Genomic DNA, 230,686 nt, shown 5'->3' with positions numbered 1-230,686 from the left:
CGACAAGCAGAACCCGCTCGGTCCGGACACCCTGATCCCGCAGTCGGTCGATGCCGTCGGCGAGACCGCACAGCAGTCCCTCGACCGCCGCGCGTGCCACGTGGCCCGGCGTTGCGGTCGACAGGGTCAGACCGTGCATGGCGCCGGTCGCGTCAGGGCGGTTCGGTGTTCGCTCACCGTTGAGGTACGGGACGAGAACCAGACCGTCACTGTGTTGGGCAAGCGCAAGTTCGGACAATCGGTTGTGATCGACCCCCAGCAGTCGTGCCGTCGCGTCGAGCACGGGGGCGCCGTTGAGTGTGCACACGAGCGGAAGTTGGCGACCCGTAGCGTCGGCGAAAGCAGCGACCTCACCCGACGCGTCGTGCGTGACCGTGTTGCTCACCGCGGACACGACACCCGAGGTGCCGATCGACACGATGACGTCGCCCTCTCTGGCATCGAGCGCGAGTGCGGCGGCGGCGTTGTCTCCGGTGCCAGGTCCAAGGATGGCATCGTCTGCGAAAATGCTTGCGCGCCCAGTTACTTCGTTAGGGGCGACTACTCGCGGGAGCTGCGGATGGCGGTGTCCGAAGGCCAATTCGAGGATCTCGGGAAGGTACTCGTCCGTGCCGCTCGCGAAATAGCCTGTGCCGCTTGCATCGCCGCGATCGGTGACCAGAGCGTCGAGTGTGCCCGAACCGGCAAGTTTCCACGTCAGCCAATCGTGCGGCAGACAGACGGCAGCGGTGCGGTCGGCGTTGGCGGCCTCGTTGTCCGCAAGCCAGCGCAGCTTCGAGACGGTGATGGCCGCGAGGGGAACCACGCCGACCGCATCGGCCCACGCTTGCGGACCGCCCAACTCGGCGACGAGTTGCGCTGCCGCCCCGGCAGATCGGGTGTCGTTCCACAGCAACGCCGGACGAACGACCGACCGGTCCCCGGCCAGACAGATCATCCCGTGTTGCTGCGCGCCCACCGAAATTGCGGCCACATCGGCAATTCCGCCGGCATCGTCCACTGCCCGTTCCAGCGCGAACCACCACAGCATCGGATCGACCTCGGTGCCGGGTGGATGCGACGCCCGACCCTGCCGAATCAGGTTTCCGGTCGCCGCGTCACGAACGACGACCTTGCACGACTGTGTCGACGAGTCCACTCCTGCAACGAGAGGCATGCCATCGAGCGTAGTGGTCGAACTCGGAGTAAAGGTCGCTACCGCGCGGGCATGCACGGACCGTTCGGCGCCGGTTGATGGCTGTAGCCCGGGTAGCAGGGGAGAACCTGAGGCTGCGGAGCAGGCTGCTGTGGAATCTGCTGTTGCGGGAACTGTTGCTGTTGCGGGAACTGCTGCTGGCCGACCGGCATGCACGGGCCGTCCGGCGCAGGCTGGTGTGTGTAGCCGGGGTAGCAGGGCAGGACACCGGGCGGGCTGGGGGCCGGAACCTGCGGCGGTAGCTGCGGTTGTGGGCTCGGGAGCTGCGGTGCCTGCTGCTGCGGTTGCTGCACGGGTGTTTGTTGCTGCGGGGCCGGTTCGGCGGTCTGCTGGGCCGGCGCCTGCTGGGCTCGAGTCTGGGCTGCGGCGCTGCTCCGCGGCGCGGGTACGACTCCGCTGGGATTCGCCACCGAAGTCACGGGAGCGGTCGTCGCGGGTTCGTCCTTGAGGCTGCTCTCCGGGATGTCGATGATCGACGCCACGGCCACCCACACGAACACCACGACTGCCAGGAAGGCGGCGCCGATCAGCACCAATTTGCGGACCGAGCGGCGGTCGGGAGTCGTCCTGCCGGGTGCAGATACCGGACCCGGCGGCAGTAGTGGACGGTTCGGCGCCTCGAGCGTGCGCGAAAGAATACGCACGACCGTGTCTGCCGTGGTGACGCTGCCGTCGAGCGATCGCAGCGCGATGGTGGAGATCTCCTGCGGCACCTCCGGGCGCAGCGTGTGCGGCGGGGTCGGATCCTGCGTCGGCCATTGCCCCGTCAGCAGCAGGTAGAGCGCAGCACCGAGGCCGGCCACATCCGAGCCATGGTCGTCGTTGCTGGTGACAGCTGGAAACGCCAGAACGGCGTCGCCACTGTCGCTGATTCGGATTCTGTCGGTTTGATCAAGGGACAGCGTGACGCCGCTGCGGTGGGCGATCTCGGCCGCAATCGCCAATGCCTTCATCGCGCGAGCGGCATCCGGCGGCGCGAGGCCGTCGTTCGAGACATCGCCCAACGCGGTTCCGGGCGTCCACTCGGCGATGATCGCGGTCGCCTTGTTGTCGTCGATGATGTCGAGGATTCGCGCAAGGCCGGGCGTCTTGATGCGCGCGAGCCGGGAGGTCCGTGCCCTCACCGTCGCAGCGCTCTCCGCTGCCGTCGAGACGAGAGTGATCGCGACGTTGCGGTCCCAGCGGGAATCATGGGCCTGCCAGAACTGAAGTTCGTCGGTCGTCCCCTGAACGGCCAGCAATCGGTAGCGGCCAGCGCCGATGGTGGTGCCCGCGGCGGGCCAGTCGGACACCGAGGGACGAGACTGTGTGGTTGCGTGTGCGTCGTCCATTCGCCCATTCTCCGTAGCGTCGCCGCGAATCTCCAATCGAGTGGCGGGGATAACCCTCGATTCGGCCAGTCTGAGGTATACCCGCCCGGAGTGGCCCGTACGCAGGGACTGGGTGGGTTGGCTGTGCGGGCGTTCGCGGGGAGACGACAAGGTTCCGCAACCAAACTGTAAATTGTTGACAATCTGCAAAACGGCTTGAATTATTGGCGCATGACGTCGCTCAGCCCGATTTTGAAGCAGGCCACGCCAGTGGTCGTCGACCACGCCCTCGGTAGTTGGATCTACGGTGTCGATGGCCGCCGGTATCTCGACTTCACCACTGGTATCGGTGTAACGAGCACCGGCCACTGTCATCCGACGGTGGTCGAAGCCGCTCGCGCTCAGGTGGGCTCGATCATCCACGCGCAGTACACGACTGTGATGCACCGACCGCTGCTCGAGTTGACGGAGAAACTCGGCGAAGTGCTCCCGACCGGGCTCGACAGCGTCTTCTATGCGAACTCCGGCTCGGAAGCCGTCGAAGCCTCGATACGGCTTGCTCGCATGGCGACCGGTCGGCCGAACATCATCGCCTTTCACGGGGGCTTCCACGGCCGTACCGTTGCAGCCGCATCGTTGACGAGCGCAGGCACGAAGTTCCGGTCGGGGTACGCCCCGCTGATGGCCGGCGTCCACCTCGCGCCGTTCCCTTACGCCTACCGCTACGGCTGGGACATCGACACCGCTGTCGACTTCGCGCTGCGCGAACTCGATCACCTGCTGGCAACCGTATCCAGCGTCCCGGACACCGCCGCATTCATCATCGAACCGGTGCTCGGCGACGGCGGCTATCTGCCTACACCGCCGCGCTTCCTCGACGGACTGCGCGAGCGCGCGGATCGACACGGCATTCTGTTGATCCTCGACGAAGTGCAGGCCGGCGTCGGCCGGACCGGCAAGTTCTGGGGGCACCAGTATTCGTCGGCAACGCCGGACATCATCGTCACTGCCAAAGGCCTCGCGAGCGGTTTTCCGATCTCGGCAATCGCCGCCGCTACGGACCTCATGTCCAAGGCCTGGCCGGGATCGCAGGGGGGCACCTACGGCGGGAACGCGGTTGCAGCCGCGGCGGCCGTCGCAACGCTCGACGTCGTCCGGGGCGAGGGCCTGGTCGACAACGCCCGGATTCGCGGGGATCAGTTGCGCGCCGGGCTCGACGAGCTTGCGGGCGAGTTCGACCGGATCGGGAATGTGCGGGGCCTCGGTCTCATGCAGGGAGTCGAATTCACGACGGCTGCCGGCACACCCGACGCGGAGGCCGCGCTTGCCGTACAGCAGGCGGCGATCGACGAGGACCTGCTTCTGCTCACGTGCGGTGGCTACGGCAACGTGGTCCGCGTTGTTCCTGCGTTGGTGGTGACCGCCGAAGAAGTCGACGAGGGGTTGCGGCGGTTTGCGGCTGCGCTGAAAGTGGGGCTGAGTGGCTGATCTCGGCGCTGCGCTTCGGGCGGCGGGCGTGTCGTTCGAGTCCGACGCGCGCCGTCGTGCCGAATACTCCTTCGACGCATCGAACTACCGTGTGCCGCCGCTCGGCGTTGCGTTCCCGCGCGATGCCGACGAGACCGCGGTGGTGGTGCGGGAGTGCGCGCGGGCGAACGTGCCGATCACCTCCCGCGGTGGCGGTACATCGATGGCCGGAAATGCGATCGGGCCCGGCGTAGTCATCGACTTCACCAGGCACATGAACCGCGTCGTTCACATCGACGTCGACGCCGCGACAGCGACCGTCGAGCCTGGCGTGGTCCTGACCGAGCTGGCCGACGCCGTCGGTCGATGCAGCGGTGGCGCCCTGACATTCGCCCCGGACCCGTCGAGTAAGTCGCGTGCGACGGTCGGCGGTTCGATCGGCAACGACGCCTGCGGCAACCACTCGGTGCGCTACGGCCGAACATCGGACCACGTGGTCGCGGTCGATCTTGTCACCATCGACGGTTACCGGCTCACCGCGACGCGGACGGGTCTGCTGCCCACGGACCCGACGGACCTCGCCGCCATGGCCAAGGCCGCCGACCTCAGCGCGCACCTCCGCAGTCTTGCCGCGCGGCACCTCACAGAGTTTCGTCTCGAGCTGGGGCGAATTCCGCGCCAGGTCTCTGGGTATCACCTCGTGAACCTGTTGCCGGACAAGGGCTTCGACGTAGCCAGAGCGCTGGTCGGCAGTGAGGGAACCTGCGCGGTGATCGTCGCCGCGACGGTCTCCCTGGTCCCAGTTTCGCCTGCGGCGTTATTGCTGTGCATCGGGTATCGCGACGTCGTCGACGCCGCGCGGGACGTACCGACGATTCTCGAGTACTCACCTGCTGCCGTGGAGGGCATCGACGCACTCATAGTGGCAACCATGAGGCACCGGCGCGGCCCGGACTCGGTCGGCGGTCTGCCCGCGGGCGACGCGTGGCTGTACGTGGACCTCGATGGCGACGACACTGATGAGATCCGTTGCCGAGCAGACGAATTACTACACAGATTACGAGCGGCGGGCCGACTCGTCGATGCCGGAATAATCACCGACGCGCGCGAACGGGCATTGCTCTGGCGTGTGCGCGAGGACGGGGCCGGGCTGTCGGCGCGCCTCGCGGACGGTACGGAGACCTGGCCGGGCTGGGAGGACTCGGCGGTCGCACCGCACAGGCTTGCAGACTACCTGGTCGAGTTCCGTTCGCTGCTGGACGAATTCGGACTGACGGGCGTTATGTACGGGCACTTCGGTGCGGGTTGCATGCATATCCGGATCACGTTCGATCAACGCACCGAACGCGGCCGGGCGGTGATGACCAAGTTTGTCCGACGTGCCGCGCAAGTGTGTGCCGCACACGGCGGATCGGTGTCGGGCGAACACGGTGACGGGCGTGCGCGGTCGCAGCTGTTGCCTGTAATGTACTCGCCTGCAGTACTTTCGGCGTTCGATGAGTTCAAGCGGCTGTGGGATCCGGTCGGCCTGCTCAACCCGGGCTGCATCGTCGCGCCGGTCGCCACCGACGTCGACCTCGCTCTCGAAATCATCGGTGCCGACAACAGGGGCTGCATCGGTGTCGGCCGCTGTCGCTCGACGGCCGGCGGCGTGATGTGCCCCAGTTTCCGGGCGACAGGCGATGAGAAGGACTCGACCCGGGGCCGAGCGCGGGTCCTGCAGGAAATGATCGGAACCGGTGCGAACCACAGGGGGGCGGACGAGGTCCGGGAATCGCTCGACCTGTGCCTGTCGTGCAAAGCCTGCTCGACCGATTGCCCGACCGGTGTGGACATGGCCTCCTACAAGGCAGACTTCCTGAACCTGCACTACAAGAGGCGAATTCGGCCGCGCTCGCACTACAGTCTGGGCTGGTTGCCCCTATGGCTGCAAATAGCGTCGCGAGTCGCACCGCTCGCGAATGCGGCGCTTCGCGTCAAGGGCGCCCAGCGAGCAGCGGGCATAACCAACCGTCGAACATTGCCCGCGATCACATCTGCGCGCCGACTCGACAGAGAGCTGGGCGCACGGCACGCAGACGCCGACACCGTGCTGCTGCTCGACACGTTCACCCGCGCTTTTCGTCCTGAAGTCGCGGGTGCCGCGCTGCGGGTATTGGGCGACGCGGGTCGCACGACGGAGGCCCGAACCGACGTGTGTTGCGGCTTGACGTGGATCTCCACCGGACAGCTGCGGCGCGCACGGAAGGTGCTCGAGCGATCCGCCGCCGCGCTCGATGACGGTACGGATCGTCCGATCGTGGTTCCCGAGCCCAGTTGCGCATCGGCTTTCCGACACGACTTACCCCGCCTCGTTCCGACCGATGCGGCCAGAAGAGTCGCCGACCGCATCCGGAGTTTCGCCGGCTTCGTTCCCGAGTTGATCGAAAGCGGTTGGCAGCCAACGGCTTCGCTGCCCGCCAGCGTGACGGTCCAGACGCATTGTCACGAGTACGCGAGTTTCGGTCCGACCGTGCAGGCGAAGGGTCTCGCAGCGGTCGGCGTGACCGACGTGCGTGAAGCAACCGGATGTTGTGGCGTTGCAGGCAACTTCGGCTTCGAGACCCAGCACTACGACCTCAGCATGCGTGTTGCGGAACAGGCGCTCGGACCAGCTCTGCGTGCGACCTCGCCGGAAACCCCAGTGCTCACAGACGGATTCAGCTGCCGCATGCAAGTAGATCACCTCGCACCCGATCGACGTCCGCTTCATCTTGCCCAGTTGCTCGACCCCCAGAAGGATTCGGAATGAACACCCCGACAGAGCTGTACATCGACGGAAAGTGGACGCCCGCAAAGTCGGGTGGCACGTTCGAGGTGGAAGATCCCGCGACAGGGCAAGTCCTCGTCAGCGTTGCCGACGGAGGTGTAGCCGATGCCGAGGACGCCATCCGTGCCGCGGCGAGTGCGCAACCCGAGTGGGGACGCACGGCCCCGCGCGCACGGAGCGAGATCCTGCGCAGGGCCTACGAAATGATCCTGGAACGTACCGAAGAGCTTGCGTCCTTGATGACCGCCGAGATGGGTAAACCACTTGTGGAGGCACGGGGCGAAGTTGCCTATGGCGCGGAGTTCTTTCGGTGGTTCGCGGAGGAAGCGGTGCGTATCGGCGGCGACCACACCACGACCGGAGACGGCAGCAATCGGATCGTAGTGACGAAGGAACCTGTGGGTCCGTGCGTGCTCGTCACGCCGTGGAACTTCCCGCTTGCCATGGGAACTCGCAAGATCGGACCTGCAGTCGCGGCGGGCTGCACGATGGTTTTCAAACCGGCCGAGCAGACACCACTGACGGCGTTGGCGCTCGGCCAGATTCTCGACGAGGCGGGCCTGCCGCCCGGCGTACTGAATATCGTCACGACGACGGATCCCGGTGCGGTCGTCGGGCACTGGCTTGCCGGGGGCATCGCGCGCAAGCTCAGTTTCACCGGATCGACCGAGGTCGGTAAGTTGCTGCTGGCGCAAGCGGCGACAAACGTCATGCGGACGTCGATGGAATTGGGCGGGAACGCACCGTTCATCGTGTGCGCGGACGCGGACGTCGACCGCGCGGTTGCCGGTGCGATGGTGGCGAAGCTGCGCAACATGGGGGAGGCGTGCACCGCCGCAAACCGGTTCTACGTTCATCACACGATTGCGGCGGAGTTCGCCCGCAAGCTCGCGGACGCCATGGCGGCCGCCACATTGGGTCCGCTCATCGACGACGCGGGCCGATCGAAGGTCCAGCGGCTCGTGACCGACGCCGTTTCACGTGGAGCACAGGCGATCACGGGCGGCGTGACGCCGGCGGGTCCGGGCTACTTCTACCCGCCTACCGTGTTGGTGGAGGTCGACCGAGGGTCCGAGTTGTTGCGCACCGAGATCTTCGGTCCGGTGGCGGCGATCCTGACCTTCGACGACGACGATGCCGCGCTCGCCGCTGCCAACGACACCGAGTGGGGGCTGGTCGGCTACCTCTTCACTCAGGACATCGATCGCGCGATGCGGTTCAGTGAGCTACTCGAGGTCGGTATGGTCGGGCTCAACACCGGCTTGGTTTCGAATCCCGCGGCGCCTTTCGGCGGGGTGAAACAGTCCGGTCTCGGTCGAGAGGGCGGCCGGGTGGGCATCGACGAGTTCCTGGAATACAAATATCTCGCGATCCCGCGGCAGATCTAGATCGAAGGAGGAGTCGTGGCAAGACCACTGACACCGTTGAATGCGCCGCAGACGGCGGTTGTCATCGCCGATCAGTTGCGCGAGTACATTCTGGACGGCTCCTACGGACCGGGAGCACAGCTCAGCGAGGCGCACCTCGCGGGTGAACTCGGGGTGTCGCGCGGGCCCGTGCGCGAGGCCCTGCAGCGGTTGGTGCAAGAGGGCCTGCTGGTCAGCCATCGCAACCGTGGCGTGTTCGTCGTGGAACTCACGCCGGGGGATGTGGCAGAGATCTATGCGGCCCGGGAGGCGATCGAAATCGCCGCAGTCCGAATGATCTTCGGGCGAAACGACGAGCTGCGGGCGCATGCGGCGACTCGCCTCGGACAGATCGTGGCGAGCATGCCGGCCCTCGTCGCCGCCAACGACTGGGTGAACGTCGCGAAGCAGGACCTGCTCTTTCACACGAGCCTCGTCGAGGCGACCGGCAACTCGCGCCTGGTTCGCATCTATTCGACCCTGGCTGCGGAGTCTCGAATCTGCATGGTGCACCTGGAAAACGCCTACAACCGGCCCGAGGCGATCACCGAGGAGCACGCGCACCTCGTCGACCTCCTGTCGGGCGGTCCGCTCGAGCGGCTGGTCGAAGCTATCGGCGAGCACATGGCGACTGCGGTCGTCGACCTGACGACGCTGATGGCGCGCGCCGATCTGCCCGGTGACGAGGCGCCAGTTGGCTGAGCAACCGACCGTCGCCGTTCTGCACGCCGACCACGTCCCTGACCTGGCCGCTCTGAAAGACGTTGTTCAGCTTCGGTTCGCGACGGCACCCGACCTCGCCGAAGCGGTCGCCGGCGCCGACATTCTGCTCGTCTGGGACTTCTTCTCGACTGCTCTGCGCGATGTGTGGCCCCGCGCGTCGGCGTTGCGCTGGGTGCACGTTGCGAGCGCGGGTGTCGACAGCCTGCTCTTCGACGAGTTGGTCCGGTCGGATGTCGTGGTCACCAACTCGCGCGGGGTATTCGACCGGCTGCAGCGTGACTCCACCTGGAAGCATCGAGAAACCGAGCAGATCGCAGGCAAGCACGCGGTGGTGGTCGGAACGGGTTCGATCGGGCGCGCGACAGCCGGTTTGCTGCGCGCGGTAGGGCTGCGCGTCAGCGGCGTCGGCCGGGTCGAAAGAGAAAACGATCCGGACTTCGGAACGGTGCACGCAAGCGAGCGGCTTGCCGAAGTTGTCTGCGACGCCGACTATCTCGTTCTCCTGGCACCGCTGACCGAGCGGACGCGGGGACTCGTCGATCGGAAGGTACTGGCCGCATTGCCTGCGTCCGCGCGCCTGATCAACGTCGGACGTGGCGAACTCGTCGTGACCACCGATGTGGTTGCCGCACTGCAGGAGAACGTTATTGCCGGTGCTGCGCTGGACGTATTCGAGTCCGAGCCGCTCCCTGCCGACCATCCGTTGTGGGCACTCGATTCGGTGCTGGTCACGCCGCACATGAGCGGCGATGCCATCGGCTGGCGGGACCGGCTCGCGCAGTTGTTCGTCGAGAATTGCGAGCGCTATGTCGAGGGCCGCGAATTGAACAACATTGTGGACAAGGTGCGCGGCTATGTCACCGGTTGAAGGAACAAGCGCCCCAGGCCTTCTCGATCGGTCGGCGCGCCGACCAGTCGCAATCCCTCCCACACTGTCACCTGGTTGGCGGTGAGCACCGGCTTGCCGATCTCTTTTTCGAGTGCGCTGATGTGGTCGGCGGTATGAAAGGCGGTGTCCGGCAGCAGAACAGCTTCGGCTTCGGGATCGTCGCCGAGGCGCGCGATCTCGAGCAGACGTTCGACGCTCAACGTCCCGACCTCTGCGGCGGTGAAGATGTCATGACTGCTGACGCGCGTCACGACGATATCGGCGGCGTGGAGGAAGTCGGCGAAAAGTTGCGCAACATCCGCCGGATAAGTCGCGGCTACCGCAACTTTCCGGAGTCCGAGACTCTTGATCGCGTGGACGAAGGCCAGCGACGTACTCGAGGCGGGCACCCGCGCTGCTTGGGAGAGCGTCCGGGCCTGTTCGTGCGCGCCCGCCCAGCCATAGGCAAAGCTGCCGCTGGTGCACGCCCACATAATCGCGTCGATTCCGTTCGGGCGCAACGCCTCCGCGCCGGCGGCGAGCGTTTCGGGCCGGCCCCAGTCGAGGAGGGCGTCGATTCGATGCGCGTCCTCGTTCATGAGCGTGTGCTGGACCGGCAGCGCGACGTCCCCGCCCAGCAGCCGTTCGAAGCGTGGGTAATCGTCCTCGGCGGAGAATCCTGGATACAACATTCCGACTGTCGCTCGCCGCACGTGCCAATCCTCCCTACGATGATTGTCAACAATATACAACCTACCCACGAATGGAGCAGGCGTGCCACGGTATATCGACATCACACTCGAAAAGCGCGACATCCGGTGTGTTGCGGAGTTGCTCGACGACCTCGCACCACGCACCTGTGAGGCTGTCTGGAATGCGCTCCCGCTCGGCGAGGACGTCTACCACGCCAAGTACGCGCGGAACGAGATCTACACGCTGGTAGAGGCTTTCGCGCCGGAAGAGCCCGGGCTCGAGAATCCGACGATCACGCCGATTCCGGGCGACGTCATGTACTTCACGTTCGCGCCATGGCAGCTGACCGCCAAGTCGCACGGCTATACGAGCCACGGCGCGAAGATCGATCTCGCGTTGTTCTACGAACGAAACAACCTGTTGCTCAACCCCGATTTCGGGTTCGTGCCAGGCAGCGTCTTCGCGACGATCGTCTCAGGGCTGGACGAGATTGCGGCCGCCTCCAACGACCTTTGGCGCCACGGCGCGGCGGGCGAGCGGTTGCGATTCGAGCGCCGCGAGGGTGGTCTCTGACGGCGGACGCCGCCGGCTTCCGCGCCAGGTGTCGATGAACAGGCGCTGTTTGATATCTGGCTGCTGGATGCCGGCGGCGCGTAGCGCTGCCCAGATCGACACCTGGTTCGCCGTGAGCACCGGCTTGCCGAGGTCGATCTCCAGTTGCCGGATCAAACCGTAGGTGCGTAAGTTCGTACAGCTTACGAAGACGGCGTCGGCGCGCGGATCGTCGGCAGCGTGGACCAGATCGACTATGTTCTCCTCGGGGACCTGCCAGATGCGATCTTCGCGGCCGAGTCCGATGCTCGACACGACATCGACAGCGGATTCGTCCAAGAACGTATGCAGCCGTTGTGTGACGCTGTCGATGTAGGGCGTGGCGACTGCAATTTTCGAGATATCGAGAGCGCGGCAGGCCTGCACCAGCGCGCCCGCAGTCGTCACCGCTGCCGGCGCACCGGCCTTGCGCATGACTGCCCGCATCTGTTCCTCGCCTGCGGCACCGCGAATAAAGCTCCCTGAGGTGCAGAGATACACAATCGCCGCCGGATCGGTGGTCAGCAGGCGGCGGGTCGCGTTGCGGACAGCGCGATCGGTGCTGATCGATTCGGCCATGGCGACAGTCGAGGGCAGGCCGAGCTGTGCGGTCCGCGTGATGAGCAGTGATACGCGTTTCGGGGTCCACCGCCAGATCTCGCGATCGAGCGCGAAGTCATACGGAACGATGATTCCGAGAAATTCTGCCTCGGCGCGTAATGTGCCCATCTTCACCTCCATATTGTCAACAATCTACTATCGGAGGTGCCACTGCGAACCTGGCCGAAAGCTTTCAGTTGGGTTGTGGGGTACTGCCGACTTCGCCCGGGAAGGGGATCCGTGACTACACGACCGACCGACCTAGCCGATTGGACTGCAACCGACCTAGTCGCCGCATATCGCAAGCGAGAGGTTTCGCCTGTCGATGTAGCCACGGCCGCCCTGGACCGAGTGCAATCCCTAGACGACGCCGTCAACGCCTATTGTGTGCTGGATTCGGCTTCCGCGCTAGCCGAATCTCGGAGATCTGAAACTCGCTGGCGAAACGGGCAACCGCTGGGCCCCATCGACGGCGTTCCGGTCTCGATCAAGGACCTCCTGTTGACCGACGGCTGGCCGACCTTGCGCGGCTCGCGCACCGTCGATCCCGAACAGGAATGGGCGGTCGACGCGCCGTCTGTTGCTCGGGTCCGTGAGTCCGGCGCCGTGCTGATCGGCAAAACGACCACTCCGGAACTCGGCTGGAAAGGCGTCACCGACAGCCCGCTGTGCGGTGTCACACGCAACCCGTGGGCGACGGATCGGACCAGCGGTGGGTCGTCGGGCGGCGCCGCGGCCGCGGTAGCCGCCGGGATGGGTCCCCTCGCACTCGGTACCGACGGCGGCGGGTCCGTCCGGATTCCCGGAAGCTTTTGCGGTGTGGTCGGGTTCAAGGCCACCTACGGCACCGTCCCGCTGTATCCGTCCAGCCCGTTCGGAACGTTGGCGCACGTCGGGCCGATCACTCGCACGGTCGAAGACAATGCCCTGCTGCTCGACGTGATCAGCGGCGCCGACCACCGCGACTGGTCGGCGCTCGCGGTCGCGTCAGCGCGAGCCAGCGCATCGATCGACGCCCCGATCGCAGGACTGCGGGTCGGGTACAGCCGCGATCTCGGCCACGTGGACGTCGATCCCGAAGTTGCCCGCGTCGTCGACACCGCCGTCACCGTGCTGGCGGACATCGGTGCGATCGTCGAGGAAGTCGATCCCGGATTCGACGATCCGGTATGGGCTTTCGAGTGCCTCTGGTTCGCGGGCGCGGCGAAGGCGACGGACCACCTGACCGCGGAGCAACGGGAGCTGCTCGATCCAGGCCTCGCCGAGGTGTGCGAACAGGGTCGCAACTACAGCGCTCTGGACTACCTGGAGGCAACGGCTCAACGGATGAACCTCGGCGTGCGGATGGGCGCGTTCCACGACCGATACGACCTACTGGTCACACCGACGATGCCGATCGTTGCCTTCGAAGCCGGTGTGGAGGCCCCTGCCGACGGACCTGGCAAGCGGTGGACAAGTTGGACCCCGTTCACCTACCCGTTCAACCTGACCCAGCAACCGGCCGTGACTGTTCCGTGCGGGTTCACGGCCGCGGGCTTACCGGTCGGCCTGCAGATCGTGGGGCCGCGGCATGCTGACTTCCGGGTCCTCAATGCCGCCAAGGCATTTCAGGACGCGACGCAATGGTGGCAGAAGCGCCCTGTTGTTTAGGAACCCACGGGGGTCTGCTGGAGAACGACAAGCGTGCGTGGACCCACTTTCGCCTGTTCGCCCGCCGCATAGCCGGCCTCGGGGTCGGGGGAGTCGGTATCGGTGGTCAGCACCACGGTCCAGGCCTCGGCGAACTCGGCAGGCGGCATCGCGAAGTCGAGCGTCTCGTCGGAAGCGTTGAAGCACAACACGAACGAGTCGTCGACCACCCGTTCACCGCGCGCGTCGCTGTCCGGGATGCCCAGACCGTTGAGATACACCAACACCGACCGACCGAACCCGGACTCCCAGTCCGCGTCGGTCATCTCCTCACCGGCGGGGGTGAACCATGCGATGTCGGGACGGTTCTCGGCGTCGCGGTGCCGGACCGGTAGACCGTCGAAGAAGCGCCTGCGCCGAAAGACGGGGTGCTGCGCCCGCAATTCCGATGTGGCACGAGTGAACTCGATGAGTGCGGTGTCCGCATTCGCCCAGTCGATCCAGGCGATCTCGTTGTCCTGACAGAACGCGTTGTTGTTGCCACCTTGCGTACGACCGAGCTCGTCGCCGTGACACAGCATCGGCACGCCTTCGGAAAGCAGCGTCGTGGCAATGAAATTGCGTTGCTGCCGGGCGCGCAACGCATTGATTTCCGCGTCGTCGGTAGGTCCTTCGATTCCGCAGTTCCACGAGCGGTTGTGGTTCTCGCCGTCGTTGTTGTCCTCGCCGTTCGCCTCGTTCTGCTTCTCGTTGTAGGACACCAAGTCCCGCAACGTGAATCCATCGTGCGCGGTGACGAAGTTGATCGACGCGAACGGCCGGCGCCCGGTGCGTTCGTACAGATCGGCAGATCCGGTGAGCCGCGACGCGAACTCGCCGAGGCTCGACGGTTCACCGCGCCAGAAGTCACGGACCGTGTCACGGTACTTGCCGTTCCATTCCGTCCACTGCGGTGGAAAGTTGCCGACCTGGTACCCGCCGGGACCGACGTCCCAGGGTTCGGCGATGAGCTTGACCTGGCTGACGATGGGATCCTGCTGGACGAGCTCGAAGAACGTCGACAACCGGTCGACGTCGTAGAACTCGCGGGCAAGCGTGGATGCGAGGTCGAAACGGAAGCCGTCGACGTGCATCTCGGTGACCCAGTACCGCAGCGAGTCCATGATGAGCTGCAGCGTGTGTGGATGGCCGACGTTGAGGCTGTTTCCGGTGCCCGTGTAGTCCATGTAGTAGCGCCGGTCGTCGTCGACGGTCCGGTAATACGCCGCGTTGTCGATGCCGCGCATCGACAGCGTCGGACCGAGGTGATTGCCCTCCGCGGTGTGGTTGTAGACCACGTCGAGGATGACTTCGATGCCTGCCTCGTGCAGAGCCCGGACCATCGTCTTGAACTCTTGCACCTGGCCGCCCGGGCTCGTGCTCGCCGTGTACTTCGGATCCGGAGCGAAGAAGCCGATCGTGTTGTATCCCCAGTAGTTCGAGAGCCCCTTCTCGATGAGGGTGGAGTCGTTCGCAAAATGGTGCACCGGCATCAGTTCGATGGCGGTGATGCCGAGATACTGGAGATGCTCGATGACGACGGGGTGTGCGATTCCTGCATACGTGCCCCGGATTCGCTCGGGAATATCGGGATGGGTCTGCGTCAGACCCTTCACGTGGGCCTCGTAGATGACGGTATCGGCGTAAGTGCGGCGCGGCGGCCGATCGACGCCCCAATCGAAGTATGGATTGATGACAACCGATTTCGGCATGCTCGCCGCGGAGTCGTCGTCGTTGCGGCTGTCTGGATCGCCGAAGTTGTAGCTGAAAAGGGACTGATCCCAGTCGAAGTGGCCGTCGATCGCCTTTGCGTACGGGTCGGCGAGCAACTTGTTCGGATTACAGCGCTGCCCGTTCGCTGGGTCGTAGGGCCCGTGCACCCGGTAGCCGTACCGCTGACCGGGCTGGATATCGGGCAGAAAGCCGTGCCACACGAAACCGTCCATTTCGGGCAGCACGAGTCTCGTCTCGGCACCGGACTCGTCGAACAGGCACAGCTCCACTCGTTCGGCGACCTCGCTGAACAATGCGAAGTTGGTGCCTGACCCGTCGTAGGTGGCGCCGAGCGGATAGGCATAACCGGGCCACACAACTTCGCTCACGTCCCGAACCTTACCCAACCCGGCCCGTGGGGAAACCCTGCGAATCAGAACGCCGACGCAGCAGCGGCGAGCATGGCGATTCGCGTCCAGTCCCGGGCGACGACGGCGGCCGGTGGCGTAATCCACGAACCGCCGACGCATCCCACGTTCGGCAGCGCCAAATACTCGGCCGCGTTCGCGGGTGAGATGCCACCGGTCGGGCAGAAGCGGGCCGCCTGCACCGGACTGTGGATGGAGCCGAGGAACTGTGCGCCGCCCGCCGCCTCGGCCGGGAAGAACTTCATCTCCGTGTAGCCGGCCTCCAGCAGACCGAGGACCTCGGAAACCGTTGCAACGCCGGGCAGATGCGGCAACCCGGTGTCGGTCATCGCCCGCAGCAGGCTCGGCGTGCTACCCGGCGACACCAAGAACTGTGCGCCTGCCGCTGCCGCTTCCTTGGCCTGCTGCGGAGAAACGATCGTGCCCGCACCGACGAAGATCTCGGGGACTTCGGTCGCGATCCGCTCGATGGCGTCTAGCGCGACCGGCGTACGCAAGGTGAGTTCGATGACCGGTATGCCCCCGTCCACCAGCGCGCGGGCTATGGGTACCGCGTCTTCGACGCGGTCGACGACGACAACGGGGACGACAGGGACGCGATCGATAAGCGATTCGGGCATCGTCATCACGCGACCCATGCGGAGATGGCACTCGCACCCTGATCGGCCGGTCCGACAACGGCGCGCATGCCGGCGAACAGCTCGCGGCCGGTGCCCACCCACTCGTCCGGGTCCGGGGCTCTCCCGGTCGGTGTGCGGGCGGCGAACTCGGCGTCCGGAACGTGGACAGTCAGGGTCCCCGCGATTGCGTCGACGGTGATGCTGTCACCGTTGCGCACCCGGGCGAGTGGTCCACCGGAGGCGGCCTCGGGCGTGAGATGGATTGCCGCCGGGACCTTTCCGGATGCACCGGACATTCTGCCGTCCGTGACCAGCGCAACGCGGTGACCACGATCTTGCAGGACACCGAGTGCGGGAGAGAGCTTGTGGAGCTCGGGCATGCCGATTGCCCTGGGGCCCTGGTAACGCAGCACGGCCACCAGATCGCCGTCGAGTTCGCCGTCGGCGAAGGCAGAGAGGAAGTCTGCCTGATCGTCGAACACGACGGCAGGAGCGGTAACAGTGCGATGTTCTTGCTTCACCGCGGACGTCTTGATCACGCACGAACCGAGATTGCCCGCAAGGGTTTTCAGGCCGCCGTCGACGTCGAACGGATCGTCGAACCCGCGCAGCACGGTCGTGTCGTGGCTGATGTTCGTCCCGTCGTGCCAGAGGACGCCGTCGCCGTCCAGCTTGGGCTCCTGGATATAGCGGCGCAGACCGCGACCGGCCACTGTGTGTACGTCCTCGTGCAATAGGCCCGCATCCAGGAGCGACCCGATGACGACACCGAGACCGCCGGCGGCATGGAAGTGATTCACGTCGGCACTGCCGTTCGGGTAGATCCGGGCGAGCAACGGCACAACCGAGCTGAGTTGCGAGATGTCGTTCCAGGTCAACGTGATTCCCGCAGCACGCGCGATGGCGACCAGATGCATCGTGTGGTTCGTCGAACCGCCTACAGCGAGCAGAGCAACGCAGCCGTTGACGATCGCGCGCTCGTCGACCAGCTCGCCGACCGGTGTGTAGTTCTCGCCCAGTGCGGTCAGGCCGGTGACGCGGCGCCCGGCCTCGGAGGTGAGTGCATCGCGAAGCGGCGTGCCGGGATTGACGAAACTCGATCCCGGTAGATGCAGGCCCATCACCTCCATCAGCAACTGATTGGAGTTGGCTGTGCCGAAGAACGTGCACGTGCCGCTGCTGTGGTAGGACGCGGCTTCGGCCTCGAGCAACGCATCGCGGCCGACCTTGCCTTCCGCGTACAACTGGCGCGCCTTTGCCTTCTCGCCGTTGGACAGCCCCGAGGTCATCGGACCGGCCGGCACGAAGACGGTCGGCAAATGGCCGAACCCGAGTGCCCCGATCAGCAGGCCCGGAACGATCTTGTCGCACACACCGAGCATGAGCGCGCCGTCGAACATGTCGTGAGACAACGCGATTGCCGTCGACATGGCAATGACATCGCGGCTGAACAACGACAACTCCATACCTTCGCGGCCCTGCGTGATGCCGTCGCACATGGCCGGGACGCCACCGGCGAACTGGGCGATCCCGCCCGCTTCGATGACGGCCTGCTTCAATCGCGCGGGAAACGTTTCGAACGGTTTGTGCGCCGAAAGCATGTCGTTGTACGCCGACACGATCGCGATGTTCGGCTTGACCATGCCGCGCAGTGCCTGCTTGTCGGCCTTGCCGGATGCGGCAAAGCCGTGGGCGAGGTTTGCGCAGGCCAGGCGCCCGCGGGCGGGACCGCGGTCGCCCGCCAGTCGAATGCGCTTCAGGTACTTCGTACGCTGTGGTTCGCTCGCCGCGATGATGCGGTCGGTGACTTCCGCCAGGACCGGATGTGTGTAGGTCATGCTGGTGCTCCTTCGTGCCAGGTACGGCCGTCGCGCTCGATGAGTGTGGTCGCATCGGTGGGACCGTTCGTGCCTGCCGGGTAGCGCCGCGGGCCTTGTTCGGACTGCTTCCAGCCCAACAGAATCGGCTCCACCCACGCCCATGCCGCTTCGACCTCGTCGCGGCGCATGAAAAGTGTCGGATTGCCGCGAACGACGTCCATGAGCAGGCGTTCGTAGGCATCCGGCGATGGCCGCGAGAAGGCCTCGGTGTAACTGAGATCCAGCGAGACCGGGCGCAACCGCACGCCGCCGGGTCCGGGCTGCTTGGCCGTCATGTGCAGTCGCATGCCCTCGTTGGGCTGCAACTGAATAACGAGCTTGTTCGGCTCCGCGGCGCCTTCGCTGTCCGGAAACATCGGGTGCGGAACGGGTTTGAACTGGACGACTATCTCGGAAAGGCGCCGTTCCATCCGCTTGCCGGTTCGGAGGTAGAACGGCACGCCGGCCCAACGCCAATTTCGCACCTCGGCCTTGACTGCGGCAAAAGTCTCCGTCCGGCTGTCGGGGTTGTCTGCCTCGTCCTTGTAGCCGGGGACTGCGACGCCGTCCGCGAGGCCGGGAACATATTGGCCCGCAACAGTATTGCGCTTCACGTCTTTGGGCGTCATCGGCTTCAGGGCCAGGAGCACCTTGAGCTTCTCGTCGCGAACCGTTTCCTTGTCGACGTAGGTCGGCGGTTCCATCGCGACGAGGCAGAGCACTTGGAGCAGGTGGTTCTGCAGCATGTCGCGCAGTGCCCCGGACGTGTCGTAGTAGTCGCCACGGGCGCCGACGCCGAGCGACTCGGAAACGGTGATCTGGATGTGATCGATCCAGCTCGAGTTCCAGAGCGGCTCGAGGAACGTGTTTGCAAACCGCGTCACGAGCAGGTTCTGAACGCTTTCCTTGCCCAGGTAGTGATCGATTCGGAAGATCTGCGCCTCTTCGAAGACCGCACCGACGGCGTCGTTGATGGCCCGCGCCGATTCGAGGTCGTGACCGATCGGCTTTTCGAGGACCACGCGGGAGTCGTCGTCGACGAGGTCGTTCGCGGCGAGTTCCGCACAGATCGGACCGAAAAGCTTTGGTGCGCAAGCGAGGTAGAAGACGCGGGTCTTGTTCGTCCGGTCGGCCAGCAGTGTCGTCAGTGCGGCCCAATCGTTTCCGTTGGCGAAATCGATGCTCGCATACTCGAGTCGGGCCAAGAAGCGGTCGAGGGTGGCCTCGTCGAGAGTGTTTTCTGGAACGAATCGGCCGAGCTCGCCGCGCACTTTGTCGCGGTATCCCGAAACGTCGAGGCCTGCTCGCGACGCGGCGATGATGCGCGATTCGGCAGGGAGTTCGCCGTCGTGCTCGCGGAGATAGAGGGCTGGTAGGAGTTTGCGAACGGCCAGATCGCCTGTTCCGCCGAAAACGACGAAATCGAAAGGTTCCACGGGTTTCGCGGTCGACATGGTGCCTCCTCACGTGATGTGAAGTCTGTCGAGTAGCAGCCTAGGCGAGACTTAGGCGCGTGTGCAACCCAACTTAGGTATTTAGAAGGACAAAGATGCTGCGCTTACGTTGTTGCCCGACTTATAGCTTGTTGGTTGAATGACGTGTATGCGTCTGTCCTTCTCTGCGCCGACCGCGACCGCCGGCGAGGTGTTTGTGCTGATCCGCGACGGTGCAGCCACGACTCGAAGCGAGGTCGGCCGGATTACCGGTCTCTCCCGTACGGCAGTTGCCGCCCGGGTTGCTGCGCTGCACGCACGCGGACTTGTACTCGAGCGCGAAGAAGGGTCGTCCACCGGCGGACGGCCGCCCGCGCGGCTGACCTTCAACGCCGACGCCGGTGTCGTCCTGTCCGCGGCCCTCGGCCGAAGCCGGACACGGCTCGGTGTGTGCAACCTTGCGGGTGACGTACTCGCGATGGCCGACGTCGACCAAGAGATCGGCATCGGACCCGACGACCTGATGCCCGACGTCGTCAAGCGGCTCGAGGTTCTGCTCGACGATTTGGGCCGTGGTCGCAACGAGGTCATGGGTGTCGGGCTGAGCATTCCGGGAACTGCCGACCGGGCGCGTGGCTGCAGCCTCAGTTCGCCGATCATGAGCGGCTGGGACGCAATCCCGTTGGCGCCGTACTTCGCAGCGCTCACAGGCGCGCCAGTACTGCTCGACAACGATGCCAACGTCATCGTGCTCTCGGAGCGCCGCGAACACCGCGAGCATTTCGAGAACGTTCTTCTGATCAAGGCTTCGACCGGCCTCGGTGCGGGGATAGTGGCCGGTGGCGTGCTGCAACGCGGTGCGCTCGGCGCTGCGGGGGAGTTCGGCCACACGAAGACACCTGCGGCAGTGGGGGTTTCGTGCCGGTGCGGCGACACCGGTTGCTTGGAGGCGATTGCCGGCGGCTGGGCGCTGGTGCGGAACCTGCAGCAGCAGGGCCGAGCCGTCGGCCACATCAGGGCCGTTGTCGACCTTGCCGCAACCGGCGATCCCGAGGCACTTCGTCTGGTCAGGGAGAGCGGCCGCCAGATCGGTGAAGTACTTGCCGGAGCGGTCAATCTGCTCAACCCCGAGGTCCTGGTTGTCGGTGGAGACATGTCGAAGGCCTACGACACATTCGTCGCAGGCCTTCGGGAAACCGTCTACGGTAATGCCACCGCACTGGTCACCAGGGAACTCGAGATCCGGCCGTCGACCTACGGTGAGGAGTCCGGCGTAATCGGCAGCGCGGCAATGATTCTCGACCACGTTTTGAGTGCCCGTGCGGTGGACGCCACACTCGGTTAGTGTTCGGTCGGGGTCAGCCCCAGCCGCTGGATGATTTCGGCGACCTCCTCGCCCGGGGGACGGCCGATTCCGACTGTCAGCTTCTGCTCGTCGTCGCCAGGTGGTTCGAGAGTGGCGATCTGATCGTTGAGCAGCGTGGGTGGCATGAAGTGGTCGAGCCGCATCGTCAGCCGATCGCCGATCTCCTGGCGTGAACCGTCCAGATGAACGAAAACGACGTCGTCGGTTCGCATCACGTCGCGGTAGCTGCGCTTGAGAGCGGAGCAGGTGACGATTCCCGACTTGCCCGCTGCCGTGTGCTCGCGCATCCACTCGGCGATCCGCTCGAGCCATGGCCAACGGTCCTCGTCGGTCAGTGGCCGGCCGGACGCCATCTTGGCAACATTCGAGGCGGGGTGGAGGTCATCACCTTCGAGCAGGTCCCACCCGAGTTGGCCGGCCAATATTCCTGCCACCGTTGACTTTCCGCAGCCAGAGACACCCATCACTACGAGTATCACGTCAGATCACCACGCTCAGCGCGAGTACACCCGCAAGTCCTGTGACGGAGATGACGCATTCCATGACGGTCCACGTCTTGAGGTTCTGCCCGACGGTGGTGCCAAGGTACTCCTTGACCAGCCAGAACCCGGCGTCGTTGACGTGTGAGAGGAACAGGGATCCGGCGCCGATCGCCAGGACCATCAGGGACACATGCGAACTCGTCAGGTCTGCGGCGACGGGTGCGAGGATGCCGGATGCGGTCACGGTTGCAACAGTGGCGGAGCCGGTTGCGACGCGGATCAGTGCCGCGACGATCCACGCGAGCAGCAGGACCGAAAGCTTGCTTCCTTCGATCGCGTCGGCAATGACGGTGCCGATTCCGGTATCGACAAGGACCTGCTTGAAGCCGCCACCGGCGCCGACGATCAGCAGAATGCCGGCGATGGGCGGCAGCGACGTCTCGAGCGATTTGGCGATGGCCGAGCGATCCATCTGTCCGCCCCTGCCCAGCAGGAAGACGCCGACGATGACTGCCAACCCGAGTGCGATAACCGGTGTTCCGAGGAAGTCGATGACAAGCTTGACCCAGTTTTCGGAATCCGGCGCGACGACCTCGGCAATTGCCTTGCCCAGCATGAGAATGACCGGTACGAGGACGCTGACAAGGGCAGCTGCGAACGACGGACGAGGGCGCTCGGGCTTCTCCTCGAAACCGTCGACGTCCTCGTCGGTCATGAAGAGCGCAGGCACCGGAACATTGACCCAGCGAACTGCCAACTTGCTGAACAGTGGGCCCGAGATGATGACGGTCGGGATCGCGACGAGTACGCCGAGTCCGAGTGTGAGACCGAGGTTGGCGTCGAGTGCGGCGACCGCGACGAGCGGACCCGGATGTGGTGGAACAAGGCCATGCATAACCGATAGGCCGGCCAGGGTCGGAATGGCAATGCTGATCAGCGGCAGCCCGGAGCGCCGGGCGACGAGAATGATCACCGGCATCAGCAGCACGAGGCCGATCTCGAAGAACATCGGTAGACCGATCACCGCGCCGACCAGGGCCATCGTCCACGGCAGCATCGCTGCGCTGGACCGCCCGACGAGGGTGTCGACGATTCGATCGGCGCCACCGGAATCGGCGAGCAACTTGCCGAACATCGCACCGAATCCGATGAGGATGCCGACGCCCCCCATGGTCGATCCGAAGCCCTTGCTGAAGCTTTCGACAGACGACGAGGCGCCTAGGCCCGCGCCGATTCCGACTCCGATCGCGCCGATCGCCAGCGCGAGGAAGGGGTGCACCTTCAGCCAGGTGATCAGCAGGATGATGACCGCGACGCCACCCAGTGCAGCGAGGATCAACCGGGCGTCGTGTGTGCCGCTACTCGCGGCGAGAACGTCTAAGTGGTTCATTGGATGGCCTTTGGGATTGGCTCGGGCCCGACGTCGTCGGTGCGCTATGACGAACATCACTGTGCCGGATAAGTATGGTAATTTCAAGAGGTAATCGTGATTAATACTACGTATTCTGGAAATTGTGACACGTGCCATACGTTTGATCCGGTAGGTGGGAGGATTGCAGAATGAAAGCCGACGACGCCGAGGGGTTTCAGCAGCTGCACACCACGCTGGTGGACCGGTTGGGGTCAGACATCGTGTCCGGCCGCATTCCGGCCGGAACGCGGATTCTCGCCGACGAGATGGTGGTCCAGTACGGCATGTCCCGGACTGTTGTACGCGAAGTCGTGCGTGTGCTCGAGTCGATGGGACTCGTGGCGGTCCGGCGGCGGGTCGGTATCACAGTCCAATCCCACGAATCGTGGAATCCGTTGGACCCGAGCATTATTCGTTGGCAACTCGCTGGGCCTGGTCGCTACGAGCAGCTGCGCGCACTGAGCGAGTTGCGGTCGGGGATCGAGCCGCTCGCCGCGCGACTCGCGGCGAATCGTGCGACGCCGACGCAATGCGGTGCACTGACCGCCGCTGTCATGGGTATGTCGGCAACCGCTCGAGCGGCCGACGGCGACGCATATCTCGCGCACGATGCCGACTTTCATCGGACGTTGCTCGAGGCGTCAGGCAACCCGTTGCTGCGCGGCATGGCCGACATCGTGGTGGAGGTTCTTGCCGGCCGGACCCGGCACGCTTTGATGCCGCACGTTGCCGAACCGGAGGCGATTCGACTCCACGGCGTCGTTGCGTCGTCGATTCAGGCTCGGGACAGCATCGCCGCCGAGGAGGCGATGCTCGCAATCGTGAGCGAATCGGCTGCCGCAATCGCCGATGTTTCACATCAGGAAAGTGTGGGTAGCACCCCGACGTGACCACTAACTTGGGCGAAACCACTGACTTGGGCCTGGTCCCGCTGGATAAGGTCGCCGAGTTGAACTCGCTCGGTGAGCCGAAGGGCATCCGTGTGCGACCCGATGAGTCCGTCGCAGCCGTGCTGGACCCGGGCGAACAAGAAGTGCTTCTTGTTGTCACCGAGCACAACTTCACGGTGGTCAAGCCCGACGGAGAATCGATCGACCACCTGTCCGAGCCACAAGTTCTGACTTTGCTGCAGGACGTCTAGGCCCGCTGCCGGGCGTCCGACACGCCGCCGAGCGGTCACGACACTGTTTCGGTTGAGCGTCATTCGCATCGTTGGTGGTCGAGAACATCAGTATCACCGGCACCATTGACCCCATTGGTCGCAGTTGTGACGGGTTCTCCCGCGCGACCCACAGGCGAGAGGGTGTGGTTGCATGCGGGCAACGGGGGTTGCTGCGGCGCTGACCGTATTGGGCATGGCAGTGGCGAGTCCGACTGCCGATGCCGAGCCGGTGGTCGAACCGGTCGCGGCCGACCCGAGCGTGGTCCGGGCAGACGACGGCAAGTACTACATGTACACAACCGCGGACGACTGGGGTGACGGCAACGGGGTTCGCGAGATGGCAATCTTCGAATCGACCGACCTCGTCGAATGGTCCGAAGCGGGCACGGTCTTCGACGACCGTCCGAGTTGGGTGCCCGACGGCGCGGGACTCTGGGCGCCCGATGTGCACAGCGCGAACGGCAAGTACAACCTCTACTACTCCGTCGGCGGTGTGTCGGACCCCTGCATCGGATACGCAACCGCGCCGACTCCCACCGGGCCCTGGACCGATCTCGGCCGGGAAGTGTTCTGCGCCAGCGATGTCGGGGTCGGCGGCACGATCGATCCGTACGTCTGGAGCAATGGCAATTCGAAGACGATCTTCGTCGGCAATTTCAAGGGTATCTTCGCGATTCCGCTCAACTCGGCCGGCACAGAACCGGCCGGTGACCCGGTCCAAGTCGCGGACAAACGCTTCGAAGCCGCATACGTGAAGCAACACGGCGGGTTCTACTACCTGTTCGTGTCGGCCGGCAACTGCTGCCGCGCCGAAAACACGGCATACCGCGTACTCGTCGGCCGTTCTGCCAAGCTGACCGGTCCGTACCTCGACCGCAAAGGTCAAGATCTCAACGAGGGTGGAGGCGCACTCATCCTCGCGGGCGACGACAAGTACGCCGGACCCGGGCACAACGCGATCGCCACCGACGATGCTGGAGACGACTGGATCGTCTACCACGCCACACCACGCAATGATCTGTATCTGGACAGTGGAGTGCAGCGCCGCGAGGGCTTCATCGACAAGATCGAATGGGCGAACGGCTGGCCCGAGGTCGGGGACGGCTCACCGAGTTCGACCAGCGACGAGGTCCCCGACGTCGACCAACCCGACGAAGACGCGCTTTCGGAAGAGAACCTGGTCGTCTCGGTGCAGTGACAATCCCTTCCCGCTATGAGTCCCGAGAAGTGGCGCGTCCCAGTCGCCCGATCGGTCCCTCGTCGAGATGCTCCAGCATGTCTGCCGGGTCGTCGTAGATCGCGAGGACGCCTGCTTGCTGCAGTTCGCACGAGGCGATTCCGCCCGTCAACACACCTACGAACGGAACCCCGGCGTGCACGCACGCCTTCGCATCCCACTCGGTATCGCCGACGAATACCGCATTGTGGGCGGATACGCCCGACTTCTCCAGTGCGACTTGGACAATGTCCGGTCTCGGCTTCGCGGTTTCGACGTCGTCGTCCGATGTCACTGCCGAGATGATCTCGTCGACGCCCAGCACGTCGCGCAAAATCGCGAGTTCGTCTTCGGGAGCGGATGTGGCGAGTACGACCTGGAGGTGGCGAGACGCAATCTCCTGCAACAGTTCACGCGTGCCGGACAGCGCCCGCAGTGCGGGTGCTGATTCTTTGTAATAGCGGCTGTGCAGATCCTTTGCGCGTTGTCTCGCTTCCTCTTTCGCGCCCGGCAGCAATTGCTCGACGAGCATCGAGCCGTCCATGCCGATCGCGCGATGGATGCGCCAGGAATCGACGGCATGGCCGACTTCGGCAAAGGCCCGCGACCAGGTGACCGTGTGCAGGTAGTTCGAGTCGACGAGGGTGCCGTCGATGTCGAACAGAACTGCGTCGTTTTGATTGCTCACGCTTCGGTGAATACCCCCACGCCACGTCGGCAAACGGGTCCGAATATTGCTGCTGGACAACGGGTGCGGGGAAGCTTAGATTACGAAAGCATAACGACCGGTGATGCGGCGCGTCTGCGCTGCACGCGGACCTGTGTCAAGGCGGTGGTGCGGGATGGGCGTATCCGGTGCGATGCAGAGGTCCGTGTACGTCGCGGTCACGTGCTGCCTCGCGCTGTTCGGCGTGGCCTGCTCGTCCGACCGGGAATCCAGTGCCGGCTCAGCTGCGCTGAATTCGATCGATCCGGCGGCTTTCCAGACCGCGATCGAGGATGCTGCCAAGAAGCTGGGGGTCCCCGGTGCTGTGGTTCTGCTCCGCACTCCGCAGGGCGAGTTCGAAGCAATCGTCGGAACAACGCAGTTGGGGGAGCAGGTACCGCCGACGACGGATACCCATTTCCGGATCGCATCCAACACCAAGACCATGACTGCTGCCCTGATCGTGCTCCTCGCACAGGACGGCAAACTGAAGTTCGACGATCCCGTATCTGCCTATGTCCCAGACGTTCCGAACGGCACGAACATCACGATTGCCGACTTGCTGAAGATGCGCAGCGGACTCTACGGCTACACCAACGCCCCCGAGTTGGCCGAAGTGATGGACGCCGACCCGGCGAAGGCCTGGACGCCGCAAGAGGTGCTCGCGTTCGCGTTCGAGCGGCCGCCGAACTTCGCGCCCGATGCCGACTACGAGTACAGCAACACCAACTACGCGTTGCTCGGTCTCGTCGCGGAGAAGGTCGGCGAGCGCCCGCTGCGCGACCAGATCCAGGACCGGCTGTACACGCCGCTCGGACTGCAGCAAACATCGATTCCGGCGGTCGGCGACACCTCGATGCCGCAGCCGTACTCGCACGGCTACATGTACGGCGGCTCCACATATGCGTTGCTCGACGTGCCGTACCCGCCCGAGATCGAAGCGGCCGCAAAGGCGGGAACCTTGCAGCCGATCGACTACACGAACCAGAACGCGTCGTACGCAACGGCAGCCGGTGGTGCCATCTCGACAGCGGGCAACCTCGCCATGTGGATCAAGGCCCTGGCTTCGGGCGACGTATTCGACGCCGATTACCGCCAACAGTGGCTCGACAGCGTGCAATTGGAAGACCCGGAGAAACCGGAGGGGCAGAGTTACGGCTACGGCATCACATACCAGCGTTTCGCGCCGAATGCCTCGATGTACTACCACGGCGGCGAACTGCCCGGGTTCAACTCGTTCATGGGTTATGACCGCGACAACGACGTCACCCTCGTGATTTGGACCAATCTGACCTTGTCGCCCGAGGGCAAAACCACCGCGCAGGGATTGCTGCCCGTGGCGCTCAACGAGATCTACGCTGGACTGGCGCTCGAAGGCCCGTGACGGCGGTCAGCAGCAGCGTTCAGCTGGGCGCGTCGTCCCGCGCGTCCGCTGGATCGGTGCGCATCCTCACGTTGTCGGTGTCGAGGCGCTTATTGTCGTCGACGAGTTGTGTGATGTCGGAAGCCAACTTGGAGTTGTCATCCTCCAGTTCCAGAATCTTTGCGACGCCTGCGAGGTTCACTCCATCGCTCAGAAGCTCGGTTATGCGGCGCAGCCGATGCAAGTCTGCCGCGCTGTATCTACGCGTCCCGCCCTCGGTCCTGCTCGGCATGAGTAGGCCGCGCTGCTCATAGAGTCGCAGGCTCTGCACAGCGACGCCACTCAGTTCCGCGGCAACCGTTATTCCGTACACACCACGATCGTTCGGCACGGCAGAGCCGGTGGGGTCGATCGACGAATCGTCTGTCACAGGCTGCCTCCGGGCGCGTTGCGATTTCCCACTTGCAAACAAGCTACCACGGTGATACAAAATCTACACCAAATGACTGAGGTTATCTGCAAGGCATGGATTCCTTCGACCTATGCGAGGTGACTGAGATGTTGGATGACCCGTCGTTCGACGGCACGGTTTCAGGCCAGAATGAACTCCCGATCATGATCGAGAATCTGGACGATCGGCTGGTGAAGCTCACTGCCAGTGGCGAACTGGACATGCTCACCGCTCCGCGATTCACCGAAGCTGTGCTCTCGGCCGTCGGGGCCGGGCCCCGCGGAGTCATCGTCGATTTGCGGCGCGTGACTTTCTTGGCCTCGGCAGGGCTTACGGCCCTGATCGTCGCGCATCGCGAGGCCGCGGCCTCCGCGGTCCGGTTCACGATAATCGCAGACAGCCCAACAACTTTGCGCCCATTGACGCTGACGGACGTTGCCGGCGTCATCGGCGTGCACCCGGATCTCGCTCAGGCCGTGAAGGCGCTTGCTCGCTGAGTAGGGCAGTTCAGCCGAGTATCAGTCGTGCTGCTTCGGAACCGGTGGCCGGAACAGCGGCTCGCGCTCGCGTTCCTGGTCCATGCGCTCTTCGAAGGCCTGCTCGGCAGCGCTCAACTCCGCTTCGTCTCGCTCTGGCGGGATTATCGTGCCGGGTGCGCCCAAACCTGGGTCTGCGGCGTCGATCGCGTCGGCATGGGCATTCTTGATCGGCAGGAACGGCTCGCTGGTGGACACACCTCCATCGTGCACACCCCGCAGGGCGTAGAGCCAATGCTCGGCGCGATGTTCGCGCAGAGTTCACCCGCGCCTGGCTGCGACCGCGCCGCCGACAGCGGCAACCGCAATGGTGACGAGCGCGCCGAGAATCAACGCCGACGGCTCGCCGGGCTCGAGGATCTGGAGACCGGTGCCTATTGTGACCGCGGCGATCGGCACGCCGAGTTGCGAGGCGGCGAGCGCGCCGAGTCGCATCGGCTGCCCGAGCGCCCTGGCGGCGAGATGGACCAGCACGGCACCGGCGCCGAGGGCGAAGCCCAGCGCGATGAACGCGGGATGATCGCCCAACTCGCGCAGGTCGATACGTGCCCCAAGCCACACGAAGAAGAGTGGGCCGAGGAACCCGTCATTGAGTGCGAACAGCTGCTTCGCGACGCGTCTCGGTTCGCCGACGGCGGCCACCGCCAGCCCAAAGGAGAAGCCCGCCAACATGACCGACACGTGAGTGCTCGTCGCAAGTGCGGCCAGGGCGAAGAGCACGGCCAGGCTGACGCGTAGCTCGATGGCGAACTTCCTGTCCTCGGACAGGTCGTGCACTCTGCGCCGCAAGCCCGAATTCTCCAGCTGCCGCAGACCGAAGAACAGCGCTATCGCGCATGCCGACACAACTACGGCGCCGATCGCGGCTCTACCGGCGTTGGCTGAATCGATCACGACGGGGAGGGCGACGATGCAGGCCGTATCGGCGATGGCGACTTGAGCGGTCATATCGAGCACGGACGTGCCCCGCAGACCGAGCGAATCGACGATCGGCAAGACCAATGCTGCCGAAGACGATGCCATCAGCACCGCATAGAGCGCCGCGTGTCCCGTATCGAAGGCCTGCGCGAGTGCTACACCGAGGATGCTCGCGAGGGCGCCGACCACGATCGCCCGCAGGGCGCCTTTGCCCAGGGCAGACCGGACGGCGGGATCTCGCACGGGTACGTGGGTACCGGCGACAAACATCGTCAACGCGAAGCCGACGTCGGCGAGGAACTCGAAGGTGGGCTGCGACGCGTCGAGCAGACCGAAACCGGTTGCACCAAAGACGATCCCGGCCAGCAACTCGCCGAGAACTACAGGCACGTGCCACTGTCTGCGCGCTGCGAGTACGGGACCGGCGATACCGATGACCGCGATCAGCGCAAGGGTGGAGAAGGTCACCTCCGTGCCACGATCTTCGTCGGTACGGCGGTGTTTTCGTCGACGTGGACCTCGGGCACCGCGGACTCCTCTTCATGTCGTCGAATCGACTTGGATCTTCGTCGCTGCCGAGCGCCGGCGAGGCTAGATGAATCATGACTATCGCACTCGCGCTGTTCGTCGCGATCGGGCGCTTCACGGACCTCTGAAACTGACAGCCGCCTCACAGCCCCGTGTCAGGCGGTCGCAACCTGTAACGGCCATCGTCGACGGAATGAGCCACGGGATATCGCTGCTACGCGGTTGGTTCCCTATGTCGCTGCGGATTCTGACTCTGCTCGTGCTGATGTGGGCCATCGGCTGGCGAACCCGCCGATGGCGATTCGTGTGGTTGCCGGCCTGCGTCGTGGTGGGCACTGCGGGATCCCTGGCGGCGAGGGCCTACATGAACGACGAAGGTCTCGCGTCGGATCCCGCGCCCCCGGCCGTGTGGATCTGGCTGGCCGTCTTCGTCGGCGCGCTAGCGGTAGCGTTGGCGGGCTGGACGAGTGCCCGCTGGTGGCGGCGCGTTGTGTCGGTGATTGCGCTGCCGATGGCTTTCCTCTGTGCGTTGGTCGCATTGAATCAGTGGGTCGGTTACTTCCCGACGGTGCAGACGGCGTGGAACGCGGTGACCGCTGGACCACTGCCCGATCAGGTCGATGCCGACGAACTCCCCGGGCTCCGCGACACCGTGCAGACCACCGGCAAGCTCGTCGAGGTCGATATCCCCGACGACGCAAGCGGATTCAAGCATCGAAGCGAGTACGTCTACTTGCCGCCTGCCTGGTTCGCCGGTTCCAGCCCGCCCCGGCTGCCGGTGCTGATGATGATCGCCGGCGAGTTCAACACGGCGGCGGACTGGATGCGCAGCGGAAATGCTGTACCGGTCATCGACGAATATGCCCAGGCGCACAACGGCGAAGCGCCGATCTTCGTCTTCGTCGATGCGAGCGGCAGTTTCAATACCGACACCGAATGTGTCGACGGACCGCGCGGCAATGCGGCCGACCATCTGACCGAAGATGTACGCCCGTATGTGGTTTCGAACTACAACGCAGCGCCCGATCCTGCGAACTGGGGGATTGTCGGGTGGTCGATGGGCGGAACGTGCGCTGTGGACCTCGTCGTCATGCACCCGGATCTCTTCAGCACGTTCGAAGATATCGCGGGGGACCGCAGACCGATCGCGGGTACCGAACAGCAGACCGTCGACCGGCTCTACGGCGGCGACATCGCACAGTGGCACGCGTACGACCCGGTGACGGTCATGGCCGAGCATGGCCCGTACTCAGGTGTTTCCGGCTGGTTCGAGGACACCAGCGCCGGGCCAGGCCGCGGCGGCCGCTACGGCAACGATCCAGACGAGAACGGTGCGGCCCGCGATCTCTGCGCCGCGGCCGTCGCCGTGGACATCGGCTGCACGGTGCACACCGTCGCCAGTGGCCACACCTGGCAATTTGCCGCCCGGGCATTCTCCGACGCGCTGCCGTGGCTGGTCTCGCAAGTGCATCCGCCGTCGCCGTCGTGACGACGTCGGCGCAATCCGCTCGAAACCTCGCGAAAGTACGATCGATCCCAACCGATCCACCCCGACATGGAGCTGCCCGCGTGCGACAGAGCCCCCGCTTCGTAGCGTCGACTACGGTGCTGCTTGCGCTTGCGGGTGCAGCCGCGGGTTGCACGAGCACAGCGCCGGTGAAGGACGCGGCTCCGGTGCCACCGCCGATCACACAGAGCCTGACACTGACCGCGCTGGGCGACTCGATCCCTGCCGCTGCCAATTGTCCGGGCTGCGAGTCTTTCGTCGAACTTTTCGGGCAACAGATCGCGGAAAGGCAGGGGGCCCACGTGCAGGTCCTCGACCTGGGAGTCAGCGGTTGGACGAGCCAAGATGTTCTGGACTCCCTGGCACCGGCGAGCGCAGACGCCGAAGCCGTGCGCAGTTCCGACGTGCTCACGATCACGATCGGAGCGAACGACTTCTATCCCGATCTCGTGTCCTACCTCGCCGATGACTGCGGACCCGAGCCGTTGGCGTGCTTCGACGACGAACTCGCGGGGCTGCGGGAGCGGCTGGGAACGGTACTGTCGCTGGTCGGTGACCTGCGGGACGAGCGGCTTTCGGATGTTCTGGTAACGGGATATTGGAACGTCTTCACCGACGGCGCTGTTGCCGACGAGTTGTACGGCGCACAGTTCTTGCAAGACAGCGCGGCAGTAACGCGGCGGGTGAACTCAGTCATCGAGTCCGTCAGCACAGCGCTCGGCGCTACTTACGTCGACCTGTTCGAGCCGTTCAAAGGCGCGGAAGGTGCGAACGACCCGACGGCGTTGCTGGCCGACGACGGGGACCACCCGAATCAGGCCGGGCACCAGAAGATATCGGAGGCACTGGTCGCGGCCGCCGGCTACGGAACGACTTCCTGAACGCCCCCGATCGGCCGCGCGTACCGCTGCACGAAGCGTTGCAAGATGGTGGGCGGGTGCGTCACATCGCGTTCGCGCGCAGCCGATTTCAGATCCTCCGCGGTCTCGGGCGCGAAGTAGCCGTGGTTGCTGTAAACGTCGATGCGAGTCGACAGACCGTCGACGTCGAGCTCGGGGTGAAACTGCATCGCATACGCGATTGCGCCGACTCGGAAGGCCTGGACCGGACAGTCCGGCGACGACGCGAGACCTACCGCATGCGCGGGCAACGCCGTCACCGCCTCTTTGTGCCCGCCGTACGCGTCGAATACCTCGGGGAGGTCCGCGAAGAGCGGGTCACCGCGACCGTCCGGCGTGAGTGTGACAGTTACCGCGCCGACCGGTTCGCTGTAGGTCCGGTCGATCGTCGCCCCGACGACTGTGCCGAGAGTGCCTACGCCGTAACAACATCCGAGAAACGGGAAGTCTTCGTCGACGATGGTCGCGATCAGCTCGAGCAGCTCTCGTTCGACCCGCAGCTGCGTCGAATCCTTCTCACCGTGCGGGTCGCTGACGTTGTAGGGGCCACCGCCAAGAATGATGCCCGACCAGTCTGCGAGATCGATCCGGCCCAGATCCTCATGAGTGAGCCGACGGCGATGAAGGCTCTTCTCCTCGAGTCCCCCGAAGCGAAGAACGGCGTAGTACTCGTCGTCTGCCGCCTCGTCTTCGGCACGGATCGACAGCAACAGGAAGGGCGCGTGTTCGAGGTTCGTCTGCAACGGTTCAGCCTGTTCGTCAGGGTGGCTAGTGGGCACACTACCGAGCGCTCGGTCCCGTCGGGCCCGATGCTTTCAAACCCGATTCAGGCGGATGCTTCAAGTAAACGATCGATGCAGGCCGATGGTGTGCACCCCGACACGCTCGTCATGTTGAGCGAGAGGCAGCCGCCGTCGGCTGGTCGATCTTTGCAAAGGTCGCTGGGTCCGCCCGATGCGACCACGGAGCTACGAGCCACACGTAGGCGAACAACACAACCGCGATGACGGCACCGATCACTGCCGACACGGGTCCGAGCACGGCATCGAAAATCAAGACCACGCTGCCGACCAGCGCCAGGCCCAGGAAGAACAGTCCGATGATCGCAAAGCGGTGTGCGGACTCGACGAGGTGCCGCAGTTTGCGTTGCCGAAACAGCACGCGATGGTTGGAGACGGGCGCGAGTATGAAAACGGTTGCCACCATCGAGGCGCTGACCGTCGCGAGGTAAAGATACTGAATACCGCTCGTCAGCTGGTCGAACCGAGGCTGGAACGGGAGAATCAGAAGGAACCCGGTGAGCAGCTGGACGCCTGTCTGAAGGACGCGCAACTCTTGCAGCAGGCCGTTCCACTGGCGGTCGAGGCGTTGGGTGTCCGTTTCGCCACGTGCCTTCCAATTCCAGTCGTCTTCTGTGGCGGGTCTGTTCGATCTCATCGATCCGGTCCTTCCGAGCGGTCGCCGATCCCGTACGAATGCCCCGGCAGGACGACTCCTAATCCCAAACCGATCCGCAAACGCACGCGGGGTTTCGGACAGCGCGGCGGCGCCGGCGGGAGTAACGTCTCGATCGGTCGAGCCTGATTCGCCTGCGGGAGGGGAACTTCGATGAAAGGTGTTGTCGACCGCTACTTTGCGATCAGCGAGCGAGACTCGTCGGTCGGCCGTGAGATTCGGGGTGGAATCGTCACATTCGTGACGATGGCCTACATCGTCGTGCTGAATCCGATCATCATCGGCGGCGTGGTCGGCGATCCGCGCAACGCGGACGTCGATGGGAATGTGCTTCCGATCGACCAGGTCGCTGCTGTCACCGCACTGGTCGCGGGCGTGATGTGCATCGTGTTCGGGTTCGTCGCGAAGTATCCGTTCGCGTTCGCCACCGGACTCGGAATCAACTCGCTACTCGCCGTCAGTCTCGTTCCGGAGGTGACCTGGCCCGAAGCGATGGGCCTCGTCGTCATCGACGGCATCATCATCGTCGTTCTCGCGGCGACCGGATTCAGGACCGCGGTCTTCAACGCGATACCTGCCGACCTCAAAGCGGCCACCGCGGCGGGCATCGGCTGTTTCATCGCGTTCATCGGGTTCGTCGACGCGGGGTTCGTCGAACGGATTCCCGATGCGGCGGGGACGACGGTCCCCGTCACGCTGGGGATCGACAACTCGATCGCATCGTGGCCGGTCGCGGTGTTTGCGTTCGGAGTCTTGCTGATGGCGATCCTCGTAGTCCGTCAGGTCAAGGGCGGGCTGCTGATCGGGATAGTAGTCACGACGCTGCTCGCCATTCTGGTCCAGCGAGTCGCCGAACTCGGTCCAGCCAGCGTGGACCCGGACGGCTGGAGTCTGAACATTCCGTCCTGGCCGGATTCCCCGGGCGGCCTTCCGGACTTCTCTCTGGTCGGCGACGTCAGCCTGTTCGGTGCATTCACCCGGATCGGCGTCTTGAGCGCCTCGATCTTCGTGTTCGTGCTCGTTCTGAGCAACTTCTTCGACGCGATGGGCACGATGACCGGTCTCGGCAAAGAGGCAGGTCTGTCCGACAAGGATGGGAACCTGCCCGGGATCGGCAAAGCCCTCATCGTCGAGGGCGCTGGAGCGGTTGCCGGTGGCGCGGGCTCGGCATCGTCGAATACGGTCTTCGTCGAATCAGCCGCGGGCATCGCCGAGGGCGCGCGAACCGGTCTGGCGAACATCGTGACAGGCGCGCTGTTTCTCGTCGCGATGTTCTTCACACCGCTGTATCGAATCGTGCCGCTCGAAGCGGCGGCGCCCGCGCTCGTCGTCGTTGGCGGACTCATGATCAGCCAGGTGCGGCACATCGACTTCACGGACTTCCGGATCGCGATGCCGGCATTCCTCACCATCGTCGGAATGCCGTTCACGTATTCGATCGCCAACGGCATCGGCCTCGGCTTCATCAGCTATGTGACGCTCGCGGTCGCCAGCGGGCGGTTCCGGACCGTCCACCCGCTGCTGTACGCGGTGTCAGCGCTGTTCGTGCTCTATTTCATGAAGGAGCCGATCGAACGGCTCTTTGCTTGAGCGCGTGAATCAGTACGCGGAGTTGACGTTGTCCATCGAGCCGTAGCGGTGGGCGGCGTAGTTGCACGCTGCGACGATGTTGGCGACCGGGTCGTAGATATCGGTGGATGTGCCCTCGACGTGGTAGGCGGCGAACGTCGGGTCGATGACCTGCAGCAGACCCTTCGAGGGGATGCCGGCGGCGGCGTTCGAGTCGTACAGGTTGATGGCACGTGGGTTTCCGGTCGACTCACGCATGATGTTGCGCATGATCGCGTCGTAGCTGGCCGGGATGTTGTGGGCGCGCAAGATGTCCATTGCCTGCCGGATCCAGCCGTCGAGGTTGTCCGCGTACACAGGTGCCGGTGGCACGATCGCAACGGGCAATGCGACAGGCGCCGGAGTCGACTCGACGATCGACACCTGTGCGACAGGGGAGACGTCCATCGTGCGCGCGCCACCGGTCGTTGTGCTGGTGGCAACCGCGGCCAGGGCGAGCGCTACGGCGCCGGCGGCTTGACCGATCGTGACGACGGATTTGGAGCGACGGGGCATGGTGATAGCAGGCATGAGCTGTGGATTCCTAACCAATTCGGCCGGTGATCGGCCAGCACAAGACAGCGCGCAATCACAGTGAGGGCGGTCGGAAGCCGCTCAACCGGTGCGCTGTGTGCTGTTGTTTGTATGAACAATCAAGAAGCGCGTTCGCTTCTGCGTCGGCATGGCGCAAACTCGGGAAACCTGTCGATACAAGATCGACGGCTAATTCCTCTCGCCCGAGAATTGTCCATGCGGGTAGATCCGCATCTGGGCAACAACTCCTCGCGCTTTGCTGACGTTTTGGTCTGTTCTGCTCAGATAACAGAATGATCGCAGAAGATGAACAGCAGGTGAACAAAACCTGGCCGACATGGGGTTCTGGACAGGTGTTCAGGTGTTGGCCGTGCGGCGAATGGTATGCCTACCAGGAGTTATTCGAGCCATGCAGATTGTGTCCCGGCTCACAGAAATAAATGGTTGCTTCGTAACGATATTGATCGTTTCGCAACGTTTTCGAGGTTTAGATCCCAAATGGTCGTTATTTGCACGTGATCAACGAGTGCGGTTCACGCAAGGATTGTATGGACTGCGGGAGAGTTGAAGAAGTCGGCGTGGGTGCGCCGAATCCAGTCCTCGAACATCCCGTTGTCCAGCACCAGCTGCAGGATCGAGGGCGCGAAACGCCTAGCTTCCTCGAGTATGTCCGCGCGCCCGACACCGATGTCTTCGAGCAACTCGGCCAACGTCGCTTCGCCGTACTTTTCGAAGAAGTAGCCGACCCCCTCGGCCAGGAGCTCTCGGAAGTAGTCCGTCGTGCGGAAGGTGAAGAAGAACTCGAACGCCAGGACCATGAGGTCCTCGATGTCGTCGGTCGAGAGCAGATCGCCGAACGAACTGATCGGATCGTTCTCGTGCTCGCGCCAGAGGTCGGCAGCCGCGTCGACGAAAACGCCCGTGTCGTCCAGGGGCTGGGCGGTGCGCGTCTTTGCCTGGACATAGCGAACGATGCGCTCGGAGAGCTCCTGAAGGCGCAGATCCGCCTCACGTCCGGCGTTCGGCGCGATCTTGCCGAGGATCTGGGCACCGACGTTGATGACCTCGGTGACGCCGGGGACCTTCTCTGCCACCCGCCGATTGTCCGCGACCACATCGGTCGCGATGCGATGGACGAACCACGACGCCCAACTGGTGGTGAGGGGACTCGCATACAGCCGGTCGATCAATCGCCCGAACGCGGGTAGACCGGCGAGAGAGGCCGTGAACTCTTCGAACTGACGCTGGTCGAGCAGTAGGCGCAGCGGTTCACGATCGTGCGCGCTGTGCGCGTACAAGCGCCTCGCAATCTCACCGGCAAGCTCCGGAATGGAACCTTCGATGCGCCATTGGGTGGCGTACTTCTGCGCCGTCGTCGTGATCTGCTCCGGCGTGACGACCTGATTCAACGTCAGGCGATCCGCAGTATCGAGCGCGTCATCCACCTCGCGCTCGAGTAGTACGTCCAACGCGGGACCGGTCAACTGCTGCCGCCAATACTCGACGAGAGCTGTCAGCAGTAGGTCGGCTTTCTCCCCGGTTGTAGCTGCTTCGGGTGCGGAAACGTTGTCGGTCACGTCGTCAGGATAGGGACGTACCGCTATCCCCGCTCCTTCACAATGGCATCGATCACCTGTTGAGCGACCCACCTCACACGATCGGCACCCGAGGCCTCATCGCGGCTCTCGACTGCCACCGCGAAGGAAACGGGACCGGCTTGCGTGTCGAGAAAGCCGACGAGCCACGTGATCTGGCGAGTGAATTGCCCGGGCGGGCTGGGGAGGTCACCGTCGACAACGTCGTAAGTTCCCGTCTTCACCCACAGCTGCCGGTCGCCGCCGGCGTCGAGCGCTGCTGCGGTGCCGTTCTCGCCCGTCGTCGCCGACAGTGCCTGGCGGAGCTCGCCGGCCTGATCGCGCGTCAGAACAGAGCGTGACTGACCCCAGATCGTCTTCGTGGGCCCGCCGCCGGCCGCTGTCGTCGAGGTGATCAAGGTCGGCTGAATAACGGTGCCGCCGTTGGCAATTGCCGCCATGACGGTCGCCATTTGCAACGGCGTACCGACGACCTCGCCACCGGCGAAGACGTTGCTCACCAAACCTGCGTTCTCGGGGCCTTCCGGAACTCGCGACCCGCTGCCGATCGTGACGCCGGCGAGCCAGGCAGGCGTGCCTTCCGGTGCCGAACTCGGCTCGAAGCCGAGGCTTCGTGCGGTGTCGCGAATCTTGGGCCAACCGATCTGCTGGCTCAGTGCGACGAAGGCTGTATTGCACGAAACCGCGAGGGCATCGGTCAACGACAGCTCACCGTCGACCGTGCCTGCGCACTCGGCACCGTCTTCGTTGTAGATGACCTGGTCGTAGCCGAGGTCCACCGATTCGGGCGCCGGGATGAGATCGGACGCCGACGTGTTCGGTTCGGTGAGGTACGCGGCGGCGACGACAACCTCGAAGGCCGAACCGAGTCCGTACGTGGTGTCGAAGGCGCGGTTGACCTTCGGCTGGGGCTGGTCCACGACTGGATCGTTCTCGACGAAGCGGCGTGTGTCAGCGGCCGCCTCGCGCGCCGGAACCGGCTGCAGGATCCACCGCCCGCATTGCTCACGGTCGATCCCGGTCAAGGAGCAGTCGGGCCCGGACTCGTCGATTCCGCCTGCGGTCATCTGACCCCAGGAATGGTCTTCGGCGAACTCGGCTTTGACATCGTCATCGATCGGGGCGACCGACTGAACAGGCGCGTCGACACCCGGCGCGCTCGAAGCCGAAAGGATGTGACCGTTCGCCGCATCGATGACCACGACGCCGCCGGCAAGGGGACCGGCGCCGTTCGCATCTGCGTTCAGTGCGGTTGCGGCGGTCCGCTGGATCTCCGGGTTGACGGAGAGGTCGATGACGCCGGGCTCCGCCTCGCTCATCGACGGCGGCAGGACGCGCGCACGAAGCGACGTACCCAGCGTTTCTCCGAGAGTCGGCTCGAGCGCACCGGCGATGTTGCCGACCTGAATGAGCCCACCCATCTGCGCCGGCGTGAGCATCGGCCGGCCGATCGGTTCCCAGCGCATCGCCGAGCGATCGTGCAGATACTGCGGGACGCCGTCGATCTTCAACTCGACGGTTGTCCGGGCGTAGGCGATGCGGTCGGTCGAGCACAGTTCAGGATCGACGATCGGATCGGTGGAGGAGCAGAACGGCCTGCTCTCGTCGTAACCGGAATACGGGTTCAACGTGATGTTGGCGGTCAGCATGAAGCAGGCAAGCGCAAAGGCGCCCGCGGGAATCCACTGCCGAAGCAACCACGGTGGAGTGCCGGACGTCTTGTCGGTGGCCGCCGCTGTTGGTCTGTCGGTTCGAACTCGCGGCGCACTCGCGGCGTATTGCCACACCATTGCCAGGAATACGCCCAAAGAAAGCGCCATCGTCGACTGCGCACCACGGGAAAGAAATGGTGCAGTAATGCCCGAGTGCGGCACGACATTCAATGTCGCGGCCAGCACGAACAGGAACTGGCCGACAATCGCTCCGACGACTCCGAGAACGAAAAGTCGGTCGGCGCGAAGCCTGCTCGAGGATTCGGCGTCTTCGTCCGTGCTGAGATATCGCCCGAGCCTCGCCAGTCCCGCGGCGAGAATTGCAAGAACCGCCCCGAGCATCGCGACGACAATTCCGCCGAGCTTGCTCCAGATCACCGCGAAAATGAAGTCGGTCGATCCCGCCGGGAGCCGACCCGACGTCGTGTCGGTCAAACCGCGGCCCCACAGCCCGCCGTCGGCGACGTCGGAAAGCGAATGCGCGATCTGCGAACGATTACTTGCCGAGTAACCGATCAGCGTTTCGATGCAGGCTTCGGTTCCGGGCGGAGTCGGCGGCACGACTGCGGTCGCGGGCGGCGCCGAGCACGGCGGCGACCAATTGAACTTCCACGGGTCTTTCCAGACCTCTGCGCGCACGGAGATGTACGGCGTGAGGAACATGATCGCGATGCCGATCAGGACGACGATTGCGATCGGGAGCAGCGGGCGTGCCGACCGTGTGGCGTCCCGCAACCACGCGAACGCTCGTCTGATCCCGTGCTGGTCGGCGACATTCTGTGCCCGTCCGGACTGGATCGCAATGACGTAGAGCATCACGACGGCTGTGCCGGCGAAAACCGGGATCGTCGGGCCCATATCCAGTTTCAGGACGCTCGCGACGCCGACGGCGCAGAAGAGCGCGATGGGGTATGCGATGTGCCGGCGCGCACGAAGGAATTCGCGCCAGCCGGGCTGGCGGCTGGAGCGCGCCCGGAAGAGGTGCGCATACTCCGCCATGACGAGCGCCAGGACGGCGAAGTAGACGATCTTGCCGTACTCGGGCGTCGCTACACCGCCTATGACCATTCCGTCGTCCAGGAGCGGCGCGGCATAAAGCAGGAACACGAATCCGATTGCGGCGATGTATCGCGCGTCGGGGGAGAATTGCCGCGCCCATGTGCGCGGCCGATCGAAGAGAATGGCCTTTATCCGTGCAAACCGCAGGCGGACACCCGGTGCAAATTCCGTGCCCCGCCGCTGCGCGAGAATCGTCACGGCAACCGCAATGAGCAGCGTCGCAGCGGGAAGTACGACGGTCCGTAATCCATCCGCGGCATGTTCGGCAGAGAGTCCCGCTTCCAAGCCGTCGTCCGGCTGACTCACGACGACCAATCGGACGACCAGCAAAAGCCCGAATTGCACGAGCGTGAGCATTGCCAAAAGAACGGCGACCGCGGGACCGGCAATGAATTCGTCGCCGCGCTTCGCGTGCGCCGTACGCAGCACTCGGATTCCGAGAACGGCCAGCACGGCAATTGGTAAACCGGCGATCAGTTCCCAGGGTGTGGTCCGGAGGTGCGTGCCGACCCAGAAGCCGAGCCATACAAGCAGCAGCGGCCAGCCCAGTGACGCGTACCCGCCGTGGAAATATCTGGCTGCACTCGCGCGGGCAGCGGCGGACGGCGCTGCGATGACGGGAAATGCTGCGCTGGGGCGATCAGCGAGGAACCGTAAACCGTTCACAATCGCGAGCCCGAGGCCGGACAAAATGAACAGTCGGCTAATGCCGATCCAGCCATCTAAAAAGAGTGCATCGAGGCCGCGAAGCACTATAACGACCTCCATCCGTTGCACGCGCGTGATCAAAGTTGCGCTCAATCTACCGTGAACATAGATGGATCCGGCGCTCGGAAGATCGTACCCGACATCGGCAGGGCAAAGCCCCGACCCGATTCCGCAGGTGAAATACGACACAAGGGACTTGCCGGGCGTGAACGGGGTCCTCCGAATTATGCCCCACAGACTGATTCCGGTGTTGCACAACTGCTACGGCGGGTCGTGGCCGTTGTCCGTTTCTTCGTGTTTGGCTTGCTCGGCGCACGCTGTCGCGATAGCGTCCTCAGCCATGGTCTCGGTGCTCCCCGTTTTTCGTCGAACGCTGTTCTCTGCTGTCCCGCTCGCGTTGGTGGTCGCGCTCGTCGCGACGCCGACCGCGCAGGCCGAAGATCGGCCGACCGGTCCGGATATCTCCTCGCACCAGCACGTCGGCGGGGCGCCGATCGACTGGCAGGCGGTCAAGGATGCCGGCCACGACTTCGGCATGATCAAGGCGACCGAAGGCACGGACTACGTCAACCCGTACTTCAACGACGACACGGCGCGGATGCGTGCGGCCGGTGTGCTCCGCGGCGCCTACCACTTCCCAGTCTTCGGTGAGTCGCCGGAAATGCAGGCGATCCACTACGTGACGACGGTCTTCCCGCAGAACGTCATGGGTTCGCTGCCACCGCTCATCGCCGTCGAACGGTCCAACGGAGCTTCCGCGGCAACCATCATCAACTGGTTGCACCGCTGGCTCAATGTGGTCGAGGTGATGACCGGTAAGAAGGCCATCATCTACACCACGGAGTTCTGGGAGGACGGTGTCAACGACACCCACGAGTTCTCGCAGTACCCGCTCTGGATCTCCGACTGGGGCAAGGACGTGAAGGACCCCTACCTCGTCGGTGGCTGGACGAACTGGGTGTTCTGGCAGACGACCGACGCAGCAACGATCCCGGGCATCAGCGTTCCGTGCGACAGCAACGTCTACAACGGCACGTTGGGTCCGCTGACCGAGTGGGCCACACAGGGCTTCTACGGCATGTAACGGGCTAGCCCCTGTGCGCGGTTGGCGAGTCCATGGACTCGCCAACCGCGCACAAGGTTTCAGGCCCTGTCGACCCGGTTCCTAGACTGGGGCAGTGACCGAACCTGTCGAACGTCGTTTGAAACAGGCGATCGGCATCTGGATCGTCGGGTTGCTCGTCTACCTGCTGGCGGTCTTCCACCGATCGTCGCTCGCAGTCGCAGGTTTGGCCGCGACCGATCGATTCGACATCAACGCCGCGCAACTCGCGACGTTCACGATGCTTCAGCTGCTCGTCTACGCGTTGATGCAAATTCCGGTCGGCCTGCTGGTCGACCGCTTCGGTCCGCGCAACGTACTGCTGGTCGGCGCAGTCCTTTTGACCCTCGCCCAAACCGGATTCGCCTTTGCCGACAGCTATCTGCCGGCGCTGACGGCGAGGGTGTTCGTCGGCATGGGCGACGCGATGACCTTCATCTGTGTTCTCCGGCTGGTCAACAGCTGGTTCGGCCCACGGCGCATTCCGCTGGTCACCCAGCTGACGGGCGTCATCGGTCAAGCGGGCGCGATCATCGCGGCCGTTCCGATGACGTTCGCGCTCGGCCAACTCGGCTGGACCAGGGCGTACCTCTTCGCCGCATCCTTCGGCGTGGTGCTGATCATTGCCTTGATTCTGGTGGTCCACGATGCGCCCGGGTCGCGTTCGCTACGCGGTCCGTCGCTGACGCCGGCAGAGATTCGCCATAGCCTCGCGCAATCGTGGGAGCATCCTGGAACCCGATTGGGGTTCTGGATGCACTTCTCGACGCAGTTCAGCGCAACCACGCTGGGCTTGCTGTGGGGCTACCCCTTCTTCGTCCGCGGCGAAGGGACGAGCAACGAGGTCGCCGGATTGCTGCTCACCATCATGGTGCTGGCGGTGATCAGCGCCGGACCGGTTCTGGGCTGGCGGATCACCGTGCGACCGTGGCATCGGTCCACGATCGTGCTCGGCATCGTGTCCTCGATAGTCGCCGTGTGGACCGTGGTACTCGCGTGGCCCGGCAATGCGCCACTGTGGCTGCTCATTCTGCTCGTGATCGTGACCGGTATCGGTGGGCCGGCGTCGATGATCGGCTTCGACCTGGGCCGAACGTCGAACCCGCCCCACCGACTGGCCAGCGCTACGGGAATCATCAACCAAGGTGGTTTCTACGCGAGCCTTGTGCTCGTGATCGCGATCGGCCTGATTCTCGATTGGCGGACCCCCGGTGCCAGTACCGACTACGCGCCGAACGCATTTCGCTGGGCAATGAGCTTTCAGTACGTCCTCTGGACGCTCGGGCTCGTCCAGATCTGGCGCTATCGAGTCAAGGCACGAGCACGCATGAAGACAGACGATCCCGAGCTCTGGGCAGAGCTGTCACGCAGCAACCTGGCCTGATGCCCTACTGCGCCCTGACGATCTGGACGTTTTGCGCAATCTCGTCGAGGTGGGTCTCCCACGTGCCACAGCAACCGCCCCACATGTCGATATGCGGGTACTGCGCGGCCAAGTCACCCATCAGCTGACCGAGCTGCGCTGGGTCGCCCGCCTCGAGGTGCCCGATCGTGCAGAGGGAAATCTTGTCCATCATCGCGGCATTGGGTCGCAGGCAGCGCACGCGCTCGAACCAGTCGCCCGGCTCGATCGCGGGCATGAACTCCAACGGGTGCGAGCAATTGATGCCGTAGAACGTGGGTCGGTCTGCGCCGGCCTCTGCGTCGATCGCCTCGATTGCCTCCTTCAACGTGGGCCCGGTCGCCAGCCGTCGCGTCGTGCTGTCGAGCGTGAACAGGACACCCAGCGGCAGACCGACTCGCGCGGCTGCGCGAGAAAGTCCGATGACCTCGGGCACGCTGCTGAACGTCATCGCCTCGACCAGGTCGACGCCGGCGTTGGCGAGGGTCGCGAGTTGTGCGCCGTGATACTCCTCGGCCTCGTCCGCGGTGATCGTCCGGTTCGCTTGGTAGGCATCGCCGCGCGGGCCGACAACACCCGCGTACATGATCGCGGGGACCTGGTCCCGGTACGGTTCCGCCACATCGCGCAGAAAATCTATCGCTCGTAATTGAAAGTCGGCCAACGCTTCTCGTGAATACCCGAGGAGCGACGCCCAATCAGGGCTGGCTCGGTAGTCGAGTCCGCCGACAACAACGCCGAATCCGTACCGTGCTGCGGTTTCGAGGTAGCGGCCGTACATGCCGCGGAGCTCGGTGACAGCGCGTGGATTGTCCAAGAGCGGAAACATCGCGAAGGAAGGGAGATCGAATCCGTACTTGTACATGATCTCGGTTTCCTGGCCGCCCTCGGTGAGGTAGTGCACCCCGGGCTGCTGCGTTGGAAACTGTTTGGGCATGTTCGCTCCTCATCTGCCCGACGCTTCGCTTTGATCTTCGCACGCACGCGATCCCGGCGGTAGCCGCCGGTTTCTCCGGCGGTCCTCTGGGGAACACGGGTGTTTACGGACCTAGCGAATGCGAGAACTGGTGACCTTTCCACACAGCAACGAACCCGGTGTCGAATCCGAAAGACTGGACGAACAGGAACACATCTACCGGGCCGCCGAGCATAAGAAAACGCTCGGCACGCCCGACGACGAGTCGCCGGGTGCGGCGCTCGGCGGCACCGACGGCACCGTGGACGGTCAGTAGGACCTTCGACTATCCGAGGACCGCTGCGACGTGGTCGGTCAACCCCGCGATTGCGTCGGTGTCGATCGCGAAGGTTTCGCCCAGGACCCGAACGACTTCGGCAGCGCTCGACAGTTCGGTTCGGAGCACAGCCTTCCCGGGACGGTATTCGACGAGGCTGGCGCCACCGAGCGCCCATTTGGCCTCCGGGGTCACTCGTCCGGCAACGATTGCGCCGACGAACGGAAACCCGGGAAAGGTGGAGGCATACCAGCTGCCCACCTGGAGGTCGATCGCTTCGGTCGGTTCGGTGTCGAAGTAGTACATCGGCTTGTCGCCGCGACTGCTCTGCATGTTCAGCGTGAATCGGCCATCGGACCCGACGAGGTTGTAGTCGGCGTGCGGCGTCCGCTGGATTGCGTTGTTCTCCAACAAGATCGGCGCTGGCAGTGTATGCGTACCGAACCCGACGTCGACCAGGAATGTGCGGCCGGTCTCGGGGACAGTCACTTGCAGAACGTGGTGCGTACGAGGCGGCACGGCACCACTGGTGTCGCCCCATACGACGCGACCGGACAGCCCGACGACCTCGTACCCCAGTTCGCCCAGAACGTATCGGAGTAGGCCGTTGAGCTCGTAGCAGAAGCCGCCGCGCTTGCCGTCGACCATCTTCTTCGCCAATGCTTCCGGAGTCAGGTCGGCCACGGGGACGCCGCACAGCGGGTCGAGGTTCTCGAACGGGATCGCGGTCAGCTGTGCGGTCACGAGGTCGGCGAGTTCTTGTTCGGTTGCGTTGGCCGGTCGGTGGTGCTCGATCCGCTTGAGGTATCGGGTGAGGATATCGGTCATCGACGGTCTCCGTTCGTATTGCGTTCTGTGAGAGTCGCTCTCGCTGCAGGGACCACTCCGAGCGCAGCCACCGCCGCGAAAGCGAACAACAGCAGGTGCGCGGAATCTACAACGGAGTCGCCAAGATTGACCAGCACTCCGGCGAGCGCAGCGCTGAATGCACTGGCAATGATGAAGACCGTGTTGATGCCGGACGCGGCCTTCGCGCCCTCCTCTTCGCTGCTGCTGCTGGCGAACGCGCTGACGGTGAGATGTGGGAACGCGATGCCGATGCCGGTGCCTGCAGCGAACAGCGCGAAGAACCAACCCAGGACGAGCCACCCGCTGGGCGCCTCTACCGTGAGGCCGCCATAGAGCGCGAGGCCGACGCCGAGGACGAGGGGTCCGGCCGTGGTCAACCGGCGCACGGTTTGCCGTCTGGTCGCGGTCGCGCTGGCGATCTGCGACAGCGACCAGCCGAGGGAGATTGCGGCTCCCAAAAAGCCTGCGACGAGCGGCGCAAGCCCGCCGACTTCCTGACCGAAGTACGGGATGAACGCCTCGGTGCCGATTCCGAAGGCCAAGACGCCGACCGTCACATAGACCCACGGCAACGTCGAGCCGCGGTGGAACGTCACGGCAGGCAGGACCGCACCGTGGGCGCGCCGGTCGTGGTCGATGAACCATGCGCCGAAGCCGAGTCCGAGTGCGATCGTCGCGATCGTCGCGATCCCGTGCGGGACGATGCCGGCAATGCTCACCGCCGCAACGGACAGTGTGAGCAGGAGCAGCGAAGCCAACGGCACGGCGTCCGACGGCGTCCCCTTGGCCGTACGCGGGATGACCCGCACGGTCATCACGATGAGGACGGCCGAGGACGCGACGAGTAGACCGAACGCGCCGCGCCACGAATCGAATTGGGCGAACAAGCCACCGGCAAGTGGGCCGAGGATGTTGCCGACCCCCCACATCGCCGAGACGAGCGCGGCCCCTCGTGCCCAGAGTCGCTGTGGCAGTGCGCGTTGGAGCAGGGCGTAGCCAAGGCCGGCGAGCAGTCCACCACCGAGACCCTGCACAGCGCGGCCGACCAAGAGTGCCAACATGTTCGGGCTCAATGCCGCCAGCAGCGAACCGACAGCGAAGAGGCCGAACGCGGCAACGTATGCGTTCACCGAGCCGTACCTGGTAAGTATGCGGCTGACCAGCATGGCCGTGATGATGGAGGCGGTCAGGAACGAGGTCATCGTCCACGCGTAGTACTGCTCGCCCCCGATGTCCGCAACGATCGTGGGCAGGAGGCTCGTCGTGATGTAGACATTGCTGGCCTCGAGCAGCACGCCACCGGCGAGTACGGCGGCAACCGGTGCGTACCTTCCGACAAGGAGTTCTCGCCAGGTGCCGAGCTGCTCGGCACCCGGGGTTTCGAACGTCGTTTGCGTCATGCGACGAACGCTAAAGCCTCGAGTTCGGTTGAGGTCAAGACCCGGTTTCCTGGCCGGCACGAATCGACGGTAGCGAAAGCTGCCGACAGATTCCGGGTTCCGGATCGTATTCGGTCGTGCCTGTTCACCGATTCTTGGCGGACTCTCGCCGATTCGCCTTCTCGATGGCGGAAACCAGGTCGGCCTTTCTCATCGTCGATCGGCCGCGTACGTCGAGCCTGCGCGCGATATCGAGCAAGTGCTTCTTTGTCGAGTTGGCGTCGACGCCCTCTGCGGTCTTTCCCTTGGCATTCGGTCCACCGCTCTTGGCTCGCGCGTCGGATGGCCCCTTCTTGTCCTTCTCCTCCCAGTGGTCGCCGACCTTCTCGTAGCTGTGTTTCAACGCGTCGTACGCGACGCGATGAGCACGTTCGCCTTCGCCGTACTGATCGGCCGCGGAATCGTAGGTCTTGGCGAAAGTGCGTTGCGCCTTGGCATCCGACTTCTGCAAGGTGCTGGACAATTCGTCCTGCTTGGGTTTGCCGGTCTTGGTGGTCTTCGGCACGGTCATCCCTTCCGATCGGAGCTGGTTCGAAATTCGGATACCCGCAGCGACCCCAGTGAAACGGCGGGTGGCGGCACGCTTTCGTCGGGCGCGCGCAAACCCTAGTATCGAAATCGTTCCGACAGCCGGTTACGTCGATCACTCGTGCGCAGGAGGATTACCGCTGATGAGTGCCGACGATGCGGAATCCACGAAAGCTGTTGGGCGGTCCTGGCTTCGGGTACCGCAATCGGGGGCTGCGGACACTCTCGTGCCGCTGGCCGAGAACACGCCGCGCCTGACGATCGGCCGCGATTCGACTGCTGACATTCCGCTGAGCGGCCATCCCGAAGTGTCTCGACTGCACGCCGTCCTCGAACTGATCGCCGACGAGTGGACCATCGCAGACCACGGGGTGTCGACGAACGGAACATTCGTCAACGGCGAACGCGTCTTCGGGCGGCGCCGGCTCTGCGCCGGCGACACCGTGGGCGTCGGCGATGCGCAGCTGGTGTTCGAAGGTCCGGTGGAAGGCGTGCGAACCGCGGCGGGGTCGGGCGAACCGATGGTGCTGACGAAGGCCCAGACCGCGGTGTTGCGCGCGTTGTGCCGACCGTTTCTGGACAATCGGAAGTTCGCCAATCCGGCTACGAATCAAGACATCGCCGCCGAACTCGGCGTCACCGTCGAGACGGTTGCACGGCACCTGCAGGCACTCTACGAACGGTTCGACATCTCGGAACTGCCGCAGAACCGGAAGCGCTCGGCGCTCGTCAATCGGGCCATGACGACCGAAGTAGCCGACCTCCTCGGGAGCTGAGGCGGGGGAGTCGGCGTGCTCGAAGCCGAATGAGCAGTGGCAGTGAACTATTCGGACCCGGTAGTGCGCGATTCGACCCCGGCTCGCGCTGCGGGTGGCATCCTGGCCACATGGTGATCGAAACGCGGCCCGCGACCGCTTTCGACGATGTCGCCGCGATGGTCGGTCCGAAACGTCCGGACGCCAACGTGTGCTGGTGTCTGAGCTACCGCATTCCGTCGAAGGAGAACCTTTCGTTGCGCGGCTCGGCGCGTGGCGAGCGAGTGAAAAGCCTTGTGCGGTCGGATCCACCGCCTGGAGTACTCGCATACGACGGCGATACCGTCGTCGGTTGGGCGGCCGTCGCACCTCGTGCCGATACAACGTTTGCCCGCAACCGGAAGATCCCGCACGTCGACGATCGACCCGTGTGGTCGGTCTGGTGCATCCGGGTTCGGCCCGGCCATCGCGGCGAGGGGATCTCGCATCGACTGCTCGCGGGTGCCGTGGCATTCGCGCGCGATCAGGGTGCTCCGGTAGTCGAGGGGTACCCGGTCGACAACGCCGGCGCGAAAGTCGATCTCACGATGGCTTACGTCGGCACTCGGCGCCTGTTCGAGAAGGCGGGCTTCGTGAAAGCGGCCGACACGACGTCTGTGCTCGCCACATTTCCGCGCGTCCTCATGCGACTCGAGCTGCGTTGACAACCCGAAGAGGAGAAATTCGATGACCGATCTGTGCGATCTGTCCGCCACCGAACAAGCGGCCCTGCTCCGAGACGGGAAGGTCTCGGCCCGCGAGTTGCTGGCGGAATCCCTCGCGCGGATCGAGGCGACGAACTCCGAGGTGAATGCCGTCGTGACGCTCGACGCCGAGGCAGCGGAGAAGGCGGCGGCCGCCGCAGACGAATCGCAAGCGTCCGGTCGGCTGCTCGGCCCACTGCACGGCCTCACCCTCGGTATAAAGGATCTTCACGCGACCGCGGGCATGCGTACGACCTACGGGTCTCCCGTCCTCGCGAACAATGTTCCGGACGCCGACGAACTGCTGGTCGCGAGGGAACGCGCCGCAGGCGCCGTCATCCTGGGCAAGACCAACACTCCGGAGTTCGGCGCAGGCTCGCATACCTTCAACCGCGTGTTCGGCGTCACGCGCAATCCCTACGCGCTCGACCGGTCGGCCGGCGGCTCGAGCGGCGGCTCTGCGGCCGCGCTGACCTGCGGAATGGTCTCGCTGGCCGACGGTAGCGACATGGGCGGATCGCTGCGCAATCCGGCGTCGTTCTGCAACGTCGTCGGCCACCGCCCGTCGCCCGGGCGAGTGCCGACGTGGCCGGTACAGGACCCGTGGTTCACCCTCGCCTCGCAGGGGCCGATGGGCCGAACCGTGGCTGACGCGGCGTTGTTGCTGTCGGTGCAGGCAGGCCCGGACCCGCGGGCCACGGTCTCACTGCCCGAACCCGGATCGATCTTCACCGCCGCCCTGCCGACTCGGCTGGACGGCATGCGAATCGCGTTGTCACCCGATCTCGGTGGCGCGGTCGTCGTCGATCCGGAGGTCGCAGCACTGGTCGAAGCGCAGGTTGCAACGCTGACGGAGCTGGGCGCGACGGTCGTCTCGGACTGCGTCGACTTCACGGGCGGTAGCGAAGTCTTCACTACCCTGCGGACGCTCAATTACGTACTGATGTTCGGTGACCTCGTCGATCGCGCGCCGGACATGGTCAAGCAGACGATTCGCTCGAATGTCGAACAGGGCCGCGCTTTGACAGGGCCGGACGTTGCTCGCGCGAGTGCCTTGCGCGGTGCGCTGTACAACCGGGTCCTCGCATTTTTCCAGGGATACGATGCGCTCGTCCTGCCCTCGTGTCAGGCACTCCCGTTCGACGCGGACCTGGAGTATCCGACCAGCGTTGCCGGCGTCGAGATGGCGGACTATCTCGGCTGGATGCAGGCGGCAATCCTGGTGTCGGTCACGGAATGCCCCGCGACGGCAGTGCCGGTCGGATTCTCGAAGGAGGGCCCCCCCATCGGGGTGCAGGTCGTGGCTCCGCATCACCAAGACTTCCAGGCACTCGGCATCGCGCATGCCATCGAGCAGGTCACGAAAGCCGGTGAACGGCGCCCGGGCGTCATCCCCGGCTGACCCACCGGCCGACTAAATATCACCGTGGGTAGAACCGCTGACACGGTGACCGCCTCGGTCGAAGGTTGAGTCGGATCCGCTGCGAAAGGCGGTCGCCCCCGGTGTGGGGGCCGAAACATTCGACAGACCAAGGACTTTCCCGTGACACGTGAGCTACACCTGGCCGGCTTCCTGATCGCCTCGCACGTCACGCATTCGCACGCGGCATGGCGGCATCCCGGATCGGAGACGGATTACCTCGGCCCCGACTACTACCGCCGCGTCGCGCAGACGCTCGAGCGCGGAAAGTTCGACTTCCTGTTCTTCGCGGACCTCCTCGCAACGCCGGTGCGCTACGGCAACGACATTCGGGTGCCGCTGAGCAGTGGCACACAGGCGTCCGCGACGATCGACCCAGCGCTGGTCGCGGCGAGTCTGGTGAACGTGACCGAGAAGATCGGCGTCGCAATCACCAAGTCCACCACGTACTTCCACCCGTACGAGGTGGCCCGGATCTTCTCGACGCTCGATCACCTCTCGCGCGGGCGGTCGGCGTGGAACGTTGTCACATCGTTGAACCAGGCCGAAGCCCAGAACTTCGGTCTCGACAACCATCTCGGCCACGACGAGCGTTACGAACGCGCACACGAGTTCCTCGAGGTCGCGCTGAAACTGTGGGGGAGCTGGGACCGCGACGCTCTCGTGCAGGACAAGGCCTCCGGCGTCTTCGCGGATCCGGACAAGGTGCGGACCATCGATCACGAGGGCACCTGGTTCCGGTCCCGCGGACCGCTGACCGTCCCGCATTCACCGCAGAGTCGGCCTGTGCTCATACAGGCTGGATCATCCAACGTCGGTAAGGATTTCGCGGCGCGCTGGGCAGAGGCGATTTTCGAGATCGACCCGACTCCCGAAGGGCGCCGCGCGTACTACGACGACGTGAAGTCACGGGCGTCGAACTTCGGCCGGAATCCAGACGAGATCAAAATCTTCCCGTCGTTCGTCCCGTTCATCGGCGAAACCGAGGCAATCGCGCGCGAGAAGCAGGCATTCCACAATGAGTTGGCCGACCCGATCTCGGGTCTGATCACGCTGTCGGTGCACACCGATCACGATTTCTCGCAGTACGACCTGGACTCGCCCGTGGAAGACATTCTCGTCCCCGGCACACAGGGTCTGTTCGACGTCGCTCGGCGGCTCAGCGTGAACGACAACCTGACACTGCGCGACATCGGAAAGCTGTACGCACAAGGCGTGCTGCTCCCGCAGTTCGTCGGAACTCCGACCCAGATCGCCGACCAGATCGAAGAGGGCTTTCACGGCGGCGAGGCCGATGGCTATATTCTGTCGGCGGCGCAGGCGCCGGGAACGTTCGACGACTTCGTCGACCTCGTTGTCCCGGAACTACAGCGGCGCGGCCTGTTCCGCACCGATTACACCGGGACGACTTTGCGTGACCACCTCGGACTCGGCGAAGCGAGCCTCACACCGGCACCCCGTCGAGTCGCCGTTGCCTGACGATCAGCCTGCGCTTATGGGAGCTGGCAACTGAACGACGGAAGGGCGGCCACCGGAACTACTTCCGGTGGCCGCCCTTTCGCGTACTTCAGAGTCAGTCTTGCGCGCCGGACAATGCAGCGTTCAACGTCTTGCTCGGCCGCATCACCGCGGCAAGTTTGTCGGCATCGGTGTAGTAGTAACCACCGATGTCGACTGCTTCGCCCTGGACCGCGGCGAGTTCGGCCACGATGGCCTCCTCGTTGTCGGCCAGTGTCTGTGCCAGCTGTGTGAACTGCTTCGCCAGTTCCTCGTCGTCGGTTTGCGCGGCAAGGTCCTGCGCCCAGTACAGCGCAAGGTAGAACTGGCTGCCGCGGTTGTCCAGTTCGCCGGTCTTGCGCGATGGATTCTTGTTGTGCTCGAGCAGCTTTCCGGTCGCGGTGTCGAGGGTCGTCGCGAGGATTTTTGCTTTGTGGTTGTCTTCCTTGCGGCCCAGATCTTCCAGGCTGACCGCGAGCGCGAGGAACTCGCCGAGCGAATCCCAGCGCAGGTGATTTTCCTCGGTCAGCTGCTTGACATGCTTGGGCGCGGATCCGCCGGCTCCCGTTTCGTACAGGCCGCCGCCCGCCATCAGAGGCACGATGGACAACATCTTGGCGCTGGTGCCCAGCTCCAAGATCGGAAACAGGTCGGTCAGGTAGTCGCGCAGGATGTTGCCGGTGGCAGCGATGGTGTCGAGTCCGCGCATCGCGCGTTCAAGTGTGTATCGCATTGATCGCACCTGCGACATGATCTGAATGTCGAGGCCGGTCGTGTCGTGATCCTTCAGGTACAGGTGGACCTTCTTGATCAGCTCGTTCTCGTGCGGGCGGTACGGGTCGAGCCAGAAGAGGACCGGCATGCCGGAGTCGCGTGCGCGGGTCACGGCGAGTTTCACCCAGTCGCGGATCGGCGCGTCCTTTACCGTGCACATCCGCCAGATATCGCCCGCCTCCACGTGCTGGGTCAGCAGCACTTCGCCGGTGGCGATGTCGACGATGTTGGCGTCGCCGTCCTCGGGAATTTCGAACGTCTTGTCGTGACTGCCGTACTCTTCGGCCTTCTGCGCCATGAGGCCGACGTTGGGAACCGTGCCCATCGTCACCGGATCGAAGGCGCCGTTGGTCTTACAGAAGTTGATGATCTCCTGGTAGATCCGCGCGAACGTCGACTCGGGCATCACGGCCTTGGCGTCTTTGGTCCGTCCGTCGGCGCCGTACATTTTGCCGCCGGCGCGAATCATCGCGGGCATCGAGGCATCGACGATCACGTCGCTCGGTGAATGGAAATTCGAAATTCCCCGGGCCGAGTCGACCATCGCCAGCTCCGGTCGGTGTTCGTGACATTCGTGCAGATCTTTGATGATCTCGTCACGCTGCGACTGGGGGAGTGTCTCGATCTTGTCGTAGAGATCGCCGAGACCGTTGTTGACGTTCACGCCGAGCTCGTCGAACAGCTCCTGGTGCTTGGCGAACGCATCCTTGTAGAAGATTCGGACAGCATGACCGAAGACGATGGGGTGCGAGACCTTCATCATCGTCGCCTTCACATGCAGCGAGAACATGACGCCGGTCTTGCGCGCGTCCTCCATCTGCTCCTCGTAGAATTCGAGCAACGCCTTCCGGCTCATGAACATGCTGTCGATGACATCGCCCTCACCCATCGAGACCTCGGGCTTGAGCACGATCGTCTCGCCGCTCTTTGTCAGCAGCTCCATCTTCAGATCCCGGGCACGGTCCAATGTCATCGACTTTTCGCCGTGGTAGAAATCGCCGTGCTTCATGTGCGCAACGTGACTGCGCGACGCCATCGACCATTCGCCCATGCTGTGCGGGTGCTTCCGCACGTACTCCTTGACCGCCTTGGGCGCGCGACGATCTGAGTTACCTTCGCGCAGCACAGGGTTCACCGCGCTCCCCAGGCACTTGGCGTACCGGTCGCGGGTCTCCTTCTCTTCGTCGGTCTTCGGATCCTGCGGGAAGTCGGGGAGGTCGTAGCCCTTGCCCTGCAACTCCCTGATGGCGGCCGCAAGCTGCGGCACCGACGCGCTGATGTTCGGCAGCTTGATGATGTTGGTCTCGGGCAGTTGCGTCAGCCGACCGAGTTCCTCGAGATTGTTCGGCACGCGTTGCTCGTCGGTGAGGCGATCGGGAAATTCCGCGAGGATACGCGCTGCCAGCGAGATGTCGCTGGTCTCGATCTTGATGCCCGCCGGTTCGGTGAATGCGCGAACGATCGGAAGGAAGGCGGCTGTCGCGAGGAAGGGTGCCTCGTCGGTCAGCGTGTAGATGATGGTCGGCTGCTGGGCATTCATTGTGTTCTCCCGGCGTTGCTGTCTTGGTCAGATGCTTTGGGGGTTGCCGCGGGTAGCGGCGGCTCGATCACCGCGTCGGTCGCAGCTTTGGCTGCGGTCGGCGCGGTGGTTGAGCTTCGGCCACGACGATACCCACCAGACCTGCAACTGTGGTCGGTCCGGGTCTTGCTCACGCAAGATTCGAACCCCCGGCAGCATTCTGCCCAGTTGGACAGTCGCAACGTCTTATCCTGTTCGGCATGGACTTCCACGGCAAGGGTGGCATTTCGCGGAGGTCCGCCATAGCGGGCTCCATGTCCGCAGTCATCGGTGGCGCGTTGCTCACAGCAGCGGCCTGCAGTTCCGATTCGTCATCGGACTCTCCATCGGAGAGTTCTGCACCATCGCCCGAGCCCGCACCGACGCTGCCCGACAACGCCCTCATCACTTTGGGTGTCGCGGCGGGTCCACCGCCCATTCGCGGCAGAATCGGCATCTCATCGGCGCTGAAGATCGGCGACGATGTCTACCAAATCGATTGTGGCCTAGGCTCGTTCAACGCGTTCACGAACGCCGGGCTCACCTTCGAGAATCTCAAGAGCATGTTCATCACCCACCTGCACACCGACCACATGGTCGACTACTTCAGTTTCTTCCTATCGGGCGGCTACACCGCAAAACCGGGCAAAGCCGCGGTGCAGGTGTACGGGCCCGGCCCGGCCGGTGGGTTGCCGCCGAGCCAGATCGGCAACGCGAATCCGCCCATCGTGGATCCGGCCGAACCCGCCCGCGGGCTGGCGACGACTACTGCGGCGTTGGTGCAGGCGTATGCGTACACCAGCAACCTCTTCATCCGTGACATGGGGATCGTCGACATTCAAGACACTTTGAAGGTCAACGAGATTGTGGTGCCACCAGGCTCGGACTACCAGAACAGGGCGCCGAAAACCGATCCGTTCTCAGTTATGTCCGACGACAATATCGACGTCACCGCGACACTGGTTTCCCACTACGACACCTACCCGGCGTTCGCGTTCCGCTTCGATTTGAAGAAGTCCGGAAAGTCAGTGACGTTCTCGGGTGACACGACGAAGTCCGACAATCTGATCCTGCTCGCCAAGGACACCGACATTCTCGTCCACGAGGCCCAGTTCAGTCTCGACGATGCCTACTACGGCAATAGGTTCCCACCGAATTACCTGAAGAACTCGCACACCTCGGCTGAGCAGGTCGGAGAGGTTGCCGCGGCGGCCAACGCGAAGCATGTGATCCTGAGCCACTACCAGCCGAGCGACCTACCGGATTCGGAATGGCTCGGCAAAGTCGGGATGCACTACTCGGGGAAAGTCACAGTCGGCAAGGACGGCGGCGTCTTCGAGCTCTGATCAGGAGGTCACGCGAGGGCGGCCGGGATACGGTCGCCGAAGAGCCGTACAGCGTTCTCCGAGCTCACTTTTCGACGCGTCGACTCCTCCATGGGGAAGTCGGCCAAGAACCGCGCGCCGTCGACGTTGTTGTCCATCGGATAGTCGACCGAGAACATCACGCGGTCGGCGCCCATCACTTCGAGCGTGCATGCGAACGCCGGGGGATTGAAGTTGCCGCTCGTCGTCACGTGAAAGTTGTCGCGCAAGTACTCCGAGGGGAGCCGCTTGAGGCGCTTGACCCCGTCGCCGCCGAGTCCGTAATAGCGGTCGGCGCGATACGCATTGAACGGCAGCATTTCCCCGAGGTGGCCGATGATCATCTGCAAACCGGGGAACTTGTCGAACAAGCCCGAGTAGATCAGTCGCAGCACATGTGTGCCGGTTTCGACCGAGAAGCCCCATGACGCAAGGTGCATTCCGTCGTTGACGTAGGGCGCAAACCACGCTTCCATGACCGCCTTGTGCGGCGTCGTCGGATGCAGGTAGATGGGTGCACCCAACGCTTCAGCGCGTTCGAACAATCCCTCGTACGCCGGATCGTCGAGATAGCGTCCCTGGCAATGCCCGTTGATCAACGCACCGACAAGGCCGAGATCCGTTACTGCGCGCTCGAATTCGGCCGCGGCGGCGTCGGGATCCTGAGTCGCCAGGGTTGCGAACCCGCCGAAGCGACTTGGGTTGTCGCGCACCGTCTCGGCCAGGTTGTCGTTGGCGAGGCGCGCGTGCTCGATCGCCTGAGCGACATCGGTGCGGTCCTGCACGCCGGGGTCGAACAGCGACAGGATCTGGAAATCGATTCCGGCTGCGTCCATCTGCTCGAGCCGTAGGGGTCCGCGGTCGTACAGCCGGTCGTACCCGAGGGGATTGTTCGAACGCAGCCATGTCGCAACGACATTGCCATCGCTCGCCGGATCCCAGGCGTAATGCTCTTCGAGCGCAATCAAGGACACTTGGGTATCAAAACACTTCCGATCTGGAGTCGCACAGGAATCTCCCATAGTGGCCGAATAATCTGCGCCAGATCGTTGCGGCGAAACCGCTACGATGCCGGTGAAGTGGGTGATGCGATCGTGTTGCCCGGCGCCCCGCCGGCCGCTGTGTACACGCTTGCTGAGCCGAGACGAGAGGCATTGTGATGGGCCGAGATTGGCTGTTCGTGGTCAATCTGGGGTCCTTTGCAATGATCGGCATCGCGCTGGTTTTCGTGGTGCTCTGGAGCATCGATCGAAGCCGTCGACACGCTCTGTCCTTCGCGGGCATGATCGCGTTCTACTTTGCCGGGACAGCGGCTCTGTCCATCAACGCCGATATCGCGCTCCTGGCAACGATCCACGGCGTCTTGTTTCCCATCGGTTTCGTATTGCTCGTCGACGGTCTGCTCCGGCGCTCCGGCCAGCGGTTGGGTCGGCGGACCGCGGTCACGTTCGTCGTCGTTCTGGCGGTTGCGGTGTGCTACTTCGCGTACGTGACGCCACTCATGGTCGGCCGCATCACTACGCAGAATCTCGGCGTCGGGTTGTTGCTGCTGTTCGTCGCGAGCAAGCTGTGGACCACCACGTGGCGGCAGGTCTCGGACCGCGTGACAGTGATTGCGACATCGGCACTGGCGCTCGGTCTGCTCGTGAATGTGTTGTTGGTACCGTTTTCCGACGTTCCGCGCGAGATCACCACCGACGCGGAGTTGGACGCCTACCTCGCGTCGCCCCTCGAAATCGGTCTGATCATCGCCAGTGCGTTGCTTCTCCCGGGTCTGATGGTGACGTTGCTCGCCGTAACCCTCGTGGACATCGTTTCCGACCTCCGGTTTCAGCGCGATCGAGACGAGCTGACCGGGCTGCTGAACCGCCGTGGTTTCACCGAACAAGCCGCAGTCACGTTGAGTCGAACCCCCACCAGCACACTGATATTGGCTGATCTCGACTTCTTCAAAGAGGTCAACGACGCACTCGGACATGCCGGTGGAGACTTCGCCCTGGCGACGTTTGCGCGAGTCCTCCGAACCGCACCGGACATCGGGCAGGTCGCAGGCCGAATCGGCGGTGAGGAGTTCGCGGTGTTGCTACCGGACACCGATTCGCGAGTGGCCCTCGAATTCGCCGAGTCGGTGCGCACGCGCCTCGCGAGGCAGTCGATCTCCTACGGCGGTGCGAGCGCCGCGGTCACGGCGAGCTTCGGGGTCGCGACCGCTGGGCCACGAATGTCTTTGCCCGCCTTGCTGGATGCGGCAGACCGCGCGTTGTACGACGCGAAGTCACGGGGGCGAAACTGCACGGCCGTGGCGGAGTAGCGACTATCGACGACTAGCGGGGTCGACCGACTGACGTCGCGCGCCACCCGCGGGGGCTGGCCTCGAACCGATCGCGGAACCAGCGCGAGAAGTTGCTCGGCGACGCGAACCCCAGCAAGGCGGCGACTTCTGTGAACGAGTGCCGTCGACCCCCGACGAGATGCCGCGCCAATTCGGTCCGTGCAGCGTCGAGTACCGCGCTGAACGTAGTCCCTTCCGCGGTCAGACGGCGATGCACTGTCCGTCTGTCGACACCCATGCTGCGAGCGACCTGTTCGACCGAACAACGGCCGGTGGGGAGCAGCATTTCGATCAGCTCCCGCACCCGTGCTGCGGTGCGCGGATCTCGCCCAGCGGCGTCGGTCGGCGGTAGAACTCGCTGAATGTAGGTTCGAAGCTGCGGGTCCGACAGTGCATTCGGTCGGTCGAGGTCGCTTTCGTACAGCACGACCCCGTCGAAATCGTGGTCGTAGCGCACGGTGCACGGGAACATCCGGCGCGCGGTCGTAGGGTCGGCCGGCTCGGGGTGCGTGAAGCACACCGCCAGCGGTCGCCAGTCCGGGCCGAGCAGTCCGCGCAGGAAGCCGAACAGGACGCCGACGGCCAGGTCGGTGGATTGGTGGTGCGGCTGCCGCGTGCCCAGATCGAGTTCGATACGGGCTGACGCAATCCCATCGGCGCTGCTCACCCGCGTATGTAGCGCCTCGTTGTACATGTTCTCCGACCGGACCAGCAGTTGCAGTGCACTGCGAACATCCGGTTCTTCGCGCAGCACGAGACTGACCGGTCCGAGATGTGAGAGTCGCCGTAACTCCGCCAGCCGCAGGCCGAGGTCGGACTTGCCGGTTTCCACCGCGGTCCGTTCGAGGAGTTCGGCGACCGATGCTGCGGGCACCCAGCGATCCTGCAAACGGACGCCGGCCGGATCTAGGCCGGCGCGGCGGAGGAGCGTCGCTGGGTCGGCACCGAGCGTCTGCGTCAGCTCGACGAAGTTGGCCAGCGAGGCGTACCGCGCGAGGGGCTTCGCCGCACTTCGCAAGGGTGATAGCACCTCCCAAGAGTGTGAGCCGGGTCTCCGCGGTGTCCCGATATGAATAGAACAACGTCCCGTCAAGAACAGTTTAGCCGGTTTCAGCTTCGTAGTGTCATCTGCATCACAACCGACCGCCGCGGTCGGATCAGCAGAAAGGAACACCGGGTGACCAGGCAGACAGACGCCAAGGCAATTCGCTTCTACGAGACCGGCGGGCCGGAAGTTCTCCGCTGGGAGACGGTAGCGGTCGGCGATCCGGGCCCTGGCGAGGTCCGTGTGCGGCACGGCGCAGTCGGACTGAACTTTGCCGACACCTACTTCCGCACCGGTCTCTATCCGTCGCCACTGCCGGCAGGCATGGGGGTCGAGGCCGCCGGAGTCGTCGAGGCGATCGGCGCCGACGTAGTCGGCTTCGCGCCGGGCGACCGGGTCACGTACACGGGCAGCCCGCTCGGCGCGTACAGCACAGTGCGCGTCATGCCGGCCGAGCACTTGATCTCGTTGCCTGACGCGATCGAGTTTGACACTGCCGCCGCGATGACGATGCGTGGGCTCACATCCGCGTACCTGATGCTTAGAATCTACAACTACCGCGAGGGCGACACGATCCTGCTGCACGCCGCTGCCGGGGGCGTCGGCCTCATCGTCACGCAGTGGGCAAAGCTGCTCGGCCTCAACGTGATCGGCACGGTCTCGACCGCTGCAAAGGCGGAGATCGCGCGAGCCCACGGCTGCGACCACGTGATTCTGTACCGCGACGAAGACGTCGTCGCCCGGGTGCGTGAGCTCACCGGCGGGGCGGGTGTGCCGGTCGTTCTGGACAGCATCGGCGCGACGACGTTCCACACCTCGCTCGACTGCGTGGCGCGACGCGGACTGCTTGTGTGCTTCGGCACCGCGTCCGGGCCCATCCCGCCGATCAACGCGATGCAACTCGCGATCAAGGGCTCGATCTTCGTCACAAGACCCGCACTCGCCGACTACATCGCCGACCACACCGAGCGAGCGGAACTCGCGGGCGAGCTGTTCGACCACGTCGCCAGCGGACGAATCGCGATCGACATCAACCAGCGCTACCAACTGTCCGATGCCGCGCGTGCACACGACGACCTCGAAGCCGGCATCAGTGTCGGCTCGTCCGTCCTGACCGTCTAGATCGAGAACTGGAAACGACCATGACCACAGCCACTGTCCCACCGTCCATTCGTATTCGCGCCGAGCGCCTGACCGCCGGCCTTGGTGCCGAACTGTTCGACGTCGACCTCGCCGAGGTGGCACACGACGCCGAGCTTTTTACCGAGTTTCGCTCACTTCTCCTGCGGCACAAGGTGCTTTTCGTTCGTGATCAGCCGATCAACCGTGCGGACCACGTCGCGCTCGCTGAGCGTTTCGGCACTCTCGAAGACCACCCCGTGCTGGGCAGCGACCCCACGCATCCCGGTCTCGTGCGGATCTACAAGGATCTCGACAGCCCGCCCGAGCACTACGAGAACGCCTTTCATTGCGACGCAACGTGGCGGGACAACCCGCCGATGGGCTCGGTGCTGCGCTGCATCGAAGGTCCCGCGGTCGGCGGCGACACGATCTGGGTGGACATGGTCGCGGCCTACGAACGTCTGCCCCGCAACATCAAGGAGCGCATCGCCGGACTGCGGGCGCGCCACAGCATCGAGTCGAGCTTCGGGGCCGTCATGCCGACGGAGAAGCGTGCGGAGCTGCACCGGCGTTTTCCCGACGCCGAGCACCCGGTTGTCCGCACCCACCCCGAGACAGGCGACAAGGTGCTGTTCGTCAACTCGTTCACCACGCATTTCACCAACTTCCACACGCCGGAGAACGTGCGGTTCGGCCTCGACTACGCACCCGGCGCCGCCGACCTCCTGCGCTATTTGCTGAGCCAAGCGACTGTTCCCGAATTCCAGGTTCGTTGGCGCTGGACGCCGGACAGCTTCGCCATCTGGGACAACCGCTGCACCCAGCACTACGCGGTCCAGGACTACTGGCCCGGCGTCCGACGCATGGAACGCGCCGGCATCGCGGGTGACCGCCCCTTCTGACCACACCGCACAACCGAACACAAGGAGAGACCATGCATTTCCACGACGACGCCCTGTTCCCCGAGGTCCAGGACAAACTGGTGATCACCTGCGCGCCGTACGGCCCCGAATGGGAGCTCGACGACTTCCGTGAAGACCTGCCCCTCACCATCGAGGAGCACGTGCAGCAGGCCGTCGACTGTTACGACGCCGGCGCGACTGTTCTGCACATTCACGTCCGCGAAATGGACGGCAAGGGCAGCAAGCGACTTTCGAAGTTCAACGAGTTGCTGGCCGGTCTGCGCGAGGCTGTGCCGGACATGATTCTGCAGGTGGGCGGCTCGATTTCGTTCGCGCCCGAGGGGGATGGAGCCGATGCCAAGTGGCTTTCGGACGACACGCGGCACATGCTGGCCGAGCTGGATCCGAAGCCGGATCAAGTCACCATTGCTATCAATACGAGCCAGATGAACATCATGGAATTGATGACCGACGACGACATCGCCGGCACGTCCATGACACGCCCTGAGTTGTCCGACACCTACCGTGAGATGACGGTGCCCGCCGGCCCGGCCTGGGTCGAGGAGCACCTGCGCCGTCTCGCTGCGGCGGGCATCCAGCCGCACTTCCAGCTATCGTCCATCCCGCAGCTCGAGACCGTGGAGCGGCTGATCCGGCGCGGCACGTACATGGGTCCGTTCAACGTGACCTGGGTCGGCATCGGCGGCGGCTTCGACGGCCCGAACCCGTACAACATCATGGAGTTCGTCAAGCGGGTGCCCGACGGCGCGATCCTGACTCTCGAGACACTCATGCGCTCGGTACTGCCGGTCAACGCCATGGCGATAGCGATGGGCCTACATCCGCGTTGCGGCAACGAAGACACGCTGTGGGGCCGCAAGGGCCAGAAGATCAAGTCGGTCGATCAGGTCCGGCAGCTGGTCCGCATCGCCGAGGAACTCGGCCGTGAGGTCGCGGACGGCAAGGAAGCCCGCGATATCTACCGGATCGGCGAGCAGTACTCGACCGTCGACGAAACCCTCGCCAAGCTTGGCTACGCGCCGAACCGCGCACCGGGCCAGGTCGGCTTCACCGGCCACGCCTGACGGGACACGAGATAATGACCGCCATCATCTCCTCGGTGGGCGAGCCAGCAGGACCGCCGGTAGCCCGGACGCCGTCGTCCGGGCGCCGGTTCTTCCCGTGGGCCGTATTCGCTCTCGCATTCGCGCTGTTGCTGTCGGACTACATGTCCCGGCAGGTGCTCAGCGCCGTGTTCCCGTTCCTCAAGACCGACTGGTCGCTGACCGATTCGCAGCTCGCTTCGCTGACCTCGGTCGTCGCGCTGATGGTCGGGTTGCTTACCCTGCCCATTTCGATTCTGGCCGACCGGTGGGGTCGCGTCCGCAGTCTCGTCCTGATGGCCGTGCTGTGGAGCTTCGCGACCCTCGGGTGTGCTGTCGCGTCCGGCTACGAGCACATGCTGTTCGCTCGCTTCCTGGTGGGTGTCGGTGAGGCCGCGTATGGCAGCGTGGGAATTGCATTGGTACTGAGCGTGTTTGCGCCCCGTGTGCACGCTGCGCTGTCGGGCGCCTTCATGGCAGGCGGTTCGTTCGGCTCGGTTGTCGGCGTGAGTATGGGCGGCGTGATCGCGACCCAGTTCGGGTGGCGGTGGTCGTTCGCCGCGATGGCAGTCCTCGGGCTCCTACTCGCCGCGGTCTTCAAACTGCTCATCACCGAACGTCGCGTCGCACAGCACCTGGTGCACCGTCCAGCACCCGGAGTCGTCGTTCAACGGGCGCCGTTTACAAGCCTCTTCACGAACCCGGCTGTGCTCTGCGCCTACGTGGGCGGCGGGTTGCAGATGTTCACGGCCGCGGTGATGCTCGCCTGGCTGCCGAGCTTTTTCAACCGCACTTACGGCTATCCCGCCGACCGTGCGGCGGTGATCGCCTCGATCTACGTATTGCTCATCGCCACGGGGATGATCTGCTGCGGCTATTTCGCCGACCGGCTCAGCCGCACCGACGTCACCCGCAAATGGACTGTGGGAGTTGGGTACTGCGCAATCGGCCTCGTATCTCTCCTCGTTGCTTTTCGTCTCGATACCGGTGCGGGACAACTGGCGTTGCTCGCGGTGGGCGCGTTCTTCTCGGCCGGCTCGTCGGGAACGACTGCGGCTATGGTCGCAGGGCTGTCTCATCAGTCGGTGCAGGCCTCCGCGATGGGCACGTTGACCCTTGCGAACAACTTGCTGGGTCTGGCCCTCGGGCCGATGGTCGTAGGAATTCTTGCCGACGACCTGGGTCTGCTCGGTGCACTACAACTCGCACCGCTGGCCTACATTCCCGCGGCCCTGGCGATGGCACTCGGCAAGCGCATGCACCCTCGCGGACTGGCCAAGCTCGCTGCACTGGACGCCGCGACCACGCGCACGGTATCTGCGCACCACTGATCGTCCGTGTCGGCCGGACAGCCCCGGCCGACCCGTTTCAGCTCATTCACTCACGAAGGTACTCCAATGATCACTTCCAAATTCGTTTGTGCGGCAGCAATTGTCGCGGCCGCAGTGGTTGGCACCGCAGGCACCGCCCATACCGAACCGCTGAATATCGAACTGGCGCCGACTGTCCACTACACGACCTACAAGGACGGCGCGGCGGCGGTGATCAGCATCGATCAAGGTTCGCTCGTCGTGGACGGCGGCCGGTTCCAGATCCGGTCGGCCAACGGCGACGTCCTGGCCGGCGTTCCGCTCGAATACAACGTCGACGAGATCGCTTTCCCGATCGATGCGACGATCGACGGCCACACCGCGCGGTTGACGCCGTCGGTGGATCCCGCCAGGGCGTACTACAAGCCGGTCGCTATGCCATTTCAGGATCAAGCGCCTTGGCGAACCGCGTACGAACGTGAGCAGGCGGCATGGGCGCGAATGACCCAAACGATCACCACGGGCGCCGCGGCCGGAGCTATCGCCGGTGCGATCGGTACCGGGCTGATCGGCTGCCTCGTCGGCGGCACCACGGCCGGAATCGCAACAGGCCCGCTGGCAATGCTTTTCGGAGCCGGACCCTTGGCGGGCTGCCTCATCGGCGCGGCTGCACTCGCACCGCTCGGCGTCGTCGGTGGCGCGATGTTCGTCGGCGCGCCGGTGGCAATCGCGGCGTTCATCCAATACCAGGACACGATCAACGCCCCCTTCGCTCCTGCTGCGCCCAGGTAGCCACCACTTCGACGACGATCAGGGGAAATTCATGGATAACACCATTTCACGGACGGTGGTGATCGTGCCCGGCCTACGCGATCACGTCGCCGACCATTGGCAGACGCATCTGGCCACACGCCTCGGCAACGCGCGCACTGTTCCACCGCTCGAACAGAATCGCCTCAGCCGCGCTGCCCAGGTCGCCGCGCTCGACGAGGTCCTGACGTCCGTCGTCGGGCCTGTCGTCCTCGTCGCACACAGTGCTGGAGTGATGACGACGGTGCACTGGGCGCAGCACGCCGCGCGTCCCATTGTGGGCGCGCTCCTTGCAACGCCCGCCGACCTGGAACAGCCACTGCCCGAGGGCTATCCGACAATCGAGCAACTGGACCGCGCCGGCTGGAATCCCATTCCACGGCGGCGGCTGCCCTTCCCGAGCGTGGTTGCGGCCAGTAGCAACGACCCACTGGCGAGCGGCAGACGAGTAGCAGGCTTGGCAGAAGCCTGGGGCAGTCGGCTCGTGCAACTGGGTGCGGTCGGCCACTTGAACCCGGCCGCCGGCTTCGGGTATTGGGAAGGGGCAGAACAACTTCTGCAGGATATGGGCCACACGCATTCGGAGGTCTCGGCGTGACGCGCGTGTACCGGACGGCGGCAGAGGCAGTTGCCGACATACCGAGCGGCGCTTCGCTGGCGGTCGGAGGATTCGGTCTGTGTGGAATCCCCGACGCACTCATTGCCGCGATCGCCGCGACAGATCTGATGGTGGTATCGAACAATTGCGGCACCGATGGGCACGGGCTGGGACTCCTGCTGGCGCAGAGGCAGATTCGACGCGTGATCGCGTCCTACGTGGGCGACAACGCGGAGTTCGCGCGACAGTACTTGTCGGGGGAACTCGAAGTAGAACTGACGCCGCAAGGCACGCTCGCCGAAAAGCTTCGAGCCGGCGGGTCCGGGATCCCCGCCTTCTTCACACCGGCCGGTGTCGGAACCCCCGTTGCCGAGGGCGGTATGCCGTGGCGGTACCACCCCGACGGGTCGGTGGCTGTGTCATCCCCGCCGAAGGAAACTCGCGAATACCGCGGGCACCGTCATGTGCTCGAAGAATCGATAACCACCGACTACGCGTTGGTGCACGCGCTCATCGGGGACACCGCAGGAAACCTCGTATTCGACAAGGCTGCTAGAAATTTCAACCCATTGGCCGCGATGGCTGGTCGAATCTGCATCGCGCAGGTCGAGAACCTTGTGCCGGCAGGCGAATTGGATCCCGGACAAGTACATCTACCCGGAGTCTTTGTCGACCGGGTTGTGCACACCGGCAAACAGGACAAGCAGATCGAGAAACGCACAGTCACGGAGGTAGCGGCATGACAACGGGCTGGACGCGCAACGAGATGGCAGCTCGCGCCGCTGCCGAACTTCGCCCGGGGGAGTACGTCAACCTCGGAATAGGTCTGCCCACATCGATTCCCAACCACCTGCCGGCCGGCGTCGACATCGTCTTGCACAGTGAGAACGGGATTCTCGGAACCGGTGCTTATCCCGAAGAGAGTGCCGTCGACGCCGATTTGATCAACGCAGGCAAGGAAACAGTGACCGTGAACCCCGGCGCGGCATTTTTCGACTCCGCGTTCTCGTTCGGAATGATTCGTGGTGGGCATATCGACACCGCGGTGCTCGGCGGGATGCAGGTCTCCGAATCCGGCGACCTGGCGAACTGGATGGTCCCCGGCGCCATGGTCAAGGGGATGGGCGGCGCGATGGACCTCGTCCACGGTGCCCGCAGGGTGATCGTTCTGATGGAGCACACCGACAAGTTCGGCGCCGCCAAGATCGTGCGTCGTTGCACGTTGCCACTGACCGGGCAGGCCGTCGTGCAGCGGATCATCACGAACCTCGCCGTCATCGACGTCGGTGCGAACGGGCTTGTCCTGCGGGAATGCGCGCCTGGTGTATCCGAAGAGTCGGTGCGCGTGGCAACGGACGCGCCCCTGGCGAATCCAGCTCGATGACGTCATCCCGCGAGCAACACTCCGCCGAGGGCGATTCCGGCTACCCACACTGTCGAGATCAGCGCCAGGACGAACGGGCGCGGACCCACACGTCTGATCGTCGCGACATTCACTCCCGCTCCCAGTGCAAACATTGCCGCAGTCAGAAGGGCCGTCTGGACCGACAATGCAAGGGCCACAACGTTGCCCGGCACCACGCCGGCCGAGCGCAGCCCGGCACATGCGAGGAAGCCGACGACAAACAGGGGGACCAGCGCGGGGTGTCGACGGTCGTCGGCCGCCTCGCGGTTTCGGCGCATGCGCGCGCTGACCACGGCGATGACGGGGGCAAGAAGGACGACGCGGGCAAGTTTGACCACGACCGCCGCCGCGAGTGCGCTGCCACCGATTGCACCGCCCGCAGCAACGACCTGAGCGACCTCGTGGATCGACCCACCGGCCCACATTCCGGCGGCGTGTTCGTCGAGCCCGAGGAGGCGAGCAAGGAGCGGCACGGCGGGAATCATGCAGGTGCCGAACATGACGACGAGTGCGACCGCAGTAAGGACCTCCTCCTCCTTGGCGTCCGCCACACCGTCTACGGCGGCAACCGCAGCCGCGCCGCAGATGGAGAAGCCGCATGCGATCAGCAACCGTTGCTTCCACCCGATACCGAGCAGGCGGCCAACGAACATCGTGCCGGCGATGCCGAGCACAACGATCGCGACGACAACGGCAATCATCGGAATTCCGAGCGCAAGGATGTCGCCGAACATCAACTGCAGGCCCAGCAGCGCGATTCCCAATCGCAAGAGCCGCTTCGCGCAGAACGTGAGTCCGGGCTTGCACCGAGAAGGCAACCCGCCGAGATTGGCGAACGCAGCGCCGACCAGGATCGCGATCAGCAACGGACTCACTGTCGGCAGAAATCTGCTCACGGTCAGCACTGCGGCGGCAACCGCCGCGCACACGGCAATTCCCGGCGCGAGCGCATCGACCGACTCGCGAACCCGTCGGAGTGTCGGCGCCGGCCGGATTTCGAGATCGTTCGGGTCATGTTCCAGCGCTTGACTGCTCATGCTCCGAGACTGCGCGACAACCGAACCCGGCAGTAGACGGCATCTCAGCATGAATGGATATCACAGCAATATGTGTCAGCTCCAGCTCATATACTTCCGACATGGGTAGCGAATGGCCCGAGATGGCGACGCTGGAACTGCTGGTCGGCATCGACGACCGCGGCAGTCTCGGCGCTGCCAGCAGACAGATCGGTATGGCACAGCCGAACGCGAGTAGGGCTATCCGGCAGCTCGAGAGTCGGTTTGGAACGGCACTCGTGCAGCGCAGTCCGCGCGGATCGACGTTGACCGCGCAGGGCACGGTGATCGTGCACTGGGCTCGTCAGGTTCTCGCGGACATGCGCCAACTCGTCGATGCGGCAGACGCGCTGCGCGTTGAACAGGAAGCAGAGTTGACGATCGCGTCCAGTCTCACTGTCGCCGAATACTTGTTGCCCGAGTGGCTGGGCGAATTCCGGCGAGCCAATTCCGACGTACACATCCACCTGCAGATGCTCAACTCGATGCAGGTGTTCGACCGAATCGACGACAGGTCCTGCGACGTCGGATTCGTCGAAGGTCCGGCGGTGCCGGATCACCTGAACAAGATCACCGTTGCGAAGGACCGCTTGATCGTCGTCGTTCACCCCAGCCACAAATGGGCGCGTCGCCGGCGGCCGCTCACCGTCGCCGAACTCGCGGCGACTCCGCTGCTAGCGCGCGAACCCGGATCGGGAACGCGGCGGACCCTGGATCTGGCACTGCAGGAGTACGACCGGCCGGCGCCGCTGCTCGAGCTCGCCAGCAGTGCCGCGATTCGCGCCAGCGTGCTCGGTGGTGTGGGCCCCGCCGTGATGAGCACCCTCGCGGTCGCCGATCAGGTTGCGTCCGGGGAGCTTTCGGTGGTCGACATCGAGGGGGTCGACCTTTCCCGGACGCTGCGGGCAGTCTGGCGCCAACCTCGTCGGCTGAGCGGTCCGGCGGGTGATCTGCTCAAATCGATTCTGCGGGAGAATCGAAACCGGCAGTGAGACTCGTGCAGCGGCCAACAATCACGCCGACGAGGCGGCTTGGTCGAGATCGATGACGCGCGCGGTGGCGGTGGCCGTCGCAACCAGGGTGCCGTGCTCGTCTTTGAGGTTCCCGTCAAGATGCGCGACGTCCCCGGCGCGGTGAACTACTCGGCCGGTCCCGACGATTCGGCCGGGTCGGACCGGACGCAGGAAGCTCGTATTCAGCTCGAGCGTCGACTGAAACTGGTTCGGTTCGAGAGTCGCGAGTAAAGCGGGTCCGACTGTGTCGTAGAGCATTGCGGCCAGAAAGGCACCTAGAACGTTGCCGACCGGATTGGTGAATTCGCGGCCTGCGGTAAATGCGACCTCGATGGTGGCTTTCGTGGCGTCGTAATCGACGAACTCGAATCCAAGTGTTGCGGCGGCCGGGGGGATCGGGGCCCGGCCATCGACGCCGTCCCAGAAGGGGCCCGACCGGGCCTGATTGCTGTCGTTCATGACTCCTTACCTTTCCTCTCCGTAATGGGTGGTCGGGTACAGGACCATTGTGCCTCTGCCGCAACCTTGGTGAGAGCCAACAGAATCGCTCGGACTGTTTCACCTCCGCCGAAATGCGAATGTGACAAAATCCGGTGAGTACAGGTCCGCCTGGTCATTCCAGGCCTGCATGTAGGGAGCGCCGGATGAGCAGGGTGATGACCTCGCGAGGTCGCAATTCGATAATTCGAACAGCCGTGGTTGCGGTGTTTGTCGGCGTCACTTGGACCGCCACAACCGGTGCTGCGCAAGCGATTCCTGCGAGCGATGGGGTCTCCACCGCGGTCGGATTTCGCCAAATTACGCCGTCGGGTCCGTACGATCCTCGTTGCATACTCGCGCAGGGAAACCCGATTTGCGCGAACGGCCCTTGGGTCGCTGTGCCCAACGCCCCGCAAAACCCGCTTCCCAGTGGGCCGAGCGACGACCCTCTGACTGACCCGTCGAATCCCGCGGACCCCAATAGTCCGCTGAACCCGTCGAATCCGGCGAACCCCAACAGCCCATTGAATCCGGCGAACCCGGCCAACCAGTCGAATCCGATGAACCCTTCGAATCCGATGAGCCCGCTCAATCCGATGAGTCCGTCGAACCCGATGAATACCGCCTGACTAATCGAGCTGACTGAAATGGCCCGAGCCAACGTATTACGGCTCGGGCCACAACCGTTCGGGAATCGGCCGCTACTTGGCGCCGATTCCCGTGCACTCCGCTAGTTCAGGCGCCTACCCAAATCCAGTCGCCGATCGGCAGTTGCGGCAACGCTCGCACCGTCGTCATCAGCGTGTCGCAGTATGCGGCGTCGCTCTGGACGTAGCCGGTCTGGCACACGAAGTTTCCGAGTTTGTCGTAGTGCGCCGTGCGGCCGTACAGACTCCACGTCAAGCCGTCTTCTGAAGGGCTCCAAAGGCATTCGTCCGGCGTCTGCCCTACGCACGGCCCCTCCACGCCCCAGGGCCCGGCCGGATGCGCGGATGCTCCCGGCGCAAAGCCGAGAGACAACGCTGCGGCCGCCGCAGTACCAAGAAGTATGTGCGTCAACGACTTCGTTGTCATGGAGAGTCCTCTCTATTGTCCCCATCACCTAAGCACAAATCCGCTTCTCTGCCTGGTGAATCATGCAGTCCGAGCGGAGAAGTCCAAAAAAATACTCTCGCCGACTTAGGAGACGGCTGGGAACTGATTGCCGCGGACATGCCCACGCTGATCGCCGCGAATAATCACTTGATGCCAGACGCCGCCGGCACCTGGCCGGCACCTCGCGGTGGACCCTACGTTTCAGTAACGTGTCACACTTTTTGCTGGGCTAGGGCTGCCTTGAGTAGATCATTCAGCGAGCTTTCCGGATCCGCCAATTGGGTCGGATCTACCGGAATCCGTTCACCGATGACCCGGCGACTGAACATGAACTCCTGCGGCCGGTTGACGCAATCGGCGGCGATCAGCTCACTTTCCTTGAAGTAGAAGCAAGCGAAGCTGCGGCCATTTTCCGGCTCTCCACGAAGTACGACGCTGTCGTAGCCCTCGTTGAGCCCGGCGATCTGCAGCTTGAGTTCGTACTGATCGGACCAGAACCACGGCAATGCCTTGATGTTCTTGTCCTTGCCGCACATCGTCGCGGCGGCGACCTTCGCTTGTTCGCCGGCACTCGGCACCGACTCGAGACGCAGGCGGCGGTCGTAGCGAGGCATGAAATTGTTCGTGCAGTCGCCGGCGGCCACAATGTCGGGGTCGCTGGTAGTTGCCTTGCCGTCGATGATGATGCCGTTGTCCGCCGACAGCCCGGCGGCCTCCGCGAGTTCGGTGTTCGGGACAACGCCGATTCCGATGATGACCAGATCGGCGTCGATGAGCTCGCCATCAGCGAGACGCACACCGCGGACGTGATCATCGCCCTCGATCGCCGAAATCGATACGCCGGTACGCAATTCGACGCCCTCTTCGCGATGCACACGGGCGTAGAAAGCCGACACCTCCGGCGCAGTTACGCGTTGCAGCACGCGTTCAGCGCTTTCCAAGACGGTCACCTCAGCACCCAGTTTGCGCAGCGAAGCCGCGGTCTCCAAACCGATGTAGCCGGCGCCGATAATGACAACGCGGCCGGCGGGGGTGATCCCACGACGGATCGCCTCGATGTCGGCGGCATCCCGCAGGTAGTGCACGCCGGGCAACTCCGAGCCCGCGAGTTGTAAGAGACGCGGTCTCGCACCCAGACACAGCGCGAGCTTGTCGTAGCGGATTTCCTCGCCGTCGCTCAGCGTGATCGAATGTGCTTGACGATCGATGCTCACGACCGTCGCCTGCCGAAAGGTGATGTCGTTCTTCGCGTAGAACGCGGACGGCCGAATCAGCAGTTCCTCGAGAGTCGTCTTACCCGCGAGGTAGGTCTTGGACAGCGGCGGGCGGTGATAAGGCAGCGCCGGCTCGTCGCCGATGACGAGGATCTCCCCATCCCAGCCTTCCTGGCGCAAGCTCGCACAAAGCTGCGCGCCGGCATGGCTCGCCCCGACAATGATCGCCCGCACTGGTCAGACCTGCTGCTTCTTGGTGAGCTTGACCATCAGCTTCGAGTAGCCGCGCACGAAGGTCGACTGCACGATCTCCGGCTCTTCGACGACCTCGATGTCCTCGAAGCGTTGGAGCAATTCCTCCCAGAGGATGCGCAACTGCATCTCGGCGAGTCGGTTGCCCATGCACCGGTGAATGCCGAAGCCGAACGCCAGGTGGTTGCGCACGTTCTTTCGATCGATGATGAGCTTGTCAGGCTCCTCGAAGTGCCTGTCGTCACGGTTGGCAGATGCGTACCACATGACGAGCTTGTCGCCCTTGCGGATCTTCTTGCCACCGACGACGGTATCTTCCTTGGCGCGGCGGGCCATGTAGGCCAGAGGCGTCTGCCAGCGGATGATCTCCGAAACCGCGCTCGGGATCAGCTTCGGATTCGCCTTGAGCTTGGCGAATTCCTCCGGGTACTTGTTCAGGGCGTACACGCCACCCGACATCGAGTTCCGAGTTGTGTCGTTCCCGCCGATGATCAGGAGAAATAGATTGCCGAGGAGCTCCATCGGCTTGTCCATCATGTCTTTGGTGCTCGGGTCGGTCAGCATCAGGCTCAGCAGGTCGAAGCCGGGAGCCTCGCCCGCTTCGATTCGCGCCTTTTTGTCGTTCCACAGCTCGAGCAGCTTCCCGGCGTAGATCACACCATCTTCGAAGGTCTCGTCGATGTCCGAGTCGCCACCGGCGACCGCCGGCACTCCGACGCCCATGTCGCCGATCTTGGTCAGCTCGCTACGAGCCTCCTGCGGCCAGTCGAGCAGAGTCGCGAGCATGCGCGCGGTGAGGTCTTTGGAGACCGCGTCTACCCAGTTGAACGGCTCGCCGACCGGCAGGCCGTCGAGGACTTCCTGCACACGCGTTCGGATCAGAGCCTCGAACTCCTTGAGGTTCTTAGGCGCGACGACGCTCTGCACGGCATTGCGCTGCTGGTCGTGCTTGGGCGGATCCATCGCGATGAACATCCGAACGTCCAGACCCGCGGGCGGTTTGCCGATGATGATGTACGGCTCGGCCGAGAACAGGTGGTGGTTCTTGTCCATGGCGAGGATGTCGTCGTAACGAGTAACCGACCAGAACGGGCCGAACGGACCCTTCTTCTGGTAGTGCACCGGCGACTCGTCCCGCAGGCGCTTGAAGTGCGAGAGCCACTGCCCCTGGCGATACAAGAACGGGTTGCTCATGTCGATGTCGGCGAGGGGCACCGTCGCACCATCTGGAATCGGCTTCTCGACGAACTTCGGTTGCCGCGCACCCTTGTAGACGGTGCGTAGCGCGCGGTTGTACGCATGCGCTCCGCGGACCAGCAAGGGAAGCGGGAGGTTCGCCTCGACCTTGCTTCTTACGAGGGGCAGCGGATTGGCCGACTCGACCCGACTTTTGACGCGATCGATTGCGTTCATGATTTCAGTTACCTCGCCGTGGCTTGAAAGTATCCGGGCTACATCTGGAATTCGGGGAGCTTGACGGTCATGCCGTCCATCGCCTCGGTCACCCTGACCTGGCATGCGAGTCGCGACGTCACTTCGCGCTCGGGTGTCAAATCGAGCATCTGCAGCTCTTCGGGATTCTGCTCGCCGGTCCGGCTGAGCCACTCTTGATCGAGTATGACGTGACAGGTGCCGCAGGCACATTCCCCGCCGCAGTCGCCGTCGATGCCCGCGACGCCGTTGCTGGTCGCGATTTGCATCAACGAATCTCCCTCGACGATCTCAGCCTCGTGCGCTTCGCCGTCGTGTGAAACGAAAGTAATGGTTCCCATGTCCCTACCTTTGATAGCCGGGGGCAAGGGGAGGCTCGATGGGCCACGTTGCCACCTTGAAACTGCATGCGATCTGAAGCGGAATGAACTTTACAATAGCAGTGATTTGTCTAACTACGCGACAAAATCACCAAGATAGTTCGCGATCGGATGACCCTCGAGGTGCCGCCGGGGTTGCGAGTTGTGTCAACAGCTCAACTTCGCCTGTCCGAAGTCGGTTGTGCTTCGGAAACAAGCAGGGCGACGTGTAGCGAGGTCATCGATTCGCCTTCGCTGAGGTCGACCCCGAGGATGTCTTCGATTCGAGCGAGTTTGCGTACAACGCGGGCCTGCTCATATGTAGCCGATTGGCGAGGGCGGATTTGTTCCCCGCAAGATCGAGATATCCGCGCAAGATTTCGATGTTTCGATCGCCGGAGACGATGTCGTTCAGGATCAGTGCTCGCAGCTCGGCTTCGGCGAAGGCCTGTACGCGCGGATCGCCGCGCAGAAGTGATACGAGCCCCCGTAGGCGTATGTCAGCAACGCGGAAACAGGTTCGTCCGCTCGACGGCATCGACACTGCCGCTTCGGCGACGTGTCCTGCTTCGCTGATGCGGCGAATTGCTTCGACGAGATCGCGCTGGGGCGTGCCGATTCCAAAAACGATTTCCTCCGAGCCGATTTGGCGTCGGGGGCCGCGGTGCAGTGCGTCGCCGAGTGCGTCGAGCACCTCTTGCTGCGACCGTCCCCGGGCGACCTGAAGAGCTAGGACCATGCCTATTTCGCCGGGGCTGCGGATGCAGAACAAGCCGGTATGGCCAGCCGCTTTCACCGCGTGGACGACGGCATCGAGCAGCTGGGTACTGCGTCGCCGGGCTGCGACCGGGTCGGAATCGTGCGGCCAGTCGCGGGAACGTACAGCTGCGGGCACATACGAAGCGACCGGTCGTAGGCCAAGTGCGAATGCTCGAGCGCTGATGTCGTCCGCGCTGCGAATTCGTTCCTGCAGAACCTCTTCCAACAGTCCTGCTTGTGCTTGATGTTCGATGTCGAAACGACCTCGCTCTGCCATTCTGTGCAGCACCAACGCCTGCGCTGCGCGCTCGAGGACCATCGTGGTGCGCGGTGCCGCGATTGCCCGAAGGGCGATGAGACGACCCCATTCCTCACTGCGTCGACCGACGGGAACCGATACCCACTCCTGCGTTTCCGCCGGGTCGGTGCCCGGGCTGGCGCGCAACCGCGATCGACGTTCCCAATCCTGCAGAAGCTCCGCGGTGACGTGGCCTGCGGCAGCCACCGCGACCGCTTGATGCGCGAGGTCCTCCAGCACGATCGGCACGTCCAGCAGTTGTGCCGTCGCCTCGACGATGTCGGCCGGTGAACCACGCCTCATGCCTAGCTCGGTGAAGATCTCGTGGGTGCTGCGCGCGAACGCAACCTCCGCGAACTGCTCGGCGACGATCGCGCGGTGGACGTGCTCGGTGACGTCGACGAACCGGATCACGCGATGCAGCGCGATCAATGCGAGACCGAGCTCGGCGGCGATGTCGCCGGTGCCCGGAGGTAGCGGGACGTCCGGGTTGCCGAGTTCGACGACGACGCCCAACGCCTTCGCCTGCGCAAGTCCGTTGAGATAGCGCCGCGGCGAGTGCCGTAGCGCGGCGCCGGTAGTGAGGACCAGCTCCCCGCCCTGGAGGAGCTGGGACAGATCCGAGATATCGCTGACGTGGACCCATCGGACCGGTGTGTCGAAACCCTGCGAACTCAATACGTCAGGTTTCCCGGCCTGGATGACAGGCAGCTCGATAATGTCCGCGACGGTCGTCGTCATGTTACGAAGTGTATGCATGAATGGCAGATGACATACATATTGTCGTCAAACGGTTTCCCCGTCCGGAAGGCCCGTTGCTCGGGACGATGCGATCGAGCCATGCCGGCGGATTCCGCTGGAAGAACGCGGCATCGGGGCGTCGAGTCGACGCGGTCGGTGCTCAGCCAAGGCTGTTGTCGGCGACGTCCAGTGCCGCGTCGAGGATCGCGAGACCATCTCGGGCCTGGGCGTCGGTGACGGTGCACGGCGGCACAACGTGGATGCGGTTGAAGTTCGTAAACGGCAACATTCCTCGTGACTTGCATTCCGCGACAACCGCATTGATTGCGGGGCTCGATCCGCCGTAGGGCGCCAGCGGCTCACGCGAGATCCGGTCCTTGACCAATTCGACCGCCCAGAACACTCCGGTTCCACGGATTTCGCCGATGCTCGGGTGCCGAGCAGCGAGATCGTTCAGCCCGGGTCCGATGACCTCCGCCCCGACGCGTGCCGCGTTGTCGACGATGCCTTCCTCGGTCATCACGGTGATCGTTGCCGCTGCAGCTGCAGTCGCCAACGGGTGGCCGGAGTAGGTGAGCCCACCGGGATAGGGGCGGTCAGCGAACGTGGCGGCGATGGCCGGGCTGATCGCCACTCCTCCGAGCGGGACGTATCCGGAGTTGACGCCTTTCGCAAACGTCAACAAGTCCGGGACGACCTCGAAATGGTCGATGGCGAACCATTTTCCACAACGTCCGAAACCGGCCATCACTTCGTCGGCGATCAAGACGATGCCGTAGCGGTCACACAGCTCCCGCACGCCGGCCATATAACCGGGCGGCGGGATCATGATTCCGGCGGTCCCCGGAATGGACTCGAGCATGATGGCGGCGATCGTCGACGGACCTTCCAGCGCAATGACGGACGCGAGGTGCGCGAGCGCCCGTTCGCATTCTTCGGCTTCGGTGGTCGCGTCGAAATGTGAGCGATAGAGAAAGGGGCCGAAGAAGTGGACGACGCCGCTGTTGCCGTAGTCGTTCGGCCATCGGCGCGGGTCACCGGTGAGATTGATCGCGGTGTCGGTACCACCGTGATAGGAGCGGTAGCGAGCCAGCACCTTGTAGCGGCCGGTGTGCAGCCGTGCCATCCGTACAGCGTGTTCGTTCGCGTCCGCACCGCCGTTGGTGAAGAAGATCTTGTTCAGGTCCCCGGGCGTGCGCTCGGCGATCAGACGCGCCGCCTCCGAGCGAGCGGCATTGGCGTGTTGCGGGGCAATCGTGCACAGCGTCGCCGCCTGCGCTTGGATCGCGGCGACGACTTTCGGATGCTGGTGTCCGATGTTGACGTTGACCAGTTGGGACGAAAAGTCGAGCAGTCGGTTGCCGTCGCCGTCCCACACGTAGGCACCGTCCGCTGCCGTGATCGTCATCGGGTTGATCTGCGCCTGCGCCGACCAGGAATGGAACACATGGGCGCGGTCGAGTTCGTACGTACGCGCAGCCGCACTGCGTAGATCCGCCAGTGTCGCCCCGTTCGGCAGGGACCGGGTGTCGGTGGTGAGTGTCATGTCGAAAGTCCTTACCGGTCAGGCGTTCTGCGGAAAGCCGAGTTCGATACCGCCATGGCTGGGATCGAGCCACCGGCTCGTCACGGTCTTTCCTCGCGTGAAGAAGTGCACGCCCTCGGTGCCGTGGGCGTGCGTGTCACCGAACAATGAGTTCTTCCAGCCCCCGAAGCTGTAGTAGGCCATGGGAACTGGGATGGGCACGTTGATGCCGACCATGCCGACCTCGATTTCGTTCTGGAACCTCCTGGCCGCACCGCCGTCGTTGGTGAAGATGGCGGTCCCGTTGCCGTAGGCGTTCGCATTGACCAGATCCATTGCCTCGTCGTAGGACTCGACGCGGACGACCGCGAGCACCGGTCCGAAGATTTCATCGGTGTACACCGACATGTCGGGATCGACGTGGTCGATCAGGGTAGGACCCAACCAGAAGCCGTCTGCGCCGCCGTCGGCCTCGACCGTCCGGCCGTCGATCACGATCGTGGCGCCGTCGGCTTCGCCGGCGTCGACGTAGGACGCGACCTTGTCGCGATGTGCCTTCGTCACCAGGGGGCCCATATCGGCACCCCCGGTGCCGTCACCGGTTTTGATCGTTCGGGTTCGCGCGGCGATCTTTGCCACGAGATCGTCGGCGATCGGGCCGACAGCGACACATACCGAGATCGCCATGCACCGTTCGCCTGCGGAGCCGAAGCCCGCGTTGACCATTGCGTCGGCGGTGAGGTCGAGGTCGGCGTCGGGGAGCACGATCGCGTGGTTCTTCGCCCCGCCGAGCGCCTGGACGCGTTTACCTGCTGCGGTTCCGGTCGCGTACACATACCGCGCGATCGGAGTGGAGCCCACGAAGCTGACCGATTTGATCATCGGATTCCTCAGCAGCTCGTCGACGGCGACCTTGTCTCCCTGCAAGACGTTGAAGACGCCAGCGGGCAGTCCCGCGTCTGCCCACAGTTGTGCCATCCACATCGCCGCTGACGGGTCCTTCTCGCTGGGCTTGAGGACCACAGTGTTGCCCGCGGCAATAGCGATGGGAAAGAACCACATCGGCACCATTGCGGGGAAGTTGAACGGGCTGATGATGGCGACCGGACCGAGGGGTTGACGGATCGAGTAGATGTCGACGTTGGTCGAGGCGTTTTCGGTGAAGCCGCCTTTCAGCAGATGCGGTATGCCGCAAGCGAACTCGACGACCTCTTGACCTCGGGTCACCTCACCGAGCGCGTCGGACAGCACCTTTCCGTGTTCGCGGGTGATGATTTCCGCCAGCTCGGACTTGCGGGCGTTGAGCAGTTCACGGAACGCGAACAGGATTTGGGTGCGCTTTGCGACCGAGGTATCGCGCCACTCCGAAAACGCTCCCGCGGCTGCATCGATGACGTACTTCGCGTCCTCGACGCTCGCGAGCGCCACCAGCGTGCTGACCGCACCGGTCGCCGGATTGGTCACGGGCGCTGTCGCTGTCGTGGCGCCGGCGAATGCTTTGCCGTCGCACCAGTGCTGCACTGTCTCGGTCATGAAGGAGCCCTTTCGTGAAGTGATTCGACGCAACCGCCAGATCGATGACTCCACTTTCACCCGCGCGCAGCCCGATTCGAGCGAGCAGACTGTAAGAGACCCCGCCGACTTCAATACACTTCGTCAGGCGCTCCGAAGGTCAGGTCGCGGGGTCGTATCCGGTCGCCGATCGAGCGTAGGAGTGCAGCGCGTCGATCACTTCGTTCCGGGTGCGACGCCCGGCGAGTACTTCCATCTGATAGCCGTCTTCCATCGCTACGAAATTCGCGGCGAGCATTCGCGGCTTTTCGGTGAGCTCGAAGTGACCTTGGGACTGTCCGAGGACGAGTATCCCGTGGTAGACGGCGATCTGACGTTCCGTGAGTGCGCTGTCGAGCGCCGCTGCTCGTGCATCGCGCAAGCAACGTGGCCAGCACTCGAACAGCATCCGCGTGAGCGTGTCGTCCGGTCCGGTGGCGACACCCTGGTCGATGCAGACGCGGAGCTTCTCGCGTGGGTCGGGAAACTTTTCCGCTGTGTCCTCGCGCAGCTGGCTGTAGCGCTCGATGGCCTTCTGGTAGGTCTCGTAGATCAAGGCGTCGAGATCGCCGTAATACAGAACGGCCGCCGGTGTTATCCCGGCCTGTTCGGCTACGTCGCGCAGCCGGACGCCTTCGAGTCCTCGTGCGAACACTGCGCGCTCGACCGCGTCACTGAGCTCAGCTCGACGAACGTCTCGACTCGCCTTCCGTGCCATCCTGATCTCCGCTCAGTCGCTGGATAAATACAAATTTAACAGATGTACCCGCAGCTATTGACCTACTGGCTCACGTTCTCTTAAATTCATATTTAACAACTTTCCCGAATCTAGGAGCTTACCGTGGCAACCAACCCAATCGAAGCTGCGGCCGGCCTCGACGCTCCGCCCACTCATACCGAAAAAGGATTGCGCGGCAACACCGTCGGGTTGCTCGCGGCCGTCACGCTCGGCTTGTCCAGTGTTGCGCCGGCTTACAGCCTCGCGGTCAGTCTCGGATTCGTCGTGATGGTGGTCGGCAACCTCGCTCCGGCAGCGCTGCTGCTGGGATTCGTGCCGATTCTGCTGACAGCGTTCGCATTTCGAGAACTCAACCGCGAGATGCCGGACTGCGGGACGACGTTCGTCTGGACCACGAGGGCGTTCGGGCCGCTGCCTGGATGGCTATCCGGTGGCTGGGTTCCGCAGATCGCGACGCTCATCGCAATGACCGCGCTTTCCCGGGTGGGTGCTACCTATCTACTCGACCTCTTCGGTCTGGATTCATTGGCTACCAACGATATTGCCGTCCTCATTACAGCTGTGTTGATCCTCGCCACTGTCACGACGGTCGCGTATCGCGGTCTCCAACTCGCAGCATCGGTGCAGTATGTGCTCGTCGGAATTCAGTTCGTTGCCTTGCTCGGATTCGGTATCGCGGCGTTTGCTCGTCACGGCGCGTCCGCTCCAAGCCTGTCGTGGCTCAACCCTTTTACGATGGGCGGCTTGGGCCCGTTCGCCGAAGCTGTGCTGCTCTGCCTGTTCATCTACTGGGGTTGGGATGCGCTGATCACAGTCAACGAAGAGACGCAGGACGGCGACCGGATTCCCGGCAAAGCGGCCGTGATCTCCACCCTCGTGCTGCTCGGCTCGTACCTGTTCACCGCTTTCGCCGCGATCAGCTTTGCAGGCACCGGGACGGAAGGCCTGGGCCTCGGTAACGCCGACAACGCCGCGGATGTGTTGGCGGCGCTCGGCACTCCGGTGCTGGGGTCGGCACTGGCGACGGTGGTCAAGATCGCGATCTGCGTCTCGGCCGTTTCCGCGCTCCTCACCTGCATGATCGCTAGTCCACGCACCACTCTTTCGATGAGTAGTCACGGCGCACTTCCCAAGGCGTTCACAAAGATTCATCCCGTCTACGGCACACCCGCCTTCGGCACGCTCTTCTACGGCATCTTTGCCACCGCTCTCCTCGCGCTGCTCACGTTGGTGTCTCGCAACTTCCTGGGCGACGCGATTCTGTCTATCGGCCTGCTCATCGCTCTGTACTACGGTGTCACCGGCTTCGCCTGTGTCTGGTTCTTCCGCAATCAACTTCGCGGCTCGATTCGAGATCTGCTGTTGAAAGGTGTGCTGCCGGCGACCGGGGGAGTCCTGATGCTGGCCGCGTTCGCTCGCAGCGCGCACGACATGCTCGACCCCGCATACGGCGTCACCTCGTTCCACGGCGTCGGTGGCGTATTCCTGCTCGGCATCGGCTCGATCGTCGTCGGCGCCGTCGTGATGCTGATCGTCAGAGCCCGCTTCCGCCCATTCTTCCGCGACGGTCGCACCGCCGTCGTCGCACCGACCAGCATCGAGGCCTGAGTTATGCGCACACTCGCTATCGCCGCAATCCAAACCGCACCGATCGCTTTCGATCCCGACGCCACCTGGGCGCTGTACGCAGACCAGGTCCGCGCTGTCCGCGACACCTTCCCGCATGTCCAACTTGTCGTCGTTCCCGAGCTGATGCTGGCGGCGGAGGGGTCGCTCCTGCAGGGTCGCGACGGCTGGATGGAGCAGACCGCGATCTCGATACCGAGTCCCGCCACCGATCGAATCTGTTCGCTGGCAAGGGAAACCGGTCTGTGGCTCGTGCCGGGGAGCGTCTACGAGCGAGGTCTTGATCAGCAGGTCTACAACACTGCGCTCGCAATTTCACCGCAGGGCGAGATCATTGCGACCTACCGCAAGATCTTCCCGTGGCAACCCTACGAACGAACGACCCCTGGCAATGAATTCGTTGTCTTCGACATCTCCGAGATCGGCCGGGTCGGTCTCGCAATCTGCTACGACGGTTCTTTCCCTGAAACAGCTCGGCAACTGGCCTGGCTCGGAGCCGAGGTGATTGTTCAGCCCACCCTGACGCCAACTCGCGACCGTGACATGGAGATCGTCTGCGCGCGCGCCAACGCCTGGACCAACCAGGTGTACGTCGTCAACGTCAACGCCGCCAACCCCGCCGGCGTCGGCGCCAGCGTAATCGTCGATCCGGAAGGAACAATCCGCCAGCACGCGGGAGTTGGCGAGGAAGTGCTGATCGACATCCTCGATCTGGACGCCGTAACCAAGGCACGCGCCTTCGGCACCATGGGCCTCAACCGACCATGGGATCAGCTGGCTCGCCATGGTCGCGACATTCGCCTACCCATGTACGACGCGACGATCAAAACACCACCCTGGCACGAAAAGCTTCCTGATTGCGCGACGACGTCGTCGGTTGATCGACCATCTCGGCATCGAGTCCAGCACACGTCGTAGGCGGCCCGGCGGGTGGAATGCTCTCGCAGATACTCACCGCCCTCAACCCAGAGCGGGTCCGTTCGTTGAGCACTTCTCGACACCAACGAACGCGCCGATGTCCGCACCGCTCAAACCTAACTCGGTTAGCGCGCTGATTGCAATCCTGGTGTGCAGGTCAAGGCGTGGCTCGATGGCCATAGATTCGACTTAGAGGATCTCACGGTACTCCTCCCGAGTGGTGTCACGCGGGTTGTGAAGGACGGCGAGAACGGGCTACTACCTCAGCGCGGCTGACTTGGATCAACGGCCCGACGGGTTAGAGGTATATGAGGTCGCTCCGGGGGTGCTTGGCGCGGGTGAATGGGTCTCGGCCGGGCAAACGACGCCAGTCTTCGCCCTGTCCGACTGAATGGGCAATACGACGATGAGCAGGGCCACCGCGTTGTCGTGGTCGCCGGCGTCGCTGACGGGCGGGGGCGGGCGAAGGCTGCAGCCGTTGTGGTCGAAACCAGTGAAATTGAGAAGCCGGATGTGCTCACAGGGCCGTTGTAGTCTGCGGTTGCGCGGGGTCATCCGGCGGTGTCGGAGGCGCAGCCATCGGATGCGTCATTCCTGGTCTCGCGGGAGCTGCGATCGCGCTCGTGGGTGCAATTCCCGCATGCATCATCGGTGCGGCAACCGTCGGTGGTTTGGGCGCCGTCATCGGTGGTGCGGCGCTGGACCGAGCTGGCATGAAATTGCCCGGACCCTTATCGACAGCGAACTCACCACGCGGCTCGGTTTCGACGACGTCGTCGAGATCGTGCGGTGCAGCTTCGAACACGACATGTCCAACCGCACCATCCCCAAACGGATCGGCAGCAATTACGCCACCGTCGGTCGAGTATTCGAAGCCGCTCGCCTCGTCGCGGAACGCCAAGAGTGATGTGTGGGGTAACCAAACCTTCGGGCGATCGGCACGTCGCGGACTAAGGGTTTCATCGCGGTTCACCACATACCTTCGCCCGATACCGCAGACCCCAGACGTTAATTGCCTTTTCGAAGCTGCGTTGCAGAGCTGCTACCACCAATTGCGGAATTGATCCGTTGTCCGGCAAATGCTCACCGCTGATCGGTCCCGCGGATTCGCCGGACGCCAGGGATGGTCCGGCAGGCGTCGCCCAGACGGCTTGACCCGCAAAGCAGGCCGATTCCGTTACGAGCTTGTGGAGTGGTGGGCGGTCGTCGGCTTACCGCCGCATCGTTGCGTAGCCGGTCAGGAACAACTTGACAGCTCGCTTGACGGCCGAGGCCAACTCGTCGTTGGTCACCGGTTCGCCGAGCAGCCCCTTCTCGCGGATCTCGCCGTAAACGAGCATCCCGAACTGGCGTGATGCCACGTCCGTATCGGCGATTTCCAGGGTCCCGGCGGCACACTGCTCTTTTAGGTACTCGGCCAGCGTCACGCGGAAGAGGTCCATCGTGTCGCGGTAGATCGACGCAAGTTGCGGGAAGCGCGGCGCCTCGGACACGATCAACCGATACACGCCGACCTCCTCGGGAGATGCCCAGGCCTCTGCCACCTGGGTGCCGAAGCTGGTCAGTACGTGCTCTGGGTCGCCGTCGGAGGCGGACATTGCTGCGATGACTCGCTGATACGAACGCGTCGCGAGATCACTCGTCACGGCGACCAGCAGTTCGTCCTTGCTGGGATACCGCGCGTAGATCGTCTTCTTCGAAACTCCTGCGTCACTAGCAATTCGGGACATGTTGGCCTCGGCGTACCCCCGACTCAGGAACTCGGCTCCGGCGACACGAAGGATCTGCCGCTGTAGCGCGGCGACCGCCGATTTCGGTGGTCGACCGGGGCTCACTGCACGCGGCTGCGGCCGCTCCGAGTCGGCTCGTTTCTCCGATGTCACGGACCAAACCTCCCACAGCGCTTCGGATCGACGAAAGTGGGCCTTGACAAAGGAACCAATGGGTTCCTTTAATGTAAAGGACCGACGCGAACGCCGCCGGTACGGAGGAGGAGTTCCCCATGGCTTTCGAAGTATCAACAGAGGCAGGCGTTGCGACGTTCACTCTGAACAACCCGCCGCAGAACCGGCTCAACACCGAGCTGATGATGGGCTTCGCCGGCTCTGTCGAGCAGCTCAAAGACGATGACAGCGTGCGGGTGCTCGTGATCCGCGCCGAGGGCGACAACTTTTCGTTCGGCGGCGAGATCGCGGGCTGGGACATGACCGATCCCGAGCAGACGGTCGCGTTGTTCGGCGTGGGCTTGCAGATCACGAATGCGTTTGAGCAGCTGCCGTTCCCGGTCATCGCTGCAGTGCACGGCAACTGCTTTGGCGGCGGCTTCGAGATCGCACTGCGGGCAGACGTCATCGTCGCGGCCGAGTCAGCCAAGTTCTGTCATACGGAAGCGGCGCTGGGCATGTTCACGCTCCTGGGCGGTGTCCAGCGTGTCGCGGAGCGCGCGGGTCGAAGCCGCGCGGCCCGGTGGGCGCTGACGTCGGAGAGGGTGTCGGCCGCCGACGCATTCGCCGCAGGAGTCGTTGCCGAGGTTGTTCCTGATGCCGAGCTCGCCGCGGTCACTGCGCAATGGGCCGCCAGGCTCGCTTGCGGCGCTACGCGCGCCCACGCGACACACAAAACGCTGCTCAACGCCTGGGCCAACGGTGGGGTGAAAGCCGCCGACGCCCTCATTCCCGAGCTGGCCGCGAAGCTGATCCGCACCGCTGACGCGAAGAACGGCGTCGCGTCAGCGGTCGACGCTGACGCAGCAGGTATCGCTCGTCCCGATCTCGAGTTCACCGGCCACTGAGGCCATCAGAAAGGATTTGTTGCAATGACTGATGATCGAATCGCAACCACCCGCGCTGAGGTGACGGGGTGGTTTTTCGAAGACTACCTGCCGCGCTGGGTCGCAGCCGCAGGCGGAGCGGAGGGTCCCGAGTTCATTCACCAGTACTGGGGCACGCCGATGCACGTCACTGGATTGGAGCAGTCGTTCTGGTGTCTCGATGACGCCAGCGTGCTCGGCTTCCTGGAGTTGAACTACGCGCCCCTGCGCGAGTCCGGATACAGCCACACCGTCGTGCCGGATCGTCGCGTCTTCGTCTACAGCACGGTGGGCGCCGCGATCGAGGTCATTTGGTCCCGGCGTCGTGCCGACGACGTCGAGATCCAGCGCTGGGGCACGCATTTCGAGGTGGCCAGGTCCGACCAAGGTTGGCGCGTTGTCGGCATTCATGCGACGGCCACCGATAAGGACAGCCTCGACGAAGTCTGGCCCCGCGGCCTGTCCGGGGAGGTCGTCAGCCATGGCTGAACCGGTCTACCCACCGCTGGTCATGCCCGACGGCGTCGAGCGCAAGCAGGTCACGGTCTGGAGTAACACTGGGATCGCGCTCGACGCGGACGTGTACCGCCCGTCGACGATCGCCCCTGATGCGGCCCTGCCCGCGGTCGTGCTGTGTCACGGCTGGGGCGGCAGCAAGCTCACCGCCGAGCGGTACGCGGCGTTGTTCGCCGCCGCTGGCATGATCACTCTGACATTCACGCAGGGAAGCTGGTTCGCGTCGGCCTCGCCGCTGCAGCTGGTCGGTGACGCGCCTGGGATGGACGACGCAAAAGAGGCGCTCACGCGCGTTCGATTCATCCGCGATCTCGTCGACCCGTTCGCCTGGGCGACAAATGTGCGCGCGGCGGTGGACTACATCGAGGGGGAGCCCAACGTCGACCCGGCACGGATTGGCCTGTGGGCCACCAGCTTCGGCGGCGGTGTCGCCGTTTATCAGGCGGCTCACGACGACCGGGTCAAGGCCCTGGCTTTACAAGTCCCGGCTATCGCTCCACTGAGTGGACCCGTCGCCGACTACGCCCGGCAGCGTGCGATCGACGCGGCGCGTGGCGACGCTGCGCCGATTCCGCAGGGCGTCGACCCGTGGCCGAACCTGGCGGGAACTCCCCACCTTGCGGCGTTAGCGCACTTCAATCCGATGGCGCAGGTCGAGCGGCTTCGGGTGCCCACGCTGATTCGCGACGCGGGCGAGGAGGAGATGTTTCCCGTCGCCGACAATGGGGGCCGAGCGGCGGAGATTTTGCGGACCATTCCCGGCGGGGTGGTCGATCACGAAGTGATCGCCGGCATAACGCATTACGGCATCTACTTCGACGGCTACGAGCAGGGCAGCAAAGCTGCGCTGGCGTGGTGGGAGCGTTACCTGTGACCGCAGCCGCTCGCAGTGTTTTCGTGCTGACAAACCTCGGCTCGCTACACGTACAGGACGCGGGCCCGTCCGGCGGTCTGGTAGCGCTGCTGTGGCCCAGCTTGTTCAGCGACGGCGAGACCAGCTGGGGTGCTCAGCTGGCGGGTTTGCACAGTCGGGGCTGGCGGACGGTGTTGGTCGATCCTCCTGGTACCGGCAGCAGCCGTCCGTCGCCGAGGCGGTTCACGATGGAGGAGTGCGCCGAGGCGGCCCTCGACATTCTTGATGCCTTGGAAGTGGAGCGGGCGGCCATTCTCGGGTTGTCGTGGGGCGGGTTCGTCGCGCTGCGGGTCGCTCTCGCCGCGCCACAGCGCGTGACCGCTCTGGTTCTGTCCAACACCAGCGCGCGCGGGATGTCTTTCGCCGAACGTCAGCGAGACCGGCTCAACTCAGCCCTTGTCCGAGTCGGAGTTCCGGGCGGGCCGGGTCGATTGGTCGTGGCTGGCATGCTCAGCGCCCACACACGCCGCATTCATCCTGGGTTCGTGGCTGACATGGCGACCAAGGTCAACGACCTCGATGCCGCTGGACTCTCGAGAGCCATGCGGTCGGTGCTGGTCGAGCGCGGCACAGTCGTCGATGACCTCGACCAGATCACCGCACCGACCCTCGTGATCGCCGGCGCGGATGACAAGGCGTTGCCGGCGCGTCCCCACTCCGAAGAATTGGCCAATGGCATAGCCGGCGCGAAATTGGCGGTGCTGGAGCGCGTAGCGCACCTGGCTCCCCGCGAGGCGCCCACCCGGGTGGCTGCGCTTCTCACAGAGTTTCTATCTCGCGACGGCGGTATCGAGCGGCCGCAGGAAGGTTCCACCCTATGTTGATCGACTCTCAGGATCTCGATGCGACGTCCGCGTACAAGCTGTTGATCGGCAGCATCATCCCCCGACCTATCGCGTGGGTGAGCACGCTATCGGCCGCAGGGATCGGGAACCTCGCTCCGATCTCGTTCTTCACGTGTGTGGGGCGCAAGCCGCCGCGGGTGTCGCTGTCGATTCAGCCGCGGTCTGACGGCGCAACGCTCAAGGACAGCCTGGTCAACATCCGCGACACCGGCGAGTTCGTCACCAACTTGGCGACCCTGCCGCAGGTCTCCGCGTTGCACCGCAGTGCCATCGAGTTCGAGCCCGACGTCGACGAGTTCGATGCCGTGGGCGTGGAGAAGGAGCCGTCCGCGTTCGTGAAACCTCCTCGCATCAAAGGTGCTCCGTTAGCGCTGGAATGCAAGGTGTTCACAATCGTCCCGTCGCCGGACGGCCTGAGCAACCTCGTGATCGGCGACGTCGTTGCCTTCTACATCCGCGACGACCTGTACATCAACGGCCGTGTCGATTTCGGCGCCATTGCCCCGGTCGGCCGCCTCGCTGCCGAGTACACCCTGGTCAACAACGCCTTCGTGCCGCCGCTGGACGCAGCGATGGTGCTCGAGTGGTCGAACCAGCGGATGGTGCGTCTCGACGGCCAGGGAGCCGAGTACTCCGCGGTCGACAGCCCGGCCTGGTCGCCCTCGGGATCGGTCCTGGAATGAGCACGACGTCCCACGTGCGTTCGAGCAAAAGAATTGGAGCAAGTCCATGACCCAGCAGACAACACAGCCGTCGGCGGACGCTGACGGGACGGCTACGCCCGACCCGACCGTGCCTGGCGCGTTCCTGACGGCGGTCGGCCTGATCCTCACTGAGATCACGCCGACTCGAGTGCGCGGGGAACTGCAGCTCGGCCCGGCACACCACACCCCTTGGAGTGTGGTGCACGGCGGCGTCTACACCACGGTGGTCGAAACCGCGGCGACAGTAGGCGCGGTGGCCGCGGTTGCCGATCGGGGTCAAGTCGCGGTCGGGGTGGCCAACAGCACCGACTTCCTGCGTCCGATCACCGGCGGCACCGTTTTGATTTCGGCCGAACCGATCCAACAAGGACGTAGTCAGCAACTGTGGCAGGTATCCATCACAAGCGTCGAGACCGGCAAGCTGGTCGCCCGCGGCCAGGTGCGGTTGGCCAACGTTCCCGCCGCCAGACTCCCGAACACGGCCGCATGACGCCCTGACCGCTAGTGCACGAACCCGGAAGTTGAGACTTTCTCCGGGGTAGAGGATATCCGAGTCGTCATCGGCGCGGCTCTCGCCGATACCGTTGTGTTCCGCCGCCCTGCTGCTGCAAATCTAGATCTCCGTCGTCGGATTCGTATACACACGACGACCTTTCGGAGGTGGGGCGTGCGGAACGCAGCGACTCTCTGGGCGCATTTCCCTCGGGACAGCTGTGGCGTCGCCGCACGTCGCCCCGGCCACGTGGAGACCGGTGATCGGGTGAAACAGCGCGCCCCCGACGGTGGCGTCTGTCAGCGAAGTGACATTCCTCGATCCTGCTGTGCGACAGTTTGTTTGAGTCTGATCACCGCCCCAGCATTCAGTTCGCGGCCTCGTCGAATTGGGGGCGTTCGATATTGACGCGCGAACCGGCGAGACGGACTTGTCCCCGAGTTGGTGAGTTGGCAGTTGGCGAAGAACGCTTTGCCCAACCATTCGCCTGCGGTGTCCACGCAGTAGAAAGGCTGCTGCTGCCGCCAGAGGTAGAAGTCAATGACTCAGTTGGGTCAACGGCCGAAATGGAGCCGTCGTAGCCATTCGCAACAAAGTGCGTGAACTTCGACGACCAGGCCGTTGCCCCGGTGGTCCTCCGGACCAGAACAAGGTTCGGCAGTGAAAACGTATGCGGGGAACGACGGTTAGATCGCCGACGCGCCTGGTGTCGGCGGCGCGCCGTCTGACCACGTGTGATCGTCCAACAGTGGACGGCGCGGCCATCGGTTCGAATCAGTTAACGCCCTGTGGGGTTCACAGGCGTCGACTTCCGTTCCTGGGCATGACGAGATGGACTTGTCCATACATCGAAATGCTTAGGGGGCAGGGCAGTGCAACAAGATCGAGCGAGCAGTGTCGAGACCTTGACTTCGAGCGTGTCTCGCGAGGTCGTCGTGCGCTGTCCGGAGAGCCGCCGTCGTTGAATCCAACTGCAGCTCAACTGCTTCTGCGAATTCTGCGGCGGGCCGAACAACAGCGCACGGCTGCGGCATAGTGCGAGGATGACGGGTGTGGACGAGGGAAATGATTGGGCGACACTTGACGAGCTGCTGGGCGTCGAAGCGGTCGACGTTCCGGACGAGGGTATCGGCCCGATTGCGTTCTACGGATGATGCTCGACCGAAGATAACCAGGACCCGGAGACGTCCCTCGGCTGGCAGCTCGGAAACGCGCGCAAGTTTGTGGAGCCGCTCGGCGGGAAGGTCGTCACGGAGTTCTTCGATGTGGGGCAATCTCGCCCAGTGCCGTGGGAGCGTCGAGACGAAGGCAGGCGGGTCCTCGCGGACCTGAAGAATCCAGACCGCGGCTGGGATGCGCTCGTCGTCGGAGAAGGCACGAGATGCTGGTTCGGAAACCAGTTCTCGCTGATCGCCCCAAAGTTCGCTGCAGATGGCGTGGACTTGTGGGTTCCGGAACTCGGGGGAAGGTTCGAGGCCCGCAATCCGTCGCACAAGATGTTGATGAGCGTGCTGGGTGGTATGAGCGAGTCAGAGCGCCAGCACGTTCAAGCGAGGGTCGGTGCGGCAATGGACGCGCAGGTCGTCAACGAAGGGCGACATCAGGGTGGTAGAGCGCCATACGGCTACATCGTCATAGACAGCGGAACTCATCCAAATCCCCGCAAGGCTGCTGAGGGCTACAGGCTAAGGGTCTTGGCGATCGATGATGCGTCCGCCGACGTCGTTCGGCGCATCTTTGCCGACTATCTCGATGGCGCCGGCGATCGCGCAATTGCTGCCCGCTTGAATCGCGACGGAATTTTGTGTCCGTCCGCACGGCGGCCCGACCAAAACCGGCATCGTCTCGCCGATGGATCGCAGCCATCAACAATCCGATCAATCCTCGAGAATCCTCGCTACACGGGATACGCGTTCTTCGGTCGCTGGTTCAAGCAGGAGATGCTCCTTGACCCCGACGATGTCGCCTCCGGACATGTTGTGCGCTTTCGCAAGTCCCCGCGGGAACGGGTTGTGCGATCCCGGAATCCAGCTCATCCAGCAATCGTCTCGGTTCAGGAATTCACCGAGACCCAGCTGATCCGCCGCGCGCGGGCCAATGGCGGCCTTGAGGGACAAGCGAGGCTCGAGCGGACGGTAGAACGCGCCACGCCGAATCGGCCGTATCTGCTTCGTAGCCTTATTCGGTGCGACCTTTGTGGTCGGAAGATGTTCGCCGCACCCATCCGGGCGGGTGTCTATTACCGCTGCCTCGCTCGAACGATCGCTCCCGGGTCACCTGCGCTCGCGAACCATCCCAAAACGATGAATCTCCGTGAGGACCATGTGATTGGCCCGCTCAATGCGTGGATTGCCGTCTGTTTCGACGATCAAAATCGTGAGAGCACTGTTGCAGCGCTGCTCGGAGCTCAACACGCGTCGGCCGATGAACTCAGGGGAGAACTTGTGCGTCAACGGCTTTCGGATGCCGAGTCTCGACTGCGTCGGCATAGCAAGGCGATCGAAGCTGGAGTTGACCCCGTGGCGCTCGCGGAGGCAATGAATGCTGCACAAGCGGACCGTGCCGCTGCCCTTGCGGAGTTGAAAGGCATTGCCAAGGGTCCAAGACTGACAGCATCGGACGTCGACAGGTTGATCGACTCGCTTGGGGATATCGCCGAAGTGCTTCGAGATGGAGATCCGGAGGACCAGGCCGCGCTCTACAAGGCGTTACGCCTCCAGATGCGATATTTCCACTTCGATCACGCAGTGCGTGTCAAAGCCGAACCGCGTGTAACTAGCGTGCGTGTCCGAGGGGGGACTTGAACCCCCACGCCCGTTAATAGGGCACTAGCACCTCAAGCTAGCGCGTCTGCCATTCCGCCACTCGGACTTCCGTTGCTCTGCACCGTGCGCTTCGCAACTTCTTGCGCTCACTTCGTGCGCGCTGAGCAAGGTTATCCGATTTGGTCGCGCAGCCAAAATCCGCCCCGTGATCAGCACATCTGTCGCTGGGTGGTGGTAGGAAAGACCGGTGGCGACCAACTCGGACGAGCAAGCGCAGGGATCCAGCGGACGCGCGGTGAACGAGGTCGTAGATCTCGTCAGTCGCCTGATTCGATTCGATACGTCGAACACGGGCGAACTCGAAACGACCAAGGGCGAACGCGAATGCGCCGAGTGGGTTGCAGGCCTGCTCGAGGAGGTTGGATACGAAACCGAGTACATCGAATCCGGTGCTCCCGGTAGGGGAAACGTGTTTGCACGCCTCCCTGGTAGTTCGACCGATCGTGGCGCTCTGCTCGTGCACGGGCACCTCGATGTCGTGCCGGCCGAGCCGGCGGACTGGAGCGTCCATCCGTTCTCGGGCGCGATCGAGGACGGTTATGTATGGGGACGCGGTGCCATCGACATGAAAGACATGGTCGGGATGGCGCTCGCGCTCGCCCGGCAGTTCAAGGTGGACGGGACCGTTCCGCCTCGGGAACTCGTGTTCGCGTTTCTCGCCGACGAAGAGGCGGGCGGCAAGTACGGATCGCACTGGCTCGTCGACAACCGGCCCGACCTGTTCGAGGGTGTCACCGAAGCAGTCGGGGAGGTCGGCGGGTTCTCGTTGACGGTGCCAACCCGAGAGGGCGGGGAACGGCGCCTGTATTTGGTCGAGACGGCCGAAAAGAGCTTGGCGTGGATGCGCCTGACCGCCAAAGCGAAAGCGGGCCACGGATCGTTCCTCCACGAGGACAACGCCGTTACGAATGTCGCTGAGGCAGTCGCGCGCCTTGGCCGTCATACCTTTCCGCTTGTGATCTCGGACTCCGTCGCCGAGTTCTTGACGGCCGTGGGGGAGGAGACCGGACTGGACTTCGACCCGAAATCGCCCGACCTGGACGGCACCTTGGCGAAATTGGGCAGCATCTCGCGCATCCTCGGCGCGACCCTGCGCGACACTGCGAACCCGACGATGCTCAAAGCGGGCTACAAAGCGAACGTCATCCCACAGACTGCCGAGGCCGTCGTCGACTGCCGGGTCGTCCCTGGTCGACAGGAGGCTTTCGAGCGCGAAGTCGACGAATTGATCGGTCCGAACGTCGAGCGCGAATGGATCACCAAACTCGAACCTTACGAGACGACGTTCGACGGTCATCTCGTCGACGCGATGAACGAAGCGATCCTCGCGTACGACCCGGACGGGCGACCCGTCCCGTATATGTTGTCTGGCGGTACCGACGCAAAAGCATTCGCCCGCTTGGGTATTCGCTGTTTCGGGTTCGCGCCGCTGCAGTTGCCGCCAGAACTCGACTTTGCATCCTTGTTCCATGGCGTCGACGAGCGGGTACCCGTTTCTGCGTTGGAGTTCGGCACCAAAGTTCTCGAACACTTTCTTCTGCACAGCTGATCCACTCTGAAAGGACGCTCATGGCGTACAACCCGTACGACGCACTCCCGAAGCTCCCGACCTTCGACCTCACGTCAGAGGACATCACCGACGGCGAGCCGCTCAAGCTCGAGCAGGTCAGCGGCATCATGGGTGCGGGTGGTCACGACATCTCGCCGCAGCTGTCGTGGTCCGGATTCCCGGAGGAGACAAAGAGTTTCGCCGTCACGGTCTACGATCCCGACGCGCCGACCGCCTCGGGATTCTGGCACTGGATCGTCGTCAACATTCCCGCTTCGACAACGACGCTCGTGTCGGGCGCGGGCGATGCCGGCGGCACGGGCCTGCCCAGTACGGCGCTCACGGTGGAAGGCGACCACTCGCACACCCAGTACGTCGGCGCCTACCCGCCTGCCGGACACGGCCCTCACCGCTACTTCGTCGCCGTACACGCACTCGACGTCGACACTCTCGACCTCGAGGCCGACGCGAAGGGTGCCGTCGTCGGCTTCAACCTCTTCATGCATGCAATTGCGCGCGCCTACATCGTTGGAACGCACGAACAGAAGTAGCGGTCAGCGGTTCACGGACTCCGCGCCGACGGCTTCGGCAATGTTGTTGTAGCCGCCGTCGCGGAGTTTGCGAGCCAGCCCGCGGTGGATCTTTCTGGTCCAGAACGGTCCGCCGTAGATGAACCCCGTGTACCCCTGCAGCAGCGCCGCACCCGCGAGGACGCGCTCCCACGCCTGGTCCACCGTCTCGATTCCGCCGACGGAGATCAGCGTCAGCTGACCGCCGACGCGAGCGTGCAGACGTCGCAGGACCTCTAGGGACCGGTCGGCGACGGGCGCTCCCGACAGGCCGCCCGCACCCATTTCGTCGATCAGATCCTTGCCGGTTCGCAGGCCGGCTCGACTGATCGTGGTGTTGGTTGCAACGATTCCGGCCAGCCCGAGTTCGACGGCGAGGTCGGCGACCGCATCGACGTCCTCGTTGGACAGGTCCGGTGCGATCTTCACCAGCACCGGCACCGCAACGGCGTTCTGAACGGCCTGCAGCAGCGGTCGCAGTGATTCGACCGCCTGTAGATCGCGCAGGCCGGGCGTGTTCGGCGAGCTGACGTTGACGACGACGAAGTCAGCGAGCGGGCCGAGCAGACGTGCGCTCTCGGTGTAGTCGCGGGGAGCGTCTTCTGCTGCGACAACCTTCGTCTTGCCGATATTGGCTCCGACCGGAATGCCGGCACGACGGCGACGCAAATTGTTGGCCGCGTTGCCTGCGCCATGGTTGTTGAACCCCATGCGGTTGATCAGGGCGCGGTCGTCGGGTAGCCGAAACAGCCGCGGTGAGGGGTTACCCGGCTGCGCGCGTGCGGTGACGGTCCCGACCTCGGCATATCCGAAGCCGAGCGGGCCCCAGGCGTCGACGCCCGCGGCGTCTTTGTCGAATCCGGCGGCCAGTCCGAGTGGGGCAGGGAAGTCCACGCCGAATGCGTGGGTGTGGAGCACCGGATCGTCGACAACGAGCAGCTTTGTCAGGAGGGCGCGCAGTGGTGGGATACGAGCGCTGAGTCGCATGAGCGCAAAGACGAGGTGGTGGATGCGTTCGGGTGGAACGAGGAACATCAACCGCAGAAGGAGTCCGTACATGCGCGGCTCAGATCCCCGGTTCGGGGATCGGACGTTCGGTCTTGCGGCGTTTCAGCAGCACCCTGCGACTGCCGTCGTTGTACAAACGCACCCGGGACAACTCCCAACCGCCGAACTCGGCTTGAATCGCAATTCGCATCGAAGCGCTCACTCGGCTGACGTCCGGTGGCAAGCGCAGCGGCACGTACTCGTAGTCATCTCTCTCCTCCGGCGTCAGATCCCAGTTCGGAGACAGCCTGCTGCTGCGCTTCTGCACCTACCGACCTCCGAATCCCTGCAATCCGATCGTCTGAACTCCGTCACCCGTGGCCGAGCCGACGAACAACCGACCACCTGCGCTGTCGACGGCTAGCGAGTTGGGCTGTCTCACCGTCGGAAATCGCTTCACTTCGACTGGGATACCCGATGAGAGGTCGTATCCAACGACTTCGTTGGTCGACGTCAACGTCACCCACACCAGCTCGGCCTTGTCGTCGTACGCAATAGCGTAGGGCGATGAGCCTACTGGGTAGCGCTGGCGGAGCAGTAGCGGATCCGATGTGTAGACCAGCAGCTCGCCGCCAGTCGTGTCGGTGACCAGAATACGACCGAAATGGTCGGCAACCAGGTTGGTAGCGCCCTCGCCGGCTCGCAACGCGAGATCGATATCGCCGGCATCGACGTCGTAGAGGGTCAGAGACGTCTGCCGGCGATCGACGGCGGCGAGCGAATCGTGGACGGTCGCCAGACCGTCGACCGACGCGAGGCCATCGATCGTCTCGGTCGAACCGTTCCCGTCGAAGACTTCGGTGCGGCCATCGGCACGTCCGGCGGCAACCCGGCCGTCGGCGAGTTGCGCGGCGCTGAGGGCATCGCCGTCCACCGCAAGATCGGTGCGCGCTGCAGTCTTCAGATCGATACGTGAAACCGTGCGGTCGCCCGCGACGAGAACTTCGCCGGGCTTGCCGGGGCCGATCTCGTTGGCGCGTGCCGCCAGCGCGACCGTTTTCGGGGTCGCCTGGGCGTCGCGCGGATTGATCAGGAGCACGATGTTGTCCGTCAACAGCGTGGCTAGTAGGCCGCTTTCCGCGTCGAAAGTGACCCCGGTTACAGGGCTTGGCAGGGGTGCAACGTCTCCCGCGGGCGCGACTCGAGGTGCCGGCGACTGCGCCGCGACAGCCGGCTCGATGGTCGCCAGATCGTTGCTGTCCGAGTCGGAGGAACACCCTGTGAGCAGCAACAACGCAGCGCCCGCAGTGGCGGCGAATCCACGCGAAACGGGGAAAGGCACCCGTACCTCCTAGTGATTCGCGGATTGTGTGTACCGATATCTGACCATGTCGGGGGTTGGACTGCGTGCATGGGTGTTCGTGGGAACCAGTAACAATCGCCCCGTTTTGGGGTTAACGTGGTCGACGATCGATGACTCAGGTTGGGTAAAACGGTCGAGGAGTCCGCTTGGATACCAATGACACGCACGCGTTCACGGTCGAGGACATCACTGTCGGTCCTTTTGCCCATGGATTCGGCCGAGATGCGGACGGTCGGCCGTACGCTTTCCGCGTTGTGCGGCGGACGTTGCGAGTAGAGGTGTACCGCCAAGATTTGGACCACACCGTCCCTGATCAGGAAGACATCGTTGCTCTCGCAGACGGGTCTGTGACCGATATCGATCTGGGCGACGAGCGCAGCATCGTCGGGATGGTCCGCGATCTCGTTACCTCCGCCGAGCCTGTCGAGCGGTCGGTCGTCAGCGAGTCCGCAACGGTCAGGGCGTTCCTGAGCCGCATCAGTTCGGTTATCGACGCGATCTAGGTCACTATGGTGTTGTGCCGGATTTGACGAAAAAGGTTGCGATCGCCGCAATGTTGCTGTTTGCGGTCGTTGGCTGCTCCTCCAATATCAGTGACAACCCCACCTACATCCGTTCGACGACTGCCGTGACCTATCCGCCCGTGCCGTCGGCCGGGCAACTCGACACGATGCTGATCGGGCTTGCACTCGGCGATGTTCCCGACGACGAACGCCTCGCCGTGATCGAAGACGGTGAAGCCTTCCGGCCCTACCTCGGCGATTTCCAGAACGCGGTGCAGGAGAACCCGGGAGCGAAGTTCGAGGTCGTCGATCCGGTTCTCGACAACCGTGACGGCACGATCAGTGCAACATTCAGGCTCGACAAGACTGGCGACGGCACCGACATCAAGACGGCTGTCGTGCATTTCAAAGCGATCGACGGACGCTGGAAAATCACGCGTGAGGACGTCTGCGCCCTCCTCCTGGGACAGGCGAACTATCACACCGAAGTCTGCGGATAGTCCCGGACGTCGTGACAAGAATCTTCGCGGGATGGGGGAGCTTCGTCTACCGGGCGCGATACCGGATCATCGTCGTGTCGCTGGTCCTGGTTGCGATATCCGGGCTGTACGGGCTCGATCTGGCCAAGAAGCTGAGTCAAGAGGGCTGGTTCGACGAAACGAGCGAGTCGGTCGCCGGGTCGAAGCTAGCCGACTCGACGTTCGGTAGGGAGACCGACGGAGACGTCATTGCGCTGTACACAGCACCCGCCGGAACGACCGTCGACGACCCCGTTATCCGCGACCGCGCTCGCGCACTGTTCGCGAACTTGCTCGTCGAGGAGAAGGACCGCATTCTCAAGATCGACAGCTACTGGGATTCGACGCTGACGTCGTTCATGGGTAATGGTCCCAACCAGGCGTTCGCGAGCATCGGATTGCGCAGCGAGGGGTCGCAGACGCTGGAGGACTACAACGGCATCGAAGGCAAGCTGGCGATCGAAGGACTCGACTTGCAGCTCGCGGGCGTCCAGCCTGTCGTCGATGCCTTGAACGACGGAATGCAGCGAGACATTCGCCGGGCCGAAGTGATCGCGATGCCGTTGGTCGCGATCCTGTTGTACTTCGTGTTCGGCGGGGTGATTGCTGCCTTCCTGCCTGTGCTGATCGGCGGGATGACGATCGTCGCGTCGCAAGGCCTGATGCGGCTAGAAACGTTCTTCGTCGACGTCAACGCCTTCGCGAGTGCCGTTGTGACGCTGGTCAGTCTCGGGTTGGCGATCGACTACGGACTGTTCATCGTCACGCGTTTCCGAGAAGAGATGGCACGGGGCCGGTCCGTCGAGGAAGCAGTGACGATTTCTGTCGCGAGTGCCGGCCGGACGGTTGTTTTCTCCGCGTCGATCATCATCGTTTGCCTGGGCGGTCTGCTGATCTATCCGCACGGCGTGCTCAAGTCTGTGCCCTATGGTGCGATCGTGTCGGTCATCCTCGCGGCGGGGTTGTCCATTTCCGTCTTGCCCGCATTGCTGGCGATAGTGGGGAAGAACATCGATAAGTGGGGTTGGAAGCGGTTCTCGCGCAGCAAAACTCCCGAGCAGATCGACGCCGGATTCTGGTCTCGACTTGCCGTGTGGGCAATGCGTCGGCCAGTGCTGGTGGCGGTGCCGATCATTCTGATCCTGCTGGCCCTCATCGTGCCGTTCAGCGACATGAAGTTCGCGGGACTCAGCGAAAGATATTTGTCGCCAACGGATCCGGCCCGTGTTGCGCAGGAAGAGTTCGACGATCTGTTCCCCAAGATTCGAACCGAACCGTTGCGGTTGGTCATCGTGGGCGCCGACAACCAGCAACTCAGCGATATCGCCTATCAGGCGAATGGAGTGCCGGGACTGACCGGTGCATTCGAGCAGGACGAAGAGGCTACCAACGGAATCAACGTTCTGCGTGCAGGATTGGTCGACAAGACGAACGCCGATTCGGTGGTCACGCAGCTGCGGCAGATCGACATACCCGACGGCGTGACCATGTACGTAGCCGGAATTCCTGCGCTCGAATACGACAGTATCCAGGGGCTGATCAAACGCTTGCCCCTGCTCGTCACCATTCTCGTAGTTGCGTCGATTCTGTTGATGTACGCGGCATTCGGTTCGCTGGTGCTGGCAGTGAAGGCGATCGTGGTCAGTGCGCTGAGCCTCGGCGCGACGCTTGGCATGTTGACGTGGATATTCGTCGACGGCCACGGGGCCGATCTGCTCGGATTCACCCCTGGCCCAATAATGTTCGCGGTGCTGGTCGTCATCGTCACGGTGATCTTCGGGCTTTCGACCGACTACGAGGTCTTTCTCATGTCGCGAATGGTGGAGGCGCACGACAAGGGTGCTGACACCCCCGAATCGATCAGGTTCGGCATCGCGCGCACGGGCGGTGTCATTACTGCGGCAGCGTCGATTCTCATCGTCGTGACGGGAGCATTCGCGCTGTCGGATCTCGTCCTCATGAAATGCCTTGCCGTAGGCATGATTGCCGCGCTGGTCCTAGACGCGACCCTGATCAGGATGCTGCTCGTCCCGTCCGTCATGAAGCTCCTCGGCGAATGGTGTTGGTGGTCGCCGATCCGCTCGCACCGCAGGCAACCCGCACAGCGAAGCTGACCTCCGATATTCTTTCGCGGGGGCAGGTGGGAACCGATTGGGTATCGGTGGCGTCCTAGTACATGAGCGTCGGTCTGTTGGGGGAGCTGAGTGCGAATTCTGGGTGTAGCGGCATGTGCCGCGCTGCTGGTCGCGGTGGCCGCGTGCGGTTCGGGCGTGACCGGTTCGCCGGCGTCCGTCACGTCGGTCGCTAGTTCGTCGGCCCAGACCACCGACGTCCCCGCGGGGACGTTCAACCCGTGCACCGACATCTCCGACCAGGCCCTGATCGACACGGGGCTCGACCCGGACACGAAGACTGAGGACTTTGGCGGTGTGCCTTTCGTTGGCTGGAAGTTCTGCGCCTGGGAAGGACCGTGGTACTTCCTCACTGTCGCCGTCGCCGAGCACACGATAGAAGAGGTTCGAGCCAACCCGAGTCTTACCGACTTCCATGATGTCGAAATACCCGGACGGAATGCAGTCGAATTTTTCGGTACACCAGACGTAAAAAGGGACGCGTGTCTGATTGCCTTCGAAGTCAAAGAGAAGCTCATCATGCTCCGTCTGGGCTCTATGTACACGGCGAACAAGGTGGATGATCCATGCAAAGTTTTGCGTCGCCACGCCAATGACTTGAACCCCGAGTTGCCAAATTGACGAGCGCGGGAAGGCGGAAATGACCGACGAGGGGACCCTCGAATACTGGCGGCGGCTGTCGCGGGAGGCGGCTTCGGGCGAGCTCAACCTCGATCCCGCCATAGCGGCCGAAATTCAAGACGCTTGCGAGTCGTTTGTCTCGGAACTTCAGATCGCGCGCGAGAAAGCTGCCTTCCTCGGCAACATAGTTGGCATCGGGGGCCTTGATTCTGCAAATGAATTGGCTGCCAAGTTCGTCGACAAGGCAGTCGGACCAGGCGGATTGATCGAACGTCTCGAGCAGAACATCGACATCGTCAGATTGATCAGCGAGACCGTGTCGCATTCTGTGAAGACGACAATTGAGGTGGATGAAGCCATCGGTGATGCGCTCTCCAGCGTGACGGGAGTGTTCGATAGATGAGCACTTTCGACGAGTTGAATGCCGTTCCCGGGACGCGGGCATCATTGTCTACTGATGACGTCGCCGGAATCATGGGCCGCGAATTTTCGCATCTGGCTCGCGAGAATAAGCGGCTGCGAAGCCAATATGCAGGGACAACGGACCCGCCCGCAATTGTCACTCCCGAAGACTTCGTCTCGATGCCCTATGTCGATATGTATGCCCGTGTCTCGGGGATCTCGTCGAACGGGCTGAACGCAGTCGCGAACGTTTGGCGCGACCTCGCAACTACAGCTTCGACCGCCGCAGCCGACTTCCAAGCCGCGACAACCTCTGCGATGGAAGACAAGTGGACCGGGCGGGCCGCGGAGGCGGTCGCCAGTGGAATTGCCGACTTTCTGACCGGATTCGCCGACCTCCCGACCGCCATGACCACGACTGCGAACGGCATCGACGTCTTCGAGGCCAAGTTGGCATTCGCGCGACTGAATGTTCCACCGCCGCCCGTGACCGATGTCGACCCCAGCGCTGGGTGGCCTGAGTGGGGCGGGGATGCGAAGGAAGTTCAGCACGAAGCCGCCGAGATCATGGACCGAGCCCGCACAGCCATGGCGACGGTGTATCGCCCGGGCGTCGAGACCGTCGACAACACCACAATCCTGCTTCCGCCACCCTTCAATCCAGTCGCCGGATCGAGCAATGACCTGGTCGTGAGCGGCGGCGGCGACCTGGCCGGCCAAGGCGGACAGACTGGCGGCAGCATCGGATCTCAGATCGCCGAACACGGCGGTGGCGCCACTTCGGTGACCACCGACCAGACCGGCGTCGGCTCGGACGGCCAGTCGGGCGAATCCGGAGTGGCGGGCCTGTTGCCAGCGGACGCAACAGTCCAAGCAACTGTAAACCCGCGGACGAACAGCGGGTTTGTCGACGATGCCGTGACACCGAAGAGTTGGCTGGAAGACCCGCTCGGCCGAAATGCAAACGGAGACAACAATCAAAAGACCTCCGGTCAGTACGGCGGGATTCTGCCGGGCGGCGGCGCGGGAGACCGGGCGGGAAGCGGTCGATCCGGCACGAACGGCGGACCAGTCGTCGGCCGCGGAACGCCTGCGGCGCCGGCAGTCCCAGTCCCCAAGTCTGCCCCCGGCGTTGCAGCAGGTCGATCAGGTATGCATGGCATGCCAGGTGGCGTGGCACCCGGTGCGGGGCGCAATAAAGCCGACGACGACAGCGAACACAAAACTCCCTCTTACCTCGTAAACGTCGATAACGGCAACGAGTTGATCGGTCCGATTCGTAAAGTTGCTCCGCCGGTGATCGGCGCGTGAATCTTCGCGAATGGCGATTCAGTCCGCTCGAATTCTCCGTGATGTGTGAGCGCGGCGGTCGGGACCGGCTGCCATATCCGCTGACATTCCAACCCCCGGGCGATTCGCCCGAACAACGCGCAATGTTGCGGGCGAAAGCCACTGCGAGTCTCGAGGCACGCGTCGATGAACGAATGGTCGACGCATTCGACGTTCTTCTCGACCCGGACGTGCGGATCGAGGTATATGGATTCAACGAGCCAAACCTCACGACACGAATCAGGATGCACGCTGGTAGCCGTCGCGGAACTGCCGTCCTGGCAACACAATTCGAAGACGAACCGGGCGAAGGCGGGGATGTGATCGTACGCAGGCGGTCGGCGAACATCGTCGCGAGTGACATCGTTAATGAGCTTCCTGCAACAGCTGCCGGCAAGCTGAATGGTGTCCGCGTTCATCGAAATGACCTGGCGGAAAATTCCGGAAACTATCTGGTGCCTGCAAACGAGATTTCTGTCGCCGACCAAGCCCGCCAATTCTTCGGCCGGCAGCGGGACTGTGCCGGCGAAGTCCGGGTGTACGCCGGGCCCGCCGTCGACTGGCGGACCGAGAAAGGCCGCATCACGTATTGGATTGATTTCGCCGGGGACGGGCGATATCTGCTGAAGCGCGGGTCCGTTATCAGTGCAAAGCCAGCGACCGCTGCAGATCTAAGTGCGGAGATCGAACGGGCGATGGCGGCTGTAGTTCGGGATCGCTCAGCCGACGTCGACTGACGAGTGCGCGGCGAGTGGGCTCTGCTGGTGGGCGCGGGCGTGTAATCGCGCTGTGGTGGCCCGCTCGGCAAGGGCAATGTGAGTCGGCTTCGGCGAGTGGGCCCGTGCCCCCCCCCGCCGTCCTGGCCCGCTCAGCGCCGCGGTAACACCAACTGCGCGCCGGTTTCGGGGTGAGCCAGTACTTCGACGGGATGGCCGTAGACCTTGGTCAACAGGTCGGCGGACAAGACTTCGCGCGGGGGACCGTCCGCCACCTTGCGACCGTTCTCGAGGACTGCGACGCGGTCGGCGTAGGCCGCCGCGAGTCCGAGGTCGTGCAATACGACGACGATCGCCCCACCGGCATCGGCTTGATTGCGTACCAGTCGCATCACTGCTTCTTGGTGGGCGAGGTCGAGTGCGGCGGTGGGTTCGTCGAGTAACAGGGTTCCCGTTCCCTGCGCCAGCACGCGCGCCAACGCGACTCGCGCTCGCTCTCCACCCGACAACGCCAGGAACGGTCGATCTGCGTATTCCAGCGCGTCGCACGCCGCGAGCGCTGCCGAGACGGCGTGGTCGTCCTCGTCACGCAGGAGGGTGCGGCGCCACGGCGCCCGACCCATCCCGACGATCTGGCGGGCGGTGAATGCGAAACCTACGGTGTGGCTCTGGGGGAGGACTGCTCGTCGTTGCGCCATTTCGATCGGCGCCCAGGACCGTAACTCCGCGCCATCCAACGCAATCGAGCCGGAAGAAATCCGTTGATCACCCGATAGTGCGGCCAGAAGTGTCGATTTCCCGGCGCCGTTCGGGCCGACCAGCGCTGCGATCTCGCCTGCGACGACGTCGAAATCGATCTCCTCGAGCACTCGCCGACCACGCCGGTCGACCGACACTCCCGTGGCGGACATCGTCACGGTTCCCGGTGCTGCCGCCGTCGGAACGTCGAGGCGCCGCACGAACATGCCCTTGAGCCTCGAGAGCGCCGCCGGAATCACGCCCAGCCTCCCTGCTCGGACCTCGTGCGTCGCAACAACCAGAAGAAGAACGGTCCACCGACCAATGACGTCAACATGCCGAGAGGCAGATCGGCGTTGGCGACGAGCGTGCGGGCCCCGATGTCGGCGGCCAGCAACACGATTGCGCCCGCGAGCGTACTGGTGGGAATGAGGATTCGATGCGCGGGACCGACCAGCATTCGCATGAGATGCGGTACGACCAGTCCGACGAACAGGATGATTCCAGTAAATGCGACGCTCGCCGCTGCGAGCAGAGCCACGATGACGATCGCGACCTGACGCAGCCGCTCGACATCGACACCGAGGTTTCGCGCCACACTCTCGCCGAGGGCGAGAAGGTCGATTCGGGACGAAATCGCAAGTGCCGCTGCGATTCCGACTGCGGCCATCGGGGTAACGATCGCGACGGACTCCCACGTCGCGCTCGCCAGACTGCCTAACTGCCAGAACACGATGCGGTCGCGGGCGGTCGGGGTTGCAACGAACGTGAGATAGGCAATCAGTCCGCCTGCGAACGCATTCACAGCTATTCCGGTCAGGACCAGTGTCACGACTTCGGTCCTGCCGCCGGACCTCGCCAGGGCATACACCAACAACGTCGTCAGGAGCCCGGCGCAGAACGCCGCCGCTGCCACCGACCATCCGGCGACGAATGTGCCGCCGATGACGATCACTGTGCTCGCGCCGACCGCTGCCCCCGCCGATACGCCGATGACCCCGGGCTCGGCGAGCGGGTTCGCGAAGATGCCCTGCAACAGCGCTCCCGCGCAGCCCAATGCGCCGCCGACCACGATCGCCAACACGATCCGAGGGAAGCGCACGTACCAAAGCACGTCTTCGCCGGCCGGGTGCGCGGGCATCGGCCCGATATCGAGGTGCAGGCGGTGCGCGATGCTCCCGAGAACTTCAGCCGGTGATGTCGGGACCTGGCCGACACACGCAGACACGATCGTGAGTGCGAGCAGCAGTACGACAAGTATTCCGATGACGACAATGGCTCTGTTGGTGTCGACCAGCGTGCGCCTCGACGTCGTCTGGGTCATTCGGCCGGGTGGTAGATCGCGTCAGCCAGGGCAGCGAGCACATGGCCGGTGCTTGGACCGAAGCTCAGGATCGCGCCGTCGTCCATGTCGACGACTCGCTGGTTGCGACCGGCCGGGGTCTGTCCGACGCCGGGTAACTTCTCGAGTCCCTCGGGTCCGCCAACCGTCTCGAGGCCTTTTGACATCGTGAGGAACACGTCGGGCGCCGCCGCGATCATCGCTTCGCTGTTGACCGGTACGAATTGGCTGGTGAGTCCGGACGCGGTGCCGGCGTCCTCGGCACCCAGCGCCGCGATCAAGGAATCTGCGCCTGAGCCGGGACCGGCGAGAAAAGCAACACTCGTCCCGCGCAGATAGACGAATGCAACCCGAATCGGCTTGTCCGGCTTGTCGATTCCTTCGATTGCAGCGTCGATCTCCTGCGTGGTCCGTTCGGCGAGCTTTCGACCCTCCGTCGGTACGCCGAGCGCGATCGCAACCGATTCGATGTAGGGACCCACACCATCGACCGTACGGTTCGAGTCGAACAGGACCACTGCACCGCTGACAGCTTTCAGTTGATCGCGGAGCGTGGCGTCGCCGATCGAGGCATCGGTGAGGATCACTGTCGGCCGCAATGCTGCGACCGCCTCGATGTTGACGCTCTGACCGCCGGCAGTGACGTTCGGAACGTCTTGCACCGCGGGGAAGCTCGCGGCAGTGCTGCGGCCGACGAGGTTGTCACCCAGGCCAAGCCCGTACACCGTCTGCGCGAGCGTGCCATAGAGATCGATGGCGACAATTCGACTGACGTCGGTAACCGTGACCTCCGTGCCGTCGAATCCGCGCACCGTTACCGGAAGCTGCGGCGTCGGGTTAGGGGCAATCGGTTCGGGGTCGAGGTTGGCGACGATGGCCGTCGAATGGCCCTTTTGCTCCGCCGATCCGCCAGGACCGTCGGCCGAACACCCGGCGACTGTCAAAGCTGCGAGAGTGCACAGAACTACGGCGAGTCGGCGGCGGGTCACGAGTACAACCTACTCAAGCGCTCACGTCGTCGAGCGCTGAGGAGATGGCGCGGGGGAGTTCGAGTTCTTCGCCCGCGAGCACCCCGGTGAGCTGGGCGCTGTCGCGCGCACCGACGATCGCGCTGCACACACCCGCGCGATCCCGGGCCCACGCGAGTGCGACGGCCAGCGGCGATGTGCCGAGTCCATCGGCGGCAGTGACGACAGCCTCGACGACACGATTTGTGCGGTCGGTGAGATGTCCGCGGACCTCCTCCCCGCGGCTCTCGTCGGCACCGCGCGAGTCGGCCGGAATCCCGGACCGGTACTTACCTGTCAAGATGCCGCCGGCGAGTGGCATGTCGGCGAAGAGGCCGACACCGTGGTGCTGCGCGGCGGGTACCAATTCGTATTCTGCCGAGCGGTCCAGCAACGAGTACGCCGACTCGGCGACGACGAAGCCTGTGCCTACCGTCTGCGCAATGGTCGCGAGCTGCCAGCCTGCGAAGCCGCGGGCCCCGACGTATCGGGCACGACCGGTCGCCACCGCGTACTCGAGTGTTGCGGCGACTTCGTCGACCGGTGTCTCGTCGTCCCACGCAGCTACCTGCCAGACATCGAGGTGATCGGTGCCGAGTTCGCGCAACGTGCGATCCAGATGGTGCAGCAGTGCGCGTCGTGAGCAATCGATCTGTTCTAGGCCCGCGACTGTGGCGTCGATCCCCGACGTGCCGCTCAGCACGAGTGCATCGCGTGGCACGACATCGCCGAGCAACTCGGCCAGAATGCGCTGTGCGGTCCCGCTGCTGTAGGCGGGGGAGGTGTCGACGAGCGTGCCGCCGGCCTCGGCGAATGCGGAAAGTTGGGCAGCAGCTTCGTCACCGTCGGTCTCGCGCCCCCACGTCAGCGTCCCGAAGCCAATTCGCGACACGCGCAAACCGCTGTTCCCGACTGTTACCTGCTTCATCACCGCGCTAGCGTAGTCGGCTTGCCGCCGAGCGGCAGGACGGGCACGCCGGGTAGGGTCGCGAGCGTGAAACACGTAGTTAGCTGGGGTAATTGGGATCGCGCTCATATTTCGGGCGCGCGGGCGGTTCGCTGATGGTCGAGTCGATGACATGGATCCAGGCGATAGTCCTCGGGATCGTGCAGGGTTTGACGGAGTTCCTGCCGATCTCGTCGTCCGGTCATCTCCGCATTGTTTCGGAGGTCTTCTTCGGTGACGACGCCGGCGCATCCTTCACGGCGGTAACCCAACTGGGCACCGAAGCCGCCGTGCTCGTCTACTTCGCACGAGACATCGCCCGCATCGTGATGGCCTGGTTCCGTGGCTTGCTCGACGCTGGGAAACGCGATCTCGACTACCGGATGGGCTGGTACGTGATCATCGCGACGATCCCGATCGGAGTGCTCGGATTCCTGTTCAAGGACCAGATCCGGACCGGTGCGCGCAATCTCTGGCTGATTGCCACGATGCTCATCGTGTTCGCGCTCGTGATCGCCGCCGCCGAGCGTTTCGGCCGCAAACAGCGCCCGATCGGGAAGTTGACGAGTCGTGACGGCATCTCGATGGGCTTGGCGCAATGTCTCGCGCTCGTACCCGGGGTGTCTCGATCCGGTGCGACGACGAGTGCGGGGCTGTTCCTCGGCCTCGAACGCGAGGCAGCGGTCCGGTTCTCGTTCCTGCTGGCGATTCCTGCGGTGACCGCATCAGGGCTGTTCAGCCTGCCCGATGCATTCGAGCCCGCGGGTGACGGCTTGAACGCCAGCGGACCGCAACTGCTGGTCGCAACGATCGTCGCTTTCGTCCTGGGATATGCATCGATCGCGTGGTTGTTGAAGTTCGTTGTCGACCACTCGCTGTACTGGTTCGTCGGCTATCGCATCATCCTCGGTGCGGGTGTCCTTGCCCTGCTCGCAACCGGCGTCGTATCGGCGACATAACCTAGTCCCATGACCGTGATCCTGCTTCGGCACGGCGTGTCGACGTCGAACCTGTCGCACACGCTGGCGGGTCGCGCGCCCGGAGTCGAACTGGCCGAGCGCGGACGCGAGCAAGCTCTCGTTATCGCAGACCGGCTGAGCCAGCTGCCCATCGACGCAGTCGTGCGGTCGCCGTTGCTGCGTTGTGAGCAGACTGTCGCACCGCTCGCCGAGAAGCTCGGCCTCACGCCGGTGGTCGAAGATCGATTGGCGGAGGTCGATTACGGCGAGTGGACGGGTCAGGCGATCAAGGACCTGTTGAAGGAACCGCTCTGGAAAGTGGTGCAGCGGCACGCGTCGGGGGCGTTCTTTCCCGGTGGCGAAGGACTTGCAGAGGTGCAAATCCGTGCCGTCGCAGCGATCAGGCAGCACGAAGCGCGTCTGGTGGCCCAACACGACCGCGACGTGCTGTGGATCGCGTGCACCCACGGTGATGTGATCAAGTCGATTCTCGCGGATGCGCTGGGGATTCACCTGGATGGCTTCCAGCGGATAGTCGCGGAGCCGGCGTCGATCAGCGTGGTCCGGTATTCGGCGACGTCACCGTACGTGTGGCGGTTCAACGACACCGGCGCGGACCTCAGTGCCCTCGCGAACTTCGCGAAACCGCGCGCCGCCGACACGACGGGTACGGCTTCGGAACCGATACCCGGCGGCGAGGTCAGTAACGTCGAGGTCGGGGATAATAAAAATCAAGCTTTCGACGGTGGATCGGGTACTCAGTAGCTACGGACCAGTTCAGGAGGTGCAATGCCACGCGCAATACACGTATTTCGCACCCCGGATCGATTCGTCGCAGGGACTGTGGGCGAACCGGGCGATAGATCCTTCTACCTGCAGGCCGTCCACGAAGCACGCATTGTGAGTGTCTCGCTGGAGAAACAGCAGGTCCGGGTACTTGCCGACCGAATGGGAATGCTGCTCGACGAAGTGCACCGCAGATTCGGCACAGATGTTCCGCCGGAAGAAGCCGATGTCGACGATACGAATCCGCTGGTGATGCCGGTGGATGCGGAATTTCGAGTGGGCACGATGGGTCTCGGCTGGGATGCGGAGGCCGGTGCCGTGGTCGTCGAACTGCTGGCTGTCACCGAAGGTGAATTCGACGAGTCCGTTGTGCTCGACGATGCCGAAGAAGGCCCGGACGCAGTGCGGGTCTTCTTGACCCCTGTCCAGGCGCGTCAGTTTGCGGCGCGGTCGGAACGAGTCATCGCCGCCGGGCGACCGCCCTGCCCGCTCTGCGGTGAGCCCCTCTCACCCGACGGCCACATGTGCGTCCGGACGAACGGCTACCGCCGCGGACAGGTCTTCGGCGGCGGCGAGACGTTCGGCGAAGAGCTCTGACCACATTGACGGACAGCGAAGTTCTCTGCGCGGGCGAGCTGTCCGTCATCGGTCGCGTCGTGGAGGCCAGCAACGTCACCGTTGTGTGTGAGGCCAAGTCCGGTTCCGAGGTCGTGCGCTGCGTCTACAAGCCCGTCCGCGGGGAACGCCCGCTCTGGGACTTTCCCGACGGCACACTGGCCGGTCGTGAGGTCGCGTCGTATCTGATTTCGGACGCTCTGGGTTGGGACGTGATTCCGGAAACGATTCTGCGCGACGGACCGTTCGGGCCAGGAATGGTCCAGCGCTGGGTCGACACCGTCGACAATCACACCGACGACGGCGACCGCATGGACCTCGTCGACCTCTGCCCGCCCGCCGCGATCCCTGAAGGTTTCCGCGAAATATTGCGCGCGCACGACCAGCTCGGCGACGAGGTCGCCCTCGTCCACGCCGACGACCCGCGACTGCAGCGAATGGCGGTGCTCGACGTCATCCTGAACAACGCCGACCGCAAAGGCGGGCACGCGCTCGAGGGCCTCGACGGTCAGGTCTACGGCGTGGACCACGGCATTTGCCTGCACAAAGACCTCAAACTGCGCACTGTTCTCTGGGGGTGGGCTGGCGAGCCGATCCCCGACGGGTTGATGGCGGACATCGCCAACTTCACGCAGCGGCTCGACGGTCGCGTCGCCGACGAGCTTTCCGCGCATATCACCGACTGGGAGATCACGGCGATCGGCAAGCGGGCCGGGGAACTTCTCGAGCATCCCGTCATGCCGCAACCACGCACGTCGCGTCCGATTCCGTGGCCGGCTTTCTGAGGCGAGACACTGCCTCGATCTGGTCTGGTCAGCCGGTTCGCTAGGCTCGTGTCATGCAGTCTTGGTCCGACGTCGCCGTCCCGTCTGTTCCCGGCGTCGGTCCGCCGTTGCGGTTGTACGACACCGCAGATCGGCAGGTTCGACCCGTCACGCCAGGCAAGACAGCCACCATGTACGTCTGCGGGATCACGCCCTACGACGCGACGCATCTCGGCCATGCCGCGACTTATCTGACCTTCGATCTGGTGAACCGGATCTGGCGCGACGCCGGTCATGACGTGCACTACGTACAGAACGTGACCGACGTCGACGACCCACTCTTCGAGCGTGCCGACCGTGACGGCGAGGACTGGATGGTTCTCGGCATGCGCGAGACGGCGCTGTTCCGTGAGGACATGGAGGCGTTGCGGGTTCTGCCGCCGCGCGACTACATCGGTGCGGTCGAATCGATCAACGAAGTCGTCGAGTTCATCGAAAAACTTCAGGCCAGCGGCAGTGTCTACGTGGTCGACGATGCCGAGTTCCCCGATGTCTACTTCCGCGCCGACGCGACCGAGCAGTTCGGCTACGAGTCCGGCTACGACCGCGAGACCATGGACCGTCTGTTCGCCGAACGCGGTGGCGATCCGACGCGCGCGGGCAAGCGTGATCCACTCGACGCATTGGTCTGGAAAGCGCAACGACCCGGCGAACCCTCGTGGCCATCGCCATTCGGTGCGGGCCGTCCGGGTTGGCATATCGAGTGTGCGGCAATTGCTTTGAACCGGATCGGGTCCGGTTTCGACGTCCAGGGCGGCGGCAGCGATCTCATCTTCCCGCATCACGAGTACTCGGCCGCACACGCCGAATGCATCTCTCCTGGTCGTCGTTTCGCGCGGCACTACGTGCACACCGGCATGATCGGCCTCAACGGCGAGAAGATGTCCAAGAGCAAGGGCAACCTCGTGTTCGTTTCGAAGTTGCGGTGCCAGCAGGTAGACCCACGCGGCATTCGCCTCGGCCTGCTGGCCGAGCACTATCGGCAGGACCGCGCCTGGACCGCCGAGGTGCTGCAAACCGCCCAGGAACGGTTGGCGTTGTGGCGCGACGCCGCTGCACTGCCTTCCGGACCGGTCGCCGACGACGTGATCGCTCGCCTTCGCCAGCATCTCGCCGACGATCTGGACACACCCAAAGCTCTTGATGCGGTGGATGGCTGGGCCACGCAGGCATTGAACTACGGTGGTTCGGACACGGCCGCGCCCGGCCAGATTGCCGACGCAGTCGACGCGTTGCTGGGCGTACCTGTTCGCTGAATCGACCGAGCGACCGGAGGTCAGGTCAGTCGAACTCCAACCCGCCTTCGACCGGAGTCGGCACGCGGCGGCGCAGAGGCGAACCCAGCGCGGCGGCAAGGTCGGAACCGTCGTGCTCGGCCAGGAGTTCTCCGCTGTCCCAGACCAATAGCGCTGCGCTGACCGTGTTTTCGGCCGTCGAGTGCGCCAGGTCGTAGTGCGCGCAGCCCGGTACGTGCGCGTAGGTGATCCACAGGTCGTAGCCGGTCATGAACAGGTCGAGATCGAATTGCACACTGAGCCCGAGCAATTCGCTCCGACCGTTGTCATCGACGCCGGCAAACGCCTCGTCCAGGGCAAGCAACCGTGGTGAATGCGGATCCGCGGAGGACAGCATGACGTGGGCAGCGGCGAAAAGTGGCAGATGCAGCGAGACCGACTGCTCGCCGCCGGACAGCGCGCTGTGCCGCGCGACCGTGAGGCGGTCTTCGGTGCCACTGCCGGAGATGAGCGTGAACGAGAATACCCGCCATTGCCGATAATCGAGTGTTGCCGAAAGGATTTCGGGATATGAGCGCTCCGGATGCGCCGCGCGGGCGGAGCGGATCTCGGACGCGAAATGCGCACGGATCCGCGAGAGTTCGTCGGCGTTGAGGACCGACGCGTCCCGGTCGAGCAACTTGCACACGGCGCGCGCATCCTCGTCGAGGGAGTCGGCGAGAACCCAGTGCACGCCGATCGTGTTGCCCGACGACATCCGGCGCTGCTTCATCTCCGACCCCATGCGTGCGATGAGATCCCGTGCGTCGACGGTTCGTTCGTGGATCTGCTGCGCCAGTCCGGTCAACAGCGCGTCCTCGAGAATGCGCCGTTCGGCATCGGTGAGCAGCAACTCCTGTTCCCGCCGCGCGCGATCGATGCGTGCTGCGAAATCGGCCATCGACGACATGCCTTGTTCGTCCTGGACGCGAACGACCGTAAGACCGTCGGCGGCATCCCAGTTCAGCCGGAAATGTTGGCCCGATGCCGCAAGTTGTGCGTCGAACTCCTGCAAAGCGGAGGTGACCGCGGTGCGTGTCGGTTTCCGGGCTGCGTCGGTGACGCGCACAGCGTCGGTCGCGGTTGCGAGGCCGGTGAACAGTTCGTGCACCTCTGGCGGCAGAACACTCACGAAATCGTCTGGGCCGGTTGCCGCTTCGATTCGGTACAGCAGTTGATCCACCGTCGACCACGCCGCGTCGCTCGACGGCCACGCGCATTCGGCCGAAACAGCGAGCAGGGCAAGGATGTCGCGCTGTGCGTACGGCTCGAGGCGGCGCGCGTCGGCGAGCGCCTCGGTCAACGCATTCCGAATACCTTCGACGGCAGTGTGATACGCACCTTCGGCCTGCCCGACCGCTTCGCCCGCCTCGCGATCGGCCTTTCGCGCCGCCCGCTGTTCCGCCTTGCACGCCTCGATCCGGTTTCGGGCGCGATCGAGTTCGGCGTCGATCTGATCGCTACTCGCACCCAGCGATTCGCTCAGAGTGTCCAGTTTGTGGCGCTGCTGCTCGAAACTTTCCTGCGCGATGGCCTGTTCTTCGGCAAGTTCTTCGGCGAGGCCGCGTGCCTCATCCAGGCGATGCTGCGCTTCGAGCTCGCGCTCGGCTTCCCGGTCGTACTCGCCGCGCCGCCGCAACAGCGCGGAGCCCGTGTTCTCGAAGTGCCGGATGGCGGCTGCTAGTGCGTCCAGCTCGCGTGCCGTGGTCGGTGCACGATGCTCCACCGCAGCAGCGCGCAGCCGCTTCTGCGCAGCTGACAATTCGGCGACGGCGTGGTCCAGTTCGCGATCGGCGACGGTCGCCGCCTCGGTGCGCGAACGAAGTGCGCCGGCAGCTTCGGTTACTTTCCGTAGCGCGACCTGAATGCCGTTTGTCCGAGGCAAGGCCTTCGCAGCCGAAGATATTTGCGTGAGAGTCGCTGCTGACGTTGATTCGTCCACCCGGGCGGCGTCGATCGCCGCAGACAGTGTCGCGCTGGCCGCATCGAGCTCGCCGATCCGGTGGACGCGACGACGGGCGCGCGCTGCTGCGCCGATGAACTCTGCCTCGGGCTTCGTATGCCGACCGATCTGGACGCCCTGGCGGAAACTGCCGTCCGCAAGCACGCTGACCCCGTTGCCGTCGAGAGCAATCGACTTCAGCACCCCGACTATGAGATCCGCCGGAACGGAAGCGCCGTCGTCCACGACGAGAACGTCGGCCAATGTCGGTCCGATCGGCCTGTCCGGCTCGGGCAGGGCAACGAGGAACTGTTCGGATTCGAACGAGATCGGCGGGTCGGCCGACACCCAGCCATCCAAGATGTTCGCCGCGTGCAGGGCTGCCTCGATGCCTGCTGCGCCAGCAGAGTCGACGTGGTCGGCGAACCGAACCAGCTGCCAAAGCGGTGCACCGGGCAGGTCGTCGCGCGAACCGACGCGCGCTGCGAAAGCTGCAGGCGCGTCGTCTGTTTCAGCGGCCACGCGGTCGCGTTGCGTAGTCACGGCGGACAGTTCGGCGGCGCCCAACTCGGCATTCCGGCGTGCTTCGCTCCGTGCGATCTGCGTTGCTTGCGCGATCGGCTCGGCCAGTTCGGCAAGCACTTCCGCAAGCGACGGTGCATCGTCATCACCGACCCGAGACAGAGCGGAGTCGAGCGCAGCGAAGACTTCCTCGGCTGCGTCGCCGTAGTGTTCGGAATGCGTGAGCCACCAATCCCGCAGCGCGGCGGCGCATTCGCCGCGGGCGACCGCCACCGCGGACTCCGCCGCGGCGACATCGGCAATGGCCTGGTCGGCGTGCTCGTGCGCGCGCACGGCTGAACGCTCCGTCCGGACGCGCTCAGCTGTTACCGAATCCACGACGGCGAGAGCCTTTCGGACGGCGCGAATGTCACCGTCGCGTTGTTCGGCATGGGCGCGAACGGCGGCCATGATCTGGTCGGCGCGTGCGTGCGACGGCGGTGCGGTCCAGCTGATTCCCGCTTCGGCTGCCGCCTTCTCGAGTTCTTGGTCGCTTCTCGCGAGGGCCGCCGCGGCCTCGCGGATACCGGTCCGCGTTCGGTCCACGTCGATGGTCCGCTGTGCCAGCGATTCTTGTGCCTTACGCGCCTTGTCTGCCTGCTGGGTGACCGAAAGTTCCAGTTTGCGAACGGCTTCGGCGAGGTCGTCGAGCTGCTGCTTGCCTTCGTACGCGCTGGATCGAAGCAGCGTGTCGCGGTCGCCGGTGGCGTGGTCGAGAGCCCGATCAGCCGCGTCCAGGCGCTCGTCGGCAGCAACCCGCTCGCCTTCTCTGCGCTGCCGCAGCGCTTTGGCCGCGAACACCGCAGTGGTTGCGTGCTCGACGGACGTCAGTCGCCGGGCCACCTGGTCGATGTCCGTCTTTGCTTGCACACCAAGATATTTCGCATAGATCTCGACGAACCGCTTCGCGGCGTTGTCGGCTGCGACGAGCCCTTCGAGCGTGCGGGCGACCTCTTCCATGTCGCTGAACGACCGCGCTGCATCCAGAACCAGCTGCTCGTCGAGCGGGCGCAACCCGTCGGTGAGCGCCTGCGACAACCCTTTCGGGTCCAAGTTCTTGGCGAGCTGCGGGCGACGCAAGGTGAGAATCAGGTTGATCAGCTGGTCGTAGCGCTGGGTGCCGAGTCCGAACAATCGGGCGTCGATCGCTGCTCGGTAATCCACGGGACGATCGACGATCGCGTCGGAGCCCAACTCGTCGGAAAGCTGCCTGCGGGTCAGTGGCCGGTCGTCGGGCCCGAGCAGCGAAAAGTCCACGCCGACACGACCGTCCGCGACGAAGTACCACCGGGTGACCTTGTCGCTCGACCGGATCGCCCGCATGCCGATTCCGACAGTGACGGCCTCCGGGTCGTCGCGGTCGCCCCGAGAGAACTCCATCCATACATACGAGTGCGCCGATTCCTGCTTTCGGTACAGGAGGTTCGACTTCATCGTGCGCTCTTCGCCCGCAAAGGGATTCAGCCGTCGCGGCTCGATGCGGCCGTCGAGCACGAACGGAAACAAGACTTCGAGCGCCTTCGTCTTGCCCGAGCCGTTGGGGCCGCGCAGCACGAGTCGTCCGTCGGCGAAGGAGAACTCCTGATCGCGGTAGTCCCAGAGATTGACGATCCCGGCGCGGGTCGGCCGGAACCTGGCGCTTCGAGTCATATCGCCTCGCTTTCGGCAAAGAGTACGGATTCCGGCGGTCGCGAGCGGACATCGACGACGACACCGCGGTACCGCGCAATCGCGGGCAGCGCGAGGATGCCGCCGTCGACCTGCGCGGCAAGTCGCAGTCGGACGAGTAGCGCAACGGCCCCGGCACGCAGCCCGTCCGGATCGGCCTGCCATTGCGCGGCAAAGGTTTTGCCGTACAGCGCGACGAGTTCGTGCACCGTCTCGGCCAGCCAGGAGTCCTCGACGAAGGGAAACGCGCCCGGCGTGATCGCCGTGGCCTCGGGTTCGGCCACTTCCGCGAGCGCCTCGAACACCGTCGAATCGGGGATGGCCGAATCGAGTTGGTCGCGGATGCCGTCGTCGGCGGCATGCTCGAGCAGCGCCGATTCGACGTCCGGATCGAGCACGCGCTCGGCGATTTCCCCGGCGAGCAGCAACGCGACCTGGGCAAGAGTGCCGGTGCTCGGAAACCGGGTGTCGGAGAACCGGCCCGACGTATCGATCAGGGCGACACCCTCGGCGCGGCGCTCGGCGTGTAGCCCGGTGAGGCGCTCGACGTCACGGAGCACGCGCCCCGTCGTCAACAGTGCGCGCTCTTCCGGTTGGAGGTCGTCGACGTAGACGACAGGCCTTTCCACCAACGCCCGGCGTACGCGACGAGCAGGTTCGTGTCCGTCGTGCGTCGCACCGTCCTCGTTGCCGAGAAGGCCTGCGACACTGTGCAGATGCTGCAGTGCGCGCGGCGGACGGAACAGGGCCAACACGACCGTTCGGTCGATGTCGTATAAAGCCTCGCCGGATTCGGGGTCGGATGCCCAACCGCCGGCGTCGCCGTCTGCCAATGCGATCGCCCCGCGAGTCGCGAGCCAGCCAACCGCGTCGACGAAAGCGTCACGGTCGGCGGACCGCTCGGTGGCAAGTTCGAGTCCCCGAACCCGTGCCGTTTCGGCGGCGACATGGGCGGCCAACTCGGACAACGTAATTTGATCGCCGGCACGACCGAGTGCTGCCAATGCCAGAGTGAGATAGGCATATCGACGCCGGTCGAAGATGCGGTCCGTCGCTGTGCGGGCCGGTTGGGTCGGATCGAGGCGGTCCGCGACTGGGAACAGTCGTGCCGTGGACTCGGTGACTTCGAGCCGATAGCCGAAGAGGTCGAGCATGTCGGCGCGCAACTCGGTCGCCCAGCGGCGCAACAGCGGCAAGGCAATGCGGTCCGGATACTGCGGCGTCACAAGGTGATTAGCCAGAATGATCCGCGCCGCACGTTGATAATCGCCGAGCGCAAGAGGCGGTATGACCGTCACGAGACGCTGACCTCGAGGCCATCCAGATGCAGGACTCCGCGAGCGGTCTGCACGATCGTCGATCGGGGATGCGGTGTGACAGTGAGCTTTACGCCGCTTCCGGAACCGGTCGAGCCTTGCGTGCGACCACTCACCGGAACACGCGCACCGAGGGCTGCGTTGAGCAGGCCGAGCAACACTTCCGTCTCCTCCTCGTCGAGAATTCGGTCGTAGACACCGCCCGCCCGCAGTGACGCCGCCGCTTCCGCCCGCGACCGTTGCGCTTGCAGTTGGGCGTCGCGAAGGCGCCGAATACTGGCGTCATTGCGCTGGATGCGGCCAGGTGCGCCCGGGCTTGGGGCGCGACCGGTCTCTGCGAGTGTGCGCGAGATCTCGACAGGTGGCGCCTCCCACCACGATCGCGTGCAAGGAACCAACTCTGCATCGGGGTGTTCGAGGGCAAGGTGGCGCGGCTTCGTCAGCCCGAATACGGCGCCGAACAGTGCATGGGCGGCGTCGTCCGTCGGTGCGGCAGCAAACCAGCCCGCGAGGTGCCGCAGTGCCGATTCGCGGCTGACACCACCCTTGCGACTCTCGGTCACGCGGCGCAGCAACGACAAGACGGCCGCGATCGCACTCATCGTGCCCTCGCGAAGCCGATCCGATTCGCTCAGTTCGCTTTCCGCGGTGACGAACCATTTCGTGAGGCCGAGCCAACGGGCGGCCCAGTCTTCGCGACGTTCGTCCAACGACAGCAGTACCCGCTCGTCACTGGCCGCCGCTCGATCCAGCATGCGTGCCAGGCCCGTTGCCTCGACGGCACCGATCGCCGCGGCGAGCTTGGGTGCATACCGGGCGAGGTCGAGGCTGAACTCGCGCATGTGCGACAACAAGGCGTCCTTGTGGGCCAAGAACGATTTTGGCGTCACCTCGGTAGTGCGGACGAGGTCACCGAGCGACAGATAGAAATGGGCCGCGCGGGTCGCCATGTCCGACAGTGCCGAGTCGAGCCGACTGAGTTTGCGGTAGACGGCGTCGGCGTCGGCTGCCCGGTTGGCCGCAGCGAGTTGCTCGAGGTCGGCGAGCAGCTCGGGCAGCACGAGTCGCGACAGGGCGGCATCTTCGACGCGCGTATCGAGGACTGCCTCCACCGCGCGGTAGGCCTCGAACCCGGCCTGGGCGAACTGGTAGACGTAATGCCGGTTGCGATATTCGGCGAGGTTCGCGGCGCGGCTGCCGTCGTAACTCCGCTCGAGAACGCCCCAGGTGTGCAGCTGTTCGAGCAGGGGAGTCGCTTCGCTGGCGCTCAGTTCGCCACCGTCTCGCGCAACCAACTCTTCGACATCACCGGCATGGAGGAGGACAACGTACCTGGTCCGAGCGTTGTCGAAGGCCCTGAGGACCACGAGATAGTCGGCCCGCTTCTCCGCCGTCGCAAACGAGAACAGCCGGAGCCGCTCGTCGCGAAGGAGTCGGTCGGCGGGTTCGGGCACTCGACGAGACTAGTTGGCGCGCGGCGGGGCGCAGCAAGCTACCCGTGCGCGGTAGGAGAGGCCAGGGACTCGTCAACCGCGCGCGGGGCCGCAGGCCCCACGGAGATCACGCCGTCCACTGCGCGCGCCTCGTACACCCTGACCGAATCGATCCCGTCGCCGCAGGTGCCGTCCGTGAGCGAGAACGCGTACAGGTGCAGAGGACACACGACGACCTTGCCGTCGGTCTGGCCATCGGCCAACGGACCGCCCTTGTGCGGGCACGTCGCGTCGGTGGCCCGCACCGTTCCATCGCCCAGGAGGAACACCGCGACCTGACGCCCGTCGACCACGTACGTGCGACCCTCACCGGGCGTCAGTTCGGCGACCGAGCCCACCGGAACCCACGTATCGACGCTCATCGGACCGGTACCTGCGGCAACGGGAGCAAGGGCAGCGAGGGTGTGAACTGTGCGGGTGACAGCGGCGCGTTTCGTTGCTGCCACGGGTCTCGGTAGCCGTCGACGGCGGTCTGCATCCGCTCTTCCAACCCCGCGGCGATGCCGGCATCGTCGGCGACCAGGAGGCGTTGCAGCTCTTCGATTCCCACCCGCGGGACGAAGTCGTAGGTGCGTTCGAGCCACTTGGCGTTCTCGCGGTAGTACTGGATGAATCGGCTGGCCAGTGTGAGAACTTCTTCGGGCGAGTCGACGGTTGCGAGCACATCCCCCCTGCGGATGTGCGCGCCGGCCGCGCCGCCGATGTAGATCTCCCATCGGCCGTCACCGACGGCGACCACCCCGAAGTCCTTGCACAGTGCCTCGGAGCAGTTTCTCGGACAACCGGCGACGGCGAGCTTCAGCTTCGCCGGCGTCTCCAAGCCTTGGAACCGTTCCTCGATGGCGATACCCAACGCCGTCGAATCGCCCAGCCCGAAGCGGCAGAAGTCAGTGCCGACACAGGTTTTCACTGTTCGGAAGCTCTTGCCGTACGCGTAGCCCGACGGCATGTCGAGATCGCCCCACACCTTCGGCAGGTCTTCCTTCTTGATGCCGAGCAAATCGATGCGCTGCCCACCGGTGACCTTGACGAGTGGCACGTTGTACTTGTCCGCGACGTCAGCGATCCTGCGCAGTTGGTCGGGTGTTGTCACGCCACCCTTCATCTGCGGCACGACGGAGAACGTGCCGTCGCGCTGAATATTCGCGTGGACGCGATCGTTGATGAACAACGCGCCGGGCTCGTCCACCCAGTCCGGACCCCACACGACGCGCAGCAGGGAGGCCAGCGGCATCTTCGCGGTCGCGTCCTCACCCTCGGGCGCCAGCTCGGCAAACACTTCCGATACCGAACGCAGGCCCTGATCGCGCACGGCGGCAATGAGTTCCGACTTCGTCAACGGAATCGCCTTCACGTACCAGTCGGCGGACGGGTCGGCGACCAAGGCACCGCCCGCCGCACACGCGACGATGTCCCCGACGAGACCCTTGCAGGAACCGCAGCCCTTGCCGGCGCGGGTCTTTGCGACGACGTCGGCGACAGAGCTTGCGCCGTTGTGTACGCACGCCACGATCTGGCCCTTGGTGACACCGTTGCAGTTGCAGACCTGCAGTTCGTCGGGGAGATCGGCGATGTTCGGTGCGGCATCGGCAGTTCCGAGGTCGAACAGCATGCTGATCCGGTCGGCGGGGAGCGGAACCTTGTCGTCGAACGCCTGCGACAGGAAACCCATCTTGCTGACGTCACCGAGAAGTGTTGCACCGATGAGCTTGCCATCGCGTACGACGACGCTCTTGTACGTGCCGGTACTGGGCTCGAAGTACTGCACGAACTCGTCGTCGTCGAGTTCGGGTCCCTGCACACCCATCGCCGCGACGTCGATACCTGCGACCTTCAGTTTGGTCGACGACCGCGAACCTTGGTACGCAGCATCGGGATTCGCGCCGGTCAATACCTCCGCCAAGACTTTCGCCTGCTCCCAGAGAGGTGCAACCAGGCCGTAGAGCTCGCCGCGGTGCTGGCAGCATTCGCCGACCGCATACACGGAACCTTCGTCTTCACAGCGCATTTGATCGTCGACGACGATTCCGCGCTCGACCACCAATCCGCCCGCGCGGGCGAACTCGACATTGGGCCGAATGCCCGCGGTGACCACAACCATGTCCGCCGGCAGCGATGAGTCGTCTGCGAAGCCGACACCGGTCACGTCGCCGTGCTCGTCGCGGACGACAGAAGTTGTGCGCTTCGAGGTGTGCACTCCGACGCCGAGCTGCTCGATCTTGTTGCGCAGCAAGCGGCCACCGCGCGCGTCGAGCTGCTGGTTCATCAAGTGGCCGGGGGAGTGCACGACGCTGACGTTGAGACCTTGGATCCGCAGCCCGTACGCCGCTTCGAGGCCGAGCAGACCGCCGCCGATAACGACCGCGGTGACGTCGTCCTGCGCCTGCGCCATCTGCAGCATGCCGTTCGTGTCCGCGATCGTGCGGAAGCCGAAGACCCCGCGCGCCAGTCGGCCGTCCGGCTCGCGCAGTCCGTCCATGTTCGGGAAGAAGGTGTTGCTGCCCGTCGCCACGACCAGCACGTCGTAATCGACGACACGGCCGCTCTCGCACGTGACCTGTTTGGCGAAACGGTCAAGCTGCAGTGCGCGGTCGCCCACGTGCAGCTTCACGCCGTTTTCCCGATACCAGCTCATCGGGTTGAGCATCATTTCCGAGTCGTCGAGGCCCTGCTCGGTCAAGTCGGTCTCGCCCGACAGGACGTGGGACAGCATGATCCTGTTGTAGTTGCCGTAGGGCTCGTCGCCGATCATCGTGACCTCGAACAGCTCACGCCCCCCGCGTGAAAGTATCTCCTCGACAGTTCGAGCACCGGCCATACCGTTTCCGACGACCAGTAGTTTGCGCATACCTGAAGGGTCGGCGCTCCTGGTAACGCAACGACTGCCTCCGTGTTACCGGGGGATCAGGAAGACCTCTCGATGCGTTTCGAATGTGTGTCAGGGGTCGACCGGCTGCTTTTCGATGGCCGTGCTCGCCGTTTTGCGCCCATTCGGCTACGCCCGGGCCCGAATTCGCTTGCCTGCGCCGATCAGAAGGTCGACGACGAGGAAGGCGAGCAGACTCAGTCCCAGCAGTGGGAAGAACCAGCCCACGGCGAGAGCCGCGGCGCCGAGGCCGACCGCGAACGCGGGGTGCATACGTCGGACTCCGCCGCGCGCCGGAGGTCGGCCGACCGCCCATGCCGACCCACGCGTCGGCCGGCGACGCCACCACATCAGGTAGCCGCGGACGATCACCGTCGTCAGGAGGCCGACGACAACCAGCAGCAGCAGCTGATTCAGGAATCCGAACAGGAAGCCCATGTGCATGCGAATGCCGAGGTCCGCGAGCATCGCAACGACCGTGTAGTCACGCCAGTAGTCGAGCTTGGACGTCACGTCGTTCGTGGCGGGATCGATGGCAACCGAGTCCTGAGCGACGCGGTACGCCTTCTCGATCTCCGCAACCGAGACGGCGCCCCCGGGCTCGGTCGGCAGCGTGATCTCCATCGGGACGGTCACACCGCTGCGTGCTGCTGTGTCGCGAATCTTGTCGTAGTCGATCTGCTGCGCCTGCGCACCGTGCTCGTGCGAACCACCATGACCCTCGTGGCCCGAAGCCGCCGGTTCGGTGTCGAGACTCGGCCGCTCCCAACTCATCTCGGTACGCAGCTCGGTGACGTTCTCGCCCGCATACTTCGACCAGGTGAGGCCGGTCGCGGAGAGAAACAGCAGACCGAGGACGATCCAAATTCCAGCAACGCCATGCCAATTGAGCGTTCGGGCGCGCCCGGTCGCGGACCGGTCGATCGTGAAGAAGCGTGGCTTCTTTTCCCGTGCCCGATCCTTGCGCGCCTTCACGAACCACAGGTACAGACCACCGAGTGCGACGACCCACATCCAGGACGCCGCCATTTCGCTGTACACACGGCCCGGTTCGCCGAGCTGAAGGTTGCGGTGGAAGTCGTCGAGCCAGGTGCTGAGCGGTAGGTAGCCGAACCACACGGGTTCGGTGCCCAAAACTTCGCCGGAATACGGGTCGACGAACACCGCTCGCTGCTTGTCGCCGGTCAGCTCCGGATCCGCGAAGTAGACGCGTGTCGATTCCTCTGACGTCTCGGGCGGTCGCACGCCGCTGAGTGTGAGGTCTGGATATGCCGCCGCAGCATTCTCGACCTGGGTCGTGAGCGGAAGCTCCGGACCGTCGGCTCTGACGTGTGTGAGGTCGGCGTAGACGAACCTGTCGATGGTCGGTGCCATCGCGTAGAGGCCACCGGTGACGGCCGCGATCAGGATGAAAGGCGCGATGAGCACGCCGGCGTAGAAGTGCAGGCGCAGCATCAACGGCTGGAGGCTGCGTGCAGCTTTTCGTGGGGGTTTGGCGAGATCGGTTGGTTGTTCGGGCACGGCGGGGCCGCGCTCCAGTTCGAACGTGGACATGTTGCTCGTTTCGGAATCGGTCGCGCCGAAGACGCGTCAGCGAAAGGGCGTGCCGCAGGTGGCACGAGAGAATTGCGCGGGCCAGAGCGGCGCCGCGCCGGGTACGAGTTCGCTAGACGAGCGCGGGCGGACCGCGAGTCCCAGTCCCCGCGCTGACAAGCAGCCACCGGGAAAAGACGCAGCGGTAGACCGGAGTATCGGAGACGGTTGCGGGGAGCGGTGCCACCGGTAGCCGCAGCAGCATCGGGAGGACGCGCAGAACCTTTTGCACGACAACGTGATACGCGTGCTCGACACCGCGCACGAGGGTCAGCGCGACGAGAATCCCAAGTGTGTGGAAGGCCAGCATCTGGGTGCTGAGCAACGGTTGATGCATGTGGTCGGACGACACGGTGAGTGCGGTGTGGCCGATGAGCTGGCCGGCCGCGAGCAACGCCAGTAGCAGGGTGGCTGAGATCTGCTCACGTCTGATCCCCGAGACCGCGGCACCTACCGCCGAACACGCGGCCACCGTGAGAACGAGCGTCGAATCGCCGGGAACCATGCCGCCACCGAAAAGGTGCGCACCGACGCTGACCACGCCCGACGCCGACCCGACGAGGGCGCCGCGAAGTCGCAGCACCCCACTCGTGTCCGACGTCATGGGGAGGATCGTACTTGCAGGTCGTGCGCGGTCCGCACTTACAACCCGAAGCTGCCCGGGCCGCGTCTGCGCAGATACTTCTCGAATTCCGCGGCGAGCGCGTCGCCGTCGATCTTCGAGATGGCGTCGGAAATGTCTGTCTCGGCGTCGCCACGCTCTTCGAGCGTCCGCACGTATTCGGCGATCTCTTCGTCTTCCTTCGTCATTTCGGTGACCGCCTCCTCCCAGTCCTCCGCCTGACCGGGCAGTTCGCCGAGCGGAACCTCTATGTCCAAGACGTCTTCGACTCGCTGCAACAGAGCGATCGTCGCCTTCGGATTGGGCGGCGACGAGACGTAGTGCGGCACGGCGGCCCAGAACGACACGGCTGGAACGCCCGCTTTCACACAGTGGTCTTGCAGGACGCCCGTGATCCCGGTGGGTCCCTCGTACCGGGTCTGTTCGAGTTTGAACTGCTCGGCGGCCTCTTTGCTGTAGGCGGAGCCGGTCACGGGCACAGGCCGCGTGTGGGGGGTATCGGCCAGCAGTGCGCCGAGAATGACCACGGTGCTGACACCGAGTTGCTCGACGAACTCGAGCAGGTCGTCGCAGAAGCTGCGCCAGCGCATATTCGGCTCGATGCCGCGCAGCAGTACGACGTCGCGCTGGCTACCGGGCGGCGAACACACAGACAGAAACGTCGACGGCCACTGGATTTCGCGCGTGACCCCATCGACCTGCTTCACGGTCGGGCGGTTGACCTGGTAGTCGTAATAGTCCTCGGAGTCCAGCTCAGCCAATGGTTCCGCGTCCCAGATGAGTTCCAGATGCTCGACCGCCCCGCTCGCCGCGTCGCCCGCGTCGTTCCAGCCCTCGAACGCGGCAACCAGCACGGGGTTGCGCAGCGCAGGCAGAATCGGGTCGGGCTCGTCTGGACTCACCTGGACAGACTACGACGCAGGTCGCCAACTTCGAGCCGATGCGGGCTGCGCCCTCGTGTCATCCGCCACATTCAGCCCTCGGCATAACCGTCACGAAACATTGGGCACGTACCCTGGACAGCTCTGCCGGAACCGAAGAAGGACACGAATTGGGCCACGCCGAACACGTCTCGATCGTCGCTGCTCCGCTCGAGTTCGCGTTCGACTACGCGACCGATTACCGGAACGCGCCCGATTGGATGTTCGGGTTGACCCGACTGGTGCCGATGAGCGACAAAGTTCGTGAAAAAGGCGCCGTTTTCGACACCGACGTTCGGATCGGATCGACACCGCTGCTCGTCGAAGCCATTGAGTGGGTTGCCAACTCAGCGGTTACGATGAAGTCGATCCGGGGGATCGAGGGCCAGGTCAGGTGGACGTTCCGCGCACTGCCGGGCAATCGCACGGAGATCAAGACGACGGTCGACTACCGCGTCGGTTTCGGCATCGCGGGCCGCGCCCTCGGTGCGCTGATCAAGGCTATGACGGCGACCGCGATCAGGCACAGCGACAAGCACGTTCGCACCAACGTCGAGACGCTCTATCGGCAGGCGCAGGTCGCCTAAAGGTAGCCATGGCCGGATGTGTCGTATCGGCCCACTACTCTTGACATATGCCTGCTCCATTCCACAGTGCCCTGCTCGATGCGCTCAGCCAGCGCGTTGTGATCGGCGACGGTGCCATGGGAACAATGCTGCAGGCTGCGGACCTTTCGCTCGACGACTTCCTCGGGCTCGAGGGCTGCAACGAGATTCTCAACGCCACGCGCCCCGACGTGCTCGCGGATATCCATCGCGCGTACTTCGAGGCCGGCGCGGACGCCGTCGAGACCAATACTTTCGGCTGCAATCTGCCGAACCTCGCCGATTACGACATTTCGGACCGTATTCGCGAACTGTCGGAAAAAGGCACCCGAATCGCGCGTGACGTCGCGGACGAGATGGGCCCCGGCCGGGACGGAATGGCTCGCTTCGTCCTGGGTTCGATGGGACCGGGCACCAAGTTGCCCACGCTCGGTCATGCACCGTTCGCAATCCTTCGCGACGCCTACACCGAGTCCGCCCTCGGCATGATCGACGGCGGTGCGGACGCGATCCTGGTCGAGACCTGCCAGGACCTCCTGCAGGTCAAGGCCGCAATCATCGGCAGCCAGCGCGCCATGGAGAAACTCGGCCGTCGCCTGCCGATCATCACGCACGTGACAGTCGAAACGACCGGCACGATGCTCGTGGGTAGCGAGATCGGCGCGGCACTCACAGCGATCGAACCGCTCGGCGTGGATCTCATCGGCCTCAACTGCGCAACCGGTCCCGACGAGATGAGCGAACACCTCCGCCACCTCTCCAAGTACTCGAAGCTTCCCGTTTCGGTAATGCCGAATGCCGGTCTGCCGCAACTCGGTCCGACCGGCGCCGAGTACCCGCTGACACCCGAAGAACTTGCAGTCGCGCTCAGTGGGTTCGTGCGCGAGTTCGGTCTAGCACTCGTCGGGGGCTGCTGCGGCACGACGCCCGAACACATCCGCCAGGTCGCCGAAGCGGTGCGCGAGGTCGAAAAGGGCAAGCGCACACATATTCACGAGCCCGGTGTGTCGTCGATCTACACGGCTGTCCCGTTCCAGCAGGATGCCAGCATCCTGATGATCGGTGAACGCACGAACTCGAACGGCTCCAAGGCATTTCGTGACGCGATGCTCGCGGCCGACTATCAGAAGTGCCTCGATATCGCGAAGGACCAGACTCGCGACGGCGCACACATGCTCGACCTGAACATCGACTACGTGGGACGCGACGGCGCGGCCGATATGTCCGCTCTCGCAAGCAGATTGGCGACGGCATCGACGTTGCCGATCATGCTCGACTCCACCGAACCCGCCGTGCTCGAGGCGGGGCTGGAACACCTCGGCGGTCGCTGCGCCGTGAACTCCGTGAACTACGAGGACGGCGCGGGGCCGGATTCGCGTTTCCAGAAGATCATGAAGCTGGTCCAGGAGCACGGTGCGGCTGTCGTCGCCCTGACCATCGACGAGGAGGGGCAGGCGCGGACCGCGGAGTGGAAGGTCCGGATCGCCGACCGGCTCATCGAAGACATCACGACCAACTGGGGTCTCGACAAGAGCGACATCATCATCGACGCCCTGACCTTCCCGATCTCGACCGGTCAAGAAGAGGTCCGCCGCGACGGCATCGAGACGATCGAGGCAATTCGCCAGATCAAGGCGAAGCACCCCGAGGTGCACACGACACTCGGCCTGTCGAACATCTCCTTCGGTCTGAATCCTGCTGCGCGCCAGGTGCTCAACTCCGTGTTCCTGCACGAGTGCGTCGAAGCCGGGCTGACCACGGCGATCGTGCACGCGTCGAAGATTCTGCCCATGGCGCGGATTCCGGACGAGCAGCGCGAGACAGCGCTCGACCTGGTCTACGACCGCAGATCCGAGGGTTACGACCCGCTGCAGAAGTTGATGCAGTTGTTCGAGGGGGTTTCCGCCGCGGGAGCGCGGGAGTCGCGAGCTCAAGAGTTGGGCAGGTTGCCGCTGTTCGACCGACTCGAGCGACGCATCGTCGATGGCGAACGCAACGGGCTCGAAGCAGACCTTGATTCCGCGATGGACGAGAAGCCGCCTCTGGAAATCATCAACGAGACCCTGTTGTCCGGGATGAAGACGGTCGGCGAGCTGTTCGGATCCGGCCAGATGCAGCTGCCGTTCGTGCTGCAGTCCGCTGAGGTCATGAAGGCCGCTGTCGCCTACCTCGAACCGCACATGGAGAGCACGGGTGACGACGGCAAGGGCCGGATCGTGCTTGCCACCGTGAAGGGCGATGTGCACGACATCGGCAAGAACCTCGTCGACATCATTCTGTCCAACAACGGCTACGAGGTCGTCAACCTCGGCATCAAGCAGCCCATCGCGACGATTCTCGATGCAGCGATCGACAAGAAGGCCGACGTCATCGGCATGTCAGGTCTGCTGGTCAAGTCGACTGTCGTGATGAAGGAAAACCTGCAGGAGCTCAATGCCAAGGGCGTCGCCGAGCAGTTCCCGGTGCTTCTCGGTGGTGCGGCGCTGACGCGGTCCTATGTCGAGAACGACCTGACCGAGGTGTACGACGGCGACGTCAGTTATGCGCGGGATGCCTTCGAGGGTCTGCGCTTGATGGACACGATCATGACCCGCAAGCGCGGCGGTGGTCCCGATCCCGACAGCGAAGAGGCGATCGCCGAGCGGAAGAAGGCGGAAGAGCGCAAGGCCCGGCACGAGCGGTCTCGCAAAATTGCCGAGAAGCGCAAAGCAGCCGAGGTTCCGGTCGTCATTCCAGAACGCTCCAACGTCGCGGCAGACCTGCCGGTCCCCACGCCGCCCTTCTGGGGCAATCGCATCGTCAAAGGCGTTGCACTGTCGGAGTATTCAGGCCTGCTGGACGAGCGCGCCCTGTTCCTCGGACAGTGGGGGCTCCGTGGGCAGAAGGGTGGCGAAGGCCCCAGCTACGAAGAGTTGGTCGAGACCGAAGGCAAGCCGCGGCTGCGGTACTGGCTGGACAGGCTGAGCACCGACGGAATTCTCGCGCACGCGGCCGTCGTCTACGGGTACTTCCCGGCGGTCTCCGAAGGCGACGACGTCGTCGTGCTTGCGGAACCGACGCCGGACGCCGAAGAGCGCTACCGGTTCACGTTCCCGCGGCAGCAACGGGACCGGTTCCTGTGCGTCGCGGACTTCATCCGCTCGCGAACCGCGGCGAAAGAATCCGGGCAGGTCGACGTACTGCCGTTCCAGTTGGTCACCATGGGCCAGCCGATCGCGGACTTCGCAAACGAACTTTTCGCGGCCAACTCCTATCGGGACTACCTCGAGGTGCACGGCATCGGTGTGCAGCTGACGGAGGCCTTGGCCGAATATTGGCATCGGCGGGTGCGCGAAGAACTCGTCCTCAGCGGCCACAGCCTCGCCGAAGACGATCCGTCCGACGTGCTCGACTACTTCAAACTCGGTTATCGCGGCGCGCGCTACTCCTTCGGTTACGGCGCCTGCCCCGAACTCGAGGATCGGGCAAAGCTCGTCGCATTGCTCGACGCCGAACGAATCGGCGTGAAGCTGTCCGAAGAGTTGCAACTTCACCCGGAACAGTCGACGGACGCGTTCGTCCTGCATCACCCGGAAGCGAAGTACTTCAACGCGTGAGTTGAATGTGTCGCTTCTCGCTCTGGCTCGGTGTAGTTACATGCCTCGTTGACTGCGCGTGGACGTTTGAAGCTGGCTCGCCTCCTAGTGGAGCAAGGTTGGTCGATCAGCCGCCTAGTGGATCGCTTCCAGTGCTCGCCGCCCACTGCCAGGACCTGGGCCGACCGGTTCCGAATCGGCGGAGAAGCCGCGAGGCATGACAGATCGAGTAGAGCGAACACCTCGCCGATCCAGACACCGACAGGAATCGAAGGCGAATCATCAAGGTGCGCTTAACTCGTCGGTGGGACCTCACCGCCTCGCCTACTACTGCCGATCGCACCCATCGACCGAGTCAACGTTCACAACGTCACTGAGAAGAACAGTTAGGCACGCCCGTTTGGCCCGTCACCGGGTGGTGACGGGTTGAGCGGGCTTGGGTTTGCTAGAAGGGTGGCGGTTCGTAGTCGCCTTCGTTTTGGGCGCGCTCGCTGCGGGCGCGGGCTTCGTGTTGCTGGATTCTGGTGCGTTGCTTGGGGTCCGGTGCCGTGTCGGGCATCGGGCGGTCGGGTTCGGTCCCGCCCAGCAGTGGGATCGGACCGGTTTCGGGGACCGGGTACGTCTTGCCGTGCGGGGAGGTGATCGACAGTGACCCGTCCGCGCCTTTGGTGAGGTCCCACCCGCCGAAGGTCTTGCCCCGGTGGTGTTTGCGGCAGAACGGACCCAAATTCTCGGCTGTTGTTCGACCACCCGCGGTGGGATTCTCGTGGTTGTAGGGGTCGCGATGATCCAGATCGCACTCCCACGCCGGCACATCGCAGTTGGGGAACATGCACGACCCCCACAACGCGCGGACATAGTCCTGCACCTGCTCGGACGGTGTGTAGGAGTCGGTGGCCTCCTTTTCGTCGGGGTCCACGAGTGGCCGCACGATCGCATCCTTGGCGATGTCACGCACCTGGTCGGCGTCGACGATGCCGAACCCGTCCAACCACCCCGGCTGATCACTGCTACCGGTCACGGTGGCGTGGGTGGCGATCACATGCACCAACGCTTTGCGTCCGACTTTCGACACACCGCCGATCGGGCACACCTCACGCCCGCATTCGCACGCCAGTTGGGACTGTCCACGGGTCAACGCGATCAACGCATCCGCCTTCCGCGCCGCGAAGGTCCGTGGGTCCTGGGCGCAGACCGCTTTCGCCATTTCCCCGATCCGACCCGACACGAACATGGCGTCCGCCGCGGGTAGGGACCCGGCCAGTTCGGCCATCCCGTCTTGCCCGGGTCCGATCCACACATGACGCCCCTTGGTGGCGGCTTCGCGGCGGGAGCGGAGCCCGGCGAGATCGATCTGTGCGATGACTTTGTCGACCACACCGCGTAACCGGCGCCCGGTCAACGCGGCCCGACCGTCCACCGCGGCAGCGAGGATGCGGCGTTCGACCTCTTTGAGGTGCTCCTCGGCGACGTTGCGGGTGGCGTTGACGATGATCTTCACCCGGTACAGATCCAGATCACCGCGGGCGAACGCGGCCCACACGTTGGGTAGCCGGGTGATCAGGTTGTGCCCGATGTCGATCAACGCGGACGCTCCGAACCCGGTGATGGTCAACGCGGCGGACAGTTCGGCTTCGGCGGTGTCCCACGGATCGATCGCGGAGACCGGATCGGGATCGGCGGGCGCCTGATCCACGCATCGCTGATACACCGCGGCGGCGAGTGCGTGTTTGCGGGCGCACACGGCGGCTTCGAACCGGTGCAGGTCCGACACCGCGTCGACCATGTCCGGGGTCGGCGCCACTTCAGGGTCGGGTATCCCGGCTCCGCTGAGTGACTGCAGCAACTTCTCGAACATGTATTCGAGTCTACCCGAATACTGTTGGTATAGCTACGAATACACCTGCTGATCCGGTCGCGAAGTAGACGGGAACCCAGTGTTCATGTGCTGCCGCGCTCACTGAGCACTGTCGTTCGCACATCCCCGCTCGCACGGCGGAAAGACTGGAAACAGGGTCAATGTCACCCGCCGTACTAGCGGACGGGCAGGTACGGCACAGGCCAGATATGTCGGCAGGTGTGTCAGGCGAATGCTCCGACGGGTGACGTCGTCCTGTTCGGCAGCGTTGGGCGCCCCAATGCAGTTACGCAATCCGGCCCGCGCATCGCGGCCCACGTACGCCTGACTAGGCGCCGTCAACCTCTGGTTGCTGAGGTGCGGTTTCCGCAGGCGCGACTTCGGCAGCGGCGTTTCGGCGTTGAATGTCGAGCGTGTGCTCGCCGATTTCCGGATCCGACGCCGTCACGGTCATCTCGCCACGACGCAAATCGTTCTCGGAGTGAATGACCGTCGGGCCGTCGATATCGGGGTCGAGGTCGTACCACTGTTTGATGAAGTCGGGGATCAGGTCGAAGATGTTCGTCGCCAGATCGACGCCCACAACCTTCGTGCGCACCTTGGCGACAGACGCGTCGACGTAGTAGTCGTCCACTTTCACCGTTGCGGCGAGCGCCCCCGGACCGTCGGACTGGGTGATAGTGACAGTCACGCCGTTCTCCAGCGCGTACTCGGATACAACGGCGTTCTCGTTTCGAGTGACGTGCGCCGTCAACACCGGCGCGGCTAGGGACGGCTCGACCGTCGCCGGCTCGGCCGCGCGAGTCACGGGCGGCGCCGCGAAATCGAAGATGTTGTCGGTGGGCAGGCCGGCACCGAGCGCCGACAGAATGACCGATGCTGCGGCACCCGTCAGCGTCACACTCGTGACACCGGCGAGCACGACCGAGGTATGTCGTATCCACGACATGTCAGGTCCTCCCGTCCGCGTTTGCATCGTTCACTGTCCCTAGCCTCAGCAAATGCTGAGCAATTTGTATTCCAGGTGCCATCTCGGCAGAAACCGTCTTGCGGTCTTTTTCTCCCTGTTTATGGAGTGTAAGCACGGAATTCGGCCTGATCCGCAGCCGAATCGGTGACGGACCTCACGTTCGAACGAACATGGGTGTGAGCAGGGGTGACGCCAGTTGTGACGTACGTGACTGCAGACTGCCCCCGTGTCCCACCCAGCGTTCATTGCCCGGATGTTGCGGATGTGGGGTCCTTCACTTATGCGGGCAAGAACGATGAGGACAGTGTCGCTACAGGGCTACTCTGGACCGGTTCACGTTGCAATTCTTGGGAGGACGATGGTCGCCGGCAGGCTGGTCGCGGGTCGTTATCGGCTCACCGACCGTATTGGTAGCGGTGGGATGGGCGTGGTCTGGCTCGCCCACGACAACCGTCTCGACCGGATGGTGGCCGTCAAACAGCTGTTGCTGACCCCGGGGCTCTCGGCTGCGGCAGCGGAAGAAGCGAACCATCGCGCCCTGCGCGAGGGGCGAATCGCCGCTCGTCTGCATCATCCGCACGCGATCGCGGTCTACGACGTCGCCGAAGAAGACGGCATGCCGTGGCTGATCATGGAGTATCTGCAGTCGCGCAGCCTGGCCGACATGCTCGAAGAAACGGGTCCGATCGGGCACATCGAGACGGCAGCGATCGGAGCCCAGGTCGCATCTGCGCTAGCGGCCTCTCACGAGGCCGGGATCGTCCACCGCGACGTCAAACCGGCAAACATTCTCATCGGCGACAACGGCAGTGTGAAGATCACCGACTTCGGAATCTCCCGCGCGACCGGCGACGTCACGGTGACCGCGACGGGGATGGTCGCAGGTACACCGGCCTACCTCGCGCCCGAAGTTGCCCGCGGCGACTATCCGGAGTCCCCGGCCGACGTATTCGCACTCGGTGCCGTCCTGTACATGATGATCGAGGGCAATCCGCCTTTCGGGAATCGGGACAACACGCTCGCCCTGCTGCACGCCGTTGCGGCGGGGGAGATCGAGCAGCCCCGGTCGACCGGTCCGCTGACGCGTTTGCTGTTGGACATGCTCGCCAAGGACCCGGAGCGACGCCCGACCATGCGGCAAGCCCAGGATGTGCTCGAGCGGGTCGCTGCAACTCAGGACAACACCGGACAAGCGCGCACCGCATTGATCGCCGCTCCCGCTCAAGAACGTGCGAAGCCCGAACCAACGCGGCGCGAAGCTCCGCCGCAGCGGGTCCAGCAGGCGTCCCCTTCGCGGCAACAGCCCCGCACCACTGTCGAACCGGCGCTCGCGCCGCAGCAGCGGCACGCACCGGTGCCGCCGCAGCGGCTCGCCCCACGGCAGGCACCGCAGCAGCTCGAGAAGCCGCGCCGGGGCATCGGACTCGCGGTCGCAGTGTTGTTGTTGGCCGGATTGGTCGCGGTCGGCGTCGTTGTGGCGATGATTGTCAACAATCGCGACAACACGTCCGGTGGTTCGAACACGACCAGCCAGATCGATCCGAGCAACGGCGGCTCGTCCAGCGACGTCAATTTCGACACGATGAGCGAATTCGTGCGTGACTACTACTCGCTGCTGCCTGACGACACCGACGCCGCCTACGCGAAACTCGCCGCCAACTACCAGGGCAAGAACCCGCGGTCCAGCTACGACAGTTTCTGGGGTGGCATCAAATCGGTCACCGTGGATTCGGTGACGGAGGGTACGTCGGGCACGTCGAGCGTCAACGTCGCGCTGACGTACGTCGACAAGAACGGCAAAAGTACGAGCGAGAATCGCTGGGTCGCCGTCATCGACGAGGGCAGCGGTCTGGTGCTCTACGACTCGGAGACGTTCTGAGTATGTCGCAACTCGCCGGTGTCCTTTGGGACATGGACGGTACGCTCCTGGACTCCGAGAAGCTCTGGGACATAGCGGTATACGAACTGGCCGAGTATCTCGGTGGGACGATGACGCCACAGATTCGGCATGCGCTGATCGGCGCGTCGGGTCCCAACGCCTTGGCGATCATCTTCGACTCGTTGGAACTCGAGCCGCACCCCGAGGCAGTCGGTGCTGCCGGTGCGTGGCTCGAAAAGCGCATCACCGGCCTGTTCGAAGGCGGCATCCCGTGGCGCCCGGGCGCGCGAGATGCGCTCGCGATGACCCGCGACGCGGGTTTGCCGATGGCGCTGGTGACCAACACGAAGCGCGATCTCGCAGAGTACGGACTGGACACAATGGGCCGGGAGTACTTCGACGCGAGCGTGTGTGGTGACGAGGTGGTCGACGGAAAGCCGGCGCCGCACGTCTATCTGCGGGCTGCGGAGTTGCTGGACCTGGAACCGTCGCAGTGCCTGGCGATCGAGGACTCGGCGACCGGCGCGCTCGCTGCCGAAGCTGCAGGGTGTCGCCTGCTCGTCGTCCCCTGCGAAGTCCCTGTTCCGCCGGGACCCGGCAGGGTCATGCGCGACACGCTGATCGGAATGACGTTGGCAGAGATGCACGCCTGCTTCGGCTGACGACCTCACGGCTCGGTGATCGCAGGGCTATCGTCAGTAGGTCAGCCGAGCGCAGTGGAGGAAAGTGTGAATCGACGTATCGCGTGTGTGGTTGCGGCCGCGGCACTTACGTGCGCGCTTGCCGGTTGTAGCAGCGACAGCGGCGATAGCAGTTCTGCCGCGAGCACCAGCGCGGCGACGTCGAAGTCGCAAAGCGGTGGCGCGCGACTGACCGGCAATCGCCCGACTGCGGCAGAGTCGACGACATCGAGCGAGGACCCGTCGGCAACAACTACGACAGCGGCGGGTGCCATTCCGGCACTCTTTCCCGACGACTGGCCGTTCCCACCGGATATGCAAGTCACCGAAACTCGCGACGAAGCCGTGACAGCACTTGTCGCCGGCACGTTGCCCGGCGCGGACGACGCGATCCAGACGTTCTACGACAGCCGACTGCCCGGATTGGGCTGGACGCTCAACGAATCCACGTCGAGCGGTTGCGCGCATGTCTACGAACGCGACGGGTTCAGCGCCAGCATCGTTTGCGCGGGCGATCAGGGTGAGGGCGCTCCCTCATTCCAGATCACTTTGCAGGGCGGCGAGTAGGAGCTGCAAGAATAGCTACTCGTGAAGAACTTCGAATCCCTGTTCACCGAGCTACAGGACCGTGCCGCCACTCGCCCCGAGGGTTCCGGCACCGTTGCAGCGTTGGACGCCGGGGTTCATTTCCAGGGCAAGAAGATCCTCGAAGAAGCTGGCGAAGTATGGCTGGCCGCCGAGCACGAGAGCGACGAGGCGCTCGCTGGTGAGGTCTCGCAGCTGCTCTATTGGGTGCAGGTGCTGCTGGTCGGTCGGGGGCTGAAGCTCGAGGACGTCTACCGACATCTGTAGGACGACGTCCCCGCACAGCACACGACCGCCGCTACCGAAAGAGACATCACGATGCTGCGAGTAGCAGTACCCAACAAAGGCGCACTGTCCGAGTCCGCTGCCGAAATACTGTCCGAGGCCGGCTACCGCCGCCGGACCGACTCGCGCGACCTGACCGTGCTCGACCCGTCGAATCAGGTCGAGTTCTTCTTCCTCCGGCCCAAGGACATCGCGATCTACGTCGGTTCCGGTGAGTTGGATCTCGGCATCACCGGACGCGATCTGGCGCTCGACTCGGGCGCACCGGTCGCGGAGCGCCTAGCGCTGGGCTTCGGGCGATCCTCGTTCCGCTATGCAGCGCCCGCCGGTCGGGAGTGGACCGCGAACGACCTCGGTGGTCTGCGAATCGCCACGTCCTACCCCAACCTCGTGCGCGTGGACCTCGCGGCCCGTGGCCTCGAAGCCGAAGTCATCCGGCTCGACGGTGCCGTCGAGATCTCCATCCAGCTCGGTGTCGCGGATGCGATTGCCGACGTCGTCGGTTCCGGCAGGACCCTGCGGCAGCACAACCTCGTCGCCTTCGGGGAATCCCTGTGCGACTCGGAAGGCGTGCTGATCGAACGCGCCGGTTCGACCAACGACGATCGCGCCCGGAACCAGCTGATCGCACGCGTCCAGGGCGTGGTCTTCGCGCAGCAGTATTTGATGCTCGACTACGACTGCCCCCGAACGCTTCTCGACGAAGCCGTCCGGATCACGCCGGGCCTCGAGTCGCCGACCGTGTCGCCACTTGCCGACGAAGACTGGATCGCCGTGCGCGCGATGGTGCCGCGCAAGGAGCACAACGACGTCATGGATCAGCTGGCCGAGCTCGGCGCCAAAGCGATCCTCGCGTCGGATATCCGGTCCTGCCGCGCTTTCTGAGCTATTCGGCAACTTCGATCTCCGAGGGCCACCCCGGATAGGGCGGGGGAGTACCGCCGAAAGATGGGCACAGCGCTTTGTAATCGCACCAGGCGCACTGCTTCCCGGGATTCGGGCGGAAGTCGCCCGTCGCGCCCGCATCGAGGATCGCCTTCCAGATGGCCGAAAGTGTGCGCTCGAACCGCAGTAGCTCCTCCTCGTCGGGTTTGTAGGTCAGCATGTCGTTGTCCGCGAGATAGAGGAGCCGGAGCTGTGTCGGCACGACGCCTCGCGTACGCAGAATGACCAAGGCGTAGAACTTCATCTGAAACAACGCGCGCGATTCGCGCTTTTCGCTCGGAATCCGGCCGGTCTTGTAGTCGACGACACGGACTTGCCCGTCCGGTGCCACGTCGACCCTGTCGACGAAGCCGCGCAGCACCGCGCCGTCCGCGAGTTCGGTCTCGACTCGGAGTTCGCACGCTTCGGGCTCGAACCGCGTCGGGTCTTCGAGGTTGTAGTAGGTCGCGATCAGGGTGCGTGCCTCGGAGAAGAACGTCTCGCGATCGTCGTCGGAGATCAGTTCTGTGAGCTCGGGGTTGCCTTCGAGGATTCGTTCCCAGGCAGGCAGCACGAGGCTTGCTGCCCGGTCCGCGACGCGGTCTGCTGCCGGCAGACCGTAGAGGTCTTCGAGGGCGGCATGGACGAGAGTTCCCCGCACCGCCGCGCGCGAGGGCACCTCCGGGACCCGATCGACCGCGCGGAACCGGTACTTCAGCGGGCATTGCCTGAAGTCGTCCGCCCGCGACGGTGACAGCGCCGGCCGACGAGCCGGCCTGACTTCGCCTGGATCGGTGTTCTCGGGGTGGACGCTGGCAACGACTGTCACACCTGGCAGGGTATGCCTGCGGTCCGACACGTTGTCGCGACCGCGCCCCGAGGGGCGGACGGCGAGGAGTGGCTTACCGATGACCGCACGACGCACAGGACCTTTCCAGGTCGGCGATCGAGTGCAGTTGACCGATGCGAAGGGCCGGCACTACACGGTCGTTCTCGAGGAAGGCCGCGAATTCCATACGCACAGAGGGGGACTCCAGCACGACGACCTCATCGGCACAGACGAGGGCACCGTCGTCAAATCGACGAACGGCACCCCGTATCTCGCGTTGCGGCCCCTACTCGTCGACTACATTCTGTCGATGCCGCGTGGCGCCCAGGTCATCTACCCCAAGGATGCCGCGCAGATCGTCCACGAGGGCGATGTGTTCCCCGGCGCGCGCGTGCTCGAGGCAGGCGCCGGGTCCGGCGCTCTGACGTGCTCTCTGCTGCGTGCCGTCGGCCCCGAGGGACGCGTCGTCTCCTACGAGGTGCGCGACGACCACGCTATCCACGCCGTGCGCAACGTCGAGACCTTTTTCGGCGGCCGCCCGGAGAACTGGGATCTGACGATCGGCGACGTCGCCCACTTCGACGGCCAGGTCGATCGCGCTGTGCTCGACATGCTGTCGCCCTGGGACGCGTTGCCTGCCGTGTCGAAGGCGTTGATCCCCGGCGGTGTGCTGATCGTCTACGTCGCGACTGTGACGCAGCTGTCCAAGGTCGTGGAAGCGCTGCGCGAACAGGAGTGCTGGACCGAACCGCGTTCCTGGGAGTCGATCGTCCGCGGGTGGCATATCGTCGGGCTGGCCGTCCGCCCCGAGCACCGTATGCAGGGGCACACCGCCTTTCTCGTCAGCGCGCGAAAGCTTGCGGAGGGAACCGTGACGCCGAAGCCGCAACGCAGGGCAGGAAAGGGATAGCTAGCGGCGCAAGGTCGGGTACTGCGTTTGCAGGTACCACAGAGCCTGATTGGCGTGAATGCTGCCGCGAAGTTCGCTCGAGACGACCTTGAGAACGGTCCCGTCCACGTCGATGACAAATGTCTTCCGCTTGGTCGGGACCAAACGGGCGAACAACCCGGGCCGCTTGTTTCGGCGCCGGTGGCGTTGGGTTTGCTTGGCTCGCGCGCGCCGGATTCCGCGCTTGACACCGAATTGCTCGGCTACGGCACCGTGCTCGTCGGACAGCAACGGATAGTCGAAGGCGCGCTGCTGCGCGAAATGCGCCTGGCGGTCGACCGTGTCGGTACTGATGCCGACCCGTTGCGCGTGCACTGCGGCGAATTCGCTTGCGAGATCCCGAAAGTGGCAGGCCTCCGCGCTGCAGATCGGCGAGTTCGCAATCGGATAGAAGAACAGGACCACAGGGCCGTCGGAGAGAAACGCGTAGAGCGAACGTCGGGTGCCCGTGTGATCGAACAGGTAGAAATTCGGCGCCTGATCACCTTCGTTCATGGAGGGGACACTACTTCAGTACAGCGGGTGATCGGGAAATATCGTCACTGCAGGTCGGCGGGCAATTTTCGACGTGTGGGCACGGGCGCCGTCAGCGCGGCGCGGGCACAGCTCCCGGCAGCATGTTCTGGCAACTGGTCCGGCCGAATGCGAGCAGGTTGCAGGTCGTCGAAGGCGTCAAACGCCATGTGCCGTCACTGTTTTCCCACGTCACATTGCGCAGCGGAATGGGTGGGGTCAACGGCGTCGTCACCTCGACGGCCGCGATCGCCTGGTTGCCTTGGACCTCGACTGCGTTGACAGCGAACGTAATTCGCCCGTAGTCGGCGAGCGCGGTGTTCATCGAGTCGATGAGTGGAACGAACTGCAAGCCGTCGACCACGAGCCCGACCTTCTGATCGGCGGGTATAGCGGGGTCGACGAATCTTGCGAGGGAATCCTGAAGAAATTCGGTGGTGGGTGCAGGCAGGTCCGGAACGACGGCCGTGGTCGTGGGCTGCGGCGCGGGCTGCGCGTTGTTCGGCGTGGCGGCTTCGGACCCCGAGTCGCGCAGCGCCGAGGGTGCCGAATCGTCGGCGGAGAACGAGAACACGAACGCAAGGACAGCGCCGATGACGAAGGGCAGGCCGAGTACGGCACCGAGCAACACGAGCTTCGGCGACGGCCGCAACCACACGCGACGGTTTTCGATTTTGCCTGGCGCAGGCTGTGGATTCACATGCCACCAATCTTCACGGGGACAGTGTACGAACACTGTCGCGACAGGGGACCAAGTTACGGGCGTGAAAAGAATGCACTAGCCAGGGGGCCTCGCCGCAACGACAATGGCTAGTCCGGCGATACCACGATTGCGGAGTGCCGCCGGGCGCTGCTCGTGCCGACCTGGGCGAGCACAACTGAACAACCCGATTGCACAGGTTCCGCACAACGAGGTTCCCCACCACGTTTGTGACCAGATCGCTAGCAGTGTCGGAAAGCGCAAACGGGGTAACCCCGGTAGCGTGGATAGACCGGTACTGGGAGGAGTCGAGCATGAGCCCCATCGATAGTTCGGATTCGGCGGCTTGGAGAGAACTCGAGGCTTTGCGCGCCGAGGCTGCTGGACTTCGCCGTCAGCTCGCGGAATCACCGGATCGGTCACGTGAACTCGAAACACGCGTCGATTCCCTGACCATCCGCAATACGAAGCTGATGGACACCCTCAAGGAAGCGCGCCAGCAACTCGTCGCGTTGCGCGAGGAGGTCGACCGGCTCGGTCAGCCGCCGAGCGGATACGGCGTGCTGTTGTCCGTCCACGAGGACGAGACGGTCGACGTGTTCACCTCGGGCCGCAAGATGCGGTTGACGTGCTCGCCGAACATCGACACCGAGACGCTGAATCTCGGCCAGACGGTCCGCCTGAACGAGGCGCTGACGGTTGTCGAGGCCGGTAAGTATGAGCGCGTCGGCGAGATCACCACGCTGCGGGAGATTCTCGACAACGGCACGCGTGCCCTGGTCGTCGGGCATGCCGACGAAGAGCGCGTCGTGCTCCTGGCCGAGCCCTTGGCGCGCGTGGCGGAGATCGACGACATCGACGATCCCGACTCGCCGATCCGAAAGCTGCGTCCGGGCGACTCGCTGCTGGTCGATACGAAGGCCGGTTACGCGTACGAGCGGATACCGAAGGCCGAGGTCGAGGACCTCGTGCTCGAAGAGGTGCCCGACGTCGACTACAGCGACATCGGCGGTCTCGGTCGCCAGATCGAGCAGATCCGCGACGCCGTCGAGCTGCCGTTCCTCCACAAGGAACTGTTCCGCGAGTACTCGCTGCGACCGCCGAAGGGTGTCCTGCTCTACGGCCCGCCCGGCTGCGGAAAGACGCTCATCGCGAAGGCCGTCGCAAACTCGCTGGCGAAGAAGATCGCCGAGTCGCGAGGCGAGGATGCCAAGGAAGCCAAGTCCTTCTTCTTGAACATCAAGGGCCCCGAGCTACTGAACAAGTTCGTCGGCGAAACCGAACGCCATATCCGGATCATCTTCCAGCGTGCCCGGGAGAAGGCGTCCGAAGGCACTCCGGTGATCGTGTTCTTCGACGAGATGGACTCGATCTTCCGTACTCGTGGGTCGGGCGTCTCGTCCGACGTCGAGACGACGGTCGTGCCACAGCTGCTGAGCGAGATCGACGGCGTCGAAGGCCTCGAGAACGTCATCGTGATCGGTGCGTCGAACCGCGAGGACATGATCGACCCCGCAATCCTGCGCCCCGGTCGGCTCGACGTGAAGATCAAGATCGAGCGTCCGGACGCCGAGTCGGCACAGGACATCTTCTCGAAGTACCTCACCGAGAGCCTGCCGGTGCACGCCGACGACCTGAACGAATTCGGCGGAGACCGGACAGCGTGCATCCAGGCGATGATCGAGAAGGTCGTCGAGCGGATGTACGCCGAGAGCGAAGACAACCGGTTCCTCGAAGTCACCTATGCCAACGGTGACAAAGAAGTTCTGTATTTCAAGGACTTCAACTCGGGCGCCATGATCCAGAACATCGTGGACCGGTCGAAGAAGTACGCGATCAAGGCGGTTCTGGAGACCAACTCACCCGGTCTGCGGATCCAGCACCTGTTCGATTCGATCGTTGACGAGTTCTCCGAGAACGAGGACCTGCCGAACACGACGAACCCGGACGACTGGGCGCGCATCTCCGGCAAGAAGGGCGAACGGATCGTCTACATCCGCACGCTCGTCACCGGAAAGAATGCGAGTGCAAGCCGGGCGATCGACACGGAGTCGAACACCGGCCAGTACCTGTAGCACGCTCTGAAACAAGAAGGTCCCCGACGCATTCGCGCCGGGGACCTTCTTGTCGGTACTACGCGCAGGGCGCCTGGCCCAGAGCGAGCAGCTGACACGTGCTCGCGTCGGACAGCTTCCAGGTGCCGTCGACGTTCTCCCACGTGAACGGCATCGGCGCGGTGCCGTGCACGGTGGTGACGTCTGTGGTCGCGTTTGCGGTCGTTCCCGCAGTGGTGATGTCGCGGACGGCAAACGTAATCTGCCCATAGGACTGCAGCGCCGCGGTCATCGTGTCGATGTTCGGAATCCGCGCTTCGCCGTTCACCAGGAGGACGGCCCGATCAGCGGCCGGCTTGGTGAGGTCCGCCAGTGCCACCAGCGGCGCCTGCAGTTCTTCGGCCGACGGTCCCGCGGCGGCTGCCGCCGATGTGGTGGTGGTCGTGGCCGCAGCAGCGGCGCTGGTCGTCGTTGCGTCGCTCGAGGAGTCGTCGTCGGACCCGCACGCGCTGATGCCCAGCGCGACGACCGCGGCCGCGGACGCGACCATGGTCTTGAACAGGATTGATTTCGGGCCGGTCGGAATCACATTCCGCCTTTCGATCGGCGCTCGAAACTGGTATTCGAGCGAGGTAAGGCGACCCTAACACAGGACTTTCACGAACCCGAGCGTGCTTCGGCGCTGCCGGACTCGTGTTCACCGGCCCAGCGCGAATGTTCCTGCCGTGCCCAACGGCGGGTCACCACACCGGATCTCATTCCCCGCATCGCCTCCCGATCGTTGAATGCGTACACCAGATGTCCGACGACGAGAAGACCGAAGGCCAACGCGAACCAGTCGTGCACGAAGGTCGCGCCGGTCCGGAACACCAAGCGCGTCCAATCGGGGAAGTACATGACGATTCCCGTCCCGAGCAGAACGAAGATCGAACCGGCGCTGAAGGCAGCGTTGAGCTTCTGACCGGCGTTGAACTTGCCGACGCCGATACCGCTTCGGCGGTGCCTCTTGGAGCGCAACCAGTGCCAATCGGCACGGGTGAACCTGTTCAGCCGCCGCAGATCTCGTCGGTAGGCGAGCGAGACGTATCCGGCAACGAGTGGTACGGGCAGCGCGAAACCGCAATAGACGTGGATTGTTTCGATGATGTGCCGGTTGCCGACCAGGACAGCGAGCGGCGAGTTGTAGAGAATTGCCGCAGTCGCGATACAGACCAGAACCAGGGCGCCGGTGAGCCAGTGCACCCATCGTTCGACGCGGTCGAAGCGGCGCAGTTCGTCGTCATGCTGTGGGGTCATCACCACGGCCGTTCGATCCGCCTACCCACGCGTCGACGTCGTAGCCGCGTTCTTCCCAGTAACCCCGTTCGACATCGGCAGTGAGCTCGATGCCCGACAACCACTTGAGGCTCTTGTATCCGTACATGGGCGCGACGTACAGCCGGACCGGTCCGCCGTGGTCGTGGGTAACCGGTCCGTCGATCATCTCCAATGCGACCAGAACATCGGAACGCCTAGCTTGTTCGAGCGTGAGACTCTCGGTGTAGGTGCCGTCGAACGATGTGAACCGCACCGCAGTCGCCACTCTCGCCGGCCGCACCAGCTCGAGAATGTGATCGAGTCGCACTCCGCGCCAGGGCACTTCGGGAACCCGCCAACCGGTGACGCACTGGAAGTCGCGAACGAGGTCGGTCTGTGGCATTGCGTCGAGATCGGCGAGGGTGAAAGTCCGCGGCGTCTCCACGAGGCCGGTCACCTCGAGGCGGTAGGTGTCGGCGGTCTTTCGCGGCGCCCCGCGCGTGACCGAGTAGAACCGGAACGAGTTGCCGACCGGAATGAGGCCGACCAAGCCGGTGGGGTCGTGGTTGCCGAGCGGCCCCAACACCTTCGCGAGCTGCTTCTGGATCTGCGCGCCGCCGAAGACACCTGCCACGCCGAGACCTAGCAGGCCGAGCACCACCCGTCGGCCGACGGGCGCACCGGCGATCGGCTCGGGCGTGTCCACCACTCCACTGTGCGCGTCCCGGGGCCGCGCGGGGATGACGAATTCGTGACGCTAGCCCCGCAGCATGTCGGGCACGAGGATTCGGGTGTCCGGCACGAAGGCCCATTCGGGATCGGCGAGATGGTCGGCGAGTTCTCGATCGGTCCACCACCAGCCGTCGGCGATTTCGCTGGCCTGGTGGCGGATGGGTCCGTCGTAGCGGGCTTCGAACGCGAACAGGTGGCAACGCATCGGTCTGTCGTTCCATTCGCCGTCCCACGATGCGTCGGCCAGGGGTCGCAACGCCACGCCCGTGATCCCGAGCTCTTCCGCCAGTTCCCGGACTGCAGCTTCTTCGATCGTCTCGCCGGGGTCGACGACGCCACCTGCCAGGCAATCGTGCATTCCCGGGTAGACCGATTTGATGTCCGTTCGGCGGTGCACGTAGATGCGCTCGCCGTCGGTCGACCGCACGAGCACGCCGGATGTGGCGTGCCACAAGCCTTCTGCGTACACGGTCGAGCGGGTGGCAGTGCCTGTCACTGCGCCGGAACGGTCGTAGACGGCAATCACTTCGTCGAGTGCATTCGGTCTCATGTCAGCCATCGTCGCACTGCGATCGGGGCGGGTTTATGGTTCACGGCGGAACGAAAGGAGTAGGCATGCCATTGCCACGACGACTTGCCCGGATCAACCGACGGGCTACCAACCGCATATCGGGTCTGATCGCGGGCCGCATGCCTGGCTTCGCGATCGTCGTGCACAAGGGTCGCAATTCCGGTCGTGAGTACCGGACCCCCGTCAACGCGTTCCAGAACGACGCGGGCTACAGAATCGCGCTGACATACGGTTCGGACGCCGATTGGATCAAGAACGTGCTCGCGGACAACGGTTGCGAGCTGGATCACCGGGGGAGCCGGGTGGCACTCACCGCGCCGCAGGTGATTCACGATCCTGACGTGAGTTGGGCGCCGTTGGGTGTTCGCCAGATTCTGCTTGCGCTCGATGCGCCGTACTACGTCCAACTCCAACTCGCGCAGTGATCGCGCGGTAGCTCTCGTTCCACAGCCACTCGACCGGTCCGCGTTGGAAGCGCCGTAGCCACAGGTGCGCGAAAGCGACAACGATTGCGCAGACCGCCAGATAGACGCCGACGGTGACAGGGACCCGCGCATTGCCGGTGAGGCGAGCCGCCACGCCGAGGCCCCAGCCGTAACACACGGCCGACGCGACGATGTTCTGCAGGACATAGCTGCTCAGCGCCATTCGGCCGACGTCGGACAATCGCCGCCCGACCACGCCGATGCGTTCGCGCCGGACGTAGAACTCGGCCACCAGGGCGAGGAGTCCGAGAGCAACGATTGCCGCGGTGCCGTACCGGCTGAGGATGAGTCCGGCGTCGCCACCGAACAGGCCGAGCGCCATGTCGATCGGCCACGCGATGGCGCCGGCGATCAGCAAACGGCGCCGGATTGCGCCACCCTCCGGGCCGAGCGCGCCGGCGCGATAGAGCCGGGCGCCCGCAACGAACAGCGCGATCGACATCGCAAAGATGAACACCGCTTCGATGCGGAAGAGGACAGCATTCTCCAGCCGGAATCCGACGAGGCTGACCCAGGAACCGTCCGCGTAGAGGTTGGGGTCGAGCGGTTTCGGTGGTTCCGGCTCGGGCGCGGTGAGTATCGCGACGGTCACGAGCGACAGGAACGCCACGTGTACCACTGCCGTCATCCACATCCAACGGCGTTGTGCGCGTTCGGAAGTCGCGAGCAGAAACGCGACCACCAGACCGGTCACTGCGTAGCCCATGAGCACGTCGAACTCGACGACGAGCACGAAGTGGACGAGGCCGTCGAGGAACAGCAGGCCGGCTCGCCACGGGTAGTTCCCTGGCCAGCGCCGACCGCGCCGGACCGCCGAATTCTGTTGAATCGCAAGGCCGATCCCGAACATAATGGTCAGCAAACCGAGGAACTTGCCTTGCGAGAGTTGCTGGAGCACCTTCTCGATCCACTGCCAGGCGCCGTCGAGCGTTGCTGTGCCGTTGATGTATCCGACCAGGCCCTCGGGGTCGGTGAAGATCCAGATGTTCGTGGCCAGGGTGCCGAGGATGGCGATGCCGCGAAGGACGTCGAGTGCCTGAATTCGAACCGCTGCCATACCCTCCAACGTGCCAACCGGCACCGCGTCCACACATCAGCCGAAAGGATGATCGCGGGTATGACATTCGGTCGGCGCGAGGCGCCGCGCGCGAGTCGAATAGGCTCAGGTCTATGCAGCGAATCATCGGCATCGAGGTCGAGTACGGCATCTCGTCGCCGACCGAGGCCTCAGCGAACCCGATCCTGACTTCCACGCAAGCCGTGCTCGCGTATGCGGCCGCGGAGGGAGTGCCACGCGCCAAGCGCACACGATGGGACTATGAGGTCGAATCGCCGTTGCGTGACGCCCGTGGATTCGATCTCGGCCGGCTCAGCGGGCCCGCGCCGGTGATCGACGCGGACGAGGTCGGCGCCGCAAACATGATCCTCACCAACGGCGCTCGGCTCTATGTCGACCACGCCCATCCGGAGTACTCCGCGCCCGAGGTCACAGACGCGCTCGACGCCGTGATCTGGGACAAGGCCGGTGAGCGCGTGATGGAAGCGGCCGCACGGTACGCGTCGAGCGTGCCGGGGACGGCGCGACTCAACCTCTACAAGAACAACGTCGACGGCAAGGGTGCCTCCTACGGCACGCACGAGAACTACCTGATGAGCCGCGACACGCCGTTCAACTCGATCATTCTCGGTTTGTCGCCGTTCTTCGCGTCCCGCCAGGTGATCTGCGGTTCCGGCCGGGTCGGCATCGGCCAGTCCGGTGACGAAGCGGGCTTCCAGTTGTCGCAGCGGTCCGATTACATCGAGGTCGAGGTCGGGCTCGAGACGACGCTGAAACGCGGGATCATCAACACCCGCGACGAACCCCACGCCGACGCGGACAAGTACCGGCGCTTGCACGTGATCATCGGCGACGCGAACCTCGCGGAGATGTCCACCTACCTGAAGGTGGGTACGACCGCCTTGGTGCTGGACCTGATCGAAGCAGGCGTCGACCTCTCCGACCTGCAACTGGCCCGACCGGTGACAGCGGTTCATGCGATAAGCCACGACCCCACACTGCGGCGCGCGGTTGCTCTTGCCGACGGCAGGGAGCTGACCGGCCTTGCGCTGCAGCGGATCTACCTGGAGCGCGCCGCGAAGTTCGTGGCGAAGAACAGTTCCGATGATGCGCGCGCGAACGACATCCTCGAGAACTGGGCGATGGTTCTCGATCTGCTCGAACGCGATCCGATGGAGTGCGCGACCCTGCTGGACTGGCCCGCCAAATTGCGACTGCTGGAGGGGATTCGCAACCGCGAGGGGCTCGGTTGGGCCGCGCCCAAGTTGCAGCTCGTCGACTTGCAGTACTCCGACGTGCGGCTCGAAAAGGGTTTGTACAACCGACTTGTCGCGCGTGGCTCGATGAAGCGACTCGTCAGCGAGCAGCAGGTGCTCGACGCGATGACGAACCCGCCTTCCGATACGCGCGCGTACTTCCGTGGCGAGTGTCTGCGCCGATTCGGTGCCGACATCGCGGCCGCAAGCTGGGACTCGGTAATCTTCGATCTGGGTGGCGATTCACTGGTCCGAATCCCTACGCTGGAACCGCATCGAGGCAGTAAAGCCCACGTGGGAAAGCTTTTGGACTCGGTCAGCACTGCTGCGGAGCTGGTCGATCAGCTGACGACGTGACCGCGCCGAACCGATCTTTCCACCACTATGGCGGTCCAGATCGGTAGGGTTGAGGTCCAGAGTCGTTTCGCAGCTCGACCAGACGAGTTTCGATACGTCAGACAAGAGTTGCATTTGCGAATGCACGGTAATTAGGAGGTCGGCTGCTATGGCGCAGGAACAAACCAAGCGCAGCGGTGGCGGCGACGAGGACGAGGGTCCGGTCGGCGACGGCAGTGCGGGCCAGGAACGTCGCGAGAAGCTCGCCGAGGAAACCGACGACCTGCTCGACGAGATCGACGACGTGCTCGAGGAGAATGCCGAGGACTTCGTTCGCGCCTACGTGCAGAAGGGCGGCCAGTGACACAGGACGGCTCCGGCTTTCCGTCGATCGGTTTCAGTTCCGGGTTGCACCTCGGGTCCAACCTCTCGTCGCTATCGGAACACCTGCGGCTGCATGCTCCGGAACTGTTGCCCGTCAACCGCTTCAGTCGATCCGACGCGCCGTCAGCCGTCGATATCGCGCCGCACGGGACGACGATCGTCGCGCTGACCTTCGCCGGCGGCGTACTGCTCGCCGGTGACCGGCGCGCGACGATGGGTAACCTGATCGCCAATCGCGACGTCCAGAAGGTCTACGTCACCGACGAGTACTCGGCGGCGGGCATCGCGGGGACTGCCGGAATCGCGATCGAGTTGGTTCGGCTGTTCGCCGTGGAACTCGAGCATTACGAGAAGATCGAAGGCATTCCACTGACCTTCGACGGCAAGGCAAGCAAGCTCTCCTCGATGGTGCGTGGCAATCTGCCTGCGGCGATGCAGGGGCTCGCGGCAATTCCGCTGCTCGTCGGCTACGACACGTCCGATCCCGACCCCAGCAACGGTGGCCGCATCGTTTCCTACGACGTGGTCGGCGGCCGGAACGAGGAAAAGGGTTACCACGCGGTCGGATCGGGCTCGATGTTCGCGAAGTCTGCGATCAAGAAGCTCTATCGGCCGGGCCTGACGGTCGACGAGGCCCTGCGCGTCGCGGTCGAATCCCTCTACGACGCGGCCGACGACGACTCGGCAACGGGCGGACCCGACCTGGCCCGCCGGATCTACCCGGCGGCGGTGTACATCACGGCCGACGGTGCAGTCGAAATTTCGGGGGATCGCGCCGAAGAAGTTGCGCGTGCCGTTATTGCCGACCGGACGGAACAGGAAGGTACAGCACGATGACCTTGCCGTATTACGCGTCTGCCGAGCAGATCATGCGCGATCGCTCGGAACTGGCGCGCAAGGGCATCGGCCGCGGTCGAAGCGTCGTGGTGCTGACCTACGACCGTGGCGTGCTGTTCGTCGCCGAGAATCCGTCCACCGCGTTGCACAAGGTGAGCGAGTTGTACGACCGCATCGGCTTCGCCGCGGTCGGCAAGTACAACGAGTTCGAGAACCTGCGGCGAGCGGGGATCGTGCATGCCGACACCCGCGGATACGCATACGACCGGCGGGACGTCACAGGCCGGACGTTGGCGAACGCGTATGCGCAGACCCTCGGCGCGATCTTCACCGATCAGCTCAAGCCGTACGAGGTCGAGATCTGTGTTGCTGAGGTCGGCTATCCGGAGAATCCGAAGCAGCCGCAGCTCTATCGCATCACCTACGACGGCTCGATCGTCGACGAGCGCGAGTACGTCGTCATGGGCGGTACGACCGAGCCGATCCTGACCGCGCTGAAGGGCTCCTACAAGCAGGGTCTCAGCTTGGACGCCGGCATCGGGATCGCCGTCGCGGCGCTGCAAGCCGGAGTCGCCGAGAGCACCGACAAGGAAAAGCGAACGATCGGCGTTTCGGCGCTGGAAGTGGCTGTCCTCGAACAGACCCGCCCGCGGCGCGCTTTCCGCCGGATCAACGGCGCTGCACTCGAATCCGTACTGACGCCGGCGGCGGCCGTAGAGACGACAACCGACGACAGCACGGACAGCGAGGGTCCTTCCGCGACCTAGGGTTCGTGGAACAGGGTCAGCGCTCCCCGTCGGCTGGCGAACTGGAACTGGCGACCGCTGTGGGGAGCTTCTCCGTCGGTCGCCAGTCCGACAGCGGAGCCGTCGACGAGGACTTCGAGCTTCTCGACGGTCCGATGTAGGTAGGTCTTCGACTCGGCCAGCGTTCCGGCGAGCGTTGCACCGATGAGCCTCGTTCGCGAGAAGGGGATGTCCGCGAGCAGATAGCGAACGTCCAAGGTCCCGTTGTGCAGATCCGGGCGCGACATCGGCACCTTGTCCGAGGGGCTGTAGCGCCCGTTGCCCACGAACAACATCCAGATCGCAGTCGGTACACCGTCGATGTGCACAGCCAACGGCTCGGCCTGGCCGAGGACGCGAATCATCGCCAACGCCGCAGCCGGCCACTTGCCGAATCGCGGCTCCCATTTCTCGCGTAGCCGGACCACGTCCGGGTAGCCACCGAGGCTTGCGGTGTTGACGAACGGTTCACCTTCGGCACCGTCGATCTCCACGCTCGCGACGTCGACAGTCACCGCGTAGCCGCCGGCAACTCCGCGCGCGGTCGTGTCTGCTTCCTCGACGCCGGCGTCCCGGGCGAAGTGGTTGAGCGTGCCGCCGGAGAACACCGCCAACGGAAGTCCCAGCCGGACCGCATGTTTCGCAACTGTGAGGACGGTCCCATCGCCGCCGACGACGCCGATGGCGGCAGGCGAGTGTTCCTTGGTCGCCCGGTCGAGTTGATCGACGATGTCTGCGTCGACGTCGAGTTCGACAAGGGTCGCTTCGGGCAGCAACTCGCGCACGTCGTCGGCGATGACCCCGTCGCCGTTTCCTGCGGCAGGGTTGACGAATACGAGCAGACCCGCCCCGCCAGGCTGGGCGGCCACCTCGACCTGCGGTCCGAGGGTGGCTGGTTCGTCGTCGCGCACGGCCCACCAGCGTCTGGTCGCTAGTGCGAGGGTAGCGCCGAGTGCCGCGCCGACGACGACGTCGGACGGCCAGTGCACACCGACATGGACGCGGGAGTACGCCACAGCTGCGGCGAGCGGAGCGACAACGGCTCCAGCCACGGGGGATTCGATTGCGACCGCGGTGGCGAACGCCGCAGCGGACGCGGCATGGCCGGACGGGAACGAGGAGGACACCGGCGGCTTCAGCAGTCGTCTGACGAACGGGACCGATTCGTCCGGCGGTCGTCGCCGTGGAAACAGTGGCTTGGCAATGCCGTTCGCAACGAGGCTGGCACTACCGATAGCGAGTAAGCCGCGAACGGCAGCGCGCCGGTTACGTCGGCCGGAGACAGCGAGCGCGCCCGCAACAGCGGCCCACAGGGCGCTGTGATTCGCTGCGGTCGTCAGCAGAACCAGCGATCGGTCCACGTTGGTGGGCGGAATGCGCGCGCTGCGATCGATGAGCAGGTCGTCGAGCAGCGCCAACCGGTCGCCGAGCGCGCGGAAGCGGCGGGATTTCCTGGTTTTCGTGACTGCTCCGATCGTCGCGGCAAACGCGGGCACCCCCCGCACATCCAATACTTACCCAACGCCGCGTTCGACTATGCACCCTGCCCAGCGACGCCGGGTCCTATATCGGGTGAGCAAAATGCAACCAGGTTTGTTGCGTGCCGACTTCCAAGCGTGCGCGCTGGTTGTACTGTCGAAGTGTGCAGCGACGAATCATGGGGATCGAGACCGAGTTCGGTGTCACCTGCACCTTTCATGGGCACAGGCGCTTGAGCCCGGACGAGGTCGCCCGCTATCTGTTCCGCCGAGTTGTGTCGTGGGGGCGTAGTTCCAACGTGTTCCTGCGCAACGGCGCTCGGCTGTATCTCGACGTCGGTTCGCATCCGGAGTATGCGACCGCAGAATGCGACGGGCTCGTACAGCTCGTCACGCATGACCGCGCTGGCGAACGCGTCCTCGAAGAGCTGCTGATCGACGCCGAGCAGCGGCTCGCGGAAGAGGGTATCGGCGGCGATATCTACCTGTTCAAGAACAACACCGACTCTGCTGGCAACTCTTACGGTTGTCACGAGAACTTCCTCGTCGTCCGCGCCGGTGAGTTCTCCCGTATTTCCGACGTCCTGCTGCCGTTCCTTGTCACGCGCCAACTGATTTGCGGTGCAGGCAAAGTGCTGCAGACGCCGAAGGCCGCGACCTTCTGTCTGTCGCAACGCGCCGAACATATCTGGGAAGGCGTGTCGTCGGCGACGACACGTTCCCGGCCCATCATCAACACTCGCGACGAGCCCCATGCCGACGCCGAGAAGTACCGTCGCTTGCACGTCATCGTGGGCGACTCGAACATGTCCGAGACGACGACGATGCTGAAGGTGGGGACCGCCGCGCTGGTGCTCGAAATGATCGAGGCGGGGGTGTCCTTCCGGGACTTCGCGCTCGACAACCCGATCCGCGCGATTCGCGAAGTCAGCCATGACCTGACGGGCCGCCGCCCGGTTCGCCTCGCCGGTGGTCGGCAGGCGAGTGCGCTGGATATTCAGCGTGAGTACTTCGCACGCGCTGTCGACCACGTCCGGACGCGTGACGCGGATCCGCAGATCGACATGGTGCTCGACCTCTGGGGTCGCACTCTGGACGCCGTCGAGGCACAGGACTTCGCCAAGGTCGATACCGAGATCGACTGGGTGATCAAGCGCAAGCTGTTCCAGCGCTACCAGGATCGCTACAGCATGGAGTTGTCCGATCCGAAGATTGCGCAGGTCGACTTGGCGTATCACGACATCAAGCGCGGTCGTGGTGTGTTCGATCTCCTGCAGCGGAAGGGCTTGGCCAAGCGGGTCACCGAGGACGACGCCGTCGACGACGCGGTCAATACGCCGCCGCAGACGACCCGTGCCAAGCTGCGCGGTGACTTCATCACCGCTGCTCAGGCTGCCGGCCGCGACTTTACGGTGGACTGGGTGCACCTCAAGTTGAACGACCAGGCCCAGCGCACGGTGCTGTGCAAGGACCCGTTCCGCTCGGTCGACGAACGCGTGGAGCGTCTGATCGCGTCGATGTGACGCCGTAGACGTGGCGTTCCAACCGTAGTTCGACCGGCCAACTACTCTGTCAGGGTGGCGATTTCCAAGGTCGAGCGGCTGGTGAACCTTGTCATCGCGCTGCTTTCGACCAGGCAGTACCTGACGGCGGAGCGAATCCGTGAAAGTGTCGCCGGATACGACGATTCGGTGAGCTACGAGGCGTTCAGCCGAATGTTCGAACGCGACAAGAACGAATTGCGCGATCTCGGAGTACCGCTCGAGACGGGACAGTCGTCGCGGTTCTCGACTGTCGAGGGCTACCGGATCAATCGCGACGCCTACGAACTGCCCGACATCGATCTGACGAGCGCGGAAGCCACGGCCGTGGCGATCGCGGTCAGGTTGTGGGAATCACCCGAGCTTGCATCTGCCGCGCAGAGCGCGCTGCTCAAGCTCCGCGCAGCGGGAGTTCAGGTGGATCAGGAATCGGCGGCCGCCGCTGTGCCGGCAGTACCCGCGCGGACCCGCGGTTCGGAACCGGCGATGGGCAAGCTCCTTGCCGCGATCGACAACGGACAATCGGTCGCGTTCGACCATCGGGTCGCAGCGAACGAACCGTATCGGCAACGGCGGGTCGAGCCCTGGGGTGTCGTCACACACCGCGGCCGCTGGTACCTCGTCGGACACGACCTCGATCGCGATGCAGTTCGGACCTTCCGGCTCTCCCGCATCGGCGACGACGTTGCCGCATTCGGTCCCGCGGGTGCCGTTCGAAAGCCTGATGGTGTGGATCTCCGCAAGATCGTCGACACCGTCACGGGTTCGGCGGGTGTCAGCGGCACCGCAACTGTCTGGGTTGCTGCGGGGCGCGCGTACGAACTGCGCCGCATCGGTACCGACAAAGGGGAGCGCGAGTTAGGGGGCCGTCCCGGAAACGTCTTCGAGATCCCCGTGCGTTCGTGGGACTGGATCGCGCGATCGATCACCGGACACGGCGCGGACGCGGTGGTTCTGGAGCCGGTACAGCTACGTGACGACGTGGTCGCCCGGCTACGCGGAGTGGTCGGCACTCCGAGCGAGGTCCGCCGATGACCTCACGGCTGTCCAGCCGCCTCGCGCGGCTGCTCAATCTTGTCCCGTACTTTCTCGCCAATCCGGGCATTCCCGCGGAACAGGCGGCGGGCGAACTCGGCGTCACGACCAAGCAGTTGATGGACGACCTGCGTCAGCTGTGGTTGTGCGGTCTGCCGGGGTATGGCCCGGGCGATCTGATCGACCTGTCTTTTTCCGAGGAGAGCATCGAGGTCACGTTCACGGCAGGTATCGAGCGACCGTTGCGGCTTACGTCGACGGAAGCGACCGCCCTGCTCGTCGCGCTGCGGTCGATCGTCGAGATGCCCGGAATGGTCGATCCGTCGGCCGCGCACGGTGCAATGGCGAAGATCGAGTACGCGGCAGGCGCTGCACTGGTTGCGCACAGCCAGCGCCCTCGAACCGCTCCGCTCGATCCCGACGAATCGCCGCTGGAAGACCCGCTTGCGACGACGGTCCGGTCCGCACTCGACCACTCGCATGCCTTGCAGCTCGTCTATTACTCTGCGAGCCGCGATGCTGTGTCGGAGCGCATCGTCGACCCCATCCGAATCGTCCTCGTCGACAACCACAGCTATCTGCAGGCCTGGTGCCGCCAGGCCGAGGGCATGCGGTTGTTCCGCTTCGACCGAATCGACAGCGCAACCGAATTGGCCGAACGATCCCGCCCGCCCGCCGACGCCCTCCGGGATCGCAGCTCGCTCGAGTTGTTCAGCGACGATCCCGCACTTCCCCTCGCAAAACTTAGAATCGCGAAAGAATATGCGTGGGTGTTCGACCACTACCCGATGAATCAGCTCGCAGTGAACGAGGACGGGAGCATCGAGGCGACCATGCGGTTTGCGACGCTGGAGTGGATGGCGCGATTGGTGCTGGGGTTCGGTTCCGGAATCCAAGTTCTCAGCCCGCCGGACCTGGTGCGGGTCGTGCGGGACCGCGCGAGCGCGGCGATTGCTGCCTATGGTGATGTCGGGGTGGCGTGATGCTCAACGACGTCGAGATCTGTGTGTTCGGCGCGGGCAGTATCGGTTGTTACGTCGGGGGCAGGCTTGCCGCATCACGCGCACGGGTCACGCTGGTCGCCAGGCCCAGAATCGCAGAGGAAATCGCGACGAACGGATTGCACCTGACCGACCTGCACGGCAGCGATCTGAGAGCCTTGCCCGCGCAGATCCGCGTCGAGACCGCGCCTGTGCACGCCGACCGTGCGGACCTCGTCCTGGTCACCGTCAAGTCCGCCGACACCGCGGAGGCGGCGCGAATACTGCAACCGCTGCTCCGCCGCGGGACCGTTGTGATCAGCATCCAGAACGGCATTTCCAACGCCGACGTGCTTCGCGGGGGGCTGCCGGACTGTGTGGTCGTGCCCGGTATTGCGACCTTCAATGTCCTGCCGCGCGGCAACGGCCATTTCCATCAGGGCACCGAAGGGGAGTTGATCGCCCAGGACGACCCGGAGCTGGAACGGTTCGCGGTCCCGTTCCGGAACGCTGGTCTGCCGCTGCTGCGCCGTGCAGACCTTGTTCCCACGCAGTGGGGCAAGCTTCTGCTCAACCTCAACAACCCGATTAACGCGCTGTCGAACGTGCCGCTGCTCGAGGAGCTTTCCCAGCGCAGCTACCGCCGTTGCCTCGCCCTCGCGCAAGGTGAGGCCCTCGAGGTCATGAAGCGTGCCGACATTCGGCCGACCCAGCTCATCGGTGTCCCGCCGGGCGTCATGGTCAAAATGCTCGGCGCACCGAGCGTCGTGTTCAAGCGCGTTGCCGGCAAGGTCCTTGCCGTCGACCCGGTAGCTCGGTCCTCGATGTGGGAGGACCTCGAGCGTGGCCGGATCACGGAGATCGACTACCTGAGCGGCGAGATCGTCCGGCTTGCGGAAAAAGTCGGTACGACTGCGCCGGTGAATGCCCGACTTACCGCCTTGATCAAGGTTGCCGAAAGCGGCGGTCGCCGGGAGTGGACGGGGAAAGAGTTGTTGCGCACTCTGCTCGCCGCGCGTGACGCGGACAACGCGAATACAGCTGTTTGAGAGCGAATTCCCAGCATCGGCGGGTTTTGTGTCCGTAACGGTCCGGTAGCATCGGGAATACCGAACCTGGAGGTAGATGATGACCGGCGCGATGTCATGGTGGCACTGGCTGATAGTGCTGCTCGTGGTCGTGATTTTGTTCGGCTCCAAGCGGTTGCCGGACGCTGCACGCGGCTTGGGGCGGTCTTTGCGGATCCTGAAGAGCGAGGTCAAGGAGATGCAGTCCGACAGTAAGGACGCCACTCCGGACCCGGCTCCGCAGCAACTCCCGCCGTCGGCGCCGCCTACTGCGCAAACGTCGACAGAGAACGCAGATCCGCGGTCGGCTTAGCCCGTAGACTGCATCGATTCCTGGGCACGCCGATGCCTGGGCGGTGAGAGCTGATCTGGAGATCACTTGCGTATCCCGTTCGATCCGCGACGAAGCAAGCGCAGAACAAATCCCGACGGCACCATGTCGCTCGTCGATCATTTGCATGAACTGCGTACTCGCCTGTTGCTGTCTTTGCTGGCGATCACGATCACCAGCATTCTGGGCTTCTTCTGGTACTCCCATCAGATCTTCGGCCTGGAGAGTCTCGGCGAACTGCTCCGCGGACCGTACTGTTCTCTCCCTGATTCCAGCCGCGCCGATCTCAGCAACGACGGCGCGTGCCGCCTGCTCGCGACCGGCCCGTTCGAGCAATTCATGCTGCGGTTCAAGGTCGGATTCACCGCCGGGATCGTCATGGCCTGCCCGTTCTGGCTCTACCAGCTGTGGGCGTTCATTACGCCCGGCCTGTACGCGAAGGAACGGCGATACGCGCTCGCGTTCGTGACGTCGGGGGCCGTGCTGTTCGTTGCGGGCGCCGTACTCGCCTACGTCGTCGTCTCGAAGGCACTGCACTTCCTGTTGACGATCGGCGACAATGTTCAGGTCACCGCGCTGAGCGGTGCTGAATATTTCGGCTTCATCATCAATCTGCTGATTATTTTCGGTGTGAGCTTCGAGATTCCGCTTCTCATCGTCGGACTCAATGTTGTCGGCGTGCTGCCGTACCGGAAGCTCAAGTCGTGGCGTCGCGGGCTGATCATGGCGATGTTCGTGTTCGCCGCAGTCGCGACCCCGGGTCAGGATCCGTTCTCGATGCTCGCGCTCGCGCTCGCCCTTACATTGCTGCTCGAGGTGGCAATTCAGGTGTCGCGGATCCACGACAAGCGTAAGGCCCGCCGGGCGGCCTCCTCGGAATGGAGCGATGTGGACGACGATCGCGCTTCACCGATCGAGACACCGGAACCGGTCGTCGCATCCAACGACTTCTCGGACACTCTCTGACGTGGCCGAATCGGTGCGTGGCCCCCAGTTAGAGGCGTTCGCGACCCAGTTGCGGTTTCCGCTGGACCCTTTCCAGGAGCAGTCGTGTGCTGCTCTCGAGGCTGGACACGGGGTCCTCGTCTGCGCGCCTACCGGTGCAGGCAAGACGGTTGTCGGCGAGTTCGCTGTGCACCTTGCGTTGGCGCAGGGCGGCAAGTGCTTCTATACGACGCCGATCAAGGCGCTGAGCAACCAGAAGTTCACCGACCTCACCGCGCGTTACGGACCCGGTTACGTCGGCTTGCTGACCGGCGACCAGAGCATCAACTCGGACGCGCCGATCGTCGTCATGACGACCGAAGTGCTGCGAAACATGTTGTACGCGTCGTCGTCTGCGTTGCGAGGTCTGGCGTACGTGGTCATGGACGAGGTCCATTTTCTCGCCGACCGGTTCCGCGGTGCGGTGTGGGAAGAGGTCATCCTGCACCTGCCGGAGGATGTTCGGCTGGTCAGCTTGTCGGCGACCGTGAGCAACGCCGAGGAGTTCGGTGCCTGGATGGAGACCGTGCGCGGCAACACCACGATCGTTGTCGACGAGCACCGGCCGGTGCCACTGTGGCAGCACATTCTGGTCGGCAAGCGCATGTTCGACCTCTTCGACACCAAGGCGCAGGCGAGCAGACCCGACGCGAAGCTCGTGATCGATCAGGAGCTTGTCCGCCACCTCAAACAGCGGCGCGCTCTCGACCATTTCGACGATCCGCGCAGCCGTGCCCGCGGTGGTGGTTCCCGGGTGGCATATCGGCCGGTATCTCGCGCGGAAGTCATCGCACGGCTCGACGAGGAAGCGCTACTGCCGGCCATCACCTTCATCTTCAGTCGCGCCGGCTGCGACGCGGCGCTTGCCCAATGCTTGCGGTCGCGGCTGCACCTGACCAATCCCGAACAGCTGGAAGAGATTTCGGCGATCATAGACCGCCACACGGGCGAACTGCCGCGCGCTGATCTCGAGGTACTCGGCTATTGGGAATGGCGGGACGGCCTCGAACGCGGTCTGGCCGCACATCATGCAGGCATGCTCCCCGCGTTCCGGCATACGGTCGAAGAGCTGTTCGTCAAGGGTTTGGTACGAGCGGTTTTCGCGACGGAGACGTTGGCGCTGGGCATCAACATGCCGGCCCGGACAGTTGTGCTCGAACGGCTCGTCAAGTTCAACGGCGAGACACACGCGGACCTCACACCCGGCGAGTACACGCAGCTCACCGGGCGGGCGGGACGACGCGGCATCGACATCGAGGGGCACGCGGTCGTGCTCTGGCATCCGGACCTCGACGCGAATGCCGTTGCCGGACTTGCCTCGACGCGCACGTACCCGCTGCGCAGCTCGTTTCGTCCCGGCTACAACATGTCGATCAATCTCACGGACCGGATGGGTGCGGCCGAGTCGCGCGCGTTGCTCGAGCGGTCCTTCGCGCAGTTCCAGGCAGACCGGTCGGTGGTCGGGCTCGTGCGCGGTATCGAACGCAACGAGGTGACGCTGCGGAAGCTGCGCGAGCAACTCGGCGGCGACGGCAGCGAGTACCTCGAATATGCGGGCCTGCGGGAGCGAATCCGGGGCCGCGAGCGCGAACTGGAACAGAAGGGCCGGGTCGACCGTCGTGGCGCCGCCGCGCAGTCCCTGGGAGCGTTGCGGCGCGGTGACGTGATCTCGATCCCGGTCGGGCGGCGCGCGGGGCTTGCTGTAGTGCTCGAACCGGACGGGGATACCGGGGACCCACGTCCGCTCGTTCTGACCGAAGACAAGTGGGCAGGCAGGGTATCGGTCGCCGACTTCTCGGCTCCCGCCGAATCGCTCGGTCGCCTGCGCTTGCCCAGACACGTCGATCACCGGACCGCACGCACGCGGCGCGATCTCGCCTCGGCGTTGCGGAGCACGGGCATCGTTGCGCCACGAGGACCTCGCAAACGGCGGACGGAGGCTGCCGACGATCGCGAGCTTGCGACGCTGCGTCGCGCGCTGCGTGGCCATCCGTGCCACACCTGGCCCAACCGCGACGAGTTGAGCCGCATCGGCGAGCGGTACAGCCGGTTGGCGCGGGAAACCGACGCGATGCGACAGCAGGTCGCGACAACGACCAACTCACTGGCCAGAACGTTCGACCGCATCACCGCCCTGCTCAGCGAGCGAGGTTATATCGCGGATGGCGAGGTCACCGACGACGGTCGCAGGCTTGGCCGAATCTATTCGGAGAGTGACCTTTTGGTGTCGGAATGCCTGCGGCAGGGTGCGTGGGCGGGTTTGGCCCCTGCCGAACTCGCCGCAGTTGCGTCCGGTGTTGTCTTCGAATCCCGGCAGGATGCCGGCTATCCGATGGCAACGGGCCCGACCGGAGCGATTCGCCACGCCCTGACGCAGACATTGCGGATCTGGACCGATATTCGCGCCGACGAAGTCCGCCACAAACTGCCGCAGACACGGGACCCCGATTTCGGTTTTGTTGCGGCCGTCTACAATTGGGCGCGAGGCGAGCCACTTGTGGATGCGCTCATCGCAGCGGGGGATCGTGGAAAAGCATTGTCTGCCGGTGATTTCGTGCGATGGTGCCGGCAAGTGATCGACCTGCTCGACCAGTTGCACAACACAACGGAAGACCCGCAGGTTCGTGGCGCGGCAGCGAAAGCCGTCAAAGCGATTCGGCGTGGTGTTGTGGCAGTAGACGCAGCGTAGGGGTGATGATTGTGATTGGATTCCATCCGATCGGGTTTCGCTGCGGGGGACCGACGTGTTGTGGCTGTGTGCCGTTGAACGAACGAGTGTGATGCGAGTGGAGGCGACGAGATGAGCGGACCGAGCGGACCCGGCGGACCGGACGAGCGTTGGGGGAATCCCAACGCGCCGCAACCGGGGAACGATGCGCCGAGCGACGATTCGGCCAGCGAGGCCACCCGAGTCTTCAATACTGCGCCGCCACAGCAGCCGCAGAACCCCAACCAGGGCTGGGGCCCGCCGCCCGGACAGCAGCCTCCTGCAGGGCAACAGCCTCCCGCAGGGCAGCAGCCGCCGGCCGGTCAGCAGCCGTGGGGAGCACCTCCGACGCAGCAGTGGGGTGGGCAGAACGCTCCGACGCAGCAGGCGCCGGCGTGGCAGGGTGGTCAGCAGCCCGGTGGCGGACAGTGGCCCCAGCCGAATCAGCCACAGCCGAATCAGGGTTGGCCAGGGCAGCAAGGTCCCCAGGGCGGGCAGTGGCAGCCCGAGGGTCAGCCGCAGGGTGGACAGTGGCAACCCGAGGGTCAGCCGCAAGCGCAGCCGTGGGCCCCGCAGCAGCCCGGCGGCCAGTGGCCCCAGGCCGGCGGGGGTACTCCCGCAGGCGCCAAGAAGAAGAAAACCGGACTGTTCATCGGGATCGGTGTAGCGGTCCTGATCATCGCCGCGTTGGTAGCGGCGTACTTCCTGTTCCTGCGCGCCAAGGTGCTCGACTCGGCGGCGGCGCAGGACGGTGTCGTCAAGATCCTGACCGAGAACTACGGCGCACAGGCTGAGGACATCACGGATGTCTCCTGCCCGTCGGACCAGAAGGTCAAGAAGGACGACTCCTTCGAGTGCACGCTGAAGGTGAACGACACGGAGAAGGTCGTCAAGATCACGTTCACCAACGACGACGGTGAGTACACGGTCGGCCGGCCCGAAGACAAGAAGTAGCTCGACGGCAATTCACTGCTCCGCCCGGCACTGCCGGGCGGAGCAGTGTGCGTTCAGCGGTTCAGCGTTTTCGCATCGCCGAAAGTAGCCGCGCCACAGAACTTTCCGCGCCGTGTTTTGCAGCGAGCCGCTCCAGCTCGGCAGCGTCGGCAGGTTCGCGACCGAGTTCGTCCGATCCGGAGATCTTGATCTCGGCGTCGCGTGCGACGCGGACCACCGGGACCGCCGCTTCGATATACGCACGCGCGCTTTCCAGTTTGCTGCGCACACCGCGGGCGATATCGCTGTCCGGATCGTCGACGGCCGCAAGCAACTGTTGGATCGAACCGAACCGCAGCATCAGGGCCGACGCGGTCTTTTCACCGACTCCGGCGACCCCCGGCAAGCCGTCGGAGCTGTCGCCGCGGAGGGTGGCTAGATCGGCGTAGGCGTCACCGGCGTTCTCGAGGGGCACGCCGTACTTCGCGGCAACCTCGGTCGGGCCGTAGAGCTCGGCCTTCGCCAGTCCACGACCGACATAGAACACGCGGACCGGTACCGGATCGTCGCCGACCAGCTGCAACAGGTCGCGGTCGCCGCTGACGACGACGACGTCGTCCGTCTTTTCTCGCGACGCGAGTGTGCCGAGCACGTCGTCCGCCTCGAAGCCATCCGCACCCGCGGTGGCGATACCCGCGGCTCGCAGCACATCGAGAATCATCGGAACCTGTCGCGTGAGCATGCGCGGCACTTCTTCGGTATTGGTGGCAGCGCCGTTCGGTGCGAGGCGGTGAGTCTTGTAGGTCGGAATGGCATCGACCCGGAACTGCGGGCGCCAATCCAGATCCAGGCAGACGACCAGCCGCGTCGGCGAGTGCCGCGTGACCAGTTGCGCCACCATGTCGGTGAAACCGCGCAGCGCGTTCACGGGTTTTCCGTCGGGTCCGACTATCGAATCGGGGACGCCGTGGAACGCCCGAAACCAGAGACTTGCACCATCCAGCAACAGCAGCGGTCCGCTCATGGGATTCATCCTGCCAAAGCGCGCAGCGCGAAACTCAGGCGGTGCGAGCGAGCGATGGGTAGTTGTCCCCATCGACGCGACCGGAAACACAGTCCACCCTTCGAGTTGAAGTTTTCGAGGCTGGAGGGCGATTCGATGAAGTTGCATGCGCGACGGCGTGCCGGCGCACGGCACCGCGCACGTCGGATGACGTTGTTTGCTCTCGTCGCGGTCACCGCGCTGGTCTCGTCCGGTGCCGTCGGCCAGTACGGCATGCCGAGCGCGAACGCGACCACGGCGGAACTGGCGGCGACCGTCGACGCAATCGTGCAAGCACGCATGAGCGCCGAATTGATCCCGGGCGTGGTCGTCAGCGTGGTCGATCCTGAGCTCGGCGAGTACACGCACGCATACGGAATCGCCGACGCGGCAACCAACCGTCCGATGACCGTCGACGATCGTTTTCGGATCGGCAGCGTGACGAAATCGTTCACCGCGACTGCCGTTCTGCAGCTTGCCGACGCCGGAAAACTGAACCTCGACGACACCTTGGCCATGTATGTCGACGGAATTCCCAACGGGACCGAAATACGAATCAGAGATCTGCTCGGTATGCGGGGCGGCGTGTACGACTACTCGACCGATCCCGAATTCGCGGAGCAGTACTTCGTGCCGTCGGCGCAACCCGACTGGACCGCCGCTGACACCCTCCGCGTCATAGCTGCCAACCCGGAGAAGGCCGTTGCGCCGAATACGGTGACGGCGTACTCCAATTCCGAGTACTACCTGCTCGGTCTGGTGCTGGAGACGGTCACCGGCAAGCCGGTGGGCGAAGTCCTCGAAAGCGGCGTCATCGACGACCTCGGACTGACGGAGACAGCGTTTCCCGCCGACGCCGACCTTCCCGACCCTGCCAGCCGCGGCTACCAGTACGAGTCCGGTAAGCGCACGGATGTCACCGAGCGCACGCCCGCGGATACGTTCTCCACGGCCGGAGCGATAGTCTCCACCGTTTCCGACATGGCGAAGTTCGCGGAGCAGTTGGCCGACGGCGAGCTGCTGAAGCCCGAAACGCAGCTGGCCAGAACGCAATTCACCGACGAGACAACCAGGGGACTGGAATACGGGCTCGGCCTCATACGAATCGGCGACTGGGTCGGCCACGCCGGCGATGTCGCGGGCTACAGCGACTTCGTCTTCTACCTGCCCGAACGTCGTGCGACCGTGGTCGTCGCGGTCAACTTGACGGATGCCGGGCTGTCGGCTGATGCGTCATCGATCTGGCTGCCGATCGTGAGCGCCCTCTACCCGGAGTCTGTGCCCGGTAACGGCACACCGGCACCTTCCACACGTCGAGGGCCGATTCCGACGGCAACCGAACTCGACGGTCAACTGCGCGAGGCTCTGGACCCCGATCTCGACCCGTCCGAAAAGGTCCTGAAAGTCGACGGTGACGAGCACGATCCCGAACTGATCAGCACGCTCGCCGATTTGTTCGTCGCAGCAGACCAGGCACTGCGAGTTACGCGGGTGACCGACTTCGACCACGGCGACATCGCGGCAACGATCGCGGTGCAGATCGCCGACGGAACGACGTTGCCCGAGCTGCTGCCGTTGGTGTACGTCGACGGTGTTCTGAAGATCGGTCGTGGTTGGGCCTGTCGGATCGTGGTCGGCAGCGGGCTCACGTCTCCGGCGTGCTGAGGCGCGGCCTTTGCCGAGCGGACGATCGCCGTCGCAACGGCCTAGGCTGGGCTGCATGACTTCACCGGACCGATTCTCGAGCAGCGTCTACGGTCAGCGACTCGCTCGTGCAGCACAATTGGCGGCGGCACACCAACTCGACGGCTTGCTGATCACACCAGGGCCCGATTTGCGGTACTTGATCGGTTCTCGCGCAGAGTCGTTCGAACGGCTGACCTGCCTGGTCATCCCGGCCGACGGCCGGACGCCTTCGGTTGTGGTGCCGAAGCTCGAGCTCGCGGGTTTGCGTGGATCGGCAGCTGACGACCTCGGCTTGCACATCCTCGATTGGGTGGACGGCGTCAACCCGCACGATATTGCGGCTTCGGTGCTGCCGAAGGCAGCGCGGACCGCGGTTACCGACGCGATGCCCGCGCTCCATCTCGTTCCGCTTGCGCGAACGTTCGGCTCGTTGCCGTCGTTGGCGACCGACGTTCTGCGTGAGATGCGCATGATCAAGGACATCGAAGAGGTCGCAGCCCTGCGCCGTGCGGGTCAAGCGATCGATCGCGTCCACGCACGAGTCGGGGAGTGGCTGGTTGCGGGGCGAACCGAGGCCGAGGTTGCCGCGGACATCGACGCCGCAATCATCGCGGAAGGGCATACCGAAGCTGCCTTCATCATCGTCGGCTCCGGCCCGAACGGTGCCGATCCGCACCACGAGGTGTCGGACCGGCGGATCGAATACGGCGACGTCGTCGTCGTCGATATCGGCGGGCCCGTCGAACCCGGTTACAACTCCGATTCGACGCGGACCTATTGCGTCGGTGAGCCCAGTCCTGAAGTTGCCAAGCAATTTTCGGTACTCGAAGACGCGCAGGCTGCGGCTGTGGCCGCGGTCCGGCCGGGTGTCAGCGCCGAATCCGTCGATGCTGCGGCTCGCGACATCCTCGCCGAGGCAGGTCTTGCCGACGCGTTCGTGCATCGCACCGGGCACGGGATCGGACTGTCCGTACACGAGGAGCCCTACATCGTCGCGGGCAACTCGCTCGAGCTACGTCCGGGGATGGCGTTCAGTGTGGAGCCCGGGATCTATTTCCGGGGTGAGTGGGGCGCCCGCATCGAAGACATCGTCGTCGTCACCGACGATGGCTGTGAAGCCGTGAACGTGCGTCCGCACGGCTTGACCATCGTCTAGCGCGGCGTCCGCAGGGTGCTCGACCCCATGAGCCGCGCGACCTCGATCTCGATCACGACACGCGCGGGGTTCACCCGCGGTTGCCGGTACCGGACCGCGTAGCGGGCAACGGCATCCGCGACTCGCTCCGACTCGCGGTGTACCTTCGCCGGACCCTCCAGCGTAAGCCAGCGCGCTCCGTCGACCTGACTCACCGCGGCGTACCCACCGCGAATCGTGTTGAGCGCCTTCTGTGAACCACCGCTGGTGATCACGCGCGCAAGCCCGGCCTCCGGGTCCCACGTGAAGCCGACGGCGACAACGTGGGGAGTTCCGTCGCGCCGCAACGTCGTCAGCGTTGCCAGGTGGCGCTCGGTCACGAACTCGAGCGCGGCCGGTTCGAGTACGACAGCAGGGGTGGTGAGCATTCCTCGACGGTAATCCAGGACACTGGTCACGTGGTTTTCGGATCGAAGGACCTCGCCCACGGCTCGGTGCTGCTGCTCGGCGGGCGCAGCGAAATCGGGTTGGCGGTCGCAGACCGGCTCGCCGCGGGGCGGACTGTCATTCTCGCTGCCCGGCGCTCGGCGGACCTCGCGGCCGAACGCTCACGCATACTCGAGCGCGGTGCGAAGAATGTGGAAGTCGTCGAGTTCGACGCGGACGATGTTGCCGGCCACGAGGCTGTACTCACGCGCTGTGCAACGGAGTTCGGTCGGATCGGTGTCGCGATCCTTGCGTTCGGGATTCTCGGTGACCAGGAACGTGCGGAGCAGGACGCGGCGCACGCCGTCGCTGTCGTCCACACCGACTACGTCGCGCAACTGAGCGTGCTCACGCACCTCGCGCAGGTGCTGCGCGCGCAAGATTCGGGTCATCTGGTCGTGTTCAGTTCTGTTGCGGGCGCTCGGGTTCGGCGCGCGAACTACGTCTACGGCTCGGCAAAGGCAGGCCTCGACGGGTTCGCGAGCGGTCTCGCAGATGCGTTGCACGGCACGGGCGTACACCTGCTGCTCATTCGCCCGGGCTTCGTCATCGGCCACATGACCGACGGTATGTCGCCCGCACCCTTTTCGAGCACTCCGGCGCAGGTCGCCGACGCGGTCGTAGCGGGACTGCACAAGCGTTCCGCAGTGGTGTGGGTCCCGCGGATCCTGCAACCCCTCTTCTTCGGCTTGCGGTTGTTGCCACGCGCCGTGTGGCGGCGGATGCCCCGATGACGGACCGGGTGACGGTTGTCGGAATCGGTGCGGACGGCTGGGAAGGCCTCTCGCCCAAAGCAGCCCGCGTGCTGCTCGAGTGCGATGTGATCCTCGGTTCCGGCCGCCAATTGGCGCTGCTGGACGCAGGGGTGACCGCGCAACGCGTACCGTGGCCGACGCCGCTGCTGCCTGCCCTCCAAGGCCTGCTCGAAAGCTTTGCCGACGTGCGCCTGTGCGTATTGGCCAGCGGCGACCCGATGTTCCACGGCATCGGAGTGACGTTGGCACGGCTCTTGGGCGCGGACCGCTTACGCGTGCTGCCACAGGCATCGTCGACCTCACTGGCCTGTGCGCGACTCGGCTGGCCGGTCGCACAGACGCCGACCGTCAGCGTCGTGAACCGGCCCGTCGAAACTGTGCTGGCGGCGGTCCACGTGGGCGCCAAGCTCATCGTCCTCAGTCAGGATGGGCAGACGCCGGGAGTGCTCGCACAGGTGCTGCGCGACAACGGTTTCGGCGATTCCCGGCTGACTGTGCTCGAACAGCTCGACGGTCCCGGCGAGCGCAGCTACTCGGCCTCGGCGCGGGAATGGCCGACGCAGCCGAGCGATCCGCTGAACGTGGTTGCGGTCGAATGCGTTGCAGACACGGGCATGCACCGCCTGTCGCGCGGTCCGGGCCTGCCCGACGAGGCGTTCGGCGGCGACGGCCAGCTCACGAAGCGGGAAGTCAGGGCGTTGACGTTGAGTGCGCTGGCGCCGGTGCCCGGCGAGCTGCTCTGGGACGTCGGTGGCGGTTCGGGAAGCATCGGAATCGAATGGATGCGATCGCACCCGAGTTGCCGCGCAATTGCATTCGAGCAGTCGCCCACGCGCCGCGCGCAAATTGCGGTGAACGCTTCGACTCTCGGCGTACCGGGCCTCGTCGTGTTGCCCACGGCGCCGGCGGCATTCGACGATGCGGTTCCGCCCGACGCTGTCTTCGTCGGCGGCGGACTGACGGAACCGGGCTTGTTGCAGGCATGCTGGGAACACCTGCGCGCCGGCGGGCGGTTGGTAGCCAATGCGGTGACTGTCGAATCCGAAGCACTCCTCGTGAATTGGTCGGCAGCACACGGTGGAACACTGCGCAGGTTCCAGGTCTACCGCGCCGAGCCGCTCGGCAGGATGACTTCCTGGCGACCGCAGCTACCGATCACGCAACTCGTCGCACAACGATGACACGGGTCCTGATCCTGGGGGGTTCAGGGGAGGCACGCGAGCTTGCGGAAATCTTGGCGCCGGAGTTCGAGGTGATTTCCTCGCTAGCTGGGCGAGTCGAGAATCCGGTGCTGCCGTTGGGCGACGTTCGGGTCGGCGGGTTCGGGGGCGTCGACGGCCTGCGAGAGTGGCTGCGGCTCAATGCCGTCGACGCCGTCGTCGTCGCGACGCATCCTTTCGCGGTCCGGATGGCGGCAAACGCGGTCGCCGCCGCGCAGCAGGAGGCGTTGCCCGCTTTGGTCGTTCGGCGACCGCCCTGGCACGCCGTTCCCGGTGATCGGTGGATGGCGGTGCCGTCACTCGCCGATGCTGCGGTGCTGCTGCCCGGACTCGGGGACCGCGTCTTCCTTACCGTCGGACGGCAGGGGGTTGCCGCGTTCGCGGACGTCGACTCGGCGTGGTTCCTGATTCGTGCGATCGACCCGCCGACCGGTGCGGTGCCGGCCGAATACGAATTGCTGCTCGAGCGTGGACCTTTCACTGTCGACCACGAACACGACCTGATTCGCTCTCGCAGGATCGACGTGCTCGTCACGAAGAACAGCGGCGGTGCGCAGACGGCCGCAAAGTTGCAGGCAGCGCGCGAAGCCGGTCTGCCTGTGGTGATGGTCGATCGCCCGCCGCTGCCGATGGTGGCCGCGCATGTCGAAAGTGTTGGCGGCGTGGCAGATTGGTTACGCAGCCGCGTTACCCGATGAGGTCGACGACTGCCCGTGGCCGGGCGAGGAACCATTCGCGTCCGGCGTTCTTGACGTAACCGAGTGCGCTGCAATCGCACTCGCTCTCGATCCCGATCGCGTCCAGTCCGACCTTGCGCGCGAGGGCGACGGTGCGCGGCACGTGAAATGCCTGCGTCACGACGAGTGCGCGGGTGTAGCCGAACACCTGCACTGCCCGTTCGCACGTGTCGAAGGTGCGCAAGCCCAGGGGGTCGCCGAGAATTTTGGACCGAGGAACGCCCTGCTCCACAAGATATTCCGTCATCGCGGTGATCTCGTCACCGGACTTGCCGTTGCCGTTCCCGGAGGCCAGTACGCGATCGGCCTTCCCGGCGTGGAACAGCGCGGCCGTCGTATCGAGGCGGCCGCGCAGAAACGCCATCGGGCGACCGTCGTGCACCTGTGCACCCAGCACGATGGCGACTGGCATGTGCGGCGCGTCTTCGACACTCCGGATTCCGCCCCGCGCGGCGAATGCGACGGCGGCGTTCGCGGTGACGACCGCGCCGACCGCGCCGACCGCGCCGACCGCGCCGGCGCGGACAACGTGCTGCGGCCTCATCCCGGATACCGCCGCGAAGTGAACACCCTTGTCTCACTGCCTGCTTGGTGAACCTGCGTGGTCGACGAACCGATGATGAGCAACGTTCGCATGTCGACCTCGGCAGGATCGAGTTCGACAAGCTTGACCACCCGGACGCTCTCGGTCGGACCGGCGACGTCGCGGCCGATTATCACCGGTGTCTCGGGGGAGCGGTATTCGAGCAGGAGGTCGCGCATCGCGCCGACCTGCCAGGTCCGCGACCGCGATGCCGGGTTGTAGATCGCGATCGCCATGTCCGACGCTGCCGCAGCGGAGATTCGTGCGGCGACGGTGTCCCATGGCTTGAGGCGGTCCGACAACGAGATCACCGCGTAGTCGTGGCCGAGCGGAGCGCCGACGCGACTCGCGACAGCATTGGCTGCCGTCAGCCCAGGAAGCACCCGCACGGGTACGCCGCGCCACTGGTCCTCGGTCGCCACCTCCAGCACGGCCGCCGCCATTGCGAACACGCCAGGGTCACCGGAGGAGACGACGCACACGCGTGCACCCCGTTTGGCGAGGTCGAGGGCCATCGCGGCACGCTCGGACTCGACCCGGTTGTCACTGGCGTGGCGGCGCTGGCCGAGCCGGTGCGCGACCCGGTCGAGGTACGGACCGTAGCCGACGAGGTCCGTCGCCTGCTCGAGCTCGCGCCGGACTTCGGGCGTCGTCCACTCCTTCGCGCCCGGTCCCAGCCCCACGACGACGACCTCGCCGGGAGCAGTCGGCTCGGTATCGGCGCAATGATCGCGACCAGGGACGAGAACGATCGAGAAATAGGGAACCTCGTCGTCGGCGACCGCGTCGGCATCGGCGATGCGCTGGCGCTGGGAGCTCGCACGCTCGACGTAACGTGCATCGCCCAGCCGGCCCGCCTCCGTCAACGCCTGCCGGACTGCGGGGTAGGTCCGCCCGAGCTTGAGGATCGCGGCCGCGTCGGTGTCGCGCAACCGGCGCGCAAGCTCACTCTCCGGGAGCGTGCCGGGCAGGATCGTCAAGACCTGATCGCCCTCGACGAGAGGCGTGCCCAGCGCAGCACACGCGGCGCTCACCGACGTCACACCGGGAATGATCTCCGACTCGAACCGGTCTGCGAGACGTTTGTGCATGTGCATGTAGGAGCTGTAGAAGAGTGGGTCACCCGCAGCCAGCAGCGCGACGCTTCGGCCGGCGGTCAAGTGGGCGGCCAACCGTTGTGCGGACTCGGCGTAGAACTCGTCGATCGCCCCCTGGTAACCGCCCGGATGGTCGGTCGTCTCCGTGGTCACCGGATACGTCAGGTGTTCTTCGATCTGGCCCGGGCGCATGTACGGCGACGCGATCGCCCGCGAAATACTGCGACCGTGCCGAGCGCTGTGGAAGGCGACGACGTCGGCCTCCGCGATCACACGTGCGGCTTTCACGGTCACCAACTCCGGGTCGCCAGGCCCGAGGCCGACGCCCCACAGTTTTCCGAACTCGGTGGTGGTCACTCTATTTCGCTCGCAATGCCGTTCAGTGCTGCCGCAGCTATCGCGCTTCCGCCGCGCCGGCCACGAACGACGAGATACTCGATACCGTCGGCGTGCTCCAGCAGCGCTTCCTTGGACTCTACTGCGCCGATGAATCCGACCGGTCCGCCGACGACAACGGCGGGACGCGGACCACCCATGGCGATCATCTCCAGGAGATGAAAGAGCGCGGTCGGTGCATTTCCGATCGCGACGACGGCGCCGTCGAGGCGGTCCCGCCACAACTCGAGCGCAGCGGCCGAGCGGGTCGTCTGCAGTGTCTCCGCGAGGACCGGAACGCGCCGGTCTGCAATCGTGCACAGCACGTCGTTGCCCATCGGCAGGCGCTTGCGCGTGACACCGGCCGCAACCATGTTCGTATCGCAGAGGATCGCCGCACCGCCGCGCAATGCGGCGCGTCCGGCAGCGACAGCATTGGGCGTGAACGCCACATCCGCCGTCAGATCGGTCTGGCCGCACGCATGGATCATGCGGACGACGACCTGGGAAATATCCGCGGGCATTCCAGTCAGATCGGCTTCGGCGCGGATGGTGGCAAACGACCGGCGATAGATCTCGGCGCCGTCGCGGATGTAGTCGAGCATGGGGCAAACGATAGAGGGGACAGAATTCGCCGACTTCGGCGAAGGGTGTTCGCGCGTGTGCGTTTGCTCTGCACCCGACGAGCGGGGCAGAATCGGTGACTGCTGCGTGACACCGTCGGCTCGATGCCCGTGTCGGCGCTCGGGAGAATCGAACTACATTCTGATGCTGCGGGAGGCGATGGCGGAGTGGGCTACCAGGCGGAGCCGTCGCTGCCGGATGCGCACTCTCGGCCGGCGGCACCACCTTTGTTTCGCCACCCTCGGATCGCGTTGTTCGTCCTCGCCATCGCAGCTGTCACCGCTCTCGTTCTCGTCTTCACCACTGTCGATCCGTGGCTGAAGAGCATCGGAATTTTCGCCGGAAGTGCGGACCTGCACGTGTACGAGGTCGGTGGAATCCGGGTGCGCGAAGGCTTGCCGCTCTACTCGACCCCGATCCTGCTCGGCCATCTCTACACCTACACGCCGTTCTCGGCGATCTTGTTCATCCCGGTCGCGGCACTACCTGCCGCGCACATGGACAAGCTGTGGATGCTGTTCAACCTCACCTTGCTGGTCTGCTGCATCCTGCTGTGCTGGAAGATCCTCGGCCGGCGCCTGACACCGCAATTGGCGCTGGTCAGCGTGCTGCTTGCGCTCGTCTCGACGTTCCTCGAACCGATTCGGACAACGCTCTTCTACGGTCAGATCAACATCGCGCTGATGCTGCTGGTGTTGTGGGACATGACCCGGCCCGAACGCAGTTGGACGCGCGGAATCGGCGTCGGACTCGCTGCTGCGATCAAGCTCACACCGGCTTATTTCATCGGCTTCTTCCTGGTGATGCGCCAGTGGCGGGCGGCCGCAATCGCCACCGGCGTCATCGCCGCGACGATCGGGTTCGGCTTTCTGGTTCTTCCTGACGACAGCCGCGAATACTGGACGAACAGCATTTTCCAGACGCACCGGATCGCAGATCCGATGCACGCGGCGAATCAGTCGCTGCGCGGCATGTTGAACCACTTCGCGGGACATCCGGTATCGGACGGGCCGTGGTTGTTGCTCGCTGTGCCCGTCGCGATCGTGAGCCTCGCGGCGTCGATGCTGCTGTACCGGCGCGGTGACCAACTGTTCGCGGTTTCGCTCTGCGGCCTTACCTCCGCTGCCGTTTCGCCGTTTTCGTGGAGTCACCACTGGGTGTGGTTCGTGCCGTTGCTCGTGTACTTCTTCGACCGCACGCGGTCGGCCACATGGTGGTGGCTGGCAGCGATCGTCGTGTACGGCGCGGCAGGTGCCTGGCCCTGGCGCTGGACCGCCGACTTCACAGTCATCGGGCTGTTCCACTACCCGCCGGACTGGGAAATCAACTGGTTCATGAAGAACATCTTCCTGTTCGTCTACGCCGCCATCCTGGCGATAGCGGTCACGATGGTGGTTCGAGATCTGCTCCGGAAACGAGATAGCCCGCCTCCGTCGCCACGACATCCGTCACCCGACCTCGCGGCCGACCGCATCGACGTTCACACCCTGCCCAGTGCTGATGTTCCACAAGCGAAAGCGCCTGCTGTTCCACAGCGACCGTAAGGTCGGCACGTACGTCTGCGAGCGCTTTGGTGCACCCCGGTCGTCCGGTACACGCGCTGACGCGCAGCCATGGGGATTCCGCGTCGAAGATCACATCCATGGGTGCGAGCACGCGGACCGCCTGCTCCGCCGTCCACTCGTCGAGATCCGTGACGAGCAGGGAGCGCCACGGCGTAATGACGATCGGCCGGCCTATCGCCGCCAGGAATTCTGCGGTCCGAGCAGGCAGAATGCCGAGCCTGACGCCCGCGCCGAGGCTCACGTTGCCGTCTTGCTGAGGGAGCCAGCCGATCGGTGGCTCGGCGACGGGCGCAACCGTGATCCGCTCAGCGGTCGGCGTCAGACCCAGGTTCGCGAGGACGTGTTCGGGTCCGCTTTCGAGTTCGGCGAGGCGCCACTCGTCGGACCGCGCCTCGACGAACGTCAGCGCGGCTTCGGTGACGTGCCGTACACCGTCTTCGGTCTTCACACGGGCGCCGCTGTCCGTGCCGGCCAAAATGAGCGCGAAGAGATCGGACGACACTGCGTGCAGGCCGAAGTCTGCACTGAGCCCGGACACGTCCCCAGTGCCGTCGTCCACGCTGAAGAGGACTCTGCCGGGCAAGCGGGCGAGCGCCGGTTCCGCTCTCAGCGCGGCATCGAGCGACCGAACATGGTCACGGACGTCGACGACACCGCCGATCCGACCGGACAACGGCGACGCGACGATGTTGCGGACTCGTTCGTGCGTCGCCGAAGGCAGCAAACCTGCCCCAGCCAGCTGCTCCGCGAGGAGGTCCGTATCCGACACCGCACGCAGCTGAATGTTGCCCCGGACGGTCAATTCGAGCTCACCGTTGCCGAGGTCCTGTGCCGCATTGGCCAGTGCCTGCAGCTGTGCCGGGTCGAGTTGGCCACCCGGGAGGCGCACTCGTGCGAGGGCGCCGTCTGCGGCCTGATGCACCTGCAGAGCGCCGGGGCAGGCGTCGGGGCGGTCTCTGATCATCACCTCCAGGGTAGGTCCCTACTCCGCGGTGACGCCCAGCGCTGCCAGCCTTGCCTGGTCGGCGATGATATCCAGCGCCGCGATCTTTCCGCCGACGATCGTGAACGCTACGAGAGAGAACACCGCACCGTCGACGATCGAAACGATTCCAGCAGCACCGTTGACGACGACCGGCCGTTCGATCGGCCCGAGCGTGCCGAAGAGCACCGCTTGCGACGCGACGGCCGCTGCCCCGCGAATCACGGTCAGGCCTTCTGCGCGGTCCACGCGCAAAACCACGTCCGGGTCGAGAACGGCTACCAGTGCCGCCAACCCGCCGCCACGCGAAGCGGCATGAAAGGCAGCGACGACCTCGCGCTGCCGGGCGAGGTCGACATCCGGTGCCGTCGCGACGCCCTGCACACGGCGCCGGGCCCGGCTGGTCAGCATCTTCGTCGCGTCGGTGGACCGGTCCACAATCGGCGCGATCAGCTCGAACGGGACCGCGAACAGGTCGTGCAACACGAATGCGACGCGCTCTGCCGGATTGAGCGTGTCGAGCACGACGAGCAGCGCAATCCCCACCGCGTCGGCGATGACGGCCGCTCGTTCGGGATCCGTCGCGGCGGCCGTGACGACGGGATCCGGCAAGCGTGCGTCCAAGGAGTCCTCGCGGCGTGACTGGCGAGTTCGCAACATGTCCAGGCAGATCCGCGAGATGACGGTAGTGAGCCAGCCCCGGAGGTTGTCGACGCCGCTCGCATCGGTACGACTGAGCCGAATCCACGACTCCTGGACCGCATCGTCGGCGTCGGACAACGACCCGAGCATCCGGTACGCGACGGCGCGCAAGTGGCTGCGGTTGTCTTCGAACTGCTCGGCCAAAAGATCTTCGAGGTCCACTGTTACCTTTCCCCGCCGTGCTCCGTCAGTACTTCGAAAGCTAGTCGAACCCACTGACACAGAGGGAGCAGCATCATGAAGATCGCAGTCGCGGGCGCCACAGGCCGGGTAGGGCGCCACGTCGTCGATATCCTCAGCGCGGCGGGGCACGAGGTCGTGCCGATGTCACGCGGCACCGGCGTCGACGTGACCACAGGAGCCGGCCTCGACGCGGCCCTCGAAGGCGTCGAGTGCATCATCGACGCAGCGACCGGTCCGTCTCCGGATCAAGAGCAGGCGACGGCGTTCTTCACCGCCTCGGCGCGCAACTTGCAGGCCGCGGGCGCACGGGCCGGCGTCCAGCGAATTGTCGTGGTCTCGATCATCGGCATCGAGCGGTACAGCGGCGGTTACAACGCGGCGAAGGTGGCTCACGAACAGGCCCTACTCGCCGGGCCGCTGCCGGTGCGCATTCTGCGAGCGTCTCAGTTCCACGAGTTCGTCGCCGAGTTGCTGGCCTGGGGAACCCAGGGCGACATCGCCTACCTGCCGAATATGCGAACGCAACTAGTCGCAGCCCGCAGCGTTGCGCAGGCCCTGGCCGACCTCGCGATCTCGGGCGAAAGTACGGGAACGTCCGAGATCGCCGGTCCACGCGAGGAGTCACTCTTGGCGGCGGCGACCCTGGTGGCCGCCAAACGCGGTGCGCCGCAGAAGGTTGCGCGGGCGACGGGTCTGGATCCCGATTCCGAGTTGATGGAGCAGGGTGCAGCCCTGCCGAACGGCAATGCATTGCTGACCGGGCCGACCTTCGAGGAGTGGTTGGACGCCACCAACTGACCGGGTGGGCTACCGCGGAACGCACGTCGAATGTACGTTCGAACATGTGGGAATGAAGTCGATCGGGTACAACGGGCAACCGACTCGTGATCCGTTCCGGCGCGTCGATCCGCCCATCGACGTGCTGGTCGACCTCACCACATTGTTTCCGCGGCAGCCCCACCGCAACGGTCGCTACACGCCGCTCGGTTTGCAGATGCACAAGGTCGTAAAAGGCCGGCTGAGTTGCTGGGCGCTCTGCGAACAGGGCGATTGGTGGGGCCTCGTCACCTACGTGATCGTCTACGGGGCGGAGAAGAAGCCGGTGACGCACTGGGTGCCGGCGTGGGTCTTGCGGCGGGGGTGATGCCGACAAAGGATGGCATCGCCGCCCTGTACCGTCGTCCACGTGCCGCACCTGGACCAAGATGGCGATGTGTCGATCCTCTACCTGAACGACCCGGGCATACAGGATTCGGAAAATCAATTCCACCCCGACTGGATCACGGCCGTCAACGCGCTTCTCGACGAACTCGAGGCGACGGCCGGGCCGCGTGCACTCGTCACGACCGCGCACGGAAAGTACTACTCGACCGGCGCCGACCTGACCTGGTGTGGCCAGAATCCCGGCGAGATCGATTGGTACCTCGGGGAGGTCCAGGTCCTGCTCGCGCGCTTGCTGCTGCTGCCGATGCCGACGGTCGCTGCCCTGCAGGGGCATACCTTCGGAGCGGGCGCCTTCTTGGCCACCACGCACGACCACAAGGTGATGCGCGCAGACCGCGGCTTCTTCTGCTTTCCGGGCATCACGATAGGTGCGTCCTACACGCCTGGCACGCTCTCCCTCGTGTCGGCGCGACTCGCGCCTCGCGCGGCTCACGAGTCGCTCGTCACCGGCCGGCGGTACGGCGGTTCGGACGCACTGGCGCTGGGCCTCGTCGACGACGTTGCCGGCGACGGCGCGGTCCTCGAGAGGGCTGTCGACCACGCTCGTGGGCTGATCCATACCCGCGGTCCGGTTCTGGGCGAGATCAAGCGCAAGCTGTACGAGCAGGCCGTGGCCGGTTTGCTGACCCCGGTCACTGGTTACAGCAGGTGACCTGCCGACCCTTACGATGAGGGTCGAATGCTCGGCGGCATGCGAGGAAACCGGTGGGAATCCGGTGCGGTCGCGCCGCTGTGAGTCGAGAGCGCTGCCCGCGCTCTCGGCAAGCCAGACCTTCACCGGCGAGCGAACACCACTGGGGCGCGCATCCCCGAGGAAGGCTGAGCCGTGATTCTGCTGCTGTCCACGTCGGATACCGACCTGCTGTGTGCCCGCGCGAGCGGCGCCGACTACCGCTGGGCGAATCCCGCCCGCGTTCTCGTCGACGACCTGCCGGACCTCATCGCCGGGACCGACCTCATCGTGGTCCGCGTGCTGGGCGGCAAGCGGGCGTGGGAAGAGGGCCTGGACTTCGTTCGGGCCAGCGGAATTCCCGTCGTCGCGGTCGGTGGGGAACTCGCACCCGATGCGGAGCTGATGGAATGTTCGACGACGCCCGTCGGGGTCGCAGCCGATGCGCACAACTACTTGGCAGCCGGTGGTCCGGCGAACCTCGCCGAGCTGCACAACTTTCTCTCCGACACCGTGCTGCTGACCGGCCACGGTTTCGAACCGCCGGTCCACACGCCGAGTTGGGGAGTGCTGGAGCGGGAAGCCGCCGACGTCGACGGTCCCACGGTTGCCGTTCTCTACTATCGCGCCCAGCATCTTGCCGGCAACACCGCCTACATCGAATCATTGTGCACGGCAATCGAAGCCGCAGGCGGTCGGCCGCTCCCGATCTACTGCGCCTCGCTGCGGACTGCGGAACCAGAACTGTTCACGCAGCTGCGTGCGGCGGACGCGCTCGTCGTGACCGTCCTGGCCGCAGGCGGGACGAAGCCCGCGACCGCGAGCGCCGGTGGCGACGACGAAGCGTGGGACATAGGTGAGCTGGCGGACCTCGATGTGCCGATACTGCAAGGTTTGTGCTTGACGAGTAGGCGCGAAACCTGGGCTGCCAACGACGATGGGTTGTCCCCACTCGATGTCGCGACGCAGGTCGCCGTGCCGGAGTTCGACGGCAGGATCATCACGGTTCCGTTCTCGTTCAAGGAGTTCGACGCCGACGGTCTGTCGACCTATGTGCCCGACGAGGAGCGCGCAGCTCGTGTGGCCGGAATCGCCGTTCGGCACGCCAAACTGCGTCATATTCCGGTCGCCGACCGTCGCGTGGCGCTGATGTTCTCGGCGTACCCGACCAAGCACGCCCGGATCGGCAATGCCGTCGGACTCGATACGCCCGCCAGCGCGATCCGACTGTTGCAGGCGATGCAGACCGCCGGCTACGACCTCGGCGACGAACCGATCCCGGGTCTTGCGGAGGGCAATGGCGACACGTTGGTCCATGCGCTCATCGCCGCGGGCGGGCAGGACCGCGATTGGCTGACCGCCGAACAGTTCGAAGGCAACCCGATTCGGATCTCTGCCGGAAAGTACCGGAAGTGGTTCGGTGTGCTTCCCGACGATCTCCGCGACGGTGTGACCGAGCACTGGGGCGCAGCGCCAGGCGACCTCTTCGTCGATCGGTCGGCCGATGCGGACGGCGAAATAGTCATCGCGGCAATGCAGTTCGGAAACATCGTTCTGATGGTGCAGCCGCCACGTGGTTTCGGCGAGAACCCGGTTGCGATCTATCACGATCCAGACCTCCCGCCGAGTCACCACTACCTTGCGGCGTATCGGTGGGTGGCTGACGAATTCGGTGCCGACGCGATGGTGCACATCGGCAAGCACGGCAACCTCGAGTGGCTACCAGGCAAGACGATGGGAATGTCGGCCTCGTGCGGAACCGACGCGGCGCTTGGTGACCTTCCGCTGATCTATCCGTTCCTCGTCAACGATCCGGGGGAGGGTACGCAGGCGAAGCGCCGTGCGCACGCGACATTGGTGGACCACCTGATTCCGCCGATGGCGCGCGCCGAGAGCTATGGCGACATCGCGCGCCTCGAGCAGTTGCTCGACGAGCACCAGAACGTGTCGGCTCTCGATCCGGCGAAGCTTCCCGCTGTGCGCCAACAGATCTGGACCCTGATGCGGGCCGCCAAAATGGACCATGACCTCGGCTTGGCCGAGCGCCCGGACGAGGACTCGTTCGACGACATGCTGATGCACGTCGACGGCTGGTTGTGCGAGATCAAAGATGTGCAGATCCGGGACGGTCTGCACATTCTCGGGCAAGCACCCGCGGGGGAGGCGGAGATCGATCTCGTCCTCGCGATGCTTCGTGCCCGGCAATTGTGGGGCGGCGAACAGAACGTGCCCGGGCTCCGGGAAGCGTTGGGCCTGAGCGAGAACGGCGACGAAGTCCGCGAACGGGTCGATGCGGTCGAGGAGCAAGCTCGTGCGCTGGTGGCGGCGATGCACGCGACCGGCTGGAATCCCGACGCGGCGACGACCTTGACCGACAGCGAGACGGTGGCGCAGATCCTGCACTTCGCCGCCACGGAGGTCGTGCCGCGCCTGCGGCAGACGGCGGGCGAGATCGACCGCATCCTGCATGCGCTGAACGGCGGCTTCATCCCGGCCGGTCCGAGCGGATCGCCGTTGCGCGGGCTCATCAACGTGTTGCCGACCGGCCGCAACTTCTACTCGGTCGACCCGAAAGCCGTGCCGTCGCGCCTTGCCTGGGAAACCGGCCAGGCGATGGCGGAGTCGCTGGTGCAGCGCTACCTCACCGATCACGGCAGCTACCCGACGTCGGTCGGGCTCTCGGTGTGGGGCACGAGCGCGATGCGAACCAGCGGTGACGACATCGCCGAAGTGCTTGCGCTGCTCGGTGTCCGGCCCGTCTGGGACGAGGCATCTCGTCGTGTGGTGTCGCTCGAAACGATGTCACTCACGGAGTTGGGTCGTCCACGCATCGATGTGACTGTCCGCATCAGCGGGTTCTTCCGTGATGCGTTCCCGCACGTCCTCGCGCTACTCGACGACGCCGTGCAGCTCGTCGCGGACCTCGACGAACCCGCCGACCAGAACTTCGTCCGTGCGCACACCCAAGAATCGCTGGCCGACCATGGCGACGAAAGACGCGCCACCACAAGAATTTTCGGTTCCAAGCCTGGCACGTACGGTGCCGGCTTGTTGCAGCTCATCGACTCGAAGAGCTGGCGTACCGACGCCGACCTCGCCGAGGTGTACACGACCTGGGGCGGCTACGCGTACGGCCGCGGGCTCGACGGCGCGCCCGCTGCGGACGACATGCGCACGGCGTATCGCCGAATTGCGGTGGCGGCCAAGAACACCGACACGCGCGAACACGACATCGCTGATTCCGACGACTACTTCCAGTACCACGGCGGCATGGTTGCGACGGTCCGTGCGCTGACGGGCAAGGACCCTGAGGCCTACATCGGCGACAGCACCCGACCGGACGCGGTGCGCACGCGCACGTTGCACGAAGAGACGACGCGCGTGTTCCGCGCGCGGGTCGTCAATCCGCGCTGGCTCGACGCGATGCGGCGGCACGGGTACAAGGGTGCGTTCGAGATGGCGGCGACCGTCGACTACCTCTTCGGATACGACGCCACCACGAACGTCGTCGCGGACTGGATGTACGAAAAGCTTGCGGAGAGCTACGTCTTCGACGAGCAGAACCGAAAGTTCATGGAGCAGTCGAATCCGTGGGCGTTGCATGGAATCGCCGAACGCTTGCTCGAAGCGGCCGAGCGCGACATGTGGGAGCATCCCGAACAGGCCACGCTCGACGGGCTACGTCAGGTGTACCTCGAGACCGAAGGTGAGTTGGAAGGCGACTGACCCTCGGTTCGTCGATCGGGTCAGCGGCCGTGCCTGCGTCGGCTGTCGGGCCGATACCCGGCGCGCTTCTCGACGATCGCGCACTCGGTCGTGAGAATCATTCTCGCCACCGACGCGGCGTTGATCACCGCAGTTCGGGTTACCTTCAGTGGATCGATGACGCCTTCGGCAACGAGGTCGCCGTAGGACAGCGTTGCGGCGTTGAACCCGAAACTGCCATCTGCGGCGGCGACCTTGTCGACGACGACAGAGCCCTCGACACCCGCGTTCGTCGCGATCCAGAACAACGGTGCCGAGAGCGCGGCACGCAGGACATCCACGCCGAGCGCTTCGTCGCCTTCCAGCGAGTCGGACAGTGCAAGCAGTTCCTTGGCGGCGTGCGCCAACGCCGAACCGCCACCGGGTACCACGCCTTCGGCGACGGCAGCCTTCGCCGCGCTGACGGCGTCTTCGACCCGGAACTTGCGCTCCTTCACCGCGGTTTCTGTCGCAGCGCCGACTTTGATCACAGCAACACCGCCCGACAACTTGGCGAGCCGCTCCTCCAACCGTTCTCTGTCCCAGGCCGATTCGGCATCCTCGATCTCACGGCGAATCTGTGCGACTCGGCTCGTGCGGTCGGCCTCGTCTCCGCCACCCTCGACGATGGTCGTCGAGTCCTTGGTCACCACCACTCGGTGGGCACTGCCGAGCAACCCGAGGTCGGCGTCGTGCAGTCGTACGCCGATGTCAGCGCTGACCACTGTCCCGCCGGTCACTACGGCGAGATCGTCGAGGAATGCCTTGCGGCGATCACCGAAGAACGGTGCCTTCACAGCGACAGATGTGATCGTTTTACGAATTGCATTGACCACCAATGTCGACAGCGCTTCGCCGTCGACGTCCTCTGCGATGATCAGAAGCGGCTTGCCCGCGTCGGCAACCTTCTCGAGCAGCGGCAGCAGGTCCGACAACGAACTGATCTTGCCGCGCGACAGCAGCACGAGAGGGTCCTCGAGCACCGTCTGCTGCGCGTCGAGATCCGTGACGAAATAGGGCGACAGGAAGCCCTTGTCGAACTGGAGGCCCTCGGTGAGAACGAGTTCGGTTGTCATCGTGGTCGATTCCTCGACCGTGACTACGCCGTCCTTGCCCACGGCGGTCAACGCCTTGGCGACAAGCGCGCCGATCTCGGCGTCGCGCGATGATACGGTGGCGACCTGTGCGATCGCTTGCTCACCGACCACCGGTGTTGCGGCCTTCACCAACAGTTCGGCGACCTTGTCCGCGGCCTGTGCGATTCCGGAGCCGAGCGCCATTGGATTTGCGCCGGCCGCAACATTTTTCAGTCCGCCGCGGATGAGCGCCTGAGCCAGCACCGTGGCGGTGGTCGTACCGTCGCCCGCTACGTCGTTGGTCGCTGTCGCAACGCTCTTGACGAGTTGCGCGCCCAAGTTCTCGAAGGGGTCGTCGAGTTCGATGTCACGCGCAACCGTGACACCGTCGATCGTGACGGTCGGGCCACCGTATGCCCCGGCGAGCACGACATGGCGGCCGCGCGGTCCGAGTGTCACGCGGACGGTATCGGCGAGCCTGTCGACACCGCGCTCGAGTGCACGTCTGGCATCCTCGTCGAACAAGATCATTTTAGCCATTTGCTTCTACTCTCATCGGTACAGATCGTGGGTCGAACTCGAGGGTGAACGTGAACTGGCGCGGCCTCCGGCACGCGACAATTCCGCCGGATAAGAACTGGCGGCAATCAGCTACGGAACGGGCCGCCTCAGGCAGTCAGCGGAAGCTCGAGGTGTGCGGGGTGCGCAGCTGTCACCTCGACGGGCAGTGGCCACCACAGGCCGTGGACCGATCCGCACGGATTGACCAACCTGCGCAACAACATTGGCTGCGAATCGAACAACGGCGTCACCGTCGCTGGCCGGCACAGACCGTAATCTGGGAATGTGGATGGACGATGCAGCGTCATATAGACGCTCCTGTCTCCGCCGTGAGATCGGCCGGAAATCTCGAAACCGATGACGACGCCAGCATTAGCGGCCGACGCACGAAGTGCCCCCGGTGATTCCATGGTACACCCGTCCCATTCCGGAACCGGCTCGCCGGCACGCGCGGTTCTGCGTGTCGGGCGAGCCGCTTCGCGACACAGATTCGGTCGTCACAGGTCTGGTCGGAGCACCGGACGGCCGGAGACGCACCGCCAGATCGCGTACTCCAGCGGGCGGGGTGTCAGGTCCAGCTGCGTGGCAGTTTGCCCGATGAGGGCGGCGACAGCGTCAGGGTCGAGCTCGCGCTCCGGCACGTCGAGAACGACCGCGACGTATCGGGTGACCAGCGGATCGGCGCCGGGCGGGGTGTGGCCCAGATGCATGGAGAGGTAGGTCCAGGTGAGCCCCGACGCCTGCCCGGGCAGGCTCAGCCACGCGCTCCGCATATCCGTCAGTCCGGCATCGTCGATTGCGCGCAGGTCGGCGCCGTGCTCGATGCGTCTTCCGTGCAACAGTTGCGCAGCTTCGAAGATTGCTGCCGCTTTCAGCGGCGATCCCGCTTGCGTGGACGTCGGCTTTCGGTTCCCGATCCGATCCGCCCAATTCTCGGGGCCACCGAGTTCGTTGAACGACGCGCGCAACTCCCCGGCGCCATCGGCCGCCGACGCGCCGCGACGGTATTCGTCGTAGCGGGTCAACACGTTGCGGACGGATGTGTAATGCGACCGGGTTGCTTGGATCGACTCGATGACGGCCAACGCCAACGAATTTCGAAGCTCGTCGGGCGCGACCCAGAACGCGGGATCCCCCAAATCGGCAATGCAGGACGCTGCCAGTACATCCGCTCGATCGACAACATTGATCATGAAATTCCCCCAGGCTCTCGTGGTTTCGACTACGAAAGCGAACATACATTCGAACACCGACAAGTTGCCGGGGCGGACAGGCGCGGGCGGTCCCCGCCGCCTATCGTGGTCGGCATGAGCAATGAATTCGCGCAGGTCGGCAAGGCTCAGTACCTGATGCTGACGACCTTCCGGAAAGATGGAACACCGGTGGGCACGCCGCTGTGGGCAGCGCCGGACGGCGAAAAGATCCTCATCTGGACGGTGACGGATTCGTGGAAAGTCAAGCGCATCAAGCGGAATCCCGACGTGACGCTGCAAGTGTGCGACATGCGCGGCAAGCTCAAGGGCGATGTGGTCGTCAAGGGGCGCGCCGAGATTCTGGACGCGAAGGGCACCGACCGCGCCCGGTCGGTCATCTCGAAGAAGTACGGAATAACGGGCTTGATCGCGATCAAGGCGAGCCTGTTGCGCCGCGGAAAGTCCGGAACTATCGGGATTTCCGTCGTCCCTGCGTAGCGTCGCGGGCCTTGGCTACGGCCTCGCGGATCGAGCCCGTGTACGGGTGCCCGTGGCCCGGTAGCAGGAGGTCCGCGTCGAGCCCCTCGAGCTGGTCCAGCGCGGCGACCGTATCGGTTTCCGAGTGATTGAACATGGGGGGCAACAGCTGCGGACCTGCGTGGCGCAACAGGGGATGGCCGTTCACCAGAGTATCGCCGGTGACGACCGCCCCCGCCGCGGGCAAAAAATACGCCGTGTGACCGGTCGTGTGGCCGGTAGTCGGTACCGGAGTCGGCGCGCCCGGTAGGTCGAGGGCGCCCACCGTGGGGAACGCCTCCGCATGCGGAATGGCGATCTTCTGTGTTGCGCCGGCGCGCATGACCCGCAGTGACCACGCCAGGACACCCGGTCGCCACGCGTTCTTCGCCACGTCGAGTTCGCTCGCCTGCTGCAGGTACTCGCGGCGGGCGTGTGCTGTCTCGGTCTCCGACATGAGAATCGGTGTGCCGTAACGGTCGTGGAAGTGGTTGGCCGCACCCATGTGGTCCACGTGTGCATGCGTCAGCAGTATCGCCCGGACATCTTCCGGCGCAGCGCCGATCGAGCGAATCGACGCTTCGACTCTCGCGACGTCCCCCGGGTAGCCCGCGTCGATGAGTGTCAGGTCCGAGCCGTCTCGCACGACGAACCAGTTGACGTCGGTGCCGATCTCGCTGAATACGTTCTCGCGTACTTCGATCACGGTCGAACGATAGCCGGTCGAGTTCGGGGCCTAGTTCGCCTGGCTGACCGAGGACATGTGGAAGTCCGGAATTCGCATGGGCGGCATAGCCGTACGCGTGAACCAGTCCTTCCACTCACGGGGGAGCGTCCGCTCGGTCGCGCCGGCCTCGGCGACGCGGCGCAACAGGTCGATGGGGCTCTCGTTGAAGCGGAAGTTGTTGACAGCGCCGGTGACCGCCCCGTCTTCGACGAGGTAGACGCCGTCTCTGGTGAGGCCGGTCAGCAGCAGGGTGGCCGGGTCGACTTCGCGGATGTACCACAATGTCGTCAGCAACAGACCGCGTTCGGTCTTGGCCACCATGTCCGAAATCGTTGCGTCGCTGCCACCTGCGAGCAACAAATTGTCGGCGAGCACGGCTGGAGTCTCACTGAATTCCTGTGCAGCGGCTCGCGGATAGGCCAGCGCATTGATCGTGCCCTCGTGTATCCAGTCGGTGCGCTCGATGGGCATGCCGTTGTCGAAGATCGAAATCGAATCACTCGACGCCCCGGTGGCGACGAAGGGTGCGCAGGCGAGGTCCGGCGCGTCGGGCGCGGAGTACAGCGTCAGCGGCAAGTCGGTCAGCTTTTCGCCGATGCGTGTTCCGCCTGCCCGGGAAAAGGCCGTGTGGCCTTCCTGTGCACCACGTCCCTCCATGGTCCAGGCAAGGTAGATCATCAGATCTGCGACAGTCGAGGGCGGCAGCAGCGTCTCGTAGCGGCCCGCGGGCAGGTCGACTCGCGTGGCCGCCCAATCAAGGCGCGTCGACAGTTCCGCCAGCATCTCGGGAACGTCGACGTCCGCGAAATGTCGAGTTCCTGCGCCGACCCAGGCGCTTGCGTCGGCGCCGCGCTTCCCGTTGATCTCGACGGAGCCGGTCGGCTGGACGAACCGCCGGCGGATTCCGGCCGACGTTGCGAGCCAAGTGGAGTCGACCTGATGGTGAGCGAACCCGTACAGCCTGTCGGCACCGTCGAAGCCGCCTGCGAGGTCACGGGCGAGGCCCGCGAAGACGCCGATATCGGTGCCCTCCGAAGCGTCACCCCAGTCGTCGGGATCGCCGCCGCCGCCGAGCAGCGGCATTGCATCGTTCGCGGGTGGCGCAGACCGGGCCGCGGCCGCACTGGCTGCGACGACGTCCGTTATCTCATCGGGATCGACGCTGCTCGAGCTGACGCTGCCGACGTGCGACGCGGACCCGTCACGGACGATCGACACGACGGTCCAGCTACGTGAGGACGACACCCCGTTCGTCGTCATCGAGTTTCCGGCCCAGCGCAGCGAAGCCTCCGATTCGTCGGACACGATCACGATCGTTTCGTCCGCCTTCGATTCCGCGAGAACGCGCTCGACGACCTCCTGAGCGGGGATCACTGGCCTGCCTCCGTCCGCGTGTTGAGAATGTTGACGCCGCGCAGCAACACCGATGGACAGCCGTGACTGACTGCCGCGACCTGGCCGGGTTGGGCCTTGCCGCAGTTGAACGCACCACCGAGCCGCCAGGTCGACGGTCCGCCGAGCGCCTCCATCGATCCCCAGAAGTCGGTCGTCGTGGCCTGGTAGGCGACGTCGCGCAATTGGCCGGCCAACTGCCCGTTGCGGATCCGGAAGAACCGCTGGCCCGTGAACTGAAAGTTGTAGCGCTGCATGTCGATAGACCACGATTTGTCGCCGACGATGTAGATCCCGTTCGCCACCCGCGAGATCAGCTCGTCGGTGCCGATGTCGTCGGCACCGGGCTGCAGGGACACGTTTGCCATCCGCTGGATCGGCACGTGGTGCGGCGAATCCGCGTACGAACACCCGTTGGATCGCGGTAGGCCGAGCCGGGGCGCAAACACCCGATCCAGCTGATAACCGACGAGAATTCCGTCCTTGACGAGGTCCCAGCGTTGACCGGCCACACCGTCGTCGTCGTAGCCCACCGACGCAAGCCCGTGGGTTTCGGTGCGGTCCGCCGTCACGTTCATGATCGGCGTGCCGTACCGCAAGGTGCCGAGCTTGTCCGGTGTCGCGAACGACGTTCCGGCATAGGCAGATTCGTATCCGATGGCACGGTCGTATTCCGTGGCATGCCCGATCGATTCGTGAATTGTGAGCCAGAGGTTGGACGGATCGATCACGAGGTCGGTGGGTCCCGGCTCGACCGTCGGCGCTTTGACTTTCTCGGCGAGCCACTCCGGGATGCGTGCCAGCTCTGTGGACCAGTCCCAGACGCCGTCGGTGAGGTACTCCCACCCGCGTCCGACAGGCGGCGCAAGAGTGCGCATCGTCTCGAACACTCCCGAGGATTGGTCGACAGTGATCGCCTCGAGGTCCGGGTGCAGACGCACACGTTGCTGCGTGACCGACGACCCCGCCGAATCCGCATAGAACGTCTGCTCTTTCACGATGAGAACGCTCGCGCTGGTGTGGTCGACGCCGTCGGATGCCGAGAGCCGTCCGGAATACTCGGTCAGCAGCGCCACCTTGTCAGGTGTCGGTACAGCGAAGGGATCGATCTCGTAGGGCGAGACCCAGCTGACGTCGTCGTACACCGGCTCGGGTGCGAGTTCGACGCGTTCCCGGTTCAGTGGTCGCAACGTTTTGGCGACCTGTACCGCGGTGCGGGCGGTGGTGGCGGCGATCTCAGCCGAGAGTTCTGCGTTCGATGCGAACCCCCACGTGCCGTCGACGATCACCCGCACGGCCAAGCCGAGCAGCGACGAATCCGACACGGCCTGAACACGGCCGTCGCGCAATCGAATCGACTGCGTCAGCAAGCGATGCACGCGCAAATCCGCGTGGCTCGCACCCGCGGCGCGAGCCGCGGACAGAGCCGCATCCGCGAGCGACCGCAGGGGTAGGGCGAGGAATTCGTCATCGACGCGCTGCACCCGATCAAACCTAGCCGAACTGCTGCCACCCCAGCCGGATTACCATCGCGACGACGACAACGAGCAGCACAATTCGCACGAATCCGGATCCGCGACTCAGCGCTATTCGCGATCCGAGCACAGCGCCGAGGATGTTGCACCCCGCCATCGCCGCGCCGACCGCCCAGAGCACATTTCCGGTCGCGGCAAAGAAGATCAGGGCACCGAAGTTGGAGCCGACGTTGACGACCTTCGCCATCGCGGCGCTGCGGACGAACTCCGTGCCGAGCATCGTCGCGAAGACGATGATGAGAAACGTCCCGGTACCCGGACCCAGCAGTCCGTCGTAGAAGCCGATCAACCCCGCAGCGATGAGGACGACGAGCACCACCTTCGACCGTGTCGGCGGGTGCGTCGCGATCGTGATTCCGAGCTGCGGGCGCAGAGTCACGAACACTGCGACGCCGACGAGAACCACCAAGATGATCGGGATGAAGAGGTCCTTGTCGATCAGTGCCACAGTCGCTGCGCCGAGACCGGAGGCCGCTGCTGCGAGTACGCCGGCAGGGATCATCAACCGCCACTGCAGCGGCACCTTGCGCGCGAAAGTTGCGACAGCAGCGCCGGTTCCGAAGATCGCGGTCAGCTTGTTCGTACCGAGGGCCTGCTGCGGGGTCAACGTCGGAAGGACGAGAAAAAGCACGGGTAACACGATGAGTCCGCCGCCGCCCACGACCGCGTCGACCCAACCCGCTGCGGTAGCGGCAGCGAGCAACGCGACCCAATCGGTTGCTCCCATGGCACTCACCCAATCACATGGTGCCTACGACGTGGCCCTGTGACCACACGACATACGCTTGGCAGATGCGCCGGTTCAGTCTGTGGCTTCGCGGGAAGCCGATGGTTGCCGACTCGATGCTGGCCTTCGCGTTGTTCGTGCTCGACGCGCTCACAGCGCCGCAGGCGAAGTACTCGTTGCTCTTCGTTGCGATGGGCGCCTGCATCGCCGCGCCGGTCGTCTTTCGGCGGAGTCACCCACGGCTGGTCGCGTGGAGTCTCGTGATGTTGTCGATCACGACGACCGTCATCACACACTTTCTCGACGACTACGAGATCGGCCATCCGAGCCTGCTCGGCTTGGGTATCGCGCTGTACACGCTGGTCGCGTACGTCGGGCGACGCGACGCTGCCATCTTTGTGCTGGCGTTGATCATCGATGCGGCACTGGCACTCTGGTTGTTGGAACAGAGTCTCACGGAGGTCGGCGGTTTCATCGCAGTCTTCTATGCCCTGTGCTGGATCACTGCTGAGTTCATGGGTGCGCGCACGGCATACGACCAGGAGGTCGCCGCCCGGCTCGCCGTTGCCGATTACGACCGCGAACGCAGCGCACACGAAGCAGTCATCGCCGAACGGACCCGAATTGCCCGCGAGTTGCACGACGTTGTTGCGCACGCCGTCAGCGTGATGGTCGTACAGGCGGACGGCGCGTCCTACGCGTTGCGCCAGAATCCGGCAGCCGCCGAGACGGCACTTGCAAATATCTCGTCGACGGGCCGAGAAGCGTTGGGGGAGTTGCGGAGAACGGTCGCGCTGCTGCGGACGGACGAAACCCCGGAGCAGATGCCGCAACACGGCTCGGCGGGAATCGCGCGAGTCGCGGAGATGATGCAGCGTGCCGGGCTGACGGTCGAGGTGCAGCAGACCGGTCAGCTCGACGACATTCCACCGCGCGTGAGTCTCGGAGTGCACCGCATCGTTCAGGAATCGCTCACCAACGTGTTGCGCCATGCCGGGCCGAACGCGCGCGCACGAGTAGAAGTCGAACGACGGGCAACCGATGTGCTCGTCGAAATCGTCGACACCGGGCGGTCGGCGCCGCCGCCGAACGCGTTCACCGGCGGTGGCGGGAACGGGCTCGTGGGGATGCGTGAACGCGTCGCGGTGCTCCACGGCACGCTCATCGCAGGCAGGCTTGCGGGCGGTGGCTGGCGGGTCCGCGCGGTATTGCCGCTCGACCTGCCGGACTGAGCGCAAACAGCAGACCGGCAACCCGAACCGATAGATTTGGCACGTGCCTATCACTGTGCTTGTCGTCGACGATCAGCAATTGATGCGCATGGGCCTGCGGATGGTGCTCGAGGCGCACGACGATATCACCGTCGTCGGCGAAGCGGCCAATGGCGCAACGGCTGTCTCCGAGGCTCGCAAACTTCGGCCGGATGTCGTCCTGATGGACGTGCGGATGCCCGTCGTCGACGGTGTTGCCGCCACCGAGCAGGTGCTCGAATTGGGCGGCCCGAGCCGGGTCCTAGTGATGACGACCTTCGATCTCGACGAACACGCACTCGGTGCGCTGCGCGCCGGAGCGAGCGGCTTTCTCCTCAAGGACACTCCGCCCGAGGATCTGGTATCGGCGATTCGAAGCGTCGCCGCCGGTGATGCCGTCGTTTCGCCGAAAGTCACCAAACGGCTGCTGGACCGATTCATCAGCAACGACCGCGGGCCGACGCGCAATCCAGCTGTGCTGGACGTGCTGACAGTCCGGGAACGCGAGGTCCTCGAGCAGTTGGCCGGTGGGCGATCGAACGCTGAGATCGCTGACCAGCTGTTCCTGTCCGAAGCGACGGTCAAGACACATGTCGGACGAGTGCTGACGAAACTCGGTCTGCGCGATCGAGTACAGGCGGTGGTACTCGCATACGAGACCGGTTTGGTACGGCCGGGGGCGTAGTCGCACGCACACCGGCTGTAACACAGTCGGTCTCGTTGCCGACTTGATTGCTGACAAGGCGCGCGGCACGGGGGCCGGTTTGCGTGAGGGGTTCGGGACCCGAGATCAGGATTCGGGTTCGTATTCGGGAGAGTGCACATGGGTTTTCGCGAAGTTTTCGTACGGCATAAAATTGCTTCGGGCATGGTTGCGCCCGTGATTGTCGGCATCGCCGCGATCATCACGATTCCGTTGGCAATGACGACGGAGCCGAGCACGGTCGATACGGAAATGACGTCGTCGGTGACCGAATGCCACGACATGGTCACCATTTCGGTTGCGGGCCGCGGTGATACGCCGGTCGAGGGCACCACGAAGATGCTGCTCGATCCGAACGGCAACCCGTTGCCCGCCGCACTCTCCGACGACTACAGCAGCAAGTGGGTCGACCCAGTCGTCAACGCACCCAACGGTGCGGTGGACCCGGACTCCTACGCCGCCGTATATGTCGCCTACCCAGCGAACATGGCGTCCTACGAGGACGCCGTCGTTGCAGGCGTGGCGAACACAGAGACAGTGATGCAGGAGATTTCGGCAGCGTGCCCGGATACCCGGTTCTCGATCGTCGGATACAGCGAAGGCGCCGATGTCGCCCGCCGGGTCGCGATGAACATCGGGCACCAGGAAGCCGGTCAGAACGGTGAATACGCGATCGTCGATCCCGACAACGTCGTCGGTGTCGTCATCTTCGCCGACGCGGGACGCAGCGCGGGTGACGGGCCGTTCGTCGGCTCGCAGGATCCGTACGCCAACCCCGATGGCTTCGGTCAGAAGTACCAGAACGGTCAGACCCCGATCCCCGGTCAGGGCGCACTGCCCGGCACGAGCGGCGATTTCGGTGCGCTGAACGGCAAGATTGCGTCCTTCTGCTCGGACGGCGACCTCACGTGCGCTGCGCCGGAGAACATCTCACTGCTGCAGCTGGCGGTCAACGTCGGCAGGCAGTTGAACGTGGACGCGCTCGAGCGTGACGGCCTGACGCCCGCAACCGGACAGGACGTCGCAGTCGTTCTCGGGGATATCGCGTTCAAGGCGTTCGCCGACATTGCCGCGAATCCCAACTGGATGCAGAGCGACGAGACGTTCCTGCAGGTGCTGCTGAAGGTGTCGGACCCGGCTTACGTTCCCGGCCAGTCGACGACTCCCACTGCTGCCGATTCGGTTTCGCTGAATCAGATCTCACCACTGGCCTACTTGCCGCAGAAGATCTTCAAGGAGATCGTCGGGCTGATCGCGACGAACGAGAACACGATTCCAGTCGTCCTGAGCGATCCGTACAACCTCACGCTCGGCCCCGAGCACACCGGTCATCACTTCGACTACTGGCGCAATGCGGACGTGTCCGGTGGCAAGCCGATGACCGATGCGGAGTACGCAGCCGCATGGCTGACTCACCTTGCACAGCAGGCGCAGGCCGGTGAGCCGGTGGACACCAAAGCGAAGCCGGACGAAGCAACGCTGGTCGCGGCACTCGAGACGGTGACGACGACGCCGACCCCGACGACGACGCCGACCCCGACGACGACGGCGGCTCCGACGACGACAAGCGCCACGACCACGACGTCTGCGGCCCCCACCACTCAGGCGGCGGCCGAGGTCGCGACCGAAACGACGACGCCGGAGGCAACGACGCCTGCGACAACCGAGCCGACGACAACCGAGCCGGCGACTTCGGCACCGGAGACAACCGTGCCGGAAACGACAACTCCGGAGACAACAACTCCGGAGACAACAACTCAGCAGACAACGGCAGAGTCGACGACAACGACGTCCGCGCCGGCAACCCAGTAGGTTCGCCGACCGGCCGACAGGACCCGCCGAACTTCAGAAAGCCAACAGCCGCAGTCCCTTCCCCTAGGACTGCGGCTGTTGGCTGCTTTCGGTGGCGTTGCCTACGAGACGGGCCTGAACGGTTCGGCTCGTAAGCTCGCCACCAGGTCTACGTCACGAAATGCCCGCGCACCGGTCGGACATCGAGGAGGGAACCGAGAGGCCGACGAAAACAATCGCTGCAGAACCTGTGCTGCGAACCTGTCGGCTCCGACTCATCGACCACTCCTCGCTGATGTTGCTCATGGTGCGGATGGTTCTCGTGTGCTCATCATTCAGATCGCGTTCCCTCGATGTCAACTTGAGGGTTTAGATCGTTATGCGACCGACGCAACTCGTGGATCGGGAGAATAATCCGCTCGCCGTGCGTTGTACACAGTGAGATAGAAAGAGGTTTCCGATGCCTGCACTGCTGTTCGTTCTGTACGTCGTCGCCGAGGTGTCCGTGCTGTTGCTCGTCGGGCAGGCGGTCGGCGCCGTCTGGACCGTGCTGTTGCTGATTGCGGGGTCCGCGATCGGCCTGATGCTCGTCGGTTCGCAATGGCGCAGAGTGGTCGAGGGGCTGCAGCGAGCGGCGGCGGGCCAGCGTTCACCGGATGGCGCAATCGCCGACGGCGTGCTGGTTGCCATCGGATCGGTCCTGATGTTCGTTCCCGGTCTCGTCACCTCGGTGCTCGGCCTGCTCCTCCTCGTGCCGCCGACGCGATTCCTCCTGCGGCCCGCGGTCGTGTTCATCGCGTCGCGCCGGTTCGACAAGGCGGTGGCCGCGGCCCGCGAGAAGAGCGGCGTGATCGACGGCGAGGTAGTCGGACAGTGGTACAGAGACCGACCCGGGTCGGCGCAGGTCGCGATCCAGCAGGGGCCGCATGTGATCGTCGATACCGATCCCGGGTGGGGGACTGCCACGCGTTAGCAGGCAGACTGATCGTCCGTGGGCACCCAACTGCTGGTCGGCGGACGCATCTACAGTTCCAGTTCGCCCGATGCCACCGCGATGGCCGTGACCGACGGAACGGTCGTGTGGGTGGGTGCAGACCAACCCGGCCGTGCCTTGCATCCCGGTGCGGAAGTGCTGGATCTCGAAGGTGCTTTCGTTGCACCGGGATTCGTCGATGCGCACGTACATACGACGGCCACCGGGCTTGCGCTGATCGGACTCGATCTGACCGGGTCGCGGACGCTGGACGAATGCCTGGAACGGGTCCGCGCATTCGCCGCCGCACATTCGGAAGGCCTGATCTGGGGTCATGGCTGGGACGAAACCGCGTGGCCGGTCGCGATCAAGCCGCAGATCGCGGATATCGACTCGGCGGCTCCGGGCCGACTGGTCTACCTGTCGCGAATCGACGTTCACTCCGCCGTCTGCTCGACCGCCCTGCTGGACGCAACGCCGGCGGTGACGTCCGCAGTCGGGTTCGATCGCTCGGGTCCGCAGCGGTCCGACGCACATCACCTGGTCAGGACGACCGCGTTGAACCTGTTGACGGCGCCGCAGCGGGAGCTGGCGCGACGCAGCGCGCTCGACACCGCAGCAGCGCAGGGCATCGTCGCTGTCCACGAGTGCGGTGGTCCCTACATCGGCGGACGTGCGGATCTTCGCGAACTGCTCACGACCGATCACGGGGTCGAGATCCGGGCGTACTGGGGCGAAGCAGTGGAAAGTGCCGACCAAGCGCGAGCGCTGCTCGACGAAACCGGTGCGCACGGCCTCGCGGGTGACCTATTCGTCGACGGTGCGCTCGGATCCCGTACCGCATGGTTGCAGGAGCCCTACCTCGACGACCCCGCTGCCGGATGCGGGAAGTCCTACCTCGACGTCGACCAGATCACTGCGCACGTGCGCGCCTGCACGCAGGCCCGGATCCAAGCCGGTTTCCACGTCATCGGCGACGGCGCGGTGTCGGCTGCCATCACAGCGATCGAGCGGGTTGTCGCCGAAGTCGGCGTGCCCGCGGTGGCGGCGTGCGGGCACAGGCTCGAACACGTGGAGATGATCACAGCCGAGGATGCCGCCAAGCTGGGGACATGGGGGATCATCGCGAGCGTTCAGCCCGGCTTCGACGCTTTGTGGGGCGGCTCCGACGGAATGTATGCGACCCGGTTGGGCCGAGAGCGTGCGCGCGCGATGAACCCGTTCGCGGCGATGAGTTCGAGCGGGGTTTCCCTTGCCATCGGATCGGATGCTCCAGTCACGGCCATCGCGCCGTGGGCGGCGATCAGGTCCGCGATCAACCATCGCTCGGCCGGAAACGGCATCAGCCCGCGGGCGGCTTTTGCCGCGGCGACCAGAGGCGCATGGCGAGCGGGCGGTGTTCGCGACGGCCTTGCCGGGACGCTGGACCCGGGCGCGCCGGCGTCGTACGCGATATGGGCGGCCGACGAACTGGTTGTGGCCGCGGGCTCCGACGCCGTCGCCCGTTGGTCTACGGATCCCCGTTCCCGGGTGCCTGCTCTGCCGCGCCTCGATGCGGATTCGACGGACCCGGACTGCCTGCGCACGGTCCATCGGGGGGTCACGCTCTATGAGCGATAACCGACTTCTGGCCGCGGCCCGGCGGCATCCGGTGCTCCGCAACCAGATCGGCTCGATCTGTGCGGGCCTGTTGACTTTCGGTAGCTTTCCGCCGCGTCCGCTGTGGTTTCTCGCACCCATCGGAATTGCACTTCTCACGCTGGTTCTGCGCTCCGGACCGTCGCTGCGCGGCGGCTTCGGCTACGGGCTGCTCGCCGGGCTGGGCTTCTTCGTGCCCCTGTTGCCGTGGATCGGGATCTACGTCGGACCGATGCCGTGGTTGGCCCTCGCCGGGGTGTGTTCGCTCTACGTCGGGGCCTTCGGCGTCGCCGCGCGCACAGTCCAGACGCTGCCGGGTGCAATCTTCTGGATTGCGACGGCCTGGACCCTGACGGAGTGGGCGAGGTCCAGCTTTCCGTTCGGCGGGTTCCCTTGGGGCCGTTTGGCATTCGGCCAAGCGGGCGGGTTCCTGCTCCCGCTCGCCAGCCTGGGCGGCGCACCGCTCCTGAGCTTCTTCGTCGCGCTCGGCGGCACCGCCCTCGCTGCTGTAGTTGCGGCCGTGGCCCACCGCGACCGGCAGGCACTGCTTCGGGCGGGTGCCGTTTTCGCGATCGGCCCGGTGGTCGCCGCGGTGCTCTGGCCAGTGCTACCCGACATGGCCGCCGGAGATCGGCACATCACGGTGGCGGCGATCCAGGGGAGCGTGCCGCGCCTAGGGCTCGATTTCAACAGTCAGCGCAAGGCGGTCCTCGACAACCACCTGAAACGCACCCACCAGTTGGCGCTCGATGTGAAGGCCGGTCGTGCCGAGCAGCCCGACATCGTGATCTGGCCCGAGAACGCATCGGACATCGATCCGTTGCGCGACAGCGACGCGTACGCGGAGATCACCGCGGCCTCGGCGGAGGTCGACGCGCCGATCCTCGTCGGGGCGGTGCTGGCGAACAAGGACCGGACGTCCACGAACTCCGTCATCGTGTGGAATCGTGGCGACGGCCCTGGCAGTCGCCACGACAAGCGGATCATTCAACCGTTCGGTGAGTACCTGCCCTACCGGAGCTTCTTTCGCATTTTCTCCGAGTATGCGGACCGGGCCGGGTACTTCGTCCCCGGGACCGGCGACGGGACCGTCACCGCTGCCGGCGTGACGATCGGCGTAGCGACGTGTTACGAGGTCGCGTTCGATCGCGCCCTCGAGGACTCCGCACGCGCCGGCTCGGAACTGATCGCGGTGCCGACGAACAACGCGACCTTCGGCGACAGCGAGATGACCTATCAGCAGTTGGCGATGTCGCGGGTACGTGCGGTCGAGCACGGTCAGGCGGTCGTCGTCGCTGCGACGAGCGGTGTGAGTGCTGTCATAGCGCCTGACGGTGAAGTTGTCGCCCAATCGGAATTGTTCGTCCCGGCTGCGCTCGTTGTGCAGGTCCCGTTGCGAACCAGTACTACGCTTGCAACTCGACTCGGTCCTATTCCAGAGGTTCTCCTCGGTGTGGGAGCGTTAATGGCCCTCGTCGTCGCGCTTGTGCGGCGCCGAACGGTCCGGACACTCACGCCGGCGGCTGCCGGAGTGCCAACGATGTCGGCAACAGCCGGCGGGGAGGAAGTCGATGACAGCGGGGAGCATGGGCCAGATCAGCGCTAAAACCTTGGTGATCATTCCGACGTACAACGAGAAAGAGAACCTGCCGAAGATCGTGGGCCGCCTGCACGCGGCGCTGCCGGCAACGCACGTTCTCGTCGTCGACGACGGAAGCCCCGACGGCACAGGCCAGATCGCCGACGACCTCGCCGGCGCGGATGCGGAGAAGCGCATCCAGGTGATGCACCGCACCGAGAAGAACGGCCTGGGCGCCGCCTACATCGCAGGCTTCCGCTGGGGCCTCGAGCGCGACTACACCGTCCTCGTCGAGATGGATGCCGACGGCAGCCATTCGCCCGAGCAACTGCATCGGTTGTTGCACCAGGTCGATCAAGGTGCAGACCTCGTCATCGGATCCCGCTACGTGCCCGGCGGAAGCGTCGTCAATTGGCCCAAGCGTCGCGAAATTCTTTCCCGCGGTGGGAACGTCTATTCCCGGCTCGCACTCGGCGTGAAGGTCAAGGACATCACCGGCGGGTACCGCGCGTATCGCCGCGAAGTGCTCGAGGCACTCGATCTCGATTCGATCGAGTCGCACGGCTACTGCTTCCAGGTGGACCTCGCCTGGCGCCTCATCCAAGGTGGCGCAACTGTCGTCGAAGTGCCGATCACGTTCACCGAACGTGAGATAGGCGAGTCCAAGATGAGCGGCAACATCGTGCGCGAGGCGCTGCTCAAGGTGACTGCCTGGGGATTCAAGAACCGCATCCAGAAGCTGAAGAACCTGACGAAGCGCCGCAAGGCGGCCGCCTAGCTGGTCAGTGCCACGGCCGTGAGCGTTACAGCGGTCACGCCGTCTCGAGCAGTGCGATCGTCGTCGCTGTGAGCAGCGGCGCGAGCCGGGGTAGGTGGTCGGCGTCCGCGGTCTGCAGGCAATCGCGGATGCGATCATCGATCCCACCGATGATGAAGTCGAAGACGCCGTCGGCGGGACGGTTGGTGAGCGCGCCCTGCTCGACGGCGACTCGGTGTACGCCCCGCATTCTGTTCGCGAATACCCGTTTCATCCGCGCGTGGTGGGGAACCAGCGCGGGACCGGCGGCCAGTACTTCGACATGCATCGCACGTGCGAGTGCCGGCTCGCCGCGGAGCATCTCTAGATACGCCTCGAGCGACTTGCGGACCAATTTCTTCCAGTCGGACTGTCGTGCGGTGACCAGCGCGTCGTCGAGCATGTTGTCGACGATCCCCACGGTGGTTTCGAATGCCTCGATGAAGCAGGCTTCTTTGCTCGCGAACAGTTCGTAGAAGGTTCGTCGCGATACCTGTGCCCGCTTGGTGATGTCGCCGACTGTCGTTGGGGGATAACCCAACTCGGCGACCACGCGCAGAGCTGCCCAGCCGAGCCTGCCGCGCTGCGACGCCAGGACCTCTGCGCGGGTCAGGCCGCTCGGTCCCGGCCGCAACCTTTGCTCCGGAACGCGCGAACCTAGACTCATCGATCGATTTTACCGTTGCAACTCTGAGCAGGCCCGGATTTCTGGGACCAGCGTGGCCTTGCCGGGGTTAGTGAGAAACGTTACAGTTCCTATCGCTCAGTTGGGTACACAACAGTTTCTATCGGTCGTGCCCACGTAGAAGAGGACGGGGACTCCATGCGAACAATCGGCGCAACGGCGCTGCGCACTATCGCGCTCGCAGCAGCGGCCGCGACGATCGTCGGTTCGGCTGCGCCGACCGCGGCCGCGGAACCACCGCCACCGGACGGGGGAGTGCTCGGCGCGTCGTGGACTGCCACAGCCGATGCGCCAGGAATGTATCCCGGGGTGCATATCGACTGGGATGTGCCGGTGGCCATGAGCGACGGCACCATCTTGAAGGTCAACGTGTACCGCCCGATGGATTCCGCCGGACGCATCGTGGATACGCCGCTGCCGACGATCCTCAACATGACGCCGTATACGAAACTTGTTTCGATGCTTGCAGATTCGGCAATCTCGATACCGGTCCTCTATGACACGTTCGTCAGCCTGACGAACCGCTTCGATCTGTTCGATCTCGAAGGGACACCCTTCACTGGAATCGGAAATCAGATCAGGACGCTGTCGTCGGGCATCGGTCGCAACTTCAGCGTCGACCGAGACCTGATCCGCAGCGGCTATACGCAAGTGGTCGCCGATGTCCGCGGAACCGGGTTCTCGCAAGGCATCTGGCAGGTTTTCGCCGAGCGCGAGCAGCAGGACACCGTCGAGATGATCGATTGGACCGCCGCCCAACCGTGGTCGAACGGCAACATCGGAATGAGCGGCGTTTCGTACTCGGGCATCAACCAACTCAAAGCGGCCGAGCGGAATCCGCCTGCGCTGAAGGCGATCTTCCCGGTCGAGCCGGGTAGCGATCTTGTTCGTGATGTCGTCGCGCCCGGCGGCGGAGTCGGCGTCGGGTTCTTGCCGGCATGGCTTGCGGCCGTCAACGGCGCGAAGTGGCTACCGGATCTCGCGGCGATACTGCAGGGCCAGTTCGACTGGAAGTGGCTCGCCGACCGCGCTGCCAGCCCGATCACGTTCATCGATCTGCTCGTCAGGGCGCTGTTCGTCACTTCGGTGGAGTCGATTCCCGAAGACCTGCGTACCTACCTCGATCCGAACGGACCATTTCGCACAGGTGCCACCGGCCATCCCGACCGAATCGAGGTGCCGACCTTCCTCGTCGGCGGCTGGCACGACATCTTCACCAACTCCGAACCGCGCGTCTTCCAGGCGATTTCGCTGCCGACCGAGCAGAAGAAGCTCCTGATGGGCGACTTCTATCACGGCACGGTTGGATCGGGCCTCGGGACGCCGGGTGCGCCGCCACGGCTGGACGTGCTGCAACGAGCCTGGTTCGACAAGTGGCTCAAGGGAATCGACAACGGCATCGAGAACTATGCACCGGCCACGCTGTTTCAACAGGGCGGTGCTTGGACTACCACGGACAGCTACCCGCGTGCGGGGATGACGTACAGCCGGCAGTACCTGTCGGCCCGCCCGAGCGGCACGACCGGAGTCGTGGCCCACGACGGTTCCTTGACGCCGACCCCGCCGACCGAGCCTGCAACACTCACGGTTTCGCCAGGTCTGTCGACGATGTGCTCGCAGGACGCCGCCCAGATCCTCGCCGGCGTGCTGGGGATCATCGACGGCTGCGCGGAAGATTCACGGGTCTCCGAAGTTGCGGCACTGACCTTCACCGGCGACCCGGTCGAACAGCCCACCGAGATCTCGGGCCCGGTCAACGTGCACCTCAACACTGTGCTCGACGCGACGGACGGATACTGGTCGGCGACGCTGAACGACGTTGCGCCGGACGGCACATCGACGGTGCTGACGTCGGGACAGTTGACCGCGTCACTGCGCGCCGTCGACGACGGCAAGAGCCTGAGGTCGCCCAACGGCGACTACACGGATCCGTTCCAGTTCCTCGCGCTCGAACAACGACTTCCGGTCGTGCCGGGTCAGCCGACCGCACTCGACGTCGGCCTGGCGCCCACCGATGCCGTCCTCCAACCTGGACACCGGCTGCGCGTCGATATCTACGCGGCGAATTTTCCGAAGGGAATGATGATCCCGGCACTGCTGCTGGAATCCCAGCTCCGGCCGCAGCGCTTGGTCCTCGACCCCGGCGCGCCGAGTTTTGTGAACCTGCCGTCGAGCACGACGCTCTAGGCGCGAACTGAAAACGGGTGGTCGGCACGATGCCGACCACCCGTACTTTCGTTGCGATCTACGAGCCGACTCCGCGGCGCTTGACCTTGAGCAGGTCGAGGCGTTCCTTGAGAAGTTCCTCGAGTTCGTCGCGCGAACGACGCTCGAGCAGCATGTCCCAGTGGGTGCGGGGCGGCTTGACCTTCTTGGTCTCCGGTGCGGTGCCCTCGATCAATGTTCCTTCGAGGCCGTTGCGGCACAACCACGTGCCGGGAAGTTCGGCATCGTCTGCAAAGGGAACATCGAACTCTTCGCCGTTGTCGGTCCGGTAACGGGCGACGCGGCGCGGCGCCAGGTCGTGGTCACGATCGGTCTCGTAGCTCACCGCTCCGAGACGGCTACCTCTGAGTACGCGATCTGCCATGTGCGGTCCCTTCGTTTCGATATCTTCGGCGGATCCAGCCCGCGCGAACACGAATTACAACGCACCTGCGAGTCGAATAGTTCCCGCAGATGTCCAACCCACCCATCCTACCGGCTGTGACTCCGCTGTTTGCAGCACGACCGGGATCTCGATGTGTCCCCGGTGTGCCGAAACGAACTCGCACCGGTGTCCCGCTACTCTCGAGCAATGCCACGACGTCCACAATCCTGCCTCTGGTGCGGGCGGGAGGTATCCGAATCCGAGGCAGGACGCAGGCGGCGCTATTGCCGCCAGTCGTGCCGACAGCGCGCCTACGAGCACCGCAGTGCGATCAAGGGATCGCCCTTCCCTGAAGATGCGGTTGTCCTGTCCGCGCAGGAGGCTGCCGACCTCGCCGACCGCGCGTTCGCCGCCCGGTGTGCGGCAGAAGACGTCGCGACCGCGATCCGCGAGGGCGCCGACCTGGTGCAGTTGGCCGAACTCACGGCCGATCTGGTCGGTCTGGCGAGAGATGCCGAGCGGTTGCGCTGATCTGGACGTGGCGAGCGCCCAGTGCGCCGCCGGTCAGGATTGCGCCGAACAGTCCGAGCGTGAGTCCATCGGGATGGGCAACCGACTGGCCACGCAAAGCCTGCCAGGTGAGAACGCCGAGCGTCGCGGCGTACGCCAGTGCCAGCACGCCAACCAGCGCAGCCCGTGTGCGTTGATCGCGCAGCCACGGCCGCCGTCGGGCGAGCACGGCGAGCGCGACCGCCGAAAGCAACAGCACCTGGATGCCGTGCAGTCCGACGAAATGCGGTACCCGTAGGTCGCCGCCGGTGGTGCTCCAATGTGTGAGCGGCAAGCCGGGTCCGCCGTCTGCTACGCCGACGCTGTGCCCGGCTGCCAGCTCGACGGGCCGTCCGGACGCGTCTGCGACGGCCTGCGGACCCGTTCCACCCATGGCGTATGCGAGCGCCATACCTGCGACGGCAAGTGCAAGTCCCGCATGAATGGCGCGGGTGAGCGGCAGGTCGGCGACCTTCTGCCAGCTGAGGATGCAGGCAATGACCAGGTTTGCGAGGAAGAGGCCGGGTACGCCGGACGTGAAGATCACCTGTCCGACCGAGTTGAACGTATCGGTCGACGTGTTGAAATGGCTGAACGTGCCTCGCGCGGCCTGCGCTGCAATGAATCCGACGTCGACGAAGCCGGTGACCGCGAACACCGTGCCGAGCCACCACGTCCAGCGGCTTCCACGGTGCGGTAACGACACCAACCACGCCAGCGTGGTGCCGTACACGGCGAACGCGAATGCGAACTTCAGAGGCTTGAGCCACACCGATTCGCCGAGAACGGTCCGGTCGTCGACCACGATCCCGGTCGCGCAGACCAGTGCCAGGCAGGCCATTGCAGCAACCATGAGCAGCAGCGGCCGGTGCCAGGTGGTGATAACCCGGACTTGTTGCGGTAGAGCCAGAGTCGCCATGGCTCGACGCTAAGAAGGGGCAGTAGTTGCGCACATCACCCAGCGGTGGGAGAACCCGACCGATACCGGGGTTCCGTCTGGTAATACCTGGGTATCAGAGACCCTTCTCGACCATGTCGAGCAGGTGCTGCGTTGCAGTGTCACGCTCCTCGGCGGGGAGACCGCGCAGGGGTCCGTCGATCAGCAACATTGCCAACCCGTGTACTGCCGACCACGCCAAATACTCGGCGCCGGGCCGCCGATCCGGGGCCAGGGCACCTGCGTCGACGAGGCCATCGAGTGCCGCGCCCAGCAATTCGAACGGTGGTGCTCCTGCGGATGCGTGGACCTCGGCGCCGTCGTCGGGAGCCGCGAAGGCGGTCTGGAACAGTCCGGGTTCGGCCTGGGCGAACGCGATGTACCCCGCGCCGACAGCGCGCAGGCGGGCGCGAGCCGCGCCAGCAGTGTCGAGAGCAGGAGAAATAGCGGCGAGGTGCTGGTGCATCGTTTCTGCCAGAGCGGCGGTCGACCACTCCGCAACAGCCGATAGCAAGGCTGCCCGATCGGCGAAGTGCCTGTAGGCAGCGTTGGGGGAGACGCCGGCCCGCCGGGTCGCTTCTCGGAGGACCACCGCTTGCGGACCTCCGCCGCGCGCCAGATCGACACCCGCTTCGATGAGTGCGCGCCGGAGATCGCCATGGCGATAGGTGGTCCGCGCCGCTGCAACCGGAGGCCCCGCTGTCATGTGGACATCGTAGACATAGGGTCCGCGATCGGCCCGTTTACGGCGATTTCGATCGAACGGGTCAGAAAACCCAGCCGCGCAACGCGAGGAACCGAACGCCGCCGACCGCTGCGCTGACGGCGATCACGAGACCGGCCAGGGTGGCTGCACCGGCGCCGGGGAAGCTCAACTGAACGGCGGCGAGCGCGGCCGAGCTGGCAATCAAGCCCGCGAGGGCGAGGCCGCCGCCTTCCACCTGCACGACGTACCACTTGACGCGGTCGGCCGCACGGAAGGTGACCCGACGGTGCAACTCGTTGGCCAGCGCAGTGCTGGCGATCACGCCTACGACGTTGGCCGCTTGTGCGCCACCATCGCGAAGTGTGACGAACGCGAGGAAGTACACGATGTTGCTGAGGCCACCGACCGCGGCGAATCTGATGAGTTGAGCGAATGCGGAATCGCCCCGCAGATCGAGAAAGGGCAGCCGGACGCGACGATCTGCGACGGGCCACTGAGGCCGAATGTCGGTGATGATCATCGTGGTCGCTCCGCTGTGAGTCGCTAATTGGAGAAGGTCTCTCCGCTTATAATATAACAGAAGCGGAGTGACTTGCTCCAGTTAATTCTAGGGGCTTGCCCGGCCGCCGATCTATGGCCGAAAGGTCACAGTTCAGGCGAGGAAAATGCTCCCGTCACATACATCGCTCGGGAACCCGTTCGTATTCCACTCGGCGCCCTGATTCTTCCCGTCAGGTCGCGCGGAGCTTTCGCAGTATTCGCTCGAGATGCTTGCGGTCGGTCTCGCTGAGCACGTCGAAGAATGCGGCAGTCGTCTCGTCCCGCGCATGTGCAATTGCCTTGCCGACGCGGGCACCCTCATTCGTCAGCGCTACAAGTGTTGCTCGACGATCGCTGGGGTCGTCGCGGCGCTCTACGAGGCCACGTGCGGCGAGGGCGTCGACCACCTCGGTCGTCGACCGTGCAGCTATGCGCAGATGCTCCGTCAGTTCGCTGAGTCGCATGGTGCCGTGCTGCATGAGCACGCCGAGCGCGCGCGAATGCGAAGGCGATACATCCCACGGTGCGAGCGACTCCCGCCAGCGAGCGCGCAGTCGTCGGGTGACCCCCCAGAACGACTCCGACAGGGACACCTCGTCAGCCATGCGGAATAGCGTAGCAGCGAGTCGTGTTGTTACCTCATGTTGAGGTAGCCTCACTAATATCTGATCGAAGGGAGAGTGTTCCTTGGCGCTGCAAAACGAAATCCCGCAGGGCCGCGGTGGCCGGCACACGTCGGTGAGCGCGCTCGAGAAAGCCCAGGCACACGACGTATCACTGCGTCGCATCTGGCAACTGTTCACGCCCTATCGCTGGTCTCTCGGCGCCGTCGTCGCGATCATCGTCGTATCCTCCATCGTGTCGATGGCATCGCCGTTTCTGTTGCGAGCGGTCATCGACGTGGCTCTGCCCACGCAGAACGTTCGACTCCTCGTCTGGCTCGTCGCAGGCATGATTGCGGTTGCAGCGGCGACGGCGATCCTTGGCGTCGTGCAGACATGGATCAGCACGTCGGTCGGGCAACGCGTCATGCACGTACTGCGGACCGATGTCTTCACGCATCTGCAACGGCAGTCCATCGCATTCTTCACCCGGACGCGGACGGGAGAAGTGCAGTCGCGTATCACCAATGACATCGGCGGCATGCAGTCGGTGGTCACCTCGACCGCGAGTTCGCTCGCCGCAAACCTCACGACTGCTGTTGCGACCGCGGTTGCCATGGCTGCGTTGTCCTGGCGTTTGGCCCTGATCTCGCTCGTCGTGATGCCGCCCGCGATCTACCTCACCAGACGGGTCGCATCGATGCGCCGGGCAATCACCGCGCAACGCCAGCGTGAGTTGTCCGACTTGAACGTGACCATCGAAGAAGCGTTGTCTATCAGCGGAATTCGGCTCAGCAAGACGATGGGAGCCGGCGCAGCTCTGGTCGACAGATTCACCGGCTCGTCGACGCGATTGATCGACCTCGAGCTGCGCTCCGAGCTTGCCGGCCGCTGGCGAATGGCCTCGATGAGCGTCATCTTCGCAGCAACACCCGCAGCGATATACCTCAGCGCAGGTCTACCGATGACCGCGGGCACGATGACCATCGGCACCCTCGTCGCATTCACGGCGCTGCAGGGTGGGTTGTTCCGGCCGCTGATGGGGCTGTTGAACACCGGCGTCGCGCTGACGAGCTCGCTGGCGTTGTTCGCCCGCATCTTCGAATACCTGGATCTGCCTGTCGACGTCGTCGACCCGCCGAATCCCGTCGAGTTGACACCGCGAGCAGTCGCCGGTCATGTGCGTTTCGACGGCGTCACCTTCGCGTACCCGGGTAGCAGTCTCCCCGCCATCGCGGGCGTCGACCTCGACGTGCCGGCCGGCAGCACGCTGGCGATCGTGGGGGAGACCGGCTCGGGCAAAAGCACCCTGGCTGCGCTGGCCGCCCGCCTGTACGACCCCGACAGTGGCGCGATCACCATCGACGGCGTCGACCTGCGCGACCTGCGCCAGACGGACCTCGCGGCGATCGTCGGGGTGGTGAGCCAGGAAACCTACCTCCTGCACACGACCGTTCGCGAGAACCTGCGCTACGCCAAACCCGACGCATCCGATGCCGAGATCGAAACCGCCGCTCGCGCAGCGCAACTGCACAATCTCATCGCCTCGCTACCGGATGGCTACGATACCGTCGTCGGGTCACGCGGGCATCGCTTCTCGGGCGGCGAGCAACAACGAATCGCGATTGCCCGCACCCTGCTTCGCAATCCGCGTGTACTGATCCTGGACGAGGCGACGAGCGCTCTCGATACCGAAACCGAGCGTGCGGTCCAGCAGGCGTTCGACGAACTGGCGCGCGGTCGCACGACGATCACGATCGCACACAGGCTGTCGACGGTTCGCCACGCCGACGCGATCGCCGTCCTGGACCGTGGCCGGATAGTCGAGAGCGGCACGCACGACGTTCTCGTCGATGCGGGCGGTCGCTACGCGGCGCTCGCCGCGTGAGTCTCAGGCCTCTGCGGGCTTGATGTTCGCGTTGCGGTGAAAGACGTTGTCAGGGTCGTAGATCGCCTTGATCTGGGCAAGACGTTCGTATTTCGCTTCGCCGTAACTGGCGCGGACGCGATCTTCGTCGAAGTCGGTCATGAAGTTGACGTAGCTGCCACCACTGCTGGCATACGGCTGCAGCGCCTCCCAGAGCGACCGCACCCACACGCGGTCAGCCGCATGCAGCTCGGGGGTCGGAGCCAGCCCAGCGATGTTGAAGGCCCAACGCGCAGCGCGGCTTCCGCCGAATGCGGTTGCGTCGTCCGGGATCAGACCGAAGGCCCCGGCGAGCGGGAAGATCGGGATGAAAGACAACGGCGACTGCTTCTTAGGTAGATGCTCGACCACGGCCGCAATGACGTCGTCGCTGAGATCGTCCAGATAGTGGGCCTTTTCGTAACCCCAGATTCCCCACGGTGCACTGTCGTCCAGCATCGACTGCAGCGCGGTGTACGGCATCTGCGTAACGAATTCGAAGGCGGGCGTCCGCTTCTCACGAATTCGCGGAAGGAGATTCGCGTGCTCTTCGGGCGTGTCGAAGCCGGCGACCATCAGGGCGACGCCGGGCGCGAAGTGGTACTCCTCGGGCACGAACGGCGCCGGCGGCGCATTCAAGCACCCGATCAGAACGCCTGTCGTAGCTGCGATCTCGTATGCGGTGTCCCGACACGTCCGGAGCGCCTCGGTCGCATCTGCCAAGGGCCAGAAGAACATTGCGAAGTTGACGAGCGGACCGATCGGCTGCAGTCGGAACTCGAACTCGGTGACGACACCGAAGTTCCCGCCGCCGCCGCGAATGGCCCAGAACAGATCCGGGTTGTCGGTCTCGGAGGCATGCAGGATCCGTGCGTCTGCCGTGACGACCTGGGCGCCGATGACGTTGTCACAGCTCAGACCCATTCGCGAAGTGAGCCAACCGAACCCGCCGCCGAGAGTCAGGCCGCCGACCCCGGTGTTGCTGATCGTGCCTCCCGTCACCGCGAGACCGAATTCCTGCGTCGCGGCGTCGAACTGCGCCAGTGTCGCGCCCCCGCCGCACCTCGCGGTCTTCGCCACAGGATCGACGACGACCGCGCTGAGCAGGCTGAGGTCGATCATGAGGGCGCCGTCGGCCACCGCCGCGCCGCCGAAGTTGTGCCCGCCGCCGCGCACGGTCAACTCGATGCGATGCTCGCGTGCGAAACCAACCGCGGCGGCAACGTCCCCAGCCGACTGCACGCGTGCCACAGCTGCTGGGCGGCGGTCTATTTCGCCGTTCCACACAGTCCGCGCCTTGTCGTAGTCGGCGTCGGCGGGAAGGAGTACCGGACCCGTCATGAGGTTTCGCAGCGCTTCGAGGCCACCGCTGATAGTGCTTGTCATAACTTGCCTCCAGCCATTTCCGCCGTTCTGCCTTCGGCGACCTATCAAGGCTAGATCTGCGTCCGGCGAGACGGAATAGCCAGGCAGACGCGTAAGAATTTCGACAGACATTGCCTCGCGGTTAGGTCAGCGCCAAGGTCAGGCAGCTGTGGCGGCGTACGAACAGGCTCGGTACCCACACGGCGTCGGTGAGGTCCACACGCGTTGTCTCCGACAGCAGCACGTCCAGCGCGATACGCGCTTCGAGGCGCGCGAGCGAGGCGCCCACACAGAAATGAATGCCCTTACCGAATCCCAGATGGCTCCGGATATTGGTTCGGCCCAGCCGAAACTCCGCAGGCTCGGCAAATACCGCCGGATCACGGTTAGCGGCACCCCAGAGCAGCACGACGTGACCGCCCGCCGGCAGCGGCACGCCACCGAGGGTCGTGTCCGCGACGACGTGCCGAAGGTGCCCGCGAAACGGCGATTCGAGGCGCATGACTTCCTCGAGCACAGGACCGAGTAGATCGCGATCCGCGCGAACGCGCGCCTGCAGGGCCTGGTCGCAGGCTATGACACTCGCTGCGTTACCCATCAGGCCGGCAGTCGACTCGCCGCCTGCCCCGACGAGCTGGACAAGAATCAGCACGGCAGCCTCGGCGCTGACCTCGTCTGCCCGGTGGGCGCGCGCGAGGTCGCCGAGCAGGTCGTCGCCGGGATGTTTCAGCGCGGCCGAGAAGGCGCTATTCAAATAGCCTGCAAGTTCGACGACGGCGGTCAGCGTCGCAGGCAGGAGGCGGGTCGTCACGACGCCGCTGACGAGTTCGGTACTCGCGTACGCCCAGCGGACCAATCGAGGCACATCGGCGTCCGGCAGGCCGATCAGCCGGGCGACCACGGCGAGGGGCAACCGGGATGCCATCGCGTCGATCCATTCGATGCTTTCCGCAGATCGTCTCTCGGTCCACAGCGCACGCACACACTCGACGACAACCGGTTCGAGCGCCTGTATTCGTTTCGCTACGAGGGCGGGCAGCACCAATTTGCGGTGTTCGCGATGAAGGGGGTCGTCGGCTGTGGCCAGCACGTGGAGTGCCTCCCGATCCCGGTCCATGTCGAAAGCGCCAATCCCTGTGACCGGATCGTGAATCAAGACGGCCGTGAGGTTCGACGAGAAATCGCTGGTACGAGTCAGGCCTTCGGCAACGAGGTCCCAGCGCGAGACGACGAAGAAGTTCGTGCCGGGAAGGCGGTAGACCGGTGCATCGCGACGCAGGCGGTCCAGCGTCGGATAAGGATCGTCCAGTACGGCGGGGTCGAACAGGTTCACGTCCAGCACGTTCACGTCGTGGAGAGCCTGGGTCATGGAGTGCCTTTCCGAGCGCGTCCGACCAACTATGCGCACCGTGGCGAACGTCCGTCAACACCTCGGAAATATTGAGAAACCGCAGGTAGAGCAGTCTTTCAGAGATGTCTCGCGGTCGCCCCATGACCTGGGCATCGTTGTGTGACTGCGGCACTAAATGTCTTATGCTGAGACAAAATGCCAATCCCGTATCTGAGGATCACACCGTGAAAAATGGCCAACTCGACTGGCTCGCCGGCGGCAACCGACGCGATCTCGCGATTGAGCGCATATTTACGGTTGCCCGGGAGTTGGTGATCGCGAACGGACTCGACGCGATTTCCGTCGACGAGATTGCCGAGCGCGCGGGGTGCTCCCGCGCAACGCTGTATCGCTACGTCGGCGGTAAGCCGGCGATCCGGGACGGGGTCGTGGCGCGTGCGGCAGCGGGAATCGTCGCGCAGGTCCAGTCCGAGACCGCGGCCGTCGACGGTCCGGATCGTGTCGTCGGGGCCATAATGGCGTCGGTTGCCGCCGTTCGAGCGGACCCGGTCGCCTCGACGTTGCTCGGACGGGCCCGCTCGAACCGGGTCGATCGGTACTTCTCTACGTCGACCTATCTCGAGCAGACCGCGGCCGCTCTCACCGGACTTACCGACGATCGTTTCGCCGCACAGTGGATCGTGCGAATCGTGCTATCCCTGCTGGTGTGGCCGGGGGAGAGCACCGCCGCAGAGCGCTCGATGGTCGAACGCTACGTCGCGCCGGGATTCGTCCGGCCATGACCGATCAGGCGGCGTCGTACGCGTCCTGCAGGTCCTGCACACAGATCTTGCTCATCTGCCGCATGGCAGCCATGACCGCACCGGCCTTCGCCGGATTCGGATCACTCATCAACTGCGGCAACGCCGTCGGGATGATCTGCCAGGACAACCCGTAGCGATCCTTCAACCAACCGCACGGGCCATCCTCGCCACCGTCGGCGGTCAACGCGGTCCACAGGTCGTCGACTTCGCTCTGCGTCTCGACGCTGACGAAGATCGAGGCGGCTTCACTGAAGGTGTGCGCCGGTCCGCCGTTGAGGGCGTGGAACTGCTGGCCGTCCAGTTGGAACGTCACCATGAACGCCGCACCGTCGGGTCCGCGGGCGACGTCGAGAACCGCAGAGTTCTTGATCAGCGACGTGTAGCGGATGGCGGCCTCTTCGGCCTGGTTGTCGAACCACAGGAAGGTGGAAACAGTGGACATGTCGAGCTCCGATCGCTGGGGTGTCAGGTTCTTTCGCCAGTGGGTCGGAGCTGCGTGACCTGTTTCGACACAGGGGCCGAGAATTCTTTCCCCGACCCCTGAAGTCGGCTTTCTCAGCGACCGGGCAGCCGCTGCACCGTCTGCACGAGCGGCGTGATGAGCTGCTGCCAGACCTCGTTCGACAACCCGAACGGCGGATCGAGGTTCAGCACTCTCGTCGTTGCGACGGTCTGTGGTTCCGTGTACTTCAAGATGCCTTCGGGTCCGTGCCGACGGCCGATACCGGAGATACCCATCCCACCCATCGGCGCCGCTGTGCTGCCGTATGCGGGTCCGTAGCCTTCGTTGATGTTGACCGTGCCGCTGTGCAACTGGGTGGCGATCGCTTCGCCTTCGCTGTCGCTGGCTGCCCACACGCTCGCGTTCAGCCCGTACTCGGAGTCGTTCGCGCGCTCGATCGCCTCGTCGACGCCGGACACACGGTAGATCGACACCAACGGACCGAAGGTCTCGTTGCGCGCGCAGATCATGTCCTCGGTGACATCGGTCAGGACGGTCGGTTCGAAGAAGCTCGGCCCGAGGTCGGGGCGCGCCTTGCCGCCCGCGATGACGGTGGCGCCCTTGATCTTCGCGTCTTCGACGTGGTCGGCCACGGTCTTGAGCTGATCTTCCGAGATGAGCGAGCCCATGTCGGTCTTGTAGTCGTACGTCGAACCGAGCTTCATGTCTTTGACTTTGTCGCCGAACTTCTTGATGAATTCGTCGGCGATCGAGTCCTGAACGTAGATTCGCTCGATCGAGATGCAGAGCTGGCCCGCATTGGCGAAGCACGCCCGAGTAGCTGCCTTGGCCACCTTGTCGATGTTCGTACCCTCGAGGACGATCATCGGATTCTTGCCGCCCAACTCGGCGGAGATGCCGATCAGTCGACGACCGGCGTGTTCGGCAAGTTTGCGGCCGGTGTTGCTCGAGCCGGTGAACATCAGGAAATCCACGGAGTCGGCGATCTCGTTGCCGACCACCGAACCGGGCCCGGTCACGACAGCGAAGATGTCGCGCGGGATGCCTGCCTCATAGAGCAACTCCGCATTGACCAGGGTGCAGAAGGGCGTATTGCTGTCGGGTTTCACCACGACCGCGTTGCCTGCCACCAGCGCGGGCAGGGCGTCCGAGATCGACATCGCCATCGGGTAGTTCCACGGTGCGATGACGCCGACCACGCCCTTGGGCTGCCGATGAACAACGGTTTTGACCAGGCCGGGCAGCAAGCCCGCGACCTGCTGCGGTCCGAGCAGATTATCGGCCTCTTTCGCGTAGTACCGCGAGTTGAGCAGCAGGTCGAGTACTTCCTCCTGGGCCGCGGAGCGGGACTTTCCGCACTCGGCTTGCAGCACATCCATGAGGAAGTCGCGATCGCGCGCGACGAGTGCGCGATAGCGCTCGACGATAGCGGCACGCTCTTTGATCGGGCGAGCGGCCCACGCTGCCTGCGCCTTGCGCCCGCGGGCGACCGCTGCCTGGACGTCTTCGGCTGTTCCGACCGGAACTGTCGCGAGTTGCTCGCCGGTGAATACCTCGATCACCGACAGGGAGGGCCGTTCGTCCGGTTCGTCGATCGCGACAAGCGCACGAAGACGAGCAAAAGTTTCGGCGGAGGGAGCAGGCATGAGGATCCTCACTACATCTCGGAACGTCGTTGTTGCGTCCGACGATAGTCCGTTAGGTGTGACTGCGGTTACACACCTTCCAATCACAGTCTTCCCGAACGAATTTCTGCGGGCTGTGCTGACATTTCGTGGGTGGACAGTGCTCCGCGTTCCGATTCGAGGTGACTCGAGTTCCTTCGTCCCTCGTTTGGGGGAGCGCTGGCCGCGCGAGTCGGCGGCTACTCGCGGCGGGGAATCGTCGGCATCGGTGCGAATCTGGTGATCGGGTGACCCTGTGGATAACTTTTCGGCCTGTGGATGACGAGTTTGGCGTTACGCCCGATCGCCGCGAGAGTTGCTCACATGAACGAATTGCCTTCGCACACAGCGCTCGACACCCACTCGCCCATCCGGAACGCGCAAGACATGCATCGACGGTGGTCGGTGCTCGTCGGGGCGCCCGGCTTCTCGGGCCGTGAACTCTGGTACGGCTTCATCTCTGCCGACGGCGACATGGCACCGGTGTTGCCGACGATCGCGGACCTGCCGCGCACGCCGGACCCGGTTCTGTTGGACAAGCTGATGTATGTCTGCCGTCAGGTCCTCGACGAATGCGGATTCGACGACGGCTCCGTTGCGATCCTGCTCGCGCGCCCGGGTTCGGGCCGGGTCGAGGCCAACGACGCCGACTGGGCACGCGGACTGCTCGATGCGGCCCGCAGTGCCGAGATACGAATGCAGCCAATACATCTGGCATCCGATCACGACGTTCGGGTGATTGCGCCCGACGATCTCGTGGGCCCGACCGGGGGAGTGCGCTAGCTGTCGGGTCAATTGCCGGCGAACAGCCCGCTGACCATATGGCTGACGATCGAGTCCGCGTGTTCGAGTGCCGTTTCCGGGTTGCCGGCTAGCGCAACCGTGGTGATCGCCGCGCGGACGAGGTCGAGCAGCAGTTCTGCGGCCATCGGTACGTCGACGTCGCGGAGTTCGTCGGTATCGGCGAGGTTCTGCAGAATCGCGGTGATGACAGGGAGAGATTCTTTGCCGTCGATGTCCCGCAGTCGCTCAGCTCCCAAGACGGCGTGCGCCTGTCGGTGCAGCGTTCGGATCTCCTCGTCGCCGCCGAACGCTGCCAGCGTCGCGCTCATGCTGGACAGGACGATCGAGCGCGGGTTCTGACCGGATGCCTGCGCAAGCTGAGCCATACGTTCCACTATGACGTCGCGTGCGCTGCGTATGTCGTCGAGCAACGTCTCCTCGAAGATCGCCTTCTTGTCCGAGAAGTGATGGTAGACAGCGCCTTTGCTGACGCGGGCATGGGCCGCAATCGCTTCGATCGAGGCCTTGTCGTATCCGTCTGCAATGAACAGCGTGCGCGCGGAAACCACGATCGCCGCGCGCGTCTGTGCCGCGTACTCCTCGCGGCGACTGTTGACGCTCATAGTGGACGCCATTATATTCCAAACCATAGGTCAGTTACCGACCGCCAGTCGGTGAAATTTCAACAATGATTCGCACAGCAGTGACTTCGGCAGAGGTGGTGTCGACCGTGAGCCTCGACAGAATGGCGCAGCCAGCGTTCAGGTTTCCGCGCGTGACTCTGTCGATCGCATTCGTCTTCCTGATCCTTGCCGCGATCTACGGACTACCTGCTGCGACATCGCTTCCAGCCGGCGGCTACGACGACCCGGCATCCGAATCGGCGCAGGCTCGTGAGGTGCTCGATCGGGAATTCGATTCCGGCGCAATGCCGATCGTGTTCAGCGTGACCACCGCCGACGGCGTCGATTCCGATGCGGCGCGGACGCGTGGGCAAGCCATTGTCGATGCGCTGCGGACCTACGACTACGCCGCGGGGATCACTTCCTACTGGACTGCACAGGAGGCCGCATCCGCTCTGCGCAGCGAAGACGGCAGGACGGGTTTGGTCGCTGCGGAGATTCGCGGAGACGACAGCGATGCACCGGCGCGGGCACACGAGCTCGAACAGCGCCTCGCTGGAAGCTCCGACGGAGTAGACGTTGCCGCGGGTGGAGTCGCTTTGGCCTACTTCGAGGCGAACACGCAGAGCCGGGAGGATCTCCTCCTCGCCGAAGCGGTCGCAATCCCGCTGACCTTGCTGGTGCTGGTCTGGGTGTTCGGCAGCGCGGTTGCGGCTGTCCTTCCTCTGGTCGTCGCGTTGTTCGCCACCGCGGCGACGATGGCAGCCCTGCGCGCGTTGTCGACGGTCACCGACGTCTCCGTGTTCGCACTCAACCTCGCGACAGCGTTGTGCCTGGCACTAGCTATCGACTACACGCTCTTCGTCGTCAACCGCTACCGCGAAGAACTCGGCAGTGGGCTGCCGCCCGATGCGGCTCTGCGCAGGACGATGCAGACAGCTGGACGCACTGTCGTGTATTCGGCCACCACTGTCGCCCTGTCGATCGCCGCGATGGCGGTGTTTCCGATGTACTTCCTTCGATCACTTGCCTATGCGGGCCTGGCCGGAGTGCTGTTCTGCACGATCGGATCGCTCGTTGTGGCACCGGCGATGATCGTTCTGCTCGGCAACCGGCTCGACCGATGGGACCTGCGCAAGCCCATTCTGCGGGCGTTGGGTCGCCGGCCGGGCGAGCATCGCAGCATCGAATCGGGCTTCTGGTATCGCAACACCATCGCTGTGATGCGGCGGGCGCTCCCGATTGCCCTTGCCGTCGTCGCACTGCTGTTGTTTCTCGGCTCACCGTTTCTCGGCGTCGCCTTCGGATATCCGGACGACCGCGTGCTGCCGACTTCGGCGTCCGCACGTGCGGTCGGTGACGTTGTGCGCAGCGACTTTTCGCAGAATCTCGAAGGTGCGGTGACGATCGTTCTGCCCGACCGCTCGGGTGTCGGTGCCGAGGCCCTCGACGCCTACTACGCTCGGCTGTCCACGGTGGGCGGCGTTACGGCCGTTGCGACGCCGGACGGTACCTATGCGGGCGGCAGACTGGTCGCGCCGCCGCCCGAGGCCGGAGCCGACCGCGCGGGCGTGAGCGAGTTCGTCACCGCCTCGACGACGGTCGATCCCTTCTCGACCGCCGCGAAGAACCAACTCGACGAACTGCGGGCGGTCGAGGCTCCCGCGCCTGTGCTGTTCGACGGGCTCGCCCAGCGAAACATCGACAACGTCGACGCGATCGTGTCCCGAGTTCCACTGGTACTGAGCCTGATTGCACTGACGACCTTCGTCCTGGTCTTCTTGTTGACCGGGTCGGTCGTGCTACCGATCAAGGCGCTCGTTGCCAATCTCCTGTCGATGACAGCGGCATTCGGCGCAGTCGTCTGGATCTTTCAGGACGGTCATCTCGGCGCTCTCGGCATCACGCCGACCGGATACCTGACCGCGAACATCCCGCCGCTCATGTTCTGCGTGGTGTTCGGGCTGTCCATGGATTACGAGATCTTCGTGCTCTCCCGGATCCGCGAAGAGTGGGTGAAGTCCGGACGCACCGCCGCCGACAACGAGCGCGCAGTGGCGCTGGGCCTTGCCAGATCGGCCAGGATCGTCACCGCGGCCGCGTCGATCATGGCTATCGTCTTCGCCGCGATCATGGTCTCCGAGGTGTCGTTCATGCGCATGCTCGGCGCGGGCCTCACGATCACCGTGCTACTGGACGCCTTCCTGGTCCGCACGATCCTGGTTCCCGCATTCATGCGGCTCGCAGGTCGCGCGAACTGGTGGGCGCCCGAGCCGCTGGCGCGCTGGCACGAAAAGCGCGGCTGGCACGAAGGCGGAGACGTCGAACGCGACGACCTCGACGGCAACGGCGCACCGCAGCCCGACTCAAATGTCGAGCGTGAGCCGCCCGCCGTTCGAGCGTGAGACGCACACGAGCATCTCGCCACGTTCCCGGTCCTCGTCGAGCAGGATGTTGTCGCGGTGCTCGGGCTGCCCTTCGAGCACGTGCACGATGCAGGTCCGGCAGAAGCCTTGCTGGCACGAGTACGCGATGTTCGGCCTGCGCTCGCGGATGACATCGAGCGCTGTGCGGTCCGCGGGAACGGTGACCACCTCGCCGGTCCGGGCGAGGCTCACTTCGAACTCCACGCCGTCGACGACCGGCGGTGCCGAGAATCGCTCGAAATGGAACTCGATGTCGACCGCGCCGCGCAGTTCTTCGAGTAGGCCACTGACCAGGGGAGTGGGCCCGCAGCAGTACACCGCGGTGTGCTCGGCGACGTCCGCCAGCAAATCCTTGGCGACGGGCAGACCGTGGGCGTCGTCGGTCCGCACGGTGACGCGATCGCCGAAGGACTCGACCTCGTCGAGGAACGGCAGCGAGTCGCGGCTGCGGCCGGTGTAGGTCATCGACCAGTCCAGGTTCAACTGCTGCGCGAGTCGTGCCATCGGCAAGATCGGGGTGATGCCGATACCGCCGGCAACGAAGTGCAGCCGTTTGGACGGCGAACCGTAACCCGGCACTGCGAAGCCGAAGCCGTTCCGCGGTCCCTTCACCTCGAGTGTCGAACCGATCGGCAGGGTGTCGTGAATTTCGACGGACCCACCGTTGCCGTCGGGGATTCGGCGCACACCGATCCGGTAGGTCGACCGATTCTCAGGGTCGCCACACAACGAATACTGCCGCCGTCTACCGGACGGCAGCTGGAGGTCGAGATGCGCGCCGGGGCGCCAAGGCGGTAAGTCCGAACCGTCCGGGGACGCCAGGACGAGGCTTACGACGTTGTCGTCATGGGCCTCGACGCGGCGTTCGCGCACCACGAGCACAAGCGAATGCTCCGGGCCCTCTTTCGACACGACATCGTGCCGGTTGATCAGTGTCGATGCCCGGATATAACCGTCGACGAACTTGTTGTACAGCCGGATCGTCTGGTCCCGGCGGCTCTTTCCGTAAAGATGCTGCGGGGACCGGTCGGGTATCGGCCGGCGCCCGGTCAAGACGCTGCAGCCCGCGCCGCGGGAGATTTCGCGAGGTAGGCCAGGGCCTGGGCGGTGTTACCGACGTCGTCGGGCGTGTAACCCGGCTTGAGGCAGAGCGCGAGCGACTTGACCAGCATCGGAACGCTCGGCAGGCCGCCGCGGTACATCGAACCCAGGACGCGACCGATCAGGACCGGGTAGCCGGGGTTGTCCATGGTCTCGTCCTGGTGGACCAAGAACTTGGTGCCACGGACGAGGAACGCCAGCAGGCTGCCGACGGCGATGACCATCGCCAGGTTGCGGCGGGTGTAGCCCATGTCGAAGTACATCGCGACGTCGTGGGCGACATTGCGATGTTCGACCTCTTCCGCGCCGTGCCAGCGGTACAGATCGAGCATGTCCGGATCGGCGCCGAACTTCTCCAGATCGGCATTGACGATCCAGTCGCCGAGGAACGCGAACATGTGCTCGAGGCCGGAGATCACTGCGAGCCGTTCGAGCAGGTACTGCCGCTGTGCGACCTCATTGAGCTCGGGACGGGGTCCGAGGATCTTGCGGAACAAGTACTCGACATGCTTGACGTACGGCTGCGGATCGATGCCGTTGCCCTCGAGGAATTCGTAGATCGCCTTGTCGTGCGTCTCGGCGTGCATGGACTCTTGGCCGATGAAGCCGAGGATGTCCTGTCGCAGCTTTTCGTCCTTGATCAGGGGCAGTGCTTCGGCAAACGTCGCGCAGAACATGCGCTCACCCTCGGGGAGCAGCATTGTCAGCGAGCTGATCAGGTGTGATGCGATCGGCTCGAGCGGCATCCAGTGCAGCGGCGTGTTCGCCCAGGAAAAGTGAACGTTGCGCGCATGGAGATCGACCTGTCCCGGATCGGTCTCCGGGAGGCGTTTCTTGCCCTCCGTGCGCGACGGCGTGCGGATCAACATCATTGTCAACCTGTCCCTTGCTCGCATGCTCGGCGATGAGTTCTGCGGGTCGTGCGTACCGGAAGGAACGATAGGTGTTACTCCGAGTACGGCGTTAACCTGAGAATGGCTGACGGCAGACACTGTGTCAAGCGCATCGGAGTCAGGCGTCGCCGGCACGAATCTTCGCGAGACTGACGAACATCGGCTCGTCACCTGCGATCGCAATCCCCTTCTCCCTCAGATACGCGTCGACAAGCCCCCATACAAGCGGGGAAACCTCAGCAACGAACTGACTTCTCTGCACGTCAGTCGGCGAAGCCGTCGATTCGAGCCATAGAACGGATGCCGCGAGCACGGCGCCGACCCCGGCGACGACGGTTGTTTCCAGTCCCGCGGTGTCGATATCGACCGAACCGAGCACGTCACGAGCGATCTCCGTCACACGAATCGACAGATCGCGTCCGATCGCGATCGGGTAACCGGTTCGCAGCGACCCCTGTTGGCCGGTCCCGCGCGAGAGGAACCGAAACACTTCGGGACTTTCGGTGATGACGCGTGTGTAACTCGCAATTGCTTCCGCGAGCGCGTCGCGTGGCGGGAGCAGCACGAAATTGAAGTCCGGCCGAATGTTCTGGTAGACGTCGTCGTTCATCCGCTGTGCGATTGCGACGTAGAGATCGTCCTTATCGGCGAAATGCCGGTAGAGCCGCGGTTTGCTGCTCCCGGCTTCGCGAGCGACGTCTTCCATGCTCAGGTCCGGTCCGCGGGTTGCTATGGCCCGGTACGCAGCATCGACGAACTCGTCACGAACCTCTTCAGACGCTGCCATAAAGCGGGCAGTTTAGTCGGACTCCGCCCAACCCGATCAACGCACCGGTGCACTCCAGGTCAGCCTGGTGCCGCCACGTGGGCGCCGCTCGACCGACAAGGTGCCGCCTGCCTGAGCGGCTCGGCGCTTCAGATTTGCGAGTCCGCGGCTCGACGACACGTCGGGTATGCCCGTTCCGTCGTCGGACACTTCGATCGTGAGGTTGTCGTCGACGCGCACGTCGACCGTCAGCGCGCGCGGGGAGGCATGGCGGACCGCATTGCTGACCGCTTCGCGCACAACCGCTTCGGCGTGGTCGGCGAGTTGGCCCGTGATCCGGAACAACGGACCCGACATGTGGACGTCGGTACTGATGTCCGGAGCCGAGAACTGGGCGATCGCTTCGTCGAGCCGTTGCCACAGGCCGACCGCGCCGGCGCCGTGCAGGTCGAAGATCGTGGTCCTGATTTCGCGTACGACCTTGTGGAGGTTGTCGACGCTGTCGGACAACCGGCGCTGCACATCGTTCGACGAAGACGCCAGGGGAATGGCGCTCTGCAACGCCAGGCCGACACCGAACAAGCGCTGGATCACGTGATCGTGCATGTCACGCGCAATCCGATCACGGTCCGTCATCACGCTGAGTGCGCGCATTCGGCGTTGTGCGGTCGCGAGCTGCAGCGCAACGGCGGCGTGTTCTGCGAACGACGCCATCGTGTCGAATTCTGCGTCTGTGAAGCGTGGTGCGCCGGCGGGTCGAGTCGCGACGAGCACACCGCCGACCGCGTCGCTGGTGCGCAGCGGCAGTACCAGCGCCGGACCGTCGCCCTGCAGATCGACACCGGCCTCGCGATCGCCGATCGTGTCGAAACGCAATGCCTGGCGTTGCGCATACGCCACGCCGATCGCGGAATCCGTGATCGGGATTGTCCGACCGATCGCTCCTGGCCGGCACGGACCGCTGCCTTCGGCCACGACGAGTTCACCGATATCGGTGTGCGCGGCCTCGGCATCCGTAGGCACGGCAAGCAACACGCACTCTGCGCCGGCAAGCGCCATCGCTTTCGCTGCGATGAGCCGGAACACCGGCGCCGGTTCCGATCCGGCGAGCAATTCGGTCGCAATGTCTCGGGTGGCCTCGATCCACGATTGCCGCGCCCGAGCGGTTTCGTAGAGGCGCGCGTTGTCGATAGCTATCCCCGCGGCCGCGGCGAGAGCTTGGACGAGGAGTTCGTCGTCGTCGGTGAAGGCCACGCCGCCGGCCTTGTCGGTGAGGTACAGGTTGCCGAAGACATCGTCCCGAATCCGCACAGGCACGCCCAGGAAGGTCCGCATCGGCGGGTGATTGGCCGGGAAGCCAACGGAGGCTGCGTGTTTCGTGATGTCGTCGAGCCGGATCGGCACCGGTTCGTCGATGAGGATGCCGAGTACGCCCCGACCGGCAGGTAGCGGTCCGATTCGCCGGCGATCGTCCTCGCCGATGCCCTCGTAGATGAACTGTGTGAGGTCGTGGCCTTCGCCCCGGACCCCGAGCGCTCCGTATTTCGCGTCGACCAATTCGATGGCGGTGTGCACGATGGTGCGCAATGTGACATCCAGATCCAGCCCCGACGTCACGAGCAGCATCGCATCGACGAGGCCGTCGAGCCGATCGCGGCCTTCCACGATCTGCTCCACGCGGTCGTGGACTTCGTCGATGAGTTCGCGCAGCCGCAATTGCGACAGGGTGTCGCTACGCGGACTCGCCGGCAACTGTCGGCCGACGCCCTCATCACTCACAGATCCATCCTCGTCCCGAGCTACCCGGTGGATGGTGAGCTTAGGCCTACGGCGCGGATTGGCCGAGCTTCGAGACGTAAACGGCGGCCTGTGTCCGCCGCTCCATCCCGAGCTTCGCGAGCAAGCGGGAGACGTAGTTCTTCACGGTCTTCTCCGCGAGGAACATGCGGCCCGCGATCTGCCGGTTGGTGAGTCCCTCGCCGAGCAGCGACAAGAGCATTCGCTCCTGCTCGGTGAGCGTCGACAACGGGTCGGACACCTCGGTGCGAGTCCGCAGTTTGGACATCAAAGCAGCGGCGGCACGATTGTCGAGCAGGGACTTTCCCGCTCCGACATCCTTGATCGCCGTGGCAAGTTCCATCCCTTTGATGTCTTTGACGACGTATCCGCTCGCACCTGCGAGGATCGCGTCCAGCATCGCTTCTTCATCTGTGAACGACGTCAGCATGAGGCACCGCAATTCGGGCAGATGTGTCAGCAATTCACGGCACAGTTCGATGCCGTTTCCGTCCGGGAGTCGCACGTCGAGGACCGCGACATCCGGTCGCAGCGCGGGAATGCGCGCGAGTGCTTGCGCGGCATTCGCTGCCTCGCCGATAACTTCGAGTTCCGGGTCGCTACTCAGGAGATCGACTAGTCCCCGACGGACCACCTCGTGATCGTCCACGAGAAAGACCTTGACCATGACGCACGCTCCGAGCCTGCTGCTGGACATTTGACTTGCTCAGAGTACGGCAGGGCGCAAGCCCGGAAACCGCTCGAATACTGGACAACCGCTCGCGGACCAGTACCGTGCTTGGCAACGCTTCAGCGATTGGCACGTGAGAGGGTGAGGTATGACCGCCTCGAAGACAGCCGGGCTGCCCGGGGGAATCCGCGTACGACGCGTCTTGGCGTCGGTGCCGCTGCTGGTCGGAGCATTCCTCCTGCACGGGCTGGCCGGTGCACCACAGGCAGCAGCGCTGCCGCCGACGCAATCGGCCGCAGGCACCGAGGGACTGGATCCCCTCCTCGCCGTGGCCTATTCGATGGCCGAGGAGGAAGCGCACAGCGTGGGCGTACCGCTGTCGATCACTTCCGGCTACCGCACGTGGGACGAGCAGCTGTGGCTCTGGAACGACGGCATCGCCACATACGGCAGCCCCGACGCCGCCCGCAGGTGGGTGTTGCCGCCGGAAGAATCCACACACGTATCCGGGCACGCGGTCGACGTCGGACCGGCTGCGGGTGCTGCGTGGCTCGAGGCGAACGGCAACCGCTGGGGCCTGTGCCGGATGTTCGTCAACGAGTGGTGGCATTTCGAACTGGCTACTGTGCCGGGCGGTCAGTGCCCGCCGATGCGCCCGGACGCCGCGACGCGCTGAGGTCTGCAACCTCGACCGACTAGGACGAAATCCCCGCGCGCAGTACGACGAGCCTGCACAATTCGTGGATCAGGTAGTACGGCTGCGAAAGGGGCGACGGCCGATGGCCAAGCGCGACGACGACGGTGCCGATTCCGGCGGCCCGCTAGATCTCCTGGCCGGCTTCCGGCTCCCGTTCAGCACACCGAAATTCATCGACAAGATCGTCGCTGGAACGGCGAACGAGGTCGGCAGGCGCACGCTGTATGTCCTGATCACGACCTGGGATGCAGCGGGCGGCGGACCCTTCGCCGCGGGAACGCTCGGAAGTGTCGGGATCAACAAGGCTGTCGACACGCTGATGGACATTTTCCTGGGTGACGTTTTCGAGCGCCTGCTACGCGCGCTGGGCGCCGACGATATCCGGATGCGGGCAACCCTGTGCGCCTCGCAACTCGTCGGTTTCGGATTGATGCGATACGTCGCAAAGACCGAACCCCTCGCGTCGGCGGACGTAGACACGCTGGTGGACGCCATGGCCCCGACCCTGCAGCGGTACCTCACCGGCGACATCACATCTGGCAAGGGTTGAGTAGCAGCCGCCGATCGTGGACCGCATTCGAGGCGCTACAACGAAAGCGCCGATCCCGCTGCGGTGAAGTGACGTTCGCCATCTGACTGCTGTGGTTACGCCCCAGTGTCTGTGGGTAATCCGTATGGGGACGCTGAGGTGCGCCGCATCGTCGGTGCCCCGATCACAGCACAGAAGGAGCGATCTGCATGACAACAGAGTTCACCATTCCAGGGCTGACCAACGAGCAGGGCAGCGAAGTGGCCGGCTTGCTGCAACAGCGGCTGAGCGCCTACAACGACCTGCACCTGACGCTGAAGCACGTGCACTGGAACGTAGTCGGACCGAATTTCATCGGTGTGCACGAAATGATCGATCCCCAGGTCGACCTCGTCCGCGGCTACGCAGACGAAGTGGCGGAACGCATTGCCGCACTGGGGCAGTCGCCGAAGGGCACGCCTGGGGCAATCATCGATGATCGGTCGTGGGACGACTACTCGGTCGGCCGCGACAACGCGATCTCGCATCTGGCCGCCCTCGACCTGGTGTACACGGGCGTGATCGAGACCGGCCGAAAGATCATGGACCGGATCGGCGAAATCGACCGTGTCAGTGAGGATATCGTCATCGGGCACAACGCGGAACTGGAGAAGTTCCAGTGGTTCGTCCGAGCTCATCTGGAGAACGCCGGTGGGAGCCTTGCCAATTCCGGTGCCGACAGTGAATCCGAGGCCGCCGATCAGGCCCGTCCCTGATCGGTTTTACTCCGCGCCCGTCTACTCCGCGCCCACGCACGCACGCAAGCGCGCGAGGCCGTCCCGAATTCGGGACTTGACGGTGGGCAGTGGAACCGAAAGGTATTCGGACACTTCCCGATAGGTGCAGCCCTTGTAGTACGCGAGAGCTAGCGATTCACGTTGGGGTGCCGAGAGTCCGGCGAGACATTCGCTGACTGCTCGGTGCTCCCAACGGATTTCGACTTCCTCGGCCACTTCGTCGAAGACGCCCGAGCTGTTCTTCGCCTGATAGTTCAACTCCCGGTTGGTATTCGACGATTCAGACCGGACGCGGTCCACAGCACGACGTTGGGCAAGTGTGACGAGCCAGGTAACAGGACTGCCTTTCGCGGCGTCGTAATGATCGGCGTCTCGCCACGCCTGCAGAAAGACCTCCTGCGTGACCTCTTCTGCAAAGCCGCGATCGCGCAGAATCCGGAAAGCGACCCCGAATACGCGCGCGGACGTCTGGTCGTACAACTGCGCAAAAGCGGCAGGGTCCCGACGCGCGATTTTCACGAACAACTCTGCCTGAGCGGCATTCTCGGCATCTCGCGCCGAGCGTAGCCGCCCGACATCAGGGGGGCACTCCTGTGGATATCCCGTCACGCCATACCCGTCTACTCGTCCATCATCACCGGGGACGAACTGCCATGGTCTGGGGCAGCCCAGTAACGCTGCAGTAAGGAAGCAGGCGCTGCGAATGGATGAATGATCATCCGCCCGACAGCGCCACAATCCCCTCCTGTATGTCATTGTTACAGGAAGTCATACGTCCAGAACGAGCATTTGACGCACAAAGTTCGCGCATTTATCCCCGGCGCGACGCGCGGGCCGGCAGAAGCGCGAATTGCGCCGTCATGGGCACACAGACGGGTCTTCCAGCGACGCTTCGGCGAAGTCTTTCAACGCGTCGGCGAGCGTCGGGTACACGCGTACGGCGGCATCCACGCCCATGAGGCGTAGGGGCCTGCTCGTACCCGGCCCATCGGCGACGACCGCAAATCGCATGCCGGGACCGAGCTTCGAGTTCGTGGACAGCAGTACCGTCATTCCGGCGGATGCCAGAAACTCGACACCGGCGAGATCCACGATCAGTCCGGCGGGCGCTTGCGCGAGCGCGTTTCCGATCGCATCGGTGAGGTGGGTTGCGGACTGCATATCGATGTCGCCTGTGACAGACACGATTGCGGTCGTGTCGCACCAGCGGGTTTCCGTACCGATCGTCGTGCCGCGAAGGTCCACGGCGTCTCGATGATCCTCGTACGAATTTCGACCCATAGTCAGCGTTCCTCGAATCTGCGGAGCCGACCGCACAGCCCCTCGCAAGCATGGGGGTACGCGACCGAAGCGGTTTGCCGAGGACTAGGGCAAATGTGTCAGGTCCAGGATACCTGGACCGCTATGCGGACTGCCTACCTGCCGAAGAAAGTTGCGGTGTCGATCGTCCCAGCGACGATCTTGCGCGCGACTTCGACGAGCCGTTGATTTGTGTTGCGTGAATGTGCGCGCAACTTGGTGAAGGCGTCGTCCACCCCGACACCACCGCGCTCCGCGATGATGCCCTTCGCCTGCTCGATGATCACCCGGCTGTTCAAGGCCGACTGCAACTGCACGTTCACAGTTTCGGTGCGTTGGTGCAGGATGCCCAGGGTCGCGACGTCCGCGAGCCCCTGACCGATCGCCAGATCGGTCTCCGAGATGGTTCCGGCGTTGGTGCGGAACAGATTCAACGCGCCGACGCGCTCTTTCCGCAGCCGCAGCGGGAGCGCGAAGACGGAATGGAAGCCTTCCCCGACAGCCTTCTCGGCGAACGCCGGCCATTCGTCGTCGTGCACCCTGAGGTCCGCGACGTGTACCTGTTCGCCCGTTCGGTACGCCTCGAGACAGGGTCCTTCGTTGCAGTGCACCTGGAACAGTTCGACCAACCTGATCTCCTCGCTCGACGCCGCGAGTACCTGCAGGTGGCCGCGCTGGTCGCCGAGCAGCAAACCGACAGCGGCCGCGTCGAGCAGCCGAACACTGGTTTCCACAAGGTGCTGGCCCAGTTCTACGACGTCGTAGTCGTTCACCAGCATCTGTGCCAGTTCGATGAACGCGGCTGACACCCGGGCGTCAGGGCGGGTCCCGTCAGGTACTTCCATAGTTCCTCCAGGAGCGGTCAGCAGCCACGGCGAAAGTCGTGTCGGTGTTCCACGGTACTAATGAGGTCATGCATTTCACCACGGCCGACCGACGGACCCGGCTGGTCGCCCGCCACCACCTGGCCGGGACGGCGGCAGACCCGGTCCGCGCGACCACCGATCTTGTCGTACTGCACGCGACCGATCCCGCGACGGTATACCTGTCCGTGCTGGCGCGCTGTCCGTCGGCTTCCATCGCGGATATCGCGCGGGCGATGTACGACGATCGTGCCCTCGTCCGAATGCTCGCCATGCGGCGCACCCTGTTCGTCGTGCCGGCGCCGCTCGTACCCGTCGTGCACTGGGCGGCGTCGGTCGATATCGCCGCCCAGCAGCGCAAAAGGCTTGTCCAGCAACTGAGTACGCTCCCGACCGAGCCGCCCGTGCCGGCTGATATCGAGGGTTGGTTGCGGTCGGTCGAGACGGCTGTGGAGTTGGCGCTCGCCAGGCGCGGTACTGCCACCGCCGCGCAATTGTCCACGGACGAACCGAGATTGCGGACGGCCTTCCTCCCGACTACCGACAAGAAATGGGATATCAAGCGCAACATCACATCTCAGGTGCTGACCCACATGGCGGCCGAGGGCCGGATGGTGCGGTGCGAGCCGCGGGGCGCGTGGACATCGCGTGCGCACACCTGGAAGCCGGGCGCGCACTGGTGGCCTGCCGGGATCGCAGCCGAACCCGACGCGCGAGCACGGTTGGTCGAGCAATACCTTCGTCGATTCGGTCCGGCAACGGTCGTCGATGTTCAGTGGTGGACCGGTTGGACGCTCGGTGCTACGCGGAAGGCGCTCGCAGCGTTGGACACGGTGGACGTAGGCTGCGGCCTGGTTCTGGCGGACGACGTCGAGCACGAAACGGCGCTTGCGCCGACCGCCGCGCTTCTGCCCGCCTTGGACCCGACTCCGATGGGGTGGAAGGAGCGGGCGTGGTATCTGCCTGACGAGTGGGAACCGCTCTACGACCGCAACGGCAATGTCGGCCCGACGATCTGGTGGGGTGGAGAGGTTATCGGTGCGTGGGCGGTCCGTCCCGACGCCACGATCGCGACACGGATCATCGTGGATCGCGGCAAAGCCGCGGTACGGGCCGTCGACAAGGCGGTCGCGTCCCTGCAGCCTCGACTCGAAGGCGCAACGGTGGTTCCGTCCTTCCCGACTCCGATCGAGAAGGAGTTGCGGACAGCCTCGATCGGCTAGTGACCGCAATCGGCAACGTCCCACACCCACGCATCGTCGACTTGACGACCTGGGAAGCCGATCAAGCGATCGACTGTGGTCTTGAGGACGTCACGCTTGTTGGTCTGCGGCAGGACGACGACATCTGCCTGCCAGAAGCGCAGATCGTCGAAAACCGCTGCGCGCGTGGCGGCATCGAGTTGCGGTACTTGACCGGACGATTGCGCCTTGGCGAGAACGAGCGCGGTGCTGCGGTCCTCGGGGCCGTACTTTCCTTCGCGCTCACTACCCACGGGACCGACGAAGTAGCCACCTGCGATCGGGAACTGAAAATCGGCCGCTTGCTGCCAGCGCAGCGCTCTGGCATCGACCGGGCCGGGCAGCGGCACAACGACTACCGAACCACCGCAGGTGAATTCGCGCCATGAACCCGCAGAGAAGAATTCCGGGGTAGGCGATCGATCGATGACAGGCAGAGGCGTCGGCGTCAGCGGTATCAGCGCCAAGGCGAGCCCGGCGAACCATGGAGTGGACACCGTGTTCGAGCGCAGGGCGCGTTCGGTCGCGAGTATCAGCACAATTGCGATCGCGGGAATCGCGGCAATCGCGAATCGTGTCTCGAGCACAGATTCCAGCAAGGGCACTCGCCCGAGCCATTCCCACGGCAGTTCGATTCCCGTCGCATCCTTACCGATCTTCAGTTCTGCGCCGAGCGATACGACGATCATGACCGCTGCGGTAATCGTCGCGGCGCGAGCGATCTTGTTCCGCCACAGCCACACTCCGGCAATCGCGACGACCGCGAGCAGCGGCCAGCCGAAGTAGGCGTTCTGCTCGGTGATGTTGATCGCGACATTCTGCCCGGGTGCGAGGTCGCCGCCGAAGGATTGTGTCGGGAACTGGGTGATGGCCAACAGATCGTTGCCCATCTGGCCGTGGTCGATGTGCCGATAGCTTTGCGGTCCGAAGAACTGCCACCACAGCGCAAACCCGGTGATCGAGAGGGCGATCGCTCCGCCGAGACACAGCGGTCGCCAAACGGCCCGCCACGCATCGAGTCCCGCCTTCGGATCGCGTGCGTAGTAGACGAGTGCGAACAGGCCGAACGCGATCGCGAAGATGAGCAGTGGTTCCTCGCCGAACCCGATCTGCAGGGCAAGAAGCAGTCCGAGTACGACGCCGTCACGGATCCAGCGAGCCGACCGGGTCAGTCGCAGAATCTGTGCCGCGATCAGCGGCAGCAGGAAGAGCACGACGAAATTCGGGTGGCCGTTCGCGTGCGACACCATCGCGGGCGCGAACCCGCAGAACAAGCCGCCGATTGCTGCGGCGAAGCGCGACTCGACCAGTTCGCGGCGGAACAGCCAGTACCAGGCGTATGCCGTGCCGCAAAGCCCCGCCGTGAGTGCGGCAACAAACGTGACGGTTGCGCCGAAAAGCAGCGTGACCGGTGCGAACGGGACACTCACCCCGAACATCGCGGTGTTCGCCATCAAGTTCACACCTAGCGGGTGATTCTGCAGATCAGTGCCGAGCGGGCTCTGAAAAAGCGAAACCGCGTGGGCTGTGAAAGCGAAGAACCACTCCCACATCGTCTGATCCTGGCCACCGTTGACGAGGTATGCCTTGTCGAGGTTTCGCCACTGCGGGCCCATGACGAACGCGGCGAGCGCGATGTATGCGATGGCGACGGTGGCGTCACCCCAGTGGGGAAGCCGCCGTCGGCGAACCGAACTGGGTGCCTCTTGGACGGTCAACTGTGGTGTTGGCTCGACCACCTTGGCCGCCGTGTCGGTCATTCTGTGGAATCCCTTTCGCAAAACAACTGTGCACGCGGTACTGAGTCGACGCGCGCCTGAGGAGAGGGCTACCCAGCACGCGGCGATTTCAACCCGATGCTACGTAGGGCGCTCGTCACATAGCCAACACCCAGCCACGCATTACGAGTCGACGGAGTAGAACCGTAAGAATTCGATAAGCATTCAGAAAGCGGTACGCGCGAACCTTGTCATCGAAGCCGGACGATTCCCGAGCTCACCGACGAGAGGACGTTCCCATGATCGCGCGAAAGCTGTTCGATCTTCGCGGCACCGGAACCTTCGCGCAGCTCGTCCGTTTCGCAATGGTCGGCGGGGTCAGCAACGTCGCCTACTTCGTCCTCTTCGTCACGTTCAGCCACGAAGGCCTCATGACGGCGAACCTCGTCGGTGCCGCCGGCTCGACTGCCCTTGCCAACGAACTGCACCGTCGCGTCACCTTCGGTGCGGGTGGGCGAATCGGCTGGTTGACCGCACAATCGCAGGGCGGGGGATTGGCGTTGGTGGGACTTGCAGTGAGCAGCGCGGCGGTCGCAGGCTTCGGCCACCTGTTCCCCGCAACGACCGCACTCGCGAGCGGCGCGTTCGTCGTGGCCGTCAGCGCCGCGATCGGCGGCGTCCGCTTCCTCGTTCTCCGCGGCTGGTTCGGCGGTGCCCAGCAGGCACAACCCGCCAACGGGTGGGCGGTGCCGAATCTGGCACCGGCGGCCGGCTAGATCACTCGTTGTGCCAGTTCACGACCTGATCGACAGTCGCCCGGCGGGTGCGGAACGAATTGATCGGATGAGCGAGGTCGGCATATCCGAACGAGATCCCGGCGACGACCTGTCGGTTGTCCGGCAGGTCGAAGTAGGTATGCAGAAACTTCGAATGTGACGCCAGCGCAGCCTGCGGGGCAGCCGCGAGGCCGAGGCTCTGCGCTCCGAGTAGGAAGGTGTTGATGTAGAGGCCGCAGTCGACCGCGCCATAGGTGCCGAGATCCGCCTCGGTCGTGATGATCGCGACGTGCGGTGCGTCGAACAGTTCGAAGTTGCGGATCGATTGGCGCATCGTTGCCGCGTGATCGCCCTTCACAATTCCGACGCTGTCGTAGAGCTGGAATCCGCATTCCCGCCGGCGCTGTTGGTAGGCGCCCGTGTACGCGGCTGGAAACGGCAGGTCCGGTGTGAGCGGTGCCGACCGAATGTGATCTAGCAGCTCGCTACGGAAACGATCGGTCGCGGCACCGGCCGTGAGTTCGACCTGCCACGGCTGTGTGTTGCACCAGGACGGCGTCCGCTGAGCGAGGTTGAGCAGGGTCTCGATCGTCTCCTGCGGTACCTGATCGGGCAGGAACTGCCTGCACGTCCACCGTTCGTCGAGTAGGCGTGCGAGCGCGGGGAACTGGTCGGTGCGGTCGGCAGTCTGGGTCATCACAACGCCTCTCTCGAGATGGTCTCGTTTCGAGACCAGACGCTATCACTAGTCTCGTTTTGGAACCAGTCGTAGGATTGTCGGTATGCGCTACGAAGAACTCGCCGATCTCCCGTGTTCGATCACCCGACCGCTCGTGATCTTGGGCGATCGGTGGACGCTGCTGATCCTGAAGTTCTCCTTCTCGGGCATTCGGCGCTTCAACGCGTTCCAAAGTGCGCTCGGGATCTCGCGCAGCCGTCTCCAGGACCGGCTGGACCGCCTGATCGAGCACGGCATCCTCGTGAAGCAGAAGCCCGCCGACGGTGGCTTCGACGAATATCGCCTCACGCCCAAAGGGCACGACATCTATCCGATCCTGATAGCTATCCGCGACTGGGGCGATACGTACATGGCGCCGGACGGTCCGCCGGTTCACTACCGGCACCGCGACTGCGACGGCGAGGCGCATGTGACACTCGAGTGCGATTCTTGCGGGAACGGGCTCACGGCACGCGATGTAGCGCCCGAATTCGGTCCCGGCATGGTCGCCTTCGCCGAGAAGTGACCGCGACTGTCTGTATTGGATGCAGACAGAGGTGATCTGCCTCGATGCTCGCATCGGCCGTTTCGGCACACGCGGTCGACAACGCGTGCATCGAGGCGCCCGACCTCCTAACGTTGCCTTGTGAGTATCGGCCGGAGGAACCTGCCGCCCCTCCAATGGCTGCAATCGCCATCGGCGCTGGCGACCCCCGAGTTGATGGCGCGTGCCACCGGCGGCCTGTACTCGACGGCTGGATTGTTCGGTATCGGGATCACCGCCCTCATGCCGTTCGAGGCGCCGAACATCCCGATTCTGTACGCAATCGCCTCGACCACGGCCTGCATCGGGCTCGTGTTGATGAAGTGGGGTGGCCGGTTCGACTTGGTCCACTTCGAGGTCGCGGCCTTCGTCGGCTCGCTGCTCCTCGGTGGAGCGGTCTACTGGACGCCCAACGACGCCGTCGCACAATCGATGTCGGTGTTCGCGGTCATAATCGCCGTCAACGACGGCTTCTTCTTCGCCTGGCACCGCGTCGCCGTTCAGCTCGTCTTCGTCGCGCTTCTGATCGGCGCGATTCTGGCCGCACGCCCCGATCTGCCGTGGTGGATCTCGTATTCGGTCGCGACGACGACGATCGCGATCGGATTGACGGTCGGCGTCCTCGGTCGGCTCGCGTCGGAGGCGGATATCGATGCGTTGACGGGGTTGGCAAACCGGCGCGGGTTCCACCGCAGCCTGAACCTCGCGATCGGAAACGCGACCCGCGCAGGACTCACGCCCGTCGTCGTCCTTCTGGATCTGGACCGCTTCAAAGCGATCAACGACGAGCACGGCCACCGTGCGGGCGACATCGTGTTGCGTGACGTCGCCAAGTCCTGGCGGGCGCAGTTGCGATCACGCGAAGTCCTGGCCAGATACGGCGGCGACGAGTTCGCGCTGCTGCTGCCCGTCGCGAGCGAGAGTGCCGCTGTGGACGCGACCGAGGCCTTGCGCCGGTCGATCTCGCTGGGTTGCTCGGCAGGAGTCGCGTCCTGGCGTCCTGGCGATACGGCGGCCTCGGTTCTGGCACGCGCGGACGTCGCGCTGTATCGCGCGAAGCATGCCGGCCGGAACCGCACGATCGTCGAGTCCTCGCAGCCGTCCATTCTCGCGGCAGAGCTGTGCGACGCGATCGCCAACAGCGCGATTCAGGTCGTCTACCAGCCGATCGTTCGTCTCAGCGCACCCGTGGCGGTTGTCGGATTCGAAGCATTGGTGCGCTTCACATCAGCCACGCAACCCGATCTGTCGACGCCAGATGTCATCAGGATCGCCGAAGACAACGACGTCATCCAGGAATTGGACCGCTACGTACTGCGGACAGCGTGCACCGAGCTGATCGGATTCGCGGGTGCGGGTATCGCACTGCACGTGAACGTTTCGGGGCTCTCGCTCGGTGCGCGCGACTATCCCGCGACGGTGTCGGAGGCGGTCGAGTCGACCGGATGGCCCGCGAGCCAGCTTGTGCTCGAGATAACCGAGACCGTGCTCGACGCCGAATCGGAATCAGCCATCGACAATCTGTCCAGGCTTCGGCGAGCGGGAATTCGTATCGCGATCGACGACTTCGGCACCGGGTATTCGTCGCTCAGCAGGCTGGCGAAATTGCCGCGCGATCTCGTGAAACTCGACGGCTCGTTCGTTGCACATCTCGGACCCGGAGCGCACTCGGATCCGTTGCTGGCGGGAGTCGCGTCGATGTGCTCGGCGCTGGGATTGCCGATCGTTGCCGAGGGCGTTGAGACCGACCATCAGGCCGAGGTGCTGACCGCTCTGCGGTATCCGTTGGCGCAGGGCTATCTGTTCGGCAGGCCGGCACCGGCCGACGCGCTTCTCCGGCTGATCGAGACCGTCGCCGCCGGGTCGGCAGGCAACACGATCGTGGGCTGACTACAGGTCGCGCTCGTTCAATCGAATGTCAGGTCCGCATTGTCCGCACCGGCCTGATCGGCGATGACGTCGGCATCGGATTGGGCCGCACGTCGTTGGCGGGCCGACATCTTGCCGAACGCCTCGACTCGCAATGTCAGCCGGTCTCGAGTTCGCTTCTGCCGCCATACGCCTGCGATGTCGCCGTCGACGAGAACCACGCCGGGGTTCGCGGCCGCCTGCCACACCTTTCGCCGCTGCGCAGGGTCCGGTACCAGGAGTTTTCGATCTGCGAGTTCGGTGATCGGATCGTAGGGCGGTAGCAGCCGAACGCCGGTCGGTGCGGGTGCGGATTCGACAGTCTCGAGCGTGTCGGCACGAGCCCAGTGCTCTTTGCCGTCGATCTCGACCGGTTGGAGATTCTCGGCAACGAGTTCCCACCAGTGTTTCGCTGCCGAGGGCGTGCGACCGAGCCACGACGCCAAGTCTGCCGGGCGGGCAGGTCCGAAGGTGGTGAGGAAATTGTCGACCAGTTCCGCACGGCTCGCAGTCGGGTCGGCGGGCTCGAACTCTGTTGCCCTGTAACGGAACTGGCTGGGGGAGTGGTTGTCGACGTCTACGACAAGCCCCGCCTGGAGCGTCGCGAGCCGAAACAGCTGATCCTGGACGTGGTCGGCTCCGCAGCCCTCGCACCAGGGCGCGAGGCGGCGGTCGATTTTCGGGCTCACCGCACCGCTGAGTTCACCCTTCGTCGGGAAAGCGAGGTCGCCCATCGCCGATCGCATCGCATCTGCGACCTCGTCGAGCGCAGCTCCGAACGACACGCCCGATGCTTCGAGTTCGCCGCCGAACGGCCCCATCGACTGTTGCGGGATCGCTCCTGCGTCGTCGACCCGCAGCGCGGCAATCAGTCGCGGCAGCTCGGCAGCATCGTGCAGATGCATCGCGGCCCGAACCGAGTGGACGAGCACCGTGGGGGAGCCATCGGTCGAACCCGTTCGAAGTCGCAGAGCGAGCAACGCAGTTCGCCCCGGCGGGTAGTCCTGCAGACCGGTGGCCAGCGTGGTCGACGCGTCGGATTCAGGTGCAGCGAGGCCGTGGACGGCAAAGCGATACGCGAGAACCTGTGCACGTTGGAGGGCGCTCATGACACCAGCGTAGGAGCGCTCGACGGACACCGGTCAGATTGTGGTCGTGGCCTGCTGTGCTGCGTGCGCTGCGGCCATCTCTTCCATCGCCGCGGCGAACTGAACCGCCATCTTCTCGGCGAACGCGTTGACCGCCTTCAGCGGGCGGAGCATGACCGTGAACTCGTCGATCAATCCGTCTTCCCGCACGTGCAGGAAGTCGCAGCCGCTGATGGCCAGATCGCCGACTCTTGCGTTGAACACCAGCGCGTGGTCGCCGGGTCCCTCGTTTCCGATAACGCGCTCGTAAGTCAAGTCTTCGAAGACTTTCGACACGGCCATGAGTATCGCACCCAGAGTTTCGCGACCGTGATACGGCTTGTGCGCGATGGGGCTGCGGAACACCACGTCGTCAGTGAAAAGAGCTGGGAGAGAGGCGAAATCGCCTCTCTCGATTGCTTCGCGGAATGCGCGCATGGTGACTCCCGCTTCCTATCCGGCCGTGCCAGGAGCAACCGACACGGCGTCGATCACAAAGACCAGGGTCTCGTTGGGCTTGATTCCGTTGCCGCCGCGACCGTAGCCGAGTGTCGGCGGCACGATCAGGAGCCTGCGGCCGCCTTCCTTGAGGCCGATCAGGCCCTGGTTCCAGCCATCGATGACCTGTGCCTGACCGACGTTCTCGACGGTGAAGGGTTCGCCCCGGTTCCAGGACGCGTCCTTCTCGACCTTGTCCGACCACGTCACGAGGTCGTACTGCACGGTTGCGTCGTTGCCTGCCGCAACCTCGGTGCCCGTTCCCGGAGTGATGTCCTTGATCAAGAGCTGGGTCGGGGGAGCGCAATCGTCGGGGATCGTGATCTGTGGCCGCGCACCGGCGTCGCCGGTCACAGTCACGGCGTCGACGGAGCATTCAGGCCGCGTATCGACGGTAGGCGCCGCAGCACTGGAACGTGCGGAATTAGTTGTCTTCGCAGTAGACGAATCGTCGTCCGAACTGCAGCCGGCGAGGCTCACACCGGTTACGAGTGCCGTCGCGACGGTCAAGATCTTGATCGAGTTGCGCATGGTTCGCCAGCCTAGCGCGTCAGCGCCGGCCGCCGGCTACTCCCGGTGCCGCGGGTCGAAATTGGATGGCCGGGTCTCCTTCACATCGACCGCGAAGTCGGTGTCGGAGAACGTATACCGATACCACGGCGCGTCGTCGCAGCGGCCGAGTTGGTGGCGCAGGTTGCTGAACGCCCCGTATACGGCGCGGTACGGCTGCCCGTTGAAGTGCTGGAGTATTTCCTTCCAGGTCCGGGGTGCCTCGCGGATGAGTGCGGCCATGTCGGTCGTCAACTCGTCTTCCGTCTTGACGACCACATTCGGTGGTGGATCGCCGAGGACGAACACCGTGCTCCGGTCGAAGTGCGACGGCACGAACTTGGGACTGATCGGGATCGTGCAATCCAGGCCGATCTTCGACGCGGTACCGGGCGCCGCATCTTCGGCGATCATCGGATCGACCGTCATCGTGTTGCCGTTCGGAAGCGTCACCGTGTCCAGGTGCGGCATATACCGATACGCCATGGCGAAGTGCACGGCGTTGTCATCCCAGATGTCGACGTCCTCGTCGAAGACCATCGCGATCTTTGGGAGCCCCTGCTTCGAACAGGTCAACATCACGCCGAGCGCCTGCTTCGAGTCCCCGGCACCACGAGGCTTGATTTTCGCGTACGCGATGTTGGACAGCCCGCCCAGCGGCGCGCGGACCTCCTTGACGTCGATGCCTGCCATCGCAAGTCCGCCGTAGAGGTCGGACTCGATCATCGGCAGCTGAAGCATGTTGTCGGTGTACCAGGGGTGCAGGCCCCCGATTGTGGCGTGCTGGAAGATCGCGCCCTTGCGGAAGGTCATCGCTTTGACGATCGCGCGGAAATTCGCCTTGATGCCACCGCCATACATGCCGGTGAATTCGCCGTACGGGCCCTCGTCATGGGTGAGGCCCTCTGTCGCCATCAGCTCACATTCGAGCACGATCTCAGCGTTTGCCGGCACGAGGAGGTCGATGGTTTCGCATTTCACGAGCTTCGCGGGATGGCCGTAGAAGCTGCCGAGTACCTCGAAATCGTCGGTGCCCGGCGGTACACCCGTCAGCGCGGCAACCTTGTCGACCAACGGTCCGCCGATCACGATAGCGAGCTCGAGATTCTCGCCCTTGGCCTGCGCCGCCTGCGCATTCAACCGGGCACGGTGCGACGTGCAGGTCATGTCGAAGTTCTTCTCGTTCTTCGTCCGGAACATGCTGCGGTAGATGCCCCAGTCGTAGACACCGGTGTTCGGGTCCTTTGTGACGACGAGATTGTCGTTGGTGTACGCGTGGCCGTCGCGGTCGTGGTGCAAGAACAGCGGCAGGCGCGTCAAATCGACGTCGTCACCGGTGAGGATGACTTCCTTACACGGCGCCGTTTCGACAATCTCGGGCTCGACCCTGCCCTTTCCGAGTTCGACCATCCGTCGGCCGGTCTCGCTCTTGTCGCAACCCAGTGCCCAGGCCGTCTGATCTTGGTTCGAGTACGCGTTCGCGAGGAACGAGAATTCGCAGTCCGTCACGTTCTCTACAAGTACCGCTGTCAGCGGATGCTCTT

At 64.6% G+C, this 230,686-nt stretch carries 212 protein-coding genes, 1 tRNA gene and 2 pseudogenes (2 of these 215 running past the window's edge); 112 read left to right on the top strand and 103 right to left on the bottom strand.

Going from position 1 to position 230,686, the window contains the following annotated elements:
• A protein-coding gene (locus JGU72_RS13715; protein WP_199684425.1) for a xylulokinase crosses the window boundary here: on the bottom strand, positions 1-1,156 show its 5' portion. Its footprint begins 257 nt before the window's first position; the window shows 1,156 of its 1,413 coding nt (coding positions 1-1,156); it begins with the start codon at positions 1,154-1,156; the stop codon falls past the left edge of the window.
• 38 nt (positions 1,157-1,194) lie between these two features.
• Positions 1,195-2,526, bottom strand: a complete 1,332-nt coding sequence (locus JGU72_RS13710; RefSeq protein ID WP_199684424.1) for a protein kinase family protein — start codon at positions 2,524-2,526, stop codon at positions 1,195-1,197.
• A 210-nt stretch (positions 2,527-2,736) separates the two neighbouring features.
• Here JGU72_RS13710 and JGU72_RS13705 point away from each other — a divergent pair, with 210 nt between their 5' ends.
• The 5 genes from JGU72_RS13705 to JGU72_RS13685 are packed head-to-tail and all read left to right on the top strand — an operon-like array spanning position 2,737 to position 9,778.
• Positions 2,737-3,993 (top strand): aspartate aminotransferase family protein, encoded by a 1,257-nt coding sequence (locus JGU72_RS13705; RefSeq protein ID WP_199684423.1) that lies wholly within the window; start codon positions 2,737-2,739, stop codon positions 3,991-3,993.
• The gene (locus JGU72_RS13700; RefSeq protein ID WP_199684422.1) at positions 3,986-6,763 is read left to right on the top strand and encodes an FAD-binding and (Fe-S)-binding domain-containing protein; all 2,778 of its coding nucleotides are present in this window, start codon (positions 3,986-3,988) and stop codon (positions 6,761-6,763) included. The genes JGU72_RS13705 and JGU72_RS13700 overlap by 8 nt, the downstream gene beginning before the upstream one ends.
• Positions 6,760-8,169 carry an NAD-dependent succinate-semialdehyde dehydrogenase gene (locus JGU72_RS13695; protein WP_199684421.1) on the top strand — a complete coding sequence of 470 codons (1,410 nt, stop codon included), beginning with the start codon at positions 6,760-6,762 and terminating at the stop codon, positions 8,167-8,169. The genes JGU72_RS13700 and JGU72_RS13695 overlap by 4 nt, the downstream gene beginning before the upstream one ends.
• 15 nt (positions 8,170-8,184) lie before the next feature.
• The gene (locus JGU72_RS13690; RefSeq protein ID WP_199684420.1) at positions 8,185-8,889 is read left to right on the top strand and encodes a GntR family transcriptional regulator; all 705 of its coding nucleotides are present in this window, start codon (positions 8,185-8,187) and stop codon (positions 8,887-8,889) included.
• Positions 8,882-9,778: a D-2-hydroxyacid dehydrogenase gene (locus JGU72_RS13685; RefSeq protein WP_199684419.1), complete on the top strand. Its 897-nt coding sequence runs from the start codon at positions 8,882-8,884 to the stop codon at positions 9,776-9,778. Before JGU72_RS13690 ends, JGU72_RS13685 begins: the two co-directional genes overlap by 8 nt.
• Here JGU72_RS13685 and JGU72_RS13680 read toward each other — a convergent pair.
• Positions 9,763-10,470 carry a maleate cis-trans isomerase family protein gene (locus JGU72_RS13680; protein ID WP_199684628.1) on the bottom strand — a complete coding sequence of 236 codons (708 nt, stop codon included), beginning with the start codon at positions 10,468-10,470 and terminating at the stop codon, positions 9,763-9,765. The genes JGU72_RS13685 and JGU72_RS13680 overlap by 16 nt on opposite strands.
• An 82-nt stretch (positions 10,471-10,552) precedes the next feature.
• Between JGU72_RS13680 and JGU72_RS13675 the strand changes: the two genes are divergently transcribed.
• A complete protein-coding gene (locus JGU72_RS13675) occupies positions 10,553-11,044 on the top strand; it encodes a DUF3830 family protein (RefSeq protein ID WP_199684418.1) in 492 nt (163 codons plus the stop codon).
• On the opposite strand, the gene JGU72_RS13670 is transcribed toward JGU72_RS13675, so the two are convergent.
• Positions 10,946-11,791: a maleate cis-trans isomerase family protein gene (locus tag JGU72_RS13670; RefSeq protein ID WP_199684417.1), complete on the bottom strand. Its 846-nt coding sequence runs from the start codon at positions 11,789-11,791 to the stop codon at positions 10,946-10,948. The genes JGU72_RS13675 and JGU72_RS13670 overlap by 99 nt on opposite strands.
• Positions 11,792-11,902: 111 nt before the next feature.
• Here JGU72_RS13670 and JGU72_RS13665 point away from each other — a divergent pair, with 111 nt between their 5' ends.
• Positions 11,903-13,312: an amidase gene (locus JGU72_RS13665; RefSeq protein ID WP_199684416.1), complete on the top strand. Its 1,410-nt coding sequence runs from the start codon at positions 11,903-11,905 to the stop codon at positions 13,310-13,312.
• Here JGU72_RS13665 and glgX read toward each other — a convergent pair.
• From glgX to zwf, 4 genes are read right to left on the bottom strand one after another with little or no spacing between them, the layout of a single operon-like run.
• Positions 13,309-15,432, bottom strand: a complete 2,124-nt coding sequence (glgX, locus tag JGU72_RS13660) for a glycogen debranching protein GlgX (protein ID WP_307828430.1) — start codon at positions 15,430-15,432, stop codon at positions 13,309-13,311. The two genes, JGU72_RS13665 and glgX, sit on opposite strands and share 4 nt — an antisense overlap.
• Before the next feature lie 44 nt (positions 15,433-15,476).
• Positions 15,477-16,097 carry a bifunctional 4-hydroxy-2-oxoglutarate aldolase/2-dehydro-3-deoxy-phosphogluconate aldolase gene (gene eda, locus JGU72_RS13655; RefSeq protein ID WP_199684414.1) on the bottom strand — a complete coding sequence of 207 codons (621 nt, stop codon included), beginning with the start codon at positions 16,095-16,097 and terminating at the stop codon, positions 15,477-15,479.
• A complete protein-coding gene (gene edd, locus JGU72_RS13650) occupies positions 16,097-17,929 on the bottom strand; it encodes a phosphogluconate dehydratase (protein ID WP_199684413.1) in 1,833 nt (610 codons plus the stop codon). The genes eda and edd overlap by 1 nt, the downstream gene beginning before the upstream one ends.
• Positions 17,926-19,404, bottom strand: a complete 1,479-nt coding sequence (gene zwf / locus JGU72_RS13645; RefSeq protein WP_199684412.1) for a glucose-6-phosphate dehydrogenase — start codon at positions 19,402-19,404, stop codon at positions 17,926-17,928. Before zwf ends, edd begins: the two co-directional genes overlap by 4 nt.
• A gap of 139 nt (positions 19,405-19,543) precedes the next feature.
• Between zwf and JGU72_RS13640 the strand changes: the two genes are divergently transcribed.
• Positions 19,544-20,728 (top strand): ROK family protein, encoded by a 1,185-nt coding sequence (locus tag JGU72_RS13640; protein WP_199684411.1) that lies wholly within the window; start codon positions 19,544-19,546, stop codon positions 20,726-20,728.
• Here JGU72_RS13640 and JGU72_RS13635 read toward each other — a convergent pair.
• Positions 20,725-21,213: a gluconokinase gene (locus JGU72_RS13635; protein WP_199684410.1), complete on the bottom strand. Its 489-nt coding sequence runs from the start codon at positions 21,211-21,213 to the stop codon at positions 20,725-20,727. The two genes, JGU72_RS13640 and JGU72_RS13635, sit on opposite strands and share 4 nt — an antisense overlap.
• 16 nt (positions 21,214-21,229) lie before the next feature.
• Positions 21,230-22,621, bottom strand: a complete 1,392-nt coding sequence (locus JGU72_RS13630) for a GntP family permease (protein WP_199684409.1) — start codon at positions 22,619-22,621, stop codon at positions 21,230-21,232.
• A 170-nt stretch (positions 22,622-22,791) separates the two neighbouring features.
• Here JGU72_RS13630 and JGU72_RS13625 point away from each other — a divergent pair, with 170 nt between their 5' ends.
• The 3 genes from JGU72_RS13625 (at position 22,792) to JGU72_RS13615 (ending at position 25,002) form a co-directional block, all read left to right on the top strand.
• On the top strand, positions 22,792-23,532 hold the full coding sequence (locus JGU72_RS13625; protein ID WP_199684408.1) for a FadR/GntR family transcriptional regulator: 741 nt from the start codon (positions 22,792-22,794) through the stop codon (positions 23,530-23,532).
• Complete coding sequence (locus JGU72_RS13620; protein ID WP_199684407.1) at positions 23,529-23,783, top strand: hypothetical protein; 255 nt, start codon at positions 23,529-23,531, stop codon at positions 23,781-23,783. The genes JGU72_RS13625 and JGU72_RS13620 overlap by 4 nt, the downstream gene beginning before the upstream one ends.
• A gap of 172 nt (positions 23,784-23,955) precedes the next feature.
• Positions 23,956-25,002 carry a family 43 glycosylhydrolase gene (locus tag JGU72_RS13615; protein ID WP_199684406.1) on the top strand — a complete coding sequence of 349 codons (1,047 nt, stop codon included), beginning with the start codon at positions 23,956-23,958 and terminating at the stop codon, positions 25,000-25,002.
• 13 nt (positions 25,003-25,015) lie between these two features.
• Here JGU72_RS13615 and JGU72_RS13610 read toward each other — a convergent pair whose 3' ends face one another.
• Complete coding sequence (locus JGU72_RS13610; protein ID WP_199684405.1) at positions 25,016-25,708, bottom strand: HAD family hydrolase; 693 nt, start codon at positions 25,706-25,708, stop codon at positions 25,016-25,018.
• 154 nt (positions 25,709-25,862) lie between these two features.
• Between JGU72_RS13610 and JGU72_RS13605 the strand changes: the two genes are divergently transcribed.
• Positions 25,863-27,110, top strand: coding sequence for a serine hydrolase domain-containing protein (locus JGU72_RS13605; RefSeq protein WP_233531938.1), 1,248 nt, complete (start codon positions 25,863-25,865; stop codon positions 27,108-27,110).
• 19 nt (positions 27,111-27,129) lie between these two features.
• On the opposite strand, the gene JGU72_RS13600 is transcribed toward JGU72_RS13605, so the two are convergent.
• Complete coding sequence (locus JGU72_RS13600; protein WP_307828429.1) at positions 27,130-27,519, bottom strand: MerR family transcriptional regulator; 390 nt, start codon at positions 27,517-27,519, stop codon at positions 27,130-27,132.
• 128 nt (positions 27,520-27,647) lie between these two features.
• Here JGU72_RS13600 and JGU72_RS13595 point away from each other — a divergent pair, with 128 nt between their 5' ends.
• Complete coding sequence (locus JGU72_RS13595; RefSeq protein ID WP_199684404.1) at positions 27,648-28,037, top strand: STAS domain-containing protein; 390 nt, start codon at positions 27,648-27,650, stop codon at positions 28,035-28,037.
• A gap of 21 nt (positions 28,038-28,058) precedes the next feature.
• Here the strand turns inward: JGU72_RS13595 and JGU72_RS13590 are convergent, their stop codons facing one another.
• Together JGU72_RS13590 and JGU72_RS13585 are read right to left on the bottom strand one after the other, a co-directional pair.
• Complete coding sequence (locus JGU72_RS13590; protein WP_199684403.1) at positions 28,059-28,274, bottom strand: hypothetical protein; 216 nt, start codon at positions 28,272-28,274, stop codon at positions 28,059-28,061.
• 63 nt (positions 28,275-28,337) lie between these two features.
• Positions 28,338-29,462, bottom strand: coding sequence for a cation:proton antiporter (locus JGU72_RS13585; RefSeq protein WP_199684402.1), 1,125 nt, complete (start codon positions 29,460-29,462; stop codon positions 28,338-28,340).
• Positions 29,463-29,715: 253 nt separating this feature from the next.
• Here JGU72_RS13585 and JGU72_RS13580 point away from each other — a divergent pair, with 253 nt between their 5' ends.
• Positions 29,716-31,011, top strand: coding sequence for an alpha/beta hydrolase (locus JGU72_RS13580; protein ID WP_199684401.1), 1,296 nt, complete (start codon positions 29,716-29,718; stop codon positions 31,009-31,011).
• Between the two features lie 80 nt (positions 31,012-31,091).
• Complete coding sequence (locus JGU72_RS13575; RefSeq protein WP_199684400.1) at positions 31,092-31,910, top strand: SGNH/GDSL hydrolase family protein; 819 nt, start codon at positions 31,092-31,094, stop codon at positions 31,908-31,910.
• Here JGU72_RS13575 and JGU72_RS13570 read toward each other — a convergent pair.
• Together JGU72_RS13570 and JGU72_RS13565 are read right to left on the bottom strand one after the other, a co-directional pair.
• Positions 31,892-32,671 (bottom strand): glutamine amidotransferase, encoded by a 780-nt coding sequence (locus tag JGU72_RS13570; protein WP_199684399.1) that lies wholly within the window; start codon positions 32,669-32,671, stop codon positions 31,892-31,894. The genes JGU72_RS13575 and JGU72_RS13570 overlap by 19 nt on opposite strands.
• Before the next feature lie 145 nt (positions 32,672-32,816).
• A complete protein-coding gene (locus JGU72_RS13565) occupies positions 32,817-33,365 on the bottom strand; it encodes a DUF6328 family protein (protein WP_233531931.1) in 549 nt (182 codons plus the stop codon).
• Between the two features lie 171 nt (positions 33,366-33,536).
• Here JGU72_RS13565 and JGU72_RS13560 point away from each other — a divergent pair, with 171 nt between their 5' ends.
• Positions 33,537-34,973: an NCS2 family permease gene (locus JGU72_RS13560; protein ID WP_199684398.1), complete on the top strand. Its 1,437-nt coding sequence runs from the start codon at positions 33,537-33,539 to the stop codon at positions 34,971-34,973.
• Positions 34,974-34,982: 9 nt separating this feature from the next.
• On the opposite strand, the gene JGU72_RS13555 is transcribed toward JGU72_RS13560, so the two are convergent.
• The 3 genes from JGU72_RS13555 to JGU72_RS13545 form a co-directional block, all read right to left on the bottom strand.
• Entirely contained in the window at positions 34,983-35,522 is a 540-nt protein-coding gene (locus JGU72_RS13555; protein WP_233531928.1) for a transglycosylase SLT domain-containing protein, read from the bottom strand.
• Between the two features lie 536 nt (positions 35,523-36,058).
• A complete protein-coding gene (locus tag JGU72_RS13550) occupies positions 36,059-37,102 on the bottom strand; it encodes a hypothetical protein (RefSeq protein ID WP_199684397.1) in 1,044 nt (347 codons plus the stop codon).
• Between the two features lie 23 nt (positions 37,103-37,125).
• The gene (locus tag JGU72_RS13545; RefSeq protein ID WP_199684396.1) at positions 37,126-40,659 is read right to left on the bottom strand and encodes a penicillin-binding transpeptidase domain-containing protein; all 3,534 of its coding nucleotides are present in this window, start codon (positions 40,657-40,659) and stop codon (positions 37,126-37,128) included.
• A gap of 280 nt (positions 40,660-40,939) precedes the next feature.
• Between JGU72_RS13545 and JGU72_RS13540 the strand changes: the two genes are divergently transcribed.
• Both JGU72_RS13540 and JGU72_RS13535 read left to right on the top strand, forming a co-directional pair.
• The gene (locus JGU72_RS13540) at positions 40,940-41,683 is read left to right on the top strand and encodes a glycoside hydrolase family 25 protein (protein WP_199684395.1); all 744 of its coding nucleotides are present in this window, start codon (positions 40,940-40,942) and stop codon (positions 41,681-41,683) included.
• 94 nt (positions 41,684-41,777) lie between these two features.
• On the top strand, positions 41,778-43,085 hold the full coding sequence (locus JGU72_RS13535) for an MFS transporter (protein ID WP_307828428.1): 1,308 nt from the start codon (positions 41,778-41,780) through the stop codon (positions 43,083-43,085).
• Between the two features lie 4 nt (positions 43,086-43,089).
• On the opposite strand, the gene JGU72_RS13530 is transcribed toward JGU72_RS13535, so the two are convergent.
• Positions 43,090-44,040 carry a homocysteine S-methyltransferase family protein gene (locus tag JGU72_RS13530; RefSeq protein WP_199684394.1) on the bottom strand — a complete coding sequence of 317 codons (951 nt, stop codon included), beginning with the start codon at positions 44,038-44,040 and terminating at the stop codon, positions 43,090-43,092.
• 118 nt (positions 44,041-44,158) lie between these two features.
• Between JGU72_RS13530 and JGU72_RS13525 the strand changes: the two genes are divergently transcribed.
• Positions 44,159-44,335: a hypothetical protein gene (locus tag JGU72_RS13525; protein ID WP_199684393.1), complete on the top strand. Its 177-nt coding sequence runs from the start codon at positions 44,159-44,161 to the stop codon at positions 44,333-44,335.
• A 9-nt stretch (positions 44,336-44,344) separates the two neighbouring features.
• Here JGU72_RS13525 and JGU72_RS13520 read toward each other — a convergent pair whose 3' ends face one another.
• The 3 genes from JGU72_RS13520 to JGU72_RS13510 form a co-directional block, all read right to left on the bottom strand.
• Positions 44,345-45,163, bottom strand: coding sequence for an arylamine N-acetyltransferase family protein (locus tag JGU72_RS13520; protein WP_199684392.1), 819 nt, complete (start codon positions 45,161-45,163; stop codon positions 44,345-44,347).
• Positions 45,160-46,584, bottom strand: a complete 1,425-nt coding sequence (locus tag JGU72_RS13515) for an MFS transporter (protein ID WP_199684391.1) — start codon at positions 46,582-46,584, stop codon at positions 45,160-45,162. Before JGU72_RS13515 ends, JGU72_RS13520 begins: the two co-directional genes overlap by 4 nt.
• A gap of 124 nt (positions 46,585-46,708) precedes the next feature.
• Positions 46,709-47,128: a ChaB family protein gene (locus JGU72_RS13510; RefSeq protein ID WP_199684390.1), complete on the bottom strand. Its 420-nt coding sequence runs from the start codon at positions 47,126-47,128 to the stop codon at positions 46,709-46,711.
• A 166-nt stretch (positions 47,129-47,294) separates the two neighbouring features.
• On the opposite strand from JGU72_RS13510, the gene JGU72_RS13505 reads away from it, so the two are divergent.
• From JGU72_RS13505 to JGU72_RS13490, 4 genes are all read left to right on the top strand, one after another.
• Positions 47,295-47,927 carry an FHA domain-containing protein gene (locus JGU72_RS13505; RefSeq protein WP_199684389.1) on the top strand — a complete coding sequence of 211 codons (633 nt, stop codon included), beginning with the start codon at positions 47,295-47,297 and terminating at the stop codon, positions 47,925-47,927.
• Between the two features lie 110 nt (positions 47,928-48,037).
• Positions 48,038-48,610: a GNAT family N-acetyltransferase gene (locus tag JGU72_RS13500; RefSeq protein WP_199684388.1), complete on the top strand. Its 573-nt coding sequence runs from the start codon at positions 48,038-48,040 to the stop codon at positions 48,608-48,610.
• A 22-nt stretch (positions 48,611-48,632) separates the two neighbouring features.
• Positions 48,633-50,051, top strand: a complete 1,419-nt coding sequence (locus JGU72_RS13495) for an amidase (RefSeq protein ID WP_199684387.1) — start codon at positions 48,633-48,635, stop codon at positions 50,049-50,051.
• A 141-nt stretch (positions 50,052-50,192) separates the two neighbouring features.
• On the top strand, positions 50,193-51,548 hold the full coding sequence (locus JGU72_RS13490) for an LLM class flavin-dependent oxidoreductase (RefSeq protein WP_199684386.1): 1,356 nt from the start codon (positions 50,193-50,195) through the stop codon (positions 51,546-51,548).
• A 94-nt stretch (positions 51,549-51,642) separates the two neighbouring features.
• Here JGU72_RS13490 and JGU72_RS13485 read toward each other — a convergent pair whose 3' ends face one another.
• Positions 51,643-53,880 carry an NADP-dependent isocitrate dehydrogenase gene (locus JGU72_RS13485; RefSeq protein WP_199684385.1) on the bottom strand — a complete coding sequence of 746 codons (2,238 nt, stop codon included), beginning with the start codon at positions 53,878-53,880 and terminating at the stop codon, positions 51,643-51,645.
• A 227-nt stretch (positions 53,881-54,107) separates the two neighbouring features.
• Here JGU72_RS13485 and JGU72_RS13480 point away from each other — a divergent pair, with 227 nt between their 5' ends.
• Entirely contained in the window at positions 54,108-55,244 is a 1,137-nt protein-coding gene (locus JGU72_RS13480) for an MBL fold metallo-hydrolase (protein WP_374101115.1), read from the top strand.
• An 8-nt stretch (positions 55,245-55,252) separates the two neighbouring features.
• On the opposite strand, the gene JGU72_RS13475 is transcribed toward JGU72_RS13480, so the two are convergent.
• Positions 55,253-56,236, bottom strand: coding sequence for an amidohydrolase family protein (locus JGU72_RS13475; protein WP_199684383.1), 984 nt, complete (start codon positions 56,234-56,236; stop codon positions 55,253-55,255).
• Positions 56,237-56,421: 185 nt separating this feature from the next.
• Between JGU72_RS13475 and JGU72_RS13470 the strand changes: the two genes are divergently transcribed.
• On the top strand, positions 56,422-57,573 hold the full coding sequence (locus tag JGU72_RS13470) for a GGDEF domain-containing protein (protein WP_199684382.1): 1,152 nt from the start codon (positions 56,422-56,424) through the stop codon (positions 57,571-57,573).
• A 13-nt stretch (positions 57,574-57,586) separates the two neighbouring features.
• Here JGU72_RS13470 and JGU72_RS13465 read toward each other — a convergent pair whose 3' ends face one another.
• Positions 57,587-58,624, bottom strand: a complete 1,038-nt coding sequence (locus JGU72_RS13465; RefSeq protein ID WP_307828427.1) for an AraC family transcriptional regulator — start codon at positions 58,622-58,624, stop codon at positions 57,587-57,589.
• A 147-nt stretch (positions 58,625-58,771) separates the two neighbouring features.
• On the opposite strand from JGU72_RS13465, the gene JGU72_RS13460 reads away from it, so the two are divergent.
• The 8 genes from JGU72_RS13460 to JGU72_RS13425 all read left to right on the top strand — a co-directional run bounded on the left by JGU72_RS13460 (position 58,772) and on the right by JGU72_RS13425 (position 65,868).
• Positions 58,772-59,761 (top strand): quinone oxidoreductase family protein, encoded by a 990-nt coding sequence (locus JGU72_RS13460; RefSeq protein ID WP_307828426.1) that lies wholly within the window; start codon positions 58,772-58,774, stop codon positions 59,759-59,761.
• A 20-nt stretch (positions 59,762-59,781) separates the two neighbouring features.
• Positions 59,782-60,663 (top strand): TauD/TfdA dioxygenase family protein, encoded by an 882-nt coding sequence (locus tag JGU72_RS13455; RefSeq protein ID WP_199684380.1) that lies wholly within the window; start codon positions 59,782-59,784, stop codon positions 60,661-60,663.
• A gap of 32 nt (positions 60,664-60,695) precedes the next feature.
• Complete coding sequence (locus tag JGU72_RS13450) at positions 60,696-61,748, top strand: beta-keto acid cleavage family enzyme (RefSeq protein ID WP_199684379.1); 1,053 nt, start codon at positions 60,696-60,698, stop codon at positions 61,746-61,748.
• Positions 61,749-61,762: 14 nt separating this feature from the next.
• The gene (locus JGU72_RS13445) at positions 61,763-63,097 is read left to right on the top strand and encodes an MFS transporter (protein WP_199684378.1); all 1,335 of its coding nucleotides are present in this window, start codon (positions 61,763-61,765) and stop codon (positions 63,095-63,097) included.
• A 66-nt stretch (positions 63,098-63,163) separates the two neighbouring features.
• On the top strand, positions 63,164-63,868 hold the full coding sequence (locus JGU72_RS13440) for a hypothetical protein (protein WP_199684377.1): 705 nt from the start codon (positions 63,164-63,166) through the stop codon (positions 63,866-63,868).
• 31 nt (positions 63,869-63,899) lie between these two features.
• On the top strand, positions 63,900-64,484 hold the full coding sequence (locus JGU72_RS13435; protein WP_199684376.1) for an RBBP9/YdeN family alpha/beta hydrolase: 585 nt from the start codon (positions 63,900-63,902) through the stop codon (positions 64,482-64,484).
• The gene (locus JGU72_RS13430) at positions 64,481-65,227 is read left to right on the top strand and encodes a CoA transferase subunit A (RefSeq protein ID WP_199684375.1); all 747 of its coding nucleotides are present in this window, start codon (positions 64,481-64,483) and stop codon (positions 65,225-65,227) included. Before JGU72_RS13435 ends, JGU72_RS13430 begins: the two co-directional genes overlap by 4 nt.
• Complete coding sequence (locus tag JGU72_RS13425; protein ID WP_199684374.1) at positions 65,224-65,868, top strand: 3-oxoacid CoA-transferase subunit B; 645 nt, start codon at positions 65,224-65,226, stop codon at positions 65,866-65,868. Before JGU72_RS13430 ends, JGU72_RS13425 begins: the two co-directional genes overlap by 4 nt.
• Before the next feature lie 2 nt (positions 65,869-65,870).
• On the opposite strand, the gene JGU72_RS13420 is transcribed toward JGU72_RS13425, so the two are convergent.
• Positions 65,871-66,926 (bottom strand): YeiH family protein, encoded by a 1,056-nt coding sequence (locus tag JGU72_RS13420; RefSeq protein ID WP_199684373.1) that lies wholly within the window; start codon positions 66,924-66,926, stop codon positions 65,871-65,873.
• A 101-nt stretch (positions 66,927-67,027) separates the two neighbouring features.
• Between JGU72_RS13420 and JGU72_RS13415 the strand changes: the two genes are divergently transcribed.
• Entirely contained in the window at positions 67,028-67,936 is a 909-nt protein-coding gene (locus JGU72_RS13415; protein ID WP_199684372.1) for a LysR substrate-binding domain-containing protein, read from the top strand.
• Positions 67,937-67,957: 21 nt separating this feature from the next.
• Here JGU72_RS13415 and JGU72_RS13410 read toward each other — a convergent pair whose 3' ends face one another.
• The 9 genes from JGU72_RS13410 to JGU72_RS13365 form a co-directional block, all read right to left on the bottom strand.
• Positions 67,958-68,416, bottom strand: coding sequence for a PaaI family thioesterase (locus JGU72_RS13410; RefSeq protein ID WP_199684371.1), 459 nt, complete (start codon positions 68,414-68,416; stop codon positions 67,958-67,960).
• Between the two features lie 756 nt (positions 68,417-69,172).
• The gene (locus JGU72_RS13400; protein WP_199684370.1) at positions 69,173-69,511 is read right to left on the bottom strand and encodes a hypothetical protein; all 339 of its coding nucleotides are present in this window, start codon (positions 69,509-69,511) and stop codon (positions 69,173-69,175) included.
• 233 nt (positions 69,512-69,744) lie between these two features.
• A complete protein-coding gene (locus JGU72_RS13395) occupies positions 69,745-70,980 on the bottom strand; it encodes an NAD(P)/FAD-dependent oxidoreductase (RefSeq protein ID WP_199684369.1) in 1,236 nt (411 codons plus the stop codon).
• A 3-nt stretch (positions 70,981-70,983) separates the two neighbouring features.
• On the bottom strand, positions 70,984-72,411 hold the full coding sequence (locus tag JGU72_RS13390) for a cytochrome P450 (RefSeq protein ID WP_199684368.1): 1,428 nt from the start codon (positions 72,409-72,411) through the stop codon (positions 70,984-70,986).
• 38 nt (positions 72,412-72,449) lie between these two features.
• Entirely contained in the window at positions 72,450-72,770 is a 321-nt protein-coding gene (locus JGU72_RS13385) for a 2Fe-2S iron-sulfur cluster-binding protein (protein ID WP_199684367.1), read from the bottom strand.
• Between the two features lie 256 nt (positions 72,771-73,026).
• Positions 73,027-74,586 (bottom strand): PucR family transcriptional regulator, encoded by a 1,560-nt coding sequence (locus tag JGU72_RS13380; RefSeq protein WP_307828425.1) that lies wholly within the window; start codon positions 74,584-74,586, stop codon positions 73,027-73,029.
• A 160-nt stretch (positions 74,587-74,746) separates the two neighbouring features.
• Positions 74,747-76,132 carry an aspartate aminotransferase family protein gene (locus JGU72_RS13375; protein WP_199684366.1) on the bottom strand — a complete coding sequence of 462 codons (1,386 nt, stop codon included), beginning with the start codon at positions 76,130-76,132 and terminating at the stop codon, positions 74,747-74,749.
• Between the two features lie 18 nt (positions 76,133-76,150).
• A complete protein-coding gene (locus JGU72_RS13370; RefSeq protein WP_199684365.1) occupies positions 76,151-77,644 on the bottom strand; it encodes a CoA-acylating methylmalonate-semialdehyde dehydrogenase in 1,494 nt (497 codons plus the stop codon).
• A 139-nt stretch (positions 77,645-77,783) separates the two neighbouring features.
• The gene (locus JGU72_RS13365) at positions 77,784-78,380 is read right to left on the bottom strand and encodes a TetR/AcrR family transcriptional regulator (protein ID WP_199684364.1); all 597 of its coding nucleotides are present in this window, start codon (positions 78,378-78,380) and stop codon (positions 77,784-77,786) included.
• 123 nt (positions 78,381-78,503) lie between these two features.
• On the opposite strand from JGU72_RS13365, the gene JGU72_RS13360 reads away from it, so the two are divergent.
• Together JGU72_RS13360 and JGU72_RS13355 are read left to right on the top strand one after the other, a co-directional pair.
• Positions 78,504-80,009, top strand: a complete 1,506-nt coding sequence (locus JGU72_RS13360; protein ID WP_199684363.1) for an APC family permease — start codon at positions 78,504-78,506, stop codon at positions 80,007-80,009.
• A 3-nt stretch (positions 80,010-80,012) separates the two neighbouring features.
• A complete protein-coding gene (locus JGU72_RS13355; RefSeq protein ID WP_199684362.1) occupies positions 80,013-80,945 on the top strand; it encodes a carbon-nitrogen hydrolase family protein in 933 nt (310 codons plus the stop codon).
• A gap of 517 nt (positions 80,946-81,462) precedes the next feature.
• On the opposite strand, the gene JGU72_RS13350 is transcribed toward JGU72_RS13355, so the two are convergent.
• Together JGU72_RS13350 and JGU72_RS31040 are read right to left on the bottom strand one after the other, a co-directional pair.
• On the bottom strand, positions 81,463-81,750 hold the full coding sequence (locus JGU72_RS13350; RefSeq protein ID WP_233531922.1) for a hypothetical protein: 288 nt from the start codon (positions 81,748-81,750) through the stop codon (positions 81,463-81,465).
• Between the two features lie 406 nt (positions 81,751-82,156).
• Positions 82,157-82,828, bottom strand: coding sequence for a TetR/AcrR family transcriptional regulator (locus JGU72_RS31040; RefSeq protein WP_199684360.1), 672 nt, complete (start codon positions 82,826-82,828; stop codon positions 82,157-82,159).
• 119 nt (positions 82,829-82,947) lie between these two features.
• Between JGU72_RS31040 and JGU72_RS13340 the strand changes: the two genes are divergently transcribed.
• The 8 genes and pseudogenes from JGU72_RS13340 to JGU72_RS13310 all read left to right on the top strand — a co-directional run bounded on the left by JGU72_RS13340 (position 82,948) and on the right by JGU72_RS13310 (position 90,029).
• The gene (locus tag JGU72_RS13340) at positions 82,948-83,736 is read left to right on the top strand and encodes an enoyl-CoA hydratase/isomerase family protein (RefSeq protein ID WP_199684359.1); all 789 of its coding nucleotides are present in this window, start codon (positions 82,948-82,950) and stop codon (positions 83,734-83,736) included.
• A gap of 24 nt (positions 83,737-83,760) precedes the next feature.
• Positions 83,761-84,243, top strand: coding sequence for a DUF6841 family protein (locus JGU72_RS13335; RefSeq protein WP_199684358.1), 483 nt, complete (start codon positions 83,761-83,763; stop codon positions 84,241-84,243).
• Complete coding sequence (locus tag JGU72_RS13330; RefSeq protein ID WP_199684357.1) at positions 84,236-85,144, top strand: alpha/beta hydrolase; 909 nt, start codon at positions 84,236-84,238, stop codon at positions 85,142-85,144. The genes JGU72_RS13335 and JGU72_RS13330 overlap by 8 nt, the downstream gene beginning before the upstream one ends.
• Entirely contained in the window at positions 85,141-86,007 is an 867-nt protein-coding gene (locus JGU72_RS13325) for an alpha/beta fold hydrolase (protein ID WP_199684356.1), read from the top strand. Before JGU72_RS13330 ends, JGU72_RS13325 begins: the two co-directional genes overlap by 4 nt.
• The gene (locus JGU72_RS13320) at positions 86,001-86,711 is read left to right on the top strand and encodes a flavin reductase family protein (RefSeq protein ID WP_199684355.1); all 711 of its coding nucleotides are present in this window, start codon (positions 86,001-86,003) and stop codon (positions 86,709-86,711) included. The genes JGU72_RS13325 and JGU72_RS13320 overlap by 7 nt, the downstream gene beginning before the upstream one ends.
• A gap of 46 nt (positions 86,712-86,757) precedes the next feature.
• On the top strand, positions 86,758-87,222 hold the full coding sequence (locus tag JGU72_RS13315) for a PaaI family thioesterase (RefSeq protein WP_199684354.1): 465 nt from the start codon (positions 86,758-86,760) through the stop codon (positions 87,220-87,222).
• Positions 87,223-88,394: 1,172 nt separating this feature from the next.
• Positions 88,395-88,793: pseudogene (locus JGU72_RS30710) on the top strand (recombinase family protein); the annotation flags it as partial.
• Complete coding sequence (locus tag JGU72_RS13310; RefSeq protein ID WP_233532402.1) at positions 88,794-90,029, top strand: recombinase family protein; 1,236 nt, start codon at positions 88,794-88,796, stop codon at positions 90,027-90,029.
• Here JGU72_RS13310 and JGU72_RS13305 read toward each other — a convergent pair.
• Positions 90,011-90,096: transfer RNA gene (locus JGU72_RS13305), tRNA-Leu, on the bottom strand. The two genes, JGU72_RS13310 and JGU72_RS13305, sit on opposite strands and share 19 nt — an antisense overlap.
• A gap of 141 nt (positions 90,097-90,237) precedes the next feature.
• On the opposite strand from JGU72_RS13305, the gene JGU72_RS13300 reads away from it, so the two are divergent.
• Together JGU72_RS13300 and JGU72_RS13295 are read left to right on the top strand one after the other, a co-directional pair.
• The gene (locus tag JGU72_RS13300) at positions 90,238-91,599 is read left to right on the top strand and encodes a M20/M25/M40 family metallo-hydrolase (protein WP_199684352.1); all 1,362 of its coding nucleotides are present in this window, start codon (positions 90,238-90,240) and stop codon (positions 91,597-91,599) included.
• A 20-nt stretch (positions 91,600-91,619) separates the two neighbouring features.
• Entirely contained in the window at positions 91,620-92,150 is a 531-nt protein-coding gene (locus JGU72_RS13295) for a YbhB/YbcL family Raf kinase inhibitor-like protein (RefSeq protein WP_199684351.1), read from the top strand.
• Positions 92,151-92,153: 3 nt separating this feature from the next.
• Here the strand turns inward: JGU72_RS13295 and JGU72_RS13290 are convergent, their stop codons facing one another.
• Genes JGU72_RS13290 through JGU72_RS13280 form a run of 3 tightly spaced genes read right to left on the bottom strand, consistent with a single transcriptional unit; the run spans position 92,154 to position 94,497 of the window.
• Positions 92,154-93,227 (bottom strand): quinone-dependent dihydroorotate dehydrogenase, encoded by a 1,074-nt coding sequence (locus tag JGU72_RS13290; RefSeq protein WP_199684350.1) that lies wholly within the window; start codon positions 93,225-93,227, stop codon positions 92,154-92,156.
• A gap of 7 nt (positions 93,228-93,234) precedes the next feature.
• Positions 93,235-93,483, bottom strand: coding sequence for a DUF5703 family protein (locus tag JGU72_RS13285; RefSeq protein WP_199684349.1), 249 nt, complete (start codon positions 93,481-93,483; stop codon positions 93,235-93,237).
• Positions 93,484-94,497, bottom strand: coding sequence for a YncE family protein (locus tag JGU72_RS13280; RefSeq protein ID WP_199684348.1), 1,014 nt, complete (start codon positions 94,495-94,497; stop codon positions 93,484-93,486).
• 167 nt (positions 94,498-94,664) lie between these two features.
• Here JGU72_RS13280 and JGU72_RS13275 point away from each other — a divergent pair, with 167 nt between their 5' ends.
• The 7 genes from JGU72_RS13275 to JGU72_RS13245 all read left to right on the top strand — a co-directional run bounded on the left by JGU72_RS13275 (position 94,665) and on the right by JGU72_RS13245 (position 100,760).
• Positions 94,665-95,021 carry a hypothetical protein gene (locus JGU72_RS13275; RefSeq protein WP_199684347.1) on the top strand — a complete coding sequence of 119 codons (357 nt, stop codon included), beginning with the start codon at positions 94,665-94,667 and terminating at the stop codon, positions 95,019-95,021.
• 14 nt (positions 95,022-95,035) lie between these two features.
• A complete protein-coding gene (locus JGU72_RS13270; RefSeq protein ID WP_199684346.1) occupies positions 95,036-95,521 on the top strand; it encodes a hypothetical protein in 486 nt (161 codons plus the stop codon).
• Positions 95,522-95,532: 11 nt separating this feature from the next.
• Entirely contained in the window at positions 95,533-97,653 is a 2,121-nt protein-coding gene (locus tag JGU72_RS13265) for an MMPL family transporter (protein ID WP_199684345.1), read from the top strand.
• Positions 97,654-97,743: 90 nt separating this feature from the next.
• Positions 97,744-98,292 carry a DUF3558 domain-containing protein gene (locus tag JGU72_RS13260; RefSeq protein ID WP_307828424.1) on the top strand — a complete coding sequence of 183 codons (549 nt, stop codon included), beginning with the start codon at positions 97,744-97,746 and terminating at the stop codon, positions 98,290-98,292.
• 19 nt (positions 98,293-98,311) lie between these two features.
• Positions 98,312-98,695 carry a hypothetical protein gene (locus JGU72_RS13255; protein ID WP_199684343.1) on the top strand — a complete coding sequence of 128 codons (384 nt, stop codon included), beginning with the start codon at positions 98,312-98,314 and terminating at the stop codon, positions 98,693-98,695.
• Entirely contained in the window at positions 98,692-100,005 is a 1,314-nt protein-coding gene (locus JGU72_RS13250) for a PPE domain-containing protein (protein ID WP_199684342.1), read from the top strand. The genes JGU72_RS13255 and JGU72_RS13250 overlap by 4 nt, the downstream gene beginning before the upstream one ends.
• Positions 100,002-100,760 carry an ESX secretion-associated protein EspG gene (locus JGU72_RS13245; protein ID WP_199684341.1) on the top strand — a complete coding sequence of 253 codons (759 nt, stop codon included), beginning with the start codon at positions 100,002-100,004 and terminating at the stop codon, positions 100,758-100,760. The genes JGU72_RS13250 and JGU72_RS13245 overlap by 4 nt, the downstream gene beginning before the upstream one ends.
• A gap of 131 nt (positions 100,761-100,891) precedes the next feature.
• Here JGU72_RS13245 and JGU72_RS13240 read toward each other — a convergent pair whose 3' ends face one another.
• The 4 genes from JGU72_RS13240 to JGU72_RS13225 are packed head-to-tail and all read right to left on the bottom strand — an operon-like array spanning position 100,892 to position 104,754.
• A complete protein-coding gene (locus JGU72_RS13240) occupies positions 100,892-101,704 on the bottom strand; it encodes a heme ABC transporter ATP-binding protein (RefSeq protein WP_199684621.1) in 813 nt (270 codons plus the stop codon).
• Positions 101,705-101,733: 29 nt separating this feature from the next.
• Positions 101,734-102,801 (bottom strand): FecCD family ABC transporter permease, encoded by a 1,068-nt coding sequence (locus JGU72_RS13235; protein ID WP_199684340.1) that lies wholly within the window; start codon positions 102,799-102,801, stop codon positions 101,734-101,736.
• The gene (locus JGU72_RS13230; RefSeq protein ID WP_199684339.1) at positions 102,798-103,808 is read right to left on the bottom strand and encodes a heme/hemin ABC transporter substrate-binding protein; all 1,011 of its coding nucleotides are present in this window, start codon (positions 103,806-103,808) and stop codon (positions 102,798-102,800) included. Before JGU72_RS13230 ends, JGU72_RS13235 begins: the two co-directional genes overlap by 4 nt.
• A 13-nt stretch (positions 103,809-103,821) precedes the next feature.
• Complete coding sequence (locus tag JGU72_RS13225; protein WP_199684620.1) at positions 103,822-104,754, bottom strand: aldo/keto reductase; 933 nt, start codon at positions 104,752-104,754, stop codon at positions 103,822-103,824.
• A gap of 134 nt (positions 104,755-104,888) precedes the next feature.
• Between JGU72_RS13225 and JGU72_RS13220 the strand changes: the two genes are divergently transcribed.
• The 5 genes from JGU72_RS13220 to mshC are packed head-to-tail and all read left to right on the top strand — an operon-like array spanning position 104,889 to position 109,212.
• Positions 104,889-105,731 carry an undecaprenyl-diphosphate phosphatase gene (locus tag JGU72_RS13220; RefSeq protein WP_199684338.1) on the top strand — a complete coding sequence of 281 codons (843 nt, stop codon included), beginning with the start codon at positions 104,889-104,891 and terminating at the stop codon, positions 105,729-105,731.
• Between the two features lie 9 nt (positions 105,732-105,740).
• Positions 105,741-106,496, top strand: a complete 756-nt coding sequence (locus JGU72_RS13215) for a histidine phosphatase family protein (protein ID WP_199684337.1) — start codon at positions 105,741-105,743, stop codon at positions 106,494-106,496.
• Positions 106,497-106,520: 24 nt separating this feature from the next.
• Positions 106,521-107,114: a DUF3090 domain-containing protein gene (locus tag JGU72_RS13210; protein ID WP_199684336.1), complete on the top strand. Its 594-nt coding sequence runs from the start codon at positions 106,521-106,523 to the stop codon at positions 107,112-107,114.
• On the top strand, positions 107,111-107,917 hold the full coding sequence (locus tag JGU72_RS13205) for an SCO1664 family protein (protein ID WP_374101114.1): 807 nt from the start codon (positions 107,111-107,113) through the stop codon (positions 107,915-107,917). Before JGU72_RS13210 ends, JGU72_RS13205 begins: the two co-directional genes overlap by 4 nt.
• A 53-nt stretch (positions 107,918-107,970) precedes the next feature.
• Complete coding sequence (mshC, locus tag JGU72_RS13200) at positions 107,971-109,212, top strand: cysteine--1-D-myo-inosityl 2-amino-2-deoxy-alpha-D-glucopyranoside ligase (protein ID WP_199684334.1); 1,242 nt, start codon at positions 107,971-107,973, stop codon at positions 109,210-109,212.
• 25 nt (positions 109,213-109,237) lie between these two features.
• Here mshC and JGU72_RS13195 read toward each other — a convergent pair whose 3' ends face one another.
• The 8 genes from JGU72_RS13195 to JGU72_RS13160 form a co-directional block, all read right to left on the bottom strand.
• Complete coding sequence (locus tag JGU72_RS13195; RefSeq protein ID WP_199684333.1) at positions 109,238-113,383, bottom strand: TIGR02680 family protein; 4,146 nt, start codon at positions 113,381-113,383, stop codon at positions 109,238-109,240.
• The gene (locus tag JGU72_RS13190) at positions 113,380-114,699 is read right to left on the bottom strand and encodes a TIGR02678 family protein (protein WP_307828423.1); all 1,320 of its coding nucleotides are present in this window, start codon (positions 114,697-114,699) and stop codon (positions 113,380-113,382) included. The genes JGU72_RS13195 and JGU72_RS13190 overlap by 4 nt, the downstream gene beginning before the upstream one ends.
• Entirely contained in the window at positions 114,696-116,171 is a 1,476-nt protein-coding gene (locus tag JGU72_RS13185; protein ID WP_199684332.1) for a TIGR02677 family protein, read from the bottom strand. The genes JGU72_RS13190 and JGU72_RS13185 overlap by 4 nt, the downstream gene beginning before the upstream one ends.
• A 38-nt stretch (positions 116,172-116,209) precedes the next feature.
• The gene (locus JGU72_RS13180) at positions 116,210-116,572 is read right to left on the bottom strand and encodes a Rieske (2Fe-2S) protein (protein WP_199684331.1); all 363 of its coding nucleotides are present in this window, start codon (positions 116,570-116,572) and stop codon (positions 116,210-116,212) included.
• Positions 116,569-119,058 (bottom strand): nitrite reductase large subunit NirB, encoded by a 2,490-nt coding sequence (gene nirB / locus JGU72_RS13175; RefSeq protein WP_199684330.1) that lies wholly within the window; start codon positions 119,056-119,058, stop codon positions 116,569-116,571. Before nirB ends, JGU72_RS13180 begins: the two co-directional genes overlap by 4 nt.
• Positions 119,059-119,205: 147 nt before the next feature.
• Positions 119,206-120,630: a PepSY-associated TM helix domain-containing protein gene (locus JGU72_RS13170; protein ID WP_199684329.1), complete on the bottom strand. Its 1,425-nt coding sequence runs from the start codon at positions 120,628-120,630 to the stop codon at positions 119,206-119,208.
• A gap of 112 nt (positions 120,631-120,742) precedes the next feature.
• Complete coding sequence (locus JGU72_RS13165) at positions 120,743-121,273, bottom strand: hypothetical protein (protein ID WP_199684328.1); 531 nt, start codon at positions 121,271-121,273, stop codon at positions 120,743-120,745.
• Positions 121,274-121,311: 38 nt separating this feature from the next.
• A complete protein-coding gene (locus JGU72_RS13160; RefSeq protein ID WP_199684327.1) occupies positions 121,312-122,193 on the bottom strand; it encodes a PAC2 family protein in 882 nt (293 codons plus the stop codon).
• A gap of 38 nt (positions 122,194-122,231) precedes the next feature.
• Here JGU72_RS13160 and JGU72_RS13155 point away from each other — a divergent pair, with 38 nt between their 5' ends.
• Genes JGU72_RS13155 through JGU72_RS31420 form a run of 3 tightly spaced genes read left to right on the top strand, consistent with a single transcriptional unit; the run spans position 122,232 to position 126,688 of the window.
• Positions 122,232-122,798, top strand: a complete 567-nt coding sequence (locus tag JGU72_RS13155) for an SRPBCC family protein (RefSeq protein ID WP_199684326.1) — start codon at positions 122,232-122,234, stop codon at positions 122,796-122,798.
• A gap of 47 nt (positions 122,799-122,845) precedes the next feature.
• A complete protein-coding gene (gene metH / locus JGU72_RS13150; protein ID WP_199684325.1) occupies positions 122,846-126,412 on the top strand; it encodes a methionine synthase in 3,567 nt (1,188 codons plus the stop codon).
• 48 nt (positions 126,413-126,460) lie between these two features.
• Entirely contained in the window at positions 126,461-126,688 is a 228-nt protein-coding gene (locus JGU72_RS31420; RefSeq protein ID WP_199684324.1) for a helix-turn-helix domain-containing protein, read from the top strand.
• 148 nt (positions 126,689-126,836) lie between these two features.
• On the opposite strand, the gene JGU72_RS13140 is transcribed toward JGU72_RS31420, so the two are convergent.
• Together JGU72_RS13140 and JGU72_RS13135 are read right to left on the bottom strand one after the other, a co-directional pair.
• Positions 126,837-128,249, bottom strand: coding sequence for an HNH endonuclease signature motif containing protein (locus tag JGU72_RS13140; RefSeq protein WP_199684323.1), 1,413 nt, complete (start codon positions 128,247-128,249; stop codon positions 126,837-126,839).
• Positions 128,250-128,577: 328 nt separating this feature from the next.
• A complete protein-coding gene (locus JGU72_RS13135; RefSeq protein ID WP_199684322.1) occupies positions 128,578-129,198 on the bottom strand; it encodes a hypothetical protein in 621 nt (206 codons plus the stop codon).
• Between the two features lie 379 nt (positions 129,199-129,577).
• Here JGU72_RS13135 and JGU72_RS13130 point away from each other — a divergent pair, with 379 nt between their 5' ends.
• The 5 genes from JGU72_RS13130 (at position 129,578) to hisG (ending at position 133,533) form a co-directional block, all read left to right on the top strand.
• On the top strand, positions 129,578-131,098 hold the full coding sequence (locus JGU72_RS13130; RefSeq protein ID WP_199684321.1) for a serine/threonine-protein kinase: 1,521 nt from the start codon (positions 129,578-129,580) through the stop codon (positions 131,096-131,098).
• Positions 131,099-131,100: 2 nt separating this feature from the next.
• Complete coding sequence (locus JGU72_RS13125) at positions 131,101-131,760, top strand: HAD family hydrolase (protein WP_199684320.1); 660 nt, start codon at positions 131,101-131,103, stop codon at positions 131,758-131,760.
• A gap of 66 nt (positions 131,761-131,826) precedes the next feature.
• Complete coding sequence (locus JGU72_RS13120; protein WP_199684319.1) at positions 131,827-132,345, top strand: hypothetical protein; 519 nt, start codon at positions 131,827-131,829, stop codon at positions 132,343-132,345.
• A 21-nt stretch (positions 132,346-132,366) separates the two neighbouring features.
• On the top strand, positions 132,367-132,630 hold the full coding sequence (locus tag JGU72_RS13115) for a phosphoribosyl-ATP diphosphatase (protein WP_199684318.1): 264 nt from the start codon (positions 132,367-132,369) through the stop codon (positions 132,628-132,630).
• Between the two features lie 51 nt (positions 132,631-132,681).
• Positions 132,682-133,533, top strand: coding sequence for an ATP phosphoribosyltransferase (gene hisG / locus JGU72_RS13110; RefSeq protein ID WP_199684317.1), 852 nt, complete (start codon positions 132,682-132,684; stop codon positions 133,531-133,533).
• Position 133,534: 1 nt separating this feature from the next.
• On the opposite strand, the gene JGU72_RS13105 is transcribed toward hisG, so the two are convergent.
• Complete coding sequence (locus JGU72_RS13105; RefSeq protein WP_199684316.1) at positions 133,535-134,401, bottom strand: RecB family exonuclease; 867 nt, start codon at positions 134,399-134,401, stop codon at positions 133,535-133,537.
• Positions 134,402-134,480: 79 nt separating this feature from the next.
• On the opposite strand from JGU72_RS13105, the gene JGU72_RS13100 reads away from it, so the two are divergent.
• Entirely contained in the window at positions 134,481-135,311 is an 831-nt protein-coding gene (locus JGU72_RS13100) for a tRNA (adenine-N1)-methyltransferase (protein WP_199684315.1), read from the top strand.
• Here the strand turns inward: JGU72_RS13100 and JGU72_RS13095 are convergent, their stop codons facing one another.
• Both JGU72_RS13095 and JGU72_RS13090 read right to left on the bottom strand, forming a co-directional pair.
• Positions 135,312-135,845: a peroxiredoxin gene (locus JGU72_RS13095; protein WP_199684314.1), complete on the bottom strand. Its 534-nt coding sequence runs from the start codon at positions 135,843-135,845 to the stop codon at positions 135,312-135,314. It lies immediately after the preceding gene.
• 91 nt (positions 135,846-135,936) lie between these two features.
• A complete protein-coding gene (locus tag JGU72_RS13090) occupies positions 135,937-136,563 on the bottom strand; it encodes a hypothetical protein (protein ID WP_199684313.1) in 627 nt (208 codons plus the stop codon).
• A gap of 314 nt (positions 136,564-136,877) precedes the next feature.
• On the opposite strand from JGU72_RS13090, the gene arc reads away from it, so the two are divergent.
• Positions 136,878-138,638 (top strand): proteasome ATPase, encoded by a 1,761-nt coding sequence (arc, locus tag JGU72_RS13085; protein ID WP_199684312.1) that lies wholly within the window; start codon positions 136,878-136,880, stop codon positions 138,636-138,638.
• A gap of 58 nt (positions 138,639-138,696) precedes the next feature.
• On the opposite strand, the gene JGU72_RS13080 is transcribed toward arc, so the two are convergent.
• The 4 genes from JGU72_RS13080 to JGU72_RS13065 form a co-directional block, all read right to left on the bottom strand.
• Entirely contained in the window at positions 138,697-139,206 is a 510-nt protein-coding gene (locus JGU72_RS13080; RefSeq protein WP_307828422.1) for a WKL family lipoprotein, read from the bottom strand.
• Between the two features lie 68 nt (positions 139,207-139,274).
• Positions 139,275-139,913 carry a cytochrome b/b6 domain-containing protein gene (locus JGU72_RS13075; protein WP_199684311.1) on the bottom strand — a complete coding sequence of 213 codons (639 nt, stop codon included), beginning with the start codon at positions 139,911-139,913 and terminating at the stop codon, positions 139,275-139,277.
• On the bottom strand, positions 139,897-140,619 hold the full coding sequence (locus JGU72_RS13070) for a molybdopterin-dependent oxidoreductase (protein ID WP_199684310.1): 723 nt from the start codon (positions 140,617-140,619) through the stop codon (positions 139,897-139,899). Before JGU72_RS13070 ends, JGU72_RS13075 begins: the two co-directional genes overlap by 17 nt.
• Before the next feature lie 51 nt (positions 140,620-140,670).
• On the bottom strand, positions 140,671-141,195 hold the full coding sequence (locus tag JGU72_RS13065) for an NUDIX hydrolase (RefSeq protein ID WP_233531918.1): 525 nt from the start codon (positions 141,193-141,195) through the stop codon (positions 140,671-140,673).
• A gap of 65 nt (positions 141,196-141,260) precedes the next feature.
• Here JGU72_RS13065 and JGU72_RS13060 point away from each other — a divergent pair, with 65 nt between their 5' ends.
• Positions 141,261-141,641: a nitroreductase/quinone reductase family protein gene (locus tag JGU72_RS13060; RefSeq protein WP_199684308.1), complete on the top strand. Its 381-nt coding sequence runs from the start codon at positions 141,261-141,263 to the stop codon at positions 141,639-141,641.
• Here JGU72_RS13060 and JGU72_RS13055 read toward each other — a convergent pair.
• Complete coding sequence (locus tag JGU72_RS13055; protein ID WP_199684307.1) at positions 141,526-142,758, bottom strand: DUF418 domain-containing protein; 1,233 nt, start codon at positions 142,756-142,758, stop codon at positions 141,526-141,528. The genes JGU72_RS13060 and JGU72_RS13055 overlap by 116 nt on opposite strands.
• 113 nt (positions 142,759-142,871) lie before the next feature.
• On the opposite strand from JGU72_RS13055, the gene dop reads away from it, so the two are divergent.
• The 4 genes from dop to prcA all read left to right on the top strand — a co-directional run bounded on the left by dop (position 142,872) and on the right by prcA (position 146,338).
• Entirely contained in the window at positions 142,872-144,371 is a 1,500-nt protein-coding gene (dop, locus tag JGU72_RS13050; protein WP_199684306.1) for a depupylase/deamidase Dop, read from the top strand.
• Positions 144,372-144,519: 148 nt separating this feature from the next.
• Positions 144,520-144,714: a ubiquitin-like protein Pup gene (locus JGU72_RS13045; RefSeq protein ID WP_199684305.1), complete on the top strand. Its 195-nt coding sequence runs from the start codon at positions 144,520-144,522 to the stop codon at positions 144,712-144,714.
• Positions 144,711-145,571 carry a proteasome subunit beta gene (gene prcB, locus JGU72_RS13040; protein WP_307828421.1) on the top strand — a complete coding sequence of 287 codons (861 nt, stop codon included), beginning with the start codon at positions 144,711-144,713 and terminating at the stop codon, positions 145,569-145,571. Before JGU72_RS13045 ends, prcB begins: the two co-directional genes overlap by 4 nt.
• On the top strand, positions 145,568-146,338 hold the full coding sequence (prcA, locus tag JGU72_RS13035; RefSeq protein WP_199684304.1) for a proteasome subunit alpha: 771 nt from the start codon (positions 145,568-145,570) through the stop codon (positions 146,336-146,338). The genes prcB and prcA overlap by 4 nt, the downstream gene beginning before the upstream one ends.
• On the opposite strand, the gene JGU72_RS13030 is transcribed toward prcA, so the two are convergent.
• Complete coding sequence (locus JGU72_RS13030) at positions 146,335-147,861, bottom strand: phosphatase PAP2 family protein (protein ID WP_307828420.1); 1,527 nt, start codon at positions 147,859-147,861, stop codon at positions 146,335-146,337. The two genes, prcA and JGU72_RS13030, sit on opposite strands and share 4 nt — an antisense overlap.
• A gap of 137 nt (positions 147,862-147,998) precedes the next feature.
• Between JGU72_RS13030 and pafA the strand changes: the two genes are divergently transcribed.
• The 8 genes from pafA (at position 147,999) to JGU72_RS12990 (ending at position 157,433) form a co-directional block, all read left to right on the top strand.
• Positions 147,999-149,357, top strand: coding sequence for a Pup--protein ligase (pafA, locus tag JGU72_RS13025; protein WP_199684303.1), 1,359 nt, complete (start codon positions 147,999-148,001; stop codon positions 149,355-149,357).
• 54 nt (positions 149,358-149,411) lie between these two features.
• Positions 149,412-150,410 (top strand): helix-turn-helix transcriptional regulator, encoded by a 999-nt coding sequence (locus JGU72_RS13020; RefSeq protein WP_199684302.1) that lies wholly within the window; start codon positions 149,412-149,414, stop codon positions 150,408-150,410.
• A complete protein-coding gene (locus tag JGU72_RS13015; RefSeq protein WP_199684301.1) occupies positions 150,407-151,393 on the top strand; it encodes a helix-turn-helix transcriptional regulator in 987 nt (328 codons plus the stop codon). Before JGU72_RS13020 ends, JGU72_RS13015 begins: the two co-directional genes overlap by 4 nt.
• On the top strand, positions 151,393-152,439 hold the full coding sequence (locus JGU72_RS13010) for a 2-dehydropantoate 2-reductase (protein WP_199684300.1): 1,047 nt from the start codon (positions 151,393-151,395) through the stop codon (positions 152,437-152,439). The genes JGU72_RS13015 and JGU72_RS13010 overlap by 1 nt, the downstream gene beginning before the upstream one ends.
• A gap of 76 nt (positions 152,440-152,515) precedes the next feature.
• Positions 152,516-152,770 carry a Sec-independent protein translocase subunit TatA gene (gene tatA / locus JGU72_RS13005; RefSeq protein WP_233531917.1) on the top strand — a complete coding sequence of 85 codons (255 nt, stop codon included), beginning with the start codon at positions 152,516-152,518 and terminating at the stop codon, positions 152,768-152,770.
• Positions 152,771-152,836: 66 nt separating this feature from the next.
• On the top strand, positions 152,837-153,754 hold the full coding sequence (tatC, locus tag JGU72_RS13000; RefSeq protein WP_199684299.1) for a twin-arginine translocase subunit TatC: 918 nt from the start codon (positions 152,837-152,839) through the stop codon (positions 153,752-153,754).
• Positions 153,675-156,461, top strand: a complete 2,787-nt coding sequence (locus JGU72_RS12995; protein WP_199684298.1) for a DEAD/DEAH box helicase — start codon at positions 153,675-153,677, stop codon at positions 156,459-156,461. The genes tatC and JGU72_RS12995 overlap by 80 nt, the downstream gene beginning before the upstream one ends.
• A gap of 111 nt (positions 156,462-156,572) precedes the next feature.
• The gene (locus JGU72_RS12990; RefSeq protein ID WP_199684297.1) at positions 156,573-157,433 is read left to right on the top strand and encodes a DUF4333 domain-containing protein; all 861 of its coding nucleotides are present in this window, start codon (positions 156,573-156,575) and stop codon (positions 157,431-157,433) included.
• Between the two features lie 61 nt (positions 157,434-157,494).
• Here JGU72_RS12990 and JGU72_RS12985 read toward each other — a convergent pair whose 3' ends face one another.
• Complete coding sequence (locus JGU72_RS12985; RefSeq protein WP_199684296.1) at positions 157,495-158,436, bottom strand: 5'-3' exonuclease; 942 nt, start codon at positions 158,434-158,436, stop codon at positions 157,495-157,497.
• Between the two features lie 135 nt (positions 158,437-158,571).
• Between JGU72_RS12985 and JGU72_RS12980 the strand changes: the two genes are divergently transcribed.
• Together JGU72_RS12980 and JGU72_RS12975 are read left to right on the top strand one after the other, a co-directional pair.
• Positions 158,572-160,119: a serine hydrolase domain-containing protein gene (locus JGU72_RS12980; protein WP_199684295.1), complete on the top strand. Its 1,548-nt coding sequence runs from the start codon at positions 158,572-158,574 to the stop codon at positions 160,117-160,119.
• 55 nt (positions 160,120-160,174) lie between these two features.
• Positions 160,175-161,296: a M24 family metallopeptidase gene (locus JGU72_RS12975; RefSeq protein ID WP_199684294.1), complete on the top strand. Its 1,122-nt coding sequence runs from the start codon at positions 160,175-160,177 to the stop codon at positions 161,294-161,296.
• Here JGU72_RS12975 and JGU72_RS12970 read toward each other — a convergent pair.
• On the bottom strand, positions 161,293-161,703 hold the full coding sequence (locus tag JGU72_RS12970; protein ID WP_199684293.1) for a TIGR03618 family F420-dependent PPOX class oxidoreductase: 411 nt from the start codon (positions 161,701-161,703) through the stop codon (positions 161,293-161,295). The two genes, JGU72_RS12975 and JGU72_RS12970, sit on opposite strands and share 4 nt — an antisense overlap.
• Positions 161,704-161,733: 30 nt before the next feature.
• Here JGU72_RS12970 and JGU72_RS12965 point away from each other — a divergent pair, with 30 nt between their 5' ends.
• From JGU72_RS12965 to JGU72_RS12955, 3 genes are read left to right on the top strand one after another with little or no spacing between them, the layout of a single operon-like run.
• A complete protein-coding gene (locus JGU72_RS12965; protein ID WP_307828418.1) occupies positions 161,734-162,495 on the top strand; it encodes an SDR family NAD(P)-dependent oxidoreductase in 762 nt (253 codons plus the stop codon).
• On the top strand, positions 162,492-163,697 hold the full coding sequence (gene cbiE, locus JGU72_RS12960) for a precorrin-6y C5,15-methyltransferase (decarboxylating) subunit CbiE (RefSeq protein ID WP_199684292.1): 1,206 nt from the start codon (positions 162,492-162,494) through the stop codon (positions 163,695-163,697). Before JGU72_RS12965 ends, cbiE begins: the two co-directional genes overlap by 4 nt.
• Positions 163,694-164,434, top strand: coding sequence for a cobalt-precorrin-6A reductase (locus JGU72_RS12955; protein WP_199684291.1), 741 nt, complete (start codon positions 163,694-163,696; stop codon positions 164,432-164,434). The genes cbiE and JGU72_RS12955 overlap by 4 nt, the downstream gene beginning before the upstream one ends.
• Here JGU72_RS12955 and JGU72_RS12950 read toward each other — a convergent pair.
• From JGU72_RS12950 to JGU72_RS12940, 3 genes are read right to left on the bottom strand one after another with little or no spacing between them, the layout of a single operon-like run.
• Entirely contained in the window at positions 164,424-165,017 is a 594-nt protein-coding gene (locus JGU72_RS12950) for a SanA/YdcF family protein (protein WP_199684290.1), read from the bottom strand. The genes JGU72_RS12955 and JGU72_RS12950 overlap by 11 nt on opposite strands.
• Positions 165,014-166,510 carry a precorrin-2 C(20)-methyltransferase gene (locus JGU72_RS12945; protein WP_199684289.1) on the bottom strand — a complete coding sequence of 499 codons (1,497 nt, stop codon included), beginning with the start codon at positions 166,508-166,510 and terminating at the stop codon, positions 165,014-165,016. Before JGU72_RS12945 ends, JGU72_RS12950 begins: the two co-directional genes overlap by 4 nt.
• On the bottom strand, positions 166,507-167,133 hold the full coding sequence (locus JGU72_RS12940; RefSeq protein WP_199684288.1) for a precorrin-8X methylmutase: 627 nt from the start codon (positions 167,131-167,133) through the stop codon (positions 166,507-166,509). Before JGU72_RS12940 ends, JGU72_RS12945 begins: the two co-directional genes overlap by 4 nt.
• Before the next feature lie 123 nt (positions 167,134-167,256).
• Here JGU72_RS12940 and JGU72_RS12935 point away from each other — a divergent pair.
• A pseudogene (locus JGU72_RS12935) lies at positions 167,257-168,276 on the top strand (glycosyltransferase 87 family protein); the annotation flags it as partial.
• 259 nt (positions 168,277-168,535) lie between these two features.
• Here JGU72_RS12935 and cobG read toward each other — a convergent pair.
• Together cobG and JGU72_RS12925 are read right to left on the bottom strand one after the other, a co-directional pair.
• Positions 168,536-169,681: a precorrin-3B synthase gene (gene cobG, locus JGU72_RS12930; protein WP_199684287.1), complete on the bottom strand. Its 1,146-nt coding sequence runs from the start codon at positions 169,679-169,681 to the stop codon at positions 168,536-168,538.
• Positions 169,682-169,699: 18 nt separating this feature from the next.
• Positions 169,700-170,563 carry a sigma-70 family RNA polymerase sigma factor gene (locus JGU72_RS12925; protein WP_199684286.1) on the bottom strand — a complete coding sequence of 288 codons (864 nt, stop codon included), beginning with the start codon at positions 170,561-170,563 and terminating at the stop codon, positions 169,700-169,702.
• 75 nt (positions 170,564-170,638) lie between these two features.
• On the opposite strand from JGU72_RS12925, the gene JGU72_RS12920 reads away from it, so the two are divergent.
• The 4 genes from JGU72_RS12920 to JGU72_RS12905 all read left to right on the top strand — a co-directional run bounded on the left by JGU72_RS12920 (position 170,639) and on the right by JGU72_RS12905 (position 176,204).
• On the top strand, positions 170,639-171,382 hold the full coding sequence (locus tag JGU72_RS12920; protein WP_199684285.1) for an SDR family oxidoreductase: 744 nt from the start codon (positions 170,639-170,641) through the stop codon (positions 171,380-171,382).
• A gap of 52 nt (positions 171,383-171,434) precedes the next feature.
• Positions 171,435-171,728: a hypothetical protein gene (locus JGU72_RS12915; protein ID WP_199684284.1), complete on the top strand. Its 294-nt coding sequence runs from the start codon at positions 171,435-171,437 to the stop codon at positions 171,726-171,728.
• Between the two features lie 42 nt (positions 171,729-171,770).
• The gene (locus JGU72_RS12910) at positions 171,771-172,460 is read left to right on the top strand and encodes an enoyl-CoA hydratase/isomerase family protein (RefSeq protein ID WP_199684283.1); all 690 of its coding nucleotides are present in this window, start codon (positions 171,771-171,773) and stop codon (positions 172,458-172,460) included.
• A gap of 174 nt (positions 172,461-172,634) precedes the next feature.
• On the top strand, positions 172,635-176,204 hold the full coding sequence (locus JGU72_RS12905; protein WP_199684282.1) for a cobaltochelatase subunit CobN: 3,570 nt from the start codon (positions 172,635-172,637) through the stop codon (positions 176,202-176,204).
• Positions 176,205-176,224: 20 nt separating this feature from the next.
• Here JGU72_RS12905 and groL read toward each other — a convergent pair whose 3' ends face one another.
• Together groL and JGU72_RS12895 are read right to left on the bottom strand one after the other, a co-directional pair.
• Complete coding sequence (gene groL / locus JGU72_RS12900) at positions 176,225-177,838, bottom strand: chaperonin GroEL (protein ID WP_199684281.1); 1,614 nt, start codon at positions 177,836-177,838, stop codon at positions 176,225-176,227.
• Between the two features lie 518 nt (positions 177,839-178,356).
• Positions 178,357-179,052 (bottom strand): heme peroxidase, encoded by a 696-nt coding sequence (locus tag JGU72_RS12895; protein ID WP_199684280.1) that lies wholly within the window; start codon positions 179,050-179,052, stop codon positions 178,357-178,359.
• A 114-nt stretch (positions 179,053-179,166) separates the two neighbouring features.
• Here JGU72_RS12895 and JGU72_RS12890 point away from each other — a divergent pair, with 114 nt between their 5' ends.
• Positions 179,167-179,550 carry a PPOX class F420-dependent oxidoreductase gene (locus JGU72_RS12890; RefSeq protein ID WP_199684279.1) on the top strand — a complete coding sequence of 128 codons (384 nt, stop codon included), beginning with the start codon at positions 179,167-179,169 and terminating at the stop codon, positions 179,548-179,550.
• Here JGU72_RS12890 and JGU72_RS12885 read toward each other — a convergent pair.
• Genes JGU72_RS12885 through JGU72_RS12870 form a run of 4 tightly spaced genes read right to left on the bottom strand, consistent with a single transcriptional unit; the run spans position 179,522 to position 183,949 of the window.
• Positions 179,522-180,274: an MBL fold metallo-hydrolase gene (locus tag JGU72_RS12885; protein ID WP_199684278.1), complete on the bottom strand. Its 753-nt coding sequence runs from the start codon at positions 180,272-180,274 to the stop codon at positions 179,522-179,524. The genes JGU72_RS12890 and JGU72_RS12885 overlap by 29 nt on opposite strands.
• 30 nt (positions 180,275-180,304) lie before the next feature.
• Positions 180,305-181,669, bottom strand: coding sequence for a metallopeptidase TldD-related protein (locus JGU72_RS12880; protein WP_199684277.1), 1,365 nt, complete (start codon positions 181,667-181,669; stop codon positions 180,305-180,307).
• Positions 181,666-183,171, bottom strand: a complete 1,506-nt coding sequence (locus JGU72_RS12875) for a TldD/PmbA family protein (protein ID WP_199684276.1) — start codon at positions 183,169-183,171, stop codon at positions 181,666-181,668. The genes JGU72_RS12880 and JGU72_RS12875 overlap by 4 nt, the downstream gene beginning before the upstream one ends.
• Before the next feature lie 10 nt (positions 183,172-183,181).
• Positions 183,182-183,949: a TSUP family transporter gene (locus JGU72_RS12870; RefSeq protein WP_199684275.1), complete on the bottom strand. Its 768-nt coding sequence runs from the start codon at positions 183,947-183,949 to the stop codon at positions 183,182-183,184.
• Between the two features lie 65 nt (positions 183,950-184,014).
• On the opposite strand from JGU72_RS12870, the gene JGU72_RS12865 reads away from it, so the two are divergent.
• The 7 genes from JGU72_RS12865 to JGU72_RS12835 all read left to right on the top strand — a co-directional run bounded on the left by JGU72_RS12865 (position 184,015) and on the right by JGU72_RS12835 (position 192,661).
• Positions 184,015-185,181 carry a sensor histidine kinase gene (locus JGU72_RS12865; RefSeq protein ID WP_199684274.1) on the top strand — a complete coding sequence of 389 codons (1,167 nt, stop codon included), beginning with the start codon at positions 184,015-184,017 and terminating at the stop codon, positions 185,179-185,181.
• A gap of 43 nt (positions 185,182-185,224) precedes the next feature.
• Positions 185,225-185,884, top strand: coding sequence for a response regulator (locus JGU72_RS12860; RefSeq protein WP_199684273.1), 660 nt, complete (start codon positions 185,225-185,227; stop codon positions 185,882-185,884).
• Between the two features lie 138 nt (positions 185,885-186,022).
• Complete coding sequence (locus JGU72_RS12855; protein ID WP_199684272.1) at positions 186,023-187,714, top strand: cutinase family protein; 1,692 nt, start codon at positions 186,023-186,025, stop codon at positions 187,712-187,714.
• Positions 187,715-188,153: 439 nt separating this feature from the next.
• Positions 188,154-188,666 (top strand): FxsA family protein, encoded by a 513-nt coding sequence (locus JGU72_RS12850; RefSeq protein ID WP_199684271.1) that lies wholly within the window; start codon positions 188,154-188,156, stop codon positions 188,664-188,666.
• 18 nt (positions 188,667-188,684) lie between these two features.
• A complete protein-coding gene (locus JGU72_RS12845) occupies positions 188,685-190,286 on the top strand; it encodes an amidohydrolase (RefSeq protein WP_307828417.1) in 1,602 nt (533 codons plus the stop codon).
• Complete coding sequence (gene lnt / locus JGU72_RS12840; protein WP_199684270.1) at positions 190,276-191,910, top strand: apolipoprotein N-acyltransferase; 1,635 nt, start codon at positions 190,276-190,278, stop codon at positions 191,908-191,910. The genes JGU72_RS12845 and lnt overlap by 11 nt, the downstream gene beginning before the upstream one ends.
• Positions 191,876-192,661 (top strand): polyprenol monophosphomannose synthase, encoded by a 786-nt coding sequence (locus JGU72_RS12835; RefSeq protein WP_199684269.1) that lies wholly within the window; start codon positions 191,876-191,878, stop codon positions 192,659-192,661. Before lnt ends, JGU72_RS12835 begins: the two co-directional genes overlap by 35 nt.
• A gap of 34 nt (positions 192,662-192,695) precedes the next feature.
• Here JGU72_RS12835 and JGU72_RS12830 read toward each other — a convergent pair whose 3' ends face one another.
• Positions 192,696-193,346, bottom strand: a complete 651-nt coding sequence (locus JGU72_RS12830) for a TetR/AcrR family transcriptional regulator (protein ID WP_199684268.1) — start codon at positions 193,344-193,346, stop codon at positions 192,696-192,698.
• A gap of 156 nt (positions 193,347-193,502) precedes the next feature.
• On the opposite strand from JGU72_RS12830, the gene JGU72_RS12825 reads away from it, so the two are divergent.
• The gene (locus tag JGU72_RS12825; RefSeq protein WP_199684267.1) at positions 193,503-195,551 is read left to right on the top strand and encodes a CocE/NonD family hydrolase; all 2,049 of its coding nucleotides are present in this window, start codon (positions 193,503-193,505) and stop codon (positions 195,549-195,551) included.
• Between the two features lie 58 nt (positions 195,552-195,609).
• On the opposite strand, the gene JGU72_RS12820 is transcribed toward JGU72_RS12825, so the two are convergent.
• Positions 195,610-195,954, bottom strand: a complete 345-nt coding sequence (locus JGU72_RS12820) for an RNA polymerase-binding protein RbpA (RefSeq protein WP_199684266.1) — start codon at positions 195,952-195,954, stop codon at positions 195,610-195,612.
• 207 nt (positions 195,955-196,161) lie between these two features.
• On the opposite strand from JGU72_RS12820, the gene JGU72_RS12815 reads away from it, so the two are divergent.
• Positions 196,162-196,485 carry a hypothetical protein gene (locus JGU72_RS12815; protein ID WP_199684265.1) on the top strand — a complete coding sequence of 108 codons (324 nt, stop codon included), beginning with the start codon at positions 196,162-196,164 and terminating at the stop codon, positions 196,483-196,485.
• Here the strand turns inward: JGU72_RS12815 and JGU72_RS12810 are convergent.
• The 4 genes from JGU72_RS12810 to JGU72_RS12795 form a co-directional block, all read right to left on the bottom strand.
• The gene (locus JGU72_RS12810) at positions 196,436-197,422 is read right to left on the bottom strand and encodes a hypothetical protein (protein ID WP_199684264.1); all 987 of its coding nucleotides are present in this window, start codon (positions 197,420-197,422) and stop codon (positions 196,436-196,438) included. The two genes, JGU72_RS12815 and JGU72_RS12810, sit on opposite strands and share 50 nt — an antisense overlap.
• A gap of 94 nt (positions 197,423-197,516) precedes the next feature.
• Positions 197,517-198,146, bottom strand: a complete 630-nt coding sequence (locus JGU72_RS12805) for a TetR/AcrR family transcriptional regulator (RefSeq protein WP_199684263.1) — start codon at positions 198,144-198,146, stop codon at positions 197,517-197,519.
• A gap of 61 nt (positions 198,147-198,207) precedes the next feature.
• Positions 198,208-198,666, bottom strand: coding sequence for a GtrA family protein (locus tag JGU72_RS12800; RefSeq protein ID WP_199684262.1), 459 nt, complete (start codon positions 198,664-198,666; stop codon positions 198,208-198,210).
• A gap of 211 nt (positions 198,667-198,877) precedes the next feature.
• The gene (locus tag JGU72_RS12795) at positions 198,878-199,291 is read right to left on the bottom strand and encodes a MarR family winged helix-turn-helix transcriptional regulator (RefSeq protein ID WP_199684261.1); all 414 of its coding nucleotides are present in this window, start codon (positions 199,289-199,291) and stop codon (positions 198,878-198,880) included.
• 88 nt (positions 199,292-199,379) lie between these two features.
• On the opposite strand from JGU72_RS12795, the gene JGU72_RS12790 reads away from it, so the two are divergent.
• On the top strand, positions 199,380-201,176 hold the full coding sequence (locus JGU72_RS12790; protein ID WP_199684612.1) for an ABC transporter ATP-binding protein: 1,797 nt from the start codon (positions 199,380-199,382) through the stop codon (positions 201,174-201,176).
• A 3-nt stretch (positions 201,177-201,179) separates the two neighbouring features.
• Here JGU72_RS12790 and JGU72_RS12785 read toward each other — a convergent pair whose 3' ends face one another.
• The gene (locus JGU72_RS12785; RefSeq protein ID WP_199684260.1) at positions 201,180-202,580 is read right to left on the bottom strand and encodes an FAD-binding oxidoreductase; all 1,401 of its coding nucleotides are present in this window, start codon (positions 202,578-202,580) and stop codon (positions 201,180-201,182) included.
• Positions 202,581-202,701: 121 nt separating this feature from the next.
• Positions 202,702-203,928, bottom strand: a complete 1,227-nt coding sequence (locus JGU72_RS12780) for a cytochrome P450 (RefSeq protein ID WP_199684259.1) — start codon at positions 203,926-203,928, stop codon at positions 202,702-202,704.
• 206 nt (positions 203,929-204,134) lie between these two features.
• On the opposite strand from JGU72_RS12780, the gene JGU72_RS12775 reads away from it, so the two are divergent.
• Positions 204,135-204,692: a TetR/AcrR family transcriptional regulator gene (locus JGU72_RS12775; RefSeq protein ID WP_307828416.1), complete on the top strand. Its 558-nt coding sequence runs from the start codon at positions 204,135-204,137 to the stop codon at positions 204,690-204,692.
• Between the two features lie 4 nt (positions 204,693-204,696).
• On the opposite strand, the gene JGU72_RS12770 is transcribed toward JGU72_RS12775, so the two are convergent.
• The gene (locus JGU72_RS12770; protein WP_199684257.1) at positions 204,697-205,155 is read right to left on the bottom strand and encodes a VOC family protein; all 459 of its coding nucleotides are present in this window, start codon (positions 205,153-205,155) and stop codon (positions 204,697-204,699) included.
• A 113-nt stretch (positions 205,156-205,268) separates the two neighbouring features.
• Positions 205,269-206,822 carry a succinic semialdehyde dehydrogenase gene (locus JGU72_RS12765; RefSeq protein ID WP_199684256.1) on the bottom strand — a complete coding sequence of 518 codons (1,554 nt, stop codon included), beginning with the start codon at positions 206,820-206,822 and terminating at the stop codon, positions 205,269-205,271.
• A 342-nt stretch (positions 206,823-207,164) separates the two neighbouring features.
• On the opposite strand from JGU72_RS12765, the gene JGU72_RS12760 reads away from it, so the two are divergent.
• Positions 207,165-207,623 (top strand): hypothetical protein, encoded by a 459-nt coding sequence (locus JGU72_RS12760; RefSeq protein ID WP_199684255.1) that lies wholly within the window; start codon positions 207,165-207,167, stop codon positions 207,621-207,623.
• Between the two features lie 8 nt (positions 207,624-207,631).
• Here the strand turns inward: JGU72_RS12760 and JGU72_RS12755 are convergent, their stop codons facing one another.
• Complete coding sequence (locus JGU72_RS12755) at positions 207,632-208,246, bottom strand: TetR/AcrR family transcriptional regulator (protein ID WP_199684254.1); 615 nt, start codon at positions 208,244-208,246, stop codon at positions 207,632-207,634.
• A 65-nt stretch (positions 208,247-208,311) separates the two neighbouring features.
• Here JGU72_RS12755 and JGU72_RS12750 point away from each other — a divergent pair, with 65 nt between their 5' ends.
• Entirely contained in the window at positions 208,312-210,651 is a 2,340-nt protein-coding gene (locus JGU72_RS12750; protein WP_233531916.1) for an MMPL family transporter, read from the top strand.
• Here JGU72_RS12750 and JGU72_RS12745 read toward each other — a convergent pair.
• From JGU72_RS12745 to dosR, 5 genes are all read right to left on the bottom strand, one after another.
• A complete protein-coding gene (locus JGU72_RS12745; RefSeq protein WP_233531914.1) occupies positions 210,613-211,725 on the bottom strand; it encodes a PDR/VanB family oxidoreductase in 1,113 nt (370 codons plus the stop codon). The genes JGU72_RS12750 and JGU72_RS12745 overlap by 39 nt on opposite strands.
• The gene (locus JGU72_RS12740; RefSeq protein WP_233531912.1) at positions 211,722-212,645 is read right to left on the bottom strand and encodes a metal-dependent hydrolase; all 924 of its coding nucleotides are present in this window, start codon (positions 212,643-212,645) and stop codon (positions 211,722-211,724) included. The genes JGU72_RS12745 and JGU72_RS12740 overlap by 4 nt, the downstream gene beginning before the upstream one ends.
• A 139-nt stretch (positions 212,646-212,784) precedes the next feature.
• The gene (locus tag JGU72_RS12735) at positions 212,785-213,453 is read right to left on the bottom strand and encodes a TetR/AcrR family transcriptional regulator (protein ID WP_199684253.1); all 669 of its coding nucleotides are present in this window, start codon (positions 213,451-213,453) and stop codon (positions 212,785-212,787) included.
• Positions 213,454-213,489: 36 nt separating this feature from the next.
• On the bottom strand, positions 213,490-215,211 hold the full coding sequence (locus tag JGU72_RS12730; protein WP_199684252.1) for a sensor histidine kinase: 1,722 nt from the start codon (positions 215,209-215,211) through the stop codon (positions 213,490-213,492).
• A 46-nt stretch (positions 215,212-215,257) separates the two neighbouring features.
• Positions 215,258-215,896 (bottom strand): hypoxia response regulator transcription factor DosR/DevR, encoded by a 639-nt coding sequence (gene dosR / locus JGU72_RS12725; protein ID WP_199684608.1) that lies wholly within the window; start codon positions 215,894-215,896, stop codon positions 215,258-215,260.
• Between the two features lie 151 nt (positions 215,897-216,047).
• On the opposite strand from dosR, the gene JGU72_RS12720 reads away from it, so the two are divergent.
• The 3 genes from JGU72_RS12720 (at position 216,048) to JGU72_RS12710 (ending at position 217,880) form a co-directional block, all read left to right on the top strand.
• Positions 216,048-216,575, top strand: coding sequence for a M15 family metallopeptidase (locus JGU72_RS12720; RefSeq protein WP_199684251.1), 528 nt, complete (start codon positions 216,048-216,050; stop codon positions 216,573-216,575).
• Positions 216,576-216,678: 103 nt separating this feature from the next.
• Positions 216,679-217,146: a TetR/AcrR family transcriptional regulator gene (locus JGU72_RS12715; protein ID WP_199684250.1), complete on the top strand. Its 468-nt coding sequence runs from the start codon at positions 216,679-216,681 to the stop codon at positions 217,144-217,146.
• Between the two features lie 188 nt (positions 217,147-217,334).
• Positions 217,335-217,880 (top strand): Dps family protein, encoded by a 546-nt coding sequence (locus JGU72_RS12710; protein ID WP_199684249.1) that lies wholly within the window; start codon positions 217,335-217,337, stop codon positions 217,878-217,880.
• A 21-nt stretch (positions 217,881-217,901) separates the two neighbouring features.
• Here the strand turns inward: JGU72_RS12710 and sigK are convergent, their stop codons facing one another.
• The 3 genes from sigK to JGU72_RS12695 form a co-directional block, all read right to left on the bottom strand.
• Positions 217,902-218,510 (bottom strand): ECF RNA polymerase sigma factor SigK, encoded by a 609-nt coding sequence (sigK, locus tag JGU72_RS12705; protein WP_307828415.1) that lies wholly within the window; start codon positions 218,508-218,510, stop codon positions 217,902-217,904.
• A gap of 249 nt (positions 218,511-218,759) precedes the next feature.
• The gene (locus JGU72_RS12700) at positions 218,760-219,182 is read right to left on the bottom strand and encodes an STAS domain-containing protein (RefSeq protein ID WP_199684247.1); all 423 of its coding nucleotides are present in this window, start codon (positions 219,180-219,182) and stop codon (positions 218,760-218,762) included.
• A gap of 134 nt (positions 219,183-219,316) precedes the next feature.
• The gene (locus tag JGU72_RS12695) at positions 219,317-220,045 is read right to left on the bottom strand and encodes a GAF and ANTAR domain-containing protein (protein ID WP_199684246.1); all 729 of its coding nucleotides are present in this window, start codon (positions 220,043-220,045) and stop codon (positions 219,317-219,319) included.
• Positions 220,046-220,113: 68 nt separating this feature from the next.
• On the opposite strand from JGU72_RS12695, the gene JGU72_RS12690 reads away from it, so the two are divergent.
• The gene (locus JGU72_RS12690; protein WP_199684245.1) at positions 220,114-221,286 is read left to right on the top strand and encodes a winged helix DNA-binding domain-containing protein; all 1,173 of its coding nucleotides are present in this window, start codon (positions 220,114-220,116) and stop codon (positions 221,284-221,286) included.
• On the opposite strand, the gene JGU72_RS12685 is transcribed toward JGU72_RS12690, so the two are convergent.
• A complete protein-coding gene (locus JGU72_RS12685; protein ID WP_199684244.1) occupies positions 221,283-223,064 on the bottom strand; it encodes a glycosyltransferase family protein in 1,782 nt (593 codons plus the stop codon). The genes JGU72_RS12690 and JGU72_RS12685 overlap by 4 nt on opposite strands.
• A gap of 257 nt (positions 223,065-223,321) precedes the next feature.
• Between JGU72_RS12685 and JGU72_RS12680 the strand changes: the two genes are divergently transcribed.
• Positions 223,322-223,798, top strand: a complete 477-nt coding sequence (locus JGU72_RS12680) for a GtrA domain-containing protein (RefSeq protein WP_199684243.1) — start codon at positions 223,322-223,324, stop codon at positions 223,796-223,798.
• Between the two features lies 1 nt (position 223,799).
• Here the strand turns inward: JGU72_RS12680 and JGU72_RS12675 are convergent, their stop codons facing one another.
• Positions 223,800-224,495: a nitroreductase family protein gene (locus JGU72_RS12675; protein WP_199684242.1), complete on the bottom strand. Its 696-nt coding sequence runs from the start codon at positions 224,493-224,495 to the stop codon at positions 223,800-223,802.
• Between the two features lie 85 nt (positions 224,496-224,580).
• Here JGU72_RS12675 and JGU72_RS12670 point away from each other — a divergent pair, with 85 nt between their 5' ends.
• Positions 224,581-225,042 carry a winged helix-turn-helix transcriptional regulator gene (locus tag JGU72_RS12670; protein ID WP_199684241.1) on the top strand — a complete coding sequence of 154 codons (462 nt, stop codon included), beginning with the start codon at positions 224,581-224,583 and terminating at the stop codon, positions 225,040-225,042.
• 120 nt (positions 225,043-225,162) lie between these two features.
• The gene (locus tag JGU72_RS12665; protein WP_199684240.1) at positions 225,163-226,950 is read left to right on the top strand and encodes a putative bifunctional diguanylate cyclase/phosphodiesterase; all 1,788 of its coding nucleotides are present in this window, start codon (positions 225,163-225,165) and stop codon (positions 226,948-226,950) included.
• 17 nt (positions 226,951-226,967) lie between these two features.
• Here the strand turns inward: JGU72_RS12665 and JGU72_RS12660 are convergent, their stop codons facing one another.
• The 4 genes in view from JGU72_RS12660 to JGU72_RS12645 are tightly spaced (at most 36 nt apart) and all read right to left on the bottom strand, a layout consistent with a single transcriptional unit that may run on beyond the window.
• Positions 226,968-228,077: a winged helix DNA-binding domain-containing protein gene (locus tag JGU72_RS12660; protein WP_199684239.1), complete on the bottom strand. Its 1,110-nt coding sequence runs from the start codon at positions 228,075-228,077 to the stop codon at positions 226,968-226,970.
• Between the two features lie 33 nt (positions 228,078-228,110).
• Entirely contained in the window at positions 228,111-228,533 is a 423-nt protein-coding gene (locus JGU72_RS12655; RefSeq protein WP_199684238.1) for a nuclear transport factor 2 family protein, read from the bottom strand.
• A gap of 15 nt (positions 228,534-228,548) precedes the next feature.
• Entirely contained in the window at positions 228,549-229,124 is a 576-nt protein-coding gene (locus tag JGU72_RS12650; RefSeq protein WP_199684237.1) for an FKBP-type peptidyl-prolyl cis-trans isomerase, read from the bottom strand.
• A 36-nt stretch (positions 229,125-229,160) separates the two neighbouring features.
• Positions 229,161-230,686, bottom strand: partial view of a UbiD family decarboxylase gene (locus JGU72_RS12645; RefSeq protein ID WP_199684236.1) — the 3' portion only. 106 nt of this gene lie beyond the right edge of the window; the window shows 1,526 of its 1,632 coding nt (coding positions 107-1,632); the start codon falls outside the window, past its right edge; the stop codon is at positions 229,161-229,163.

The sequence above is a fragment of the Antrihabitans auranticaus genome (assembly GCF_016481275.1).
GTDB lineage: Bacteria > Actinomycetota > Actinomycetes > Mycobacteriales > Mycobacteriaceae > Antrihabitans.
The sequence above is the reverse complement of the archived record's forward strand: the minus strand, read 5'-3'. Positions and strand labels throughout refer to the sequence as shown.

Coding starts and splice junctions, on each gene's coding strand:
- JGU72_RS13710 (WP_199684424.1), bottom strand. CDS start 2,526: ATGGACGACGCACACGCAACCACACAGTCTCGTCCCTCGGTGTCCGAC.
- JGU72_RS13705 (WP_199684423.1), top strand. CDS start 2,737: ATGACGTCGCTCAGCCCGATTTTGAAGCAGGCCACGCCAGTGGTCGTC.
- JGU72_RS13695 (WP_199684421.1), top strand. CDS start 6,760: ATGAACACCCCGACAGAGCTGTACATCGACGGAAAGTGGACGCCCGCA.
- JGU72_RS13680 (WP_199684628.1), bottom strand. CDS start 10,470: ATGTTGTATCCAGGATTCTCCGCCGAGGACGATTACCCACGCTTCGAA.
- JGU72_RS13670 (WP_199684417.1), bottom strand. CDS start 11,791: ATGGGCACATTACGCGCCGAGGCAGAATTTCTCGGAATCATCGTTCCG.
- eda (WP_199684414.1), bottom strand. CDS start 16,097: ATGACGATGCCCGAATCGCTTATCGATCGCGTCCCTGTCGTCCCCGTT.
- edd (WP_199684413.1), bottom strand. CDS start 17,929: ATGACCTACACACATCCGGTCCTGGCGGAAGTCACCGACCGCATCATC.
- zwf (WP_199684412.1), bottom strand. CDS start 19,404: ATGTCGACCGCGAAACCCGTGGAACCTTTCGATTTCGTCGTTTTCGGC.
- JGU72_RS13640 (WP_199684411.1), top strand. CDS start 19,544: ATGACGTGTATGCGTCTGTCCTTCTCTGCGCCGACCGCGACCGCCGGC.
- JGU72_RS13635 (WP_199684410.1), bottom strand. CDS start 21,213: ATGGGTGTCTCTGGCTGCGGAAAGTCAACGGTGGCAGGAATATTGGCC.
- JGU72_RS13630 (WP_199684409.1), bottom strand. CDS start 22,621: ATGAACCACTTAGACGTTCTCGCCGCGAGTAGCGGCACACACGACGCC.
- JGU72_RS13625 (WP_199684408.1), top strand. CDS start 22,792: ATGAAAGCCGACGACGCCGAGGGGTTTCAGCAGCTGCACACCACGCTG.
- JGU72_RS13615 (WP_199684406.1), top strand. CDS start 23,956: ATGCGGGCAACGGGGGTTGCTGCGGCGCTGACCGTATTGGGCATGGCA.
- JGU72_RS13605 (WP_233531938.1), top strand. CDS start 25,863: ATGGGCGTATCCGGTGCGATGCAGAGGTCCGTGTACGTCGCGGTCACG.
- JGU72_RS13595 (WP_199684404.1), top strand. CDS start 27,648: ATGTTGGATGACCCGTCGTTCGACGGCACGGTTTCAGGCCAGAATGAA.
- JGU72_RS13580 (WP_199684401.1), top strand. CDS start 29,716: ATGAGCCACGGGATATCGCTGCTACGCGGTTGGTTCCCTATGTCGCTG.
- JGU72_RS13565 (WP_233531931.1), bottom strand. CDS start 33,365: ATGAGATCGAACAGACCCGCCACAGAAGACGACTGGAATTGGAAGGCA.
- JGU72_RS13560 (WP_199684398.1), top strand. CDS start 33,537: ATGAAAGGTGTTGTCGACCGCTACTTTGCGATCAGCGAGCGAGACTCG.
- JGU72_RS13555 (WP_233531928.1), bottom strand. CDS start 35,522: ATGCCTGCTATCACCATGCCCCGTCGCTCCAAATCCGTCGTCACGATC.
- JGU72_RS13545 (WP_199684396.1), bottom strand. CDS start 40,659: ATGGAGGTCGTTATAGTGCTTCGCGGCCTCGATGCACTCTTTTTAGAT.
- JGU72_RS13540 (WP_199684395.1), top strand. CDS start 40,940: ATGGTCTCGGTGCTCCCCGTTTTTCGTCGAACGCTGTTCTCTGCTGTC.
- JGU72_RS13530 (WP_199684394.1), bottom strand. CDS start 44,040: ATGCCCAAACAGTTTCCAACGCAGCAGCCCGGGGTGCACTACCTCACC.
- JGU72_RS13525 (WP_199684393.1), top strand. CDS start 44,159: ATGCGAGAACTGGTGACCTTTCCACACAGCAACGAACCCGGTGTCGAA.
- JGU72_RS13520 (WP_199684392.1), bottom strand. CDS start 45,163: ATGACCGATATCCTCACCCGATACCTCAAGCGGATCGAGCACCACCGA.
- JGU72_RS13515 (WP_199684391.1), bottom strand. CDS start 46,584: ATGACGCAAACGACGTTCGAAACCCCGGGTGCCGAGCAGCTCGGCACC.
- JGU72_RS13505 (WP_199684389.1), top strand. CDS start 47,295: ATGAGTGCCGACGATGCGGAATCCACGAAAGCTGTTGGGCGGTCCTGG.
- JGU72_RS13500 (WP_199684388.1), top strand. CDS start 48,038: ATGGTGATCGAAACGCGGCCCGCGACCGCTTTCGACGATGTCGCCGCG.
- JGU72_RS13495 (WP_199684387.1), top strand. CDS start 48,633: ATGACCGATCTGTGCGATCTGTCCGCCACCGAACAAGCGGCCCTGCTC.
- JGU72_RS13485 (WP_199684385.1), bottom strand. CDS start 53,880: ATGAATGCCCAGCAGCCGACCATCATCTACACGCTGACCGACGAGGCA.
- JGU72_RS13470 (WP_199684382.1), top strand. CDS start 56,422: ATGGGCCGAGATTGGCTGTTCGTGGTCAATCTGGGGTCCTTTGCAATG.
- JGU72_RS13455 (WP_199684380.1), top strand. CDS start 59,782: ATGACCACAGCCACTGTCCCACCGTCCATTCGTATTCGCGCCGAGCGC.
- JGU72_RS13450 (WP_199684379.1), top strand. CDS start 60,696: ATGCATTTCCACGACGACGCCCTGTTCCCCGAGGTCCAGGACAAACTG.
- JGU72_RS13445 (WP_199684378.1), top strand. CDS start 61,763: ATGACCGCCATCATCTCCTCGGTGGGCGAGCCAGCAGGACCGCCGGTA.
- JGU72_RS13440 (WP_199684377.1), top strand. CDS start 63,164: ATGATCACTTCCAAATTCGTTTGTGCGGCAGCAATTGTCGCGGCCGCA.
- JGU72_RS13435 (WP_199684376.1), top strand. CDS start 63,900: ATGGATAACACCATTTCACGGACGGTGGTGATCGTGCCCGGCCTACGC.
- JGU72_RS13425 (WP_199684374.1), top strand. CDS start 65,224: ATGACAACGGGCTGGACGCGCAACGAGATGGCAGCTCGCGCCGCTGCC.
- JGU72_RS13420 (WP_199684373.1), bottom strand. CDS start 66,926: ATGAGCAGTCAAGCGCTGGAACATGACCCGAACGATCTCGAAATCCGG.
- JGU72_RS13415 (WP_199684372.1), top strand. CDS start 67,028: ATGGGTAGCGAATGGCCCGAGATGGCGACGCTGGAACTGCTGGTCGGC.
- JGU72_RS13410 (WP_199684371.1), bottom strand. CDS start 68,416: ATGAACGACAGCAATCAGGCCCGGTCGGGCCCCTTCTGGGACGGCGTC.
- JGU72_RS13400 (WP_199684370.1), bottom strand. CDS start 69,511: ATGACAACGAAGTCGTTGACGCACATACTTCTTGGTACTGCGGCGGCC.
- JGU72_RS13390 (WP_199684368.1), bottom strand. CDS start 72,411: ATGAACGCAATCGATCGCGTCAAAAGTCGGGTCGAGTCGGCCAATCCG.
- JGU72_RS13385 (WP_199684367.1), bottom strand. CDS start 72,770: ATGGGAACCATTACTTTCGTTTCACACGACGGCGAAGCGCACGAGGCT.
- JGU72_RS13380 (WP_307828425.1), bottom strand. CDS start 74,586: ATGACGACGACCGTCGCGGACATTATCGAGCTGCCTGTCATCCAGGCC.
- JGU72_RS13375 (WP_199684366.1), bottom strand. CDS start 76,132: ATGACACTCACCACCGACACCCGGTCCCTGCCGAACGGGGCGACACTG.
- JGU72_RS13370 (WP_199684365.1), bottom strand. CDS start 77,644: ATGACCGAGACAGTGCAGCACTGGTGCGACGGCAAAGCATTCGCCGGC.
- JGU72_RS13365 (WP_199684364.1), bottom strand. CDS start 78,380: ATGGCACGGAAGGCGAGTCGAGACGTTCGTCGAGCTGAGCTCAGTGAC.
- JGU72_RS13355 (WP_199684362.1), top strand. CDS start 80,013: ATGCGCACACTCGCTATCGCCGCAATCCAAACCGCACCGATCGCTTTC.
- JGU72_RS13340 (WP_199684359.1), top strand. CDS start 82,948: ATGGCTTTCGAAGTATCAACAGAGGCAGGCGTTGCGACGTTCACTCTG.
- JGU72_RS13335 (WP_199684358.1), top strand. CDS start 83,761: ATGACTGATGATCGAATCGCAACCACCCGCGCTGAGGTGACGGGGTGG.
- JGU72_RS13330 (WP_199684357.1), top strand. CDS start 84,236: ATGGCTGAACCGGTCTACCCACCGCTGGTCATGCCCGACGGCGTCGAG.
- JGU72_RS13320 (WP_199684355.1), top strand. CDS start 86,001: ATGTTGATCGACTCTCAGGATCTCGATGCGACGTCCGCGTACAAGCTG.
- JGU72_RS13315 (WP_199684354.1), top strand. CDS start 86,758: ATGACCCAGCAGACAACACAGCCGTCGGCGGACGCTGACGGGACGGCT.
- JGU72_RS13310 (WP_233532402.1), top strand. CDS start 88,794: ATGGACGCGCAGGTCGTCAACGAAGGGCGACATCAGGGTGGTAGAGCG.
- JGU72_RS13295 (WP_199684351.1), top strand. CDS start 91,620: ATGGCGTACAACCCGTACGACGCACTCCCGAAGCTCCCGACCTTCGAC.
- JGU72_RS13290 (WP_199684350.1), bottom strand. CDS start 93,227: ATGTACGGACTCCTTCTGCGGTTGATGTTCCTCGTTCCACCCGAACGC.
- JGU72_RS13255 (WP_199684343.1), top strand. CDS start 98,312: ATGACCGACGAGGGGACCCTCGAATACTGGCGGCGGCTGTCGCGGGAG.
- JGU72_RS13250 (WP_199684342.1), top strand. CDS start 98,692: ATGAGCACTTTCGACGAGTTGAATGCCGTTCCCGGGACGCGGGCATCA.
- JGU72_RS13240 (WP_199684621.1), bottom strand. CDS start 101,704: ATGTTCGTGCGGCGCCTCGACGTTCCGACGGCGGCAGCACCGGGAACC.
- JGU72_RS13235 (WP_199684340.1), bottom strand. CDS start 102,801: ATGACCCAGACGACGTCGAGGCGCACGCTGGTCGACACCAACAGAGCC.
- JGU72_RS13225 (WP_199684620.1), bottom strand. CDS start 104,754: ATGAAGCAGGTAACAGTCGGGAACAGCGGTTTGCGCGTGTCGCGAATT.
- JGU72_RS13220 (WP_199684338.1), top strand. CDS start 104,889: ATGGTCGAGTCGATGACATGGATCCAGGCGATAGTCCTCGGGATCGTG.
- JGU72_RS13215 (WP_199684337.1), top strand. CDS start 105,741: ATGACCGTGATCCTGCTTCGGCACGGCGTGTCGACGTCGAACCTGTCG.
- JGU72_RS13210 (WP_199684336.1), top strand. CDS start 106,521: ATGCCACGCGCAATACACGTATTTCGCACCCCGGATCGATTCGTCGCA.
- mshC (WP_199684334.1), top strand. CDS start 107,971: ATGCAGTCTTGGTCCGACGTCGCCGTCCCGTCTGTTCCCGGCGTCGGT.
- JGU72_RS13195 (WP_199684333.1), bottom strand. CDS start 113,383: ATGACTCGAAGCGCCAGGTTCCGGCCGACCCGCGCCGGGATCGTCAAT.
- JGU72_RS13180 (WP_199684331.1), bottom strand. CDS start 116,572: ATGAGCGTCGATACGTGGGTTCCGGTGGGCTCGGTCGCCGAACTGACG.
- nirB (WP_199684330.1), bottom strand. CDS start 119,058: ATGCGCAAACTACTGGTCGTCGGAAACGGTATGGCCGGTGCTCGAACT.
- JGU72_RS13170 (WP_199684329.1), bottom strand. CDS start 120,630: ATGTCCACGTTCGAACTGGAGCGCGGCCCCGCCGTGCCCGAACAACCA.
- JGU72_RS13165 (WP_199684328.1), bottom strand. CDS start 121,273: ATGACGTCGGACACGAGTGGGGTGCTGCGACTTCGCGGCGCCCTCGTC.
- JGU72_RS13155 (WP_199684326.1), top strand. CDS start 122,232: ATGCGGGCTGCGCCCTCGTGTCATCCGCCACATTCAGCCCTCGGCATA.
- metH (WP_199684325.1), top strand. CDS start 122,846: ATGCCTGCTCCATTCCACAGTGCCCTGCTCGATGCGCTCAGCCAGCGC.
- JGU72_RS13140 (WP_199684323.1), bottom strand. CDS start 128,249: ATGTTCGAGAAGTTGCTGCAGTCACTCAGCGGAGCCGGGATACCCGAC.
- JGU72_RS13135 (WP_199684322.1), bottom strand. CDS start 129,198: ATGTCGTGGATACGACATACCTCGGTCGTGCTCGCCGGTGTCACGAGT.
- JGU72_RS13130 (WP_199684321.1), top strand. CDS start 129,578: ATGGTCGCCGGCAGGCTGGTCGCGGGTCGTTATCGGCTCACCGACCGT.
- JGU72_RS13125 (WP_199684320.1), top strand. CDS start 131,101: ATGTCGCAACTCGCCGGTGTCCTTTGGGACATGGACGGTACGCTCCTG.
- hisG (WP_199684317.1), top strand. CDS start 132,682: ATGCTGCGAGTAGCAGTACCCAACAAAGGCGCACTGTCCGAGTCCGCT.
- JGU72_RS13100 (WP_199684315.1), top strand. CDS start 134,481: ATGACCGCACGACGCACAGGACCTTTCCAGGTCGGCGATCGAGTGCAG.
- JGU72_RS13095 (WP_199684314.1), bottom strand. CDS start 135,845: ATGAACGAAGGTGATCAGGCGCCGAATTTCTACCTGTTCGATCACACG.
- arc (WP_199684312.1), top strand. CDS start 136,878: ATGAGCCCCATCGATAGTTCGGATTCGGCGGCTTGGAGAGAACTCGAG.
- JGU72_RS13075 (WP_199684311.1), bottom strand. CDS start 139,913: ATGACCCCACAGCATGACGACGAACTGCGCCGCTTCGACCGCGTCGAA.
- JGU72_RS13065 (WP_233531918.1), bottom strand. CDS start 141,195: ATGAGACCGAATGCACTCGACGAAGTGATTGCCGTCTACGACCGTTCC.
- JGU72_RS13060 (WP_199684308.1), top strand. CDS start 141,261: ATGCCATTGCCACGACGACTTGCCCGGATCAACCGACGGGCTACCAAC.
- JGU72_RS13055 (WP_199684307.1), bottom strand. CDS start 142,758: ATGGCAGCGGTTCGAATTCAGGCACTCGACGTCCTTCGCGGCATCGCC.
- dop (WP_199684306.1), top strand. CDS start 142,872: ATGCAGCGAATCATCGGCATCGAGGTCGAGTACGGCATCTCGTCGCCG.
- JGU72_RS13045 (WP_199684305.1), top strand. CDS start 144,520: ATGGCGCAGGAACAAACCAAGCGCAGCGGTGGCGGCGACGAGGACGAG.
- prcA (WP_199684304.1), top strand. CDS start 145,568: ATGACCTTGCCGTATTACGCGTCTGCCGAGCAGATCATGCGCGATCGC.
- JGU72_RS13015 (WP_199684301.1), top strand. CDS start 150,407: ATGACCTCACGGCTGTCCAGCCGCCTCGCGCGGCTGCTCAATCTTGTC.
- JGU72_RS13010 (WP_199684300.1), top strand. CDS start 151,393: ATGCTCAACGACGTCGAGATCTGTGTGTTCGGCGCGGGCAGTATCGGT.
- tatA (WP_233531917.1), top strand. CDS start 152,516: ATGATGACCGGCGCGATGTCATGGTGGCACTGGCTGATAGTGCTGCTC.
- JGU72_RS12995 (WP_199684298.1), top strand. CDS start 153,675: ATGTGGACGACGATCGCGCTTCACCGATCGAGACACCGGAACCGGTCG.
- JGU72_RS12990 (WP_199684297.1), top strand. CDS start 156,573: ATGAGCGGACCGAGCGGACCCGGCGGACCGGACGAGCGTTGGGGGAAT.
- JGU72_RS12985 (WP_199684296.1), bottom strand. CDS start 158,436: ATGAGCGGACCGCTGCTGTTGCTGGATGGTGCAAGTCTCTGGTTTCGG.
- JGU72_RS12980 (WP_199684295.1), top strand. CDS start 158,572: ATGAAGTTGCATGCGCGACGGCGTGCCGGCGCACGGCACCGCGCACGT.
- JGU72_RS12975 (WP_199684294.1), top strand. CDS start 160,175: ATGACTTCACCGGACCGATTCTCGAGCAGCGTCTACGGTCAGCGACTC.
- JGU72_RS12970 (WP_199684293.1), bottom strand. CDS start 161,703: ATGCTCACCACCCCTGCTGTCGTACTCGAACCGGCCGCGCTCGAGTTC.
- cbiE (WP_199684292.1), top strand. CDS start 162,492: ATGACGGACCGGGTGACGGTTGTCGGAATCGGTGCGGACGGCTGGGAA.
- JGU72_RS12955 (WP_199684291.1), top strand. CDS start 163,694: ATGACACGGGTCCTGATCCTGGGGGGTTCAGGGGAGGCACGCGAGCTT.
- JGU72_RS12950 (WP_199684290.1), bottom strand. CDS start 165,017: ATGAGGCCGCAGCACGTTGTCCGCGCCGGCGCGGTCGGCGCGGTCGGC.
- JGU72_RS12940 (WP_199684288.1), bottom strand. CDS start 167,133: ATGCTCGACTACATCCGCGACGGCGCCGAGATCTATCGCCGGTCGTTT.
- cobG (WP_199684287.1), bottom strand. CDS start 169,681: ATGATCAGAGACCGCCCCGACGCCTGCCCCGGCGCTCTGCAGGTGCAT.
- JGU72_RS12920 (WP_199684285.1), top strand. CDS start 170,639: ATGAAGATCGCAGTCGCGGGCGCCACAGGCCGGGTAGGGCGCCACGTC.
- JGU72_RS12915 (WP_199684284.1), top strand. CDS start 171,435: ATGAAGTCGATCGGGTACAACGGGCAACCGACTCGTGATCCGTTCCGG.
- groL (WP_199684281.1), bottom strand. CDS start 177,838: ATGGCTAAAATGATCTTGTTCGACGAGGATGCCAGACGTGCACTCGAG.
- JGU72_RS12895 (WP_199684280.1), bottom strand. CDS start 179,052: ATGATCAATGTTGTCGATCGAGCGGATGTACTGGCAGCGTCCTGCATT.
- JGU72_RS12890 (WP_199684279.1), top strand. CDS start 179,167: ATGAGCAATGAATTCGCGCAGGTCGGCAAGGCTCAGTACCTGATGCTG.
- JGU72_RS12870 (WP_199684275.1), bottom strand. CDS start 183,949: ATGGGAGCAACCGATTGGGTCGCGTTGCTCGCTGCCGCTACCGCAGCG.
- JGU72_RS12865 (WP_199684274.1), top strand. CDS start 184,015: ATGCGCCGGTTCAGTCTGTGGCTTCGCGGGAAGCCGATGGTTGCCGAC.
- JGU72_RS12855 (WP_199684272.1), top strand. CDS start 186,023: ATGGGTTTTCGCGAAGTTTTCGTACGGCATAAAATTGCTTCGGGCATG.
- JGU72_RS12850 (WP_199684271.1), top strand. CDS start 188,154: ATGCCTGCACTGCTGTTCGTTCTGTACGTCGTCGCCGAGGTGTCCGTG.
- lnt (WP_199684270.1), top strand. CDS start 190,276: ATGAGCGATAACCGACTTCTGGCCGCGGCCCGGCGGCATCCGGTGCTC.
- JGU72_RS12835 (WP_199684269.1), top strand. CDS start 191,876: ATGACAGCGGGGAGCATGGGCCAGATCAGCGCTAAAACCTTGGTGATC.
- JGU72_RS12830 (WP_199684268.1), bottom strand. CDS start 193,346: ATGAGTCTAGGTTCGCGCGTTCCGGAGCAAAGGTTGCGGCCGGGACCG.
- JGU72_RS12825 (WP_199684267.1), top strand. CDS start 193,503: ATGCGAACAATCGGCGCAACGGCGCTGCGCACTATCGCGCTCGCAGCA.
- JGU72_RS12820 (WP_199684266.1), bottom strand. CDS start 195,954: ATGGCAGATCGCGTACTCAGAGGTAGCCGTCTCGGAGCGGTGAGCTAC.
- JGU72_RS12815 (WP_199684265.1), top strand. CDS start 196,162: ATGCCACGACGTCCACAATCCTGCCTCTGGTGCGGGCGGGAGGTATCC.
- JGU72_RS12810 (WP_199684264.1), bottom strand. CDS start 197,422: ATGGCGACTCTGGCTCTACCGCAACAAGTCCGGGTTATCACCACCTGG.
- JGU72_RS12805 (WP_199684263.1), bottom strand. CDS start 198,146: ATGACAGCGGGGCCTCCGGTTGCAGCGGCGCGGACCACCTATCGCCAT.
- JGU72_RS12800 (WP_199684262.1), bottom strand. CDS start 198,666: ATGATCATCACCGACATTCGGCCTCAGTGGCCCGTCGCAGATCGTCGC.
- JGU72_RS12795 (WP_199684261.1), bottom strand. CDS start 199,291: ATGGCTGACGAGGTGTCCCTGTCGGAGTCGTTCTGGGGGGTCACCCGA.
- JGU72_RS12785 (WP_199684260.1), bottom strand. CDS start 202,580: ATGACAAGCACTATCAGCGGTGGCCTCGAAGCGCTGCGAAACCTCATG.
- JGU72_RS12780 (WP_199684259.1), bottom strand. CDS start 203,928: ATGACCCAGGCTCTCCACGACGTGAACGTGCTGGACGTGAACCTGTTC.
- JGU72_RS12770 (WP_199684257.1), bottom strand. CDS start 205,155: ATGTCCACTGTTTCCACCTTCCTGTGGTTCGACAACCAGGCCGAAGAG.
- JGU72_RS12765 (WP_199684256.1), bottom strand. CDS start 206,822: ATGCCTGCTCCCTCCGCCGAAACTTTTGCTCGTCTTCGTGCGCTTGTC.
- JGU72_RS12760 (WP_199684255.1), top strand. CDS start 207,165: ATGAACGAATTGCCTTCGCACACAGCGCTCGACACCCACTCGCCCATC.
- JGU72_RS12755 (WP_199684254.1), bottom strand. CDS start 208,246: ATGAGCGTCAACAGTCGCCGCGAGGAGTACGCGGCACAGACGCGCGCG.
- JGU72_RS12750 (WP_233531916.1), top strand. CDS start 208,312: ATGATTCGCACAGCAGTGACTTCGGCAGAGGTGGTGTCGACCGTGAGC.
- JGU72_RS12740 (WP_233531912.1), bottom strand. CDS start 212,645: ATGATGTTGATCCGCACGCCGTCGCGCACGGAGGGCAAGAAACGCCTC.
- JGU72_RS12735 (WP_199684253.1), bottom strand. CDS start 213,453: ATGGCAGCGTCTGAAGAGGTTCGTGACGAGTTCGTCGATGCTGCGTAC.
- dosR (WP_199684608.1), bottom strand. CDS start 215,896: ATGGTCAAGGTCTTTCTCGTGGACGATCACGAGGTGGTCCGTCGGGGA.
- JGU72_RS12720 (WP_199684251.1), top strand. CDS start 216,048: ATGACCGCCTCGAAGACAGCCGGGCTGCCCGGGGGAATCCGCGTACGA.
- JGU72_RS12715 (WP_199684250.1), top strand. CDS start 216,679: ATGGCCAAGCGCGACGACGACGGTGCCGATTCCGGCGGCCCGCTAGAT.
- JGU72_RS12710 (WP_199684249.1), top strand. CDS start 217,335: ATGACAACAGAGTTCACCATTCCAGGGCTGACCAACGAGCAGGGCAGC.
- JGU72_RS12700 (WP_199684247.1), bottom strand. CDS start 219,182: ATGGGTCGAAATTCGTACGAGGATCATCGAGACGCCGTGGACCTTCGC.
- JGU72_RS12695 (WP_199684246.1), bottom strand. CDS start 220,045: ATGGAAGTACCTGACGGGACCCGCCCTGACGCCCGGGTGTCAGCCGCG.
- JGU72_RS12690 (WP_199684245.1), top strand. CDS start 220,114: ATGCATTTCACCACGGCCGACCGACGGACCCGGCTGGTCGCCCGCCAC.
- JGU72_RS12685 (WP_199684244.1), bottom strand. CDS start 223,064: ATGACCGACACGGCGGCCAAGGTGGTCGAGCCAACACCACAGTTGACC.
- JGU72_RS12680 (WP_199684243.1), top strand. CDS start 223,322: ATGATCGCGCGAAAGCTGTTCGATCTTCGCGGCACCGGAACCTTCGCG.
- JGU72_RS12675 (WP_199684242.1), bottom strand. CDS start 224,495: ATGACCCAGACTGCCGACCGCACCGACCAGTTCCCCGCGCTCGCACGC.
- JGU72_RS12670 (WP_199684241.1), top strand. CDS start 224,581: ATGCGCTACGAAGAACTCGCCGATCTCCCGTGTTCGATCACCCGACCG.
- JGU72_RS12660 (WP_199684239.1), bottom strand. CDS start 228,077: ATGAGCGCCCTCCAACGTGCACAGGTTCTCGCGTATCGCTTTGCCGTC.
- JGU72_RS12655 (WP_199684238.1), bottom strand. CDS start 228,533: ATGCGCGCATTCCGCGAAGCAATCGAGAGAGGCGATTTCGCCTCTCTC.
- JGU72_RS12650 (WP_199684237.1), bottom strand. CDS start 229,124: ATGCGCAACTCGATCAAGATCTTGACCGTCGCGACGGCACTCGTAACC.